At 43.7% G+C, this 230,686-nt stretch carries 178 protein-coding genes and 5 pseudogenes (1 of these 183 running past the window's edge); 85 read left to right on the top strand and 98 right to left on the bottom strand.

The window, feature by feature from the left end; all coding sequences use genetic code 11:
* The 8 genes from ATB74_RS06325 to ATB74_RS06290 all read right to left on the bottom strand — a co-directional run.
* A protein-coding gene (locus ATB74_RS06325; RefSeq protein WP_061017318.1) for a CHASE3 domain-containing protein crosses the window boundary here: on the bottom strand, positions 1-2,075 show its 5' portion. The gene continues 385 nt to the left of window position 1, outside the view; 2,075 of the gene's 2,460 nt are visible here — the first part of the coding sequence; its start codon is at positions 2,073-2,075; its stop codon lies off the left edge, out of view.
* Positions 2,076-2,296: 221 nt separating this feature from the next.
* Entirely contained in the window at positions 2,297-3,298 is a 1,002-nt protein-coding gene (locus tag ATB74_RS06320) for a substrate-binding domain-containing protein (protein WP_061017316.1), read from the bottom strand.
* Positions 3,299-3,451: 153 nt separating this feature from the next.
* Positions 3,452-4,396 (bottom strand): ribokinase, encoded by a 945-nt coding sequence (gene rbsK / locus ATB74_RS06315; protein WP_017064747.1) that lies wholly within the window; start codon positions 4,394-4,396, stop codon positions 3,452-3,454.
* A 220-nt stretch (positions 4,397-4,616) separates the two neighbouring features.
* Positions 4,617-5,495 (bottom strand): ribose ABC transporter substrate-binding protein RbsB, encoded by an 879-nt coding sequence (rbsB, locus tag ATB74_RS06310; protein WP_017058470.1) that lies wholly within the window; start codon positions 5,493-5,495, stop codon positions 4,617-4,619.
* 127 nt (positions 5,496-5,622) lie between these two features.
* The gene (rbsC, locus tag ATB74_RS06305) at positions 5,623-6,609 is read right to left on the bottom strand and encodes a ribose ABC transporter permease (RefSeq protein WP_017082395.1); all 987 of its coding nucleotides are present in this window, start codon (positions 6,607-6,609) and stop codon (positions 5,623-5,625) included.
* Complete coding sequence (gene rbsA, locus ATB74_RS06300) at positions 6,606-8,111, bottom strand: ribose ABC transporter ATP-binding protein RbsA (protein WP_009844906.1); 1,506 nt, start codon at positions 8,109-8,111, stop codon at positions 6,606-6,608. The genes rbsC and rbsA overlap by 4 nt, the downstream gene beginning before the upstream one ends.
* A gap of 99 nt (positions 8,112-8,210) precedes the next feature.
* Entirely contained in the window at positions 8,211-8,630 is a 420-nt protein-coding gene (rbsD, locus tag ATB74_RS06295; RefSeq protein WP_029203033.1) for a D-ribose pyranase, read from the bottom strand.
* Positions 8,631-8,829: 199 nt separating this feature from the next.
* Complete coding sequence (locus tag ATB74_RS06290; RefSeq protein WP_050621624.1) at positions 8,830-9,144, bottom strand: winged helix-turn-helix domain-containing protein; 315 nt, start codon at positions 9,142-9,144, stop codon at positions 8,830-8,832.
* A 440-nt stretch (positions 9,145-9,584) separates the two neighbouring features.
* Between ATB74_RS06290 and ATB74_RS06285 the strand changes: the two genes are divergently transcribed.
* Positions 9,585-10,181, top strand: a complete 597-nt coding sequence (locus ATB74_RS06285) for a porin family protein (RefSeq protein ID WP_061017314.1) — start codon at positions 9,585-9,587, stop codon at positions 10,179-10,181.
* A gap of 118 nt (positions 10,182-10,299) precedes the next feature.
* Here the strand turns inward: ATB74_RS06285 and ATB74_RS06280 are convergent, their stop codons facing one another.
* Complete coding sequence (locus tag ATB74_RS06280) at positions 10,300-11,343, bottom strand: endonuclease/exonuclease/phosphatase family protein (RefSeq protein WP_061017312.1); 1,044 nt, start codon at positions 11,341-11,343, stop codon at positions 10,300-10,302.
* 342 nt (positions 11,344-11,685) lie between these two features.
* Here ATB74_RS06280 and ATB74_RS06275 point away from each other — a divergent pair, with 342 nt between their 5' ends.
* Genes ATB74_RS06275 through yejF form a run of 4 tightly spaced genes read left to right on the top strand, consistent with a single transcriptional unit; the run spans position 11,686 to position 17,365 of the window.
* Entirely contained in the window at positions 11,686-13,581 is a 1,896-nt protein-coding gene (locus tag ATB74_RS06275; RefSeq protein WP_061017311.1) for an extracellular solute-binding protein, read from the top strand.
* A gap of 12 nt (positions 13,582-13,593) precedes the next feature.
* Positions 13,594-14,682, top strand: a complete 1,089-nt coding sequence (locus ATB74_RS06270) for a microcin C ABC transporter permease YejB (protein ID WP_004730359.1) — start codon at positions 13,594-13,596, stop codon at positions 14,680-14,682.
* A gap of 31 nt (positions 14,683-14,713) precedes the next feature.
* Positions 14,714-15,736: an ABC transporter permease gene (locus tag ATB74_RS06265; RefSeq protein WP_061017308.1), complete on the top strand. Its 1,023-nt coding sequence runs from the start codon at positions 14,714-14,716 to the stop codon at positions 15,734-15,736.
* A gap of 9 nt (positions 15,737-15,745) precedes the next feature.
* Positions 15,746-17,365: a microcin C ABC transporter ATP-binding protein YejF gene (yejF, locus tag ATB74_RS06260; RefSeq protein WP_061017306.1), complete on the top strand. Its 1,620-nt coding sequence runs from the start codon at positions 15,746-15,748 to the stop codon at positions 17,363-17,365.
* 93 nt (positions 17,366-17,458) lie between these two features.
* Here yejF and ATB74_RS06255 read toward each other — a convergent pair whose 3' ends face one another.
* From ATB74_RS06255 to ATB74_RS06245, 3 genes are all read right to left on the bottom strand, one after another.
* Positions 17,459-18,652: a carbohydrate porin gene (locus tag ATB74_RS06255; RefSeq protein ID WP_061017303.1), complete on the bottom strand. Its 1,194-nt coding sequence runs from the start codon at positions 18,650-18,652 to the stop codon at positions 17,459-17,461.
* A 31-nt stretch (positions 18,653-18,683) separates the two neighbouring features.
* The gene (locus ATB74_RS06250) at positions 18,684-19,223 is read right to left on the bottom strand and encodes a hypothetical protein (protein WP_244270905.1); all 540 of its coding nucleotides are present in this window, start codon (positions 19,221-19,223) and stop codon (positions 18,684-18,686) included.
* Between the two features lie 794 nt (positions 19,224-20,017).
* Positions 20,018-21,922 carry an amidohydrolase gene (locus ATB74_RS06245; protein ID WP_061017299.1) on the bottom strand — a complete coding sequence of 635 codons (1,905 nt, stop codon included), beginning with the start codon at positions 21,920-21,922 and terminating at the stop codon, positions 20,018-20,020.
* A gap of 367 nt (positions 21,923-22,289) precedes the next feature.
* Between ATB74_RS06245 and ATB74_RS06240 the strand changes: the two genes are divergently transcribed.
* Positions 22,290-23,180: a LysR family transcriptional regulator gene (locus tag ATB74_RS06240; RefSeq protein WP_061017297.1), complete on the top strand. Its 891-nt coding sequence runs from the start codon at positions 22,290-22,292 to the stop codon at positions 23,178-23,180.
* 134 nt (positions 23,181-23,314) lie between these two features.
* On the opposite strand, the gene ATB74_RS06235 is transcribed toward ATB74_RS06240, so the two are convergent.
* The 6 genes from ATB74_RS06235 to ATB74_RS06210 all read right to left on the bottom strand — a co-directional run bounded on the left by ATB74_RS06235 (position 23,315) and on the right by ATB74_RS06210 (position 28,414).
* Positions 23,315-24,352 carry a linear amide C-N hydrolase gene (locus ATB74_RS06235; protein ID WP_061017295.1) on the bottom strand — a complete coding sequence of 346 codons (1,038 nt, stop codon included), beginning with the start codon at positions 24,350-24,352 and terminating at the stop codon, positions 23,315-23,317.
* 156 nt (positions 24,353-24,508) lie between these two features.
* The gene (locus tag ATB74_RS06230; protein ID WP_061017294.1) at positions 24,509-25,390 is read right to left on the bottom strand and encodes a LysR family transcriptional regulator; all 882 of its coding nucleotides are present in this window, start codon (positions 25,388-25,390) and stop codon (positions 24,509-24,511) included.
* A 130-nt stretch (positions 25,391-25,520) separates the two neighbouring features.
* A complete protein-coding gene (locus tag ATB74_RS06225; protein ID WP_061017756.1) occupies positions 25,521-26,078 on the bottom strand; it encodes a hypothetical protein in 558 nt (185 codons plus the stop codon).
* The gene (locus ATB74_RS06220; protein ID WP_061017292.1) at positions 26,054-26,782 is read right to left on the bottom strand and encodes a winged helix-turn-helix domain-containing protein; all 729 of its coding nucleotides are present in this window, start codon (positions 26,780-26,782) and stop codon (positions 26,054-26,056) included. The genes ATB74_RS06225 and ATB74_RS06220 overlap by 25 nt, the downstream gene beginning before the upstream one ends.
* Before the next feature lie 22 nt (positions 26,783-26,804).
* Positions 26,805-28,163 carry a hypothetical protein gene (locus ATB74_RS06215; RefSeq protein ID WP_061017291.1) on the bottom strand — a complete coding sequence of 453 codons (1,359 nt, stop codon included), beginning with the start codon at positions 28,161-28,163 and terminating at the stop codon, positions 26,805-26,807.
* On the bottom strand, positions 28,160-28,414 hold the full coding sequence (locus ATB74_RS06210) for a cold shock domain-containing protein (RefSeq protein WP_061017288.1): 255 nt from the start codon (positions 28,412-28,414) through the stop codon (positions 28,160-28,162). The genes ATB74_RS06215 and ATB74_RS06210 overlap by 4 nt, the downstream gene beginning before the upstream one ends.
* A 267-nt stretch (positions 28,415-28,681) precedes the next feature.
* On the opposite strand from ATB74_RS06210, the gene ATB74_RS06205 reads away from it, so the two are divergent.
* The 5 genes from ATB74_RS06205 (at position 28,682) to ATB74_RS06185 (ending at position 36,204) form a co-directional block, all read left to right on the top strand.
* Entirely contained in the window at positions 28,682-30,094 is a 1,413-nt protein-coding gene (locus ATB74_RS06205; RefSeq protein ID WP_244270904.1) for a TolC family outer membrane protein, read from the top strand.
* A gap of 150 nt (positions 30,095-30,244) precedes the next feature.
* Positions 30,245-31,330: an efflux RND transporter periplasmic adaptor subunit gene (locus tag ATB74_RS06200; RefSeq protein ID WP_061017286.1), complete on the top strand. Its 1,086-nt coding sequence runs from the start codon at positions 30,245-30,247 to the stop codon at positions 31,328-31,330.
* Positions 31,331-31,336: 6 nt separating this feature from the next.
* Positions 31,337-34,456 carry an efflux RND transporter permease subunit gene (locus ATB74_RS06195; RefSeq protein WP_061017284.1) on the top strand — a complete coding sequence of 1,040 codons (3,120 nt, stop codon included), beginning with the start codon at positions 31,337-31,339 and terminating at the stop codon, positions 34,454-34,456.
* A gap of 198 nt (positions 34,457-34,654) precedes the next feature.
* Complete coding sequence (locus ATB74_RS06190; protein WP_061017282.1) at positions 34,655-35,434, top strand: hypothetical protein; 780 nt, start codon at positions 34,655-34,657, stop codon at positions 35,432-35,434.
* A gap of 233 nt (positions 35,435-35,667) precedes the next feature.
* A complete protein-coding gene (locus ATB74_RS06185; protein ID WP_061017280.1) occupies positions 35,668-36,204 on the top strand; it encodes an RNA-binding S4 domain-containing protein in 537 nt (178 codons plus the stop codon).
* Between the two features lie 117 nt (positions 36,205-36,321).
* On the opposite strand, the gene ATB74_RS06180 is transcribed toward ATB74_RS06185, so the two are convergent.
* The 8 genes from ATB74_RS06180 to ATB74_RS06145 all read right to left on the bottom strand — a co-directional run bounded on the left by ATB74_RS06180 (position 36,322) and on the right by ATB74_RS06145 (position 45,710).
* A complete protein-coding gene (locus ATB74_RS06180) occupies positions 36,322-38,055 on the bottom strand; it encodes a sodium:solute symporter family transporter (protein WP_061017278.1) in 1,734 nt (577 codons plus the stop codon).
* Positions 38,048-39,043: an ester cyclase gene (locus ATB74_RS06175; protein ID WP_061017276.1), complete on the bottom strand. Its 996-nt coding sequence runs from the start codon at positions 39,041-39,043 to the stop codon at positions 38,048-38,050. The genes ATB74_RS06180 and ATB74_RS06175 overlap by 8 nt, the downstream gene beginning before the upstream one ends.
* A 17-nt stretch (positions 39,044-39,060) precedes the next feature.
* Positions 39,061-40,035, bottom strand: a complete 975-nt coding sequence (locus ATB74_RS06170) for an ester cyclase (protein ID WP_061017273.1) — start codon at positions 40,033-40,035, stop codon at positions 39,061-39,063.
* Between the two features lie 513 nt (positions 40,036-40,548).
* Positions 40,549-41,829: a TRAP transporter large permease gene (locus tag ATB74_RS06165; protein ID WP_061017271.1), complete on the bottom strand. Its 1,281-nt coding sequence runs from the start codon at positions 41,827-41,829 to the stop codon at positions 40,549-40,551.
* Positions 41,826-42,389, bottom strand: coding sequence for a TRAP transporter small permease (locus tag ATB74_RS06160; protein WP_061017268.1), 564 nt, complete (start codon positions 42,387-42,389; stop codon positions 41,826-41,828). The genes ATB74_RS06165 and ATB74_RS06160 overlap by 4 nt, the downstream gene beginning before the upstream one ends.
* 175 nt (positions 42,390-42,564) lie before the next feature.
* Positions 42,565-43,560, bottom strand: a complete 996-nt coding sequence (locus tag ATB74_RS06155) for a DctP family TRAP transporter solute-binding subunit (protein ID WP_061017266.1) — start codon at positions 43,558-43,560, stop codon at positions 42,565-42,567.
* A gap of 295 nt (positions 43,561-43,855) precedes the next feature.
* The gene (locus ATB74_RS06150; RefSeq protein WP_061017264.1) at positions 43,856-44,821 is read right to left on the bottom strand and encodes a LacI family DNA-binding transcriptional regulator; all 966 of its coding nucleotides are present in this window, start codon (positions 44,819-44,821) and stop codon (positions 43,856-43,858) included.
* 139 nt (positions 44,822-44,960) lie between these two features.
* On the bottom strand, positions 44,961-45,710 hold the full coding sequence (locus ATB74_RS06145; protein ID WP_061017262.1) for an HpcH/HpaI aldolase family protein: 750 nt from the start codon (positions 45,708-45,710) through the stop codon (positions 44,961-44,963).
* 319 nt (positions 45,711-46,029) lie between these two features.
* Between ATB74_RS06145 and hisD the strand changes: the two genes are divergently transcribed.
* The 4 genes from hisD to ATB74_RS06125 are packed head-to-tail and all read left to right on the top strand — an operon-like array spanning position 46,030 to position 49,793.
* Positions 46,030-47,322: a histidinol dehydrogenase gene (gene hisD / locus ATB74_RS06140; protein WP_061017259.1), complete on the top strand. Its 1,293-nt coding sequence runs from the start codon at positions 46,030-46,032 to the stop codon at positions 47,320-47,322.
* A 1-nt stretch (position 47,323) separates the two neighbouring features.
* On the top strand, positions 47,324-48,055 hold the full coding sequence (locus ATB74_RS06135; protein WP_061017257.1) for an SDR family NAD(P)-dependent oxidoreductase: 732 nt from the start codon (positions 47,324-47,326) through the stop codon (positions 48,053-48,055).
* A 17-nt stretch (positions 48,056-48,072) separates the two neighbouring features.
* A complete protein-coding gene (locus ATB74_RS06130) occupies positions 48,073-49,068 on the top strand; it encodes a cupin domain-containing protein (protein ID WP_061017255.1) in 996 nt (331 codons plus the stop codon).
* Positions 49,069-49,079: 11 nt separating this feature from the next.
* Complete coding sequence (locus ATB74_RS06125) at positions 49,080-49,793, top strand: alpha/beta fold hydrolase (RefSeq protein WP_061017253.1); 714 nt, start codon at positions 49,080-49,082, stop codon at positions 49,791-49,793.
* Between the two features lie 135 nt (positions 49,794-49,928).
* Here ATB74_RS06125 and ATB74_RS06120 read toward each other — a convergent pair whose 3' ends face one another.
* Complete coding sequence (locus ATB74_RS06120; RefSeq protein ID WP_061017252.1) at positions 49,929-50,816, bottom strand: LysR family transcriptional regulator; 888 nt, start codon at positions 50,814-50,816, stop codon at positions 49,929-49,931.
* 105 nt (positions 50,817-50,921) lie between these two features.
* Between ATB74_RS06120 and ATB74_RS06115 the strand changes: the two genes are divergently transcribed.
* Positions 50,922-51,884 carry a nitrilase family protein gene (locus ATB74_RS06115; protein WP_061017250.1) on the top strand — a complete coding sequence of 321 codons (963 nt, stop codon included), beginning with the start codon at positions 50,922-50,924 and terminating at the stop codon, positions 51,882-51,884.
* A 158-nt stretch (positions 51,885-52,042) separates the two neighbouring features.
* On the opposite strand, the gene ATB74_RS06110 is transcribed toward ATB74_RS06115, so the two are convergent.
* The 10 genes from ATB74_RS06110 to ATB74_RS06065 all read right to left on the bottom strand — a co-directional run bounded on the left by ATB74_RS06110 (position 52,043) and on the right by ATB74_RS06065 (position 60,543).
* Positions 52,043-52,486, bottom strand: a complete 444-nt coding sequence (locus tag ATB74_RS06110) for a F0F1 ATP synthase subunit epsilon (RefSeq protein WP_017060844.1) — start codon at positions 52,484-52,486, stop codon at positions 52,043-52,045.
* A gap of 14 nt (positions 52,487-52,500) precedes the next feature.
* Positions 52,501-53,886: a F0F1 ATP synthase subunit beta gene (gene atpD / locus ATB74_RS06105; RefSeq protein WP_019820615.1), complete on the bottom strand. Its 1,386-nt coding sequence runs from the start codon at positions 53,884-53,886 to the stop codon at positions 52,501-52,503.
* Between the two features lie 44 nt (positions 53,887-53,930).
* Positions 53,931-54,800, bottom strand: coding sequence for a F0F1 ATP synthase subunit gamma (gene atpG / locus ATB74_RS06100; protein WP_060981464.1), 870 nt, complete (start codon positions 54,798-54,800; stop codon positions 53,931-53,933).
* A 45-nt stretch (positions 54,801-54,845) separates the two neighbouring features.
* Positions 54,846-56,387 (bottom strand): F0F1 ATP synthase subunit alpha, encoded by a 1,542-nt coding sequence (gene atpA / locus ATB74_RS06095; protein ID WP_048608585.1) that lies wholly within the window; start codon positions 56,385-56,387, stop codon positions 54,846-54,848.
* A gap of 9 nt (positions 56,388-56,396) precedes the next feature.
* A complete protein-coding gene (locus tag ATB74_RS06090; RefSeq protein ID WP_061017248.1) occupies positions 56,397-56,948 on the bottom strand; it encodes a F0F1 ATP synthase subunit delta in 552 nt (183 codons plus the stop codon).
* Positions 56,949-56,959: 11 nt separating this feature from the next.
* Positions 56,960-57,430, bottom strand: coding sequence for a F0F1 ATP synthase subunit B (locus ATB74_RS06085; protein ID WP_017060839.1), 471 nt, complete (start codon positions 57,428-57,430; stop codon positions 56,960-56,962).
* Between the two features lie 54 nt (positions 57,431-57,484).
* Positions 57,485-57,721, bottom strand: coding sequence for a F0F1 ATP synthase subunit C (gene atpE, locus ATB74_RS06080; protein WP_004730405.1), 237 nt, complete (start codon positions 57,719-57,721; stop codon positions 57,485-57,487).
* Between the two features lie 47 nt (positions 57,722-57,768).
* Complete coding sequence (gene atpB, locus ATB74_RS06075; RefSeq protein ID WP_061017246.1) at positions 57,769-58,539, bottom strand: F0F1 ATP synthase subunit A; 771 nt, start codon at positions 58,537-58,539, stop codon at positions 57,769-57,771.
* A 1-nt stretch (position 58,540) separates the two neighbouring features.
* Positions 58,541-58,942 carry an ATP synthase subunit I gene (locus ATB74_RS06070; RefSeq protein ID WP_060981462.1) on the bottom strand — a complete coding sequence of 134 codons (402 nt, stop codon included), beginning with the start codon at positions 58,940-58,942 and terminating at the stop codon, positions 58,541-58,543.
* Positions 58,943-59,661: 719 nt separating this feature from the next.
* Complete coding sequence (locus tag ATB74_RS06065; protein WP_061017244.1) at positions 59,662-60,543, bottom strand: LysR family transcriptional regulator; 882 nt, start codon at positions 60,541-60,543, stop codon at positions 59,662-59,664.
* 157 nt (positions 60,544-60,700) lie between these two features.
* Here ATB74_RS06065 and ATB74_RS06060 point away from each other — a divergent pair, with 157 nt between their 5' ends.
* The 7 genes from ATB74_RS06060 (at position 60,701) to ATB74_RS06030 (ending at position 70,195) form a co-directional block, all read left to right on the top strand.
* Positions 60,701-61,099 (top strand): RidA family protein, encoded by a 399-nt coding sequence (locus ATB74_RS06060; protein ID WP_004730412.1) that lies wholly within the window; start codon positions 60,701-60,703, stop codon positions 61,097-61,099.
* Between the two features lie 199 nt (positions 61,100-61,298).
* On the top strand, positions 61,299-62,759 hold the full coding sequence (locus tag ATB74_RS06055; RefSeq protein ID WP_061017242.1) for an aldehyde dehydrogenase family protein: 1,461 nt from the start codon (positions 61,299-61,301) through the stop codon (positions 62,757-62,759).
* A 182-nt stretch (positions 62,760-62,941) separates the two neighbouring features.
* A complete protein-coding gene (locus ATB74_RS06050) occupies positions 62,942-63,937 on the top strand; it encodes a membrane dipeptidase (RefSeq protein ID WP_048613377.1) in 996 nt (331 codons plus the stop codon).
* Positions 63,938-64,167: 230 nt separating this feature from the next.
* Positions 64,168-65,763, top strand: a complete 1,596-nt coding sequence (locus ATB74_RS06045) for a BCCT family transporter (protein WP_060981458.1) — start codon at positions 64,168-64,170, stop codon at positions 65,761-65,763.
* 276 nt (positions 65,764-66,039) lie between these two features.
* Positions 66,040-67,842 carry a hypothetical protein gene (locus tag ATB74_RS06040; protein ID WP_060981730.1) on the top strand — a complete coding sequence of 601 codons (1,803 nt, stop codon included), beginning with the start codon at positions 66,040-66,042 and terminating at the stop codon, positions 67,840-67,842.
* The gene (locus tag ATB74_RS06035; protein ID WP_061017240.1) at positions 67,839-68,576 is read left to right on the top strand and encodes a DUF3726 domain-containing protein; all 738 of its coding nucleotides are present in this window, start codon (positions 67,839-67,841) and stop codon (positions 68,574-68,576) included. The genes ATB74_RS06040 and ATB74_RS06035 overlap by 4 nt, the downstream gene beginning before the upstream one ends.
* A 326-nt stretch (positions 68,577-68,902) precedes the next feature.
* The gene (locus ATB74_RS06030) at positions 68,903-70,195 is read left to right on the top strand and encodes an alpha/beta fold hydrolase (RefSeq protein WP_061017239.1); all 1,293 of its coding nucleotides are present in this window, start codon (positions 68,903-68,905) and stop codon (positions 70,193-70,195) included.
* 106 nt (positions 70,196-70,301) lie between these two features.
* Here the strand turns inward: ATB74_RS06030 and ATB74_RS06025 are convergent, their stop codons facing one another.
* From ATB74_RS06025 to ATB74_RS06000, 6 genes are all read right to left on the bottom strand, one after another.
* Positions 70,302-70,484 (bottom strand): hypothetical protein, encoded by a 183-nt coding sequence (locus ATB74_RS06025; protein WP_004730424.1) that lies wholly within the window; start codon positions 70,482-70,484, stop codon positions 70,302-70,304.
* Positions 70,485-70,729: 245 nt separating this feature from the next.
* A complete protein-coding gene (locus ATB74_RS06020) occupies positions 70,730-70,957 on the bottom strand; it encodes a PAS factor family protein (protein ID WP_004730426.1) in 228 nt (75 codons plus the stop codon).
* A gap of 223 nt (positions 70,958-71,180) precedes the next feature.
* On the bottom strand, positions 71,181-73,337 hold the full coding sequence (locus tag ATB74_RS06015) for a cytochrome c (RefSeq protein ID WP_061017236.1): 2,157 nt from the start codon (positions 73,335-73,337) through the stop codon (positions 71,181-71,183).
* Positions 73,334-73,948 carry a cbb3-type cytochrome c oxidase subunit II gene (locus ATB74_RS06010; RefSeq protein ID WP_061017234.1) on the bottom strand — a complete coding sequence of 205 codons (615 nt, stop codon included), beginning with the start codon at positions 73,946-73,948 and terminating at the stop codon, positions 73,334-73,336. The genes ATB74_RS06015 and ATB74_RS06010 overlap by 4 nt, the downstream gene beginning before the upstream one ends.
* Positions 73,949-75,373, bottom strand: coding sequence for a cytochrome-c oxidase, cbb3-type subunit I (gene ccoN / locus ATB74_RS06005; protein ID WP_048608572.1), 1,425 nt, complete (start codon positions 75,371-75,373; stop codon positions 73,949-73,951).
* Between the two features lie 37 nt (positions 75,374-75,410).
* On the bottom strand, positions 75,411-75,785 hold the full coding sequence (locus tag ATB74_RS06000) for a c-type cytochrome (RefSeq protein ID WP_061017232.1): 375 nt from the start codon (positions 75,783-75,785) through the stop codon (positions 75,411-75,413).
* Positions 75,786-76,221: 436 nt separating this feature from the next.
* On the opposite strand from ATB74_RS06000, the gene ATB74_RS05995 reads away from it, so the two are divergent.
* Together ATB74_RS05995 and ATB74_RS05990 are read left to right on the top strand one after the other, a co-directional pair.
* The gene (locus tag ATB74_RS05995) at positions 76,222-76,677 is read left to right on the top strand and encodes a molybdopterin-dependent oxidoreductase (protein WP_061017230.1); all 456 of its coding nucleotides are present in this window, start codon (positions 76,222-76,224) and stop codon (positions 76,675-76,677) included.
* A 9-nt stretch (positions 76,678-76,686) separates the two neighbouring features.
* Positions 76,687-77,712: a diguanylate cyclase domain-containing protein gene (locus ATB74_RS05990; protein ID WP_061017228.1), complete on the top strand. Its 1,026-nt coding sequence runs from the start codon at positions 76,687-76,689 to the stop codon at positions 77,710-77,712.
* A 208-nt stretch (positions 77,713-77,920) separates the two neighbouring features.
* Here ATB74_RS05990 and ATB74_RS05985 read toward each other — a convergent pair whose 3' ends face one another.
* Both ATB74_RS05985 and ATB74_RS05980 read right to left on the bottom strand, forming a co-directional pair.
* Positions 77,921-80,350: a putative bifunctional diguanylate cyclase/phosphodiesterase gene (locus ATB74_RS05985; RefSeq protein WP_061017226.1), complete on the bottom strand. Its 2,430-nt coding sequence runs from the start codon at positions 80,348-80,350 to the stop codon at positions 77,921-77,923.
* A 3-nt stretch (positions 80,351-80,353) separates the two neighbouring features.
* Positions 80,354-81,385 (bottom strand): ABC transporter substrate-binding protein, encoded by a 1,032-nt coding sequence (locus tag ATB74_RS05980; RefSeq protein WP_061017225.1) that lies wholly within the window; start codon positions 81,383-81,385, stop codon positions 80,354-80,356.
* Positions 81,386-81,758: 373 nt separating this feature from the next.
* Between ATB74_RS05980 and ATB74_RS05975 the strand changes: the two genes are divergently transcribed.
* The 7 genes from ATB74_RS05975 (at position 81,759) to ATB74_RS05945 (ending at position 85,911) form a co-directional block, all read left to right on the top strand.
* Positions 81,759-82,409 (top strand): LysE family translocator, encoded by a 651-nt coding sequence (locus ATB74_RS05975; RefSeq protein WP_061017223.1) that lies wholly within the window; start codon positions 81,759-81,761, stop codon positions 82,407-82,409.
* 296 nt (positions 82,410-82,705) lie between these two features.
* A complete protein-coding gene (locus ATB74_RS05970) occupies positions 82,706-83,506 on the top strand; it encodes a PhzF family phenazine biosynthesis protein (protein ID WP_061017753.1) in 801 nt (266 codons plus the stop codon).
* A gap of 100 nt (positions 83,507-83,606) precedes the next feature.
* A complete protein-coding gene (locus ATB74_RS05965; RefSeq protein ID WP_048660308.1) occupies positions 83,607-84,110 on the top strand; it encodes a YgjV family protein in 504 nt (167 codons plus the stop codon).
* 67 nt (positions 84,111-84,177) lie between these two features.
* Positions 84,178-84,492 (top strand): cupin domain-containing protein, encoded by a 315-nt coding sequence (locus ATB74_RS05960; RefSeq protein WP_061017221.1) that lies wholly within the window; start codon positions 84,178-84,180, stop codon positions 84,490-84,492.
* Positions 84,493-84,596: 104 nt separating this feature from the next.
* Positions 84,597-85,064 (top strand): GNAT family N-acetyltransferase, encoded by a 468-nt coding sequence (locus ATB74_RS05955; RefSeq protein WP_061017219.1) that lies wholly within the window; start codon positions 84,597-84,599, stop codon positions 85,062-85,064.
* Positions 85,065-85,225: 161 nt separating this feature from the next.
* The gene (locus ATB74_RS05950) at positions 85,226-85,483 is read left to right on the top strand and encodes a hypothetical protein (RefSeq protein ID WP_061017217.1); all 258 of its coding nucleotides are present in this window, start codon (positions 85,226-85,228) and stop codon (positions 85,481-85,483) included.
* A 131-nt stretch (positions 85,484-85,614) separates the two neighbouring features.
* Positions 85,615-85,911 carry a hypothetical protein gene (locus tag ATB74_RS05945; protein ID WP_050621588.1) on the top strand — a complete coding sequence of 99 codons (297 nt, stop codon included), beginning with the start codon at positions 85,615-85,617 and terminating at the stop codon, positions 85,909-85,911.
* An 81-nt stretch (positions 85,912-85,992) separates the two neighbouring features.
* Here ATB74_RS05945 and ATB74_RS05940 read toward each other — a convergent pair whose 3' ends face one another.
* Positions 85,993-86,490, bottom strand: a complete 498-nt coding sequence (locus ATB74_RS05940; RefSeq protein WP_061017215.1) for a fasciclin domain-containing protein — start codon at positions 86,488-86,490, stop codon at positions 85,993-85,995.
* Positions 86,491-86,710: 220 nt separating this feature from the next.
* Between ATB74_RS05940 and ATB74_RS05935 the strand changes: the two genes are divergently transcribed.
* From ATB74_RS05935 to ATB74_RS24235, 4 genes are all read left to right on the top strand, one after another.
* A complete protein-coding gene (locus ATB74_RS05935; protein WP_061017751.1) occupies positions 86,711-87,694 on the top strand; it encodes a DUF2860 family protein in 984 nt (327 codons plus the stop codon).
* 163 nt (positions 87,695-87,857) lie between these two features.
* Positions 87,858-88,355, top strand: a complete 498-nt coding sequence (locus ATB74_RS05930) for a GNAT family N-acetyltransferase (RefSeq protein WP_061017213.1) — start codon at positions 87,858-87,860, stop codon at positions 88,353-88,355.
* A 304-nt stretch (positions 88,356-88,659) separates the two neighbouring features.
* Positions 88,660-89,376 carry a Crp/Fnr family transcriptional regulator gene (locus ATB74_RS05925; RefSeq protein WP_061017211.1) on the top strand — a complete coding sequence of 239 codons (717 nt, stop codon included), beginning with the start codon at positions 88,660-88,662 and terminating at the stop codon, positions 89,374-89,376.
* Positions 89,377-89,560: 184 nt separating this feature from the next.
* Positions 89,561-89,719, top strand: a complete 159-nt coding sequence (locus tag ATB74_RS24235) for a hypothetical protein (RefSeq protein ID WP_179946893.1) — start codon at positions 89,561-89,563, stop codon at positions 89,717-89,719.
* Between the two features lie 88 nt (positions 89,720-89,807).
* Here the strand turns inward: ATB74_RS24235 and ATB74_RS05920 are convergent, their stop codons facing one another.
* Positions 89,808-90,461 carry a DUF2057 family protein gene (locus tag ATB74_RS05920; RefSeq protein WP_061017749.1) on the bottom strand — a complete coding sequence of 218 codons (654 nt, stop codon included), beginning with the start codon at positions 90,459-90,461 and terminating at the stop codon, positions 89,808-89,810.
* Positions 90,462-90,761: 300 nt separating this feature from the next.
* The gene (locus ATB74_RS05915; protein ID WP_061017209.1) at positions 90,762-92,324 is read right to left on the bottom strand and encodes an arylsulfatase; all 1,563 of its coding nucleotides are present in this window, start codon (positions 92,322-92,324) and stop codon (positions 90,762-90,764) included.
* Between the two features lie 346 nt (positions 92,325-92,670).
* Here ATB74_RS05915 and ATB74_RS05910 point away from each other — a divergent pair, with 346 nt between their 5' ends.
* From ATB74_RS05910 to ATB74_RS05870, 9 genes are all read left to right on the top strand, one after another.
* The gene (locus tag ATB74_RS05910) at positions 92,671-94,218 is read left to right on the top strand and encodes an arylsulfatase (RefSeq protein WP_061017747.1); all 1,548 of its coding nucleotides are present in this window, start codon (positions 92,671-92,673) and stop codon (positions 94,216-94,218) included.
* Positions 94,219-94,423: 205 nt separating this feature from the next.
* Complete coding sequence (locus tag ATB74_RS05905) at positions 94,424-96,790, top strand: multiheme c-type cytochrome (RefSeq protein ID WP_061017207.1); 2,367 nt, start codon at positions 94,424-94,426, stop codon at positions 96,788-96,790.
* A gap of 130 nt (positions 96,791-96,920) precedes the next feature.
* Positions 96,921-97,904 (top strand): AAA family ATPase, encoded by a 984-nt coding sequence (locus ATB74_RS05900; RefSeq protein WP_061017205.1) that lies wholly within the window; start codon positions 96,921-96,923, stop codon positions 97,902-97,904.
* A 12-nt stretch (positions 97,905-97,916) separates the two neighbouring features.
* Entirely contained in the window at positions 97,917-98,879 is a 963-nt protein-coding gene (locus ATB74_RS05895) for a DUF58 domain-containing protein (RefSeq protein ID WP_061017203.1), read from the top strand.
* The gene (locus ATB74_RS05890; protein WP_061017200.1) at positions 98,880-99,440 is read left to right on the top strand and encodes a DUF4381 domain-containing protein; all 561 of its coding nucleotides are present in this window, start codon (positions 98,880-98,882) and stop codon (positions 99,438-99,440) included.
* The gene (locus ATB74_RS05885) at positions 99,433-100,512 is read left to right on the top strand and encodes a vWA domain-containing protein (protein ID WP_061017199.1); all 1,080 of its coding nucleotides are present in this window, start codon (positions 99,433-99,435) and stop codon (positions 100,510-100,512) included. Before ATB74_RS05890 ends, ATB74_RS05885 begins: the two co-directional genes overlap by 8 nt.
* On the top strand, positions 100,505-102,229 hold the full coding sequence (locus ATB74_RS05880; protein ID WP_061017197.1) for a vWA domain-containing protein: 1,725 nt from the start codon (positions 100,505-100,507) through the stop codon (positions 102,227-102,229). Before ATB74_RS05885 ends, ATB74_RS05880 begins: the two co-directional genes overlap by 8 nt.
* Positions 102,226-103,593 carry a BatD family protein gene (locus ATB74_RS05875; protein ID WP_061017195.1) on the top strand — a complete coding sequence of 456 codons (1,368 nt, stop codon included), beginning with the start codon at positions 102,226-102,228 and terminating at the stop codon, positions 103,591-103,593. The genes ATB74_RS05880 and ATB74_RS05875 overlap by 4 nt, the downstream gene beginning before the upstream one ends.
* 78 nt (positions 103,594-103,671) lie before the next feature.
* Positions 103,672-104,577 (top strand): LysR family transcriptional regulator, encoded by a 906-nt coding sequence (locus ATB74_RS05870; protein ID WP_061017192.1) that lies wholly within the window; start codon positions 103,672-103,674, stop codon positions 104,575-104,577.
* Positions 104,578-104,764: 187 nt separating this feature from the next.
* Here the strand turns inward: ATB74_RS05870 and ATB74_RS05865 are convergent, their stop codons facing one another.
* Entirely contained in the window at positions 104,765-107,239 is a 2,475-nt protein-coding gene (locus ATB74_RS05865; protein WP_060981431.1) for a putative bifunctional diguanylate cyclase/phosphodiesterase, read from the bottom strand.
* A complete protein-coding gene (locus ATB74_RS05860) occupies positions 107,236-108,354 on the bottom strand; it encodes a substrate-binding domain-containing protein (protein ID WP_060981430.1) in 1,119 nt (372 codons plus the stop codon). The genes ATB74_RS05865 and ATB74_RS05860 overlap by 4 nt, the downstream gene beginning before the upstream one ends.
* Positions 108,355-108,434: 80 nt before the next feature.
* Here ATB74_RS05860 and ATB74_RS05855 point away from each other — a divergent pair, with 80 nt between their 5' ends.
* Positions 108,435-109,529, top strand: coding sequence for a substrate-binding domain-containing protein (locus tag ATB74_RS05855; protein ID WP_060981429.1), 1,095 nt, complete (start codon positions 108,435-108,437; stop codon positions 109,527-109,529).
* Positions 109,530-109,669: 140 nt separating this feature from the next.
* Here ATB74_RS05855 and ATB74_RS05850 read toward each other — a convergent pair whose 3' ends face one another.
* Both ATB74_RS05850 and ATB74_RS05845 read right to left on the bottom strand, forming a co-directional pair.
* On the bottom strand, positions 109,670-111,352 hold the full coding sequence (locus ATB74_RS05850; RefSeq protein WP_061017191.1) for an alkaline phosphatase family protein: 1,683 nt from the start codon (positions 111,350-111,352) through the stop codon (positions 109,670-109,672).
* A 182-nt stretch (positions 111,353-111,534) separates the two neighbouring features.
* Positions 111,535-112,323, bottom strand: a complete 789-nt coding sequence (locus ATB74_RS05845; protein WP_061017189.1) for a formylglycine-generating enzyme family protein — start codon at positions 112,321-112,323, stop codon at positions 111,535-111,537.
* A 137-nt stretch (positions 112,324-112,460) separates the two neighbouring features.
* On the opposite strand from ATB74_RS05845, the gene ATB74_RS05840 reads away from it, so the two are divergent.
* Both ATB74_RS05840 and ATB74_RS05835 read left to right on the top strand, forming a co-directional pair.
* A complete protein-coding gene (locus ATB74_RS05840; RefSeq protein ID WP_061017187.1) occupies positions 112,461-113,792 on the top strand; it encodes an anaerobic sulfatase maturase in 1,332 nt (443 codons plus the stop codon).
* 87 nt (positions 113,793-113,879) lie between these two features.
* Entirely contained in the window at positions 113,880-114,938 is a 1,059-nt protein-coding gene (locus ATB74_RS05835; protein WP_061017185.1) for a HEAT repeat domain-containing protein, read from the top strand.
* Positions 114,939-115,085: 147 nt separating this feature from the next.
* Here the strand turns inward: ATB74_RS05835 and ATB74_RS24545 are convergent.
* From ATB74_RS24545 to ATB74_RS05780, 12 genes and pseudogenes are all read right to left on the bottom strand, one after another.
* Positions 115,086-115,280, bottom strand: a pseudogene (locus ATB74_RS24545) (gamma-glutamyltransferase); the annotation flags it as partial.
* Between the two features lie 2 nt (positions 115,281-115,282).
* Positions 115,283-115,534, bottom strand: a pseudogene (locus tag ATB74_RS24540) (gamma-glutamyltransferase); the annotation flags it as partial.
* Between the two features lie 256 nt (positions 115,535-115,790).
* Positions 115,791-116,855 (bottom strand): hypothetical protein, encoded by a 1,065-nt coding sequence (locus ATB74_RS05825; protein ID WP_061017181.1) that lies wholly within the window; start codon positions 116,853-116,855, stop codon positions 115,791-115,793.
* A gap of 1 nt (position 116,856) precedes the next feature.
* The gene (locus ATB74_RS05820) at positions 116,857-117,333 is read right to left on the bottom strand and encodes a hypothetical protein (RefSeq protein WP_061017179.1); all 477 of its coding nucleotides are present in this window, start codon (positions 117,331-117,333) and stop codon (positions 116,857-116,859) included.
* Between the two features lie 9 nt (positions 117,334-117,342).
* Positions 117,343-120,546: a response regulator gene (locus ATB74_RS05815; protein WP_061017177.1), complete on the bottom strand. Its 3,204-nt coding sequence runs from the start codon at positions 120,544-120,546 to the stop codon at positions 117,343-117,345.
* A 214-nt stretch (positions 120,547-120,760) separates the two neighbouring features.
* Entirely contained in the window at positions 120,761-121,135 is a 375-nt protein-coding gene (locus tag ATB74_RS05810) for a hypothetical protein (RefSeq protein ID WP_060981422.1), read from the bottom strand.
* Positions 121,136-121,243: 108 nt separating this feature from the next.
* Positions 121,244-123,382 carry an ATP-binding cassette domain-containing protein gene (locus ATB74_RS05805; protein WP_061017175.1) on the bottom strand — a complete coding sequence of 713 codons (2,139 nt, stop codon included), beginning with the start codon at positions 123,380-123,382 and terminating at the stop codon, positions 121,244-121,246.
* Complete coding sequence (locus ATB74_RS05800; RefSeq protein ID WP_060981420.1) at positions 123,379-124,965, bottom strand: ABC transporter transmembrane domain-containing protein; 1,587 nt, start codon at positions 124,963-124,965, stop codon at positions 123,379-123,381. The genes ATB74_RS05805 and ATB74_RS05800 overlap by 4 nt, the downstream gene beginning before the upstream one ends.
* On the bottom strand, positions 124,955-126,379 hold the full coding sequence (locus ATB74_RS05795) for a TolC family protein (RefSeq protein WP_061017173.1): 1,425 nt from the start codon (positions 126,377-126,379) through the stop codon (positions 124,955-124,957). Before ATB74_RS05795 ends, ATB74_RS05800 begins: the two co-directional genes overlap by 11 nt.
* The gene (locus ATB74_RS05790; RefSeq protein ID WP_061017171.1) at positions 126,354-128,585 is read right to left on the bottom strand and encodes an ATP-binding response regulator; all 2,232 of its coding nucleotides are present in this window, start codon (positions 128,583-128,585) and stop codon (positions 126,354-126,356) included. Before ATB74_RS05790 ends, ATB74_RS05795 begins: the two co-directional genes overlap by 26 nt.
* A 3-nt stretch (positions 128,586-128,588) precedes the next feature.
* On the bottom strand, positions 128,589-129,938 hold the full coding sequence (locus tag ATB74_RS05785) for an HlyD family type I secretion periplasmic adaptor subunit (protein WP_061017168.1): 1,350 nt from the start codon (positions 129,936-129,938) through the stop codon (positions 128,589-128,591).
* Between the two features lie 12 nt (positions 129,939-129,950).
* On the bottom strand, positions 129,951-130,301 hold the full coding sequence (locus tag ATB74_RS05780) for a hypothetical protein (RefSeq protein WP_060981416.1): 351 nt from the start codon (positions 130,299-130,301) through the stop codon (positions 129,951-129,953).
* A gap of 188 nt (positions 130,302-130,489) precedes the next feature.
* Here ATB74_RS05780 and ATB74_RS05775 point away from each other — a divergent pair, with 188 nt between their 5' ends.
* Both ATB74_RS05775 and ATB74_RS05770 read left to right on the top strand, forming a co-directional pair.
* Positions 130,490-146,851, top strand: coding sequence for a tandem-95 repeat protein (locus ATB74_RS05775; RefSeq protein ID WP_061017166.1), 16,362 nt, complete (start codon positions 130,490-130,492; stop codon positions 146,849-146,851).
* Positions 146,852-147,046: 195 nt separating this feature from the next.
* Entirely contained in the window at positions 147,047-147,394 is a 348-nt protein-coding gene (locus ATB74_RS05770) for a hypothetical protein (RefSeq protein WP_061017164.1), read from the top strand.
* A 196-nt stretch (positions 147,395-147,590) separates the two neighbouring features.
* On the opposite strand, the gene ATB74_RS05765 is transcribed toward ATB74_RS05770, so the two are convergent.
* The 5 genes from ATB74_RS05765 to ATB74_RS05745 all read right to left on the bottom strand — a co-directional run bounded on the left by ATB74_RS05765 (position 147,591) and on the right by ATB74_RS05745 (position 153,707).
* Entirely contained in the window at positions 147,591-148,487 is an 897-nt protein-coding gene (locus ATB74_RS05765; RefSeq protein WP_061017162.1) for a sigma-70 family RNA polymerase sigma factor, read from the bottom strand.
* A 411-nt stretch (positions 148,488-148,898) separates the two neighbouring features.
* Positions 148,899-149,231: an Hpt domain-containing protein gene (locus ATB74_RS05760; RefSeq protein ID WP_060981413.1), complete on the bottom strand. Its 333-nt coding sequence runs from the start codon at positions 149,229-149,231 to the stop codon at positions 148,899-148,901.
* On the bottom strand, positions 149,225-150,814 hold the full coding sequence (locus ATB74_RS05755; protein ID WP_060981412.1) for a response regulator: 1,590 nt from the start codon (positions 150,812-150,814) through the stop codon (positions 149,225-149,227). The genes ATB74_RS05760 and ATB74_RS05755 overlap by 7 nt, the downstream gene beginning before the upstream one ends.
* Before the next feature lie 274 nt (positions 150,815-151,088).
* On the bottom strand, positions 151,089-152,639 hold the full coding sequence (locus ATB74_RS05750; RefSeq protein WP_061017159.1) for a DHA2 family efflux MFS transporter permease subunit: 1,551 nt from the start codon (positions 152,637-152,639) through the stop codon (positions 151,089-151,091).
* A gap of 3 nt (positions 152,640-152,642) precedes the next feature.
* Positions 152,643-153,707, bottom strand: coding sequence for an HlyD family secretion protein (locus ATB74_RS05745; RefSeq protein WP_061017156.1), 1,065 nt, complete (start codon positions 153,705-153,707; stop codon positions 152,643-152,645).
* Positions 153,708-153,835: 128 nt separating this feature from the next.
* Here ATB74_RS05745 and ATB74_RS05740 point away from each other — a divergent pair, with 128 nt between their 5' ends.
* The 14 genes and pseudogenes from ATB74_RS05740 to ATB74_RS05675 all read left to right on the top strand — a co-directional run bounded on the left by ATB74_RS05740 (position 153,836) and on the right by ATB74_RS05675 (position 168,577).
* The gene (locus tag ATB74_RS05740; protein WP_061017153.1) at positions 153,836-154,738 is read left to right on the top strand and encodes a LysR family transcriptional regulator; all 903 of its coding nucleotides are present in this window, start codon (positions 153,836-153,838) and stop codon (positions 154,736-154,738) included.
* A 309-nt stretch (positions 154,739-155,047) separates the two neighbouring features.
* Positions 155,048-155,581 (top strand): YbhB/YbcL family Raf kinase inhibitor-like protein, encoded by a 534-nt coding sequence (locus ATB74_RS05735; RefSeq protein ID WP_061017151.1) that lies wholly within the window; start codon positions 155,048-155,050, stop codon positions 155,579-155,581.
* A 57-nt stretch (positions 155,582-155,638) separates the two neighbouring features.
* Entirely contained in the window at positions 155,639-156,421 is a 783-nt protein-coding gene (locus ATB74_RS05730; protein WP_061017149.1) for a helix-turn-helix transcriptional regulator, read from the top strand.
* 123 nt (positions 156,422-156,544) lie between these two features.
* Positions 156,545-157,876: a D-serine ammonia-lyase gene (locus ATB74_RS05725; RefSeq protein WP_061017146.1), complete on the top strand. Its 1,332-nt coding sequence runs from the start codon at positions 156,545-156,547 to the stop codon at positions 157,874-157,876.
* A gap of 245 nt (positions 157,877-158,121) precedes the next feature.
* Positions 158,122-158,922, top strand: a complete 801-nt coding sequence (locus tag ATB74_RS05720) for a hypothetical protein (protein WP_061017144.1) — start codon at positions 158,122-158,124, stop codon at positions 158,920-158,922.
* Between the two features lie 165 nt (positions 158,923-159,087).
* A pseudogene (locus ATB74_RS05715) lies at positions 159,088-159,417 on the top strand (hypothetical protein).
* A gap of 124 nt (positions 159,418-159,541) precedes the next feature.
* A complete protein-coding gene (locus ATB74_RS05710; protein ID WP_061017142.1) occupies positions 159,542-159,919 on the top strand; it encodes a VOC family protein in 378 nt (125 codons plus the stop codon).
* Between the two features lie 137 nt (positions 159,920-160,056).
* The gene (locus ATB74_RS05705; protein WP_061017140.1) at positions 160,057-160,476 is read left to right on the top strand and encodes a hypothetical protein; all 420 of its coding nucleotides are present in this window, start codon (positions 160,057-160,059) and stop codon (positions 160,474-160,476) included.
* Positions 160,477-160,833: 357 nt separating this feature from the next.
* Positions 160,834-161,694, top strand: a complete 861-nt coding sequence (locus ATB74_RS05700) for a delta-class carbonic anhydrase (RefSeq protein ID WP_060981401.1) — start codon at positions 160,834-160,836, stop codon at positions 161,692-161,694.
* A 244-nt stretch (positions 161,695-161,938) separates the two neighbouring features.
* Entirely contained in the window at positions 161,939-162,565 is a 627-nt protein-coding gene (locus ATB74_RS05695; RefSeq protein ID WP_061017138.1) for a LysE family translocator, read from the top strand.
* 402 nt (positions 162,566-162,967) lie between these two features.
* On the top strand, positions 162,968-163,207 hold the full coding sequence (locus ATB74_RS05690) for a hypothetical protein (protein ID WP_061017136.1): 240 nt from the start codon (positions 162,968-162,970) through the stop codon (positions 163,205-163,207).
* Positions 163,208-163,310: 103 nt separating this feature from the next.
* Complete coding sequence (locus ATB74_RS05685) at positions 163,311-164,396, top strand: efflux RND transporter periplasmic adaptor subunit (RefSeq protein WP_155645123.1); 1,086 nt, start codon at positions 163,311-163,313, stop codon at positions 164,394-164,396.
* Position 164,397: 1 nt separating this feature from the next.
* Positions 164,398-167,445 carry an efflux RND transporter permease subunit gene (locus ATB74_RS05680; protein WP_061017132.1) on the top strand — a complete coding sequence of 1,016 codons (3,048 nt, stop codon included), beginning with the start codon at positions 164,398-164,400 and terminating at the stop codon, positions 167,443-167,445.
* A 184-nt stretch (positions 167,446-167,629) separates the two neighbouring features.
* On the top strand, positions 167,630-168,577 hold the full coding sequence (locus ATB74_RS05675) for a LysR family transcriptional regulator (protein WP_061017130.1): 948 nt from the start codon (positions 167,630-167,632) through the stop codon (positions 168,575-168,577).
* Between the two features lie 154 nt (positions 168,578-168,731).
* Here the strand turns inward: ATB74_RS05675 and ATB74_RS05670 are convergent, their stop codons facing one another.
* Positions 168,732-169,685: a DUF2860 family protein gene (locus tag ATB74_RS05670; protein ID WP_060981395.1), complete on the bottom strand. Its 954-nt coding sequence runs from the start codon at positions 169,683-169,685 to the stop codon at positions 168,732-168,734.
* A 185-nt stretch (positions 169,686-169,870) separates the two neighbouring features.
* On the opposite strand from ATB74_RS05670, the gene ATB74_RS05665 reads away from it, so the two are divergent.
* Positions 169,871-170,299, top strand: coding sequence for a hypothetical protein (locus ATB74_RS05665; protein WP_060981394.1), 429 nt, complete (start codon positions 169,871-169,873; stop codon positions 170,297-170,299).
* A gap of 103 nt (positions 170,300-170,402) precedes the next feature.
* Here ATB74_RS05665 and ATB74_RS05660 read toward each other — a convergent pair.
* Positions 170,403-170,772, bottom strand: a pseudogene (locus tag ATB74_RS05660) (short chain dehydrogenase); the annotation flags it as partial.
* On the opposite strand from ATB74_RS05660, the pseudogene ATB74_RS23690 reads away from it, so the two are divergent.
* Together ATB74_RS23690 and ATB74_RS05655 are read left to right on the top strand one after the other, a co-directional pair.
* Positions 170,751-170,963 (top strand): annotated as a pseudogene (locus ATB74_RS23690) (LysR family transcriptional regulator); the annotation flags it as partial. The pseudogenes ATB74_RS05660 and ATB74_RS23690 sit on opposite strands and share 22 nt — an antisense overlap.
* A gap of 149 nt (positions 170,964-171,112) precedes the next feature.
* Positions 171,113-172,063, top strand: coding sequence for a LysR family transcriptional regulator (locus tag ATB74_RS05655; RefSeq protein ID WP_060981393.1), 951 nt, complete (start codon positions 171,113-171,115; stop codon positions 172,061-172,063).
* Positions 172,064-172,108: 45 nt separating this feature from the next.
* Here ATB74_RS05655 and ATB74_RS05650 read toward each other — a convergent pair whose 3' ends face one another.
* Genes ATB74_RS05650 through ATB74_RS05620 form a run of 7 tightly spaced genes read right to left on the bottom strand, consistent with a single transcriptional unit; the run spans position 172,109 to position 178,689 of the window.
* Positions 172,109-173,485, bottom strand: a complete 1,377-nt coding sequence (locus ATB74_RS05650) for a BatD family protein (protein ID WP_061017129.1) — start codon at positions 173,483-173,485, stop codon at positions 172,109-172,111.
* On the bottom strand, positions 173,472-174,206 hold the full coding sequence (locus ATB74_RS05645; RefSeq protein ID WP_061017127.1) for a hypothetical protein: 735 nt from the start codon (positions 174,204-174,206) through the stop codon (positions 173,472-173,474). Before ATB74_RS05645 ends, ATB74_RS05650 begins: the two co-directional genes overlap by 14 nt.
* Positions 174,200-175,180, bottom strand: coding sequence for a VWA domain-containing protein (locus ATB74_RS05640; protein WP_061017125.1), 981 nt, complete (start codon positions 175,178-175,180; stop codon positions 174,200-174,202). The genes ATB74_RS05645 and ATB74_RS05640 overlap by 7 nt, the downstream gene beginning before the upstream one ends.
* On the bottom strand, positions 175,173-176,210 hold the full coding sequence (locus tag ATB74_RS05635; RefSeq protein WP_061017123.1) for a vWA domain-containing protein: 1,038 nt from the start codon (positions 176,208-176,210) through the stop codon (positions 175,173-175,175). The genes ATB74_RS05640 and ATB74_RS05635 overlap by 8 nt, the downstream gene beginning before the upstream one ends.
* A complete protein-coding gene (locus ATB74_RS05630) occupies positions 176,203-176,742 on the bottom strand; it encodes a DUF4381 domain-containing protein (RefSeq protein ID WP_061017121.1) in 540 nt (179 codons plus the stop codon). The genes ATB74_RS05635 and ATB74_RS05630 overlap by 8 nt, the downstream gene beginning before the upstream one ends.
* A gap of 19 nt (positions 176,743-176,761) precedes the next feature.
* On the bottom strand, positions 176,762-177,694 hold the full coding sequence (locus ATB74_RS05625; RefSeq protein ID WP_061017120.1) for a DUF58 domain-containing protein: 933 nt from the start codon (positions 177,692-177,694) through the stop codon (positions 176,762-176,764).
* Positions 177,695-177,708: 14 nt separating this feature from the next.
* Positions 177,709-178,689, bottom strand: a complete 981-nt coding sequence (locus ATB74_RS05620; RefSeq protein WP_279626274.1) for an AAA family ATPase — start codon at positions 178,687-178,689, stop codon at positions 177,709-177,711.
* Between the two features lie 390 nt (positions 178,690-179,079).
* Between ATB74_RS05620 and ATB74_RS05615 the strand changes: the two genes are divergently transcribed.
* From ATB74_RS05615 to ATB74_RS05605, 3 genes are all read left to right on the top strand, one after another.
* Positions 179,080-180,135, top strand: coding sequence for a DUF1254 domain-containing protein (locus tag ATB74_RS05615; RefSeq protein WP_061017116.1), 1,056 nt, complete (start codon positions 179,080-179,082; stop codon positions 180,133-180,135).
* Positions 180,136-180,576: 441 nt separating this feature from the next.
* A complete protein-coding gene (locus ATB74_RS05610; RefSeq protein ID WP_061017114.1) occupies positions 180,577-181,203 on the top strand; it encodes a hypothetical protein in 627 nt (208 codons plus the stop codon).
* A gap of 556 nt (positions 181,204-181,759) precedes the next feature.
* Positions 181,760-182,323 carry a type II secretion system protein gene (locus tag ATB74_RS05605; RefSeq protein WP_081090064.1) on the top strand — a complete coding sequence of 188 codons (564 nt, stop codon included), beginning with the start codon at positions 181,760-181,762 and terminating at the stop codon, positions 182,321-182,323.
* 113 nt (positions 182,324-182,436) lie between these two features.
* Here ATB74_RS05605 and ATB74_RS05600 read toward each other — a convergent pair whose 3' ends face one another.
* The 4 genes from ATB74_RS05600 to ATB74_RS05585 form a co-directional block, all read right to left on the bottom strand.
* Positions 182,437-183,819, bottom strand: a complete 1,383-nt coding sequence (locus tag ATB74_RS05600; protein WP_061017112.1) for an MATE family efflux transporter — start codon at positions 183,817-183,819, stop codon at positions 182,437-182,439.
* Positions 183,820-185,601: 1,782 nt separating this feature from the next.
* Entirely contained in the window at positions 185,602-188,085 is a 2,484-nt protein-coding gene (locus tag ATB74_RS05595) for a hypothetical protein (RefSeq protein WP_061017110.1), read from the bottom strand.
* Entirely contained in the window at positions 188,082-189,731 is a 1,650-nt protein-coding gene (locus ATB74_RS05590) for a hypothetical protein (protein WP_155645122.1), read from the bottom strand. Before ATB74_RS05590 ends, ATB74_RS05595 begins: the two co-directional genes overlap by 4 nt.
* 79 nt (positions 189,732-189,810) lie before the next feature.
* Complete coding sequence (locus tag ATB74_RS05585) at positions 189,811-190,677, bottom strand: WYL domain-containing protein (protein ID WP_061017107.1); 867 nt, start codon at positions 190,675-190,677, stop codon at positions 189,811-189,813.
* Positions 190,678-190,950: 273 nt separating this feature from the next.
* On the opposite strand from ATB74_RS05585, the gene ATB74_RS05580 reads away from it, so the two are divergent.
* The 6 genes from ATB74_RS05580 (at position 190,951) to darG (ending at position 200,501) form a co-directional block, all read left to right on the top strand.
* Positions 190,951-194,718, top strand: coding sequence for an ATP-binding protein (locus tag ATB74_RS05580; RefSeq protein ID WP_061017105.1), 3,768 nt, complete (start codon positions 190,951-190,953; stop codon positions 194,716-194,718).
* The gene (locus ATB74_RS05575) at positions 194,715-195,356 is read left to right on the top strand and encodes a condensin complex protein MksE (protein WP_061017102.1); all 642 of its coding nucleotides are present in this window, start codon (positions 194,715-194,717) and stop codon (positions 195,354-195,356) included. The genes ATB74_RS05580 and ATB74_RS05575 overlap by 4 nt, the downstream gene beginning before the upstream one ends.
* Entirely contained in the window at positions 195,357-196,595 is a 1,239-nt protein-coding gene (locus ATB74_RS05570) for a hypothetical protein (RefSeq protein ID WP_061017100.1), read from the top strand.
* A complete protein-coding gene (locus ATB74_RS05565; RefSeq protein ID WP_061017098.1) occupies positions 196,595-197,470 on the top strand; it encodes a DUF7281 domain-containing protein in 876 nt (291 codons plus the stop codon). The genes ATB74_RS05570 and ATB74_RS05565 overlap by 1 nt, the downstream gene beginning before the upstream one ends.
* A gap of 269 nt (positions 197,471-197,739) precedes the next feature.
* Positions 197,740-199,278, top strand: coding sequence for an HD domain-containing protein (locus ATB74_RS05560; protein ID WP_061017095.1), 1,539 nt, complete (start codon positions 197,740-197,742; stop codon positions 199,276-199,278).
* A 188-nt stretch (positions 199,279-199,466) separates the two neighbouring features.
* The gene (gene darG / locus ATB74_RS05555; protein WP_061017093.1) at positions 199,467-200,501 is read left to right on the top strand and encodes a type II toxin-antitoxin system antitoxin DNA ADP-ribosyl glycohydrolase DarG; all 1,035 of its coding nucleotides are present in this window, start codon (positions 199,467-199,469) and stop codon (positions 200,499-200,501) included.
* A 44-nt stretch (positions 200,502-200,545) separates the two neighbouring features.
* Here darG and ATB74_RS05550 read toward each other — a convergent pair whose 3' ends face one another.
* The 7 genes from ATB74_RS05550 to ATB74_RS05520 all read right to left on the bottom strand — a co-directional run bounded on the left by ATB74_RS05550 (position 200,546) and on the right by ATB74_RS05520 (position 208,950).
* Entirely contained in the window at positions 200,546-201,121 is a 576-nt protein-coding gene (locus ATB74_RS05550; protein WP_208989043.1) for a DarT ssDNA thymidine ADP-ribosyltransferase family protein, read from the bottom strand.
* 269 nt (positions 201,122-201,390) lie between these two features.
* Positions 201,391-202,029 (bottom strand): hypothetical protein, encoded by a 639-nt coding sequence (locus tag ATB74_RS05545; RefSeq protein ID WP_061017090.1) that lies wholly within the window; start codon positions 202,027-202,029, stop codon positions 201,391-201,393.
* A gap of 11 nt (positions 202,030-202,040) precedes the next feature.
* Positions 202,041-203,624, bottom strand: a complete 1,584-nt coding sequence (locus ATB74_RS05540; protein ID WP_061017088.1) for a TnsD family Tn7-like transposition protein — start codon at positions 203,622-203,624, stop codon at positions 202,041-202,043.
* A gap of 4 nt (positions 203,625-203,628) precedes the next feature.
* Positions 203,629-204,477, bottom strand: a complete 849-nt coding sequence (locus ATB74_RS05535; protein WP_061017745.1) for a hypothetical protein — start codon at positions 204,475-204,477, stop codon at positions 203,629-203,631.
* A 58-nt stretch (positions 204,478-204,535) separates the two neighbouring features.
* Positions 204,536-205,930 carry an ATP-binding protein gene (locus ATB74_RS05530; RefSeq protein WP_061017744.1) on the bottom strand — a complete coding sequence of 465 codons (1,395 nt, stop codon included), beginning with the start codon at positions 205,928-205,930 and terminating at the stop codon, positions 204,536-204,538.
* Positions 205,920-208,097, bottom strand: a complete 2,178-nt coding sequence (locus ATB74_RS05525; RefSeq protein ID WP_061017086.1) for a Mu transposase C-terminal domain-containing protein — start codon at positions 208,095-208,097, stop codon at positions 205,920-205,922. The genes ATB74_RS05530 and ATB74_RS05525 overlap by 11 nt, the downstream gene beginning before the upstream one ends.
* Entirely contained in the window at positions 208,087-208,950 is an 864-nt protein-coding gene (locus ATB74_RS05520) for a heteromeric transposase endonuclease subunit TnsA (RefSeq protein ID WP_061017082.1), read from the bottom strand. The genes ATB74_RS05525 and ATB74_RS05520 overlap by 11 nt, the downstream gene beginning before the upstream one ends.
* A 447-nt stretch (positions 208,951-209,397) precedes the next feature.
* Between ATB74_RS05520 and ATB74_RS05515 the strand changes: the two genes are divergently transcribed.
* From ATB74_RS05515 to ATB74_RS05500, 4 genes are all read left to right on the top strand, one after another.
* The gene (locus tag ATB74_RS05515; RefSeq protein WP_061017079.1) at positions 209,398-209,796 is read left to right on the top strand and encodes a hypothetical protein; all 399 of its coding nucleotides are present in this window, start codon (positions 209,398-209,400) and stop codon (positions 209,794-209,796) included.
* A 130-nt stretch (positions 209,797-209,926) separates the two neighbouring features.
* Positions 209,927-210,838, top strand: a complete 912-nt coding sequence (locus ATB74_RS05510; protein WP_061017077.1) for a hypothetical protein — start codon at positions 209,927-209,929, stop codon at positions 210,836-210,838.
* Entirely contained in the window at positions 210,838-211,311 is a 474-nt protein-coding gene (locus tag ATB74_RS05505) for a hypothetical protein (protein WP_061017075.1), read from the top strand. The genes ATB74_RS05510 and ATB74_RS05505 overlap by 1 nt, the downstream gene beginning before the upstream one ends.
* Positions 211,305-213,353, top strand: a complete 2,049-nt coding sequence (locus ATB74_RS05500) for an ATP-binding protein (protein ID WP_061017073.1) — start codon at positions 211,305-211,307, stop codon at positions 213,351-213,353. Before ATB74_RS05505 ends, ATB74_RS05500 begins: the two co-directional genes overlap by 7 nt.
* Before the next feature lie 266 nt (positions 213,354-213,619).
* Here ATB74_RS05500 and gcvP read toward each other — a convergent pair whose 3' ends face one another.
* The 3 genes from gcvP to ATB74_RS05485 all read right to left on the bottom strand — a co-directional run bounded on the left by gcvP (position 213,620) and on the right by ATB74_RS05485 (position 218,313).
* Entirely contained in the window at positions 213,620-216,499 is a 2,880-nt protein-coding gene (gene gcvP / locus ATB74_RS05495; RefSeq protein WP_061017071.1) for an aminomethyl-transferring glycine dehydrogenase, read from the bottom strand.
* 89 nt (positions 216,500-216,588) lie between these two features.
* Entirely contained in the window at positions 216,589-216,969 is a 381-nt protein-coding gene (gcvH, locus tag ATB74_RS05490; RefSeq protein WP_017105929.1) for a glycine cleavage system protein GcvH, read from the bottom strand.
* 51 nt (positions 216,970-217,020) lie between these two features.
* Positions 217,021-218,313 (bottom strand): serine hydroxymethyltransferase, encoded by a 1,293-nt coding sequence (locus tag ATB74_RS05485; protein WP_060981380.1) that lies wholly within the window; start codon positions 218,311-218,313, stop codon positions 217,021-217,023.
* Between the two features lie 441 nt (positions 218,314-218,754).
* On the opposite strand from ATB74_RS05485, the gene ATB74_RS05480 reads away from it, so the two are divergent.
* The 3 genes from ATB74_RS05480 (at position 218,755) to ATB74_RS05470 (ending at position 222,281) form a co-directional block, all read left to right on the top strand.
* Positions 218,755-219,378 carry a helix-turn-helix domain-containing protein gene (locus tag ATB74_RS05480; protein ID WP_017064652.1) on the top strand — a complete coding sequence of 208 codons (624 nt, stop codon included), beginning with the start codon at positions 218,755-218,757 and terminating at the stop codon, positions 219,376-219,378.
* Between the two features lie 448 nt (positions 219,379-219,826).
* Positions 219,827-220,960, top strand: coding sequence for a glycine cleavage system aminomethyltransferase GcvT (gene gcvT, locus ATB74_RS05475; protein ID WP_061017069.1), 1,134 nt, complete (start codon positions 219,827-219,829; stop codon positions 220,958-220,960).
* A gap of 262 nt (positions 220,961-221,222) precedes the next feature.
* Positions 221,223-222,281, top strand: a complete 1,059-nt coding sequence (locus ATB74_RS05470) for a S1 family peptidase (protein ID WP_061017067.1) — start codon at positions 221,223-221,225, stop codon at positions 222,279-222,281.
* A 122-nt stretch (positions 222,282-222,403) separates the two neighbouring features.
* Here ATB74_RS05470 and ATB74_RS05465 read toward each other — a convergent pair whose 3' ends face one another.
* Positions 222,404-222,730: a hypothetical protein gene (locus ATB74_RS05465; protein WP_061017065.1), complete on the bottom strand. Its 327-nt coding sequence runs from the start codon at positions 222,728-222,730 to the stop codon at positions 222,404-222,406.
* A 201-nt stretch (positions 222,731-222,931) separates the two neighbouring features.
* Between ATB74_RS05465 and ATB74_RS05460 the strand changes: the two genes are divergently transcribed.
* Positions 222,932-223,249, top strand: a complete 318-nt coding sequence (locus tag ATB74_RS05460; protein WP_060981376.1) for a helix-turn-helix transcriptional regulator — start codon at positions 222,932-222,934, stop codon at positions 223,247-223,249.
* A gap of 118 nt (positions 223,250-223,367) precedes the next feature.
* On the opposite strand, the gene arfB is transcribed toward ATB74_RS05460, so the two are convergent.
* The gene (gene arfB / locus ATB74_RS05455) at positions 223,368-223,778 is read right to left on the bottom strand and encodes an alternative ribosome rescue aminoacyl-tRNA hydrolase ArfB (protein WP_017630397.1); all 411 of its coding nucleotides are present in this window, start codon (positions 223,776-223,778) and stop codon (positions 223,368-223,370) included.
* An 87-nt stretch (positions 223,779-223,865) separates the two neighbouring features.
* Between arfB and ATB74_RS05450 the strand changes: the two genes are divergently transcribed.
* Positions 223,866-224,471, top strand: a complete 606-nt coding sequence (locus ATB74_RS05450) for a beta-phosphoglucomutase family hydrolase (RefSeq protein WP_061017063.1) — start codon at positions 223,866-223,868, stop codon at positions 224,469-224,471.
* 35 nt (positions 224,472-224,506) lie between these two features.
* Here ATB74_RS05450 and ATB74_RS05445 read toward each other — a convergent pair whose 3' ends face one another.
* The 4 genes from ATB74_RS05445 to ATB74_RS05430 all read right to left on the bottom strand — a co-directional run bounded on the left by ATB74_RS05445 (position 224,507) and on the right by ATB74_RS05430 (position 230,601).
* A complete protein-coding gene (locus ATB74_RS05445; RefSeq protein WP_061017061.1) occupies positions 224,507-226,411 on the bottom strand; it encodes a sensor domain-containing diguanylate cyclase in 1,905 nt (634 codons plus the stop codon).
* Between the two features lie 236 nt (positions 226,412-226,647).
* Positions 226,648-228,396: a formate--tetrahydrofolate ligase gene (locus tag ATB74_RS05440; RefSeq protein ID WP_061017058.1), complete on the bottom strand. Its 1,749-nt coding sequence runs from the start codon at positions 228,394-228,396 to the stop codon at positions 226,648-226,650.
* A gap of 294 nt (positions 228,397-228,690) precedes the next feature.
* Positions 228,691-229,995: an inosine/guanosine kinase gene (locus ATB74_RS05435; protein ID WP_061017057.1), complete on the bottom strand. Its 1,305-nt coding sequence runs from the start codon at positions 229,993-229,995 to the stop codon at positions 228,691-228,693.
* Positions 229,996-230,124: 129 nt separating this feature from the next.
* Positions 230,125-230,601, bottom strand: coding sequence for a CreA family protein (locus ATB74_RS05430; RefSeq protein WP_060981372.1), 477 nt, complete (start codon positions 230,599-230,601; stop codon positions 230,125-230,127).
* Positions 230,602-230,686 lie beyond the last annotated feature (85 nt).

Here is a 230,686-nt window from a genome sequence, read left to right as displayed (position 1 = left end):
AACGTTTCAATAGGCTTGCGATGAAGTTCGACAACATTTTCATTCTTAAGCGAACCTTCAGCTGTAGTTTGTTTCGGTAATCGACTTGAGAACTGTTGTAGCGCGTCGAAGAAGCTCTCTTGTTGCAAAGGTTTGGTAAGAACATGGTCGACGCCAGCCAGAATAAAGTTGTCATGAGCTTCACGGAATACATCTGCCGTGTAAGCGAATATTAAGGTGTCTAGCTTTAGTTTGTCACGGATGTATTGAGTTGTTTCGACCCCATTCATTTCAGGCATGTGATTGTCCATCAAGATAAGATCATATTTATTGGTTTTGAGGCGTTCAATTGCAAGTTTTCCGTTTTCTGAAAGGTCGACATGATGGCCGAGCTTTTCGCAGAAACCTTGTGCAACGATCGCGTTAATACGATTGTCTTCGACCAATAAAATGCTCAACGAGCTGCAAGTCAGCTTCTCCGTATTGATTACTGGTGTTGCGACATCCCCAGTTTTCCCTTCTTGCCATGCGATAGGCAAGGAGACTTGAAATTTTGTTCCGAGACCGACAGCACTGGTTAATGTGATTTCTCCGTTCATGAGGTTGACTAGGTTCTTGACGATTGCGAGGCCAAGCCCTGTTCCGCCAAACTTCCTTGTTGTCGAAGTGTCGGCTTGTTCGAACGAATTGAATACCTGTTCGTGCTTATCTTTCGGGATACCAACCCCGGTGTCTGTCACGGTGATAATCAGCCGGTTGTTAGGGCGATTGAGGTCAGCTTGAATGGAAACATGACCTTCTTTGGTGAATTTGGTCGCATTGCCGCCCAAGTTGAACATGATTTGGCGTAGCCTTGCACAGTCTCCGACGAGTTGGATGTTTTTCGGTATGTTATTTTCGATCAACAGGCGAATGCCTTTTTCATCGGCTAAGGGTTTTAGAGCGCTGCATACAGGCTGCATGACTTGAACAAAATTAAAGGGTGTCATATCTAGCTCAAGCTTATTTTCTTCGACTTTTGAGAAGTCCAGAATGTCGTTGAGTATCGTCATCAAGTGGTGACCAGAATCGAGAATGATGTTGATGTTCTCTTTTGTTTCGGGTTCTTGGGTCTGGCTTGCAATGATCTGAGATATTCCAAGAACACCGTTCATTGGTGTTCTGATTTCGTGGCTCATGGTAGACAGAAAATCGCCTTTGGCTTTTACTGCGGCTTCTGCTTTGGTTCGTTCAGATATTAGTTCCTGATTTTTCGCTCGCATTTCACTGTCATTACTGATCAAATTGGCTGTCATTTTTTGAAAGCTTTGTTTGAGGTGAGCGATTTCGTCTTGGGTGTTTATATTTGAAGCCAACTCCAGAGTCGCAGCGCCTTGATCTAAATGGCCAGCGGCAACTTGGTTAGTGGCTTCAAGTAGGGTGTGTAATCTTCGATTAATACGCTTTGACACCCATGCAGCAACAATCAGAGAAATGAATACCGAAAAGAGCGTTCCGACGAATAGAACGTAATCGGTTTGCTTAGCGGAGTTATCAGATTTAACAACACGAACACTGATTAATTGTTCTTCTATTTCAATAAATCGAGCGATTTCACGTCGTATTTGGTCAATCAGTTGCTTTCCCGTTTGCTGCTTGGTGAGTTCTACGACACTCTGCATGTCTGCTTCACCTTTGTTAACGAGGTTGCGCTGTAAGATTTCCTTCTCTCCGGATTCTTTGAGCCAAGCTTTATGGATATCATCAATTCTGTTTAGGCGATCAACTTGAGGTGGATTATCGCTAACTTGAGTAGCAAGGGTTTGAATTTTTTGACGCCACACATCGAGTGCGAGGTGGTAGGGCTCCAAAAAGACAGGGTCTCCTGTGATTAGGTAGCCACGTTGTCCTGTTTCCATATCTACGACTAGGTTTAGCAACTCCTGAGCTCGAGCAATGGCTTTGTGAGTATGGAGAACCCAGTGGTTGTCTTCGACCATAGATTGGCTGTTTTCATGAACAGAAAACGAAACAGCAACCATTAAGGTGATAGGAATCAAAAAGCTCACTAATAGCTTCTTTTGCAGGGATATTTTATCAAACCAGCCCACAATCATAAAACAGCGCTCTCCATGTCGTTGTTATTCATTGTTAGTGTAGATGATAATCAGTCGTTAAGTGCGTAAATAGTTGCTGAGTGCGCAAACGCATATTTTAGCGTGTAAGTTTCGCATATTAAGGGCATTTTAGTGGCGAGTAAGTGGCGTTATTATGTTCCAAAGACAAAAAAGCTAGCTCAATAAGCTAGCTTTCAACGGTGTGATGAATGTGGCGAGTATTAAATCGCTTTTACACTGCTTCGCTCGACAAGAGTCGGTTCGAGTTCAACGACTTGCGGGTAGGCGTCTGGCGTTTGTAATCGGCTTAGCAAGGTATCGACCGCCGCTTTACCTAAACGGTGTTTTGGCTGGTGGACTGTGCTTAATGCGGGTGTCATGTACTTCGACAGATGGATGTCATCGTAGCCAATAATAGACAGATCATTCGGAATCGAAGTACCATCTTGAGCCGCGGCGTGAATCACGCCCATTGCCATCATATCATTACTCACAAACAGTGCACTAGGCATTCCACCACGCGCTTTTAGTGTCTGATAAGAATCAAAGCCACCGTCACATTCAAAGTTGGATTCAACAATCCACTTAGGGTTGACCTCTAAATTCGCTTCTTCCATCGCTTGCTTGAAGCCTTGGTAACGAGACGAAGCTTGATTGCGGTGCAGTGGGCCTGTGATACAACCAATTTGAGAATGGCCGTTATCAATCAGGTGCTTAGTTGCCATGTAGCCACCTTGGTGCGAGTTGTCTTGGATCTTATCGCTCGCAAACAACATAGGGCCCCAATCCATTACTACAACAGGCAACTCCGGGTAGCGCTCGAATACATCGATATGTTCGCCTTCAAGGGTAGAACACATCAGCATCAAGCCATCGACACGCTTTTGCAGTAAAGTATCGATGGACGATTTCATGCGTTCGCTGTCGCCCTCGGTATTACACAAAATAAGGTTGTAGCCTTTTTCGTAGCAACGACGCTCCACACCTTTAACTACTTCACCAAAGAATGGGTTGGTAGAGGTGGTAACAAGCATTCCCAAGGTTTTGGTTTGCTTCATTTTCAAGCTACGAGCCAATGCAGAAGGCGCATAGTTGAGTTCTTTAGCCGCAGTGTTAACACGCTCAGCAATCTCTTCGCTGACAAAGCGTGACTTGTTGATCACGTGGCTAACGGTAGAAGTCGAAACCTTTGCGAGCCGAGCGATGTCTTTCATTGTTGCCATAAAAAATCCTTGTGGGAATAACCTATCCACGTTGGGCGATATTCTGCCTGAAAACAGGGGCTTATGCTTGTTATTTGTTGTTACCGAATTTGAAGGCTAACATCCGTTAACCACGGTTTAGCTCAGGAGTTAGGCCTTCAAATAGGTATCAAGCTAAGCAGACAGTTGCTCTGCCAAAAACGCATCAGTTTCAGCACGGCTTGGAATCGAGGTTTGAGCACCAAAGCGTGTTACAGAGATAGCAGCAGCAGCGTGGGCAAATTTAATCGCACGCTCTAGTGGCATATCTTCAAGCAAGCCTGTCACCAACGCGCCATTGAAAGTGTCACCAGCGGCAGTTGTATCTGTTGCTTCAACACGGAAACCTGCGATTAATTCACCTTCGCTGGCTTCATTGCCTTGACCGCGATGACTCACCCACACGCCTTTCGCGCCTAGCGTGATCATTACCGTTTCGATGCCTTTAGCATGCAGAGCCAACGCAGCCTGATGAGCAGATGCGTTGTCCGTCACGGTAATGCCTGTCAGCACTTCTGCTTCGGTTTCGTTCGGTGTAATCACGTCAACACAAGCAAGCAGTGAATCCGATAATGGACGAGCAGGAGCTGGGTTTAGAATGACTTGCGTGCCACTCTCTTTTGCTACTTTCGCAGCGTATTCAATGCCTTCAATTGGCGTTTCAAGCTGAGTTAGCAGGTATTTAGCGCCGCGAATCTTTTCTAGGTGTGGTTCGATTTGATCGCAAGTCAGCTTGTCGTTGGCTTCCGCAGAAAGACAAATACTGTTTTCGCCTGTTGCTGATACTTGGATCATCGCGATACCAGTAGGCGTGTTGTCTGCAACGATCACACCGTCGATGTTGATACCATCTTTAGCAAAATCTTGACGAATGTTGATGCCAAATGGGTCGTCACCAACACAGGCGATGAAGCCAATGTCTGCGTTTAATCTTGCTGCCGCTACGGCTTGGTTTGCGCCTTTGCCGCCAGGGATGACCTGATAGTTACCGCCAATCAAGGTTTCACCCGGACGAGGGAACGAAGGAACTTGCAGTACGTGGTCAGCGTTAACGCTACCTAAAACAATCAGTTGAGTCATGATACGAGCCTTATGATATATCGTATTTGAAAATGCATGGGTCTTTCTCATGGTATTCATTGCTAGCCTTGTCAGCGGCTTATGAGAAACAGCGATGCACTGTCGGATTTTTGCTTTTTGCTTTTTGCTTTTTGCTTTTTGCTTTGAGCCAGTGAGCTAATGAGCTAAGCAAAGCAGGGGATAGGGGACCCCTGCTTTATATCGCGTTATCTAGTAACGATTACTTAGCGATGATTTTTAGAGGTACTGGTACGTACTCGTCTACTGTTTCGCCTTTCAGTACTTTGTCTGCCATTTCGATACCTAGAGAGCCGATTAGGTCAGGCTGTTGTGCAACCGTTGCACCTAGTAGGCCTCGGTTAACAGCAGCGATACCATCTTCAGTGCCATCGAAGCCAACGATCATTACTTCTTTACCTGAAGCTTGTACTGCGCGAAGTGCACCTAGTGCCATTTCATCGTTCTGAGCGAATACTGCTTGTACGTCTGGGTTAGCGGCAAGCAAGTTTTCCATTACGTTCAGACCTTTAGTACGGTCGAAATCAGCAGGTTGGCTTGCAAGAAGCTCAAGGTCGCTGCCGTTTACTGCGTTCATGAAGCCTTCACCACGTTCACGAGCAGCAGAAGTACCAGCGATACCTTCAAGTTGGATTACTTTCGCTTTTTCGCCCACTTTTTCCATGATGAAGTGGCCTGCCATTTCGCCACCGATTACGTTATCAGAAGCGATGTGACTTACTACGTCACCACGGCTTGCACCACGGTCTAGCGTGAGTACAGGGATGTCTGAGCGGTTAGCAATACGAATCGCGTTAGACACAGCGTCTGAATCCGTTGGGTTAATCAGGATTGCTTTAACACCACGAATGGTTAGATCTTCAATGTTCGAAAGCTCTTTGCTTGGGTCGTTTTGAGAATCAAGAACGATAAGCTTGTAGCCTAGCTCTTCCGCTTTCGCTTCTGCGCCATCTTTCATGGTTACGAAGAATGGGTTGTTCAATGTAGACAGAACGATTGCCATTGTATCTTGCGCCTGTGCAGACACAGATACCGTTGTAGAAAGAAGAGCAGCAGAAATAAGAGTCGCTAATTTTTTCATGGTGTAAGTCCTTTGTGTAGGGTGAGCTAGGAGGTGAGTCCTAGCTCGTAGTTACATTATTTATAGATTCTAATATTTTAAGGTAAAACAGGGTGTTACTTGTATTAACCTAGAGTGTGAATAGGTTTTATTTGTTTTTGTTGTCGACCAATACAGCCAGAAGAATAACCACTGCTTTTGCAATCATCTGGTAGTAAGAAGATACGTCTAATAGGTTTAGGGCGTTGTTTAGGAAGCCGATAATCAGAGCACCAATCAATGTGCCCATGATACGACCACGACCGCCGGCTAAGCTTGTTCCGCCAAGAACTACGGCTGCAATGGCGTCTAATTCATAACCCATACCTGCGGTTGGTTGAGCTGATGACAAACGCGATGCCACGATGATGCCTGCAACCGCTGCTAGCAGACCACAGATTGCGTAAACGCCGATTTTTACTTTGTCTACGTCGATGCCTGATAGGCGAGTTGCAGATTCGTTGCCACCTAATGCGTAAACGTAGCGACCAAAGCGAGTGTGGTTAAGTAGGTACCATACCGCTGCGAACACCACGACCATGATCCATACTGGAACTGGGATGCCCATTGCATAGCCTGTACCGAACCAAGCGAATGCGTCTGCTGTGTCAGTAAAACCAGTAGAGATAGGACGACCGTCGGTGTATACCATGGTCACGCCGCGCAATAGAGTCATAGTTACTAGCGTTGCGATGAAGGCTTGAACCTTACCCTTGGCGATAATCACGCCACTGATAGCACCTAATGCTGCACCTGCTACAAGAGCGGTTGGCACTGCGATCATCACTGGGATTTCCATGCCAATCATGCTGGCTGCGAATGCACCACAAAGTGCCAGTACAGAGCCCACACTCAAGTCGATACCCGCGGTTAAGATAACCAGCGTCATACCTACAGCGATAATTGCGTTAACCGAGGTTTGGCGCAGAATGTTTAGGATGTTGTCGACAGTAAAGAAGTTCGGGTTTAAGAAAGAAACGACAACAATCAGGAAGATCAAAGCAATCAATGACTTTTGATCAATCAGCCACTCTTTGCTGATTAACGGTTTTTTCTTTGGAGCTTCAGTTGTTTTGCTCATGGTTTTAGTACTCATGCTGCGTCCTCGTTGATCTTTTTACCGACCGCACACGCCAGTAATAATTCTTGGTTTGCTTCTTTAGCATCAAATTCACCGCTTACACGGCCTTCATGCATCACCATGATGCGGTCACTCATTCCTAATACTTCTGGCATTTCAGATGAGACTAAGATGATGCTCATGCCGTCGGCTTTAAATTTATTAATGAGTTGGTAAATCTCTTTTTTAGCACCGACATCGACACCACGCGTTGGCTCATCGAGAATCAGTACTTTTGGTTTGGTCATCAAGCCCTTAGCGATAGCCACTTTTTGTTGGTTACCACCAGAAAGGTTGCCAATAATCTGTTCGCGAGTCGGGGTTTTGATGTTGAATAGCTTGATGAAGTCATCAACTGCAATCACTTCGTCTTTATGTTGGATTTGACCGCTCTTTGTTAGTAGGTCAAGTGAACATAACGACATGTTTTCTTTAACAGAAAGCCCTAGAACTAAGCCATCGCCTTTACGGTCTTCAGAGATGTAAGCAATGCCATTGGCCAAGCCGTCTTTCGGGCTTACTGGGTTGATGGTTTTGTTTTCTAGGTTGATGACGCCGCGTTCACTTGGAAGGGCACCGTAAATCACTTTCATCAGCTCGGTACGACCTGCGCCCATTAGGCCAGATACACCCAGGATTTCACCGCGTTTTAGCGTAAAGCTTACGTCGTGAACACCAGAACCCGTCAGGCCAATCACTTCAAGACAAGTTTCACCGTGGCTCTGGCCGATACGTGGATATTGTTCGTCTAGCTTACGACCAACCATCATTTCGATTAGGCCATCTTCGTCGGTGTCTTTCACTTCACACTGACCAATGAACTTACCGTCACGCAGCACTGTGATGTCATCACAAATCTCGAAGATCTCTTTCAAACGGTGAGAGATGTAAACAATGCCACAGCCTTCATCGCGCAGTTCGTTAATCACCTTAAACAGAGATTCAGTTTCGGTATCGGTTAGCGCATCGGTTGGTTCATCCATGATGATGACTTTAGATTCAAACGATAGGGCTTTCGCAATCTCTACCATTTGCTGCTCACCAAGGCTCAACTGACCTAGAGGCGTTTTCGAGCTGTGTTTCACGTTAAGGCGTTTAAGTAGCTTGTCTGCTTCTTGGTACATCTCGTTCCACAAGATGCGACCCATGGTGCCCGTGATTTCACGACCTAAGAAGATGTTCTCGGCGATGGTCAATTCAGGGATTAGATTCAGTTCTTGGTGAATGATGCTAATGCCTGCTTGTTGAGAATCACGTGGCCCTTTAAATGCAGCAGGTTTTCCTTGGTAGGCAATAGTGCCGCCGTCCAAGTGGTAGATACCTGTAAGCACTTTCATAAGCGTTGATTTACCTGCACCGTTTTCACCCATTAACGCCATTACGCGTCCTGGATAAACGTTGAGGCTTGCCTTATCCAGTGCTTTAACACCAGGGAAGGCTTTCTCAATTGAGCTAAGTTCTAAAATGGCTTGAGTCATGTCGGTTCCTTTACTCGGGGCCAGTTGTATTTGATTGTTCTGTCTATGTATTGTTTTGGTTCAGTGATAACACTGAGCTGTCGTTCCGTTTTGCTCGAGCTAAAAGGTTACGCCAGCTTGGAAAATAACATTTGCGTAGGGTGTGCATTCACCAGTGCGAATCACTGCGCGGCTCTCATGCGTACGCTCTTTGAATTCTTCATGAGTGATGTAAGTAATCGAAAGCGATTTGCCACAACGTGCTTCTTCTGTCTTGATTAAATCAATCAGCGCTGCGTGGTGCTCTGGGCTTACTTTCGCAAACTCTTCTGCAATCACAACGCCTTCGATTTGAGATTCATCCAGCATGGTTTTTACCGTTTGCTGAAAGCTTGGAACACCGTGAGTCAAAGCAAGATCAATACGAGTTACGTGGTCTGGAATTGGTAAGCCCGCGTCACAAATCGTGATTTCATCTGTGTGGCCAAGAGTCGCCACTAGGTAAGAGAGTTCAGAGTTTATTAGAGTACTTTTTTTCATATCACGACCTATCGAAAAATAACGCTTGATGGGTTGAGAACAACTCAAGAAAAGCCATCGAAACGTTTCGATAGTGATAATAGTGTCTGATTTATCATTTGCACGTTTGATTGTTTTAGAGTGTGATAATGATCATCGAAACGTTTCGATGGGGCGTTTTTTGGTGATCTTAGTCACCGCCATTGATTGCATAAATCCTTTATGTGGGTTCAATCGATAGCGCATATCCAAACTTACTGATGGTAATGATCTGGACGTTGGATGCTCTTAATCGCGCGAACACATTGCGTAGGTTATAGACGACGTTAGCAAGAACATGCGGTGACGAGAGTTGCCCGTCCCAACACACATCAACAATATGCTCTCTTGAAATCGGTCTTCCCACATTTTCCAATAACAAGCAGAGCACTGCTAATAGGTGAGGGCGCAAGGTGATTTTGTTTCCTTGCTGATTGGTAATCGTTCGAGCGTCGATATCAATGATTAAGCCGTTGAAGTCTATTGTGTGGTTCATCGTGTTTTCTGTTCGTCTTATTCTGAATTGTGGAGATTGAGCGAAATTGGCTGCTTTTGGATCGGATAACTATTTAAGTGTGGTTATTTAAGTGTACGAATGGTCAAAGCGCGCGAATTATGCAGAATCGCATCACTCTTGAAAGTAAGCGTTCGTAAGTCTGCGTGAATAAAATCTAAAAATGGGATGGTTTGAAAATTGAGTGGAAGGTTTTATCTAGAAAAGATGTGTTTTTATTTCTTTATTATTCATGTGTTTATTTTGTTATTACTGATTATGTTGGCTGAAGTTACAAAGTGATTATATTTTTATTTATTTTTTTGTTTTCAGTGAGATTAACCTGCTTGCCAATTCGACGGGGTGTCGGATAACTCTAACAAGATTGTGCAGCATAGGAAGGTGTAACAATCTTGATTTGCACTAAGTAAGGTCAAGCAGTAATGAACAACAAATTTATTCTAAGCATCGCGATGATGTCAGCAGTAGCTGCAAACAATGTAATGGCAGCGGACAGCGGTTTCTACCTAGGCGGTGCAATCGGTACGACTGGCATTGATGATGGCGGGCTTTATAACGACTCTTTAGTACCAATTACTGTCGATGCAGACGATGAGACATTTAAGATAATTGCTGGATACCAATTTAATCGCATCGTCGCGCTAGAGGCGCAATACACGAATTATGGCGACGTTGTTGCAAAAAATGCATTAAACCAATCTACTTACACTTGGTCTCCAACTGCATTTTCGATCAGTGCTAATCTAGGTTACACGTTTGAAAATGGAATTCGTCCTTTTGGCATCATCGGTTTGTCGACGATTGATTTAGACCAGTCGCTGCCGGCGCTTGATGACGATAGTGGTGAGGGTATTCGCTATGGTTTCGGAGTTGAGTACACTCCTAAACAGGCTAAAAACGTCAGCTTTAGATTAGGTTATGAAGCGGATGCATTTGTAATTGAGAGCGATTCAAATTTTGAAAATGATAAAGATCTCGTGATCGATTCATTCTACGCAGCTGTTGCTTACCGTTTCTAAATTTTAGACACCATCTAGTAAGTATTTGAATACTATGAACACCGAAGTGGTAATGCTTCGGTGTTTTTATATCGAGATCAGGTGACACGTCTACTTAAAGCGAATCGTAATCAAACAGTTAAGCTTCACGAATATGAGCGGTGACAGCAACGATGGCATGGTCCGTACTGAATTGGTCGTGTTCAAAACTAGGATTAATCAGGTGATGGTCTAACACTGTATAGCTAGAGATCTCCATCAAACTAGACGAGTTCTGACAATCAAACTCGTTCGACATCAAAATGTAGTCGAGTACAGATCCAGAAGCGCCGTAGTAATGGGTAGGTTTACGCTGTTCAAGCAAGTCTTCTTCATGCAGTTGATGGTAAAGATCCCAGCTGTCTTTTAAGCGAAAGTGGGATAGCCAATACTTGCTGTTTTCGTCTCGGTTAATTGAGTAACTCAGCAGCCCTTTAAACTCATCGTGGAACAATGGTTTATTAAAATCACCCATCAACACGACAGGCTGGTCGGTCTGGTAGCGTTGATTGGTGATGTATTGATGCAGCATCTGAGCTTCTAGACCGCGTTGGACACTCGATAACCAAGAGCCAAGCTGTTCTTGGTGGAAGCGTGTGAGTGTGCCACTTTGTGGTTTTTCGCTTTGCTGAGTGTTGTCTGCATCGACAGATTCTGCCTTTGGTTCTGTTGGACGTTGTGATTTGAAGTGCACGACATAACAGTCGGTTGAACCTAAATGGGGTAACGTAATCGTTGCGTGAACAGGTGTTCTGTTGAATGAGAATTTGTCGCCAAGGTTGAATGCTGTCAGTAGTTTCGAATCTGGCGTCACAGGCTGCACGTTTACAATCGGGTAACGGGAAGCAATACCAACGACAGGTGAGGTGTATAGGTAATCATCTTCAACATGTGCGCTATCGACCACAGCAAAGTGAGGGTAGCCAAGCTCATTCATCAATTGTTCTAAAGATTGCGGGCTAAATATCTCTTGGAAGCCGATCACATCACAATCTAATGAACGAATCGCTTCAGCCATCCAATGTTGTTTCTTTTGCCATTCTTCGAAGCTGTAGATGTTCTCAAAATCATAATAAGCATTCGGTGGCTCGAGATAGTTCAAAAGGTTGAACGTTGCGAATGTTATTTGGTTTGGTTTGTTCAAAGTGTCATTCCATTTAGACCTAGGCTGCAAGGATACTCCAGTAAAAGTATAGTTTGTTGATTATTTAGAGCCTAAATTTGATTAGTAAAGCCAATCAACGTCAGTGAGGCTTCCATTATTTACGTTAGTGAGATTATTGTGGTGAAGATTTAGCCTGCGTCATCTAATAACTTCGAGCTGTGACGAGTTAATTGTAAATAAACGGTAAGAGATAGAGTGCTGATGGTTTTATTAGTTATTACATGATGTTAGATTTGAACCTATACTTGTTTTAGCGGCATGCATTCAAAGCCGATGAATCAACTTGAATATAGAATTCATGACATTTGAAGGGAGAGTCAAATGGGAACAGTTTTTCGACGCAAAGCCTCGCAACGCACTCAGTTTTTCAGGTTTAACTTGAAGTCATGTGCAATCATGTTGCCGCTTATTGCTTTACAACCCTCCGTTACTTACGCTTCTGATACCCAGTCAACACCTGCTGTCACCGTTATTGAAACCACACAACTGGTTGGTTTTGGTGAAGCAAAATATCCAGCCGATTTCACTCACTTTGATTACGTTAATCCTGATGCGCCAAAGCAGGGCAAAGTGACTTATGGCAGCATCGGTACTTACGATAGCTTTAATCGATTCGGTTCTCGTGGCGTTGCTGCAAGTTACACTGGAGAGATTTACGATACCTTGATGTTTTCTCCGAGCGACGAGATTGATGCGTATTATCCATTGATCGCTTCAAAGGTTCGCTACGCCAGTGATTTCACTTGGATGGAAATCGATATTAATCCGAAAGCCAGATTCAATGATGGCGAGCCTATTACGGCTCACGATGTGGCATTCACCTTTAATAAGTTTTCAACCGAGGGTGTGCCTCAATACCGTGTGTATTACAAAGAAATTAAGTCAGTCACCGCTGTTTCTGATTTAGTGGTTCGTATTGAGATGGAGAAGCCAAACCGCGAGAAGTTGTTTAGCTTTGCCCAAAGCACGCGCGTATTGCCAGAGCATTATTGGAAAGACAAGAAGCTGTCTGAACCTCTAAGTGAGCCGCCTGTAGGCAGTGGCCCTTATAAGATCATCAGCTATAAATCGGGTCAAAGCGTGACTTACGGCTTAGATGAAAATTACTGGGCTGCGGATTTGCCAGTCAATGTTGGTCGTAATAACTTCAAGCAAGTGCAGTATGATTACTACCGTGACGATACAGTAATGCTAGAAGCCTTCAAAGCCGGGGAGTTCGATCTTCGAACGGAAAACTCGGCTAAGTTCTGGGCCAACTCTTACACTGGCGCGAACTTCGATAAAGGCTACATCATCAAAGAAGAGATCAACCATGAGAAGCCAGAAACGACTCAAGGTTTTGTCTTCAACATTCAATCTCCCGTGTTCTCTGACCCAAAGGTTCGTGAAGCGTTAACCTACGCGATGGACTTTGAGTGGATGAACAAGAATATGTTCTATGGTCAGTACAAACGTACTCGCAGTTACTTCCAAAACACCGACTATGAAGCGAAAGGCTTACCAAGCGAAGCTGAAATCGAGTTGTTGTCTCAATACAAAGACCAAATTCCACCGAGAGTCTTTACTGAAGAGTTCCAACCACCAGTCACCGATGGTAGCGGCCGTATTCGTAGCCAAATGCGTACAGCTTTCAAACTATTGAAAGAAGCGGGTTGGGTGCTGAAAGACAAAGTCATGACCAACGAAAAGACCGGCAAGCCGCTGTCATTTGAGTTGTTGATTTACAGCCCAACCACGGAGCGTATTGCAACGCCGGTTCAGAAGAACTTGAAGCGCATGGGTATCGAGATGAAGATCCGCACCATCGATACGACTCAGTACATCAAGCGTCTTCGTGATCGAGATTTCGATATGGTCTCTTCGTCATTTTCTGCAAACCCTTATCCAAGCCCGAACTTAATGATCGTTTGGAACTCTAACTACATTGATTCTACTTACAATACGGCAGGTGTGATGGATCCTGTGGTGGATGCGTTAACAGAAGAAATCGCACGTAACCAACAGAACCCTGAAAAGCTACTTACGCTAGGTCGTTCTCTTGACCGTGTATTACAGTGGAATTTCTACAATATCCCTCAATGGCACGTTGGCGAATACCGCGTAGCAATGTGGGACAAGTTTGAGCGTCCAGATGTATTGCCTAAATACGATTTAGGTATCGATACATGGTGGATTTCAGAAGAAAAGGCGGCATTGCTTCCTGAAAAACGTCGCTAGGAGTTAGTTAGCATGGCCGCGTATATATTTCGGCGTTTACTGTTGGTGATCCCCACGCTGTGGGCGATCATCACGATTAACTTTTTCATCATTCAGATTGCGCCGGGAGGCCCAGTAGAACAGGCTGTGGCGCAGTTAGAAGGGCACAACTCCGGTATCATGGAGCGCTTTTCTGGTGGTGGACAAGAAGTTGATTTAAGCGAAAGTGACCAAGCATCTGCGAGTGGCTATAAAGGCTCTCGAGGGCTTGATCCAGAAGTGGTTGAAGAGATCAAAAAGCAGTTTGGTTTTGATAAGCCGATTCATGTTCGCTACTTCGACATGTTGAAAAACTACGCGACCTTTAACTTCGGTGAAAGTCTGTTTAAGGGCGGCAACGTTATTGATTTGATCATCGAGCGACTGCCTGTCTCCATCTCCCTAGGGTTATGGAGTACCTTAATCATCTACGTGATTTCGATACCTTTGGGGATAATGAAAGCCATTCATCACGGCTCTCGGTTTGATATTTGGTCGAGTGCGGTGGTGATTGTTGGTTATGCCGTTCCGGGCTTCTTGTTTGCGATTATCCTGATCATTTTATTCGCGAGTGGTAACTACTTCAGTTGGTTCCCATTGCGTGGGCTAGTGTCGAGTAACTTCGACCAGCTCAACTGGTATCAGCAAATTGGCGACTACTTCTGGCACTTAGCTTTGCCTATTTTTGCCATGGTCATCGGTGGTTTTGCCACGCTCAGCATGCTGACCAAAAACTCCTTCCTTGATGAAATCAATAAGCAATATGTGGTGACCGCGAGAGCGAAAGGTTTGGATGAGAGCAGTATTCTCTACAAGCACGTTTTCCGTAACGCTATGCTAATCATTATTGCCGGTTTCCCGAGTGCATTTATTAGTATTTTCTTCACGGGCTCTATGTTGATTGAAGTAATGTTTTCACTTGAAGGTATTGGTCTGCTTGGTTTTGAGTCGACCATTCAACGTGACTATCCCGTGGTGTTCAGCTCTCTCTATATCATGACCTTGCTTGGTTTGGTGCTGAGCATTATCTCCGACCTGACGTATACCTGGGTTGATCCTCGAATTGATTTTGAAGCGCGTTAATGGCGAACGAATAACAAGGTATTGATAATAAATGTTTAACAACCCTTTAGCTGAAGCTCGTTGGTTACGTTTTAAAGCAAACAAGCGTGGTTTTATCTCCCTTTGGATATTTACCATTCTGTTTGGACTGAGCCTGTTTGCTGAGATCATTGCCAACGATAAGCCTTTATTGGTTTCTTACAATAATCAGTGGTTTGTACCCGTCATTAATGAGCATGCGGAGACCGAATTTGGCGGCGAGTTTGAAACCGAAGCCGACTACAAAGACCCGTATGTTATCGAACTCATTGAAGACAGCGGTTACATCGTGTGGCCAATTATTCCCTTTAGCTACGACACAATAAACTTCGATATTTCAGGCGCGGTGCCTTCGGAACCAGATTCAGTGAACTGGCTAGGAACCGATGATAAAGGGCGAGATGTATTAGCTCGTATCATTTATGGGTTCCGTATCTCCGTTTTGTTTGGCTTCATTCTGACGATTGTGTCGAGCGTGATAGGCGTGGTTGTCGGTGCAACTCAAGGTTATTACGGCGGTTGGGTTGACCTGTTTGGGCAACGTTTCATCGAGGTGTGGTCCGGAATGCCGACCTTGTTCTTGCTGATTATTTTGTCGAGTTTTATCGAGCCGAATTTCTGGTGGTTGCTTGGGATTATGGTGCTGTTCAGCTGGATGAGTTTGGTGGGCATTGTTCGTGCTGAGTTCTTACGTTGTCGTAACTTTGACTATGTACGCGCGGCACAAGCGATGGGCGTCGATGACAAACGCATTATGCTTCGTCACATGTTGCCGAACGCTATGGTTGCGTCCCTAACTATGATGCCGTTTATCTTGTCTGGTTCGGTGACCACGCTGACGTCGTTAGATTTCTTGGGCTTTGGCCTTCCTGCGGGTTCGCCTTCGTTAGGTGAGCTCTTGGCGCAAGGTAAAGCTAACTTACAAGCGCCTTGGCTTGGTATTTCCGCGTTCGTTGTACTTTCTTTGATGCTTACGTTACTCGTCTTCGTCGGTGAAGCGGTACGTGATGCCTTCGACCCACACCAACAGAAGTAAGGATAGGTTATGACTTCAAATACAGCTCCTGCTTCTCCAGTTCTAACCATAGATAAACTGTCTGTGGGCTTTGGAAGAAAGAAGGCGATAGAGCAGGTAACACACAATGTTTCGCTCGAGATATACAAAGGGGAAACACTGGCGCTGGTGGGAGAGAGTGGCTCGGGTAAATCGGTGACGGCTAACTCGATCTTAAAGCTACTGCCTAAAGGCTCGTCGCATTACTTGAGCGGAAAGATTAACTTCTCTGGTACCGATATTCTGAGTTGTTCAGAAAGGCAACTGCGCGGAATTCGTGGTGGTCGCATCGGCATGATTTTCCAAGAACCCATGGTTTCGCTTAATCCGCTTCATCGAGTCGGTAAACAATTGGTTGAAACCTTAGCCATTCACCGAGGCATGCGAACCAATAAAGCGCAAGCCTTGGCGATTGAATGGCTTTCAAAGGTGGGCATTCGATACCCCGAGCAAAAAATTTCAGCCTATCCACATGAGTTGTCTGGTGGAGAGCGCCAACGCGTGATGATCGCAATGGCACTTATTAACGAGCCAGAGCTGCTCATTGCCGATGAGCCGACAACGGCATTGGATGTATCGGTGCAAGCGCAGATCCTCGACCTTCTCAAAGACCTGCAGCAAGAGCTGGGCATGGCGATGCTTTTCATTACTCATGACTTAAGTATTGTCCGTAAGATTGCCGACAGAGTGGCGGTAATGAAAGATGGTCGCTTGGTTGAAAGTAACGATTGCCAAACATTGTTCAACGCACCAACTCACCCTTACACACAAAAGCTTATCAACTCTGACCCGAAAGGCTTACCAGTTCCTGTATCACCGGAAAGTAAACCCCTACTTAATGTCGACCAACTTCGTGTTTGGTTCCCAATCACGGGCGGCTTATTCAAGCGTACTATTTCGCATGTTAAAGCGGTGACTGATATGGAGTTTACTCTTAAGAAAGGGCACTCCATCGGCCTCGTCGGTGAGAGTGGTTCGGGCAAATCGACAACGGGTATGGCGATATTGAAGCTGGTAGAAAGTGAGGGTTCAATTACCTACGCTGACGAACAAATTCAAGGCTTAAATCGACAACAGATGTTGCCGTTTCGAAGCCGTATGCAAGTGGTGTTTCAAGATCCGTTTTCGGCATTGAACCCAAGGATGTCAGTTGCTCAAGTGATTGGCGAAGGTTTGTTAGTGCATCAACAATTGGATGAGAGCGAACTCGACCAACGTATCTGTGAAGTAATGAAAGAGGTCGATCTCGACCCTGAGACTCGCCACCGTTACCCAAACGAGTTTTCTGGCGGTCAAAGGCAGCGTATTGCTATAGCTCGTGCTCTGATCCTTAAACCAGAGTTTATCCTGCTCGATGAACCAACATCGTCACTCGACAGAACGGTTCAAGCTCAAGTGTTGGATTTGCTGAAGTCACTTCAAGAAAAGTATGGCCTGACCTATTTGTTTATCAGCCATGACTTGAATGTCGTGAAATCCTTGTGTCACTACACCATTGTGATGAAAGCTGGCGAGGTGATTGAGAAGGGTGATACTGAGACTCTGTTTGGTAATCCGCAGCATGAATATACTAAACAGTTGGTGTCTTTATCTGAGGTTGGCACGCCTTAAGCGATGAATTTCGATTCAATGTGCAATCAAAAAAGAGCCTGTTCATTTATGATCAGGCTCTTTTTTAATAGCGTCTTAGTTTATACGGTGACGTTAGAAAACGATATTCGTTCTTAGGCCAAACAACGCGACTTTGCTTTGAGTGCTGACCGCGGGTGTTACGTATTGCGCATCCGCGGTAAAGGTTAACCATGGCGTCGCTTGGAACGCGTAGTAGATCTCAAAACCTTGCTCGTCTTTTAATTCAGCTCCTAGTGGCAAATCACTAATGCTGTTTTGTAACGCATTAGACAAGTTGTAGTAATAGTAGCCTGCGCCCCATTGATCTTGTGGTCTGTCGAAGAAGAAAGCGTTGCCTCCAAAGCCGCCAACAAACGTTCCATCTATGATATTTGGGTTACCGTCTGCCGCTGCTGCTCTTAGATAGACTGCGATAGTATCGTCATTGTTCTCATAGATATTATGTGTAGCTTGAGCACGAATGTTGTACTTATATTTTGCGGTCTCACCCAAAGACGAGTAATCCACTCCTTCTTCAGTGCTGTATGTACCAGACATACCAAACGTAGAACTTCTATCGAACAGTTTGAATGAGTGAGTTGCACCTAATGAGAAGTTCACGCCGTCATCAAACCAATCATTGAACCCTAAGTTGTCATCGTATCGATCTCTTGGATCATAAATCATCGCCGTGATTCGTGTATCGCCGATGGTGTGGTTGAGGATACCGCCAATAAATGATGGGGGAGTTACGCCACTTGGGGGAGCAGAGAAAGCAATGTTCATGAATCCATGACGAGTTGCTCCCCCGTAAAATGGCGCATTTCGTAGCAGCTCAAACGCGTCGATCTTACCAACAAGGAGGTTGGTGTTGTCATCAAACTTGTGTGTGTAATACAAGGATGAAAAGAAAGGGCTGTTGCTGTCTGAGTAATGGGCTGAATTAGGAACTGACAAACTGGAGAAGCCAAAGTCGTTCGCATCACCGTTTAGATAGATCAACTGGGTGCGAAAGCTGCCGTTATTCCACAGGCCCGCATTTTCAGTATCAACCGCTGCAAACAAGTCAAAACGGTGCGTGAATTCATTTGAATTTGATGGTGAGCCAGAAACCGCCGATTGGTAAACGTTGGTGTATTCAGCATCGAGCGAGAGTCCGCTGTTTTTAATGCGACTGCGCTCACCTCCCCAATCACCGGTTAATGTCTCTGAGTATGGCTGGCTTGCATAAGCTAAGGACGATAAAAACAGTGGAGCTAAGCAAAAGGGTAACGATAAATATTTCATAATTAAATCTTATTGTTAGAACGAAATCTGACTAGGCGCATTGAGATAGATACGCAGGACTGTTCAGCATGTTGGATGAACGTGAATGGCGTTGATGTTTAAACAGCGCACTCAAAGCATCAAACGCTTCGGAAATGGACAGATAACCTTGTTGGTAAGCGAAAGATACTGAGCTTGCTTTACCGTCGTTTAGGTCATGTCTTGAGATCGCAATGCCGTGGTTTTGCGCAAGCAAGAACAATGCATCAGCAGTAAGAGGCTGAGAGTCCGTGCTCTGCTGGTGGCGCAACTTGTTGGCGAGTGAGTCAATACGCTCGATACATTGGCTAAGTCGGTGATATCGAGAGGTGTTCACCGTTGTCGCAATATGCTGGCAAACCTTTACCAATGCCTCCATTTGATCTGTTTTCGCTGAAGACAAAACCATCTTTTCAATAACTGCGTTTAGCTCGGCAAGATATTGCGTTCTAAGCTGGGGTAATACCGTCACTTCATCATCCTTAATGTATCCGCGTAGCTCCTTGCTAAGTGACTCTAGATAACCCATATCTAATTCCCAAATGGTAGACATAGTATTGACCTGAGTTGTAATTGACCGGGTCATATTATCGATTTTGGTGATGGTAAAACTAATTTTGAAGTTTTTATGTTTTTAATAAGCTGCTGTATTTAAAGGGTTTTCATTACATTTCATCTGCTTGGGAGACGTTTCAATACTGGTGTCATTAAAGGAGAACAAAAGAGAAGATTGGTGGATAGAGAATGCTGCAGTTACGCTGGTAAACAGCGTAATCAAATCAGATTTGTGTGGCTCTCGTTAGGCGAGGTGAGATGATACGAAAAGAGGTTAGCCAGTTAAAATGAGGAGGTGTGTACTCAAGGGCACATAGAGAGAAGGTGACTAATGAGCGACGTATCTTGACGAGTTATCTGTGATGCAAAAATCTTTGGCTCTGTAAGGATTTAATAGGGTGGCGCTGTTGATAAGGCGTTGGCGGACTTTATCTTTCCCTGCTAACTGCCAAGTTTCAGGTATGACCAACACACTTGTTCACAGCATAAATTCTATTCGCTAGAACAACAGTAAGGAAACTGCACTTGTCGAGAGATTTGGTCGTGATGTGGAATAGGTGAGATAGGGGATTGAAGGTGTGAGAACGTGTTGAATTGGGTTAGAGATCTTTGTATAGAGCCATTCTTATATAGGACTTTCTGTATAGCGAAACAGATCAACATGTAACATAAAAAGAAAAAGTGATAGCGGACGCTGAGGTCACACTATCACTTTGTGAGAACGATGAAGATTAAGCTATTGAGATGCTTTCGTTCTGCTTAGAGCGATGTTCATCGTTTGTTGTGCATAGGTTATTGCTGTTGAATCGCCGTAAGAGCATGTTGGAAGTACAAGCTTGTCGCACACACATCGTGGTCATGATCATGGTGGTGATGATCGTGAGCGCTGTGGTACCTGTTGATTACATTCACAACTTTCATATTTTGCTTAGTCATGGCTAAACCAGAGTTACTGTTTTTTACAGGAGCAGGGATACCTTGGTAAATCGTTGCTTCAACTTTTATCTTGTTGATGTCTTCAGGTTTTACCGTGTATGGGTTATTGTCGAGTACCGTAAAGTTGGCCGTTTTGCCGATATCAATGGTGCCAACTTCATTTTCCAGACGTGCTGTGTATGCAGCATCAATTGTGATTGCACGCATTGCTTCATCAACCGTGATTCGCTCTTGAGGTCCCATTACCGTTTTGCCTGACAGACCGATTCTGTTTACAGCAGCCCAAACCAACCCTAGTGGTTGCGCTGGTGCCATTGGTGAATCTGAGTGCAATGATAAAATGCCACCCGCATCGATGAATGAACGTCCACGCGCCATCACTTCTGCACGCTCTTGACCGATACCTTGTTCTGAATAAAGCTCAGCCAGAATATGTGTGTAATAAGGATTTACACTAAAGTTTGCGCCAAGTTCAACGGCTTTAGGGATGTCGTCTTTATCGGTAATACCTAAGTGGTGGAAGCTGGTTCTGTGATCGTCTCTGCCTTTTTCTTTGTTAAGCTTGTCGACAATGTTCAGTGCAGTCTCAAAGCCAAGATCACCATTGGCATGGATAACGATCGTGTAGTCGTCTTCCCAGTAAGGGCGCATACTTGCTTCAAGATCTTCAGGTTGTTGCAACCATTCACCTGAGTGACCATCGGTGTAACCGTCTTTAAGTTGCATTAATTGGCTGTACATTGCGCCGTCAGAGAACAACTTAACGAATTTAGGTAGCCATTTGATCTGTTCACCTTGGTAAGACGGGTGTTGAGTCAAACCTTCGGCAATCGCTTTACCTTTGGCAGGGTCGTTTTCCGCCATCATGTAGGTAAAGTTACCGGCTGGCATTAACCAGTAATCCATTGGGAAGTTACCGTCTTCAAGAATGTCGACTACTTGTTCGAACATCTCTGGTGTTGCAACAACACCTGGATCAATGGCGGTAGTGATACCACCAGAGTGGATGTAATCTTTGGTTCGCTCCATCCCCGTTGCAAAAATGCCGCTATTTACCCAGAAGCTCATTACATCATTGAGAATGAGTTTGCCGCCAGCTTCATAAGCATGGCCTCGTTCCCAGTCCAACTGAGTATACGCATGGCCTTCACCAGTCCAGTCTTCTTCAGACCAACCTAGCATCTCCATCGCTGCATCGTTGAAGAACAATTCGTGGAAGCTGCGATGCCAAATGATAATTGGTCGATCTTCAGAAATGTTGTTCAACAACTCGCGGCTCATTTCATTGCCGTGGAAGTAGTGATGGTAGCCCCAGCTTACCAATGGTTCGCCTTCAGCCAGCCCACTTTCTAACTCTGTTAAACGGGCTAAGTAGTTATCATGGCCTATTACGCCTTCAACGTTACCCCATGGTAAATCCCAATCAGCAGGAGTAATAAAGTCTGTGCCGATCAATAACGCCATCAGCCAAAGGTGAACGTGAGGTTCAACAAAGCCCGGTGTAAGAACGCGATCTTCAAATGATTTATCAATCGTAAAACCATCTTTAGATTGGTACTTAGTGGTGAGTGTTTTTTGATCGCCAAGGTCGAGGATTTTACCGTCTTGGACTGCGATAGCGTCTACGTTGCTATGATCGTGATCTGAAAGGGTAATGATGTCATTCGATACGTAAAGCGTGATAGGGCTGGTTGAGGTTTCGGCGAAAGCTGGTGTGGCGACTAGGCCAGCAATAACCGTTGAGAGAAGTAGCTTTTTCATAATGGATCCTATTGCTCTCAACTAACGGCCTTGTTCTATGAGAGGGTTAAGTCGACCATCGCGCTTGGGAAAATCAATCTTCCTGTGAGCGCTTAGAAAGTCAGTTCTTTCTTTGTATTCACGGATAAGTGATAAGAAAAGAGAGGCGGTAAACCCATAATTAGCAATGCGTAACTCTGTTCAAATAAGTGTGTATAGCTAACTTCTGGGCTTACTGCCAATACATAGAGAAGCGAATTTTATCGTTCAAATACAGAGTGAAAACTCTCTTCGCCTCACATTTGTTGCTAATTTAGCAGTGTTATTACGTTTCTAATAACGCATAATGATGGGTAAAACCAAACATTGATAATCAAAGGTGGCAGGGATGTTTTCTTACGAACACTTAAACTCATTCTGCGCGACGTATGACGAACAGAGCTATAGCAAGGCTGCAAGAGTTCTTGGTAAAGATAGAACGACCATTCGAGAACAAGTGAAAGCGTTAGAGGACAGTTATCGAACCATTTTATTTACGATTGAAGGAAAAAAGGCGGTACCAACCAACTTTGCACGTTCTATTTATAAGCAGTCAAAATTGCTGGTACAAAACAGTGAGCGATTACATCTAAGAATGATGAACGCCTACCAGCAAGATATAACCCGTCTTGATTTTTATCACGATACACTGATGCCCAATGATTTAGTCGTGGAAATTGAGCAGTATGTTCTGAAGGCGCACCCTAGCATGGTACTTAATTGGTTACATCGAAATCGAGACGAGATCTTGGTTGATGTGACGCAAGCGCATAACAAAGTTGCGATCATGCAGCACCGAATGGAAAACATGTCGGAATACCCAATCAGTGCTATTAAGCTAGGTGACGGTGATTTTGCCGCTTATGCGCGGGTTGATAGCCCTCTGTTCAAAATCAGTGAGATTCGACTTGAAGATCTTCAGTTAGAAACGCAGTACATCAGTGAAAACCAAAGTAAAACTATGCCGGAGTGGTTGGGCGTATCACCGTATTTTCGTACCGTAAGTAATAACGATATGTTATTGGAGTTAGTGAAAGTGAACGGTTGGGCACTTTTACCAAAAAGCTTAGCGACAGAAGCTGTAAATGCGAAGAAATTACGTCGGATTGAGTTTAATGAGCTGCTTACAAGCAGTGCTAAATTTGGGCTCTCGTTTTTTTATCCAACGAGCTTTGAAAACACCAGTGTGTTTAGAGGTTTGCTTGAGGTTCTTAAGGGTTACGCTACTAAGAATTTGTAGAATCACACTTTAGTATCGCTTTGAAAGGTACTTAATATAAGTTGAGAGTGCGGTAGATGCACTCTGGTTGAAGCAGAGTGTTTATTATGGATAGACAAAGGCCAAGTGGCCTTTGTCTCAGGTTTTTCGCTTGTCTAGTTTGCAGATTTAATGATGGTCTCAGTTACATCTCCAATCAAACCTGGCTGGATTAACTGGAAGTTGATCGCTTTTCCAGATTCTTGGATATCTCGCATGTTGTATTGAAGCTGAGTGAAGTCATCTCCCCACTGGTAGCGAAGTAATGTTTCACCTGATTGTAGGTGATAGTTAACCGCGTATTCTGTCGCATAACCAGCCATCACACCATCAATGGGCGCGTTTGGCGCATCATGTGGGATCTTGTAAGTAATCGAATCTAGTTTGACCATGCCATTGATCACGCTGCTCGGCTCGGTAAGGTGTCCCATGTAGTAACTCGAATGTACAAACCTGTCTTCTGGGTTGGCGTTGCCACCTGTGCCTAAGTTGGTTTGTGAGTATTGGGCCTCTTGTGGGCCCCAACCGCGTATAGAGCGTTCTACATTGGCCAAATGTTGGTCATAATCTGGTTGGTTCGTCATTATTGTGTATTCAGCGCCATGCCAGATTCGTGGTCCTTCCTCTCTAAACTCTATAATTGCTGAATCCCCCGATGTGTCTTGAAGGCTAATATGAAGTGCGATTCTAATTGGAACTCCTGGCACAAACTCAGTGGCGGGTTGCGTTTTTTCAACGAATTGAACGGCTTCTTCAACGGTGCTGAACTGCGATAAAACATGCTTTAGGTAGGTCAGCGTACCTAAGTCATCAGCCTTCGTTGACTCTTGTGTATCCATACCACGATCGTACAGCACGTTACCGCTGAGCCCAGCATTATTCATACCATCCGTTATTTGACCGTAAGTCGTTAATCCTGTGACATCGTATTTTGAGGTAACTTGGTTAGTGTTATCTAAATGGGTAACGTAAGTGCTGTCTTTTGGAATGTTGACGAGGTGCACATCCGTTTGTTCTGACCAATCCAGAGTACGTGAAACGAATGTGCCTTGATCTTGTGTATCCCAAAGCAAGCGGGTGCAAGCTTCGGCGGCAGTAACAACGCCCATAGAGAAGGTAGCAATAATAGCGGTAGATAGAATTTTCTTATTCATGATGAATGCCTTTGTAATTGGGAGACACAATCATCATGGCATTGATTCATGAAACGAAAAACTCAACTATGCGGGTTAAAATCCATCAATATGGCTGAGGGCACATTGATCTCGTTATGTAGCCCGTCAATATTGGTATGGAGTCCATTAATATAACTATAGGGCGAAATGTGCTTGGGTAATTGTTTTGATTGTAGGTAGCGGTTCTTTGTTATCCATTGATACCGAGTAATACAGTGTCAGTCCAAAGTTAAAATGATTTGCGACCTGCTTTATATTGAGAGTCACCAACTCTCCGCGTTGTACAAGTGGCTCTGCAAGGTCGGTACTCATGATCGCCCAACCATCATGTTTCACTAACTCTAATAAGAGGTCGTTATTGCTGACGAGGTGGTATTGAGGGGAAATGAGATAAAGCTCTGGTAGGGTGTGGAAATGGTTTTCGCTCACATATTGCTTGTCTAACTTTAGGTCCTCAATAGACAGCGCATTAAGGTGAGGGAGTTTGCTTCTTCTTCCTGCATATATTCCTAACTCACCATAGCCTAAAGATAAATACTCAATATTTTTACTAAAGCGCTGTATGTTTTTATGTTGCATAAGTGCGATGCTGTTTGATTCAGATTCAATGCTATCAAACGCTTCCTCTCGATTGCGATGTAGCCAATGCACACGAAGTTCTGGGTGTTTTTGTTGCAAAGAATGCTCTATTTTTACGGCTAAATTGAGCGGTAGAGAAATGTCGTGATAGATATTGAGAGTCAGCATCTCATCCATATAGATGTTCTCTAATGAGGTACTGAGTTTTTCGGTATTACTCAACACAACCTTGGAACGTTGATAGATATGATCCGCAGCTTGAGTCGGTGTCGCCTTCTTTCCAATGATTTCAAATAACGTTATGCCATACAAGTCTTCAACAGCCTTGACTTGGTCTCTTATTGTGGTGCGATCTTTACCTAACCTTTTGGCAGCAGCGCTGTATGAGGATGCTTCGTAAGTCGTGCAAAATGCCAATAAATGCTCATAGGAAAACATGCTCAAACCTTATTAGAATGTGAAATTATAATTTATGATGGAAATTGCCCTGCATTATTGCTTATTTTGCTAAGTTTCATCTTCGGTAATAAGCTCAAAATGTGATCAATATTACGACTTTATCGTTAGGTTAGCGCGCTTCAAGCAAATGCGGCGTTTCGATTTTAAGCTGCCTAACCAACCCTATATATGGTAATTCAGTGATGATCTCATGTGATGATACAGAGATGATTTTTCTCGGCGTTGAAAACATACTGAGGAGCATATCTCTCGAGAAGGACTTAAACTTAACCTCATCAATTTTATCTGATGCGCCGTCTAAACGAATAGAATCTGCTATCACATCAAACTGTACGTGATTATTTTCAAAGCGTTGCCATTGAGTTTCGAACTTCACCATCACTTGAGCAACAGAGCCTGTTTGGCCAAAAAAATTGAAGTGCATGGCGTGATAAGCCTTGTCTTTGCTCATGAGAACCTCAGATTCCGTTTCGACAACACGTATATCCCATAACTGAGCCAAGTAGCCAAATCGACTTGGGTATCCTCTGTGTTTATAAGACCAATATTGATTCAAAAACACCGATTCTGGACTGTAGTGAGAAATGTAGAGATCTTTGATGACGTAAGACATCAGCGCCACAATAATGAAACCGCTTGTGATTATTTTAGTGGTGAAAGATGACATACCAGTACCTCTTTATTGTGGTCTCGCCAGAACAATTTCGGCAGTGGTGGGGCTGAGCTTTCGCGATGGAACGGTAAAGTGTCGAAGAGTGCATTCTGCTGAGCTTCAATCAGTAACGATTGGCAGATTTGAATGTCTTGATCACTCGGCGTTTCAGCGTTTTGGTGAATTAACATCGGGATAGGTGTTGCGATGGTGGGCTCAGTCACTAGACGACTGAAGGCATCATTGTTGTATAAGCCAACTAAGTTCCAGCCGATAAACAAAACACATACAACCCTGATAAGGGTATGAACAAAAAGAGTTTTGTTATGTTGAATCCAGTTTGCCGATTTTGACCAGAACGAAGCATGGCGTGCAATTAATGATTGGTATTCGGTTTCGCTGAGTGTTTGGGTTTCCCCAATATAGGCGTAGCCCTTCATAACTTGAGTTTGGATGAACTTCGGCTGTTCGCTTGAATCTCCCAGCTGTGCACGCAAGTTTTTTACCGCGGTGGCGACACTCGATTTTGCACGCGTACTTTCCCAAATGGCCTCAAGAATAAACGCCGATGTGAGATCAGAACCTGAGTGTTCAATGAAAAGTGACAGCAACTTCCATTCATTTGAACGTAGTTGCCTCTCTTGTAAAGACGTCAGGTTTAACAGCTTTCCACTTTGGCTGTTAAAAAGCAGGTTTTGATTTAATAGGTAGAAACTCATCGTAGCTCACTCAAGGTTAAGTCTAAGTCTTACTTAAGGCGGATTGTATCAAGGTGGATTGTATCGTCAGTAACTTTTGATCCCACTTGCGACGGCGAGCAAGCTCAAGTGGACTCTCTTGTTTCGCTAATATGCGATCAGCGTGCGCTATTTTATTGGTCAGCCAAAGGCTTTGATACTGCCAAATATTTCTTACTATCGTATCAGCGGTTACTGACTTATTTTTTGATTTCAACTGCTCAATGGCTTGATTTATGTGGTCGAGTTTGGATTTTAATCGAGCTATTTGGTCTTCAGGCGAGAGTGTTGGGCGTCCTCTCTTAACTGTTTTTTCTATTGGCGAGCTACTTTCAGTGCCATTACTTTGCTTAGACTTCAATTGTGAAAAACCGATGTTGTGTCCATTAAGTCGCTGCTCTTGGCACAGTATCTGGTCTTCTAATACTAGGCTCTGGTTGACGAGTTTTTGTAGGTTACTCATCGGTTTTCTACCGACCCTTGTTTGGGGTGTTGCTTTGTTGCTTTTCTCGATCGCGTTGGCGGCCAGTGTTTCGATACTTAGTGCAGGTTGGTTGTGCCCAAGACACGCGTGTCTGTATTCGAGGTACGTATCTTGGAGCGCTTGCTCTTGTCGCATCAATTGTACAGGCAAGGGGAGTGCAGGCCTACCCGCGCTGCTTTGTGCTTGCCTTGGAAGCAGTGAATCAATTTTGTGTTCAATAATATGCAGCATCAGTAAGCGAATGATTTTTCGTTGATGCTTGACGCGATCAAGCACAAATGAAGTGCTGTCACTCCGGAAATTATTGAGACTCTCTGAATCATTCAACAACGTTCCGTTGCTCTCTCTGATGCCTGATTTGAAATTTACGGTGACGGTATAGAACCAATCATCTTGCTCAAATCCAGTCGCCTTAACTAATGTACTTTCGATCCAATGGGTCATTGTTTGCGAGATTACCGTTTGAGAGACAGCTTGCTCATTGAGCCAAAGCTGATCCGCGAAATCACACGCTAATATGGATCTTGGCTGCGACGGAAGAGACCGAATCCGAAGTTGATACAAGCTAATAAGTTGCTGAACATTGCCTGATACTTTCTCTTGAATGCTTTGCCATTGCTTGACCGGATCAGAGTGACGTTGTGCAGACAGCATTAGGTTATCAATACTGCTCCAAATCTTATATTCCTCGGAGCCACTGATGATGACGGCGCTAATGAGAGCCAACTGCTCTGCGTTGTGTTCTGGATAGTGTTGAAGAAGCTGATCTTGATAACGGAGGTTAAGACTCACGTAATCTTGATAGCCTTTTACGACGTGTTTAGCGAGCTTCACAACTGGCGACAGCGTAGGACGACCTCGTTGATGGGTATTCATCATACTGACTCTATTGCAGAGAAAGGTTTAGCCAGAGGTAGTACTTTGACGGCATTCCAGTGAGGCTTACCTTTTACTTCTTCAAGCTCCATATAGACACGCTGACCTTCCTCTAAGTTAATTTCACCATCAAATTCAATGACACTGATGTGAATGAGCACATCAATATCACCGTGATCAGGTTTAGCAAAACCAAACCCGTTTTCTAGGTGAAACCAAGTGATGTAGCCACGAGTGCAAATCAAATCGGACATTTACGAGATTAACTCAGTGAATGGGTAATGAGGTGATTCTATCAGTGGGTGCTATGACTAATTTTGATTTGAATCTATTTAATAAGTAGTTAATTAATTCCAAATTCTATGTGGAACCCGACACAAAACCCTCGGTATTCGCCAGCAAATCATGATTTAGAACAAGTTTGACTCCGACGGCGCTACAGCTCGACCCTCTAAATCGCAAAACTTGACTCAAAAGGGCGCAAGTCCATTCATCCATTTGATGTGTTGGTGGGTCATTCCATGAAAAAACAAACTTCAATGCTTTCAAGTACGGTTGCCGTTCATCACAGAACACCGAGATCTTCTATGAAGATTTCGGCGTTAGCTGTGCTGGTGGCCGGAGCATTCACGAGCTACGGAGCCTTGGCTGAAGGTGTCAGCTTAAGTGAGCTGTATCAGCAATCTCTCGACAATAACCCTGCATTAAAAAGTGCTGCATTAGCCATTGATAGTGCGACTTATGGTGCAGACAAAGTAGGTGCCGGATATTTACCTCAGGTTGATGCAAACCTTGCGTATGGTGTGCTTCGTAACAGCTACACAACACTCAACGAGATAGATACCAACGCGGCACAAGCGTCTATTTCCGTGGGGCAAAATCTTTATAACGCGAAACTGAACGCGGCAAATGAGCTAAGTAATCAACAGGTTGAGTTCAGCCAAGTCTCACACCAAGTCGCGTTAGATAGCCTCGCTTTACGAGTCGTAGTGGGTTATTTCAATGCCCTTAAAGCGCAAGAGTCGTTAAAGCAAACCAAAGCGACACAAGAAGCGATCGAAGAGCAGCTTAAGCAAACTGAACGTCAATTTTCATTGGGGATGATTCCGGAAAATGACGTGATTGATGCGCGTGCTCAGTTCGACTTGGTTTCTGCATCGGTCATTGTGGCTAAAAACGAAGTTGAGAAATCATTAGACGCGCTTTATGAGCTGTCTGGTCATGAGTTTACGTCGGTTTATCCACTGAATACTGACCGTTACGCTGCCAATATCCCAACGCCCGAAAATGCACTGACATGGCAAGAAAAAGCGCAGCAATTCAACCCTGAGATGCAAATTCAGAAACAACTGGTTGAGCTAAGCAAGCAGCAGATTGAACTGGCACAAGCAGGGCATAAACCCTCGCTAGGCTTGGTTGCTGAGTACCGTTATACGTTTGCGAGCGAGATTCGTAGAACCGAGATGGGTCAGTCAAAGCAGCAGTTTAATAGCATTGATGACAACTCAACCGTGTTTGCCGGCGTTGCAATGACCTTGCCTGTTTACCGAGGCGGGGCAACCAGTAACGAAGTACAACAAGCCAAAGTTCAATATCAACAAGCCCTTCAACTTCAAGAGCAATCTTGGAGAAGCGTGACGCGCCAAATCCGCGGTGCAGAAAAAGACCTCAACGCCCTTATTAGTGCCCAGCAAGCTTATGCCAACTCAGTTCATTCTGCTGAACGCTCACTTGTTGCAACCCAGCAAGGTTTTGAAATTGGCAGCAGAACGATTGTCGATGTGCTGAACGGAACTCGTCAGCTCTATGCAGCAAAGCAAGACCTGACTGAAGCGCAAATTGATTTCATTTTGGTGTCACTGCAGCTCAAGTTCTTGGGTGGCGAGCTTCTACCTGAAGACATCAGTGCGATTAACGCTGGTTTGAAACGCTAGTTGAAAAAGTGGGTTAAAGCGCTCGTTCGAAATCATGGCGTCAACGCCGAATAGAAAATAGATCAAATGTGATGGCTCCTGATATTAAAAGCTCAGATTGAATCAAGATGCGGTCACTCAATGTATCGACGTATTTGTAGAGAACATACGATGAAAAAAACAATAACGTTATTAACCGCAAGTATCTTACTTGCAGGCTGTGGTGGTAATTCACAACCTACGGAGCAAACAGCAGCTCCAGTGCCTAGTACACCTGTAACTGTGGTACTTGCAGAAGAAATGGCACATTCGCCAATCCAATACCATGTAGGAAGAATGGAGGCGGTTGAGTCTGCTCAACTGACACCAAGAACCAGTGGTTTCTTGTTAAACAAACTCTTTGATGACGGTGCCTTTGTCGAAGCGGGCGCTGTGCTTTTTGAAATCGACCCAACGTCATACCAAGCGGCATTTGATGCGGCAAAAGCAACCTTATCTGAAGCGCAATCGGCACTGAGCTTGACTCAGCTAAACCATGAAAGAACCACTCAGATGTTGAAGTCGGGCGGTATTTCACAGTCGCAGCTCGATTTGAGTATTGCTGAACTAGAGATGGCGAGATCTCGAGTGGTGTCTGCGCGAGCAAACGTAAGGGTTCAGCAAGACAACTTAGACCAAACCCAAGTTAAAGCACCGTATTCAGGGCAATTAGGGAAAAGTAACTTCTCTATTGGTGACATGGTAGGACCTAACTTTGGCCCTTTGACTGATCTGATCAAGATGGATCCGATCGATGCGACATTCTCGATTAAAGAAAGCGAACTGAGTCAATATCAGCTTAAAGGTAAGCAAGCGACATCAGTATTGCTTGAGCGTGATGGTCAATTGACGGACTACCAAGGCAGCATCGCTTTTGTTGACAACAAAGTGAATGCAGCCAGTGGTACGGTGACGATTTCTGCCTCTTTTGATAACAGCGAAGCGGGTCTGCTGCCGAATCAATTTGTTCGTGTTGGGCTAACGAGTGCAGAACCATTAAGCGGCGTGCAAATTCCTCATAAGGCGATCCATCAAGATCAGCTCACTCAATATGTGCTCACCATTGAAGAAGGCAATGCGGTACGTCGTGATGTCGTTGTCGGTGATCGAATTGGACAAGATGTTTTCGTCGCAAATGGCTTGGACGCCGGTGAAGAAGTGATTGTTGGCGGACTGCAACGCATTCGTCCTGGTGCCCCTGTTTCAGTTGCGGAGTAATAGATTATGCTCAGTAAATTTTTTATCGACCGACCGAAATTTGCATTTGTTATCTCGATCTTCCTGACCTTGATTGGTTTGATTGCGATTAAAACCATGCCGATTTCAGAGTACCCAAGCGTAACGCCTCCACAAGTTCGTGTGGTGGCGTTCATGCCGGGTGCCAGTGCTGAAACCGTAAAAGAGGTGATTGGTAATCCAATCGAAGAGGAAGTGAACGGCGTTGATGGCATGGTTTACATGCAGTCGCGTTCAACCAACGATGGCCGTTACTTTTTAAACATTACCTTTGATAACAGCGTTGATGCCGATATGGCGATGGTTAACGTATCTAACCGCGTTGCCGTTGCTGAAAACATGCTGCCGTTTGAAGTTCGTGCTCGTGGTGTGCGTATTCGTAAAGCCGCGCCGGATGACTTGCTTGCGATTGCTTTCTACTCTGAAGATCAATCGATGTCAGAGCTAGAGCTAAACAGCTGGGTTGAATCAAACTTCATGGAGCGTATCGCTCGTATCTCTGGCTTGGCGAGCAGCGATTTGATTGGTGCGACCTATGGCATGCGTGTGTGGCTTGATATGGACCGTATGGCGTCACTAGGCGTGACAACATTTGATGTGAAGAACGCGATTCGTGAACAAAATGCGGTAGTGCCTGCGGGGCGAATTGGGCAAGGTCCTAGCCGTGAAAATGCCGCATTGCAGTTTAACTTGATCACACAAGGTCGACTGTCGAGTGCAGAAGAGTTTGAAAAAATTATTGTAAAAACGTTAGCGGACGGCAATCAAATCTATCTGAAAGATGTATCAAACGTAGAGATTGGCAGCCAATTCTATGATGCCTATGCAACCTACAATGGCGGAGATGCCGCTTTAGTTGCAATGCAGGCAAACCCAGATGCCAACGCTTTGGAAACAGGCGCTGCGGTTAAGTCGGTATTGAAAGACATTGAAAGCATCATGCCTGCAGGAATGACATACGCGATCCCATACGACACCACTTTATCGGTTGAAGCGTCTATTCGCAGTATCGTTGAAACCTTAATTGTTGCTGTCGGGCTTGTGATTGCGGTGACTTACCTGTTCTTAGGTAATGTGAGAACAACACTTGCACCTGTGGTTGCGATTCCTGTTTCTTTAATTGGTACTTTTGCTTTCATGCAAATGGGTGGCTTTAGTATCAATACCGTTACCTTATTTGGCTTGATTCTGGCGATTGGTATCGTGGTGGACAATGCAATTTTGGTGGTTGAGAACGTAGAACGCATTCTTAATGAAAACCAAACTATTGATGCCAAAGAAGCAACCAATCGAGCGATGAAAGAAGTAACTGGTCCGATTGTCGCTTCGACATTGGTCATGCTCGCGGTGTTTATTCCAGTGGCATTGCTGCCAGGTATCACGGGGCTGATGTTTGCTCAGTTCTCTATCACCATCTGTATCGCTTTGGTGCTATCCGCTATCAATGCACTCACTTTGTCACCTGCACTATGTGCAATGGTTATGAAGCGCAATCCTAAGCCTGCTAAGTGGTTTGTGGCATTCAATGCAATGTTCAATAAAGTGACGACGGCTTACGGCAAAGCAGTGTCTTTATTGGTTCGCAAATCAGCAGTGCTTCTGGTTTCGTTCGCAGTGGCTATTGCTGCCATGGTTGTGATGAATGACAAGCTACCGACGGCATTTGTTCCAGCTGAAGACAAAGGCGTGTTGGCGCTCGCTATGTTCTTGCCTGACAACGCGTCGAAAGAGCGTACTCATGACTTGATCCGTCAAGCTGAAGCGGTATTAAACCAAGACCCAGCAATTGAAGATTTCGCAGGTGCGATTGGTTTCAATGCTCTGACCGGCGGTGTTGCCGCTAACTCAGCAACCATGTTTGTCAATTTGAAAGACTGGGATGAGCGTCTTGCAATGGATGGCGACCATACACAAGCTGCGGTCGCCCAGCGCATCAACATGCAATTGTATGGCATTGATAAGTCGATGAGCATCGCGATGGGTCTACCACCTATTCCAGGTATTGGTATCGGTGATGCACTTGAGTTTATGGTGCAAGACACGTCTGGCCGCACTGCTCAAGAACTCGCGCAAGTGACTTACGCGATGATGGCAGCGGCAAATCAAGCGCCAGAAATCACCAATGCGATGACGACTTATCGTGCAAATGTTCCACATTACAACGTCGAAGTTGATCGCGAGAAAGCGCGTCAGTTAGGCGTACCACTCAGTGCAATTAACGATGCGATGGCGACACATTTGGCGTCTTCATACGTTAATGACTTTGCCCTAAACGGAAGAAGCTACCGAGTTTTTGTTCAAGCTAAAGGGGAACAACGAAATGATCTATCTGATGTGTTACGCATACATGTCCCGTCGGCGCTTGGCGAGCAAGTTCCGCTGTCTGCTGTCGCAACGATTGAACCGACATTAGAGCCTGATCTCGTCACAAGCTACAACATGTTACCTGCGGCACGTTTGCAGCTAAATCCAGCTCCAGGTTACTCATCTGGTGAAGCGATTGATGCAATGGAGCGCATTGCCGAGGAAGTTTTAACTCAGGGTTACACCTATGAGTGGACGAACATGGCTTATCAAGAGAAGTTGGCGGGGAACACGGCTCAAATCGCTCTGGTTTTAGCACTGGTATTCATCTACTTGTTCCTTGTAGCTCAGTACGAATCGTGGGCTCTGCCTGCTGCGATCATCATTGTGGCTCCAACCGCTGCTGTGGGTACCTTCGCGGCGCTATTAGCGGGTGGGCAAGCCTTGTCTATCTACGGTCAAATTGGCTTGATTCTATTAATTTCCCTTGCAGCCAAGAACGCGATTTTGATGGTCGAGTTCTCAAAGCTGAAGCGTGAAACTCAAGGTTTAAGTATCGAAGAGGCAGCGATTCAAGGCGGCAAGATGCGTTTTAGAGCCGTAAACATGACGTCATGGTCATTCATTCTTGGCATCTTGCCTTTGGTGTTTGCCAATGGTGCAGGGGCTATCTCTCAGAACACCACTGGATTGGCACTACTGGGTGGAATGTTGATGGTGCTGGTGGTCGGTTCGATGATGACTCCGGGCTTCTATGCCATTTTCCAAACGCTTCGTGAAAAACTGAAAACGAAACAACAGTAACCCATAGCCTCAATAAAGTGGCGGCAAAGGTGTGTTGTTGCTTTATTGATGGTTTTCACCCCTCGTTATGAATTTTAAAGATTGTTTTTATCGTCTGATAATTGAGGGAGGCAGGGAGTATTTCTCTGACCAAGTTATTAAACATGAGCCATGTGAGTACGGAAGCGGCTATGGCTCCAATGAGAATAAGGTTTACACATGAAAAAACTATTACTGACCGCTTCAATGTTAGCTGCAATGTCTGGTACTGCTTTTGCGAATGAAGAAGAAAGCCAAGTGATTGATCCATCGGATCTAACTCGTGTTTATACGCAAGCGGCTTTTTTTGTTACTTCTGACGCTGATATCCGTTTGTCTTCAATGCTAACAGGAGCATGGTCTGAAACGACTCAGTTCGGTGGCTTTATCGAAGGTAACTTTGGCGACTCCGATGCTAAGCCTGGCAAAGATTCAATGGGCGTTGATTACCTTGGTAGCCGAGCTCAATATTTCCAAGTATCGGCGATTGATAGCTCATTGATGCCACGTGTTGGCTTCATGGCAGACTTCATCCACACTAAGAACTCAGCACTGGGCTTGGATGACAACACGTTGATGTCTGTCGGTGCAATCGGCTTGATCAACCCTGCTTATACCGGCGGTGCAATGCTGTTTCCAAACGTAAACTACACCATCGGTGAAGTGTTTGGTGAAACCGCAGACGGCTACATGCTAAACCTGTTTGCCACCATCCCAATGGGAGATTCTGGCGCGTTTGTTCAAGCATGGCCTGAATACATGAACGTTTCTGGCGATACAGTGGAACTTGAGTCGACGTCTTTTAATGTCATGATGAACGCTCCTATTAAGGAAGACCGAACTCAGTGGCTAATGACGAAACTGCAATACGCGTCTGCAGATGTCACTCTACCAACGGGCGTTACGCTAGAAGGTGACTACGAGCTCAAGGCTGAAGTCGGCGTGAAGTGGTTCTTTTAACGCACTAGGGTGAGCTATCTATGGTTTAGCGACCTAACAAGCGGTAACTGAGCTATGGTTTAAATAAGAAGAGAGCTAATGACGTTAGTTCTCTTCTTTCGTTTTATGGCGCTAAAGATAGCTTTAATCCAGTGAACTAGATGCTTGAACCATAATTCAACATGGTCATTTAGTTGTTTTAAGATTACACTGCGCCCAATATTTCAGAAGTACATATTTAGGTAGAGGTCACCATGGACCAAGAACATTACGAAGACGCTGATTACGAAGGCCAAGAGCTGGGCGAAGAAGGCGAAGAGATTGAAATTGAAGCAATTGGTATTGATGTTTCATCACAGCCAATCGAGCTCTACAAGGTGTTTAAAATTGCTAACCTAGTGAGTGGTGGCGGTGAAGCTAAACACATCATCTCTGAAGGCTACGTAGCGGTAAATGGTGAGCTGGAAACGCGTAAGCGTCGTAAAATGTACGATGGCGACTTTTTTGAATTCAACCAAGAATACTATGTAGTGGTGTGTGATCAGCCAGTACAAGAAGAATTAGAAAAGCCGAAAAAGAAAGAAGCGCCTAAAAAAGAGAACAAGGCGAAGAAAGGTCAGTCTAAAAAGGATTCTAAGAAGAAAGAATCTAAGAAAAGCAAAGCAGAAATGCTAAGCGCAAAGGCTGAGCCAAAGAAAGAGAAAAAAGAGAAGAAACCGAAAAAGAAAGCGGATGCACCTAAGCCAACACGTGATGACAAAAGCGGCCGTAATTCGATTGAGTTCTTCTAACGTTGTTCTTTTAAGACTGAAGCAACGTTAAACCTCGGTTTTACGTTGAATAGACATAAAAAGGCTCACTATCTAGTGAGCCTTTTTTGTTGGAGCTAGTTTAATTTGAGGATAACTCTAGCTGGTTTGTTCTACTTCATTTGACGTCTTAGATCGCTTGAATGAGTAAATCATATAACCTATGACACTTGCCGCAACAATGACAGAGCAGATACGGATAAAGTTAATCAACATCGGTGCATTCTCAATGAACTCGTTAATCCCCCACAGTAGAACGAGCGAGAATACAAACATCACGAGTAGTCCCCAACAAGGTGCATCGACTTTACCCGGAACAACATACCAACCGTCTTCTTTGATCGGTTTGTTCAAACGCGCGTACTCTGCTTGTTGACCTTTGACTGTATAAAGGTGCATTTCTTTTTGTTTGCCAGTTAGCAGCAAGCTTGCTGCGTACGCGACAATTGCATTCACGAAAACACCGATGACACAGTACCAAGGCCAAGCGATATCAGTCGCTACTGCTACATACCAGATTGCTAAGAAGCTTGCTGCGACACCAATTAATAGTCCCTTTTCTGTAATATGTTTGGAGTAGAAACCAAGCACGAACATACAGAAGTTTGCACCTACAAAATAGGAACCCGCTTTACTTAATATCTCTAAAACTGAGCCTGTACTGGTTGCAAACATGAAGGCTGGGATGATGATACATAGCGCCCACATAACCGTGAAGAAACGCGATACTTTGAGGTAATGTTCCTCTGACTCGTTTTTCTTGTAAAAGCGTTTATAGAAGTCAGTAACAGAGACGGTAGCCATAGAGTTAAAAGCGGAGTCTAGGCTCGACATACTTGCTGCAAGAATAGCTGCGGCGATGATTCCCATCAGCCCCGGCATACCATATTCGCTGGCATAGTGCAGGATAATGGTGTTGCCATTCTCAAACTCTTTACCATCGTAGTAAGCGTTAAATAACACGCCTAATAGAATGAATACGAAGTAGATGAAGAACGCAACGTAACCCATCATTAGCATCGCTTTTTTCGCATCACCCATGCTTTTCGCTGCCATGCAGCGTTGAACCATCATTTGGTTACCGCCATACACCGTAGTGTGGAACATTGTCATGGCGATAACGCCAGCCCATACGGTGGTAACTTGGCTCAAATCTAAATTAGTTTGTAGTGCATTGGTCATGCCTTGTGACTTCAGATCTTGCATCACTTCAGTCATTGGTTGTGGCATGCCATTCCAAACGGCTTCGATGATGATGAATGCCCCAAGAAACAGAATGACCGCTTGAATGACATCTGTCCAAATAACGGCGGCAATTCCTCCCATGACGGTATAGATTAGCGCGATAACAGTGACAATGACGATGCAGTACGTAACGTCGATACCGGTAATGAACTCAAGGATTAATGAGGTCGCATATAAGACTGCTGCTGAGCTTATCGCTTGTTTAATCAAGAAAATCAAAGACAGAGTGATACGTGAGGCTTTACCAAAGCGTCGTTCTTGATATTCATAAATTGAAGTGAGACCGTTGTTGTAGAAAAACGGCATAAACACAGCAACGATAAAGAAAATCACCAAAGGGTAGTTTAGGTGGATAGCGATCACTGACAAGCCTTCTTTGTAAGACCAAGCTGGTCCACCTAAGAAAGACATCGCACTAACATAGGTACACACAACAGAAATACCGATGGCCCACCATGGAATATTTCTATCGCCTAATGCAAATTGGTTGGCGGAAGTCACGCGTCTACCAACCAGTGCTCCCATAACTAAAGTCAGGACGATATAGGTACCGAGAATTGTCCAGTTTAAAGCTCCAAACTCATACATGCTCACGTCCTTTTAATTGTTCTTCCATTTGCTCAAACAGATCGTAACCAAGCTGTTTTAAGATGTGTGCGATATCGATAGCGACCCAGTTCTCCTTGAGTAGTTCGCCTTCTCGTCGCCAGATATCCATAACGCGAAGCTCGATGTGCTTGCCTGTCGGTGCCAATCCCAACCAGCCACTGGTGCCAGTATGTGTACCGTGCATGTGTGGCCAGCCACCTGTGGATACGTAGTCATTTTTGGACAAAATATTGAGCTCGATATCGACACTTCGATCAGGGAAGGCAAATACAAATGGTCCTTGGTGGTGGTCGCGGAAACCTTGGATTCCACGTGTCGTACCAATCGCAGCTGGTCCGTACCACATGAAGTCGTCATGCCAGTAGTTTTCTAGATCCATTGAATCAAGGCGTTTACCATCAAATCGACCCAAGCAAGCCAACATGTCTAGCACGAGCTTTTGGCTTTTCTCGCTGTCTTCCGCTGCGATGCTACCGGTCTGTATTCCGTCTTGAGTCGCTGGGGTAGGGACTAATCCTGCATGGCCTAGGCTCTTGCGTAACGGACTCACGCCAGCTTGGTTCATTGCATCAATAAAATCAGGGATTAGATAGGACTCAATAATTTGACCATCTTGGGTGCAAACCATTTCGGTGTAGCGCAAGTAGAGTGTTTTTCCTGTTGCTGGGATACCAAATAACGGTTTTAAAAATGTACCAACAAAGTAGCCAGTAGAGTTTACCCAAGTGCGGCCTTCGTATTCACCTTGCATAATGATTGAAGGGCGTCGTTCAACATCAGGTAGCGAGTTTATTAGCGGTAATAGAAACGCTTGCTCAGTCGCATCGACACCAGAGACGTCGTTAATCGGATGAGCGACACACCATTTAACGTCAGCATTTAGCATCTCTTGAGCTACTTGAGTCCGTTCGGATGAGTGAGCGTTAAAATAGGTTCTGTAGAAATTTTCTATCAAGCTGTTCAACATAATACTTCCTTATATAGTTAACCGATTTGGATGAGAATCTGTTTCCAGACAGCACTTTCATCAAGTAAAGTAAATTCTCTGCGTAGGCCCCAAGGTCCAAACTCTGCATGGCTGATTCCCATGATGTAAACGTCTTTGCCTGTAGGCTTTCCAAACATGCCGTAGCCTTCATGCTTGCCTTGTAGCGACCAACGAATAGCCGCACGAGGTGACATCATTTCGTCATTGCGACCAATACGGTGGTGAATTTTGAACTCCGCGTTCGGAAATGAAGAGCGCAGTGACATCCAAAACTGGTCGATCTCGTTATGAGATAGTGCAGTTTGACCACCCGTGTATTCACCGATACAAGCTCGGTCATATTCTTTTGGGATTACCGAGAACTCAGCACTCATTACACGTCGCAGTATGTCTTCATAGCGCTGACCGTATTCATTGTCATTTCCTACACCAAGGTAAGGGCCTTGAATGTCGACTTGGGGAGTGAAAGGGAAGGGGCATTGCTCAACACCACCCTCTATTTCGATTTGTTGACGAGCGTACTCTTCTGACTTCATACCCAGTTGGTTTGCAATCGCAGCGATGTCTCGGATCATCCACTCGTCATTGATTTGGTTATTGATGGCATGGCAGTCAGCGATAATTCGAAACTTAAGTGTTTTGTTCGTGGCTTTACCAAATACACCATCATTAGTGTGAGTAGCTGTTGAAATGATTCGGTGTGATGAAAGCATGCCTTGCTCAGGAGTCCCTGACCAAATAACGTCTTCACCCAATAAGGTACGGTTCGGGAACTCGGTTAGTGTGCCCATGGTCGCGCTGATGACCTTTTCGTTTCCCTCGGTGATGGAGAGTGGGGTACGGACGATAATGTCAGGTGAGTAATAGTTATGTAGGGTACTCAGACCTCGATCTTCCCAAATTTCTTTAGTGATACCTAATATGTAATCCGGAAAATCTTGCCATTTAGAATCAAAGCCAACCATAGCCATTAATCACCTCCTGATGCGTCATAAAATTAGTTATTGGATTTTTTTTGGTTACGTATCCAATATTGCCTTTTGTTATCACTGTGTCAATGAGGTGTTTTGCATATGTTTTTTTATTGTGGGTTGGATCTGTTTTTTAACAACTCTCAAAATACGGTTCTCAGTAAGATAATTGAGTGATGGTTCCATATTTATCTAGTGTATATGAACAAAATAATTAGGTTGAAATGTAGTGTTTGTCTGTGCAACTAATTGTATTTGTTGATTTTATTTTGGGTGCGGCGAGGTGGGCATTATACCAGAGAGTGCTCTGTGACGATTTATTATATCGAAGTGATGACGAGAGGGGATTTAGAGTAATTATTCTTATATGATGGAACTTCACTCGGATTGTTAATTTTTTGTTTAGATTTGTTTAGTTTAAAATGGATGCGCATGCAACGATAAGTTTGGGAATGGTTGGATTGAAAAAGCCACTCAAAGATGAATATTGAGTGGCTTTGTTGATGGGTACGCTTAAGACAATAATTCTGGAAGGAACAGTGATATCGCTGGCACAAAGGTAATGATCATCAAAGCGACGAGCATGGCACCAATCCAGCCTAAAATCGCCCGAGACAAGGATTCAATCGGCACGTTACCTACTTGGCTGGCCATAAATAAGTTGGCGCCGAGTGGGGGAGTGACAAACCCGATGGCTAGGTTCACGATCATCACGATACCAAAGTGAATTGGGTCCATTCCTAATGCGGTCACGATAGGCAGCAGGATTGGAGTTAAGATAACAATCGCCGCTAATGTCTCCATGAATGTACCGACGATCAGTAGCAGTGCGGTGATACATAGCAAGATGAGCAGCTTGTTTTCCGTGATAGACAGAATGAACTGTGCGATCTCGGTTGGTAGACGCTCAAGCGTTAGGATTCGACCAAAGGTAACTGAAGCGCCCACAATCACAAGTACTGCACCTACCAATAACGAAGATTCTAAAATGATCTTCACGACCTTTTTGTAATCCAGCTCTTTGTAAACAAACATGCCGAAAAACAAGCCGTATAACACACCAATCGCCGCAGATTCAGTTGGCGTGAATACACCAGAGTAGATGCCGCCAAGAATGATTACGGGCAATAGCATTGCCCAAATCGCTTCTTTAAGCGCTGCCATTCTCTCAGGCCATGTTGCTTTCTTATCGTTACCTTTGTAGCCGCGGATTTTAGATACGATCAAACAGTAACCGATAAGGACGAGCCCGACGACAACCCCGGGGATAATGCCGGCCATGAACATTTTCGTTACAGACACTTCTGCAGTAATGGCATATACGATCATCACAACAGATGGTGGAATAATCACACCGATACCGCCAGACGAAGCGATCAAGGCACCGGCAAAGCTTCGGTCGTAGCCTTTTTTAACCATAGACGGAATCATGGTTAAGCCAATAGCCGCAACGGTTGCTGAACCTGTACCAGAGATGGAGGCAAAGAACATACACGCAACGATCGCCACAATCCCTAAACCACCAGTGAAGTGACCAAAGAAGACTTCAGCAACATGCAAAAGGCGTTTTGATATACCGCCTTGGCTCATTAAGTTACCGGCCAATGTGAAGAGTACTACGGCCAATAGTGGGAAAGAGTCTAGGCCTGTCACTAAGCCCTGAACTAAAAATTCGATATTTAAGAAGGGTAGGCTTAAGATTGCCAGCATGCTGGCACCTGCGAGTGCAATACCTACGGGAACGCCAATAAGAATCAGTAATCCGAAACTACCAAATAACAAAGCAGAGGTCATAAGCTTAGCTCCAACAAGCGGTTAGAAGTGCGGTGTTTTGCTTTCAAGTGACGGTAACGGTGTTGTGTGAGTCGAACCGACTTTGGTGAGTAAGCAATAATTGAAATGCGCTTATTGATGCTAACGACAAGGCGAATGGCGCTGAGCACGGCACAAACAAGTACAGAGGCATATAAGCATGCAATCGGGATTTCCATTGCAGGAGCGATTTGGCCCAGTTTCAGGCTTCGACCAATCACTTTGAAACCAAACCAGGCAACGGTGCAGCTGAAGGCAAGGTAAATAAGATCAGAAAGAATCAAAGCGTAGTGGGTTAAATTGCCAGGTAGTTTATCGATGAACAGGCGAATGCGAATATGTCGATCATCACGAATACAGTAGCTGATGCTTAAGTACATCGCCCAAACGAAAAGGTAGCGGGCAAGTTCTTCTGCCCAAGCAATTGAAGCGTCGAATAGGCGCAATGCTATCTGTAAACAGAGTAGAGCGGTCATCAACGAGATAGAAAGTACGATCAGTGTTGGTTCGAAGTATCGGTCGAACAGGCGAAACCATTTCATACGTAACTCCAAAGAGTGTTGAAAAGGGCATTGAATGCCAATGAATGAACTGCACCTCAGGCTTAAAAGCTGCTTATCTATAAAGCGATTTTTAAAAGCTTGGTTTTAAAGTGAAGCCTCAAAGCCTGAGTCAATAACGGGCACCCATGAAGGGCTAGCAATCGTGATCAGTTAATTAGAGTTGCTCTATTTCTGTGATCACACTGTCGAATAGCGCTTCACCGGTTTTGCTACGAAGCTCTTGGTAAACCGCTGCATTCATCTTTTCTTTCATTTGAGCACGAACGTCGGTTGGCACTACGTTGACTGTCATGCCTTTCGCTTCAAGTTCTTTAATGACTTCTTGGTTCTGTTTAGCCGCGAGATCACGCTGTACTGCGATGGTTTCTTGGCTTACTTCATTGATTAGAGTTTGCTGATCACTCGGTAGAGAATCCCAGAACTCTTTATTCATGAATAGCACGTAGTTAGTGTAAATATGATTAGTTAGCGATAGGTACTCTTGTGCTTCATAAAAACGCTCAGCGTAAATAGAGTAGACCGCGCTTTCTTGTGAATTGATTAAGCCTTGTTGTAGCGAAGTGAAGATTTCACCCCAAGAAAGCGGTGTCGGTGCCGTACCTACCGACTTCCAAGCACTGATTTGTGTTGGGTTAGACGCTGAACGAATCTTTAAGCTGTTCAAGTCTTCAATGCTGTTAATAGGTTGCTTGTTATTGGTGATGCTGCGGAAACCAACTTCCATGAAGCCTAAGCCATGAAAGCCTTTTGATTCCATTGATGTAAGAAGTGGTTTGCCAATCTTGTCGCTGTCCAGCGCTTTGTGTGCTTGCGCTTCGTCTTCAAACAGGTAGAAGACATCAAGTACGTTGAACTCAGGTACGTAAGGTGAAAGCAGCACCGATGCACCAAACGTCATCTGTAAGTTACCTTGCTGAACAAGCTCTGTGGTTTCTCTTACATCGCCCAGTTGACGGGCTGGGTAGATTTCAACTTCAAGCTCTCCGTTAGAGCGAGATTCCAACTCTTTTTCGAAGTGAAGCATCGCTTTGTGAACGGGTGATGTTTCTTGGCTGTCGTGAGCAAGGCGGATCACATTGCTTGCAAAGGTATTCATGCTAGACAGCGTTAAGCCGAGGGCTGTAATTGAGGTAAAGATTGCGCGTTTCATCATTCTTCCTTGTTCATCACATGGCTTTTATGTGCATTCATTTGAGCCATGTTGTTCAGTGGGTTATTTATCCGCACTTCATATCCTAATTTTGCATACGAATCCAAAATATAAACACAGAGCTAACAAGTCAATAACAATCGGGGTGATTTGATAGTGAAGTTAATATCAATAGATGAATTTTTAGGCGAGATCACAGAAAAAGCCCTAATACGAGATTAGGGCTTTTAGTCTAAAATTACCGGCGTTGAATGAGCTGGTTTGCAGCAAGTTTGTTAAAGGGGATTAAACACTCTTAAGAGCCCTTGGCTGTACTGCCTCGTTCTATAATGGTGCCAGGTTCGAGCAGGTACTCGCCCTTCGCATCTTCATTGTCGTTAATTCGTTGCATCAAGTCTTCGACGGCACTTTTCACGATTTTATCGATAGGCTGGGCAATGGTAGTGAGGTCATAGCTTGGCCAAGCTGCCATAGGGATATCATCCACGCCCATGATTGCAAAGTCTTGTGGGATGTTACACCCAAGCTTTCTTAAACCATCCATAACGCCCATTGCGAGAATATCATTGGCACAGAACACGGCGTCAGGTTTTGATGTGTGTTCCATTAGCTCTTTTGCTGCCTCTAATCCTGCTTCAAAACTGTATTTTGCGTTGATGAAAATAGGGGAGGCCGCTTCACGTGTTTTTGCGGTTTCAGAGAAGCCTAACCAACGTTTGTCACTGGTCATTGATCCTGCGTCACCACTTACGTATGCCAGCTGTTGGTAGCCTTTATCAAGTAAATAATCAGCCGCTTGTGTGCCAGCTTGCTGGTTGTCTAAACCAGCGCTGTTCGCATTAATGCTTTCTGTATAGCGGTTAATCAGGCTTAAGTGAACGCCAAACTTTTCACATTGTGCAAACGCTCGGGAGGTGAGACGGCTGGTGGCGATGATTAAACCATCAACTTGATATTCAATTGCACGTGAGATAGCCAGATCGAGGTCATCTTTGTCGATAGGGCAGAGTACAACTTGACCGCCACGCTTTTGAATTTCCATCGCGAGCGCACGAGATTGCAAGTCGTACATTGGGTTCGATTCACTATCGAGTGCGATAGCTACAAGTCCTGAGCGATTAGAAATCAAGCTACGAGCAATAGCGTTGGGTGTATAGCCAAGCTTGGTAGCGGCATCCATCACCATTTTTCGCTTCTTCTCACTGATACTTGCAGTCGGGCTAAATGCCCGAGAAACGGTAGATTGAGATACGCCAAGCATCTTGGCGACATCAATAGAAGTAACTTTCGCTTTTATGGTGAATCTCCTTATAACGCGATAAATCCAAGCGCAACGTCATAGTCAATGAGTCTGGTTTGATAATTACAATACGTGTAACCGTTGAAATCACAAAGAAAAATTATGATTTCATGACGGCTTGCTCATTTCGAAAGCCATCAATGATCATTTTGTGTTCAGAACCCACACAAAAGAAGGACACGCCAAGCTCTTTCCAGTCACGCGCAGCCTGAGCATTTGCGACGAACATACCTACAGGTTTGTTTGCTTTTTTAGCCGCCTCAATGATCTTGATGCTTGCTTCACGTACGCACTCTTCGTTAACGCTCGCTGATCCGTAAGATACGGCTAAATCAACTTGACCGATGAACAATGCATCAATGCCTTCAACTTTTGCTATAGATTCAGCATTTATCACCCCCTCCGGGTCTTCTATTTGTGCAATTACAACGGTGTTATTTTGGCTATCTTCTAAGTGTTTTGCCATCGGTTTGGTTGCGTACTTTGCTGCTCGGCTTGAACCGGCATAACCTCGGCCGCCTTCACCGTAATGAGACATTTTCACCAGTTTCTCTGCTTGTTCTGCACTGCATACGTGTGGGATCTGAATTCCAGTAGCACCGCAATCTAGCGCATTCAGTATGGTCGATGGCTGGCTATCTTGGACTCGAACAACGCAAGGCAGTTGGTTGGCACGAGCAGCAAGTAGACAAGCATCCAGTGTCGATCTATCAAAAGGGGCGTGTTCCGCATCTAGCACAATGAAAGGGAGTTCTGCTAGCGCAAGCACTTCAATGATGTGTGGGTGAGGCGTTTTGACAAATGTGCCGAGCAGTTCTGCGTGGTTTAGTGTGTTTTTAAAGTTATCCATTTCTTTTATCTCTCCATTGCAAAGGTATGCAAAACTTAACATGTGTTGTTGTAAAAAAAGAGTAAAAACAATGTGATCAATGCAACATAAATTGATTGTATTTTAATCCAGTAGGTACTGTATCTGGCCATTTTGAAATGATTTTTATCTTTAAAACAATAAGTTGCATTTGATTTTTCAAATCGAGAAATGAACTTGCCAAGTGTTAAAAAAATGTTTATGTTTATTTTGCATTCGTATCCAAAAGTATACAAAACAAAAACTCTGTTAAAACTACACATAAGTAAACACTAGGCATACGCCACAAGGAGAATTAAGCATGGCTCGCATTCTAAAACACGGCATAACTGAAGAAGCATCAGCATCAAACAACGCGCAAGTACGTCAAACGGTTGAGAACATTCTTTCTGACATCGAAAAGAAAGGTGACAGTGCAGTACGTGAGCTTTCAGAAAAATTTGATAACTGGTCTCCGGAGCAGTTTCGCTTAACAGATGACCAAATTCAGGCATGTGTGGACGCATTGGACGAATCTACTAAGCACGACATTGAATTTGCACAAACACAAGTTCGCAACTTCGCTCAGATCCAACGTGACTCAATGCATGATGTAGAAGTAGAGACCATGCCGGGTGTTGTATTGGGCCACAAAAACGTGCCAGTAAACAGTGTTGGTTGTTACATCCCAGGTGGTAAGTACCCATTGGTTGCATCGGCACACATGAGTGTTCTTACTGCGAAAGTGGCTGGCGTGAAGCGTGTGATTGCTTGTGCTCCTCCTTTTAATGGTCAACCAAATGTGGCGATTGTTGCGGCAATGGCGATGGCTGGTGCGGATGAGATTTACTGTTTTGGCGGCGTACAAGCGGTAGGTGCAATGGCACTTGGTACAGAAACGATTGCTCCAGTAGATATGATCGTTGGTCCGGGTAATGCATTTGTCGCAGAGGCAAAACGTCAGCTGTTTGGTCGTGTTGGTATCGATTTGTTCGCTGGCCCAACAGAGACGCTTGTGATTGTAGACGAAGAGGGGTGTGACCCTGAATTAGCAGCAGCGGACTTACTTGGTCAAGCTGAGCACGGTTACAACTCTCCAGCGGTATTGCTAACGAATAGCGAAACTTTTGCAGAAGAGACAGTAAAAGAGATTGAGCGTCAGCTAACGATTCTTCCTACTGCTGAAGTGGCAGGTAAGGCTTGGGAAAACTACGGTCAAGTTATTGTGTGTGATAGCTACGAAGAGATGGTTGAAGTGGCAGATGACATTGCTTCTGAACACGTACAAGTAATGACAAAAGATCCTAAGTACTTCCTAGATAACATGACGAATTACGGCGCGTTGTTCTTGGGTCGTGAGACAAACGTTTCTTACGGCGATAAATGTATCGGCACTAACCATACTCTGCCAACAAACAAAGCAGCGCGCTACACCGGCGGTCTATGGGTTGGTAAATTCATTAAAACATGTACTTACCAGCGCGTAACTGAAGCGGCTTCACTAAAAGTCGGTGAATACTGTTCACGTCTATGTGCACTAGAAGGTTTCGCTGGTCATAAAGAGCAAGCAGACATTCGTGTACGTCGCTACAAAGAAAAATCGGTAGAGGCATAACATGACAAAACTCGCCTTAGTTACAGGCGGCAGTGGCGGCATTGGTGCCGCCATATGTCACAAATTAGCGCAATCTGGCTATCGCGTTGTCTTTACCTACAACAGTAATGAGGTTGGAGCTCAACAGATCTTGGACAGCTTACAAGGTTGTGGTCATGCGATGTATCAACTGAATGTTGAAGACAGCTCTGCGATTGGCGCATTAGCAGACCAAGTTAAAGAGTCGTCGGATTCATTAGACTTGCTAGTGAACTGTGCAGGTATGACGAAGTTTGTCGCGCACAATGATTTAGCGTCTTTGAATGATGAGCTGATAGACAAGATCTTCCGCGTCAATGTTCGAGCTCCATTTGCAATGGTTCGCGCGTTTGAACCTTTACTTCGCAACGCTAAGGGTTGCGTAGTGAACATCACTTCGATTGCAGCACAAACCGCAATGGGCAGTAACGTGGCGTATTGTGCGAGTAAATCAGCGGTTGAAAACATGACTCGTTCATTAGGCCGTGCTTTATCTCCAGATATCCGAGTACTCGCTGTTGCTCCTGGCTTAGTGGATACCGAATTTGTCAAAGGCTTAGACGATGAATGGCGCAATGCACAAGAGCAGTCGACACCGCTTAAACGACTAGCGAGTGACGAAGAAGTTGCCAACGCCGTTTATGCAGCTGCAGAGCTACTGACATTTTCAACCGGTAACACCATCGCAGTCGATGGCGGAAGACCGCTAGGTTAGGTAAGAAGGAATTTAGAATGACCCTACAAAATACAATAAATAACAATCTCGTTCGTTACATGGAGCTTATCCCAGGCACGAGTGCTTTCATTGATGCACGTACACCGGGAAGCGACCTAAAAGATAACTTCTGTATCATTGGTGCTGGTGTGGCTGAAAGCAGCCGTCAGCATGTTCATATTCGTGAAACAGCAGGCTTTAACATTGGTGCTGCAGGTCAGCCACCAGGCATTAAGAACTCTCTGCACTCTCATCATACTGCTGAGCTATTCGTGGTTTTCAAAGGTCAGTTTAGATTCTACTGGGGTAATGAAGGTGAACACGAAGCGGTACTGTCGCACGGCGATGTTATCTCGATTCCTGCGAACCTGTTCCGAGGTTTTGAGGTTGTAGGGCGTGATTACGGCTTTATGTACTCTGTGTTAGGTGGTGACAACTCTGGCGGTGGCGTGGTTTGGCACCCAAGCGTAATTACGGATAGCCAAGGTTACGGCTTATACCTAAAAGCAGACGGTACATTGGTTGATACCATTGACGGTGATGCTATTCCAAATGAGTCTGAGCTGATGCCTCTGCTAACGAGCGAAGAGTTGAGCAAATTTGATACTTACACGGCTGAGCAGATGATGCCTTTTGTTGCGCTGAAAAAGGATTACCGAGAGGTTTCTGGTGATTTTGATAAGCCGGGCGTTAAACAGTTTGCGTTAACAGGGCACCCATCATCTGACTACGACTTCCAAGTTAAAAGCGTTGATGACGTCAGTATCATGGCTTATGAGTTGACTGAAGGTGCAAGCATCCCAGTACACAAACGCAGTGAGAAGCAGGTACTGATTAACTTCGAAGGTGACACGTTGTTAAACATCGTTCAAGACGGTGAGCAGGCGCAAGTCGTGTTGACCACTGGTGATGTGTTCAGTGTTCCAGATGGTGCGTCATACAGCCTTGAAAACCTGCGAGGCACTAGCTTTACTTACGTTGTTCTTGGTTCTGACCAGCCACAAACTGTATAGGGTAACGAATGATGAAACCAGAAGTACCACTGTTATGGCTACCTGGTTTGTTGTGTGATGAAACGTTGTTCCAAGACGTCAATAAAGAGCTGCCCAATTGGGTGGCTCCTTTTACTTGTGATTTAGGAACGGAAACATCCATGCAAGCCTTGGCGAGTAAAGTGCTAGATAATGCCCCTGATAGTTTCGTGCTTGGAGGTTTGTCTATGGGGGGAATTCTAGCGTTTGAAGTGTTTAGACAGGCACCACAACGCGTGAAAGGCTTAATCTTAATGGACACCAATTCCGCAGATGAAAAGCCAGAGGTATCGGTGAAAAGAAACGCCTTGGTCGATAAAGCAAAAGCAGGGGAGTTTGAGTCAATAACCCCTGACATCTTAATGCCAGTGCTTATCCATCCGAACCAGTTAGCGAATCAAGAACTGACTCAAAGAATCACGCAAATGGCGAATAACATCGGCGTTGAACGGTTTGAAGCTCACGCTCAAGCTTTGGCGACTCGTCCTGACGCGAGACCACTACTGGCCGATATTCAGGTTCCTACGTTGATCATCACAGGTAAAGATGACCTGTTATGTCCAATCGATAATCACCTGCTAATGGCAAAACATATCAAGCAGGTATCGCTTCATGTTATTCCTGATTGTGGACACTTATCGACAATGGAGCATCCAAAGATCGTTGCGCAGCATATTCGTAGCTGGTTTGAAGCCAGTCAGCTGTGATTCTTTATCGTGAGCTGAAGAAGCCACTTTTCTGTCGAACATGCAATATAAAGTGCAGTCGCTTTATATTGCACATGTCACCATGTTTGCCACTGTACTTTGCACCTTACCTAAGCACTAATAGCCATCGCTGACTTACAAGCAGCTTCCTATTTGCTTCGCCACAAACTCTACAAACCTATCTCTGAGTGGATTTTCACGCTCTCCATTCCATATCAATCCGACAGGCCAAGTGGCATGTTCACCCTTTAACGAGATGAACTCGACGTTGGTTTTGCTAATGTACTGTGCGCTGCTCGGCACTATGGTGAAGCCAATATTGGCCGATACTAAGGCTAGCAAGGTAAGAATATCATCGGCTTCTTGCGCCTTTGATAGGTCGAGATGATTCGCCAGGCAATATTGTTGAATCTGTCTGTCTAATCCGGGGCCACGATGTTGAGCGAGCTTTAGATAAGGCCATTTAGGTAATTCAGACAAAAGCTGACCTTTGTTTGGCGATTGCTTGAGAAGATCTTTGTGTATCGCAATTACAAGGGAGTCATCGAAAAGCGTTAGGCTTTCTAAATCCGAAGAGTCGGGTATCCGATTGAAGCTGATATCGAGTTCATGGCTCAATAACTCGTCTGTCTGCTGCTTAGACGGTGTGTCATTTAAAGTGACATGAACGTCTGGGTATTGCTGTTTATAAGCCGCAATAAGCTTGGGCGCTTCATGATAAGTGGACACACCAAAGCCTATGTTCAAATGTCCCTGAGTTCCTTTCACCACAGAGCCTGAAAGCTGCTCAAACGCCTGCATTGAATCAACTAAACGTTGGGCTTCTGCCAGTAACGTTTTGCCTGCGTGCGTTAGCTCTGCGCCATTCCTACCACGAGAAAACAGACTCGCTCCAATATTGGATTCAAGTCGTTGAATCTTTTTAGTGAGAGCTGACTGAGTGATGTATAGCTGTTCTGACGCCAAACGGTAATTGCCCGATTTAGCCAACTGACAAAATGCTTTCAGTAAATCAAATTCCATTCCAAATGCTCATTGAATTAAGAATATCTTTCATTATATGGAATTGAATCGATTTTTTATACTGAGTTCATACCCAATCAGATTAAGCGAAATCGAGGACGAATCATGAAGAGAGATATTAAAGTAGCGTCGGTTCAATTCAACCACCATGCAGGTGACAAGGCGTATAACCTATCTGTGATAGAAGAATATGTTCGACAAGCTTCAGAGAGTGGTGTGGAGATCATCAGCTTCCCAGAGATGTGCATCACTGGCTACTGGCATGTGTCTGCTTTGGCGCGAGATGAAATTGAAGCGCTAGCGGAACCTGTGCCGAGTGGTGAATCGACTCAAAAGCTGATTGCACTGGCAGCACAATTTGGAATGAGTGTTGGCGCAGGCTTGATAGAGCAGGGTGTGGATGGCGAGTTATACAACACCTACGTATTCGCCATGCCTAATGGTGAAGTTCAGAAACACCGTAAACTGCACACCTTTGTGAGCCCTCATATGAGTAGCGGCGACCAATACACGGTGTTCGATACGCCGCATGGATGCAAAGTTGGTATCTTGATTTGTTGGGATAACAACTTGGTCGAGAACGTCCGAATCACTGCTTTGAAAGGGGCTGATATATTGATTGCGCCACACCAAACGGGCGGTTGTCAGTCACGTAGCCCCAATGCGATGAAGCGAATTGACCCAGATTTATGGTTTAACCGAGATGAAAACCCAGAAGCGATTCGTGCTGAAATGCAGGGGAAGAATGGGCGAGAATGGCTAATGCGTTGGTTACCTGCAAGAGCGCACGATAACGGTATGTTTGTGGTGTTCAGTAATGGTGTGGGCGTTGATATGGATGAAGTGAGAACAGGCAACGCGATGATCCTAAGCCCTTACGGTGAAATCATCACAGAGACCGATAGCGTTGATAACGACATGGTGATTGCGGAGTTGAAAGCCGAAGAGTTAGACATGTGTACTGGCAGACGCTGGGTTCGTGGTCGTAAGCCTGAGCTGTACCATTCGCTGACACAGCCTCTTGGTCATGAGCTTGACCCGCACCAAGCGCGCTTTGCAGAGAAATAATGGTGTAAGCACTGGTGAAAAAGGATGTATTAGTACCGGTTAAAAGGGTGGGGAAGTTGAAAGAGAAGTGAGGGTTTCTGATGTAGTCTACCCACTTAAATCATGTTTAAGTGGGTAGACTATTTACATGTTAAGTATTAAACATCTAAGTTTTATTCTCAGTGTCTTGTGTGAGAAGAAGTCAGTTCTGATGCACGCAACTGAGCAACGGCTTTCGCTAGTTCTAGCTGAGCTTGTGCAAAGTTAATGTCTATGTTGCCCTTGTTGATGTTCTCTAGAGCGGCATATTTTGCTTCTTCTGCGCGAGCGCGGTCAATGTCTTTACCATGCAAGGCAGTGTCGGCTAATAACGTAACCACATCTGGCTGAACTTCCAGCATCCCACCAGAGACATAAAGCACTTGGCCTTCTGATTTAGGGTCTGTGACAAACACGGTTACCCCCGGCTTGATCTTACTGAGAAGCGGGGAGTGACCGGGGCGAATCCCCAGTTCACCGTCAGCGCCAGAAACGGCTAGGGCATACGCTGGACCTGAAAACAGCGTACCTTCCGCACTTACAATATTAAGTTGAAATGTATTATCTGTAATTCCGATAGCCATGGTGCACCAACCTCTTAGAGTGATTTTGCTTTGTTAAGCACTTCGTCGATAGATCCACAGTACAAGAAGGCTTGCTCTGGGATATCGTCATATTCACCGCTTAACAGGCCTTTAAAGCCTCTTAGTGTTTCGCTTAGCGGTACAAAGACACCTTTCTGACCGGTAAACACTTCGGCTACGTGGTAAGGCTGAGTTAAGAAACGTTCAATCTTACGAGCGCGAGATACGGTCTGTTTGTCTTCAGTAGACAGTTCGTCCATACCAAGAATCGCGATGATGTCTTTTAGCTCTTTGTAGCGTTGCAGCGTTGTTTGTACTTTTTGCGCAATGTCGTAGTGCTCTTGGCCAACCACAAGTGGGTCCAGTTGGCGAGAGGTTGAATCCAATGGATCAATCGCAGGGTAGAGGCCCAATGCCGCGATATTACGAGACAGTACAACGGTCGCATCTAAGTGAGCAAAGGTTGTTGCTGGTGATGGATCGGTCAAGTCATCCGCAGGTACGTATACTGCTTGGATAGACGTGATTGAGCCTTGTCTAGTCGAAGTGATACGCTCTTGCAGCACACCCATCTCTTCAGCCAGTGTTGGTTGGTAACCTACTGCTGAAGGCATACGACCTAACAGTGCTGATACTTCAGTCCCGGCAAGCGTATAACGGTAAATGTTATCAATGAACAACAGTACATCACGACCTTCATCACGGAAGCGCTCAGCCATAGTCAGGCCTGTAAGTGCTACACGTAGACGGTTTCCCGGTGGCTCGTTCATTTGGCCGTAAACCATGGCTACTTTGTCTAGTACACCCGCTTCTTTCATCTCGTAGTAGAAGTCGTTACCTTCACGAGTACGCTCACCAACACCGGTAAATACAGAAAGACCTGAGTGGGCTTTAGCGATGTTATTGATAAGCTCCATCATGTTGACGGTTTTACCTACGCCGGCACCACCGAACAGACCAATTTTACCACCCTTAGCGAACGGGCAGATAAGGTCGATAACCTTCACGCCAGTTTCGAGAAGCTCAGTGCTGTTTGCTTGTTCTTCATAAGAAGGAGCTTCACGGTGAATCTCGTAGTTTTCTTTCTGACCTATTTCACCACACTCATCGATAGGTTGACCAAGCACGTTCATGATACGGCCTAGTGTTTCTTCACCCACAGGAACCGTGATTGGAGAGCCTGTGTTTTCAACCGTTAGGCCACGGCGTAAGCCATCTGAAGTACCCATTGCAATACAACGAACGATATTGCTACCCAATTGTTGCTGTACTTCCAATACTAACGAGCTTGCTTCGTCGCTAGTCACTTTCAATGCATCATAAACGCGTGGGCTGTTGCCGCCGCTGAACTCGACGTCAACCACCGCGCCGATTACTTTAACTATTTTTCCAACACTCATTCTTAAATCCTCAAATTCTGTTCTTGACCCAGTCTTTTCTAGCCCTAGACAGCTTGGGCACCTGAGACTATTTCACTCAGCTCTTGGGTAATGGCAGCCTGACGCGCCTTGTTGTAGACCAACTGCAAGTCATCAATGAGTTGGCCTGCGTTATCAGTCGCCGCTTTCATTGCGACCATTCGGGCTGCTTGCTCACAGGCAATGCTCTCAACAATGCCTTGATACACTTGCGATTCGATGTATCGATGTAACAGCTCTGAGAGTATGTCTTTGGGTGCTTGCTCATAGATGTAGTCCCAACGACGTGCTTTTTTAGGCTCACCACCTTCCTTTGTCTCTGAAGGGTGGGGGAGTAATTGCAAGGTCGTTGGCGCTTGAACCATGGTGTTGACGAACTGGTTGTAAACGAGATACAAGCTATCAATTTTGCCTTCGTCGTAATGCCCCAGCATCGCATTCACCGTACCTAAGATGTCTTCTAACTTAGGGGTATCGCCAAGACCTGACGTTTGTGCGATAACGTTGCCGCCGCGCTGGAAGAACGAGATAGCCTTAGAACCCACTAAGGTTGTTTCTACCTCGACTCCCTTGGTGCGCCATTGCTCCATCTCTTCTAACACTTTCTTGAACAAGTTTGAGTTCAAGCCACCACACAAGCCGCGATCGGACGAGATAATGATGTAAGCGACACGCTTAGGTTCACGTTGTTGCAGGTAAGGGTGCTGGTACTCCAGTGAACCCGATGCAACATGAGAGATAACTTTTCGCATGTTCTCGGCGTAAGGCCGAGTTTGCGTCATGTTGTCTTGAACTTTGCGCATCTTACTTGCTGCAACCATTTCCATTGCACTGGTGATTTTCTGAGTGTTACTAACACTGGCTATCTTGGTGCGAATTTCTTTAGTACTTGCCATAACCTGCTCCTATTTGTTTTGATTTCCAGCTAACAAACCGGAGCACTACCAAGCTTTCATCCCAACAAAACCTTCTAGGATCTCTTTAAGAGCGCCATCGATTTCGTCGTTGTAATCGCCTGTCGCGTTGATTTTTTCGAACAACGCAGGGTTTTGACCTTTGGCGTAAGCAATCAGCTCTTCTTCAAAGCGGGCAATGTTGCTTAGCTCAACACCGACCAAGTAGCCTTTCTCTGCCGCGTAAATAACCGTTGCTTGCTCAGCGACTGACATAGGAGAGTATTGTTTTTGCTTCATTAGTTCGGTAACACGCTCACCATGATCTAGCTGTTTGCGCGTCATCTCATCTAAGTCAGAAGAGAATTGAGCAAAGGCCGCCAGCTCGCGATATTGAGCTAATGAAGTACGGATACCACCAGACAGTTTCTTGATGATCTTGCATTGCGCCGCACCACCCACACGAGATACCGAGATACCTGGGTCTACTGCAGGGCGTAGGCCTGAATTAAACAGTTGGGTTTGAAGGAAAACCTGACCATCGGTGATTGAGATGACGTTCGTTGGTACAAACGCTGATACGTCACCCGCTTGAGTTTCAATGATAGGAAGCGCTGTTAATGAGCCTGTTTGACCTTTCACTTCACCGTTAGTGAACTTCTCTACATACTCTGCATTCACTCGTGCTGCACGTTCTAGTAGGCGTGAGTGAAGGTAGAATACGTCGCCAGGGAAGGCTTCACGACCCGGTGGGCGTTTCAATAGCAACGAGATTTGACGGTAAGCAACGGCTTGTTTTGATAGGTCATCATAGATGATCAGTGCATCTTCACCGCGGTCACGGAAGTATTCACCCATGGTGCAACCCGCATAAGGGGCTAGGTATTGAAGCGCTGCAGACTCTGATGCTGATGCCACGACTACGATGGTGTTTTTTAGCGCATCGTGGTCTTCGAGTTTACGAACCACGTTAGCGATAGTGGAGGCTTTTTGGCCAATCGCCACATACACACATTTGATGCCAGAATCTTTCTGATTGATGATCGCATCGATAGCTAACGCTGTTTTACCCGTCTGACGGTCACCGATGATAAGTTCACGTTGACCACGACCGATTGGCACCATGGTATCAACCGCTTTGTAGCCAGTTTGAATAGGTTGATCAACAGACTTACGTTCGATTACACCGGGTGCAATCACTTCAACCGGGTCGAGTCGGTCACAACTTACTGGGCCTTTACCATCGATTGGCTCGCCTAATGTGTTTACTACACGGCCAAGAAGTCCGTTACCGACAGGTACTTCCAAGATACGACCTGTACCTTTCACTTTCATACCTTCAGAGAGGTCAGTGTAGGGGCCCATAACCACCGCACCTACTGAATGGGTATCGAGGTTAAGTGCGAGTGCGTATTTGCCACCTGGTAGCTCAATCATCTCACCTTGCATAACATCAGCAAGGCCATTGATTGTGATGATGCCATCACGAACCGATACGATAGTGCCTTCGTTGCGAGCCTCGGTGCTCACATTAAATTTCGAGATGCGTTCTTTGATTAGATCGCTGATTTCATTTGAATTTAATTGCATAATTGTTACCTATCTCGCGTGAAGTTGATGAGCCAATCGGTCAATTGATGTGTTTAAAGAACCATCGATAACGGTTTCACCCGCTTTGATGACCATTCCACCTACTAACGTGTCATCAATAACCTGCTTCATTTCAACCTGACGCTCTAATTTCTTCTCAAGTGCAGCTGTTAATGACGTAACTTGATCTTGTGTCAGCACTTCTGAACTGGTGACAGTGACAGGCACTACACGTTCATGTTCGTCCTTTAGCTCGCAGAACAATTCAAACAGATCTCTTACAACAGAAAGACGGCCGTTCTCGGCCAAGACTCGAATAAGATTAATGACGTGGTCATCAACGAGTCCTTGGCAAATATGAATGATGAGGTTTGCCAGCTCTTCTGTTTGGTGTGTAGAAGCACCTTCTGCTGAAGAAATCTGACTAGCGATCGTTTCTTCATCCGCGACAGCCACAAGAATGGACAGCATTGAGTGCCACTCTTGTAACTGGTTTTCACCTAAAGCAAATTCAAACGATGCCTTGGCGTAGGGATGAGCAATATTGGTGTAATCTGACATATTGCCTCTCCTTAGAGTTCGCTAATCATTTGGTCAACTAGCGCTCGGTTCGTTGCGGAATCTAGGTTTTTGCTAATCAGTTTCTGTGCACTTTGAATCACTGCGTCTGCCATATCCGCCTGAAGTTCACGGCGTATCTTTTGGCGTTCGCCTTCTAGCTCAGCTCTACCTTGTTCTAAGATGCGTGCCTTTTCTTGCTCGGCTTCTTGTTGTGCTAAGCTGATGATTTCATTGCGGCGTTTTCGGCCTTGTTCAACCAGTTCAGTCACGTCTTTTCTTGCATCTTCGATGAGTTGCGCGCCATTTGATTTTGCTAGTTCTAGCTCTTTCGCAGCGTTCTCTGAGTGGCGTAAACCATCAGCGATTTCTTTTTGGCGCTCGTCTAACATCGCGGTGAGAGGGGGCCATACATATTTCATGCACAGCCAAACAAAAATCACGAATGAGATTGCTTGTCCAAACATGCTTGCATTTAAGTTCATACCTTCCTCACTAAATCTTGATTATGTATAAATCGATCTTTCAAAGCGGTTTGATTAAGCCACGGCGAAGATGATGTATAGACCGATACCAACACCGATCATCGGTACCGCATCCACAAGACCCATCATGATGAAGAATTGAGTACGAAGCATTGGAGTAAGGTCTGGTTGACGCGCAACACCTTCAAGGTATTTACCTGCTAAGTTACCAATACCAGATGCTGCACCTGCTGCACCTAAACCGATCAGTAATGCACCTGCTACATATAAAACTGCGCTTACGATATCCATTTGTATCTCCGATAAATAATTTGTTAGTTAATTTTTGTAGTTATTAATTAGTGGTGTTCTTCTGTTGCCATTCCTAAATAAACAACGGTCAGTACCATAAATATAAATGCTTGTAAGAATACGATTAATATGTGGAATAAGGCCCAAGGTACACTCAGTGCCCACTGCATCCACCAAGGCATTAGTGCAATAAGGATGAATATCATCTCGCCTGCATACATATTTCCGAATAATCGTAAACCTAGTGATATTGGCTTTGAAATTAATGTTATTAATTCAAGAACTAAGTTAACAGGATATAAAAGAGGGTTATCAAATGGCTGAGTAGTTAGCTCTTTGATAAAGCCTTTCAAACCTTTATTTTTAAATGAATAGGTTAACAGTAGAATAAACACACCGAGTGCCATCGACATTGGTATATTTACGTCTGCTGTTGGTAGGTCTCTAAAGTGCTCTAGACCTACAGCTCGAGTTAACCCTGGGATTAAATCAATGGGTAATAGGTCGACTGCATTCATTAACAACACCCAAACAAAAGTGGTTAATGCCAGTGGTCCTATTAATTTATCTTCCGCTTGAAAAATCTCTTTGACGAGATTATTAACAAAGTCAAAGACAAGCTCGATAAAACATTGAAAACGACCTGGAACGCCGCTAGTGCCACGAGTGGCAACATAGCGAAATGCACCGATGAAAAGTAAACCTGTAATCCAAGATACCAACATCGAGTCAATGTTAAACGCCCAGAAACCATCACCTGTAGTTAAGAAGGTTAAGTGATGCTCTATGTATTCGTGAGCGGTAGTTACTTGATCCATACTACGCGTACTCCGATCTATTAGAGGCGGTAATAAATGGTGTTAAGAAGTATCCAACCATAGTAAAGATGTACGCATATAATATTACTGGGTTATCCAATTTGAAAAACTGGAACGCCAAGATAAACATCAAAAACGTATATGTTATTTTTACGACACGACTCATTTGCATTAAGTCACGTAAACTATAATTAGGATTCTTACGCACCTTTAGGCTTGCATATATAAATCCAAACAGCGGTGGCAACATCGCAATTACGATCCCCAAAGCTGATGACTCCATATCTACTTTATTACCAAAAAACACTTCATATAAAACTACACCGATGGCTAATACTATTTGGCAGAGAACAACTCTTTTAGCGGCAACAAGGATGTCGCTACTAATTCCACTAAGCCTCATAATAAAACCTTATGTTAAACAGTGTAAGTTAATATAAAACACAGTTTAAATTTAACTTGTTACCACATTTCACTTGTTAATAACACTTGATTTGTTTTAAAGAAAAACCCTTGCTGGTTTTATATCTCCTGACGAAATGAAACGAATTAAGTTAATTCGCTATCGTTTCGACAAAATATAAATTACGCCTAAAATTATGTGATCAAAACGACAAATATTGACATCAATAATTCCATTTTTGAAATGAGTGTTTTTCATTTATAAAAGTAATAGTTCTATTACTTTATTCATGAATATTTAAGATGCTTTATTCTTAAAAAAAAGAGGGGGTTTTTAGAAGGGCTTAGCGAGCAAAATTATCAATTTACGATCTTATCAATTAAGATAATTCAAACACTTAGGTTCATTTGCAAGCTGAATTACGAAGTGTGATTTTGGCTGGGGTTAAGCTTGTTTGAGGCAAGGATGGAAGGTTTCGTTTGTCTGGGATATTAAACGTACGTCGCTCCTTATCAATAAACGAATATTTTTTATATTGTTGTCACTTTGTCACTATTTGCGTACGCGAGCGTGAAAATTCAGCGCCTAAATGTTGGTGTTATAGGAGTGATGGTGATGATTGTGTGTGTGAGAAGCATGGTTGGGATAAGAGACACCGAGTTTTGAGGAAGTAAATGGCAGCAAAGTGCTGCCTAATTTACTTAATCTAGGCTCTCTTATTACTCTTCATAACTGAGGTATTGAACACATAAGTCATGGAAAGCCTGTGCTTGTGGTGAGATGGTACGATCAGACAGTCTGAAAATACCGATTTGTCGTTGCAAGGGTGGGTCAATTAACGGAATCCACACCAAGCGGGTTTCGTTGGTAGGGAAAGCCAGTTTAGGTAGAGTGGTAACGCCAATCCCGAGCTCTAACACCGAAAACAGCGAGGTAATATTCTCCACTGAGTACAGAGCTTGTTCGCTGAGCATTCGTGCCGGAGTTGGGTCAAGTAGGGTACAAGTCCCGTTGCGAATGAAAGGCTGTTTTAACAAGGTTTGCCATTCGATTCCTTCCCGTTGAGAGGCAATAGGGTTGTCTTTGAGGCACACCACTCCAATAGGATCAGAAAGCAAAGGCGTGAAGTTGATGCTCTCTTCTTCTAAATGGGAACTATTGCCGAGGGCAACATCCACCTCTCCAGAGAGTAACCTTGCTTCTACACCTGCCGCATTATCATCAATCAAACTCACTTCTACATTCGGGTACTGCTCACAAAAGGCCCCTAAAACACTAGGGATTAGTTTTGCGGCCACCGAAGGCACGCTTGCTATTCGAACTCTTCCTTGTTGTCCTGCTGCCGCTGCTCGAAGGTCATTGTCTAATGCTTTGTAAACATTCAGAAATTGAATGATTTTGGGTAAGCATATTTCTCCAAATGGCGTCAGCGTCGATTTGTTGCCTGTTTCAAACAGAGGCTGGCCGAGTATTTTTTCCAACTCTTTTATCGAAGTCGAAAGTGCCGCTTGCGATCGATTTGCACGGTGAGATGCCGCTCGAAATCCACCTTCTTCGACCACCAAAACAAAATGTTTTAACTGTTGTAGCTTAATACTCATGGCACGAATCCTTGTCTAGCCCTTGCTATACCTTACTTTTTGCAAGGTGATAGGTTTTATTTATCAAATGCACAAAATTTACCGTTAGATTTATCAGTCGTCAAGGTGCAGTATTTAACCATCTTGAAACATAGTTGTTACAAAGTTGGATGGAATCGTGAACGCACAAACTAAAAAACACCCAGTAAAAACCGAGCTTTTCGCTTCAAAAGCACCTCTAGAGTGGGCAATCGTTAATAACGGCACTCTGTATACCGCGCAGATTCCAATCGATGAGACTGGCGCAGTAGTAGAAGGCGGTATTGAAGCCCAGACGCGTCAGACTTTTAACAACCTTGTTCATACGTTGGAGTGCGCAGGCGAATCTATGGATTCCGTGCTGCAAGTTCTGATTTACGTGACAGACCGTGAATACCTAAAAACGGTAAACAGCGTATACGGAGAATACTTCAATGCACCTTATCCAAACCGTGCTGCGGTCGTCGTTGCAGGGTTAGCAAGAGAAGAGATGCTGGTCGAGTTCGTGGTTTATGCATCGGCGTCTCAACCTGAATAATCCGACTGTGAACTAAAGCTATTTGCGGATTAAAACTCTTTTGAATTGAAGTGGTTTATTGATACAAGCGAACGGGTTCACTTTAGATACAAAATGTATAACTTATTTTAGCAATTAATTACCTGAATATTAACAGTTTATTAATTAACCAGATGGTTGCCAGACTCAACCGCAACCTAACCGTTACAAGGACAGAATGATGACTCAATTACAGAATGTTCAAGCAGAAAACGCACTTTACATTGGCGGCGAATGGCAAGCGGGTGTAAGCACCGTTGCGAACATTAACCCATCAGATATTTCTGAAAACATCGGTAACTTTGCACAAGCAAGTGCTGAACAAGTTCAACAAGCGATTTCAGCGGCGAAGCACGCCCAACCAGAGTGGGAAAAAACGCCGATTGAACGTAAGCAAGCAGTACTTCAAGCGATTGGCGATGAATTGATTGCACGTTGCGATGAGCTAGGCACGCTTCTTTCTCGTGAAGAAGGTAAGCCTTTTGCTGAAGGTCGTGGTGAGATTTACCGTGCAGGTCAGTTCTTCCAATACTTTGCGGCTGAAGTGCTTCGCCAAATTGGTGACAACGCGGATTCAGTACGCCCAGGCGTTTCTGTTGAAGTGACTCGTGAAGCGGTAGGCGTTATCGGCATCATCTCTCCTTGGAACTTCCCGACTGCAACGGCTGCTTGGAAAATCGCTCCAGCACTGGCTTTCGGTAACAGCGTTATCTGGAAACCAGCAAATCTAACACCAGCAAGTGCGGTTGCGCTTACTGAAATCATCCACCGCCAAGGTATCCCTGCAGGTACGTTTAACCTTGTTCTGGGTAGCGGTTCAACGGTAGGTGATGCACTGATCAATTCTAAAGAAGTGAATGGTGTGAGCTTTACCGGTTCTGTTGACACGGGTCGTAAGGTTGCGGCTGCTACAGCGCCAAACTTCGTTCGTTGCCAACTAGAAATGGGCAGTAAAAACGCACTTGTTATTGCTGACGATGCTGATATCCAAACTGCGGTTGATGCAACGATTGCAGGTTCGTTCTCGGGTGCTGGTCAAAAATGTACAGCGTCTTCTCGCCTTGTGGTTATGGATAGCATTCACGACCAATACGTTGAAGCACTAATCAAACGTATGAGCGAGCTGAAAGTGGGTCACGCACTGGAAGAAGGTGTGTTCATGGGCCCTGTCGTTGATGGCAACCAACTTGAAGCAAATCTAGGTTGGGTTGAGAAAGCACGTCAAAGCGGCGGTGAGCTGGCATTTGGTGGCGAACGCTTGAGCATGAAGCACGAAGGTTTCTACATGTCTCCAACGTTGTTCTTGAACACTAAGAACGATTGGGAAGTGAACCAAGAAGAAGTGTTCGCACCAATGGCAAGCGTGATTCGTGTCGCTGACTTAGAAGAAGCGATTGCGACAACTAACGATACTCGCTTTGGTCTAACGGGTGGCATCATTACTCAGAGCCTACGTACTAGTGCGATGTTCAAGCAACAAGCGCAGACCGGTTGTGTGATGGTGAACCTACCAACAGCAGGCACGGATTACCACGTACCGTTTGGTGGCCGTAAAGAGTCTAGCTTCGGTCCTCGTGAGCAAGGTCAATACGCGAAAGAGTTCTACACAGTGGTTAAGACAGCTTACCAGCGTCCTTACTAGTTAGATCTGTATTAATTGACGTTCTATTAATGAAAAGTGGCCTGATTCACAGAGTCAGGCCAACACCTAAACCAAAGCAGCAAACGAACTTAGACACGTGATTTAACCCATTTTTGAAAACATGTTACTTGAGCGTGTTTTCAAAACCGAGCTAGAACACTGAGCTTTCAATAGGAGTGGTTATGTACCAGCAACGGATTGTTATAGATGGATTGCAATACTGCAATTGGAACAGAGAATATTTCCAAACACTAAAGGCGAGCGGCATTACAGCAGTTCACGCTACCGCGGTTTACCACGAGACAGCTCGTGAAACCTTATCTCGCTTTGCAGAGTGGAACTTAAGATTCGAGCAGAATGCAGACCTTATCATGCCGATTCACTCAATGGCTGATGTTGAGACGGCAAAAGCGACTGGCAAAGTCGGTATTTTCCTTGGTGCTCAAAACTGTTCTCCAATCGACGATGAGATTGGTCTTATCGAAGTGATGCGTAAGCAAGGTCTTTTGATCATGCAGCTGACGTACAACAACCAGAGCTTATTGGCGACGGGTTGTTACGAGAAGAACGACACCGGTATTACTCGCTTTGGTAAACAAGCCATCGAAGAGATGAACCGAGTGGGCATGATCATCGATATGTCTCACAGTGCAGAGCGCTCAACACTTGAAGCGATTGACTTGTCTTCTCGACCTATTTGTATCAGCCACGCGAACCCAACGTTTGCTCATGATGCACTACGAAACAAATCAAACGATGTGATTAAAGCCTTAACCGCACGCGGTGGCTTAATCGGATTCAGTTTATACCCATTCCACCTACCAAATGGCAGCCAATGTACGTTGGAAGACTTCTGCCAGATGGTTGCGACTACCGCTGACATGGTCGGCGTAGAGCACCTCGGTATTGGCAGTGACCTATGCTTAAACCAACCTCAAGCGGTTCTTGAATGGATGCGAAATGGTCGTTGGTCGAAGGCAATGGACTACGGCGAAGGCTCTGCAAACAACTCAGGTTGGCCAGATGCACTGCCTTGGTTCTGTGGTAGTTCGGGTATGGAAAATATTTATAACGGATTGATGCGTCATGGTTTCAGTGAGTCTGAAGCTGGGCAAGTCTTGGGAGAAAACTGGTTTAACTTCTTGAAAGATGGCCTAGAGCCACAAAGCAAGGGTTAAGCGTTTCTCGCTAGTCATCATCTAACAGGCAGCCCGCTAACAAACGTTCATTTAGCCAGTACTGCTTTAATCAAATTCATTATTTAAAAGGAACAACGGTCTATTTCTCAACGCGGTAACCCAAACATGGATTAGCCTGCCCAACACAAAAAATAATAGGGCAGGTGTTAAATACACCCTTGTAGTCATCATTCAAATGATAGCTGCAAAGAAACCTCTGGAGTCAGAGTATGTCTGATTTAACCAATAGCGTGAAATCTTCAAGCTTAAATGCGGGTCAAGCACACACAACAAGCAACACAAACCTGTCTGAATCTACGTCAGACAAATTAGGACTATCCAACCCAGCACTTTGGTACAGTGGCGGCTTTATCGCTCTGTTCGTGGCACTTGCTCTATTTGATGGCGAGCTGTTATCAAGCCTAGTAAATACGGGTTTTGCATGGTCTGTAAAAGTATTCGGTCCTTACTGGCAAATGCTTCTTCTTCTGACTTTTCTTATTGGTCTTGGCTTAGCGGCAGGGCGAACAGGCAAGGTTATTCTAGGTGGCATCGCTAAACCGGAAATGGATGGTTTCCGTTGGATGGCTATCATCTTCTGTACGCTACTTGCAGGCGGTGGTGTATTTTGGGCCGCAGCAGAGCCTATCGCTCACTACGTTAGCCCACCACCATTGTATGGCGCGCAAGAAAATGCGCAGCAAGGCGCGGTGAATGCTTTATCGCAATCATTCATGCACTGGGGTTTCCTAGCATGGGCTATTGTGGGTAGCTTAACGTCTATCGTGGTTATGCACCTTCACTACGACAAAGGCTTACCTCTTAAACCTCGTATTCTGCTTTACCCTGTATTAGGCGAAAGAGCACTGAAAGGCCACACCGGTGCATTGATTGATGCATGTTGTATTGTCGCAGTAGCGGCGGGCACCATTGGTCCTATCGGTTTCCTAGGCTTGCAAGTGAGTTATGCACTGAACGCGCTGTTTGATATTCCAGATGGCTTCACGACGCAGCTGATCATTATCTTATTCGCTATTGTTTTATACACATTGTCGGCGTTAAGTGGTCTTAACCGTGGAATGCAAATGCTAAGCCGTTACAACGTAATTTTGGCAATGGCATTGATGGTCTACATCCTGATCTTCGGCCCAACAAACTTCATCTTCAATGGCTACATCCAAGGTGTAGGCAGCATGATTGATAACTTCATCCCAATGGCAACTTACCGTGGTGACGAAGGTTGGTTGAGCTGGTGGACAGTGTTCTTCTGGGGTTGGTTCTTAGGTTACGGGCCAATGATGGCTATCTTCATCGCTCGTATTTCACGTGGTCGTAGTATCCGTCAATTGGTGACAACGATTAGTCTTGTGGCACCGTTTGTAACTTGTTTCTGGTTCACCATTGTTGGCGGCTCTGGCCTTGCGTTCGAAATCGCGGATCCAGGCAGCGTAAGTAAAGCGTTCGAAGGCTTTAACTTACCAGGTGCTCTGCTAGCGGTAACTCAACAGCTACCTATGCCAATGCTGATCTCTATTTTGTTCTTGATCTTAACAACGATTTTCATCGTAACGACTGGTGACTCAATGACTTACACCATCAGTGTAGTTATCAGTGGTGAGACAGAACCGAATGCAATTATTCGTACCTTTTGGGGTGTGATGATGGGGGTAACAGCGTTAATTCTGATTTCCCTTGGAGCCGGCGGTATTTCAGCGCTGCAGTCCTTCATCGTAATTACAGCGGTTCCGGTATCTCTAATATTACTGCCATCGCTTTGGAATGCGCCTCATATCGCAATTAAGATGGCGAAAGAGCAGGGTTTGTAGAAGAGCCGAGTTTATAAAAGAGCAGGGTCTTTAAAGAAAAGAACCTGTAGAGAAAACGCTCTCTAAAAATGAAAGAGAAACAAATCAGCCTTTGAAAGAAGGCTGATGCAAAAATTCCGAAAGGAAGAGAAACCCGTACTGGTGAAGATACACCAGACGGCAACTATTTAGGTGAAGAGACCTAGTCAGGACAAATAATGAGGGGTGAGTTCGCTTGCCTCGATAACTATCAAAAACGTGAAAGCTAACCAACATACTGTCGCAACAATGCTTCAAATGACGGCAACGATCGGTTCTGAATGGCTAGCAAAATCCTATAACTATAAGGTGGTGAGCAAAATGGATGCACATCGTTCTACTTACACTGAATCAGTACTACGTGACGCAACCGTCGTCATGGCACCGGAAAGGCTAGGTGCAATGCACCAAACTCGCATCAGCTTCGTGAGAACACTGATTCGTAAAATGGCGCAGCAAGAATGGAAAGTGACTAAGCATGAGTGGCAATTAGACACTCAAGGATTTGGCCATGTTATCTATAAGTTGGCGACACCAAACCATGTTTATCATTTGGTTGTTTTCTGCGATGAGATCGCGGATGACGAACGAAATGACCGTGTAATTGCTGAAAAGTGGGATGTAACGTTTGCGCTTGTTCTTGGTGATGTTGATGTCGCCCTACTTGAAAGACTTCGTGCGAATGTACCGCTACAAGAAGCCGGCCGTAATCCAAATAACGTGCTTGTGTTGGCCCGCGCAAATAAAAGTGTACGAGTGTTTGAACACATCGTTAGTCACCTGGCTAAAGGTGTTCAACCAACACCAAAAGAGCTGGCTGAAGTGGGTTACATCCTGCGAACGACAGCGGTATACGGCAACGGAAAATTTGGAATTGCTGACTTTAAAGTCTTAGAAAAAAATGAAGATTTTAATCAGTCGTTTAGTGCGCAAATGTGTGCGGTTTATATGCTGCGTGAGTTCAGCTTAGATTGGGTTCATTACCTAGCTGAGCAACAGGGCGGTGAACAAGCGATTACCTTGCACAGAGGATTACAACGTTACCTTGGTGTCGGTAATGCGACTGGTTTAGGCATGGCGCCATACTTGATTAACCACCCAAGTATTGTCGACCAATGGATGACAACCCGTGAACATGCATTAGCTGACGTGTTGGCTAATCACACGGATACGGCGTTGATCGAGCCACTACGTACATTAGTTAAAAAAGCGATTTGTCATTTAGAACAAGTCGTTACCATCAATGAAAATCAGCAAGAGCTGAACAAAGCTGCTGTGGATGAGTTGAAACACGCAGAGCAATCGTTAGAAGTGTCTGTCAGCCAATGTGATACATGGGCGCAGTTAGTTGAACAATCTAAACACATGAGTATGGAAGCCCAAGAAATCCTTATCTCATGCTTGATGGAATTGTACCCAGAATTAGTGGACGCCCATCAAGAGCAAATGAATTGTAGCGAAACACTGTCGCTTCCTAGCGGTAAAAAGATTCAAGACCTTTTGGTTGTGTTGGAAGAAAAATACCGCTGGGCGATTACGACTGACTTTACTAAAGCAGAGAATAATTACTGGTTCTGGTATCGCTCTCAAGACAAAGAAGAGCCAAGACTCGGTGTTCGAGGCGAAGAGCTAGGAGAAGAGCGTGAACTTCCGTTAGATATCGGCCGTCAAGCTTACCGTTTGTACCATGCGTTATTGCAATTCGCGCCAGAACTGTCATTGGCTGAGTTTCTTGTTAAACAGCCACAGTACCGTGCAATTGCGCGTCGAGTGTGGACGCTAGGTAACAAAGCGATGGGCGATATTCAAATGAATGTGCTGCACCAATCGTCACTACCAATGCACTTGTTGCGTTGCAAGCTAGCGGTATTTGGAGCGACGAAGTTTGATCCACGATCTGACCGTTGGGTGCGAGTGACATTTTTCCAAGGTGCGCCATTGCTTGATGAAATTCACCAGGACGAATGGGTGTTCCCACTGTTACCAAATGAAGCGGAGCTCGCTGATTCACAAAAAGCTACTACACATATCAATGCTCAACATGGAGGTAAATCGTTATGATCGTTTCTCACAATGAACTGGTAGCGGCCGTCAATAAAGCCTTTCTGGGTATGCGCCGTACATGTGGTGAAGCCGATGTGATAGCGAACATGGTGGCAGATTTACAAATGGTGGGGTTGGATGGTGTTCGTCATTTTAACAATGCGAGCAACTTCATTGGGTTAGAAGACGATTGCCCAGTGGACATTCAAGTGCTTAGTGATAACACGGTTGAAGTTGACCTGCACAAGGCAAGTTTAGCGTGCCACCTACCTGTGGTGATGGATTACGCGATTGAAAAAATGGTCGGCAAGAAGACGCTGAAAATTGAGTTAAACAACTGTCATAACCGCTGGCTAGCGTACAGCGAGCTTGTGAAACTGGCCGCGAAAGGTATCGCGTGTACTGCACGTTGGGACAACGGCTCTAACCCTAAGAGCACCTTGTATGTGCTTAACCGCGGTTGCGTTGCTCCAGAACTGTTTTTATCAGATTTGCCTCTGACATCGGACGAACATATCCATAATATGACCATCGAACTTTCCGTCCAGGATTTCGATATCAAGCTTTTGTCAGATGGCTACCAAACACACATTGAGTCGGAAGCGCTTTCTAAAACTCAAGAGAAGGCGTGGAACGAGGGCATTGAAGTTGACGATGGAGAGTGGGGCGCGTTGAAAGAAACGGCAACGGCTATTCTTGTCGAAAGCAGCCAACGTTCAATTCAAGGTGCAGGTGAGCTCACGACTTCATAGTCCAGTGCATCGATAGCATTCTTGATAACACACGCTATAACTGATAAAACCAAAGAGCTTAACGTATCCTCACCTCGTTAAGCTCTTTTTATTTGTCACCCGTTTTCATTCTTCCTCTCTATAGAGCCCGCCTTAAACCTTTTGTTTTGAAACAAGTTGTTACGCGTTTAAACCTAATGGGCGATTTAATGAAGTACCTTCACATTCAGGTTCAACAAACGGTTTCATTTACAAGCGACTATGCGTATCTTGCTAAGTAAGGTGCCAAAGGGCACCGTTTTTATTCGTACCGATGACTTTAGAATCAGATAAAAAAGGAATGAAACGTGCAAGCTAACTTTATTGATGGAACCACCCTGTATCGTCAGCACTCGTTTGAGTTGCCACTCGATTATCAAGCAAAAGACGGACAACAGATCAAAGTCTTCGCACGTGAGCTGGTTGATCTCGCTAAAGATGGGCAAGAACTGCCGTGGTTGATCTACTTTCAGGGCGGCCCAGGTTTTCCTTCTCCACGAGTGAGCGGTCAATCAGGTTGGCTGAAGCGTGCATTACAAAACTACCGAGTTCTGCTTCTAGACCAACGTGGTACAGGCAATAGCACGGTTATCAGCCATGATACCTTGGCGCATTTGTCTCCAGAACAACAAGTTGAGTACTTAACGCATTTCAGAGCGGATAACATCGTTCGTGACGCTGAAGCGATTCGTGAGCAGTTCGGTGTTAAGCAATGGTCGACGATTGGTCAAAGCTTTGGTGGCTTCTGTACGCTGAGTTATTTATCACTGTTCCCACAAAGCCTACAACGCTGCTATGTAACGGGCGGCATTCCATCTATAGAGCGTGAAGCTGACGATGTTTATCGGGCGACTTACAAACGTGTAGAAGATAAAAACAAGGCCTTCTTTGCTCAGTTCCCACAAGCACAAGCTATGTGTCGTGAGATCTCTGATTACCTGCTGAACAACGATGTGAGACTGCCAAACGGTCAGGTGTTCACGGTTGAGCAATTCCAACTTATTGGCATTAACCTTGGGGGCGGCGAAGCGAACCTGCCGATGTATTTCGCACTGGAAAGTGCCTTTGTTGAAGTGAACGGTAACAAGCAGCTGAGCTACAGCTTCCTAAATCAAATGCAGCAAGAGCAGGGTTACTTAACTAACCCAATTTACGCAATCTTGCATGAGTCGATTTACTGCCAAGGCACTGCGTCTAACTGGTCTGCACATCGAGTTCGTCAGCAGTACCCACACTTCAACTACCAGTCAGGCTCTGAGTTCTGGTTTACTGGAGAAATGGTCTACCCATGGATGTTCGATCAACTAGAAACGTTGAAGCCATTACGTGAAGCGGCAAACATGTTGGCCGAGAAGTCGGACTGGGGCACTTTGTACAACGCAGAGCAGCTGAGTAAGAATACCGTTCCAATGGCGTGCGCGGTCTACGCTGACGATATGTACGTAGAGCTTGATTACAGTCGTGAAACACTGGCTAATATTCCAAACTCGAAAGCGTGGATTACCAACGAGTATGAGCACAATGGTTTGAGAGTGGATGGTGAACGAATCGTCGATAAGCTAATGACGATGGTTGATGCATTAGAAAACCTACCTAAATAATTAAATTCTCCCCGCCAGAAACAAGAAAACGCTGCATCCATGCAGCGTTTTTTATGTCATCGAACTATTCGATTTAAGGAACTAGGAGGGGTAGCCCTTGAAGCCATTAAGGTTGGATGACGATATCTTGATTTTCAGTGGTCGATAAGCTGGCGCGGTTCTGTTCGATAAGCTGAGCCGCGTAAGAGGGAGTCACAGCTTGAATTTCGCCTTTTGAACGAATCGTTAATGCTTCCCACGCATGATCACGGTATTTGCCTGTTTGTGTATATTCAATAAGTACTCTCATGATTCTTCCATCCGATGTGTGGTTAACGTGCTACTAACATTAGCGCCATTATTGTGGTTACACACCTGTTAAAAATGGAACATAAGATTAACCAAATGAGAATGCGTGTAACTTGAAAAACAGACCCAACTGCACTTATCTTACTTAACCGTCCTTATCGTAACCAACCGTCCTTATCGTAAATAGCGTCCATAAAAAAACGCTGCACGATGACAGCGTTAAAGTTGAGATAGGTTGAAGATTGCTTAGCTGTTTTCTAAGCCAACAATCTTGCGTGCAGACATCACAGCGCTATCCAAATCGGTCAATCTACCAGCACTTGCTGGACCAAGAACTGATGAATACAAAGCCAACTGCTTCTCAAATGATAAATCTAATTGGTTATATAGATTTTGGCGGATTTGAGCGTGTTGCTGTGGCTTTGCGCTCGACAGGCCTTCCAACGTATCGTAGATGAGTGTAGTTGTATCCATAACGGTCCTTAGTACATCTTTAGAAAATTTTACATATTATGCACTTGGTGTCATCTTTGTTCTGCGAGATTGATCGCATTATGTGCAGGCCTGCTTAATTGTGTAATCAGTTAGTTATAATTGTGTTGTATGACGCCACTGCGTACAAGAGGACCGAAAATGAAAAGGAGGCACATTGGCCTCCTTTGGTTTATTGCAATTCACTGTCTAAATGATATGTCCGCTATCGGATGTTGATGGTGTTATCTCTGCGGTCATACATGTCCGGTGTGGTATGTAAGCCACCTGCGTAACCTGCAGCTTCAAGTGTTTCTCTTACCTCACGAACATGCTCTGCGGTGACTGGTTCTTGCCTGTCTCCAAGATGCAATCGCACGAAGGTAATCAACTCAGCCAGTCTCTGATCCGATAGGACATCCTCAAAACTTGCCATTGGCATGAAGTTTCTATCCTTGTCGAGATAGGTGGGCTGCAAGCCACGAACGGTTACCGCAATGGTGTTGAATGGGTCGCTGTGCATGATAATACCGTTATTCAATAGAGTAGGGGCGATAGGGTCGCGACCCTTACCATCATCACCATGACACGCCCCACAGGTTTGACGATACGTGGTGTAGATTTCAGCTGCGTAAGACTCTTCATCAAAGCCTTGAGGCTGTAACGGCACGGCATCGCTGCTAATGGTGTTGTTGATATCACCGCTCAGCAAGTAGTAGGACATAGACTCAATATCTTCACGCGTCATCAAGCTTAGGCTGTTTTTCACTACATCTGCCATACCCGCAAAAGCCGTACCTTTGTCTGAGTGACCTGTGTGTAAGAAATCGGTGAGTGTTTTCTCATCCCAGCCGTCGATATAGAGCTCATTTGCGGTGATGTCAGGTGCGTTCCAACCGTCTATTAAGTTACCTTGGAAAATACGTTCTGGTATCAGTGCTTGGGCAATGTTTCGTGGTGTATGACACTCCGAACAGTGACCAAGTCCTGCGACCCAATATTTGCCTTGTTGCCACTTATCGACATTCTCAATTTCTCCTTTGAGCTCCTCTGGTACTTCATAATCAATAGGGTCGGTATCCATGAATACGATGTTCCAGCCAAGCAAACCTAAGCGAATATTGGATGGAAACATCATGCTGTTGTCATCATTGCGTCGTGGCACGGCGGTGATTGACTGCATGTATTCCCATAAATCGACCATGTCTTGATCGGTGAGGTATTGATAAGAGGTGTAAGGCATTGCAGGGTACAAGTAACCGTTCTTACCTTTACCCGCAACTAACGCGGCTCGGAAATCATCGAAGTCATAAGTCCCAATACCTTCGGTGGTGTGTGGGGTTATGTTGGTTGAATACACGGTGCCGAAAGGTGTCACGAACGGCAAGCCGCCAGCAAAGGGTTCTCCACCTTCCGCACTATGACAAGCCACACAGTCACCGGCATGCGCTAAGTATTCTCCACGTTCAACAGACGATACTTTCAAACTCGCGATCCTCTGTTGCTCCAGTTCTCCAGCGTGACGTATGTAAGCCCCAAGCGCGAGTATTTCGTTCTCGGTTAGCTGATTCTCAAACGCTGGCATGAGGTTATTCAAGCCGTAGTTAATGGTGTGTTGAATCTCTTCAATACTGCCACCATGAAGCCAGATATCGTCCGAAAGATCAGGGACACCGATCGCAGGATTCGCGACGGCACCATCGGTATGACAAGACGAACAATATTTGGTGAATAAGGTTTTACCGAGCTCGACTTTAATTTCAGGTACATCGGTATGACGTTGGTTGAGAGACGCTAAATAGTAGGAGACCTTCGCCACCTCGTCTGGGCGCATGATTTCACTCCAACCCGGCATAGCACCGTTCCGGCCTTTGGCGATCGAATGAATCACAGCTTCATCACTGCCACCATAAAGCCACTCTTGGTCTATCAGGTTAGGAAAGTGCTTTTGTCCCTGTGCGTTATCTCGGTGACAAGCGGCACAGTGAGTTTGGAACAGAATCCTACCGCTGTTCACGATCTCTGGGACGGCAGCTAATCCCTCTAACGTAGTTTCGCTGGTTTGTGCAAATTGTTCGTTAAGGCTGGTGGTCGGTGAACTGAGCTTATCATCGCTTTGTTCCCAATCGACTAACCCTCCCCATTCGCCAAGCCCGGGGTAGAGCACCAAATAGCCTGCAGATAAAAGAAATGCGACCGCATAACTGACAAACAATAGTTTAGGTGGCGGTGCGTCTTTCTCTTCAATACCATCAAAGGTACCGATGGTGTTGTCATGATCGGCCTTGTGATTGCTTCGCCAGTATTTAACGACAACCGATACCATCAGAACAAAGAATATTAAGGTTAATAATACAGCCCATAAATTCCAAAAAGTGCTCATTGTGATACCTCCTGTGACGTATCTTTACCCAGGCTTTGTAAATAGCGAATCAGCGCTTCACCTTTGGTTTTGCCTCTTACTTGCAAACGGGCGTCACCAATTTCTTGATCGGTATAAGGCACACCTAAGGTACGTAACACATCCATTTTGGCGCTAATATCATCGCCAGTAAGAGTCTGCTCAAACAGCCACGGGTAAGAGGGCATGATCGATGTCGGTACGACTTTTCTAGGATCAATTAAGTGAATAACATGCCACTGGTCAGAATACTTTCTGCCTAAATTAGTGAGGTCAGGGCCAGTACGTTTAGAGCCCCACAAGTTAGGAAACTCATAGATATCGTCCGCTTCTTGGTTCGGGCGACCATTACGCTTCACTTCTGGCTCTAGAGGGCGAACCATTTGTGTGTGACAAACATGGCAGCCTTCACTGATGTATATGTCTCGGCCTGCTAACTCTATCGGTGTGAGTGGCATCGCTAAGCTGCCTTTGGCAATATCATCGCCACGGACAATGCTTGGCACTACCCAGACCAATAAAGAGAAGGAGGCCACGACAACAGTGGTCAAAATTAAAATGACGATTGAATGTGTAAAGTCTTTACTCATCATTTAAGCCCCCTCATTAACGGTGTGTTTAGCATCATGTACTGCGGGCATACGAACCGTTTTGTACAAGTTGAAAGCCATTAAGAACAGTCCAAGTACAAACAGCGCACCACCAAAGAAACGCATGAATAGCCAAGGTGCTTTAAAGTCCATAGCTTCTACAAAACTGTAAATCAGTTCGCCATTTTCATTTTGAGCGAGCCACATATACCCCTCGCCGATGCCTGCGATCCAAAGTGCAATCGCATAAATGGCGACGCCAGCATGAGCGAGCCAAAAGTGCCATTTAATCAGTCGTCGTGACCATAGATCGGTTTGACCCCATAAGCGTGGAATGAAATAGTAAAAAACCGCTATCCCTGACATCCCAACCCATCCGAGAGCCGCGGAATGTACGTGCCCGATGATCCATTCGGTGTTGTGTGCCACCATGTTGAACCAGCGAATAGCGAGTAGCGGACCTTCGAATGTTGCCAAGCAGTAGTAAAGAATCGCTGAGAAAAAGAATAAAAGAATGTAGTCGGACTTCAGCTTTTCTTTGTTTTGTAGGAGGGTCATTGCGCTATTAAACGCACCGGCCCAAGAAGGGAGCCACAGGATCAAAGACATTACGATGCCGATGTTTTGAATCCAGATAGGAACGGAAGAGTAAACCAAATGGTGCGTTCCGGCCCACGTGTAAAAGCCGACCAAGCCCCAGAAATGGATTACAGACAAACGGTACGAGTAGATAGGTCGGTCCGCCGCTTTAGGTATGAAATAGTAGTTCATACCAATCACACCGGCGGTCAGTAAGAAGCCGACGGCATTATGTCCCCACCACCATTGAACAATCGCATCTTGAGCGCCTGCAAACACAGAGTAGGATTTCATCGCCAACACAGGCATTGCGAGGTTGTTCACGATAAAAATCATTGCAACGACGATGATGAAAGCAGCAAAAAACCAGTTAGCCACGAAGATATGGCTCACCTTACGTTTAGCAAGGGTACCAAAGAATAACACCGCATACAGCACCCAAACCAGCACAATCATTAAGTCGATTGGCCATTCAAGCTCCGCATACTCTTTTGAAGTAGTGTGGCCTGCGGGTAAGGAAATGACCGCAAGTAACAGGATGAATTGCCAGCCCCAAAAGACCATCCATGAAAGGCTTTTATTGAACAAGTCACAATGGCCTGTTCGTTGGGCAATGTATAAAGACGTCCCCATCAAGATATTCACCACGAAGCCATAAATCACTCCAGAGGTATGTAGCGGACGCAGTCGACCAAACTGGAAATATTGAGAATCAAAGTTTAAGACTGGCCAATATAATTGCGCGGCGAGAATCACGCCGATGATCATACCTACAATCGCCCACACTAAGGAGGCGATGATGAAGTACTTCACGACCTTAATGCTGTATTGCGTTGTCACTTGTTCCATAACAAGGCTCCTTGCCTAGATATTTTGAATCGCTGACTTAATTTGAATCGCTGAGTGAGCCTGCTTCGTTGCCGAGCACTGAATAGAAGTAGGAAATGTCACGGATGTCTTGGTCTGAGAGCGTGTCGGCTTGTTGTTGCATGAGAATCGCTAAACCACTGGTTCTTTCTCGTGTCTGATAATCTTTAAGTGAAGAGATCAGGTATCCTATTTTTTGACCGCGAAGGTTCGGGTAGGGGTCTTGTGTTGAGATACCATCAACGCCATGACAAGTCATACACACCTTGGCTTTCTGCTTACCCAATTCAAATTGCTCTTTGTTAACTTCAGCAGAAACAGGAAACATGACCAGCGTCATTACTAAGGTAGAAATTGCCGTCATGGGGTTAAGTCTTCGCTTATTTAAACTCATTATCGATTCCCTTGATTATGAAGTGAGTAAACCTTTCTTAGAGCGCAACGTTTGTAGGCTGGTGGACTTCAAAGCGACTAATGTCAGTTTAAAAGGCGCTCAAAACTGGTTACGTTCGTTTAAAGGTTATGCAGCGTCAGGCATTCTCGCTACTTGCTGACTCATTTTTATTGTTAACTTTATTGGCCATTACGTATTCAGTGGCTGGATTGGATTACTCAAGGTGTTTAAAAAGCAGAGATTTCTACTAAATAAACGTGAGCGAATGATTATCTGGGAAGGAGCAAAGGTTGTGTTCACGCTGGATTATAAGGTTGAAATGTTATTTAGTATGGGTTGAGTTGTACGAATCAAAAAATAAGGCAATGTCTAAGCAAGTCAAATGGCTAATATGGACTAGACTCAGATTAGTGACCTTTTTAAAACGGAGTTTGAAATGAGAACTGCACTGTTGTTTATACTTACATTGTGTTCATTTTCTATTTTCGCTACATCGCAACTCACCGTATTTGACCATCTAGGTCAAAAGCACCAGTTAAGCCGAAATCAACTGTTACAACTTCCCCAACAAGAGATTATTACATCATTACCTTGGGTTGATGGAGAGTTGGTTTATAGCGGTGTAACTCTGCAAACAGTGCTTGAAACAATGGATTTACCTATTGCATCTCAGGTAACTTTCGTGGCGTTAAACGACTATAAAATCGCGGTGCCTAAAGAAGATTTTTATGATTATCAGCCAATCATTGCGATAAAACAAAATGGAAAATTTATGTCGGTTAGAGACAAAGGACCCTACTGGTTGATATATCCACTTTCTTCGACTCCAGATATAAATAACACAGACTTTCATGCCAAAATGATCTGGCAGATACGCGATATTCATTTGTAAGGGCTTAGTATGAAAAAGCTGTTGTCATTGACTGCCATTAAAGTCGTCGTGTTATCTCTAGCGGCAGTTGTGCTTACCGTTAATATTTACAGTGTCACCCGTATCAATGATATCAATAAGAGTTTCTCGAATCGGCAAAATGAAGCAACGTGGTTCGTTTTTCAATTGGTAAAAGAATATGCCAACTTCTTGATGGTGAGCCGTTCTGAAAACATTGATTATGACGAGTTATGGCTAGCATACGATATTACTTGGAGCCGTTTTGATATATTAATTAACAGTACCGAGTCTTCTAATTTTATTAAATCAGCAAACTTTAGGCCTTATTTTACTGCGGAGTTTGAGAAATTTAAGAGTTTGGAAGCTTCAATTAAATTGGTTGAACGAGGTGTGTTACCGAAGAATTCTTTACAGAAAAAGGTCGATATTTGTTACCACACACTCGTTGGTTTTATTAACGACAAGTTTCGCTTACAAAGCCCTGTGATTGAAGAAAATACTTCAATGGTTGATAATTTAGTTACCGTCCATCGAATCAGTAGTGTGTTTCTAGTTGCCATCTTGTTGATTACAGGGGGTATTTTCTATGTGGATTTCTCTATCAAAAGAAAGCTCTATTCTACGGATTTTATTACAGGGTTTCGCAATCGAATCTCATTGATGAAATTTGTGAAGAATAGCTATTCGAAGGACAACAACTTTGATCTCTATTTTGTCCGAATCAGAAATCTTAGCGAAATTAATCAAAAATATGGCCTTGAATATGGCGATCTTGTCGTGAGTTCGGCAGCTAAGTCTTTGACCGCTAAGATACCAGAAAGCACTATTTCCTTTCGCAGTAGCGGAAGCCAATTCTTATTTTTTATTCCTGACCATTTGTATGCGAGTGATGAAATTCAGGAGAGGTTTAATGATGTGCTTAGTGATTACATATCAGCGGGGAATTTAGAGTTGATGATTGACGCTGTAGTAAGGCATAAGAAAAACATAAGCTCTAAAGACATGATGGAGTTATTGACTACCATCAAGGGATAAGATTGTTTAAAAGTCTTACTCCTCATTAATATCGATGTGTCTACCTTTGACTAGGTGTACAGCCTTATATAACAATCCTAATCTAAACGTATTTTATTCGCTTCGGATGAAACTCATGTCTGTTTACTAAGCGTTAATTCCAATACACCTAATGGTTATTACTGCGTTTGATTTCTGGTGGTAGCTCAGGTTAAAAGTAGAATAACAATTATTTTTGATTCAGCGCTATGATCCTTTTGTTAGGGACCGATTTTAAAATACCTTGCTGATCTAGAATTGTTTGTGGATTATGGTCACGAACAAATTCGATAAACTCAATGTAAGTTAATGGTTGGCTGAAATAATACCCCTGTATTAGATCGCAGTTGGCTTTTCGAAGGTGATGATATTGCTCGATAGATTCGACTCCTTCCCCAACAACTAAGGTGTCACAAGAGTGCCCCAAGTTAACCATGGATTCGACCATCTTACGGTCAGCTTTGTCGTCGACGATATTGTCGATAAAGCTCTTGTCAATTTTAAGCTCATCGACAGGATAATGAAGAAGCTGATTAAATGCCGTGTAACCCGTTCCGAAATCGTCGAGGGAAACCTTTAATCCCAAGCTTCTGATACTCTCGATGGTTTGCACGGTCAGTTTGCTGCTTTTTACGTAACTGGTCTCAGTAATTTCTATAATGATGTTGCTAGGCGGAACTTGATTACGTTCGAGTACTTTTCGGATATTGTCGGCAAAATTACGATTGTAGAGCTCCATTGCCGAGATGTTGATGGATAAGGTGCCCTTATAATTGTGGATCTCAGAGAGCTCTTTATAGCTCTTAATTGCGGTACTAATTACCCACATATCGAGTTTAGATATTAAATTACTTTTCTCTGCGACCGGAATGAACTCATCTGGACCGGCACTAATGTCGAATAGTGCAGGGCAGCGAATGAGACACTCCACACCAGCGATATCTAGTGTCTGAGCGTTGAAAATAGGCATAAATCGCAACTCAAAGTTGTCACTTTCACAACACTCCAATAGCCTTTTCTCAATAACATCGTCTCTTTCAAGTGAGTGGATCAGCTCTTCTCCGTAAACAATTCTGCTTTCTCCGTCACTGTGAGCTTTTGCATTAATCAGCATCGCATCAATGCATCGATGCCATATCTCTTCAAATTTCGGGGTGTCGACAGGCAGGACGCCAGTAGCAATAGAGAGCCTGAAACCATAGTAATCGAGGAAGGTTGTGCTCGTTAGGGTGTTGTTAATATTCTCAATTTCTTCGTTGATAGATTGGCGCTCGCCTATTTCTAATAGGGCGATAAATTGGTTTCCTCCAAGCCTTGCCACTGAATAGTCGCTGCAACTAAAGCCGAAAGAGGATTGTTGGTTCTGTAACGTTTCTCTGAGCACTTTAGCTAGGCTTACCAGTACATTGTCACCCACTTTTGCGCCATATAAATCATTGATTTTACGAAAGTCGATAATGTCCCAGCAAACTAAGTAACAACGTGGATTCACTGAGCTTTTTATGCGTACATCAAGGTGCCTAATGAACGAACGTCTGTTGGCAAGTTTGGTCAGTTGGTCGAATTCGGCTTCGAATTTTAATTCCGTAAGTGAATCTATGTAGGCGTTTTTTAGCCCATCAATTTCGCTTTGCCCTGATGAGCGTTCGAAATATCTGAGCTTCAGACCACCAATGGAAATTTCATGTAACAAGTCTTTGAGCGGGCGAACTAATTGATAACGAACCACCATGTGTACGATGAGTATAATACTGAATAGTGTCGCTAAGCTACCAAGTAAGGTCTGCTGAGCGATGATGGACTTTTCTGGATTGAATTTATTTTCACGAATATTAATTTGAGCGAGAAAGTGTCGACTATTCATCTCAACGTTGATGCTGTCTTTAGTTTGTTTAAAGGATTTAATAACGAATTGCGTGTTGTCAATATGCTCGGTATCTGATGATGGTTCAATTAGAAGTTGCATATTGTCATCATCGTTATATTTGGTGAGTAAATTCGAGAGTTGTTTTAATGGGCCATCTGCAATCAATATATATCGATTCAAACTCATTTTTGCGCGCTTGTCCTGGGGGAGTAAATAAGGGTCTATTGCAGCAACATAGGCGTATCTGAGTTCACCACTCACAGAGATATAAGAAAAGCCTTCGTGGGAGAGTTCATTCTTATTGATCAAAGATGTATAGATATCGAAAACTTCCTCGTAGATATTATCGGGGATTTTTAGGCCTTCAAAAGGGTCAACTCGTAAAGTAGATAGCGTTAATTGGAACTTAGGATCAACAACATAGATATTACGTTGACCAAATTGATTTACGTGACTTTGGTTTAAGACTCGAAGTACTCTTTTTTCCAATAGGGATAAGGTGGTGTAGTCTCCGGGGTTTTGAATATATCGTAAGAACTGTAAGGATGAACCAATATCTTTTACTAGTAAAGACAAGCCGAGTTGTTCGTACTCAGCCGCAACTAGGGCGGTGTTTACATCGGATTGTACTTCGTCTAAATACAGGTGTTTAGTGTGGTTAGAGGCTAAGTTATAGGTAACCACTCCGCCTATTGCAAACACGAACAATAACGTAGGAACGAGTACAAAATAGAGCTTCTTCAATAATGGCATTGATTATCTCAAACTGTCGACAATACGGTTACGGATTTGAATACCATTGGGCTCGAGTTGCTCATATAGATAGCTGCGTTCTAATACCTCTTTGCTAGGGAATAGCTCCGGATCGTTTTGATACTCTTGAGTGGTCAGTACTTTTGCTTTCGAGCTTGGAGTTGCAAACCAGGAATCCATCGCGTTTTGAGCGGCGATCTCGGGTTGAGATAAGAATGATAGAATCGTGGTCGCTTGTGGAGATAGCTCACCGTTGTTAATTGCAGCAATACATTCCAACCATAACGTAGTACCTTCGTGAGGGACAATATAAGCCCAAGAAGCATTAGGTTCCGCATCGTTCAGTACATAGCTATCGCCTGAGTAGCCGTAGGCGAGGTTGATCTCAGCGAGACGTTCAGGTTGGTGGATATAGTCAATGACGTATTCACTGCTTTCAATATGAGGCTTTTGAGCTTGCAGGGTTTTGTAAGCTACGCGAAGTTCTTGCTCGTTATTAGTGAATGGCTCAAATTCATTTGCTAACAATGCGGTACTCACCAAATCGGTTGGTTCGTAATACATACTTATGCGACCTCGGCTGTTCGTGTCTGGTTCGAGAATAGCTTTCCAAGAGGTGGGAGTGCTTACTTTGTCACTTCGATATAAGATTCCCGCTGTCCCCCAAGCATAGGGGATACCATGCTCTCCACATCCTTCAACCCACCTTGAATCGATGTTGCCAGCAATGGATTGTTGTAGTTCACGAAGGTTATGAAATAGATTCTGTTTGGCTAGTGCATTGAGCTTTACACTTTCTATAATCACTAGCTCAAATGCGCCCCGACGTTCGCTTAATAGCACTTCATCTCTGATCGACTCGTCAGAAAAAAACTGTTGTTTCAAAGAAATGCCGTATGTGTCACTTAATTGGGTCACGACGCTGTCAGAGAGAAATTCGTCCCAATTGTAGAGATATATGTCGTTCTGTTGGCCAAATGCCGTGCCAGTCAAAATGGATGATGACACAAGAACTGAAGCATAAAGTGATTTCACTGGCGGATTCCTTTCCTACTTTACCTAACTCAATCGTAGCCCAAAATTTGCGACATGGTTCAAATTTATCTCTCTAATTTCACTTCAACTTTATGCATTGCATGTAGATACCAAACTCTTGCGATCCAGTTAGAACGATAAACCAGCTTTGGTTACAAGATAATTAAGTTAAATCATGGTGATATTACGCTTTAGTGAACGAAAAGCTGAAAACGCGCTTACATGAGGTCATAGACTTCTGACTTTGGATTGATGAAAACGCGTAGTCTGTCTAATTATTTGAAAATGGGCAAATAAATATGCAATTGAACGAGTGCTTTTCCGTTAATTATGCAATAGTAAAGCATTAATTGAGCTACAAGGAAGTTAGTTTATGGATGCAGGTTTAGTTGGTGTATTTGTTACCGTGGCGATTGCCCACTTTTTGGCGTTGTTAAGTCCAGGGCCAGATTTTGTGATTGTGGTGAAGAGTGCTGTTCGAAATAAGGGAAGAAAGGCGCTAGGTGTTGCATGCGGTATTGCCAGTGCAAATGCTGTTTATATTGCTTTATGCCTAGTTGGTGTCGGCTCGATTTTGGCGGCATCCGTTTCTGTTATGATTGCATTGAAGATTATTGGTGGAGTATTTCTCGTTTATCTTGCTGTTCAAGCGATAAGAGCCAAAAAATGTAATTACAGTAATATTGATGTTGCTGAAGAAAGTACCTCCAATCAAACGACTTTTCTTAAAGAATTCGTCACGGGTTTTCTATCTGGAATTCTTAATCCTAAAAATCTTTTGTTCTACTTGAGCTTATTCACAGTTGTTTTGAACAATGAGGTGGGTTTCATGTTCAAATTGGGGTTAGGTATTTGGATGACGGTGGTTGTCTTTGTTTGGGATGCGGCGATCATCTTTCTTTTATCGGCACCAAAAGTTCGCCGAGAATTTACGCGTGTCGCTTACTACATTGATAAAGTGACTGGTGTCATGCTAGGCCTACTTGGCTTGACTATTGTGAAATCTGCTCTAGTACGCCATTAGATTTAATTAAATCGTAATTACTCCGTAAGCTTACGTTCGTAGCTCAATATGATATCGGTGTGCCGCGAACGTGCGCTTATTTGTTCCCTAATTAGGGATTGCCAATCCTTATCTTTGGTTTAAGCCATATACTCAACGCTCTGTTGAACTCGTAAACTCTTTTGATAACGCCTAGTTTATCAATCCATATTTATTGAATAAGCAATAGTAAAGTTGCTGTTAAACACTTGTAGCACAGGGTGTTTGTGCTTATTGTAGTCAGCAATATTTAATCAATGCCAGAGCTAGGCAGTATTGTGAATTTAGATATATATCAAGTAGATTCGTTTACAACTCAAGCGTTTAAAGGGAACCCTGCTGGGGTCTGTATCTCCAAAGAGCCATTGGATGAGTCGTTAATGTTTTCAATCGCTGAAGAGATGGCGGTATCCGAAACGGCTTTTCTTTCGCTTAGCACCATGACGCTAAAATGGTTCACTCCCGAAGTACAGGTGAAGCTGTGTGGGCATGGCACACTGGCAACTGTTCATGTAATGAAGGAACAAGGGCTGCTCAATACCGGTGATAGAGTTGTGTTCAACACCTTATCTGGGGAGTTATCAGCCGCAGTTTGTGAATCGTCTATTGAGCTTGATTTCCCAAGTACTCATTTATCATTGCGTTCCGAACCTAACCTCACGTTACTTGAATATCTAGGTTTAGAGCCGCACCAAGTCGTTTCATTCAGAGAGTTTGACTCTAAGCAGTTAATTGAAGTTTCCAACGAACAAGTGCTATTGGAGCTTTCACCGAACTTTGATGCTTTAAAAGGTGTTCAAGGACGAGGTGTTGTGGTGACAGCACTGTCATCAAATGCGGAACTTGATTTTGTTTCTCGCTACTTTGCACCCTGGGTTGGGGTTAATGAAGATCCTGTGACAGGGTCGGCGCATTGTGCATTGACGCAGCACTGGGCAGAAAAGCTAAACAAAAGCAGCTTCAGTGCGTATCAGGCGTCTCGTCGTGGTGGCTATATGTCGACAGAGCTATTAGCTAATGGGCGAATAAAGCTAATCGGTTCTGCGACCACTGTGATTAGTGGTGTGTTGAAGATTTAAAGCGTTATTGGCTGTATCTGTTTGAGCGCATCAAGCGAGTTCGTTCGATGATTGATTGAATGAAGCGGCTAAAGCGTAAGTTATTATTGAAGGAATCACTGTGTCAGCGTTTTATCTATCTCAAGTCTTAGTCGCCATTGCGATTTGCTTCGATCTTCTGTCATTCCAGTTCAAGGAAAGGAAGAAAATCGTCACTTGTCTGTTCTTTGCCGGTGTGCTTATTTCGAGTCACTTTATTCTACTCGAGCAATGGACAGCGGCGAGCCTAATGACGATTGCCACCATTCGCTATTTGACGAGCGTATTTTCTACCTCGTCTAAGTTTAAATATTTATTCTGTTCGATGTCGGTGGTCGCAACGGCCGTGACTTATTCGGGGCTGACTAGCGTACTGAGTTGCTTTGCTTCCGTATTTCAAACCTTCGCTGCGTTTAATAAGGATGACCGCCGCTTAAGAGAATTGATGATCATCGGCACCAGTTTTTGGTTGGTTCACAATTATTTAGTTGGCTCGCCAACAGCGGTTCTTATGGAAGCGCTGTTTATTTGCAGCAACTTGGTGGGTTATTACCGTTTTTACTTCAAAAAGAATGCGATAGCTTAGAGTTTGAATCTGTTGCTACGCAATAAAGTACACCGCATGACGATGATTCAAGATTTAGGAGAGCTCGATGCCAAATATCTACGCTGATATCCCTTCGTCGCTGCCCAATGAGATGTTCAACGCTCTCATTAGTAACGAGAATATTCGAATTGAGCGAATTCTGTCACATGGACACAGTTCACCAGAAGAGGGGTGGTACAACCAAGATGAGAATGAATGGGTAATGGTGCTCGAAGGTCAAGGCGTCATCGAGTTTGAAGAGGGGCGTGTTGTTACCTTGTCTAAAGGAGATTACATCAACATTGCTGCGCGAGAAAAGCACAAGGTTATTGGTACAGCCAAAGATATGGTGACGATCTGGTTGGCTGTGTTTTATCGTTGATCTCTTGCTCGAAAGCTGAGGTTGTTGAGTTTGGATTATAGAGCCTGTTGATTCAGCTGTTTATTTGCACCTCTGAAAGAACTTAAGACAAAAAGGAGTATGTCGTGGTTAGAATTCGAAATTATCAAACGAGTGATGACAAAGCACTGTGGGAGATCTTCTTTCATACCGTACGTAACGTGAATGTTCGAGATTATTCTCAACAGCAAGTAGAAGCTTGGGCACCCAGTAGCTTTGACTTTGCGTTATGGCAAAAGCGTATGAATGGGTTACAACCCTTTGTGGCTGAGCTCGATGGTTGCGTTGTTGGCTATACTGACCTGCAACCCAATGGCTTGATTGACCATTTTTTCTGTCACCATGAATATCAAGGAAAGGGTGTAGGGAAAGCGTTGATGGAACATGTTTTCACTGTGGGTCGAGTTCGTGGCGTATCGAGGTATTTCTCTGAAGTAAGTATTACCGCAAGGCCTTTTTATGAGCACCTTGGCTTTAAGGTAGTAAATGAACAGGAAGTCGAAATGCGTGGCGTAAAGCTAACCAATTACGTGATGGAAAAAGTAGTTGAATAGGTGGGTTAGTGTTCGTTGGAATACAGAAATCGAGTTTGAAATATTAATGAACCTTTTTAAGGATAACTTTTCCTGATCTATTGATATTGTCGATGAGTTCAAATTGTGTGCAAGATAATTTGTCTAATCTAAACATTGAATGAATACAAGGAGTGTTGTTCATGAGTCATGTGAGTAGATCTAAACTATATACATTGGTGTCGATGTTGTCCTTCGCTGTTGGCGTTCTTGCCTTAGATGCTGGGGTGTCGGGGCTATTTCCTCTCTTTGTTGTCGTCATCTCATTCTTTTCATTCGTCATCAACTCGTTTCTTTGTTTGTTCGGAGGTAAAAGCGAAGATGGCTTCGATGCCTATCAAAAAGCAAATCAGACTCGGTCGGGGGCACTGGTCAAAGGCTTAGAAGACTCGAACAAATAAATCTTTGCGTTCAGACGAATGGTAATCTTATTTTTGTTACAGTTTTCACCAGCTTTCTGTTCTCTTCTTAAAGAAAATTCATCACTTTAGAGATAATATTCACTTCAATTAATATCAGTGAAGGAAGTAAAGTGGGAATTGAAGCTTTAGCGTTTGTAATGGACGCATTAATCACCGCATGTTGCATGTATATAGCCTCTAAAATGTCTTTCGTGGTCGCAGATTTTAAATCCCTTCTTACTATTGCTGTAATCGTTGCTTTGGTGTCATTGATTCCGACGGTGGGATGGGTGTTAGGGTTGATTCTGTTTGTGTTCCTACTTGGGAAAGCGACTCACTCTGGTATTGGTGATTGCATCTGGGTGGTGGTCTTCACTAAAGTGGTATCGATGGCGGCATTTCTGATATTCGGGCGCTTGTTTATGTAACAGGTGGAAGAAGAAAAGGGTGCGAAGTGGTCACACCCTTTAAAGGATTTTTGAAGGCTTCTTACTAGCGATAACTATTAATTACTTTGGTAGCAGCACCGCATCAATCACGTGGATGACGCCATTGCTCGCGTCAACGTCCGGCATCACGACTTTGGCGTTGTTTATCATCACACTGCCATGATCGATTCCAATCATTACCGCTTCACCTTGGACTGTTACTGCACTGTTCAGTTTCGTTACTTCAGCCGCCATAATCTTCCCAGGTACGACATGATAAGTAAGTACTGCAACTAACTTGTCTTTATTCTCTGGTTTTAACAGCATATCCACCGTTCCTTCTGGTAGTGCAGCGAACGCTTCATCTGTTGGCGCAAACACAGTGAAGGGACCATCTCCTTTCAATGTTTCAACCAAGCCTGCCGCTTTTACTGCAGCGACCAAAGTATTGAAAGAGCCGTTTTCAGCCGCCACGTCAACGATGTCTTTCTTCATTCCGTGGTGATCAGCGTGAGCAAAAGCCGTAAAAAGAAGCGTCGCAACGAGCACTGACATGGTTTTGATCAATTTATTAAACATATTGTCATCCTTTGAGTTTTGTCCGTTATTTTCGAGAGATATTACGAAAGCTCAATCGTGATAGATCAATTTGTTGTGCCTTTGTGCCTTTGTGCCTTTGAGCCTAGGGTTAGCTATATCGAATGCTCCAAGCAGATAGGCTTATATTGTTAAATGATTGTTATTACTCCGCTTTATTGCTTATAGTTACTTTATGATTATTCAAGTAGTGGATGTAAATATGAGATTTTCTTTACCAGTTGTATTTTCTGCATTGGCTTCAATGCCTGCTTACAGTGGCCTTGCTCCAAATGAAGGCTTCAGCGGTAACTTCAGTGTTTTGGCCGGTTTCTACTCTGACAGTAGTAATTTGAGTACTGAACAAGATTCTAATCAAGCATGCAACACTAAGGAAGGGAACAGCGAGAACCAAGGCTTACTCGGCTTTTTAGGAACAGTTCAATATACCTTCGGTGAATCCCTAACCCATCAAGTTTATGCGGGTACGACGCGAGAAGATATTGCGACAGGTACTATTGCGTTTGAGATTGGTTATCGATACCAACTCTCAGGTGGCACCATAATGGATTTGTCTGTGTTACCGACACTTATTTCTGGTAAGGCTTGGTCAGATCCTTATGCCGTTGGTATGAATAGAAACGAAACTGATGTCAAAGGTAATGTTGGACGGTTACAACTGACTAATATTGGTGGCACTGGTTTTCGAACGGATCTCGCATTTGGGCAATCTGATGTTGATGAAGAGTTATCTGGTAGCCAAGGCTTATCTCCGGAAGAAGCTGTGTTGCTGGATAGAGAAAGAACCTATGTATACGCCAAAGCAGGGTACCGCTTTATCTTGCCAAACCAAGCAGGTCTATTTGTTCCTTCAATGGTGTATTTCCACTCAGACGCAGAAGGCGGAGCACTCAGCTTCGATAGCTATGGCATAGAATTAAACTACGCTAAGCGAATCGGCCGTCATGGTTTCGTTGTTACGCTCGATGCTAGTGATCGTGAGTACGATGAAGCCAACCCTATTTATGGTAAAGCGCGCGAAGATAATGAATATGGTGCCTTTTTAGCGTACGAGTTTGGTGGCTTGATGGGCTATAAAGATTGGTCGTTTGTCACGTTACTTGGCTTAAGATCTATTGATTCAAATATCGACTTTTATAATTCAGAACAAGTATTCACAAGCGTTGGTGTGGACTATAAATTCTGATATTCACACTACGTAAAAAACTAATTAAAGTAGTTTCTTAGGCTCAGCGTTTCTATTTGTTTAAATATTTCTTGCACTTACAGCTATTAAGAGTTGTAGGTGCTCGTTTCTATCCGTAATATAAAATTAGATTATGGATAGAAATAATATATAAGGAAGCGCTTTGGAAATACAAATAAGACACCTTGAAACGACAGATAGCCAAGATATGTTTGATATCTATCGACACCCATCAGTATCAGAAAATACGTCACAAAAGCCTTTCCTTAGCTCTGATCAGGTAGATCGGCTGTTTGGTCATTCAGACCATTTCACTTTGGTTGCTGAAGTGTCTGGCAAAGCAGTAGGCCATATTACTTTATTCATGACCACCAAGGTGAGAGACAAACATTGTGCTGGCCTTGCGATAGCGATTAACCCGGATATACACGGCAAAGGGGTTGGTCAAGCGTTAATGCAAGAAGCGATTAATCAATCCGATAATTGGCTTAACCTCGTTCGACTTGAGTTAGAGGTTCATGCTGATAACCACGCCGCTATTGCTCTGTACGAACGCGCAGGCTTTCAGTTAGAAGGCACCAAAAGGCTGAGTACATTCAAAGCGGGTAAGTACATCGATATGTTACTTATGTCTAGAATTAGGCCTGATTATCAATGTTAGTGAGCAGAATCTGTTTCATTCGACATTAGTCAACAAGATAGCTATTACTCAAAGCCCGTATGCATAAGGGCTTTGTATTTAGGGTTGAATTTTGTATCCAATTAAAGTTAGAAGCACCTAAAGGACCAACAAGTGTAGGTCATTTTTATTGGTTTTTAAGCTAGATAAATGAATTAAGATACTAAGAACTATGATTTTATTTAGAGGGAAATACAGTGTTGTAGTTGTAATGAGCTACATTTAAGTAACGCGGAGAAATACCGTGTCAATGCTGTATGAAGACTATCGGAGGAGGAACTAGTTATTGTTAGAACCAACAATCAGTGAACAAATACAATGGCCATGTGAATTGTCAGCAGATCTGATAGAAAGCTTGATCGACATTGCGGTTCTCAAAACAGGGGTCCATAGTATTGAAATTACCCAAAAGTTTCAGAATTTGCCCGGTGTCTTTTATATTTTGAGTGGCTCCGCGGGAATCTGTTTTTCTACAGAAAATATGAAAAGCTTATCTGGTGGTATTATTGGAAGGGGAGATTGGATCGGCGCTTTGTCTATTCATGCTGACTACAAACTGTTTGCTGTGGCAGAAGAAGTTGAGCCTATCACTATGGTACTTTTCCCTGCTAATAAGATCTTAGAGCTCGCCGAGAGAAAGTGCATGGTCTATAAGTGGCTACTTCACAGTGGAACCAAAGCGCAATCTATTTGGATGCAGGCTTACTTATCTTCGATTCATGAAAAAGAGCAGAAAACCATATACGTCTTGTTGGAACTTGCTGCACGCCAAACCAATATTGCAGGTGCGACCGTGAGTATTAATATCTCACAAACTCAATTGAGCACCATTACAGGGATCTCGAGACCGAGATTGAATGAGGTGCTTAAAGGTATTGAGCAACAGGGCTTAGTGAAGACCCAAAGAGGGAAGGTTTTTATAACCGATGTTGAGGGGTTGTATGAGCATATTTCACCGATGAATTTGATGATACGAGATCCTGTCACTGAGATTAAGTCCTAACATGTGTATAACAAGAGCGAACTGAGTCGAATTTTTCTCTCATTATTGTTAAATTTACCAACACTTAATGGGTATTTCACAACAAAATTAGCTTCTGTGTTCCTTTTGGAACATACATTGTTTTTCCATATCTATAACTTCCTCGCTAGATTTATAAATTGAAATAAAGCGGAATAGAATTGTTATGAAAATGGCTGTACTGGAATATAAAGTATTGGGGCTTGGTGATTGGATTAAAACCAGAGTTTCTAGTCGTTGTGCGCATTTGCTGGCAGCAGAGTACAAAGCATTAGGGTGGCCAACAAAAGTGGATGGCAAAGTGTTATCTACTGATCCTGCTTAGTTTACGCAGCCTAAATTGTCTTGGTTAAACAAAAACAAAAGAAACTGGCAGAATGCCAGCTTCTTTTGTTTGAACGAGAGACCTTAATCTACTTGTTCACGTAATCTTTGAATTTCTGCTTGGTTTCAGCATCGGCTTTTTCGTACCAGAAATACAGCATTTCTTCAGCAGTATTCGCCGCATTCGCATCAATCTTTGCTGGTAGAGTGACTGGTTGTACTACAGTCGCAGCTGTGCCTGTACTAGCTCCTAGTGTTAGTGCAGCGACACCACCTTTCTGGTTGTATTCCTTTGCTTCCTGAGGGAATTTACGACCAATCTGCATACCATCTTTCAATAGCTTGTCTTGCTTAACACTGATTGTATTTTGGTTCTCATCAACTAATTTCCAATCTAGGTTCTCAAAGCCTTTCTTTGCTTCAGCGGTATTACGGTATTTAGGCATATCAAACGTTAATACGGCGTTTGTCGTGCTAAAGGTTGCAATAATAGCGTCGCTATCAACAAACTCGCGGTCGTTACCTTTATCAAAAGCAAGTTGATATTGGAATACGATTTGGTTTTGGCCATCTGGAACGGTGAGGGTTTTATGAGATGAAAATAAGCTGCCATCTAGGTCAGGCTTGGCTTCATTTACTGCCAGAATATCAACACTTGATGGAACTTGGATTTCAACGTCAGCTAATACTGCTGGTGCAGCAATGATAGTTGAAAGTAGGGCAATGCTTTGGATTGTCTTCATAATCATACAGTTGTTATGGTTAGTTAAATTACAATCGCACGGTAAGAACTCCAATTCAAGTCGTGTCATAAGGATTTGAAAAAATTTGCGAAATCTTAACGCAACGGTCATATATCAAGGTTCATATTGACTAGTGTGAGTTCTTATTTTTGAAAAATGAGCGGATAGCTTTGGTATGAATTGTATTAGTTGACGGTTTCCGCCTATATGTTCTTTGTATTGGATACTAAAAAGCCGAGATAACGTTCGAGCTATCACGGCTTTGTTTGCTTCACTAGGAGGCTGAGTGTTAGCTAGTTATTACTTAGCTTGTGCTGCAGCCGCTTCTAGTTGCTGAAGTTTACCCTGAAGCATGTAAACGTTCTGGTTGAAGTTACCTGGGTTCAATACTTGGCTGTTCTGCATTGGGTAGTCAGGAAGAGTTTGCATGAACTCTTGAACTTTGCCACCTACTGGGACGAATAACCACATGTTGTCTGCCATCCAGCGTAGGTACATGCCAGATTCGTGTGGTGCTTTTTCGAATGGGTCAGCACGTAGGTGAACAACTTGAGGCCAGTTCGTTTGGAAACGTACAGCATCTGTGATGTTACCTTCCATTACAGCAAATGAAATCTTGAAGTCATTCCAACGTACAGCGTTTAACTCAGCGTTTGCAGAGAAGTAAAGCATGCTATCACGAGGGCCTTTCTCTTCTTTACCTTGAAAGTAAGGTAGGAAGTTGTAGCCATCTAGGTGAACACGCCAGTTTTTACCGTTGTAAGTTGCACCTTTGTCAGACGCTAGTTTCTCAACCACTTTATCATCACCAGCCGCTGCTAGTAGAGTTGGAATCCAGTCTTGGTGACCCATGATGTCGTTGATCTTAGTTCCCGGTTTGATAGTACCAGGCCAGCGAACTAGCTGAGGAACACGCATACCACCTTCGTAAGTTGTCCCTTTCTCACCGTGGAAGTAAGTAGCACCGCCATCAGGCCAAGATACTGTCTCGGCACCGTTATCGGTAGAGTAGATTACGATCGTGTTGTCTGCGATTTTAAGCTCATCAAGTTTATCTAGAAGGATACCCACTTGGTCATCGTGTTCTAGCATGCCATCAGCGTAGATGCTGATACCAGATTTACCTTGGTATTTCTCTTGTAGACGAGTCCACACGTGCATACGAGTGGTGTTGTGCCAGATGAAGAATGGTTTGTCAGCTTTCACTGCTTTTTCCATGAAGGCTAGAGATTCTTCTAGGAACTCTTCATCCGCGTGCTCCATACGTTTACGCGTCATAGGGCCTGTATCTTCGATCTTACCGTCAGCAGTTGACTTGATAACACCACGAGGGCCAAAGTTCTTACGGAACTCAGGGTCTTTAGGGTAGTAGTATGTCTCTGGCTCTTCTTCCGCGTTTAGGTGGTAAAGGTTACCAAAGAACTGGTCAAAACCGTGGTTCGTTGGAAGGTGTTTGTCTTGGTCACCCATGTGGTTTTTACCGAACTGAGCTGTCATGTAGCCCTGTTCTTTAAGAAGGTCTGCGATCGTTGGAGCCCAATCAGGGATACCGTGGTCAGAGCCTGGCATACCGATCGTCAGTAGACCTGTACGGAAAGGTTCTTGACCAGTTAGAAATGCAGCACGACCAGCAGTACACGATTGTTGACCGTAATGGTCAGTAAATAGTGCGCCTTCGTTAGCAATACGGTCGATGTTTGGTGTTTCGTACCCCATCATACCGTTGTTGTATGCACTGATGTTGAATACACCAATGTCATCACCCCAGATAGCAAGAATGTTTGGTTTTTCTGCTGCTGTTGCCGCTGAAGAAGCTGCTAATAAGCCAACACCTAATGCTAGTTTATTAATTTTAGTACCCATAAGGACTCCGATTCACTTTTAAGATTAATGCGTTAGAACAACACATCGATGAGCAAATGTTATTCCCAAAATTCCGTCCCGTCCTTTTATAGTGCTTATAACCAATCGTTATGATGTCTGATTAACCCATTGATTTATATGAACTCCAGTGGGTGGCAAGAATAAAACCTTAGTTTGTATGTGTGATCCTTATCATGTTTGTTGGCGTAAACCCTATCGATGATTTCTGTATCCGCCTCTCAATGAAAATGACAAAAAGATTAATAGCTTAGGGAATCTCGCGCATGCGTAAAAAATGAACTATACGTTGTAGGGCAGGATGCAAATAACTTACGAAGAGGTTTCTATGACAGCGAAATATGGCGCTAAACGTCGATTAGCGATTTTGGGTTCAGCAATGATGGCCGCGTCCAGCGCCACTTTTGCGGCAGAAAAGCCAAATATATTGGTCATTTGGGGGGACGATATTGGTCAATCCAATGTGAGTGCATACACCTTCGGTCTGATGGGGTACAAAACCCCGAATATTGATAGCATCGCTAAAGAAGGGATGATGTTTACTGATTATTACGCTGAGCAATCTTGTACTGCGGGTCGTTCTACGTTTATTACCGGTCAAAGCGTCTTAAGAACAGGTTTGAGTAAAGTAGGCTTGCCGGGTGCAGACATTGGCTTGCAAGCAGAAGATGCAACCATTGCTGAACTGCTTAAACCTATGGGTTACATGACAGGTCAATTTGGTAAAAACCACCTTGGCGATAAAGATGAATTCCTTCCAACAGCACACGGGTTTGACGAATTTTTTGGCAACCTTTACCACCTAAATGCTGAAGAAGAACCTGAAAATGAGGATTATCCAACCGATCCAGAGTTTCGTAAGAAGTTTGGGCCTCGTGGCGTAATCAAATCATTTGCTGATGGAAAGATTGAAGATACCGGGCCATTAACGCGTAAGCGTATGGAGACTGTCGATGAAGAAACACTCGACGCGGCACTTGATTTCATGGATCGCGCAGTTAAAGCGGACAAGCCATTCTTCGTTTGGTGGAACGCAACACGTATGCACTTTAGAACGCACGTGAAAGTCGACAGTAAAGGCGTGACAGGTGTCGGCAATTACGCTGATGGTATGGTGGAGCACGATCGACACGTTGGACAACTACTAAAACAAGTAGATGAATTAGGTATCAAAGACAACACGATCGTTTTCTACTCAACGGATAACGGCCCTCACATGAACTCTTGGCCTGATGCTGGCACAACCCCATTCCGTGGTGAGAAAAATACTAACTGGGAAGGGGCATACCGTGTTCCAGCAATGGTTCGTTGGCCAGGTAAGATTGAGCCAGGAACGGTATCTAACGAAATCATGCACCATATGGACTGGATGCCAACCTTCGTTGCCGCTGCTGGTGATGATCAAATCAAAGAGAAACTACTGAAAGGTCATACTGCGGGTGATAAAACCTTTAAGGTCCACTTAGATGGTTATAACTTCCTTCCTTATCTAACAGGTGAAGAAGAAAAAGGTCGTCGTTCGGAGATCTTCTACTTTACTGATGATGGTGATTTAGCGGCGCTTCGTTACAATCAATGGAAAGCAGTATTCATGGAGCAACGTGCTACGGGTACGATGCAGATTTGGTCAGAACCGTTCGTGACGTTGCGTCTTCCTAAGTTATTTAACCTGCGTATGGATCCATACGAAAACGCAGATATTACTTCGAATACCTATTATGACTGGTTGCTAGACCATGCTTATATGTTTGTCCCTGCGCAAGCGTATGTTGGCGAGTTCTTAGAAACGTTTGCTGAATACCCACCACGCCAAAAAGCAGCAAGTTTCAGTTTGGATCAGGTAATGGAAAAACTTCAAGAGAACCATAATAAGTAATTTGCGTTTCAAACAATTACTCATAAATGAACACCTACAAATAGAAAGAGCTCTTCGGAGCTCTTTTTCTGTGTATTTCAATGAGTAAATCCTCGCCACGAATAAGAGTCACAACTATCGCGAACGCTGCCACTAAATACTTGTATTTTAGTCGTTTTTACGTCTACCTTAATAAGCATAAGGATGTATGAAAACAAGGAATGTTATGTCTGCATGGTCGTGCTTATTAGTGAACGGATTTAAACACCTGCGAGTCTCAGCATTATCCTCTATGTTGTCACTATTTATGTTGTCGATACTGAGCTTTAATGTCTATGCCACTGAACAAGCTTCGCCTTTTAACTCTAAAGCTTCACATGTCGGCTCTAAAGCCACCTATGTCGGTTCGGAAGCCTGTGTTGATTGTCATAGTGAAGAAGTCGAAGCGTGGCAGGGCTCTCATCATGATATGGCGATGAAGCACGCTACAGACGAATCTGTGTTAGGCGATTTCAACGATCAAACAGTCACTCATGACAGTAAACCCAACCGATTTTTCCGCAAGGGTGAAGAGTTCTGGGTCAATATCGAAGGGCCAGACGGCCAGTTCAAAGATTACAAAATCAGCTATACCTTTGCCTTTGAGCCTCTACAGCAGTACATGGTTGAATTTGAAGATGGTCGAGTACAGTTGATTCCTTTTGCTTGGGACTCTCGAACTAAGGATGAAGGTGGCCAGCGTTGGTTTCACCTCTATCCGGAGATGACTAATACTGATGAGTTTTATTGGACCAACAGTGGCCAAAACTGGAACTTCATGTGTGCCGATTGCCATTCTACGAACCTAGAGAAAAACTACGACAGCACGAGTAATACCTATAACACTACTTGGTCTGAGATTAATGTCGGTTGTGAAGCCTGTCATGGCCCTGCGAGCGAACACGTAGAGCAGGCCAAGCTAGCCAAAGCTAACGGCGGAAAGGATGCTCAAGTCTCGGCGCATTATGGTTTTGATCGCGACTTGTCGAAGTCGGTGAAAGAGTGGATCTACCAAGAGGGCAACTCAACCCTGCAACCAAAAGACATCATCCATACCGACCAAGTTCAAACCTGTGCTCAATGCCACAGCCGACGTACTCAGTTGAATGAAACGGGAGACCACGTGAACGGGTCATTCTTTGATAAGTATCGCCTGAGCTTAATTACTCCTGAGCTTTACCATAACGATGGTCAAATCTACGATGAAGATTACGTTTACGGATCTTTCCTTCAATCAGTGATGGCTGAAAAAGGCGTCACATGTACTAACTGCCATGATCCCCATACCGCTGAACTAAAAATTGCGGAAGAAGCCGTGTGTAGCCAATGTCATATTGCATCAGAATACACGCCTGAAAAGCACACATTCCACGAAGCGAATACAGAAGCTTCACAATGTACGACTTGTCACATGCCAGAGACGACTTACATGGAGGTCGACCCAAGGCGTGACCACAGTTGGCATATCCCACGCCCTGATATTAGCCAACATATTAAAACACCAAACGTCTGTACTAGCTGTCATGAAGACCAAACTGACCAGTGGGCAGATAAACAGATTGGTGAGTGGTTCCCAAACTCTAAGTATCGTAACCAACAACATTTTGCGGTTGCTTTTTATGCCGACTCAATAGGACACAGAGGGGCAGAGGATGCGTTGGCATACTCGGCTCAAGATTCTAACTTAAGCAATATCATTCGAGCATCAAGTTTAGAACGCTTGGGTGGCAACACGGGCAAGAATACACTTATCTCACTTGCAAGAGCGGTGAAACATGACGATGAGATGATACGTCTAGGAGTTGTACAAGGTTCATCCGGTTTTCCGTTTACCGATCGTTGGCAGATCTTAGAGTCACTGCTCACGGATCCGGTTTTGTCGATTCGTGCAGAAACTGCAAGCGCATTGGTGCGTTACTGGGGAGAAATGAATCCGCTGCAGAAAGATCAAATCAAGCCAGCACTGGAAGAGTACATCGAGATACAGCAATTTAATGCCGACAGAGGGTTTGGACGTACTAACCTAGGTAACGTTTTCCGAGATTTAGGTCAGCATGAAAAGGCGATTGAGTTTTATCAAGGCGCTATTGAGATAGAGCCTTATTTCGAAAATAGCTACGCCAACTTAGCTGATTTGTATCGTGCACTTGGCGACGAGCTAAAGGCATTGGCGACATTGAAAAAAGGCATTCAAGCACAACCTAAATCGAGTGTGTTGCCATATAGTGCAGGGCTATTAATGCTGCGAATCAAAGATTACAAACAAGCAACCAACTACTTAAAACAAGCGGCTGAAACGGGACAGACGGATCCACAATATTGGTATGTGTATGGTTTGGCATTGGAAAAATCGGATGTACTTGCGGCGAGCCAGTCATTACACAAGGCTTACCAATTTAGCCGTAACCCTCAACATTTGTATGCACAATGTGAAGTATTGGCGCGAAATAGCCATATACCGGGCGTACCTAAAGCGTTTGAACAGTGTATTTCATCATTGAGTAAAGTGGCGCCACCAGAAGCTATTAACCAATTGAAAGCTAGGTTTAAATAAAGCGATGAGGTGAGCTTGGCTATCGAGCTTGCTGCTTATTCCGCTTGTAACCAATTATCGCGTTTATAACTAATAGTTATGGGGCTTGTGAGTAGGATGTACGCAGCCAGATTGAATTAAGGGAAGACCTATGAACCATGCGCAACAAGCAATAAACCAACTGATTGAACAAACAGAGAAAAGTGTTATCGGTCAGAGCCACGTCGTTCGGGCTCTGGTGATAGGGTTATTGACTAATGGCCATGTGCTTTTAGAAGGGCTTCCTGGTACAGCGAAAACTCGCTCAGTAAAATCGCTGGCGAATCTACTTAACACCAGTTTTGGTCGAATTCAGTTTACGCCAGACCTACTGCCATCTGATGTGACGGGTACGGAGGTGTATCAGGAGCTTGATGGAAAGCCTCAACTGCATTTCCAACCGGGTCCTATTTTCAACAGCATTGTATTAGCGGATGAAGTGAACCGTGCGCCTGCAAAAGTACAGGCTGCTCTGCTTGAAGCGATGGCGGAAGGTACAATTACGGTGGGTGGTCAAACTCATATTCTGCCAGATCTGTTCATGGTATTAGCTACGCAAAACCCAGTTGAGCAAGAAGGTACGTATCCACTCCCTGAAGCTCAAATGGACCGTTTCATCATGAAAGTGACGGTTGATTACCCAGAAGATGAAGCAGAGCGCGACATCATTCGATTGGTGCGCAGTGAAGAGTTAGGGAATGAGACCAGTTCTGAGCTTGTGACTCCACAGCATATTGAGCCTGAGTTGGTGCTTGAGGCTCGTCGTCAGCTTCCAGATATTACCGTTTCCGATTTAGTTGAGAGCTACATTGTGGCCTTGGTCATGGCGACACGAAAACCTGAACGTTACCCAGAATCAAACCTATCAAAGTGGATTGAGATTGGTTCAAGCCCGCGTGCTTCCATCGCGTTGGATAAATGTGCTCGCGCTTATGCATGGCTTCAAGGGCGTGACCACGTCACTTTGGACGATGTGCGTGCCATGTTGCCAACCGTATTCGGCCACCGATTCTCGCTGTCTTACGACGCATTGGCCGATGGTGTTGACCATCAAAGAGTGGTTGAAGAACTGCTCGATAATGTTGAGATTGGATAACTAGGGGGCGTCATGGCGAAGCCAACACAAGCTCCTAAATCACAAGGCCTTGATCCTCGACTGTATTGTGATTACTCAAGGTTAGTGCGAATTCAGGCTCAAGCTGAGTCGTTTTCTTTACTGCCTCATCTAAAGGCGGGCAGTGTACTGTCGGGTAGACACAACTCATTGTTCCGAGGTCGAGGCTTGAATTTCGAGGAGCTACGTCACTACCAACTCGGTGATGATATTCGTAACCTCGATTGGAAAGTCACGATGCGAACAGGCAAACCTCATGTACGCAGTTATACCGAAGAGAAAGACCGTAATGTGATGATCTGTGTTGATCAGCGCAGCTCGATGTTCTTTGCTTCTCAAAATACCATGAAGTCGGTTGTAGCAGCCGAAGTGGCAGCATTGTGTGGATGGCGCGTGCTGAAAGATGGTGACCGTGTCGGTTTCGTTTTAGCCTCGCACCAAAAGCTCTTTCATACTAAAGCTCAACGTTCTCAATCGGATTTATTGGTTCAGCTAAAACATCTTACCAAAGCCAATCAAAGCTTAGGCGTCAATGTAAGTGATGGCGATAATGTTGGTTTTAGCCAGTGGATTGAACTGATCAAACGAATGAGATTAAAACAGTCGACCTTAATCTTTATTAGTGATTGGCGAGATTGCCAAGAGCAACATCTTGACCGACTAAAGCAACTACAACAACACAACGACATTCTAGCCATTATGGTCACCGATCCATTAGAGCAATCTCTGCCTCAAGATCTTGCAAGTGCAAACTGGGTGGTGGGAGATGGTCGCTTTCAACTTAATCTGGATAGCCAATCTAAGGTTAACCTCGCAAGTGAAAGTCTTGCTCAGAAAGCGGCACTTCAGAAACAGTCCCTTGCTAAATTGATGGCGATGAAAAACCTCCCTTATATCGAATTAGACACGTCAGGCAATCACATATCTCAACTGCAAAAGCTAGTGGGAGGGCGCTAGATGGCCGTTGAACATACGCCTCCAAGTACTTATATCCTTCGCGACCTGCACGATGTCGCCATTCCCGAGAGCGTGAGCTGGATGCCGCAAACTATTGGTTGGAAGATCCTCGGTGTCGCCTTGTTGTTGGTTGTCATCTATCTGGCTTATCGTTTGGCGCAGAGATGGTGGAATAACCGTTATCGCAAAGAAGCTCTTCAAGAGCTCATGGTATTGGATGCAAGAGACAAGAACTCAACCGAGCGAACTTTCAAGGTACTGAAAGTGGTGCTTCGTTACCTAGACAGCAGCAATGCCAAGCTGTTTGGCCAAGCCTATGTGAATCGTCTGAACGCTTATCTGCCTGTTAGCGCCAACACGAGTGAAAACAGCAATGCGTTCTTTGCCAGTGAAATCTCAGAATTATGGATGCAGAGCTTAATTGACCCTAATGTGCGTTTGAGCTTTGAACAGCGTTTAGAGGTGATTCAAACTGCGATGATGTGGTTAAAGCTTCATAAACCCGATGTACAAACAAAACCGAATGTACAGGTAATGGCTGAGGGGCAAGATAATGTTTGATGTTTTATCTGCCAGCTTTGAATTTGCGCACCCGCTATGGTTTATCGCGCTGCCTCTGCCGTTGTTGGTCTACTTTGCCGTGCCAGCTTATCGAACTAAGCAAATGGCGATTAAGGTGCCATTTTTTCGAGAATTGGTTGAAGCGATTGGGGAAGCGCCGTCAGAAGGTGCAAGCCAGTTAACACCAAGCTGGTGGCAACGAACTACGCTCATTATTACTTGGGTATTGGTCGTGTGCGCGTTAGCGAAACCAACCATTCTTGGTGAGCCACAGGTTCGCGAACAATTAGGTCGGGATGTGATGGTGGTGGTCGACTTGTCGGGCTCGATGGTGGAGCAAGATTTTACCTCTAAACAAGGCGATAAAATCTCTCGCTTAGATGCGACCAAAGAAGTGTTAGCTGACTTTGCAAAAACCAGAAAAGGTGACCGACTCGGTTTAATCTTGTTTGGTGATGCAGCGTTCGTACAAACGCCATTTACCGCAGACCAAGAGGTATGGCTTGAACTGCTTAATCAAACTGATGTGGCGATGGCAGGGCAAAGTACGCACTTAGGCGATGCAATTGGCTTAGCGATCAAGGTGTTTGAACAGAGTGAAAAGCAAAGTGCTGCCGTTCAAGATTCAAACGTCGATACCAACGAAAAAGAGAAAGTCGTGATCGTATTAACAGACGGTAATGATACAGGAAGTTTTGTTGAGCCTATCGATGCCGCAAAAGTTGCCAAGGCTAAAGGCGTTCGAATTCACGTGATAGCGATGGGTGACCCACAAACCGTTGGCGAAGTGGCTTTAGATATGGAAACCATCAAGCGTGTGGCTCAAGAGTCTGGTGGCGAAGCCTTTGAGGCGCTCAACCGCGACGAACTGACCAAAGCCTATGCTCAAATCGGTGAACTAGAGCCTCAGCTGTACGAGAGCACGACTTATCGTCCTAAACAGGGGTTACATCATTACTTGATGGCGATTGTTGTTGTGATGTATTTGACTGCGTTTAGCTTGGCGACAATCCGTAGAAGATCGCTTTTGGTTTCTTCAAAGAAAAATTTGAAAGGAGAGAAAGATGCCTGATTCTCTCATGTTGCAACAGTTCTTTACTCAGTTTCACTTTATTCGACCATTGTGGTTGTTGGCCTTTATTCCGATGTTCTTCCTGTTATGGGTTCGTTGGAGAGAAGAGACAAAACCAACGTGGAAAGACATTCTACCTGCACATTTACGTGATGCATTGACCATTGGCGAAACAGGTTGGCGCAAGCAGTTACCGTTGAAGCTATTGGTGGTGATTGTGACTATCGCGATCATTATCTGCTCGGGCCCAACTTGGCAACGCGAAGCTTCGCCTTTTGGTGAAGATAAAGCGTCGATGTTGGTTGTACTCGATAATAGTGAATCCATGCTCGCTAAAGATTTGCCTCCAAGTCGCTTGGAACGATCTAAGCAGAAAATTAGAGACTTATTGGCAGCTCGCAAAGGCGGAAATACGGGGTTAGTGGTTTATTCAGGCAGCGCACACGTCGCGATGCCCGTCACGCAAGATAGCAAGGTATTTGAACCGTTCCTTGCAGCTATTACACCTGACATCATGCCTGTTTCAGGTAAGTCAGCAGAAGCAGCGCTGCCACTAATTAATCAGCAATTGTCTGGTGAGTTAGGCTCTTCTGTACTGTTGGTATCAGATGGTGTAAACCCAAGCACTATTAGGGCGTACGAGAGTTTCTTTAACGACAATCCGTATCAGTTGCTCATTCTAGCCGCAGGAAATAGTAATGTGGTGAGTGATAATCCAGTTGACCTCGATTCATTGCGAAATTTGGCGAATAAGACAGGTGGTCGAGTGATTGAGGTGACCGTTGACGATTCGGATATTCGACAACTGAATCAAGCCGTTGAAAGAAACATGCAGCTTAACGGTGAGTCTTCAATGCCTTGGAAAGACATGGGATACGGTCTGCTTGTTCCAATGGCGATCATCATGTTGTTGTGGTTTAGGAAAGGGTGGTTGGTTCAGTGGTGTGTGGTTGGCCTGATGATTTCAGGCAGTATTTATTCACCAAGCACTTTGGCGAAAACAGTCAATTTAACTGCTGAGAAACCAGTTGTGGTGGAGTCGCTTACAGTTTGGGATAAGACCGCTCAATGGTGGTGGGGTTTATGGTTAACGCCCGACCAACAAGGTCAACGTTTGTTGAATCAGAAGGAGTACCTTCAAGCCGCCAAACATTTTACTGATCCAATACGAAAGGGCGCGGCTTATTACTATGCTCGTGATTTTAAGCTCGCTCACAGTGCGTTCTTGCAAACCAAAACTGACCTTGGTTTGTACAATGCAGCCAGTGCGTTAGCTAGGCAGCGTGAATACCTTGCGGCGCGAGACCTCTTGAAGTCACTAAGTGAGAAAGAGGATCTGTCATCAGAACTAAGAACGGATGTGGAGAACAATTTTGCTGTGCTTAGTGGAATTGTCGAAGAGGTGAATCGAACCAGTGAAAGCCAGTCTGGAACCACAGATGGCCCTGAAGAATCTTTAGAACTCGAAGACGATCAGCCGCGAACGGGTGATGGTGCTGAAGAAGAAACGGTAGCGGAATTGATGCTTAAGGAAACGCTTAATGCCAATGAAATCTTGGGCAGCCAAGAGCTTGCCGACAAGTGGTTAAAACGAGTCGAAGCGGATCCTAAGTTCTTCTTGAAGTCCAAGTTCCAAATTCAGTTAAGAGACCCTGCACCGTCTATTAAACAGGCGCTAAAACAGGAACAGGCATCAAAACAGGAGCAAACACAATGAGTCGATACGATTTAGCTCTTGAAGCGATTCAATCAAAGCGAACGCGATTCACAGCCCGTACATGGTTGCTGTCGATGACTCTTATGTTGAGTTGGTTTGTTCCTGCCGTTTCTTCTGCTGCCGATATCTTCGATCTGCAAAAAAGTGGTGATGTGGAGCTTATCGCTTGGGTAGGTGAGAAACCCAAGTCAGGCGACAAAATAACGCCGGCCAAAGTCAGCGTAAATGAACAGGTCATTCTGAACATTGAGGTGGCGACACCGCGCTGGTTAACGGGCGGCACTCGAATCGGCAGTATCGAAATCCCTAACGTGATCGCTAAGCAGCGTAACCAACTCGCGACCAACTACACAGAAAGAGTCGGTGGTACTACATGGTCACGTCAGCGTTGGGAAGTGACGCTTTATCCGATGACTTCCGGTGAGTTTGTTATTCCAACCGTGCCGGTTCGTATCCAAGTTTCTGCTCCTGATGGTTCAAACGTGGGCGGTACGCTTTACACACAGCCGATTAAGTTTGAAGCTTCGTTGCCTTCAGGTTTACTCGATAATGAAACGCCTTGGTTTTCTGCGACAGAAGTCGATGTAGAGCAGCAATGGCAACGTTCGAGTGAAGAGCTAAAAGTTGGCGATGCCATTACTCGAGCTATCACGATTAAGGCAAAAGACAGCCTTTCTGTGTTGCTGCCAGACGTGCTAACCAATGAGTCCACTCAGCAGTTCCAAGCTTACCCACAACCCAACCGTTTGGATGATACTCAAGAACGAGGTGATTATCGCTCAAGCCGAGTTGAAGAGACGGTATATGTTATTCAACAAGGTGGTGAGTTTACGCTCCCAGAGTTTTCATTTCAGTGGTGGGACAGCAAAAATCAACGCCTTGAAAACGTGGTGATAAAAGGTGAAGTGTTTGAAGCCAAACACACAGTCCAATCTTTCATCAAGGCCTACATGTCGGTGTTTATTACTGTTGGTTTGGCGTTGTTGGTCTGCATTGCGTTGATTGTTTCCGTTAAGCGTTACTACGCAAATCGCCCAACACCGAGTTGGCTAGTATTACGTCGTTTACTCAAGCAGGGTAATTGGGCTGCATTAAGAACCTTTATCTACCGTCAATTGCGAAATGAAACCTCTCAGTTAGAACTGAATAAAGCGCAACATGGTAAATCAAACGAACAAAAGCGTTGGCTAGAAGATAGCGAAGCCCTTCAACAAGGAAGTGAAGATAAAAACGTATTCACTCGTTTATTGAAAGGGTTACGTAACTTGCCCAACGATAAATCAAGCCAGAGTGAATCTCGTTCAATTTTCGACCGCTTGAAAATTCCTAAAGCCTTGCCAGACTTAAAAGATAGAACTAAGTAGCAAACTTTAGTTATTCGCATCGAACATCATCGGCAGGTTCTCTACTATGGGGAACCTGCTTCTTTAATATGGAACTGTATGAAAAGTACCGAACTAAATCTAATTCCTATATTTGTTGCTATCTATGAAGAGCAGAACTTATCTAGGGCTGCTAATCGCATGGATATAAGCCAACCAGCAGTGAGTAAAGCACTTGCAAGGTTGAGAGATATCTATGATGAACCACTGTTTCATCGCACTACATCAGGCGTAGAGCCAACCACATTCGCTATTGATATCTATCCTGCAATGGCCGCTGCACTTAAAAACTTTACTTCTACCTTATCTGCATCAAGAGATTTCGACCCTAAAACTTCAGGTCGCGTGTTTTCAATTGCCTGTGTCTCGGCAGCGAGCTACGAAATGATGCCAAAAGTCATGCAGTTAATCAGCCAAGTCGCACCAGGTATTGCGTTAGAGGTTCATCCTCTGTTTACCGAAGACTATGAGTCCGATTTAAGGCTTCAAAGACACGATGTTATTATCGATATGACGCCCAAAGGAAGAACCATGCTTAAGCACGAGGTGATCTCTAAAGAGGAGCTGGTGGTGGTGTGCCATAAAGATCATCCTACGATTGGTGATACGATCGATATGGAGCAGTTCTTAGCACTTGAGCATGTGGTTGTATCTCGTTGGCATGCTCGTAAAAGCCTATTGAGTTCTGAACACTACAGTGACCTTGAAAAACGAAGAATAGTCTATCGAGCTGCAGGTGTCGTTGAGATGTTGCCCGTTATTGAAGGCTCTGATTACATCGGAGTTATGCCTATTTCATCTGTGCGTTGTTTTTCTGAAAAGTACAATGTTAGAACGCTGCCTTTACCTTTTGAACTCGATGATCTCGACATGTGTATGATTTGGCACCCAAGCCGCACTAACGAGCCAAGCCATAAGTGGTTGCGCGCTAAAATAAAAGCGGCAGCAAAGGACACATCAAGTTAGCCCCAAAAGGACACTGTTATCGACTGCGTTCGTGCGATTTTGAATGGAAAAAAGCCAATACAGTGACACTTTGACTATCGATAAAGGCTGTTTGGCCAGTGGGGCAGTCCGAAGGCTACCCTTTATTAGTCAAGAATCAGTGAAGGAACTTAACTCACTGAAACATTCCGAATGTAAGGAACAGACACTAAGCTTCTTTTGGCCTATGTTCTGAGTTATGTAAGAAGTAAGACACCCAATCTTCAATCGGCAAAGGTCGCGCAAAGAAATAGCCTTGAGCATACTTACAGCCTATTTGGCGCAGCGTCTCAACATGGTTTTGGGTTTCAAGGCCTTCTGCTATCACTGAAAAATTGAGTATTTGCGCGAGTTTAAGCACCGCGCAAGTAATCTCGTAATCAACTTTTGATGAGTTGATATCTTCAATAAAGCTCCGATCTAACTTTACGCAATCAGCCGAAAGATTCTTCAATACCGACAGCGAAGAGTAACCCGTACCAAAATCATCTATAGCAATCTTGTAACCCTTAGAATGAAGCACCTCAACGGTTCTCGAACAGGTTTCAAAATCACGCATCATGTCTCTTTCGGTAACCTCAAGCAGCAATTGGTGAGGTTGGCAATCCGTTTCATCCAGGATCACTTGTAGCTGCTCGGCTAGGTCTGTCATATAGAACATTCTCGCTGAGAAATTAATTGAGAAAATCACGCCTTGTAGATTTATTCCCGCACGTTGCCATTCAGTGATCAAGTTCGCCACTTTCTTGAACACCCACTTATCGATGTCGATAATGAGGTCACTTTTCTCCGCAACTTCAAGGAAATCAATCGGTGGCAGTAAGCCCAATTTAGGGTGTCGCCAACGAATAAGAGCTTCGGCGCCAATGATGCCCTGTGAGTCTAAGTCGACTTTGGGCTGGAAGAATACTTCAAGCTCGTCATTAGCAATCGCTTGATGAAGCCCTATGTTAGTTTCGATTAAGTCGTTCACTTCATGGGTCATTTTATCCGCATAGACTCTGTATTGGTCTCTACCGTTTCGCTTGGCATGATACATGGCGGTATCTGCGTTGCGAATTAGGGTTTCACGGTCCAAACCATGAGTAGGGTACTCACAAACACCAATACTCGCGGAGACGAAGATAGAATTATCATCGATGTAATACGGTTTTCTTAATGCTTGGTTCAAGCGACCGGCGATCGGTTCACCTTCCTCTAGGCCAATGTTGGAATACACAACCAAGAACTCGTCGCCACCCATTCGAGCAACAAAGCCTTTATCGCCGACTAAGCTACTCAGGATGTCAGAAACATTGACTAATAAGTTGTCTCCGGGCGCATGTCCTAAGGAATCGTTAATGGTCTTAAATTCATCAATATCGAGATAGAACAGTAAGAAAGAGGCGTTGCTCTCACTGGATTTTCTAATCTCTTCATCCAATTGTTTGGTGGCCAATAGTCGGTTAGCCAAATTCGTCAGTGGGTCATGGTGCGCGAGGAAGTCGAAGTTCTTCTTCTCTTCAGTGAGGTCGAGATAGGCCTCAGACAGCCTTAAAGCCATGTCGTTATAGGCTTTTTCTAAGTGATACCATTCGTCACTTCTACCCAAGTTGATTGGGTTTTTGAGGCTACCGGATTCTAAACGGTCGAAGCCATGTCTAAGTGCATTGAGTGGTTTTCGAATGTGGTGTCTAACAACGTGGCTAACCAGCAACATCGACAATACAACAGCTGAAAAGCTGATAACAATCGCATTGAGCCTTGATTGACCAATCTCTTTTTCGAGCTGGTCGGTTAATTCTAAGGCTTGGCTTTGTACGCGTGATTCGGTTTTTTCTACCATCTCCAACAAGTCACTTTGAGCAACTAAGAGCGATGCCATCACCAACCAACGCTGTTCCAAATTCGCTCGAATGCGTTTTAAAGCCGCGTTGTATCGTTTCACTGTTCGATGAATTCTTTTCTTCTCAGCAATCACCGCTGAGGTTTCGATATCGACGTTTTCTAAGTGGAGCAAAAATATATCGAGTTCCTTCTCAACCTCGATAAGCAGGACTTTCTCCGTTTCTGGCGTGATGCGGCTGTGAATATCACCGACCATTTTCCCCGAGGTGAGGAACGACTCTCGTAGCATATTGATGAGGTCTAATTCATTGTTATAACGGATGAAATTAGGTTGGTCTAAGTGCCTTAGCTTACTGTCGGCTATCGCAAATTCGAGTTGATCAAGTTGCTCGGCTAATGCAGCGTCGATTTGATTGGTCTGCTTAAGGATTCGATTCAATGCTAGTGAACTGCCCAAGAAACGGTGGAAGTTATCGATAAAGGCATCGATCTTTTGCGAGAAACCTTCGTTGGTTGAGAGACCTCTCAGTCGTTGCAGTTGGAAATCAACATTGAACGCTTCTTCAGACAGCGTGGTTTCGCTGAACAAAAAAGTCTGTTCCAGCAGTTTAACTCGAGAGGTGAGCGTAAACACACGACGGCTGATTTCAGAGTTAACAATCAAATCTGATACGTGTTTGGAGGTTTCGGTTTTGAGCGTCGACTCGACGTAATAGAGCGAGCGGATCACCATGATGACCGCAAGGCTCACAATCAATAGCGAAAGCAGATTCGAAATAATAAGCCGTTGGGTGATGTTTATCTGAGGTAGTTTCATTGTGGCTTCCAAATTTTCAGATATGCTTCACGGTAGCCATTTTTAGGGTCGTAGATGCCTTTGTCTGACTGGCTGATAAGTTCTTCAACATTATCGGGCGTAACGAGATGTACAGGGGCAGAGTAGCCACTTGGAGGCATCTGGTTGAATGCTCGGTTGAGCTCGTCGACAATTTGCCAGCCTTGTAGGTATAAGGGCTCAGGTACAGTCGCCAGTTGGAATTGGCCGCTATTGATTCTTTTGTACGCGGCCTTGCTGCCGTCACCCGCTGAAATGTTTTGTGGTATTAACCGATACTCTTCGAGATTAGATTCCAAAGAAGGGATCGCGTAATCAATGTAGAGGTCGTTAATGGCTAAGATATGAGTGATTTTTTCGCCATATTTATCATCAAGGTTCTTCAATGTCGCAGGCATCTGCTCGGCAATTTTATCGAGCGGCAAGTAGTTCAACTCAAGTACATCACAAGTACCGCAACGCTTGATGGTGTTGATCATCGCGTTGGCTTTGATCATCGCAATTTCATAGTTCGGGTCGGTAAACACCACGGTTTTTGCTCGTCCGTTTGAGTTTACAATCGCGAGTAGCGCGGCTACTTCCGCCACATCGAGAGGGTCGGTGGTAATGTTGGTGTATAAGCCGATTTCAGGGTTGCCACCGACCAGCTCAGTCGCGTGCCAGCCAATGACAACGATTCCGAGATTTTCCGCTTGTTTCAAAATGGTTTTGTGTCGAACAGCATCAATGCCGCCAAGAACAATGGCATCGGGTTCAAAGCCAATTGCTTTTCGGATAGCCGCACCCTGGCGCACTTCTGAGCCTAAGCCATCAATGAACCTCAGATGCCAATTGATCTTTGAAATGGCCTCCGAGATGCCTTTACCCACCCCGTAAACGCCACCATTACGTAAATCAGACGCGACAAAAATAACGTTCTTTTCATGGCGCACAGCTGGGCCTTGTGTTGGGCCATCCCACGTTCGTTGGTTAGAAACCGCACGCATCACTTTTTCTTCAGCATATTGGAAGAAATCGCCTTCATGATTACCCGCAAAACTCTGAGAGCAGCAAGTAGTAGCGAGCAACAAACTCGCAAAATTTAATCTCTTATTCATATGGCTTATAAAACACTTTAACTTATAATCGCCCTATATTTATAATATTGTTAATGAACATTCAACATTTGGTAACAGTTATGCCGGGTCAAATTTATAAAAATGTTTTACTAACCTTACTGACAGCGTGTTTTTGCCTCCCTTTATACGTCAATGCTGACGGGGTAAGGTCGGAGGCTGATGTAAAGAAACTTGAAAAGTTTCAAGAGACTGTAAGTGGCGAGCCGATTTCATTAGCTCCGATGTTGGTAGAAAAACCGGTAAGAATTGCACTAATTTACCCAAGTGCAGATATTTCTGACTTTTGGACAAGAAATTATACTGCATTGAAGGAAAGGCTCATCGCTTTGGAGCTACCTTTTGAGATCAGTGAGTTTACCTCAAGGCAAATTGAACACTCATTACAAACCCAATACACCGAGCAAGTCCTGAATTCTGAGACGCCTTATGACTTCGTCATTTTTGGTCCTTCTGAACTGGGTATTCAAGCCGGCAACATTCAAAAGTTGTCCGCTTCCAAAGATTTCAAAACCTTTATTTGGGCGTTTCACACACCTAATGAGCAATGGAAACATCAACCAGACAGCTGGTTTGATTTCTCAAGCGCGATGGGGGCTGAGGTGCTTTGTAAGCATGTGGTGAAAGAGTTGGGAAATGAAGTCGAGTTTTCAGCAAACCGAGGGATCCCGGGAATAACAGATACTCAACGTTCACAAGGTTTCATTGATTGTGTTGAGGATAAAGGTGATTGGTTAACTGTGTATGAGCACTTCGGACAATACCAGAAGATAGGTGGCGCCGATGGGGTTCGTTTGGTGCTCGGCAACTTCCCTGAAGTGACCATGGTTCACAATGCAAATACGGCGATGACCATGGGAGCTGTGGATGCTTTAAACAAGGCTGACATGTTGTCTGAAATCTATGTGACGGGTTGGGGCGGTACCGCGAAAGAGATAGAAAAGATCCGTTCCGATGAATTAGACGCAACGCCGATGCGAATGAGTGATGACCTTGGTGTGGCAACGGCCGAAGCGATTAAGTTTCACTTGGAGGAGCGAGAGGCAGAGGTCCCATTGGTTTATTTAGGTCGTATCACCGTTGTGCATAACAAGATGAATGACGACCAATTAAATCAGCTAACCAGAGAAGCGTTTCGTTACTCGGGCAAGAATTAGGCTCGATTTAATCTATCCGTTGTCAATCAAAAAGAGCCGCTTATCTGTTTCGACATAGTGAGTCAGAACTAGATAAACGGCTCTTTTATTGCGTGGGTTCCGGATTCGAAATCAAAATGACGAAACCTTAGAGATTGAGTCTACTCCGTGATCTCTTGTAACACCTCTCCAATTGAGCCACTTGGTTGAGTTATGCCCAGTTTGTTCGAAAGCGTTGGCGCAATGTCGTATGGCGTCACTGCTCTTGATACCTTCTGAGCTTCAACGTCGTAGCCTGCGAAGATTACAGGCACATGCGTATCGTACTTCCATGGCGAGCCATGTGTAGAGGCGATTTGAAGGCCTTCCATGTCGTTAATGTAGCTGCGCGGTGCAAATACCACATACACGTCGCCAGAACGAGCTGGGTGGTAGTTGTTTTTGATTAGCTGCATTACATGCGTATCCGGTACTCGGTTGGCTGCAATATCACTGCTTGATACAGCAAACGCAACGCCTTTCACTTTTGCAATTTCATCAGCAATGGCTTCTTGTACCATAGCTAGGTCAAGCTTCTTCTCAGCGATTAGATCATGATTCAGATAGATGTAAGGTTGCGCATATAGGCGAATCGCGTCTTTGGTTAACCCAAAGTCATCCTTCAATCGTTTTTCAACACCACTTGAGAGTAGTTTGTCTTTATTGAAGTATTGAGCTTGATTGAAACCAAGCGCATTTGCCGCAGGTGAAGATTCAGGAACACCGTGGTCGGCAGATAGCACAATTAATGTGTTTTCTAGCCCGACTTGGTTATCAACGGTTTTGAAAAGTTTAGCGAGAGTCTTATCAAGTCGGATAAGGTTGTCTTCTGTTTCTAGACTTTCAGGGCCGTAAAGGTGCACCACGTAGTCATTTGATGAGAAACTCACTGACAGATAATCAGTCACGTCGCCTTGGCCAAGCTTCTCTTGCATCAACAAGGTGCTAGCGAAGTTTTCCGTGATCTCGTCACCAGCAGGGCTCACGGTCAGGGTGGTGCTGTAGTACTTGTAACTTGCCGGGCCGTATGGGTGAGGGAAGGTACGTTGGAAATCACCGAGTTTCACTTTGTGTTCGGTATCGTGTTCTTGCAACGTGTACTTATCACGCGGTAATGAGAGCTCCCATTTCTGTTTGGAATACTGAGCAGCAATCGCTTTCTCGTTCCAGCGTGATACCCAATCTGGATACTCGTCGTAGTAATAGTTACTGGTGACAAACTCAGATTGTGCTTTGGAGAACCAGAAGGCTTTACCACTGTGTCCTGCCAATGAGATTGCGCCGCGGTCTTTCACTGATACACCGAACACTTTTGATTTGCCACTATTGGAAATCGTCAGTTCGTCACCAAACGTGGTGGAGAGTATTGGCTCCGGAGAGCGGCCATCGCCTTGTGCTGTCTTCTGCGTTGGATCGATCTCTGTTGCTTTATCGACACCTGCTCCAGAGGTCAGCATTTGATAGTTACCGTCTTCTACGTTATACACCAAACGTTCTTCGCTACGGTCATACCAAACATTACCTACCATGCCGTGTACGCTCGGTGGAGCACCTGTTGCAAGCGACACATGTCCCACAATCGTTTCCGTGTTGCCATGTTGGTAGTTCGCGTTGGTGTAGTAAGTACCCTCATCCATTAAGTACCGGAAACCGCCTTCACCGAAGTTGTGCTTATATCGCTCGATTAGATCTGCGCGCAGGCCATCTACCGTGATTTGAAGGACTAGATCTGGCTTGTCCGCAGCCGAAGCTGGGAGGGCACAGAGTAACGCGAGTGTGAGTCCTGAAAGCTTGGTGTATTGCATAGAGTTTCCTTATTCACTGTTGCCGCAGAGTTCTAACGTTTGGTCAGACTTCTAATGTTTGGCCAGATTTCTAACGTGTGTACAGTGCGAATCGTATTTTTAGTATTGTTGGTGAAGATTATTGAGCCATAACCGTCGGCATCTTTTGTTCGTTCGCTTCTTTAGCTGGTTAACAGTTTAAGTTAGTTCGGATCCTTAACTAAACGCAGGCCCATGTCCGACATAGTGATCGATTGGCTTGCGAAGTCACGACGGTAACTTTCAGATTCATTTTCGTCATAAGCAAAACTGCCACCGCGAACTGACTTGTGCGATAAACCAACGTCGCTGTGTTTTGCGTTGTTAGGGTTATCTGTTGGGCCGAATCTGTAGAAGGTGTCATCGAAGGCATCGATAACAAACTCGCCCACGTTTCCTGTCATGTCATATAAGCCTAGTTCATTTGGTTTCTTTAACCCGACTGGATGTGCGCTATTTTTAGAATTTGCTGAGTACCACGCAACATCATCTAAGTTATTGGAACCACTGTAAGTATAGCCTTTGCTTTTGTTGCCGCCTTTCGCTGCAAACTCCCATTCCGCTTCAGTAGGCAGACGGTATTCTTCACCCGTTAGTTCATTCAACTGCTCAACAAAATAGTTTGCTTGCTGCCAGCTAAGGTTATTAACCGGAACTTGTGGGTTTTGGAAATAACTGAGAGATGAACCCATCACCGATTCGAACAATTCTTGAGTCACCTCAAACTTCGCAATATAGAAACTATCTACAGTTACATTACGTGCGGGACGCTCTGCTTTGGTCGCTTCTGGATCGTTCGACCCCATGGTGAATGTGCCGCCTTCAACCAACACCATCTCTTGGTCGATTTGTTGGGCGATGGGGTGTGTAGGCACGCTTGAACAGCCGCTGAGAAGAATAGTCATGGTGACGCCGCTGACTGCTGCTAAATGTTTGTAATTGATAAATTTCATCACGTGCCTCAAATGTTCGAAATAGGGTGTGATTCTAACGTTTTTGGTCATTCCTATTGGTTATAAAGGGTATAACATGCCACTGACTTAATTCGGAATTATGATGGGAACAAGATAATAAGATAGGTAGGTAAATCATGCATATTACTCAAGGTCCTCAATATAATGGTAAAGCGTCTAAACGCTTACATGTTATGGCGAAGCCGATTGGCGCAGCGTGTAACATTGACTGTAAATATTGTTACTACCTAAGTAAGCAAGATTTGTTGGAGTACAAGAAAGGCAGTTCTCCAAGAATGGATGATGAAACGTTAGAGACGTATATCCGACAATACATCGAAGGCCAGAATACGCCGGAAATTATCTTCTCATGGCAGGGCGGTGAACCAACCATGCTAGGTTTGGCTTATTTTGAACGCGTGGTTGAATTACAGAAAAAGTATCAACCTGAAGGTGTGTTGATTTCAAATGACCTACAAACCAACGGTACTTTGTTGAACGACGATTGGGCGCAGTTCCTCGCCAAGAACAATTTCCTGATTGGCTTGAGTATCGATGGCCCAGAGATGCTGCACAACGCTTATCGTACTAACCGAGCTGGCCGTGGTACTTTCAAACAAGTGATGGCGGCTGTTGAGCTGTTGCACAAGCACCAAGTCAAATTCGCAACGCTGACTTGTGTGAATAACCTGACCAGTCAAAATGCACTAGAGGTGTATCGATTCCTGCGTGATGTGGTGAAGTCTCCACAAATGCAATTTATCCCTATCGTAGAACAAAAAACCTTTAGAACGGTTGCACCGCAAACGTCTCAAGTGAGCGAGCAATTGAAGCAAGGTGACAAACGTCTTATCCCAGGTCACAAAGATTCGATCATGGAATCGTGGTGTGTATCGGATTTAGCGTGGGGCAACTTCCTGATTACTGTGTTTGATGAGTGGGCGAAGAACGACATCGGCAAGGTGTTTGTTCAGTATTTTGAAGCGAGCGTAGAAACATGGATTGGGCGCCCGAACCCACTGTGTACTTTGAATGAGATATGCGGAAAGGGCTTAGCAATGGAGCCAAATGGCGACGTTTTCTCATGTGATCACTATGTTTACCCTGAATACAAAATTGGCAATATTCACCACGAGAAACTTGATGATTTAGCGTACAGCGCACCACAGCAAAAGTTTGGCTTTGCTAAATCACGCACACTGACCAGTCAATGTCAGCAGTGTGATTACAAGTTCGCTTGTCATGGTGAGTGTCCTAAGAACCGCTTTATCAAAACTCGTGCAGGCGAACCGGGCTTGAACTACTTATGTGCAGGTTGGCACAAGTTCTTTTCGCATGTCGATAAGTCGATGGCTTATATCGCTCGCGCCATGGGGCATCCGGTTGCTCATGGCAAATTCAGCGACTCAGTATTGATGGCGCATCGAGCAAAACAGGCGCAACAAGCTACGTTCGAGGCCAAGTTTTAACTCGTTCTTTGGGTCAACAGGTCCAAGACAAATTTAATCAGATACGAGTCTAAGGACAGGCTAAGTTCTCCAGTTTAAGGTAATACTATGATGAAGAAGAGTTTAGCGACGGCTGTTGCTTTATTGGTTTCAACGTCCGCATTGATTTCAACGTCTGCGATGGCTGCGAATAGCGTTCAACAAACGGTTGACGCACCAGCACAAAATATCAATCAAGTACTTGAAATGACGGACACTCAAACCCGCATTCAACAGTTGTCTTACATGGCACAAGATCAGAATCAATCTGTTGAAAATCGTACTGGTGCACTGCAAGAGCTTGCTTCATACCCAAGCCAAAATGCGCTGGTGGCGGTGGCCAGAGGTTTAAAAGATCAAAAACCTGAAGTTCGTCAAGCGGCGGTTATCGGTTCTGAACCTTACCAACTTGAGCATCGCTGGGCGTTAGTATCCCCCTTGCTAAAAGACAGCGATACCATGGTTCGCCATACAGCAACATCCAACTTAGTCCGTGACTTCAATGCGTTAGATGACGAGCAGAAATCACAAATTGAACCACCAGTAACAGAGTTGATTAGCTTCTTGGAAACGCAAGAATCTGAAAAATACCAATTACTTTTTGCTGATGTGCTTCGTTGGCACAACGATTGGGACAAGGCGGAAACAGTTTATCTAGAACTGATCAATACTCACCCGAAAGAAGCGCAAGTTTGGTTGAGCTACGCAGATAATTTTCGATCGCAGAACAAAGACAAGCAAGCCGTAGAAGTATTAGATCGTGGTTTGGAGAGCGTGCCAAACAACGCAGCTCTGCACTATTCTAAATCATTAACTTTGGTTCGTCTTGAAGACAAAACCGCGGCAGCCAAAGAGATTGAAGTGGCCGCGAAGCTAGCGAAAGATAACAGCTACTACTGGTACCTAAATGGGGTATTACAAGAAGAGTTGGATATCGACAAGTCGACTAAATCGTTTGAGAAGGCGTATTTGATCTCTGGTTCTCCGGAACAGTTATATGCGGTATGCGATATCTACGTGCGCTATGGCAATGAAAAGAGCGATGATTGCTTAGGTGAGCTAAGTAAAGTGGCTCCTGATTATGTTATTGAGCAGTTGAAAGAGAAACGAGTAGTACCAAGCTCATAATATTCTAATGAGTAAATAGCGAAGCCGATAATGAAAAGCCAGTCGACACGTTCGACTGGCTTTTTCGTCTCCATGAGCTGCTTAGACAAGGTTCAAGCAACTAAAAACAAAATAAGGGCAAGCCTGTTACTTGCCCATTTCGTTTTATCATTCACCCATAGAGCTTGATGCACGGCGTCTGTCGGTCGCGCCATAGATCTTGCCATCTTTGACTTCAGTGGCATTCAAGCCACTGACGACTGGAATGACATGCACCGGGTAACCGAGCTGCATGAACTCTGGTACTAACATTTCGGCGTAGGTCTTCTTCTCGACGAGTAAACCCGTTGGGTCATAAGGTTTGTTTGCTCGCCATTCCAATACAGGGCTTCTATTTCTGGATCTTCAATCAATCGTTCTTGTTCACGAACCACAATGTCGTAGGTTTAGCTGTTCATCGCGTAACCCTTGCTTGCCAGTTCAATCGCAGGTTAAACAAGCTCAGACCATGGCAATCTCCCGTATTTTTGATGAGTGCTGTAGAGCAGACGAAGTGTGCAGGGAACCGCAACTGAACGAGCCCCTAAAATCTCGTTTCGACTTAGCGCTTCTACATTTAGCGGTTCAATTCATTCGCTCTAAGGTTGACTGAATAAAAAGAGTAAGTTCGTGAGCCTGTTGCCTTCTTACACAATGCTGACGGCTCTGACATTAATCGCCAAATCACCTAAATCATTTCAAATAGAAGGATACCTAAGGCTTATGTTTAACCGTGTTTAAATCAAGTTCTAGAGACAAAAAGCCCAAGGTAGTATGACTGCCTCGGGCCTTTAAATAATGACTTTTCATCCTTGATTAGAGCATGGCACTTAACTAGAAAACGAAACTCAACATGATGCTATAGAGCAGGGCATCTTTATCATCAAAGCCTGTTGGCGTGAAGTCTTCAACAAAGGCTCCGTTGGTTTTGCGCGCTTCAAAGTATTGAACTTCACCATTGATAGAGACGTTTGGTAGTACATCATAATCGACACCAATCAAATAACTGTTCCCAGCTAGGTGTTCGTTGGAATCAAATTCTGCTCCATAAACGATATAAGGCGTAAACGAATTCAATCTATAGCCTAAACTTGCATACATTGATGAAGAGAAGTCACTGATTTGACCTTCACTGGCCAGTATTGCTTGACCAAATTCGTACTCAGTACCTAACGACCAAAGTTGAATGTGTTGGTTGTCTTGTTTTGGAAGAGATCCAACGTTTTTAATCTTAACCGTCTGATCAAAGTTTGAATCTAAGAAGGATAAGTTCCAACGATAATTTTCTCCGCTTAACTGTACGTTAGCTCCGAACATTCGATTCGTTTCAAATTCAAGCTCAGTTGTCGAATTGAAGTCGACTTCGTTTTTATCTTTTACTCCGAAGAAAGGGGAGAGTAATAGCGTTGCTTCATCACTCACATCGTGAGTCCAGCTGACTTTAACCCCATTAAATGCGGTTATACCCAATACGGCGTTATATACCTCTGTCGGTGGCCTTGCTGTCATGTAGGCTTGGCTTACATAGTAGTATTCAGAGGCAAGGAATAGCGGCAGTCGCAATCGACCAACGCTGACATCAAAGTCATTAAATTCATAGCCTAAGTAAGCCCACTCTAGCTGGGGGTCACTCCAATCGTATTGGGGTGCTTTAACCACTTGAACAGAGGCTTTGAATGAGTTGTAAAAGTAGTCTAACTGAACGCCAAATGTGGTATCACAGTCGTAACAGCTCTCATCAGTAAAACCTCGGTTAATGATGAGTGGATTATCATTGTCTGATTTCGCCCAAGATGTTGAACCAAAGCCACTTAATGACAAATTATCGGTAAGTTCAATAATCGCAAAAGCCGGAGAGGAAATCGAAGCACATAGCACTGACGTAATTATCTTTTTCATATTATTTCTCCGAACTTATAACGTAGAGAACGTTGGCATTTTGAGGAACCGAAGAGAGTGGGGAGTAACCAATACGGTTTGGTTTGTCATCAAGCCAGTCCACTAAGCTGTCGGTTGATGCCGTTTTGATTTCTCTTGGGTAACGCGCTTTTCCAGAAAAAGATAAGCCAGCCCAGTGAGCGTTCATTTGAGCCGCATTTTTCCCAAGCAAAAGCTGGTAAAACTCTCCTCTTTCGGTGCTGTTCTCAGGCCAATCAGACAGTTCAACACGCTTGCCGTTGAGGCGTTTAGTTTTACCTCTATATAGCTTTCTCGCTTTGTTTATTGATATCTCTTCAAACCCTGTGTCTAAAGTAAATATTGCGTAATCTTCAGTGGCATGAGCAGGGTTGAAAATAAGTAAACTTCCGAATAACCCTAGAACTGCTGGTAGCAGAACGCTGCACTGGAGTGATTTCACTGTTTTGATCCAATCCATTAGTTTCTCCTAACAAGTAGCACTTTCTATTTGGTGGAATAGTTTTTCTTTTCTTACGGGTTTCGCGACGTACCCATCCATTCCGGAATCAAAGCACTTTTGAATATCATCATCAATAACACTGGCGGTTAACGCGATGATAGGAGTTTTTCTTAAGCCTAAGCTTTTCTCGTGTTCTCTAATCTCCCTAGTTGCGGTAAAGCCGTCCATAACGGGCATCATGCAGTCCATGAGAATAATGTCGAAGCTGCTGTCCTTTTGGTACATGTCGACAGCGATTTGTCCGTTGTCTGCAATTTCAAAAGCATAACCGGCCTTTTTTAGCATTACGGAAGCAACTTTCTGGTTCACCCGATTGTCTTCAACAAGCAATATTTTCTCTGATTTGATCGGAATTGCGTTTTGTTCCGTTTCTTCAGGCAAAGTACGTTTTGTCGCTACAGCACAGATAATCGGAGTTACGGTTGCGGGTTGTTTCGTAGGTTTGGCTTTAGCGGAAGCAGGTAATGGCATTGCTTCGACCGCTGTGAGCACTTTCTCTTTAAGCATTTCGAATTTGAATGGCTTTGGTACATAGTCATCCATACCAACGTCGAAACACTTCTGAATATCGTCATCGATGACACTGGCGGTCAATGCAATTATAGGGATGCGTCGTGTCGCTTCCGTTTCTTTTTCAATTCTTCGGATGTTGCTTGTTGCATCAAAGCCATCCATAACCGGCATCATGCAATCCATGAGTATCGCCGCGTAATGAGGATTAGCGGTGAACATGTCGATGGCTTCTTGACCGTTATTCGCAAACTCGAATTCAAAACCACTTTTTCCTACATGAAGGCCCGCAATCTTTTGGTTGATCTTGTTGTCTTCAACGATGAGGATTTTGTGTTGAATCTCGACTGGTGGCTGGCTCGCCTCTGATAGTTCCGCTAAACCTCGTGTATCACAAAGCTCAATAGCTTTAATTAAACGCAAGCCGAGTAGGGGCTGTGCGACTTGTGCAGTAACGCTGTCACCAAGATCAGCTGGCTCACTTAAGAAGGAACGTATCAAACAGATAGTGATGCCGTTTTGGTGCAGCTTAGCTAAGTTATCGGCGTGGGAGTTAGCTAGGAATGCGTCATCTTCAGCGAAAACGACAGTGATAGGTTTAGTGTGTTTTTGAGTGGAGAGCTGCTCTGTAATTGCCGTTACATCATTCGTTTTATCAGTAACCTTCAAACCATAAAGGTTAAGGTCGGACTCGATTCGCTCGGATAGCATGTTTTCGTTACCCAGCACATAAATATCAGACGTTGCTGTGCTTGGTTTCGGTAGCATAATATCGACGGGTAATTCTAAGTCGAAGTAGAAACAGCTGCCTTCGCCCTTGACGGAGTCGAGCTGAATCTTGCCTCCCATAAGTTCAACCAACTGTGTGCTGATGGCTAGGCCAAGACCAGTACCACCAAATTGGCGTGTGGTTGAATCATCTTCTTGAGCAAAGGGTTCGAATATTTGTTTCTGTTGTTGTTTGTCGATCCCAATACCGGTGTCTCGTACACCAAATCTAAGGGTGACACTGTTTTCTGACTTGTTGAAGGTTTGGATTGATAGGGTGACGCCACCTTCTGCAGTAAACTTCACTGCATTCGACATAAAGTTCATCAAGATCTGTCTTAAACGGTGATCGTCTATCATCACGCGTGCCGGTGTGTCTGGGCTGATATCAACATTAATTTCTATTTTTTGTTCTTTCGCTTTTGGCGCCACAATCGAAGCTATGTCGTATATCGATTCTCTGACGGATGCGGAATGCGGGCTGATTAATAGCATACCCGATTCAATCTTAGAGAAGTCTAAGATGTCGTTAATTAAACTCAGTAGGAGTTGAGAAGAGGTTTCGATCGTATCAACATAGTCACGTTGTGTCGGAGTAAGCGGCGTATCTGCGAGGATTTCCGAAATACCAATAACACCATTGAGCGGGGTACGAATTTCATGAGACATGTTGGCCAAGAAGCTACTTTTCGCTTTGCTGGCCTGTATTGCGTGGTCTTTCGCTTGCTCGGCGTCTTCTTTGGCTCTCTCAGCGTCTTCTTTTGCAACCGTAAGTCTCTCTTTAGCGAGTTCTCGTTCGATGGTCAATCGTTCGACTTGTTGAGCAAATAGGCTGAGCTCATCTTTACCCCGAATTAGCTTGTCTAAAGAAGGGCGCTGTTCATCGTTTTCGCTTTTTAAGAAAGCTAATACTAAATTCAGGTTGTTGGTTACTTGTCTCGCTAAGCTTAAGGTTAGCCCCATGACAATGGTAGCGAGCAGGGCAACGATGGAGATAAACAGTGTTCGTTGCACTTGCGCATCTGAGATCGCTTGCTCAACCTCTTGTTGGAACTCTTGCTTGATTACGCTGCCAAGGCTTTGTAATAAGTTGAGTCGAGCGCTCATCGCTTCCAAGCCGACAGACACTTCTTGTGGTGTCAGTTGGCTGATTGCATTTAGGTCGAGTAGCGCGCTTCTTATCTCTTGGCTTTGAGCAAACACATCATTTTTAAACACTTCAACCATCAAAGACACTTGATGTTCGTTGGCATTCAATGAAACAAAGCGCTCTAAGAACAATTGCTGTCTTTCTCCCAAGGTTTTGATCTGTTCAGCGAGTTCTGGATCGTACTCTTGGCTACTTTGGAAGATCTCAATCAGTGAACTACTAAGCTTGAACTCTTCGTTCGACCAAAACATCAACCATTCAAGTTGCTGAAGGGCTGTGAGGTGCTGTTGAATTTCACGTTTAGTGTTTTCAAAAGGGACCTTCTCTACTTCAAGTAACAGTTGCTTGTATAAATCGCTCTGCCATTCAAGGGCATCCAACTTATCGTAGCTGTCTGTGGCTTGCATCGTCGATAAGGTCGCTTCGCTGAAATCGGCAACAAGTTGGTTCATTTCATCAGATGCGTCTAAATAAATGATGGGAGACAGATTTTTAAGTTCTGCCTTTACTTGATTGCTTTGAGTAGCAAACTCTTCGGGGCTAGAGGCTAAGGTACTTCTATACAAGACAGAAATATCTTGAAGATAAACAGATAACTGACTGGTTCGTTCAAAATCGGTTAACTGAGTCGTTAATATATAAGCCTGTCTACCTGCTAGGAAGAGCAGAAGTGAAATAGGGAGTAGAACTAAGCCAAAGAGTTTATGTTTGACTGAAAGATTGTTCCAGACCGTAATCGCCATATAAGGATCCATCCAACTGTTTTTATATAAAAACAGTAGAATAAAAATGCCAATATGGAAACTTTGAAAGGGTAAATTTCATGGAAGTGTGGGAGGAGTATAACTTCTTGTGATTCTGTAGCTTACCTATAAATACAATTCATTTACGGTAAATTGTTGAGACAGCCAGTCGGCTTGTCTTTTATGCTTATTGATAAAGAACTCATACATCGAATTAATGAGGACGATTGTTATCGAGGCTTAATTCGAAAAGAAGTTGCTCTAAAACCGTTTTTGCAGAGGGCTCTAATGTCCAAATACCGAGCATTCTGTTAAGTGCGGCGCGATACACTCTGTTTTTGAGTAGGAAGGCGAGTGTGCTCGTATCGCTGTTAAAAACGTGTGTTTGTATGATTGTGAGCTCTGGTTTATTTGCGATCTCAATTTTCTGTAGGTTAAAAGCAGGCAGGAATGAGCACTCGTACCAAATTTCTATGATCTCTCGAAGCTCGATTTCTTCTTCAGGCACGTCACAGCCCTGAAATATATGATTCTCAGGAATTGCGGATAAGTAAGCTATATCAAGCTTGTCTGCAACGAATGTGTACATTTGTTTCCTTGTTACCTTTGGTATTGGGGCGAATCATCTCTCTCGCTTATGAATTTGTCAATTGCATCCATTTCTCTCAATAGCGAATTGTGATTAAGCGTTGAGGTTTTAGCTTAAGCTGTTTAAGTATTTGTCTGTTAAGCCAAAATATTTCAAATTTCCATCCGGCTCTAACACTAAACTCATGTTTGATGTTGCGATCAAACCAGGGTCGTTAGTCGAAAAAATCACGGTCTTATTCAACAATTTATCGGAGAACAGGCGATTAAAGTATTGAGCGTTTTCTTGCTCTGCACCGTTGAACGGTTCATCAATGACAATTAGAGATTGCTCACAGTTACCTAGGCCAAGTGCCAGGCGCAATTTTTGTTGAATTCCATTCGGAAGACTTTTGCATTTATCCACGCTTAACTGAGTAGCTAAGCCTTCTGGCAGCCATTCATCTAACTCGAAGAAGCTGACCATCTCTTGCATTTTGTCTGTTGGAATAAGCCCGTTATGTAGAATGAAGTTGGTCTCGAGTGAGCCTTCAAAAATATGCAGATTAAAAGGGATATAGTTAATCGACGTGCGATAACGGTAGCTATTGAACTGCTTAATGTTGTAACCATCGACAGACACTGCGCCTTGATATCGGTCTTCTAACCCAGCTATGATCGAAATTAGCGTCGTTTTTCCGCAACCCGTAGGACCACAAATGACCACTTTGGCACTGGATGGGACTTTGAAACCAAGGTTGGTTAAGCCGGTTGCCGCTCCTGCATATCGATGGCTGACGCCGCTGCCCACAATGCTGCCTTGGAACAGGCGAATAGGCGGGCTTTTCTCCAAGGTTAATTTGTCATCATTCATCGACATCAAGTTGTTGATCTGTGCTGATGAAGCCTTAATAGACTGGAACTTAGAAATTGAGTTATAGATGCCCATGATTGGACCTAATGCTTTCCAAACCAAAATAACGGTCGCGAGCATGGCACCCGCATCAGAAGTACCTTCCATCACGCCAATAACTGCGGCCACGATACTTGCAGTACCAATCACTTGAATCAGACTGCCGCCAGCTGCCTGAATCTTACTGTTAGTTACGGCAACGTTCTCTGCATCACTGGTGCTTTGCATATGCGATGCACTGAATCGAGATTGAACGACACGAAGTAAAGGCAGACCTTGGATAGTTTTGATACCACGAAGGATTTCGTTCCATTGATAAGACACCATCGCATTAGCGCGTGAGCTTTTGGATGTGGCTTGCGAGTAGATATAACGTGAGTAAATACAGAACACTAACATCAGTATTAAGCCGCCCATCACCACCAATGCAGCTGTACCAGACATTAGAGCTATGGCGATGATAAATACAATCACAAACGGCATATCAAAATAGCTGAGAGTTGATTCTGCAGTCACCAAGCGTCGGAAGGTATCGATATCTTTCAAACGAGCTAACTGGGAAGATACTCCGGCCGTGGATGTCATCGCATAGGGTAGCCAAAGTAGCTTAGATATAACGGCTTGCGAGATGTGCACGGCGAGATCTTTACCTGAAGTGGCAATGATGTTGACCCGCATTTTCTTAAAGAAGTATTCAGAGAAGCCGACAATGATGGCAAACAGAGTTAACCAATACAGTGTCGCCTCAGAACTCGAAGTGAGTGCGAAATTATAAACACTCATAATAAAGAAGGGTTGTAACGCACCTAGAATACTGATGACGAAACTCAGAATGATCAAGCTCTTTAGTTCGTTGTTATAACGATAGAAAGCGTATTTGATCCAATTGCTTCTGTCTTGCGATTCCGGAGGTGGTTCGCGGAACAAACGAGAGTATTCGCTAATAGAAATTAGAAAACAGGGCTTTTTACACATTGGGTATTCAATGGTGTTGTTGTTTGTGTAATCAAATAGGATCAATTTTCCATCTTTAGTGCCTAAGAAGATCGCACTTAGATTCTCTATTTTAATAAAGCATGGATGAGGGTACTTATCGATATTCTCGAGAGTTTTCAGCTTGGTCACATCACAGCGATACCCAAGACGCTCTATCGTCGCAGTAAAACTGTCGCCATCTTTCGGCTTTGGAATAAAGGCGTCACTGAGGATAGACGGTGTGCCTTCCCATTCCAATGCTATCAAGGTGTAAGCTAATCCGCGAATCAGTGGCGACTTACCGTAGCGTTCATCATAACCACTTGCTTCAAAGTCCAAAACTCGCTGCGGAACATTGTTGAAGTCTACTAGGATACTCATTGGTCACCTCCGGTAAGTTTTACGCGTTTGAGGCGGTGGTTAAGTTTGTCCATCTTATTACTGGCGATGATTAGGATTTTGTCATTGGCACGATAAGCTGTACTGGTGAGTACCACTCGTGCAAATTCCTCGTCATAGACACAATCGATATCATCAAATATTAATACACGTTTGCTGGCTAGTAGGGCTCGGACCAATAACAGAGCATAGCCAACTTGGCGTGAGAACGGATTACGCATATGGCCTTTGAGTTCTGTATAAAACCCGGCAGGAAGGCCATCAATTTGCGCTTTGATGTTCATGGTTTCACACAGCGCAAACGCCGTGTTATTCAAGCTTGGGCGGAAACAGGTGAGGTTATCGATAATCGTCCCTTCTACGAAAGAACTGGTTTTATCAACCATCAATACGCTATTACGCCAAACGTTGTAATTGACGTCATCCAAAGGTGTGTCGTTAATCATGATTTCGAGTTTGCTATCACTGTTTTGGCGAGCAATACAGTTAGCGAGGTGGGTCTTACCTGAACCACTTTTTCCTGTCAGCAAATAGGTTTGGCCTAGTTCGAACTCAATACGCTGCTTTTCAGAATACTTAACCGAAATACGTTCAACCTCTGTTGTCTCGTGTTGACGTTCAACAGAAGCTGCCAGCTCAAGGAGGTCAGCGATACGTTGTATGTGGAGTTTGTTTAATTCCCAGCGGCTCGCGGTGCGCATCACTTGCTGGTAAGGCGCAAAATAACGGTTGGTTAGCATGATAATGGCGGCCATGATGCCTTGACTCGATTCCATATTGATTACTGCAGTCGCCAATACCACAACGACACAAGCAATGGACAGCTGTTGGATGAGCGCCAATATTAGGCTGAAGTTCGATTCAATCTGCTCATATTTAATGTTCTCAACTTCGCGCTCTTCGACCATTTGTGTCATCAGACTTTCAACTCGGTACTCCATGTTTCGAGCTTTAATATCAAGTGGGCTTGAGATGATCTCAATGATTTTGGAGGTGGTTAATCCTTCGATGTCTGACTTATTCTGCAAGCTACCAATCTTTTGTTTGGAAAGGCTCCACGCAAAAATAGCTAAGATGACAGAGGCAATCAGAAGGGTAATGCCAGCCCATATGTTGATGAGTCCGATGATGAGGATCGTTATTACACTGACGGCAAGGTTGATAAGCGCTCGAACCGATTCACCACCAAAGAAGGTCTTAAGTTCAGGAATGGTTGAGATTCTTTCTAAGTATTCCCCCGGCTCTAAACGGCGGAATTTAGAGATCTCAGCCAAACAGATGGATTGAAATACTTTATTGGTTAAGTTGGTCTCAAATTGCCTCATAATGACAGAGGAGATCTTCTCTTCCTGATTTTTTAAGTGGTAGTCGAGGAAGATGGAAATCAAGATAATTGCGAACAATAAGAAAAGAGTATCTTGGGCTTGGTTGGGTAACACTCGGTCAAAAATGATCAGAATAGAGAAGGGCAGTACCAAGCCAAAAAGGGTCGATATTATCGTTGAGAAAGTCAGATAACACTTATCTGCCATATTGATCTTTTGCGAAAATTGCTCAGTTTGCATTACGACCTCCTTTTCTCAATGAATCGGTTGAGAGAAGGTGTTTCGGCACCAAATCTTGATTGTCTCGTCCCTCAATATTACTCATCAATTGCATGATGCTCTCTATCGATTGAATAGAGAGTATGCCCTTAATTTGCTCAAGCTTGATGGTTTCTATGATGTAGTCGTATCGCGCGCTTTCGTAGTCCCTTAAGGCGCTGAAAAGCTTGCTTTCTGCGGCAAGTAAATCAGTGATGGTACGCGTGCCTAACTGATACGCCCTCTGAATCCCTTTATAGGATGCGTAGTTGGCGCGAATGATGTTTTCGTAACTGCTTATAGAGTGTGAGAAATCGTTAATGTTGAGCACTGAGGTATTTACGCTGTTACGTGTGGTATAAAGCGAATCTTGGTAAAGCAGCTCAGTACGCTCGATGGCCGTTGATGACTTCTGGTAGCCGTAGTAATCAGAGCCACCGGACAAGATAGGCACGGCGAGGTTTAAGCCAACACTGGTTGAGTTACTTTCGCCCGTTGCTGTAATGTCGGTTTTATCGTAGTTATTGGCGTCATCGTGTCGATAGCTGGCTGAAAGCGACACGGTCGGTAAGAAATTCGAACCGCTCTCTTTCAAGCTTCTGCGGCTTCTCTCGACGTTTTTCTTTGCCACCAACAAGTCGTTATTCAACTTTAATGCCTGATCCATGATCGTTCGTTGCTCGATTTCGTTGATCTCTTTTAAAGGCACGCTTTCGTATATGTCTTGCGACGGAGTGATAGGGTATTGAATTTGAATAGAGAGTCCGTTGAGAATGACACGTCGGTCTTTCTGTAAGGTTCTTAGTCGGTTCGACACACCTTCTTTCTGAGCAATCACTTCGTACAGCTCACTGGCTGCGGTGTTACCTAGCTCTACATTGCGTCGCATTTGATGTTCACGCGTTTCGGACGACTTAAGCTCAACCTTGGTCGCTTTAATTTGGGCGTTGTTTTTTAAATACTCAAAGTATTGAGAGCCGATTTCCGAAATGGTGCTTTGGATTTTGTTCTCGTGTTTAATCTCTTCAATATTGAAGTCGAGCTTAGCTGTTCCATATTTAAAAATATCGCCCAGATTGAAGATCGATTGGGAAAGAGAAAGGCTGTAGCTGTTTGAGTTATAGCTAGAAGTCTCATCAGGCACACTCGATAGCAAAGTTTCATTTTCATTCCATGTGGTATCGGCCGCACCATTTAAGGAAGGAAGAAACTTAGATCGACTGATACCAATGTTGTACTCGTTTTCTTCCACGCCCTTATCACTGGCGCGAAGAGACAGGCTGTTTTGCAGGCCGAGCTCTACCGCCTCCAGCAGGGCAGTCGCCGATGCTGAAGGTGTCGTGCTTAATGCAAGCGCAGCTATGATGCTGCTAGTTAAGTTTCTGTACTGCAACATACTTGTTGATCACCTTGATGATTTGGTCGCTTTTATAAGGTTTGCTGATCACGTAATCCATTCCTGCTTCAATACAAGCCTGATGTTCGTTACTGCTGGTCAATGCGGTTGCACCTATGATGGTACAAGGTTTTTTCTCGTTTTGTTGTTCGAACTGGCGAATGCGTTTTGTTGCTTCGATGCCCCCCATCCCCGGCATGATGCAATCCATGAAGATGATGTCAGAACGTTTATTTATGAAGTGTTTCACTGCGTCAGCGCCATCGCTAACCATGTCTGGTTCATATTCTTGTTTGGTAAGAATCCGTTTAAGTAAAATCTGCTGAACTCGGTCATCCTCTACGATAAGGAAAGAGCTGTTCTCCATTTGCTCTTCCGAAGCTTCTGCTTCCATAATGGTGAGTAAGTTAGGAATAAATTCATAGGGGATAGCAGGTGAGTTGATGATCTTGTCGACGAAGCTATGGCACTCTTGTGCTTGTTGAGTGTTAGTCACTGACAGTAACAGCTTGGTGTTTGGGTAGTTCTTAAGCTGAGATTTCACCGTCTTACTCAACGACGGCAGCTTGTTAGGTTCAAAGATGTCAGTCAGCATAATCGCATCGTAATCACCGAACGTTTTCGCCGCTGAGAAAAGCTCATTTGCAGTACGAATCTCGGTGATGTCCAGTCCTAAGTTACTGAGCATTTTCTTCATTACATCGATACGAATTTGAGTGTTGGCACACAGCAGTAAACGCTTGCCATCGAAACGAGTCTTCTCTGTGTGAAAGTCCTTAGCCTTAAGATCGAGTTCAATCTGAAAACGTTCCTGAGCCCCGGATTGGAACCAGTGACTCTCGTAATATCCGTAATCCTTCAGAACACTTTTCGCCAAGTCATCGGTGTTCGCAGTATGGTCTTTGTGATCGCTCCAATGGAGTTTATTGAGCTTGGCAACAGAGACATCTAGCGTGGATAAGAAGTTGAGGTTGATGGTGACACGGGTATTTTCCATGTCTGAGGCCGCACCCGATTCAATCGTCACAAACAGTTTTTTATTCGATTTAAGTTGAATAGCGTTAGAAAGTTGAAGAAACAATATCCAGAATAAGCTGGTGGATTGGCCTGCAACACGATTCGGTAAGTTGTCAGAGATAAAGCAGTCAAGTTCGCCTTCATTTCGCTGAATCTTTGCACTGATATGAATCATCAATTCCGACAAGACGTTGAGTAGTGAAAACTCTTTCGATTTGCTTTCCGTACCCTGTGAAATCAAGCGATTATAGTTCTCTGCTAACTCAGATAAAGTACTACATGCAGAGGTAATATCCTTCGCCATTAAGACGCCGTTTTCGTCGGTTTCTTGAACCAGATATTGGACGCCACCATTGATGGTGTTTGTAATTCCGCGAATCTCATAGCCGATCAGCGCATACAACTGTTTGTAGAGATCGTTATTGCGCTTTTGGTCTTCCAATTTACCGAAGATTAGCTTCAAGTGAGAGTAGATCTGGCGTTGTTTTGGATTGATGCTCACTTCGTTAAGAAGCTCTTCAAGCCGTTGTAAATCGAGTTGCTTCAGCTCTTGATACAGGGCATCGAATTCATAGTCGATTTCGCGTTCGTTCGAACTGGATTTCTTCAGTTTCAACATAGCAACTGAGTTGGATAGAATCGTAATCACAGCCAATATCAGGACCACCATAAACAACCAGATAAAGAACTCGTTTTTCTCAGACATTAAGTCATTCGCATGGTTGTTAAACATGGTGCGATAGTTGTCATCCATCTTCAGGTAGTTATTGGTCAATGAAAGGTACAAGCCCAATACGTCGTTACGTGTTTTTTGGCTATCAGAGAAACGATTAATCGCCAATTCCAGTTGCGTGTATTCGGTTGCTCCAACCAAGCTGAACTCGGTTTTGTTCAGTGAGGCTAAAGAGCGAAATTCATCAATTTCACGCTTTAAGTTAACTAGATTGAATGCATTAGTACCGCAAGTGTTGGTACTTAAGCACTGCTGCAAAGTTTGAATATCTTGTTCTATGGTCTGATTAAGCTTCTGAGCTTGTATGAGCAGTGGGGCGCTTTGCACTTGTGCGACTGAGTCTATTTTTGACCAAGAAAAGTATAAATAGAAAGCGAGCGCAGCCAATACCACGCTAATTAGTATGCTTAGACGTAGAGCGGGTAAGGAAATATTGTACGAAGGTTTTCCGCTCATCGATTATCTCTCATCAAAAGCATCCTCGATGGCTGACATCACAGGTTTCGCAGCGTATTCGATCACGCGACGCGAGCCTGTTTTTACATCGGCGGTAAACTCCATATAAGGTGATAATTTGTATTGTGTTCCTCCTCGTTCAAGAAAGTTTCGGTCGATTTCAATCTCTGCTAAATAGAATTCAGCGTCTTCTTCTTCGTATGATGAACGGCTGATTGAGGCGATGGTTCCCTCAACAAATCCGTATTTTGCAAAGTTATAGGTGTCCATTTTTACTTTTACCGCCTGACCAATTTCAACGAAGCCCATGTCTTTACGTGGGATTTTCGCTTCACCGTGAAGGGAGTTATTGATCGGTGCAATATCGGCGATACTTTCACCTGGCGGAATCACTGCGGAACGGAAGTTGAAGTGAAGTTTGTCGACTACGCCATCCACCGGAGAGTAGACGATTAGGCGATCAACCTTGTCGGAATGCTGTGGTTGTAAGATTCGCTTCAACTTGAGGTCTTTATTCGCTTGAATGATTTGCGCTTGATACTCAGAGTTTCGGTTCTCAACCAAGTCACGGTGTTGCTTTTCAAGCTTGTCCAGTTGGAAGCGCTCATTCATCACAGACTCGTCAAGGTTTTCAATCTCACGTACCATATTAGACTCTTGTACTTTCATGTTAAGTACGTCGACATAAGACGCCATCTCTTCTTTATAGAGGGTGTTTTTGATGTTGAGCTGCTTCCGTATCAGAGAGAGTTGATTCTCTGAACTTTTGCGACGCTTTAGCATTGAACTGATTAACGAGTTCTTGTGCTTAATATCGTGAGTGATGAGCTCTTCATTTGAGCGGTTTTTAGAGAACTCTTGCTTCCACGTATTCATGTTGACCTGAACTTGTTCAGGGTATTTCTCTATAAAAGCATCGAAGTTAGGCTCTACCATGTCGCGTAAGCTTTCATAACGAATCTTATCGAGCTCTATCTGGATAATTTCAGTATTTACGGTATTAAGCTGGGTGTTGCGGTCGAGTGATCGTATGCGAGCAATAGGTTGCCCCTCATAAACGACTTCCCCTTTTCTGACTAACAATTCTTCTAATATCCCGCCTTCTAGATGTTGAACCTTCTCAACATCAGATTCTAATAACAGTTCGCCACGTACTGAAACAACAATGTCGATACGAGCTTGTGACGCCACGGCGATAGCGACCAAAGCGAGCAAGAATATAATGAGCAACGTTTTGTGAACGCTGGTCATGGCACTAGCAAGCACAATAGTGTCATCTGCAGTGACCTTAGAAGCCTCGTTATTGGAAACAAGAGCTTTTCTGAGGTGATGTTCTATTTGGTTATTGCTCATGACTGACCTCGGTTACTTGCCATCTATTGCTTCCTTAATATCCAACAAGTGGTTGATTTGTCGATTAACGTTGTGCAATTCAGTTTTCACATCCTCTATAAGCTCTTCTGGCGCAGGGAACTCGTGTCTACTCAAGTGTTCCAATTTGGCCATTTTGGGCGGAAGATCTTGGTCGCATAGCAAGGTTAAGATGGTCTTCAATTTTTTTGAATAACTGTTGAGTTCATCAAAACGATTACCTTTATGAAGCTCTTCTATATTTAGGGCTGCATCAGAAAAGTCACTGTAAAAGTCGCCCAATAGCAATTGCAGCCCTTTGTGGTTGTCGTCGACTGAGCGCAACAAATTCGTCATGTCTATCATTGCTCCACTGCCTTAATTGCTTTAATCACAATAACTAAGGATGTTTAAGGGCAGTTTTCAAATTTTTTTTGATTCTTTCTCTCTAAAAAGAAAATATGAAAAATGTTGTATAAAAATTTGGTTTTTCAAAATGGTGTCCTTTAATGCTTCTAGATACGATCAGTTAGCTAGTAGCAACGGAGGCTGTAATGGCAGGCGAAAATAACCAAAACAACCAAAACGAAGATCTCAATGACGCAGTAGAACAAACGGACACGAACGACGCGGGTACGCCCTCCCAACAGCAGAATCAACAAAATCAACAAAATACGATTGCGTCGACAATAGCGACGGGTGCTGAAAATACGGATGCGGCAGACGAAGTTAACCAGGCTTTAGACGATAATCCGAGCGGTGCAGGTAATGCTGAAGATGCCTCAGCTTCTGGTGCGGCTGTGCAAGAAGAGACGCCAGAAAGCGATGGAGATTCAGACGCAGCACAATCCAATGTAGTGGGTGGGGCTGCTTCTGAAGCGGGCTCGGATAACGCTGTTGGCAGTGGTGGCGGAGCTGGAGCTGGAGCTGGCGCACAAGCTGTAGGTGGTGATAACGCAGAGGCTGCGACAGGTGGCGCAGACGCAGAAGGTAATGAAGAACAAGGTCAAGCTGCACGTACTTCAGCTGCGCCGAGTACGACATCTTCGGAGTCGGGTGACCAACAGGTTGGTGATGAACTCGATTCACAAACAGTAGAAGAGACATTTGCAGTTGATGTTCAAGCTTCTGACGAAGAGACCATCAGCGAAGTAGAAGATGACTTTGATTCTGAAACGGTAAGCGAAACGTTTAAAATCAAAGTCGAAAGTGAAAATGATGCACCAGAAGCTGAACAAGATCTGGCTTACATCATGGATGAAGATGGCTCCATAACATTCACTCAAGAACAATTACTCGAATACGCAAGTGATGTGGATGGGGACGAGCTTGTTGCTTCTAACGTTCAAGTTGGTGCTGATGCAACAGTTCAAGACAATGGTGATGGTACTTTCACCGTTGTTCCTTCAGCTGACTTTAATGGTGAGCTCGACCTTACTTTCGACATCAGTGACGGCCAAGAAACGATTAGTAGTGCAATTGATTTAACGGTACGTCCGATTAATGATGCGCCAGTTCCTGAAGATAAAACGTTTGAAATCGAGGAAGACGGAACTCTTGTATTCACCGACGCTGACCTTCTTTCTGGTGCTACTGACATTGAAGGCGATAACCTGACGGTTGAAGGTGTGACCTACGATGGCGGCGACGGTATTCTTACTGACAACGGTAATGGTACGTACACCTTTGCTCCAAACGAGAACTTCAATGGTGACGTAAACTTCGGTTTTGATGTATCAGATGGCACTGATACGGTCTCTGCAAACATCGACGTAAGCGTAACTGCCGTTGATGATGCTCCGGTATCGGGTGACCTAGCGTACTCAATCGACGAAGACGGTTCGATTCGTCTAAGCCAAGAGCAGTTGCTTTCTCAAGCATCAGATGTGGAAGGCGATGACCTGACAGCCAGCAGCCTAACAGTTGATGGCGATGCGACGGTTGTAGCTAATGATGATGGCAGTTTCACCATCACGCCAGATGAGAACTTCAATGGCGACATCGGTATCAGCTTTGATATCTCAGATGGCACCAATACCGTTCAAGCATCAGCTGATCTAACGGTTAATCCAGTTAATGACCTGCCAGTGCCTCAAGATCAACAGTTCAGCGTGGAAGAAGACGGCACGCTCATCTTCACCGATGCAGACCTATTAACAGGTGCAACGGACATTGAAGGTGATAACCAAACGGTTGAAGGTGTGACCTACGATGGCGGCGACGGTATTCTTACCGACAACGGCAATGGTACGTACACCTTTGCTCCGAATGAAAACTTCAATGGCGACGTAAACTTCGGCTTCGATGTCTCTGACGGTACCGATACGGTCTCTGCAAACATCGATGTGAGTGTTACAGCGGTTGATGATGCGCCTGTGTCGGGTGACCTAGCGTACTCAATTGACGAAGACGGTTCGATTCGTCTAAGCCAAGAGCAGCTTCTATTGCAAGCGTCTGATGTTGAAGGCGATGATCTAACCGCAAGCGACTTAACGGTTGACGGTGATGCAACGGTTGTAGCTAACGACGATGGCAGTTTCACCATCACGCCAGATGAGAACTTCAATGGTGACATTGATATTCAATTCAACATCACTGATGGTACTGACACGGTTCAAGCAACCGCCGATCTTACTGTTAACCCAGTTAATGACTTGCCGGTTCCTCAAGACCAACAATTCAGTATTGCTGAAGACGGTACGCTGCAATTTACAGATGCCGACCTACTTACCGGTGCTACCGATATTGATGGCGATGACTTAACCGTTGAAGGTATTAGCTATACAGGTGGTGATGGCGTACTGACCGACCACGGTGATGGTACTTATACCTTTGCGCCAAATGAAAACTTCAATGGCGATGTGAACTTCAGTTTCGATGTATCTGATGGCACAGAAACGGTCAGCGCTAACATTGATGTGAGTGTGACGCCTGAGAACGATCCGCCAGTTGCGGGTTCAACCTCATACATGGTCAACGAAGATAATGCCATCACAATTTCTGATGAACAATTGTTAGCAAACTCTTCTGACGTTGAAGGTGCCGTGTCGGTTGACAGCGTAACTTACAGCGGCACAGATGGTGTGTTCCAAGATAATGGTGACGGCAGTTACACCTTCCTTCCTAATGAAAACTTCAGTGGCGATATCAGCCTTGACGTTATTGTTGCCGATGAAGACGGTTCGATTGATGAAACCACCGCGGGCATTACCGTTCTAGAAGTGAATGATCCACCAGTTGCGGGTCCAACGTCATACACCATTGATGAAGATTCGGTTCTGACGTTCAGTGAATCTCAGATTCTTGTGAACGCTTCGGATGTCGAAGGCGATGTAGAACTCGTTGGCATTAACTACGATGGCTCGGACGGTATCTTCACTGTAAATGGTGATGGTACATGCAGCTTTGCACCCAACGAAAACTTCAATGGTCAGGTTCAACTGGGTGTGACCATTCAAGATGAAGATGGCGCAACGGTTGAAACACACATTAACGTTGATGTATTGCCAATCAATGATGCGCCAGTATCGGGCGATTTGGCTTACACCATCAATGAAGATAGCTCCATCACGCTAAGCCAAGAGCAATTGCTAGCACGAGCAGGTGATATTGATAGCGACAACTTAGAAGCTATCAATCTATCTACTGATGAAAATGCGACCATCCAACACATTGATGATGGCAGCTACACCATTACACCTAACGCCGACTACAACGGTGACCTAGACCTGAACTTCGATATCATCGATAACGATGGTGGTTCAGTTCAAGTTGGCCTAGACATTACCGTGAATCCGGTTAATGACTTGCCACAAGCGCAAGATCAACAGTTCACGATTGAAGAAGACGGTACGTTACTCTTCACCGATGCTGACCTGCTTGCCGGCGCGTCAGATATTGATGGTGACGAGCTGTCGATTGAAAACGTGCTCTACACAGGTGCAGATGGTGTTCTTAGCGATAATGGCGACGGCACATATAGCTTTGCTCCAAACGAGAACTTCAATGGTGATGTTCAATTCTCATTCGATGTCTCTGACGGTACTGATTCAACATCAGCTGTTATTGATGTCAGCGTAACACCTGAGAATGATCCACCGGTTGCTGGCTCGACATCTTACACAGTTCAAGAAGATGGCCAAATCACGATCAGTGATGAGCAACTATTGGCAAACTCTTCCGATGTAGAAGGCGATGTATCATTGTCTGGAGTAACTTACTCCGGTGATGACGGCTCTTTTGTTGATAATGGCAATGGTACTTACACCTTTACGCCAAATGAAAACTTCGATGGTGATATTTCACTAGACGTTGTTGTCGTTGACGAAGACGGTGCAACCGCAACCACAACCGCTGGCATCGATGTTATTGCTGTGAATGATGGACCTGAAACTTCGGGCATTCAGGCTGAAGTCGATGAAGATAACGCAATTACCATTACTCAAGAGCAGTTGCTAGCGAACGCAACGGACGTTGAAGGTGATGATTTAACGGCATCTAACCTACAAACCAACGATCCAGATGCGACAATTGTTACTAATGACGATGGTTCATTCACCATTACGCACACAGAAAACTTCAATGGCGAGTTGGACTTCACATACAACATCAGTGATGGTGAGAATGAAGTTCTGACGACACTCGACTTGACGGTTAATCCTGTCAACGATGCGCCGGAAGCGGGCGATGAAATCTTCATCCAAGCCCAAGAAGACCAAACAGTTGGTGTAACACTTCGTGAAGAGCCAGCACTACGTTTAGACCAAGCACCAGAAAACGGCATCATTGAAGCGAATGTAAATGAAGAATGGGTGGTGCTGGAAGTAGGACAAGAAGTTCCTGCCGACACAGAAGTACGCTTTATTCCAAATGATGACGCATTGGCTAACGGTACACACACCACGCAAATCGGTACGTTTGACGATAACGCGAGCGTGGACGATTGGGGTACAGAAGTCGACCCTTACACTCGTGAGTTCTCGGATGGCGACTTAACAGTAACCGTTCAAAGTAACGATGATCCTCTTGGTGCCTGGAATGGTAACACCCATATTGGTCACGGTATCGGTGATACCGACCGCCAAGGCTTGAGCGGTGATGAAAAGCTGACTATCTCGGTTGAAGGTCAAGACATCAATGAGATCAGTTTCCACCTAGATGGTTTAGGTGGTTGGTTCATGGAAGAGTCCCGTCACTTTACCGAAGTAGAAATCAAAGCATTTAATGAGGATGGCGACCTAATTGACTCGATGACTTACCACAAAGAAGACCGTGGTACGTTCGAGACAGACTACACGTTGACCGTTGACCAACCTGTGTCTTACTTTGAGCTGGGTACAGTGCAAGGTAATGGTACTTACGTTGTACAAAACATGACAGTGTCACAAACTTGTCATGATGAAGCCGTGTTTACATCGATTGGTGTGGATGGCTCCGAGATCACCGAAACGGTTGAGTTGAACATCCATGCGGGTGATAACGAAATTGAGCTAACGGCAGAACTTCCGAATATTACTGTCGATACCGATGGTTCTGCACAGTTTGCTTCGGTTGTGATTACCGAAGAGCAGCTTCTGGCGCAAGCATCTGATATTGATGGCGACGACCTTGATATTCAAAATCTAGAGTTGGTAGGCGAAAACTCAGAGCATGCAACACTCACCGATAATGGTGATGGTACTTGGACGGTAACACCGGATGAAAACTTCCACGGTGAAATCGAACTCGGTTACCAAGTTACCGATGGTGAGCTGACAGACAGCAACATCATCAATATCAACTTTGAATCGGTGAATGATGCGCCAATTGTATCTGGCCCAATTGTTCTATCGACAGAAGAAGATGAAGGGATCACGTTCAGTGCGGATGACTTGTTAGCGAACACCACAGATGTGGAAGGTGATACCCTGTCTATTTCTGACATCACTTACGGTGGTGACAACGGTGAGCTAGTTGATAACGGTGATGGTACGTTTACCTTCATGCCGAATGAAAACTTCAATGGTGAAATCGACATCGACTACAAGGTGTTTGATGGTACTGATGAAGTTGCAACGCATCTAGACCTAACGGTTGTACCGGTCAATGATGTGCCGGTTCCGGGCGAACCATTACATACCCAAATGCTTGAAAATGGCTCTATGATCATCGAAGCGAAAGATCTATTGTCTGGCGCGACCGATGTTGATGGCGACATTCTTCATGTCGAAAACCTATTACTTGCAGACCAAACGCAAGGTACCTTAACGGATAATGGTGATAATACCTTTACCTTCGAACCCGCAGAGAACTTTTATGGTGACGTGAACCTGACCTTTAATATAAGTGACGGTCAAGCAAGTGCACTAAGCACAGCAAGAGTTGAAGTTGAAATTGTTAACGAGGGCCCAGAGGTAAGTGGTCCAATTGAAGTGGCTGTCGATGAAGATGGTTCAATCACCATTACGCAAGAGGATTTGTTAGCAAACGCAACCGATGTTGATGGCGATAACCTCGAAGCCGTTAACTTAGCGACCAACGATCCAAATGCGGTAATCGTAGAAAACTCAGATAGCAGTTTTACTATCACACCAAGTGCAGATTTCTTTGGTGAAATTGAATTTACTTACGATGTCACTGACGCAATCGAAACTGTTGCAGCTGACCTTAACCTAACTGTAAATCCAATCAATGATGCACCAGACGTACCGGATATGTCTTTTACTACGGAAGATGGTCAAGCGATTACTATTACCGAAGCTGAGTTACTGGCACAAGCGACAGACGTTGAAGGTGATGAACTGTCAGTTGTAAATGTGACGAGTGCAAGCGACACGGTAGAAGTCACAGACAATGGCGATGGTACATACACATTAACACCAGAGCTAGGTTTCTTCGGCAATGTTGACCTAGCGTTTGATGTGAGCGATGGCACGGATGTGGTTGGTGCGAACATCGACCTAAAAGTTGAGTTCGTCAACGATGCACCGGCGGCGACGCCAACCGTAGCTAATGTCGATGAAGATGGTTCAATTCTAGTGACTCAAGAGATGCTACTAGAAAATGCGACCGATCAAGATGGCGACGATCTGTTTGCAAGTTCATTGGAAACTAACGATCCAAATGCAAGTATCGTAGACAATGGCGATGGTACGTACACGGTGACACCTTCTGAAAACTTCAATGGTGATATTGCATTCACTTATGAGGTGAGCGACGGTGAGCTGAGTATGTCTAATGACATGATATTGACCGTTAATCCGGTGAATGACATTCCAATTGTTGCTCCAGGTATGTACCACATTGAAGAAGATGGCAGCATTCTGTTCACTCAAGAAGATTTGTTGAGTGGTGCGATTGATATTGATGGCGACGATCTAAGCGTTACTAGCATCAATTACTCTGGTGACGAAGGCACAGTCACCGACAATGGTGACGGAACGTTCAGTTTCGTTCCTGAAGATCACTTCAGTGGCGATCTAGAGTTCAGCTTTACGGTGACCGACGGTACAGATGAAGTTGAACAAGACATCAATGTTCACATTGAAGCCGTGGCTGATGCGCCTGACTTAGTGATTACGGATGGCGATGGTGTCAACGTTGATGATGAAGCAATTCTGGTTGAGCCAGGCGGCATTGTTGAACTGAACATCGCAGCGGCACTTGTCGACCAAGACTTGTCTGAGGCACTCACTGTAACGGTAGATGGTGTGCCAGAAGGCTCGGTTATCCAATACGATAACGAAGGCGTTCTGAATGACCAAGAGAACGGCATCACCAGTTACAACGATACTGAAATCACAGTAACGTTTGAAGGCGAAACCGCAGGCTACCAAAACGCAGCGGGTTACTACAAAGTAGACGAAGACGGCAACATTACAGGCGTCGAAGTTGTATACGAGAACGCATCACAAGTTGGCGGCGGTGGTGACCTTGTTCCTGGGCAAGATCAGTTCAGCTTCCAAGTCGCGGAAGGTGAGAGTTTCAACCTGTTCTTGATTCCAAACGGACATCAACATAACGATTTTGATTCGATGCAAGACGGTCAGTATGAGTTCCGTGCCGAGGATGGTTCACCAGCGAACATGGATACGGTTGATCCTCAACTTGTCTTTGTTGCTGCCGATGGAACTGAAACTGTAGTTCAAGGGCAGAATGGTGATGCGATTTTCCATGGTGGTTCAAGCTCTCAGCTAAACCAAGATGGTATCGAGCATACTCGCACGACTGTTAATGAAGATGGGGAGCTGGTTTACGGGTTTGAAGACCTTTATGGCGGCGGTGATGCTGATTATACCGACTTCAACTTCACGATTGATGTGGGGGAAGTGAATAGCCAAATCTATAGTGGTGAAATTACGGTAGGCCCCGATGGCGCGGTAAACCTACCAATAACAGCGATCGAAAACGAATTACAACTCCAGTTACCAGAAGACTTTAATCAACAGCTTGAAGTTCATGTAACGGCCACCGCAACAGAATTATCAAATGATGACTCTGAAGTGGTCTCTCAAACTATCTATATTAATGCGACGGGAGTGACAGTTGATCATGCTCCTGAAGCTCTACCTGTCGCTGCTACCGTTCAAGAAGATGGCTCCATTGTGATCTCGCAAGAAGATCTGCTGGCCAATGCTAGTGATCTAGATGGTGACCAACTGACTGCTATTAACTTAGCAACCGATGATGATAGCGTTACGATTACTGATAATGGTGATGGTACGTATACATTGATACCAGATGCTGATTTCAATGGCGATGTTAGCTTTACGTTTGATGTTTCTGATGGCGATGATGTCGTTTCTACCAACCTTGAGTTAACGGTTTCACCGGTGAACGATGGTCCAGAAGTACAAGACCAGACATTCACAGTCGGTGAAGATGGCGTGTTAACTTTCAATGACCAAGACTTATTAACAGGTGCGATGGACATTGAAGGGGACGATCTAAGTGTTGAAGGTGTGACTTACACTGGCGCAGATGGTGTCCTCACTGATAATGGCGATGGCACATACAGCTTCGCGCCGAATGAAAACTTCAATGGTGATGTGAACTTCTCGTTCAATGTATCAGATGGTACCGATACGGTAACCGCTAACATTGATGTGAGCGTGACGCCAGAGAATGATCCACCGGTTGCAGGTAGCACGTCTTACACGGTTCATGAAGACAACGCTATTACGATCAGTAATGAGCAGTTGCTTGCTGACTCTTCAGATATTGAAGGGGAAGTGGCGATTGATAGTGTGACTTACAGTGGCAGCGATGGCGTTCTGGAAATCAATGGTGATGGAACTTACACCTTCTCTCCAAACGAGAACTTCAACGGCGAAGTCAGCCTTGATGTTGTTGTCACCGATGAAGATGGTGCGACCGAAGCAACAACGGCGGGTATAACTGTCCTTGAGGTGAACGATCCGCCAGTTGCTGGCCCAACGTCATACACCATTGATGAAGATTCAGTACTGACTTTCAATGAGTCTCAAGTTCTGCTGAACGCTTCTGATATTGAAGGTGATGTTGAGCTTGTTGAGATCAACTACGACGGTCCAGACGGCATCTTCTCTATCAATGGTGACGGTACATGTAGCTTCGCTCCGAATGAAAACTTCAACGGCCAAGTGCAGTTGGATGTGACCATTCAAGATGAAGACGGCGCTCAAGTTGATACGTTTATTACGGTTGATGTATTACCAATCAACGACGTACCAGTATCAGGCGACCTGGCATACAGTGTTGAGGAAGACGGTTCGATTACCTTGAGCCAAGAGCAGCTTCTTTCTCAAGCCAGTGATGTAGATGGCGACGACCTTATTGCTTCTAACTTGATTGTTGATGGAGACGCGACGGTTGTTGCTAACGATGACGGCAGCTTTACCATTACGCCTGATGCGAACTTCAACGGTGACATTGACCTAACGTTCGACATTAGCGACGGTACAGATACGCTTGTTGCGACGGCTGACCTAACCGTTAATCCAGTTAATGACCTTCCACAACCACAAGATCAAACGTTCAGCATTGGCGAAGACGGCACCTTGAACTTCACTGATGAAGACTTGCTGACAGGTGCGTCTGACATTGATGGAGAAGACCTATCGGTTGAAGGCGTTACTTACACAGGTGCCGACGGTGTTCTTACCGATAACGGTGATGGTAGTTACAGCTTCGCTCCAAACGAAAACTTCAATGGTGATGTGAACTTCAGTTTTGATGTGTCAGATGGCACGGATACGGTTCAAGCCAACATTGATATCAGCGTAACACCAGAGAACGATCCACCAGTTGCGGGCAGCACGTCTTACACCGTTCACGAAGACAACTCAATCACGATAAGTAATGAACAGCTATTAGCCAACTCTTCTGATGTTGAAGGTGAAGTGGCGATTGATAGCGTGTCTTACACTGGCAGTGACGGTGTCTTTGAAGACAACGGTGACGGCACGTACACCTTCTCACCAAACGAGAACTTCAATGGTGATGTGAGCTTAGCGGTTGTTGTTACCGATGAAGAAGGAGCAACAGAAGCGACCACAGCAGGAATCACCGTACTTGAGGTGAACGATCCGCCAATCGCAGGTTCTACCAGCTACTCAGTGAATGAAGATGAAGTTATTACCATCAGTGCAGAGCAACTGTTGGCGAATGCTTCAGATATCGAAGGTGAAGTGGCGATTGATAGCGTGAACTACACAGGCGCTGACGGCATCTTTACTGACAATGGCGATGGAACATTCAGCTTCGCGCCGAACGCAAACTTCGACGGAGATGTTAGCCTCGATGTAGTTGTGACCGATGAGGATGGTGCAACGACGGCCACGACGGCAAGCATTGATGTTCTTCCAATTAACGATCCACCAGTATCGGGTGATTTGGCATACAGCATTGATGAAGATGGTTCGATTACTCTGACTCAAGAGCAGTTGCTATCTCAAGCATCTGATGTGGATGGCGATGACCTGACCGCGAGCAATCTAAGCGCAGGCGATAATGCAACCGTCGTTGATAATGGCGATGGCACCTTTACGGTAACGCCAGATGCGAACTTCAATGGCGATATCGACCTAAGCTTCGATATTTCGGACGGCACTGAGTCAATTGTGGCGAATGCCGATCTGACGGTAAACCCAGTCAATGACTTGCCAACGACATCTGATGTTTACGCGAACGTTGATGAAGATAATGTCATTACCATTACGCAGGAGCAGCTACTTGCGAATGCCGCTGATATTGAGGGCGATGATCTTGTCGCTTCCGACTTAACCTTAGTGGGTGACGATGCAACGATTGTCGATAATGGCGACGGTACGTTCTCAATCACTCCAAGCGAGAACTTCAATGGCTACATTGATGTTGCCTACAGCATTAGCGATGGCGACACACCAATTGCAGCTAACCTAGGCTTGACCGTTGACCCAGTTAACGACGCACCAATTGTTTCTGCTGATGTAGCGATAACCATTGAAGAAGATGGTTCGTACACCATTACTCAAGAAGAGCTCCTACAATTCGCGACTGACATCGAAGAAGATGACATGACCGCAATTATCGGAGAGCAGGGCGATGAAACGACCGTCACCGGTACAGTGTTGGATGCTGAAACGGGTAGCCCAGTCGTTGGTGCAGATATCACAATGACCGATAACGCAGGTCACTCGTACAGCACTGTGACAGACCAATCTGGTAACTACTCTGTGAGCGGTCCAGTTGTTGACCAAGGTACAGTAACTATTGAACAAGAAGGCTCTATTACCAGCAGCTTCCTGGTTCCAGCAGGTGAAGATACTAACGGCGGCGTGACCGCTATATCTGAAGTACTTGAAGAAACAGATATGCGTATTGTGGTGACCTGGGGTGAAAGTCCTCGAGATATGGATAATCACTTATGGCTATACGATACAGATAATGGCAATGAGCTAGACCATATTTACTATCGCGACATGAGTCATGATTTGGGCGAAGGTAATGTCGTTCAGCAAGATGTAGATGACACGAATGGCGGTGGTCCTGAAACCATCACTATTCCAAATTATCAAGATGCTGACATGCACTATTCAGTACACAACTACACCAGCAGAAGTTGGGATGTGGATGGTGTTGAAGATGTACAGGTTCAGGTATTTGTTGGCGATACATTGGTTGAAACCTTTAGCCCTGATTTATCTGAAAACCCATCGGGCGATCACTGGCATGTATTCGATATCGTGAACGGCATCATTGTTCCAAGCCAAGATGTCGGTACTCAAAATGCGTTCGATTTGCCAACGGCAGAAGAAGCGCTTGCGAATGAAAACGGCATTGATATCTCTGAATTGCTAACTGGCGATGAAGGTGATGACTCTGGTGATACGGGTGTAAACGAACCAAGTGTCGGAGATGTTTCAATTGAGAACGCGCTTATCACTGACAATGGTGATGGTACTTACACCATTACACCGGAAGAGAACTTCAATGGTGAATTCTCGATTAGCTACAACGTGGACGATGGTAACGGTGGGGTTACGCCAGCGGAACTAGACGTGACCGTAACAGCAGTTAACGACCTTTCTGTAATTTACGACCACGACTATACCATTAATGAAGATGGATCGCTGACCTTTACCGATGAACAGCTATTGGCTGGTGCAACGGATATTGACGGCGATGACCTTTCTGTTGAGTCGGTTTACTACGAAGGCACAGACGGTGTGTTCACGGATAATGGCGATGGTACTTACACCTTTGCGCCAAACGGGAACTTCAATGGTAATGTCGACCTAACTTACGATGTGAGTGATGGTACTGATGTTGTATCGGCAAATATTGATGTTCAAGTTGTTCCAATCAATGACGTACCGGTAGCGGGTTCTACAACTTACAGCGTTGAAGAAGACGGCAGTATCACCCTAAGCGATGCACAACTTCTAGCGAATAGCTCGGATGTTGAAGGGGAGGTGTTTGTCAGCGATGTAAGCTACAGCGGCACTGATGGTGTATTCACCGATAATGGTGATGGTACTTACACCTTTGCTCCAAACGAAAACTTTAACGGTGACATCAGTCTTGGTGTCTCTGTTATGGATGAAGATGGCGCAACCGCTGAAACAACCGCAGGTATCGACGTCATTGCTGTTAATGACTTGCCAGTTGCAGGTTCAACGACCTACAGCGTTGACGAAGATAATGTGATTACCTTTTCTGAAGCGCAGCTTCTTGCGAACAGCTCAGATATTGAAGGTGATGTATCCGTTAGCGACGTTTCCTACTCAGGTGCAGACGGTATCTTCACTGACAATGGCGATGGTACTTACAGCTTCGCACCAAATGAAAACTTCAACGGCAATGTCAGCCTAGATGTCACCGTTGCAGATGAAGACGGTGCAACCGCTCAAACGACTGCGGGTATTGATGTTATCGCAGTCAATGACGCACCAGTGTCAGGTGACTTGGCTTACTCAGTGGATGAAGATGGTTCAATCACGCTAAGCCAAGAGCAACTACTGGCTCAAGCATCGGATGTGGACGGCGATGATCTTACCGCTGCCAACCTAACCGCAGGTGATAACGCGACCGTTACGGCAAACGATGATGGTTCATTTACCATTACACCGGATGCCGATTTCAATGGCGATATTGGTCTAAGCTTCGACCTTTCTGATGGTACTGAAACGGTTGTTGCAACGGCCGACCTTACTGTGAATCCAGTGAATGACATCGCGGTTGTAGAAAATGTCGCTTACACCATTGAAGAAGATGGTTCAGTTACCTTTACAGACGAGCAACTGCTAGCGGGTGCTTCTGATATTGATGGTGATGAGCTTTCAGTTGCCGATGTTTCATACACTGGCGCAGAGGGTGTGTTCACTGACAATGGTGACGGCACTTATAGCTTTGCTCCGAACGAGAACTTCAACGGTGACGTAAGTCTAGACTTCTCAGTATCTGACGGTACAGAGATGGTTGATGCAAACATCGACGTAACGGTAACAGACGTTAACGATGCACCAGTGGCTGGCGCAACGTCTTACCAAATGAACGAAGATGGCACCATCACAATCAGCCCTGAGCAGTTAATTGCCAATAGCTCTGACGTTGATGGTGAAGTGTCGCTTGAAAGCGTGACTTACTCAGGCTCTGACGGCACCTTGGTTCAAAACGATAATGGGTCTGTGACCTTCACGCCAAACGAGAACTTTAATGGTGATATCAGCCTAGATGTGGTTGTGACAGATGATGACGGTGCAACTGCAACAACAACGGCGGGTATTGAAGTTCTGGCTGTGAACGATGGACCTGAATCAGAGGATGTGAACCTAACCACAGCCGAAGACAGCACTATCCTTATCACACAAGACATGTTGTTAGCTCAAGCGACGGACATCGATAACACCGCAGACGAGCTGTCGGCTTCTGGTCTACAAATCGACCCTAGCTTGGGTGAGTTGCTAGATAACGAAGATGGTACTTGGTCATTTACGCCAAACGAAAACTTCAATGGCGATGTGCCAATGACGTTTAACGTTAGCGATGGCCAAGAGAGTATTGCAGTCGACGGCAACATCGATGTCACGCCAGTGAATGATGCACCTGACGCGCCTACGATTGAGATGCAAGGCGAAGAAGATGTGGTCATGGTGATTGACCCAGCTTATATCGCGGGTCAAGTTACAGACCTTGATGGCGACGAGATCAGCATTGAAAGCATCACAGTTCGAGCTCCAGCGAACGCGACCTTAACTCAGCAACCAGACGGCATGTATCACTTAGTGACTACTCAAGACTTCAATGGCTTAGTAGAACTCGGTTATCAAGCAACCGATGGTGAAGAAGTGGTTGATGGCTCGCTGAATGTGGATGTTATTCCAGTTAACGACGCCCCATTCAATGTCGGCAACGCAATGATGACCACAAACGAAGATGGCGCGTTCACCTTCGATGCTGGCGACTTGATGAACTTGTTCGGTGACATTGATACTGCTGACCTTGTTGTTTCTCGCATTATCACCGCAGACGGTGAAGATGGCGGAGAAGTAACAGACAACGGTGATGGTACTTGGACATTCACACCAACCGGTGACTTCTCAGGCGTTTCTGACCTACAAGTTGTCGTGAGTGACGGTGAGTTTGAAACGGTTCTTGATGTTCCTGTTTTCGTACGTCCGGTTGCAGATGGTGCGGTTATTACCACCGACCATGACGGTCCATTAGTCTTTGGTGAAGATGAAACGGGTCACTTAGGACTGAACGTTGGCCTTGTCGACGACTCAGAAACGCTAAGTAATCTAGTAATGACAGGTTTCCCTGTTGGATTCGAGGTAACCGATGGTGTGAACACCGTGATGATCACCGAGCCGGGTCAGTACATCGACCTGTTCGACTGGGATATCTCAAACATTCAAATGACGCCTCCTGAAGACTTCCATGGTGAGTTCTTCGTAACCGTAAGTGCAACAACAGTTGATTACGGAGATGAGCCGGAAGCGTTTGATGATGGCATCGATACTAGTGATTTCGAAACCGTTGCGGGTGACTCGATTATCCTAACAGCAGATGACCTAATCGAACTTGCTGAAAACGTGAACGCAGATGGTGATGATGAAGTGAAACTGGTTCACCTAGCGGACCGTAGTCAAGGTGAGATTGTCGATAATGGCGATGGCACTTGGACGTTCACACCAGCTCCTGGCTTTACAGGCGAAGCAGACATTGCTTACGTGGTTGATAAAGATGGCGTGCTTCATGATGAGCAAACTGGCGTAGTCGTGAAAGAAGGCGACTCGCAAGAGAATGCTGCACCGGAAGTTAACAGCATCACAACGACGGAAATCGCAGCGGATGCCACCTTATCGTTCACTGACGAAGACATGTTAGCGAACCTGAGCGATGCAGAAGGCGACAGCTTGAGCATTGAATCAGTAAGCTTGATGGAAGGTCAGGGGGTAATTGAGAGCGATAACCAAGGTAACTATCAATTCACACCTGCTGAAGACTACACCGGAGATGTTCAAGTTGGGTTTATAGCGACCGATGGCGAAAATCGCATCGAAAGCTTCTTCAATGTGGATATCCAAGGCGGAGATGAAGCGGCGTCGAGTGAAGGTTATACCTTAGCTGATGATGGTTCACTAACTATCACGGATGCACAGCTGGTGGATGAATTGGGCGTGAGTGATTCTGCACAAGTTGTTGATGTTGCAGACGCGAACGATGCTGGCTTCTTTGCCGAATCAGGTGAAGGTGAGTGGACTTACTGGCCGAACGAAGACTTCGATGGCAATTTAGCGATGAATGTTGAAGTCAACGACGGCGGTGAAGTATCAAGCCACAGCGTAAGCATCCAAGTAGCCGATGAATCAGTGCAAAGTGATGAACCACAAGTCCAAGTTGCTCAAGCAACAGAAGAGCAACAAGTGGGAGTGGCCCAACAAGCTGATGACCAAGCTCAAGATGCTGAAACTGAAGACAGTACAGCAGATGTAACCGCGGCACCGGGCGAGACCATCTCTATCTCGATTCCAGATGAGGTGGCTGGTAACGAATCGGTTGATTACGCTGATATGTCCGGATTACCTGAGGGCGCTACTGTGAGTAATGCATTGGATAACGGTGATGGTAGCTTCACAATCAGTGGCAACCTAGAGCAGTCAGTATCCGTTGAACTTCCAGAAGGTTACGAAGGTACTAGCGAGATCCAATTCCAAGGTTACGACGAATTGGGTAGCTCAATAGACGGTGCTAGCGGTTCTGTTGAAGTTGAGATCGATGATCAATACACCATGCAAGGTTCTACGCAAGAGCAGCAACCGGACATGGCGGGTATGGAATCTGGTGGCAGCGACTGGACAAGTGTGGGAGGTCAAGACCAAGGTGTTGACTTCACGGACGACTCTGGAAGCTTCGATTCCGATTCTCAAACTGGAACCGATCAAGGCAACGACTTCGACCAAAGCTCGATTTAATCGAGAGGGCTTAGTTTTAGTCTAAACCAACAAGTAGATAGGGCAGCGTAAAGTTGCCCAGAGCAAAGCCATGTAGAGTGACCTTTGCATGGCTTTCTTATTTGTAGCTGAGATTCATTCTTTGGCTTCAAAAAACTTGAGAATCCACAAGAATGTTCTTAGTTATTATAGAGAGAGTTAAAAAGGAGTGAGGGCATGTATCGTTATGTCAGTTCACCGCAAGCGTCGAAGTACATAGTGCCACCGCCTCAACATCGAGAGTTGTCGAGTGTGGATGTGCCTGAGTCTGAATTAGAGATGCGAGAAATATTGAATAATTGGTTTGCTGATGGTTTAGCGCCCATTATTGAAAGTGAAGATGACTACATCTCTGCGAGCGATCACGTTCGATTTGAAAAGCTTAGCCGCACTGTTGGGATGCTGTTGAGAAACAAAGATTATTATTTTGCGGCCAAACGGATTTTATCAGTGTGGGAACAAGATTGTCTTGAAACCACTTATATCAATTATCTCATTTTGCGTAGTGAACGAGTTACTTCTTAAGGTAAGTTAATGCTGTGGCACTTGCCATTAGTCATTAGCGACTTAGGGTTCGTGTGCTTAAGATCTTTTTGTTTTTCTAGCGAATTAGGCAAACAAAAGGGCAAGCTTTTAGGCTCACCCTTAAGGTTCTTTCTTTACTTAACGTTAATGTTTTTACTTACCGTTATTTTCACCTAATTCTATACAGGTTTGCGACTTACACCCAACCATCAAATTTGAGTCGTTTTTGAATTCTTTCGACTGCTTCTTTCTGCATTTGTCTAACGCGCTCATTAGAAACATTGACATCAAACATTTCGCCCACTTCAGCTAGTGTTTTCACGTTGTTATCAAACAAACCAAAACGATGGATGAGCACCTTTTGTAATTTAGGAGGAAGTGTATTGATGATTTGTTCTAGAGCTTGGGTAAAGGATTGATCTTCACAATCTTGTTGAGGGTCGAGGATGTATTCACATTCACATTGTTCAAGTGCCATCGGTGCATGACTCGTTCCAACAGTCGTCGTCACGTCAATAAATCCACTTAACGCCACCAATTGATCGACGCGTTTGGTCTTAACACCAGAACTATCCGATAGTTCAGAAATAGAAATTTCTTTACGCATTTTCTTACTAACATCGAGCCTCTTTGAGGCGAGGTTATTTATTTCTTTGCATACGTGCGATGGCAATCTGACGGTACGACCGATGTTCATTAAGGCGGCTTCAATATTTTCGCGGATCCACCATACAGCATAGGTTGAAAAACGATAGCCTGGTTCTGGATCGTATTTGTCGATGGCCTTAATCAAGCCAATGTTGCCTTCCTCGATCAGGTCGAGCAGGGTGAAATTATTACCTTTACGTTTTAGGTAACTCTTTGCGATTTTCACAACAAGGCGTAGGTTTGATTCGATCATGACATCGCGCGCTTTTTTATCACCCGCGCGATTTAATTTTGCGTAATAGACTTCATCTTCACGCGACAGTAGATCGATGCCTACAATATCCTTCAAATAATGAGCATAAGGGTCTGCACTGGTAGAAAATGATTCAGTAATGGGTGTTTCATCCGCAAGCCCCTGAGACGCAGCAAAACTATCGTTGTTCATTTCCTTGTCCTTATCTAGCCGACTGAACGTTTTATTTTATTATTATGCCACTAAGTGATTAACTCTTGGTTTCATTAGAGTGTAGATAACAGTTTCTTATTTACCAATAAATAAAATGCAATTTCGTAAACTTATGTCACAAAGAAGCATACAAATATTTAACCATTTCGCATCTAATCAAATGTGTTGTTTTTTAATTTAAAACATCAACATAGTTGGCTTACAAAGTATCTGTTATTCATTACCCACCCTAGATAACGGACATGAATTTATAGGTGTGGGTTGGCTATATAATTGAGAGAGGAAATGATAAGAAAAATGGCAAGAGTCGAGGCTCAATGTTTCGAAGTATCTCAACTCTTTTGCAGTTTCGGCTATTAAGTATCGCCAAGTAAATCTTAATTCTATCGACTAATAAGTGCTAAGAACCTCATCGATTTGCTGATTAATGATCTTCATTTCGCTGTAGATAACGGAAAGATCATCAGCTTGCGGCGCAAGCTTATTGAGTGTGTTTTGTTCTACTCTTTCTAATGCAACAGTCGCCGTTTCTTCCCCAAAACTGGCTAGGATGCCTTTTAAGGTGTGCACGGTAAAATGAAGTTTGCTCCAATCTTGTTGTTGAACCAACTCTTCGATCTCTTGTAGCGAATTGCCATGGTCTTCTTGATATGTAGACAAAACGGCGTAAATGACTTCTCTGTCGTTGTCTAAATAGGCGTTTAAAGCATCAAAGTCTAGCATGTGGACTCCTGTCGGCTGCATGTTGAGAATGGGCTAGGCGGCTTAGTGGAAAAACCATACCGTGATGAATCACTAATCCATTGGTTCCATTTTGGAGGAAGTTCTAATTGTAAGATTTCTTCTAAATAGTCGTCGCTAAGTTTCTCATCTATATGAGCGTTATGGACTGCATATATATAGTCAAGTTTGGCGGCAACTGAATATGGGTAACTGTGAATGTAGTCCTTTAATTCCTGGATCGACCCGAAGTTTTCAATGTTTATACACGTTGAAGGGTCGACATTCTTGGACTCAAGTTTGTGACTTACTGTTTCTCCACGAGATTTTAGACATTCTACCGCTAAGTGATAAAGAGAGTACTCACCAAAATGGACGAGCAGTGGTAATAGTTGAGCGAGTAAGTAAGTCGGTTGGCTGTGGAAATTATTCGCTAACAGGGTCGAGGCTCTAATCACTTTTTTATGGGCAGCGTGAGGACTATTTTCTACGAGCAAGATGTTGCTTTGAAAGAGGGCTAAACTAGCCAGAACTTGATGCTGTTGCTTTACAGGAAGCTTTAGGTTCACCAACTCTGTGAATTGGTTGGCATGCTCAAGCAAAATACGTTTGTACTTTAGTTTCGTCTCTCTCTGGTAGGTCGCTTTTAACGAATTAAAGTGCGCACCAATGGAATGGATGACATCAATGTCAGCAGCCGAAATGTGGGTTGCATACATCTCACCTAACTTTATGATCATATGTGTGTTATCTGCGTTCTCAGCTAAGTCGATGGCCCTGATTGCACGATGGCTGATACTCGGTGTCATCTCAAATGCACGAATCGCCAATTTAAGAGCAGGCAGCAGCATCTTGTGTTTTTCATAGATACAGCTTAAGCAATCAATCACGCTTAATGAGAGTGGCTGCGCTATCAGAAAATTGTGGAGCTTATCTATAGCTAAATTTGGCTTTCCTAAGCTGTCGAGAATTAGCGCTTCAGCCACCAATTTTGTCGGGTGCATGTTGGTTTTCGAGTTGTTAATGACGCTAGAGAGTAACTGCCATTTCTTACCTGCAATTAAATGTTCAATCAATGTCGCTTCGAACTGGACGCTAGTGCCATTAGGGGAGATCGCCAAAGCTTGAACTAACCTTTCTTGACTGGCAATTGGATATAAATCATTCAGTTGGGTGAGCTTCTTCGAAACGGACACGGCACTTAGGATCTTTTTACCTAACCTCTGAGTATGAATCGGTTTAGAAACGAAATGGTGTGCCTCACCTGAAAGGGCAGTTAATACCGTTTCTTGACGCATATCCCCAGAGAGCAAGATTGTCGCTACAGTGTGGTCTATTAGGCGATTTCGATACAGAATCCCCAAAAGCTCAAACCCAGTGAAGGATTGCTCTAAGTGGTAATCGATGAGGAGTACATGAAAAGAGTGCGTTTCGACCGCTTTAATGGCTTGTCGATAGTCGGTCGCAATAAAGATGCAATCATGTGAAATGCCTAAGCTCGAGAGTTGCTGTTTTATAAGAATAGTTGCACTCTTAGAGTCGTCGACAATTAAAACTCGTAGGTCAGGTGGTAAGGTCAAATCCATTTTCCTCAATACCAAATGTTATTTTTAATTTAGGTGTCAGGTTGCACATTGTCAAGATGATTGTATCAAATACAAACACTCAATAAACCATTGGTTATTAAAGACTATTTAACAACATGTCTGAAAGCGACTAAACGGAAACAATTTGACGGCGTTTTTGTAAGGCTATAACTGTTTTTACAAGTGAAAAGAGGCAAGCCGATAAGCTTACCTCTCTGTCTAATTTTTCGAAATGTTGTCCTTTGCTTGAAGCTTATTCACCGAAACTCTAGCGCTAATCACGCATGTTTAGAATCAATATTGCCGCTAGAGCTAAGAACGCCGTCATCATTAAGAACACATCGTTGTAAGCCATGATTGCAGCGTCACGTTGCATTGTGCCAAGTAAGCTTGCTTGAGCTTGTTGCATCGCGGTTGCGGCATCACTTCCGGACTGAATGAAAAACGCTTGTTGCTGCTGAAGCGTCTGCCAACCAAGTTGACTCACTGAAGGTAACGACTCCTTGATGTGAGCCAAATGCTCACGCGTCTTGTTGTCTAGTAGAGTAGCGATAATCGCGATGCTGAAAGCGCCCCCTAGGTTGCGCATCACGTTGGTTAACGTTGACGCGTCTGGCGTGTCCATTTTGCTGATGTTTTTCATGGCAACCAAAGACAGCGGAACCATGATAAACGGACTACCAATAGCACGTAGGACCATAGACAAAATCAGCTGTTGCCCGCCAAAATCGATTGTCATGTGTGTATTTACGTAACAACTGAAACCGAACATCGCGAAACCAAAGGTAACCAAGTACTTAGGCTTAATGATCTGTGTTAGCTTAGGCACAATTGGGAATATCAGAAGTTGTGGGAAACCCATCCACATTAGCACTTCACCAATTTCCATCGCGTTATATTGCTGAATTTGAGTGAGATACATCGGCAGAACATAGATAGAACCAAGCAGTGCCATCCCTAGAATCAAATAGGCGATACAGGACATTGCAAATTGCCCATCCCGCAATAGCCGCAGGTTAACCAATGGCTTCTTGTGTTGGAGTTCATTTATCACGAAGTAAACCAAACTCACTGCAGAGACGATACTCAAGCCAATAATAAAGCTCGAGCTGAACCACTCTTCACGGTTACCTTCTTCTAGTACCACTTCTAGACAGCCCAATCCTAACGCCATGGTGGCGATACCAAACCAATCCGCTTTTTTTAGCGTGCCAAGGTCGAGCTTTTCATCGTCTAAGCCATATCGGATCATGGTGATCACAAGCAAAGCTGGCGGAATATTGATGTAGAAAATATAGTGCCACGAGAAATTCTCTGTCAGCCAGCCACCAAAGGTAGGGCCGATCGATGGAGCAAAGGTCGCGGTTACACCAAACAGTGCCATACCCACAGCGCGCTTGTTGACAGGCAATAACTGAATCACTAGTGAGAAAGCAAGTGGGATTAAAGCACCACCACTAAAGCCTTGCATCGCACGGAACACGATCATCGAGGTCATGTTCCAAGAGAATGAACATAACAAAGATGAAATGGTGAAGATGGCCGTAGTCCACGTGATATAACGGCGTTTACCGAGCGCTTTAGAAAGCCAACCACTGAGTGGGATAGCGATCATCTCTGCGACTAGATAAGACGTAGATATCCACGAACTTTCATCTAAGGTGGCAGAAAGCGCCCCTTGAATGTCTTTGAGAGACGAGTTGGTGATCTGAATATCCAAGATCGCCATAAACGCGCCAATCAAGCCGCCAAATAGGGCGATCCAATGGCGTCTTGAAACCTCTTCATCATAATTAGTTTGAGTGACAACACCGGCATTACTCATGGTCTAGCCTCGTTTATCGATGGTCGCGACCACAGACAAACCAGGAAGCAATCGACCTTTCAATTCTTGCTGATCAGGAATAGTAATTTTCACTGGTACGCGTTGAACGATTTTAGTGAAGTTACCGGTCGCGTTTTCTGGTGGTAAGAGCGCAAACTTAGCGCCAGTCGCAGGGGAGAAGCTGTCGACCACACCTTCAAGCGGCTGCCCCGGGAACGCATCCAGTTCTACTTCAACCGTCTGACCTTTATGAATGCCACTTAGCTGTGTCTCTTTGAAGTTGGCTTCAATCCACACTTGGTTGTTTGGTACCAAACTCATAAGTGGTGCACCTGCTTGAATCAACAAGCCTTCACGTACACTGCGTTTACCAATTACGCCATCTGCTGGCGCGTAAACCTTGGTGTAGTTAAGGTTAAGTTGTGATTGATCTCTTTGGGCTTGAGCTTCGGTCACGGATGCGTTTGCTTGCTCAATCTCACTAGCGATAACGGTTAATTGATCATTGCTTGCAACGAGGTTTGCTTTTGCTTCTTCTAAATCTGCCTGAGTTACTTTTTGTTGTGCAACCATGCTGTCGACTTCATCTTGAGACGCGTAGTTACGTTTTAGTAAGCTACGAGAACGTACCACTTGTTGAGTCGCACGTTCGTATTCAGCTTGTGCAGAATCGACGCGACTCTCTGCTTGATCAATCTTGCTACGTTGTAACGTTTGTTGTGCCACTAGATTTTTTACGTCTGATTGCACGACGCTTAAATGGGCGTTTGCTTGAGCGAGTGCTGACTGGTAATCACGGTCATCGATTTGAACCAACAAATCCCCTTCTTTAACCGATTGGTTATCACTCACGTAAGACTTAACAATATAGCCAGAGACCTTAGGACTAATATTCGTGATGTCGCCTTGTAGGTAGGCATTGTCGGTAGATTCAAAGTACTGGCCATAGCCGTACCAGTATCCAGCGCCGGCTAAACCCAATGACAGCATGATCGCAGTAGCAATAAGCGGTGCTTTTTTACGTTTTTTTGTGCTTACTGTTTGCGAAGCGTTGTTGTTCTCTGTCATTTTTTATTTCTCATTTTGTTTTTATTTAGATGTAACGAATTGTAAATGAATTCGATTGATTGATAAGATAGGAAAAAAGGGAAACACTGTTGCAAAAATCAAGCTAATAGCGCTTTGGGAGAAATACGATGGACTTAAATGCTGTGACTGTTTTTACGCAAGTTATTGATTGTGGTAGTTTCACGCACGCAGCTGAGGCATTGAACATGACCAAGTCGACCGTCAGCCGAAAGCTAGACGAGCTGGAACAGCACCTAGGTGTGAGGTTGATCACTCGCTCGACTCGAAGTTTAGTCTTAACGCCAGAGGGGGAGAGCTTTTATCAGTCGAGCATACAGATGCAAGAGATCATGAACCAAGCTGAGCTAGAGGTTTCAGCCAATCAGGATTTGATCCGAGGGCAGTTGAATGTTGTGTTGCCTGTCGAATTGGGGCATCAAGTATTAGCAAAGTACATCCACAGCTTCCTAAAAGAGCACCCAAACGTGACTTTGAACTTAGAATTGACGAATCGAGAAGTCGACATCATTGCGGAGGGGATTGATCTTTACGCGCAAATTGGTGAGTTAGTGGATTCGAGTTTGGTTTCTCGCTACCTCACAACATCAAAGCGTGTATTGGTAGCCAGCCCTGAGTATTTAGAACAGTTCGGTGAAATTTCTTCGCCCAATGACCTTAAACCGCCATTTAGAATGATTGAGGTGGTGAACAAGGCGGCGCGTCTACCCAAGTGGCATTTACAATTAGAAGGCGGAGAGTCGATTTTGATCGATCTGCCGTGTCAGTTGCGAGTGAATACCATCACGGCATGCTTAACGGCATGTTTGGATGGGATCGGCTTAGCGGTGCTTCCTGAATTCATTTGTCGTGAGCACTTCAAGACAGGCAAGTTGATTCGTTTATTACCTGAATATGAGATGCCAGAAGTTTCAGTAAGCCTAGTGTATGCAGACAGGAAGTTGATGCCGAAACGTAAGAAGGTCTTTATCGACTATTTACTGACTGCCTTTCAAAATAGGGACCATAAGTAGGGTGCGACTATTAGTTACGGGCAACTTTTAGCTAGGGGCGAGTCTTAGTTAGTGTTAATCCATAACTCCAGTCATCTTCGTTAACGGCTCTTTGGTAAAAGCTAAGACTAAAAGCCTTGGAAATGACTTCTAACCTGCACGTCAACATGTGCTCTCTGAATAGCAATTGTTGAATGTTTTTTTAAAAATGGTGAAAATGCAGTAAGTATCATTGTGAACGTAATAGCTGGCTAATTGTATACTTATTGTTATCCGATGGCGGGTCGCTCAGACTATACTGAGTTCATACCTAATCAGAGGAACACAATCATGAAAGCATTCACTAAATCAGTATTGGTAATTAGCATTTTATCTGTAGGCACTGCCCAGGCGTTTGAACTAACGAGTAATGATATTCAAGAAGGTCATCCAATGGCGAAGACCTTTGAATACTCAAGCTGGGGCTGTGATGGCGAAAACCTATCACCACAGTTGATGTGGAAAGATGCACCAGCAGGTACTAAAAGCTTTGCTATCACAGCTTATGACCCAGATGCACCGACTGAAAGTGGCTTCTGGCACTGGGTTGCGTTTGATATCCCTGCAACTGTGAACGAGTTACCTCGCGGTGTCGACATCTCTAAAGTCGGCGGCAAAGAAGGTCGTATTGATTACGGCACAGTTGGCTACGGTGGCGTTTGTCCTCCAGAAAAAGATGGCATGCACCGCTACCAGTTCACGGTTTGGGCACTGCCAACGGACAAACTTAACCTAGACGAAAATACGCCGTCGGCAGTGGTTGGGTTCACGTTGAACAGTATGGCTTTAGACAAAGCGAAATTGACCGCAACTTATACACGTTAATAGCTTATGTACGTTAAAAGCTTATACACGTACATAATAAGTAAACAAGGGGATGAGATGAATCATCAATATCAAGTGACGATCTTTCGTGCAGAGCAGTTACAAAAACTGCGTAATGTGAGGATTCTATCCCCTAGTATCATTCAGATCATTACAGGCAGTAAGCGCCTGTTTTGGAAAGATTCAGCGGCAGAGCTCTCACATTCTGAGCTGTTGTTGTGTGAGGCATCAGCGTCACTAAGTTTTGAGAACATGCCCCACAAAGGGCGCTTCTTGTCGCGAGTGTTCAGCTTTCAATTCCAACCTTCTCAGGCGATGCTTGATTTAAGTGAGGAACGGTCGAATGATCTGGGACTGCCTACAGTAAAAGCGGATCGAAACTTACAAGACTCACTCAACGCGCTGTTTTCGTTTGATACACAGAGCATGAGCAAAGAGACTCAACAGTTTTGGCTGCAGGGCTTGTACCAGCAATTAGCTGAAAAAGGGGTATTGCATCGACTGTTTGCCAGTGCCAACGTCTCGTTTAGCCAAAAGCTTAGCCATTATCTTTCACATTCACCAGATGAGAAGCATCCGCTAGAGTCGGTGGCGGAGCGTTTTGCGATGAGCCGAGCGACACTGATTCGAAAGCTCAAACTGGAAGGTATGCAATATCGTGAGGTATTAGCTGAAGTTCGCTTGAGTCACGCGCTTTATCTGATGCAAAACGGACAACAGAATGTTGCGATGTTGGCTCAGTCTTGCGGTTATCAATCGGAAGGGCGTTTTAGTCAGCGCTTTAAAGGCAAATTTGGTTTGTCGCCAAGTGAATACATCAAGACAGTCGCGGTGCCTTAAAAAAGTAGTCTATTAATGCACATGGTTTATCTCTCATTGAATGATATTACAAATACCGTTTTAATAGGCTTAAATCACCTGAATGAACGAGAGCAGACCGCTCTAAACCAGAGAAAGTAATCCATGACTGTATTGAATATCGACAAGCTCATCTCAGACTTCCCATTGCTTCAACAATTAGTGGCACTCGAAGAAGTGACTTGGTTTTACCCAAACATCACGACTTTGGAGCAAGGTTTACCCTATGTGGGATTAGGCGAACAAGATATTCACGATGCGAGCATCAGGCTGCAAAGGTTTGCTCCTTATCTAGCCAAGGCGTTTCCTGAAACTCAAGCGACCAATGGCATCATCGAGTCTGAGCTTGTTGACATTCCATCTATGAAATCAGCATTGGAAGCGCATTATCAGCAACCTATCAAAGGGCGTCTGATGATGAAGAAAGACAGCCATTTACCGATTTCAGGTTCAATCAAAGCTCGGGGTGGTATTTATGAAGTACTAACGCATGCCGAGAAATTAGCGTTTGAAGCCGGATTGCTGAGTGAAAGCGATGACTACAGTAAGTTGCTCGAACCTGAATTCCGTGACTTCTTTAAGCAATACAGTATTGCCGTAGGTTCAACGGGTAATCTAGGCATGTCAATCGGTATCATGAGTGCCAAATTAGGCTTTACGGTCTCTGTTCATATGTCGGCAGATGCGAGAGCTTGGAAGAAAAGCAAACTTCGTGAGCATGGCGTCAACGTTGTTGAATATGAACAAGACTATGGCGTTGCAGTGGAACAAGGACGTAAAGAGGCTGAACAAGATCCGCGATGTTTTTTCATTGATGATGAAAACTCGCAAACCCTGTTTCTTGGCTACTCGGTGGCAGGGCAAAGGCTCAAACAGCAATTTGAACAACAACACATTTCAGTGGATAAAGAACACCCACTATTTGTTTACTTGCCATGTGGGGTAGGTGGTGGCCCCGGTGGTGTCGCATTTGGCTTGAAGATGGCCTTTGGTGATCATGTCCATTGTATTTTTGCTGAACCGACCCATTCACCTTGCATGTTGCTCGGTGTTCACACGGGTTTGCATGATGAGATAGCGGTGCAAGATCTTGGTATCGATAACTTAACAGCCGCAGACGGTTTAGCGGTGGGGCGAGCATCTGGATTTGTCGGTCGCGCGATGGAGCGTTTGCTTGATGGTTATTACACATTAACCGATGAACGCATGTACCAATTGTTAGGTGAGCTGAATCAAGCAGAGGGCATTCAACTTGAGCCTTCAGCGCTAGCAGGTATGCCGGGTGCGGTTCATGTTGAGCAAAATAGTGAATACCTTGCTCGTGTAGAAATTGATGAGTCGACGCTAGCGAATGCAACACACCTTGTGTGGGCGACAGGCGGAGGCATGGTGCCACCACAAGAAATGGCAGCTTACTTAGCGAAGTCATCGGTTTAACCCTTAATCTTTTATCGTTTGTAAATATCAGTTGTTGAAAATATAAGCTGTTTAAAAGGTAAGTCATTATAGAAGAGTGTTGTTTATAGCTTGAACACACTCTTTCTCACCTCTAAATCCCACCGTAATTCAAACAATAACTTGCGCAGATCGTTATCCAAAACACACATTTTATAAATTAAGCTTCTTAGATGTTCTAACTGTCAGTTAGTTTGAGTGGCATTCAACTTGATAGGGATTTAGCTATGCAAACGGATAAAGTGATGCAGACAAGACACATAAACACACCAGAAAATTTACTACAGCGTTTAGAAGCGATTGGAGAGTCTTTGGAAGCGTCGGGTAAGGCTCATGCTTTATTGGGACTGGGCTCAGTAGGTATTGAAACGGAGCGACTTGATCAGTATTCAGATGTCGATTTTTTCGCGATAGTACAAACTGGGCACAAGCAGTATTTCTTAGACAGTTTGCATTGGCTATCTGATATTCACCCAATCGACTACGTAGTTAGAAATACCGTCGATGGCTATAAAGTCCTGTACGCTGACGGAATCTTTTGTGAGTTTGCAGTGTTTGAACCTCACGAGTTAGCGCATATCCCATTTGCTGAAGGGCGCATTGTTTGGCAGGAAGCCGACTTTGATACTCAGTGTTGTGTGCCACCAGAAAAACCTGCTGCTCAACCTAATTCACAAGAATGGATCGTAGGAGAGGCACTCACCAATCTTTACGTGGGTATGTCTCGCTATAACCGAGGTGAAAAGCTATCTGGGAGCCGGTTTGTTCAATCTTACGCACTTGATCGTTTGATCGATCTTGTGGAGCAAACTGAACAGTCTGAGCCTGAATTCGTTGATGAATTTATGTCGGATAGAAGGCTAGAAGCACGCTTTCCTAAGTTTGCCCAATTGCTACCAACTTTTACCCAAGGTTACGAGCGCACCGCTGAATCGGCACTTGCCCAACTAGCATTCCTCAACATCCACTTCACAGTCAATCAAGCCATGTGCGACCGAATCACTGAATTGTGTTCCAGTAAAGATTAAGCCTATAACCTGTTAATCTTAAAACCTACTTTCTTGGTTCGCGGTTCGTTATTATTTTCCGATACTAATATCTACGATATGGCAACGCGTGATCTAAAATTCCAGCTTTCAAGTAATGGTAATCAAATGAAAATTAACGTTTGATTCCCTGTCTTATTTTCGGCTTTGGCCTTAATTTCTGGCCGTTCAGATGCGGTCAGTGATGAGCACTCGACCTATGCTCAAGCCAAAGAAGAGCGCTTGTTCGACAGGGGATGGTTACCCGACATTCTGCCTAAGTCTACCGTGAAGATTGAAGTGAATAACGATCTGGATGTGAATACTTAAGAAGGAAGCTTCATCATCAACGAGCCAGCATTGTCTGAGTTTATTGGGAAATTAAAGCCGACTGAATCAACCAATCAATTTCAGTTTGTAGATGGCGAGAATGTTTGGGTGTTCAAGGTCGGTGATGATAGTTTAGTTTCCTACACGCTCAGTAACCGCGAAGGCTAAGTTAAGTAATTCCAATCTACATTCCTGTTATGGGTTATGTAGGTTGCCGAATGAGATTGTTCACCTAACTATGCCTAGTCAACGCCAATGAGCCCGTATCACTCTTAGTTACAGGAAGGTAATGATGGAAATCAGGCAGTTGGATCATTTGGTATTAACCGTGAGTGATTTACAAGTTACGGTCGACTTTTACCAACGGGTGCTTGGAATGAAGCCCATCGAATTTGGCGAGGGTAGGTTGGCGTTGTCATTTGGGACGCAGAAGATCAATTTACACCTCAAAGGTAGCGAGTTCGAGCCAAAGGCAAGGCATGTGCAGGTCGGTAGTGCAGACCTCTGCTTTGTTACCAATACACCAATGGCTGAAGTTGTCGAACATATCCAAGCGCAAGGCGTCGTGATAGAAGAGGGACCCGTGCCACGAACAGGTGCAATCGGAACAATTGTCTCTGTTTATATTCGAGATCCTGATGGCAACCTGATTGAGCTCTCGAATTATTAGTCTTAAGCACTAAATCCGTACGCTTTTCTTTACTATTCCAGAACGCGACTTTTAACGTTTATTTCGCTTATCACTGGATGTCGTCAGCCAAATAAAATACAATCGAACAATGTTTTATTAATTCGTGCTTTATCACTATGATGAGAAACTTACTCATATTCATCGTTAGCTTGTTTTTCTTAACAGCTTGTTCTTCAACGAGCAATCATCAGCTAGACGACAAGACATTGAGCAACGAAGACGCTATTTCGAAAAGCGTAGAGGGAGATTGTAATCTCGAGACATCAAAGGGTAAAAATCCTGAGGCCAGCGTTGATTCTTCCCATGATTCAAATAAGGACACGGTAGCTGACGCTGAGTCAGAATCAGTTGAACCTTCTCAAGTAGCAGCGACAGAAACCACGGAAAGCGATCCTAACAGTAGCGGTGACAAAGGCATCGGAAGCTATTTTATTCGTCATAACCAACCGACCAAGACCGTGATTAAATCACTAGAGGGCGTGACAGATGCATTGAACGTCATGACGTTTGGGATATTTGCCACCGGTAACGGTTAAATCGTTAACCAAGAACGCCAAACTAATAGATAGAATGAAACGTGAAGGCGAGCCAGATGGTTCGCCTTTTTTGATCTTCTAAATCTGGCCATCGTTCTTCTTAAGGATCGTGTTCACTTATCTGAGCGTATAGTCAGGCGACGGTTAACGAAAATAGGAAATTATTAGTTCTGGAAGGGACTCGCCGAATTTACCCTGTTTGACTTGTTATATGCACCAAGGGTTCTAATACTCATCCCAAAGTAAGCAATGAAATCTAATCTTACAAAGACAAGTCTTATATTCACTTGCGAGCATAGTAAGATGTTTGCTGTTAAGTTCGGTTAGGTTTAGTTATCAATATTCTAGGGAAGAAAAATGAAGAATAAGAGCGTGTTTTTAAGTGTCGCGATGGTTATGTTGTCAGCTCATGCAAATGCATCAGACGCGAACCATGAGTCTGTATCAGATGGTGTTATCGCAGAACAAAGAGCGAAGCTTTCTGAAAATACCCAAGGACAAGGTTTTGGACCGCAAGCTCCTCGAGATTTGGGTTCATTAGAAGGAACAAATACCAGGTTGTTCTCGGATGCTCCTGATTCAACAGCGATGAACTTATGTAATATTCACTTCCATAAAAATGCTGAGCATAAAGGCGGCGAGTTTACTCAATATGCTGGCAATGGTGATGGTAAGGGATTCCAGAGTGGCTTTAAATACACAGGCAAGTTGAGTTCTGCTGAGCTGAAACCATTTGAGGGTAAGGTTTGTCCGAGCGATCATGGTTCTTTGCATTCGGGTGACACCATTGAAGTTCACTATGTTTATTCAACGGCGCAAGTTGAACCGGGTGAAACATTGGGCGCTTGTTTTAACGACGCGATTACCAACCCGCAACTGCGTGTAGAAACCCAAGTTTACGTATTAGTGAATGACGACAATGCACTCGACTTTGAAGCGCTCGCTAAACATTCAAAAGTGAACGGCTTACACCAAGCACCAAACATCCCACAAGATACGGGCTCAGCGATTCAATACGCAGGCTCTACAACGGGTCCTGGTTATAATGAGCAAGGTTCACCTTTCCAAGTAACATGGAGCGTTCGTCCACAAGTAGCGAAAGTAAACATCGCGACAGTGGGTAGCTGGTGTGAAGGCAATGACTTTAACGAAGACCATGCCCACGGTGTGAGAAACTTGGTGGTTAACCCTGCGTTGTTGTCACCAATGGCAAACTAATCTTGTTACCTTGATTTGTACTCAATATTTTGCAGAGGCGAGCCACTAGGTTCGCCTTTTTTATGCCCTAATGAAAAGTACTTAGGTTTAGGTTTAATTAAGCCTGGTGTGTAAATTACGAGCGACACATATTCAAGACATGAGTTGTGTAAATCGTATTTATTCAAAAACGTTCTTTACCAGAATCGAAGCTCCATGATACGTTCATGATCAATTATGTTGGGTTATAGAAAAGGACAGTCCAATGTCATTAGAAAGTGCGATTACATTCTTTATTGCCATGTTTATATTTGGCATTACTCCGGGGCCTGGCGTCTTTGCCATTTTAGCTCGTGCTATGGTTCAAGGATGGCGAAAGTGCGTCACGCTTTCGTTAGGTATGATATGCAGTGATCTTATTTACCTTGCGCTTGCCTGTTTCGGTCTAGCGACGATTGCCGAGAACTGGTCGATTGCGTTTGAGGTGATTCGCTACGTTGGTGCAGCTTATTTAATTTACTTGGGCTACAAGATGTTTAAGAGCCTGCCTGAAGTGCAAGGTTCAGCGGAGCTGGCGGCAAAACAAAGTCAGAAATCAGAACTTGCTAGCTTCGCGCAAGGCTTTCTGATCTCAGCATCAAACCCTAAAGTGATTCTGTTTTATATTTCGTTCTTGCCGACTTTCATTGATCTGACGGTTTTGCGTTCACAAGACATCGTCTTGGTTTCTGTTTTAGCGGCAGTTGCTTTGATGTCGGGCTTAATGATTATTGCAATGGGCGCGGGCAGAATGGCAAGTTTGCTTAAAACGCCACGCGCACACAAAAGGTTAAACCAAAGTGCTGGTGGAATAATGATTGCGGCTGGCTCATATTTGGCGATCAATCGATAGATATGGGTTGTTGAGCTCGTTTTTCTAAGTACGACTCTTGAAACATGAAGGCGGACCAATTGGTTCGCCTTTTTTGATCCCGCATTCTGATATGTTTCTTGTCAGTCTGATCAAATTAGATGTCTAGGTGTTTGATAGGCTTCAAGCCAGTCTAACGGTAATTATGGAAAAGAAAGCTAAGTAACTAGATAAGATAAAGACGATAGGTAGGTAATTTTTCATCTGTCACTCCTTCTTATTGGTTTAGCCCTATTTTATTGATATTTAGTAGGAAAGACATGAATAAGAGATATTCATTTTTGCTGTTAGTGATGCCATATATGAATATCTCTAAACCATAGCTGATATGAGTAATTCTGGAATAATGTGTGCAATAAATTAAACCTTAAAAAGGGAATAGCCATGCATTATTTACAGCAACTTCTATCTACGCTCATATCCATAAACTATTGCAGTGGAAGCAGTGATTACCTTGATGATCACTTATATCCTACTTATCTGCAACTCACAGAAGAAGACCAGCCAACGCATATTGATACAGGTGATTCAACTGAAGAGTCTCTGTCTAGCCACCAGCCTTACATACGTATCCCAACCAAACCATTCGACGCAGAAATGAATAACTCTTATTCATCGAGTTAAATTTGGTTAGCGATAAACTAAGCAGCATATAGGAAAACAACAAGGGACGACCAACGTGACAGCGTTACACGTTAATAATCAAATTATCCGTTTGGAGAAAACTGTGAACAAGACAAACACAATAAAAACAAAGGCATTTAACCCGACAGCTATAGTCATTGCTATGTCATTGTCAGTGTTATTAACCGGCTGTAAGCAAGAATCTAATGAAGTAGTTGCAGAGCCTGTCGTTCGTCCCGTATTTGTTGAAAAAGCTTCTGCTGTAAGAGTTGAAGACTTGTCATTTAATGGTGTTATCCAATCTGCGAGTCGAGCAGATCTATCCTTTCGATCCAGTGGGCGCATTGTTGAAATGCTGGTGAAAGAAGGTGATGAAGTACAACAAGGGCAATTGATAGCGAAATTAGATTCTGTTGACGCAAAAATTGCACTGACATCAGCTCAAAATGAACTTGCGAATGCGCGCTCTGAATACCAACGCGCAAAAACCTTGTACGAGAAGCGCCAGTCCATATCAAAAAGTAAGTTTGAAGAGCTAACGCTTCGTTTCAAGCTTGCTGAAAACCAATATGAAGAGGCACAAATACGTCTTGATGATACTAATCTGAGAGCGCCATTTTCAGGAGTGATAAGCCGGACATTAGTAGATAACCATGTGTTGGTACAAAGTAATGAAGTGGTGGTATCGATTCATGATTTAACCGATTTAGAAGCGGTAGTTCAAGTACCAGAGAGTGTGATGACGCGTAACAACGACGCGGCAACGACGTTCGCTCGTTCACCTTTAATTCCTAATCAAACTTTTGAACTGACGTTGAAAAAATACGAGACCGAGCCGGACCCTGTAACGGGTACTTATGCAGTTACATTATCGATTGATACGTCTGACGATAGTCGCCTGTTGCCTGGTATGAACGTAAATGTTCATTCGCATTCAGAGCCAACTAAATCGAAGCAAATTCAGGTTCCTTTGGCTGCAGTTAATCCTGATAATACGGGTAACCAATATGTTTGGGTCGTAGACGAAAACAATACACTGAAAAAAAGAAATGTGGTAACTGGCAGCCTAAATGGTGAACGAGTTGCTATTGAGTCAAACCTAGCTCTAGGAGAGCAAGTCGTTGTCTCTGGCACACAAAAATTACATGAGGGATTAGTTGTACAACCTAAAGTGATTGAGGCTCATTAAGATGAATATCGCTCAACAAACAATTGCGAAGCGAACCAGTGTATGGGTGATGATTGCACTCATGCTTATTGGTGGTTACATCAGCTATCTAAAGCTAGGACGTTTTGAAGATCCTGAATTTGTCATTCGTCAATCGGTTATCGTGACACCTTACCCTGGTGCAACGGCTCAAGAGGTTGCAGACGAAGTTACTGATATTATCGAAGGAGCTGCGCAATCGCTTCAAGAAGTGGATGAAATTACTTCTGTATCTAAGCAGGGAATGTCTGAGGTTACCGTTGAAATTAAGCGTGAGTTTTCCCGTAATGAAGCAGAGTTACAACAGGTGTGGGACAAGCTGAGAAGGAAGGTCAATGATGCTCAGCGATCACTGCCTCCGGGTGCGGTTTCATCGATTGTTAATGACGACTTTGCCGATGTTTATGCTCAATTTTATGCAGTCACGGGTGAAGGGTTCTCCGATAAGCAATTACAGGATTATGTTGATGAGTTAAGAAGGGAATTGGTACTTGTTCCTGGTGTCTCTAAAACGACCACTTACGCCGAAAAGCAAGAAACCATCTTTGTTGAGATCTCAAATGATCGCTTAGCTCAATTCGGAGTGTCAGCTCAGCAAATATACGATGTATTAGAAAAGCAAAATGTAGTGACGGTTGCAGGCGCGATGAACGCCGACGGCATGCGCATTTCTGTTATCCCTAAAGCAAATATTAGCTCTTATGAGCAGCTAAAAAGCGTGCAAATCAGCCTAGGTGATAACAATACCGTCATGCGATTGAGCGATATCGCTAACGTTACTCGCGGTTATCAAGAGCCTGTATCACAGCTGATGCGCTTTAATGGTGAACGTGCGGTTGGGCTTGGTATTTCAAATGTCGCAGGCGGTAATGTTGTGGAAATGGGAGATGCGGTAAAAGCCCGTATCGCCGAGCTAGAAAGCCAACGTCCCCACGGTATAGAGCTGCATGAAATTTCAATCCAGTCTGACTCAGTGCGAGACTCAGTAGCGGATTTCATTAACAATCTAATCGCAGCGGTAGTCATTGTTTTTGTAGTACTTTTGCTATTCATGGGTTTGAGAACTAGCATCGTAATCGGCTTTGTATTGGTACTGACGGTGGCAGGTACATTAATCGTCATGTTGATTGATGACATCGCAATGCAACGTATTTCGTTAGGCGCGTTGATCATTGCGTTGGGAATGTTAGTCGATAATGCGATTTTGGTTACAGACGGCGTGCTAACGCGCTTACAGAAGAACCCTGAAGCTGACAGACAAACCGTGGTTAATGACATTGTAAACGAAACTAAGTGGCCTCTATTGGGAGGTACGGTTGTTGGTATCTGTGCTTTTAGTGCTATTGGTCTCTCACCGTCTAACATGGGTGAATACGCAGGGTCGCTATTCTGGGTAATCCTGTACTCGATGTTGTTAAGCTGGGTGCTGGCTATTACCGTAACACCATTGCTATGCCACGACTTTTTGAAAGTTGATAAAACAAAGGCAATTAAAGGCCCTAGCAAAGTTAGCCTTTGGTACAAAGGAACGTTGGAATGGGTTCTTAACAACCAAAAGAAAAGCTTAGGTGTAGTCGTTCTACTATTTATCCTAGGTGTGAAGATGTTTGGTCACGTTCCTCCAGGCTTTATGCCTGAGTCTCAAAGAGAGCAGTTCGTTATTGATGTATTTCTACCACAAGGTACCGATATACGCACAACAGAAAACGTATTACTCGATATTGAGCGTGATGTACGATCAAATGATGGTGTAACTAATATCACGAGTTTCATTGGTTCGGGTGGCTTACGTTTCATGTTGACATATTCGCCTGAAGCTCAAAATGCCAGCTACGGTCAAATGCTGGTTGATGTTGATAACTTTGATGTCATTGCACCACTGATCGCTAAGCTGCAAGTTGAGTTGAATGAGACTTACGATGAAGCATCGATTAACGTATGGAAATTCGTGCTTGGTCCTGGTGGCGGTAAGAAAATTGAAGCAGCATTCAGTGGCCCGGACAGTGCTGTTCTTAGGGAGCTTGCAGAGCAGGCGAAGCGCTTGATGGCGGAAACACCTGAACTAATTGCTATACAAGATAACTGGAGACAGCAGGTTCCTGTGGTTACACCGGTTTACTCGTCTGATAAAGCGCAGCAATTTGGTCTAACGACGCAGGAGCTCAATCAAGCTTTGGAGCAGTCATTGGTCGGCAAGCGTGTTGGCGTATTCCGTGAAGGTAACGACTTGATTCCGATCGTTGTGAGGTCGCCAGAACATGAACGCACACACGACCGAACTATCGAGAACACTCAAGTGTTCACTCCAACAGCAGGTCAATATTTACAACTAGAGCAATTTGTTGAGCGCGTTGATTTAACTTGGCAAGACTCGATGTTACGCCGTGTCGACCGTGTGCCTACTATCAAAGCTCAAGCTGATCCTCAGTCTGGTGTATTAGCTGCAGAGGCACTAGAAGCGGTAAAAGATAAAATTGAAGCGATGCCTTTACCATTGGGTTACCAGTTGGAATGGCACGGAGAATACAAAGATGCGAAAGAAGCAAATGAGGGCTTAATGGCATCAGCGCCTTATGGCTTTGCTGCGATGGTCTTGGCTGTGGTCTTCATGTTCAATGGTATTCGCCAAGCATTAGTTATTTGGTGCACGGTTCCTCTAGCGGTATTGGGTGTTGCAGTCGGTTTAGTGTTGTTCCAAACACCGTTCGAGTTTATGGCAACACTAGGGTTTTTAAGCCTAGTTGGTATGATGGTGAAAAATGCAATCGTACTTGTAGACCAAGCAGAGAATGAAATTCGAAATGGTAAAGAGGCGTATAACGCTATCATTGATGCCGCAATGAGTAGGGCAAGACCAGTAATACTGGGTGCAGCCACTACCATCTTAGGTGTAGCACCACTACTGATCGATCCATTCTTCAAAAGTATGGCGGTAACCATTATGTTCGGACTGCTGTTTGCAACAGTGCTAACACTGGTGGTAATACCTTTGAATTACGCGCTGTTTTTTAGAGTGAAGGCAAAAGCGTAAGCATAATTAAATGCGACTGAACATCGGATATGGAAATACTAAAAAAGCCCGACATTGTTGGGCTTTTTAAGTATTGTTGTGATACTCATATTTACAATATCCATGTTCAATAAGTCTCTGAGTGTTCTAGTCTTTATGTTATGTTGTAAACAATAACTTAGTAAACAAGGGAACGATTTGAACTATGGGAAACAACCTTGATAATCTCGACCTAAACTTGTTACGTTTGCTAAAGGTGGTTGTAGAGACTCAAAATACCTCTGTAACGGCAAAAAGATTGGGTATCTCTCAAACCAGTGTTAGCCGAGGGTTAGCAAAGCTTCGAGAAACCTTTGGTGATCAACTCTTTATTCGCAAAGCACACGGTGTCGAGCCGTCTGAACTAGCTGAAAAGCTGGCAGAAGCATCAGACAATATGCTCAAGCCGTTCACTCAGGTGCTGGAAGCGTACCAAGAATTTGATCCCGTGGAATATTCTGGGGAAATTGTCATTGCTTGCGATGTCACTTTGTTAGATGTATTCGGGAAGGGGCTGTATCAATCGTTGAATCAAGCGCTACCAAATGCCTGCTTCAAGTTAATCAACTGGCAACAGCACTCTTTGCAAAATATGTTAGACCGACGAATTGATTACATGCTGCACTATACGCTGCTACCTCTACCACAAGATATTTATACGCATCATCTATCTAATATCGAAATTAATTTGGTCGCGAGAAAAGATCATCCAGTTTTGTCTCAGACATCTAATTGGGATGATATAAAAGACCTTCAAATTGTGAAGTATGCTTCATCCTCTGTTGAACCGGGGGAAAAGTATGATTTATATGATGATTTGTTTATAGCGAAAGGTGTGAAGCCAAAGATCTGTTTGAAGAGCCAAAGCATTCCCATTATTGTTGATAAGCTAGTTAACTCGGATGCTATTAGCTTCAACAGTAGCTATATCTTGATGCATAATGAGCAATTGGCCTGTTATCCACCACCAACAATGCCTGACCATTTAAGAACGATTAGCGTGTCTGGTGGTTATTTACAGTCAAAACGTGGTTATCCGCTTAATCAGCATCTTCATCAAGCGGTTCAGTCGTTCTTTAATTCAATCGTTCAGCCAGATAATCAATCGTATTAAAAAAAAGGTATTTAAGAACGAAGAAAATAAAATAGAACGCGAAAACTAAAAAGCCTCTATGTTGGTAACGCCTTGGTTACTACGATAGAGGCTTTTGAGATTGTGTTACACATTTACTTTATTAGAGCTGATTGTCGGCTAAGCAAAGAAGGCGTTAGAATTTGTAACTCACACCTACAGATGCTAGGTAATCTTCACTCTTATAGAAATTAATATTCGAATCGTTGTAATTAACGCCAGCAAAAGAGACTAAATTCCAATTTTCTAAACTAGCGATATTCGCGTACTCGTAGGCTGCAAAGAACTTGTGTTTGTGGTCGGAGCGAGTTTTTCCGTAAATAGAGTTTTGACCATCGAAATCTCGATACGCGTAGCTGCTCGTTAGTGCGACTTTGTGGGCTCCATGAGTGACAAAGTACGTCATTTCTATCTCATACTGGTCGAAGGTTTCTGCTTTACCGTCAGCATCATTATGTAAGTAACCCAAGCTCGTACTTAAGCCCATGTTTGGTGTGAAGTGAGCAATATACCCACCTTTTAGTAAGTACATGTCACTATCACGTGCAAGCTCTGTGGCTAGGATCTGTTCGTTGTCTACTTCGGTTGTCGCAAAAGCCATATCTAGTGAAAAACCAGAACCGACAATGTTATTTGCTTGGAATCTGTATGCGTTTCCCTCAACGTCTGTCTTGCTACGACGACCTTCTAAGTATGGATCTTTCCATACTTCGCCAGAAACAACGGTTGGAAGGTAAGCAATATCTAATTGAGTACCGTTTTGCATATTGTACTGATAGCCGATTTCGAACGCTAAATCACCGACGGCTAAGTCATCTCGGGATGTGCCCAAGTATACTTTTTGATTATGATGCTCACCAAGTTGATAACCGATACTACCTAGCGGCATAACAATTACATCGTCGTTGTGCGAACCCTTATTATTTCTATTTTTTAATACTGCGTCGCTTTCAGTACTCAAGTTTGAATTCGTTGATACATAACCTGTGGCGAGGATAAGTTCACCGCTAATTCGTGAAGAATCAAATGCGAAAGCGCTTGTTGTTAATGACGATAAAATAGCGACTGACAATATACTCTTAGTGTTCATTTTTTGTTTCTCTCAAAAGTTTGTTTTTCCTTTTATTGGTGCAACATCCGTTTACGAGGTGGATATTAAATTGATAAAAAATAATTAATATGGATAACAGATATGCATTTTTGAAAGGTTCGAGAGAAGAATATGAATATCTCTTATTCATGTATTGAACATGAGATGGTGTTTAAAGTGGGTTTATGTTTTTAGTCATGGAAAAGAAAATGCAGTTAAGCTCAGTGTCAAAACAGGATAAATATCAATCTACGATATATTTAAACGACCGCCCCTACGATGTTCTTGATATGGGGGAGGGAAGATGTTCTATCATCATCGTTGAAGATATTGATGACTATCTCGACAATTTAAGCAATCCGCCAATAAAAAACAGAAACATTCTTGTGGATGTGTCAAAGATGCTTATCTGGCAAACAAACGGTACGGAGTCGATAGAGGCTTTGTTGGCAAAGGACCTTCACTTGTTGTTTGATGTGTTCTGGTTAGAAGAGGTGGATGTAAGATCAGAAGTACCTAGTTTAAAAATGAGTGAAATATATAGCGTAGTAAGTATAAGGAACTACTCTTGCTCTTTGTTGAAAAGAAACTCCCTAGGTGCAACTGCCAGTTGAAAAGCACAGGTTGTGTTAAGCGAATAGAGTCTATTAGGATAGTGTAAAGGCATTCATAGGAACGCCTTTACACTAGGGTTCCACATACTATGTGTCTAGAACGTTAGGCATCGACAAAAATCACTTCACCAGTAAGAGAGTCATTGACCGAGCGCTCAAACGCTTTGCCAATAAGTTTGCTTGGTACAGGTTCAAAACCTGGCATCATTTCACCGTAAACATCCCACCTTCAGCAAGAATGGTCGGTTAATGACATTGATACGCGTGTTTCTTGGCATTTCAAAAGCAACAGTCTTAACGAAAGTGTCAATTGATCCGCTAGTGGTAGCATCAACAATCGCAAAAGGAATGGGTTTAACATTCAAGATACCGCTAATTAGAGTAAATGGACCGCCATCAGCAATGCACTTTTGGTCGATGCGAACAAGGTTGACTTGTCCCATCATTTTACTCATTACCGTGGTCATCCATTGTGCCCATGTATTTAAACACCACAGATTCTATTGCGTTCTTACCATCCAGAGCTATTGAAGGGTTCAATTTGGTGACGATCCCAATGGAGCACTCCCCTGAAAGCTTTGATGTGGTGGTTGCTTGGCACCCGAGATATAACGAAGACCCACTACAAAAATGGGTCACATCCTTGCTCAAGATTGAGGAATAACGGGTATTAAAAATGACAGTAAAGTAGGGCGCATCGACTGAATAGCTCGCATTATTAAACGAAACGTTTAGCCAGTTATCATCACTACTTGTTTGTTAGCCACATTGATGCAATTATTTAACGAGTGATATTACTCGGATGCATGTCTTATGATGACTATCGAACAGCAGCTTTCTCGGTTAGACCTAAACTTATTGGTGTCTTTAAGTGTTTTAATCAAAGAGAGGAACGTAACGCGAGCCGCTAATACCTTGTATTTGTCTCAGCCTGCGATGAGTCGTACGTTAAGTCGCTTACGAGAGTTGTTTGATGACCCATTGTTCTATCGAGAGTCCAATGGTTTAGTGCCCACACAAAAAGCGCTGGAACTGCAAGCGCCTTTAGAAGAGTTACTATTGGCTATGCGAAGCCTAGTAACAAAATCAGCGTTTGATCCTGCTGAGTGTGTTCAAACGTTTGTTGTATCTTTACCACCATTAATGAGTAGGATGCTTTCTGTCCCCCTTGCTGAACGATTCATGCACGATGCTCCAAACGCGAGTCTTATCGAATATCCCATTGCGAAAACGCCAACCAGCCAGCTGTTATCACGAGATGTGGATTTTACGATTCACATCGAAGCCCCGAGCAATCCAATCGAGTTTCCATACGTAAGCCTGGGGCAGATCTACCCGATATTTTATGTTTCTGAAAACCACCCTTTAGCGAAAGCTAAAAATGTAACGCTTGAGCAGTGCCTCGAATCTCGCTTTGTCGACCTCACGCTCGATATCCGCTCGAATTACGGGTTGCAACACCCAGTAGACTCTTACTTAGTTAAGAATGGAATGCAGAGAGATATAGCCTTTAAAAGCGGACAGCTTCTTACGCTGGTGGAAGTGATGCAGAGTTCGAATACTATTTTGGTTGCAACTCACAAATTGACTGAACTAGAGGGAATAGGCGACAAGATAGTGCCAATATACTCTCTAGATAATGTTCCTGAGTTAATGTTCGAGCTGTTTTTGATTGAGCATAAGAGAACCGTTACCAGCCCGGCGCATCAATGGTTTAAGAACTTAGTGGTGTCAGTAATTGAAGACGTTGTTTGTGAGAGTTGAGCCCAACGTCTTTGCTAACACCGCAATCTAAGCTAAGTTCTCCGCTTAGTTCAGGTTCCAATTAAACCTAAATGGCGTTCTTCGGGTTTTGGGCGAGTCATTGATAGCTTTTAATAGTGTTTTGGCTTCTGCTCGTGATACTGAGAGGGAAGCTGAAACTGAGCCTTCAGTATTTTTTGCGTAGCCAAGCTTCAATAACTTCTTCCAAATGTCTTTTGATTCAGAATTTAGAGGAAGTTGAAGCGTGCCTTTCGAAAAGGTTTTTCGCCCCGTGATCTCATAGATATCTTGCACCGCTTTGCTGTACTGTTTGTCTTCGACATGTCGACAAAATTGAATATTCAACTTTTTGGTATTTAATTGCTGGCGTGCGACAAAATAACGTTTTAAATCAATGAAATGCTTTCCGAGCAGATGAGCAATCGCAGCAAGGAATACTCCAGCTATGGCAACGTAATGCCAATATTGGCTCAGCCAATTCGATAAGGTTTTAGCCCCATCGATAGACCCTAAAGTGTTACTTAACGAGTCTAATAACTTTGCGTCACCGACTTGAATTGTTTGCTGCGCTACAGTCAACGATTCCAACTGATTGGTCTTCGTATTCCACCATGCCATGGTCTGTTTTGGTAAGGTGACTTTTCCTCGTTTTTGCAGAATTAACGTTACCTTTTGTTTGAGTGTGGCGGTATTGCTCTTATTCAAGCGATTAAATATATTTTCTTTGACTGCTGGCTTGCGATACAGCTCTACGCCCGAAATATCTAGGATGTTGATTTCCGGTAGCAACATCATATGTGAGTTTGCCACGCTCAATGTATACGTGGCAGTGACAGCGTGGCCAACTTCGAATTCGTCGGTTAGCGGGCGATCGGTTGATATCGAAAGCTCAGCATTAGGGCTTACAATCAACGCGTCTGTATCAATGTTGCTCACGGGCATTTGGGATGAAAAGTTTATTGGTTGCGATCTAATTGCCCCTTCAGCAACGTTATCATAGGCAAGCTTTATACTAACGGGAATATTCAATTCAGGAACAGTAAACTCGCCAGCTTGCATAGGGTACAAGTAGTAGCGTGCTTTTTGGGTAAACCACTTGGTGCCTTCAATTGTGCGTGCTGAACGCGCGACTTTCTGCTCATCTTTCTTTACGACTGTGTTGGGTATATCTAAGTAAGGTAATGCCAACTCTTCTTGAAAGGGGCGGGTACTCAATATTTCAACGTCAAGTGCGACTTGTTGTTTCACAGCGACATCTTGAGTTTTAATTTCAACTTTCAGCTTCAACTCACCGTCACTGACAAGCTGGTCTAGGTTAGTAGCACTTGCTGGTATTGAAATTAAAAGCATCATCGCTGATAAGACCGAAAACCAACATTTCAGAAGGGCGAATGCTCGGGCTGTCGATTTAGTTTTGTTCATTGCTGTATTCCTGCTGAAATTTTTGTCTTAGAAACTTAGATGGATTCTGTCTGACCTGTTTTAGCCAGACTTGGTCAGAGATCACGAGCTCCTTCTGACTCCCTTCTTTTGGTTCGTCGTCGACCAATTTCCTGTCATCAATGACTTTTTCTGAATCTTGCTTTGTCGGTGGTGTGCTCTTGATCTTTTCTATTGCAGCTTCCACAACTGCAAGGTTGTTGGTTGCTTGTTCTGCATACGTTTCGTTGTTCAACAGTTCGTTGTAAAGCGCAGTAGCTTTATCAAATTGAGCTGTATGAGCGTAGCTGTTCGCGACGATTAACTTAGCGAAATCAGTGAGCGCTGCCGGTTCGTCACCTTGTTCACTTGCTTGTGGACTTAATTGCTCAATCGCACCAAGGAAATCACCAGACAAATAACGACTGTAGGCTTTCCATGTTGAATCATCGAACAGAGCGGCACTTTGCGCGTAGTTGCCTTGCTTGAACTCGACATAAGCGTGTTGATCGTTGGATAGCCAAAAATCAAAAAATGAGTGCTTATTGGCGATTCCCCAAATCAGATTTCCTGCAATAAGCACAAGCAACAAGTGCATTGGCTTAAGTTTGGATAACCAAGCTAAACGGTTGGACTTGTTCGGAGTCGAAGTAGTTGGCTTCGTCAGATTATCAATCTTTTGATTGATTACCTTTTGATTCACTACCTGTTTATTATTTACCACTGTAGCGTCCACCCTTTTCTAAACCACATTAATTGGATAGGCAGCAACAAAAACAGCAACCAATAGCCCGCGTCTAACCAAGGTAGGGCGTTATCGCTTACTGCAAACAGGTTGTTTTGAATGCCCTGATAAACCGCTTCTACGTCGCTAGTGTCATGAGTGAATGAAACCATTTTTCCATGCCCCGCTTGCGCCAGTTGTGACAGTGAAGCGAGTTGGGGTTCGGTTAAACCTGCCGTGCCATTTCCGCCACTCTGCGGGTTTTCCCCCATCGCCCAAACGATCACTTGGTGTTGCTGTTGTTCAAACGCTTTAGAGAATTGTTCTATCGCTTCGTCATTGGTCTTGTCTGTCAGTATCAATACCGTTGATGGCGCTTTTGCTTGTGCAATTAGCTCGAGCGTCGGCTTTAACACCGAAGCTGGTTTGCTCTCGTTATCTGGCAGTAAGCTTCCATCCAATACATCAAGGAAGTATCGCGTTAACTCTTTGTCTTTGGTGACAGGCATCGCGACATGCGCACTGCCGCCGTATATCACTAAACCAGTTTTTGCGTCTCCACGTAGTTCAACAAGCTGATTGATCTTCTGTTTAGCGCGCTCTAATCGTGACGGCTGAATATCGGTTTTATTCATTGAATCAGAGACATCTAAGGCGATCACCAGCTCGGAATTGTCCTTAAAAAATGGTGAGGGTTGTTGCTGCCACGTTGGACCCGCCATAATGATCGTGGCTATAACCGCAAACACCAAAAACAATCGATTCGGAGAAACCATACGCGCTCGATTTTGGTTGAGAGACAGATGTTCTACCATGTTTTTAGACATTACAGGCTTCCACTGTGCGACTAAATCCTCTTGTTGAACGAGTGCACGATAAAACAACACGAACGGGACCAATGCTAACAACCACAGTGGACGCATGAAATGAAACTGGGTGATATCGCCACCAAACAATGTATTGAAATCAGTCATTGGTTAGCTCCTCTCTGCGGCGAATAACATGCTTTACTTCTTTTTGATGACGTCTTTGACGGCGTAGATTGGCACCAAACACGATTAAGGCCGCGAGTAGGTTGCTCACCAGACAAACGCCAAATACATAGTGGTGCAAGCTGTGTTTAGGACGGTGAGATAACAGTTCAAACTCTTGCTGTTCTAGTTCGTCTATCGTTGCGTAAGCTTGTGCGAGTTGTTTTCGGTCCATGGCATGAAACATCTGCCCGCCAGTTGCGGCTGATACCTTCTCTAAAGTGGGAAGATCCATCTTGTAGCGGCCTTTGGTGCTCGGGTCACCAATTGCAATGGTGTAAATCTTCACCCCATATTTGGCGGCGATTTCCGCAGCTTTGACTGGAGGCATTTTCGAGCTTGTGTCATCACCATCGGTTAGCAGAATCATCACTCGTTGGCGGCTCTGCTCTTGTTCGAATACGGCAATTGATAAGCCAATAGCATCGCCAAAAGCGGTTTGAAATCCGGCATAGCCAAGCTCAACATTTTCAAGCAATGATTGCCACACCTCAATATCTTCAGTAAATGGCGCTTGAACATAAGCTGAGTCTGCAAATAATATTAACCCTAAGCGGTCATGTTCTCGCTGGGCTGCAAACTCACGTAATACCTGCTTTGCAATGGTTAAACGGTCGTGTTTATTGCCTTGTTTATCGGCAAAATCCTCTTCTGACATCGAGCCTGACAGATCCAGTGCGACCATAATTTCACGAGCGGATTTCTTTTGTTCGATTGGTTCGCCCACCCACATAGGTTTGGCAATCGAGATGACTAAAGCAAGGTAGCTGATGATCACCAATAGCCATTGCACTTTACGACGGCTCATCTTGACTGCGGTTTCAGAGGGCTCTTGTGAAGACACGGCAATAAGGCGCTCAAAAAAGGGCACTTGAATCGCGCTTTTTGACTCTTTGTAAACCGGCAACAACCAATATACGACAAAGGGTAAGCAGAGCAGTGCAAACGCTATCGGGTATTCAAATTCAATCATGTGATACCTCGTGATGTTTTATCCAAAGTGCAACGTTATCCATGATGGCGTTTCGTTTTTCTTGCGTTAATGTCGCCGCTGAAGAGTAGGCGAGCTGAGCAAGTACACCTGAGAGTTTTGATGTAGAGAACTCGGATGAAAATTGGCGCTTGGTGCAATGGGCATCTAGCCATTTTTCCCAATCTGTACCGGTTAAAGGCGCAATATCTGTACGAGGGAAGGCGTACAATGCGGTTCTTCGTAGCAGTTGTGGTAGCCTTTGAAATGATGAAATGTCACCCGATTGAGCCTCTAAAGAGAGTTGCTCGAGTTCTACCAAGGCAGCGCGTCGGTATGTGTTTGCTAGATACTTTTGAATAACCAAATAGACACGATATAAAGCGAAGCCAAACAGCAACAAGAGTAGCCAGTACCAGCCTGGTGCATTCGGTAGCCACGAGATACTTTCTGGCAAAGAAGGCTCAGACAAAGAGGCCATTAAAGGATTCACATTTTCTGGCTGTAAAGGCTCAAGCCCAGTGTTAGTCGTCATAGTCTGCATTCTCAGTTATTTAACTCGCGCCGAGTGCTTTTCTAAGCTGAACATCGGTTGGATCGACGGTGTTGAAGGGCAAGACTGGAATTCGATATTTCTTCGCCACTGCCGTGAAATTATCAATGGCTTGAACCACGTCTTTGGCGAATGCATCGCGTAACTGCGCTTCTTGGCCTGATACGGATAATTGCAATTGCCCGTCGCTAAGTACCATTTTATTAAGCATGGCTAAATCATGCTCCAGCGGGTCGGTAACATGACACAGCACCACATCGTTGTGCTGACACAACGCTTTTATCTGCTCTTCGCTACGCTCGTTATAGCCGTAACCATCGGTAATCAAGATCACGAGCCCATCATGCTTAACCAACCTTTGCGCCTGATGAAACAATTTAGCGAACGAGTTGGATTGCGTGTCTTGAGCCTTTCCCGCTTTGAGCAGCTGATTCTTACTCGCAATCTCATTGAGTATTTTGAGTACGTGGTTTGCGCTGCGTTGTGGTGAAATAGGCAGAGCAGTGTTGTCGTTATAGACAATGGCACCCACACGATCGGTACTGTCTATGACTTTCCAAGCAATCAAAGCTGCGATTTCTGCAGCAACTACAGATTTCATTCGACCTGTACTGCCAAAGAACATGCTAGTGCGCTGATCGACCATGACATAAACGTTACGCTCACGCTCTTCAGAGAATATTTTGACGTGTGGCTTGCCCGTTCTATTCGTCACTTTCCAATCCATGGTGCGAATATCGTCGCCAATCTGATAGTGACGCATTTCTTCAAAGTTCAATCCACGTCCACGTAGCTTAGATACATGACGACCCGTTAACGCACTGTTGATTGGCTGAGCCGGTAGAAAGTCAAAGCCATGCGCCTTGTATTTCAACAATCGCAATGCCTTTAGATTCGTGTAGATATCAGGATCAAGTGTTGGTTTCGTCTCCATGGTGACCTCTCGCGTTACGCTACTGCAACCTGAGACAAAATCTCATCGATAACTCGGTCGGAACTGACGCCTTCAGCAAGTGCATCGTAAGACAGAATCAGGCGGTGACGCAGAACCCCATGAACCACTTTACGAACATCATCAGGGTCGACAAAGTCCTTACCGTTTAGCCATGCCATCGCTCGTGAACATTTGTCTAACGCAATGGTTGCACGTGGGCTTGAACCAACACCAATCCATTGTGAAAGAGGAGATTCTGGGTACAACTCTGGCTGTCTTGTTGCTACAACAATCGCGACAATGTATTTAAGAACCGCGTCGCTACAATGTATGTCTCGCAGTTGTTCTCGAGCATCAAAAATGCACTGAGGGTCAATGGGGGCAGGTTTTTCCACACTAGGTTTTTCCTCACTGCGAACCATCTTAATGATCTGCTCTTCGGCATCCGCATCTGGATAGTCGAGATTTATTTTCATAATAAATCTGTCCATTTGCGCTTCGGGAAGAGGATAAGTACCTTCTTGTTCAACCGGATTTTGTGTCGCCAAAACCATGAATAGCTCAGGTAGTTTGTAAGTCTTGCCTGCAACCGTGATTTGTCGCTCTTCCATCGCTTCCAACAACGCAGCTTGCACCTTTGCTGGAGAACGGTTGATCTCATCGGCCAGTAATAGATTGTTGAAAACTGGGCCAGGTTGGAATGTAAGAGTCGGTTTGCCGTCGACGTCTTGATACACCTCTGTGCCTGTCACATCAGAAGGCAGTAGATCCGGAGTGAATTGAACACGACCAAGGTCAACCTGTAGGGCAGAAGCCAATGATTTGATAGAACGAGTCTTTGCTGTTCCGGGTAATCCTTCAAGCAGAACATTACCATTCGTAAGTAAAGCAACCAGTAATGTATCGACCATATGTTGCTGGCCAATTACTGAAGATTCCATCTGATGCTTGAGTTGGTTTATTGAGTCTAGAGTTGGATTCATTTGCTTACCTATTGACTGACTAATCAAGTGAGAATTTGGTCACTCGACGGAGAAAAAGTGAATATTATTAGTTAAAGCAATTATTTAAATCACCTTTGCTAAGGGTAGTCGAAAATAATATCGTCATACGCGACTGACATACCTTTGTTAACTACTCACCTTGGAAATGCTTAACCGCATGGTCTATAAATAGGCTACTGTATTGTTTGTATTTTAATCAAGAATAAAGGTTGGCATATAACATTACTTTGCTGCATATCTCTTATACGGCAGTGTCATTTGTGAATTTATGCTGCATTGATAACATTGTTCACAAGTTGAGCGGTTAACGAACTAATTGCTCCTACAGAAACAAATGGACTATGTTTGGTTTAGCGTTATCGATTTTATTAGAGGTCAACAATGAAAAAATTAGCATTAGTAGTTTTAGGTTTAAGCGCAGTTTCACTTTCTTCTTTCGCAGCTGAAGAAGTTTCAACTCTTACAGAGTTCTTCAACACCGATGGCGACGTAACAACCGTTGATAATTACGCTGTGCATGAAACTTCACGTCAATATTTGAAGAACCAAGAGATTGTTGGCGTCAATACATTCCGTCACAAACGCGAGCTAACGCCAACAGATGAACAGGATGTGGTTCGAATGAACCGAGACACCTACTACTCAATGGCAGTAATTAACGTATCAAAGGGGGCGACCGTTACGTTACCTGAGATTCCGGAAGGCAAGTACATGTCGATGGAAGTGATTACAGAAGATCACCGCATTCAGCCAATGCAATACGGTTCAGGTACGTTTGATCTTTCGACTCATATCGGCGATCACGTTTATGTGATCATTCGTACAGACGCGACGTTCACCAAAGATGAAGTTCATAAAATCCAAGATCAAATGAGTATTGATGCAAAAGCGGAAGGCGAGTTCACTGCTATGCAAGTGGATGAGAAATCCTTTGAAGAGGTAGAAACAAGCCTCAAGATGGAAATGCCAAAAATACTCAAACGAGATGGTGCTCAAGCGACGTTTGGTATGTTTACCAGCCCTGAAGATGCGTCAAAAGAGATGTTTACCAAAGAGAAATACGCGGTTGGTGCGGCTGTTGGCTGGGGTGGAGCACAGCTAGAAGATAACATCTATGAAATTTCTGGAAACTTCCCAACAGATACCTGTCATCAGGTAACCTTTGAAGATCCTAAGAACCAAGCATTTTGGTCTGTCACGGTCTACAACAAGCAAGGCTTCATGTTTGATGATGTAGCAAACGTAAGCTCAAACACGGCTGATAAAAATGCAGACGGCACTTACACACTAAGCTTTGGCTGTGGTGATGGCGCTGTAAATAATATCAAGACAGAAAATGACTCTGGCGCGTTTAACTTGGCTTTCCGTCATTACATCCCAAGCCAGAAAGTACGCGATGGATTCCGAGTACTTCCTTCTGTGAAAGCGATTAATTGAAAATGATATAGCCAAATATCAATTCGAGAAGCGCGTTGTTGCCGAATGACAGTAACGTGCTTTTTCGCATTTATAGTCTTATAGATAGTATTAATTAATGTTGGTAGGAATCTTATTATTCTGTTTCGCTAATTGTGTAAAGCTTCCCAATAACCAAGCTAGTAACATAATATGCCACATATTGCGTTAGGGATTAATGTGGACTCTCTTCGAGTAATACTGTTTTATTTACTTTTACCATTTCTCATTTTATGTATTTAATAAATGGTGTTGTTTTGATGGTGTTTAATCTGTAATAAGGTGTGCCATCTGTTTAGGCTATGAATTCGATTATATCAACATTTGATTGTTATAAATTAAATTAAAATTTGTATTGCGTTGACATGTATTACGATTCGAACGAGAAGATTGGAAATCTAGAAGTCGATATTGGTATTAACTATGAAGATGAAATTAGAAAGAAGGCAGTATATGAAAAAATCAGTGTTTTTAATCTCCAGTTTATTAAGCTTAAGTTTGCAAGCTAAAGTCGATATGGCAGATCCCACCGCTGTCTATAGTAGTTTAGGGGCTGAAGTTAATACCGCAGGTGTAGACATGAGCGTAGGGGTTGCTTCTGGCCGACACTTGGCTTTATTGGAGTCAAAAGATGGCTTCGATAAACTAAAATTAACATATGCAAATATGAAAGATGGCCAAGGCTTCTACACTGAAGTCGGAGGGAATAGCGATGTTAGAAATGTGAGTGCTGGTTATATTATGACATTTAAGTTAGATTCCTTAGTTATATATCCAGTTGCAATGCTAGGGTACACAAATAATGAAGTACAAGATGATTATGATATGACATCAACATTGGGTTGGTATACTCGTTATAAGTTTGCAGATAATTTCCACCTTGGTCTAGATCCTTTTTACTCCTCACAATATGGTAGTGAATATCTTGACAGTTTATCGACAGATCTGTTCGTCGGATATCAACATGGTCGCCATAGGTTCAGGCTTGGTGTTAATATGATCAGTAATGATGAAGAACAATATTTTTTAAACTATAAGGTTGCTTTTTAACTCAACCAAAAATAATTATTATGACGACCTAAGATGTAAATCTAACAAAAAATTTGGGTTCCACATATTTACATCGGTGAACATTGAAAGAATTTTCGTTCTAACAGTTAATAACTTTAATTCTGTAAGTAATTAGATCAATATCGATTTATGAAAGTGCGTTATTGGCAGTGGCAATACGCGATTTTTCATTTCGTTCCTAGAAGTGTGCCTAGTTGTCTGTTGAATTGTCAGTGTGTGAAGACGTTTAAGAAATGGGTGAGACTAAAACAGTTCAAATCTCAGCTTGCTTAACTTGCGTTAGCTCGAATAAATAGATTAAACATTATCTGTATCTTACTGGTTTTTGTTTCGTTGTATCGGAGCTTCAATGATTACTCATACCCTATGCGACAAGGCTTCTGGTCAAATCGACAAAGTATAGAGTCAACAATCGACTTATATTTGCTTTACCTGTTTCTCATTGAGGATGTTTTATGTGTTCTCTTTGCGATGTATAGTTAATGACAAATTATTTACTTATCGAATATTTAAGTTACAAACTGATGTGGATGTCATGAAGAAAAACGGATTTACTTTAATGGAATTAATCATCGTGATCGTGATACTCGGAGTGTTGGCAGTAACTGCGGCTCCAAGATTCCTTGGTATTCAAGAATCAGCGAGAGAAGCGGTACTTGAAGGTGTTGCGGGTGCGATGGAAGGCGTGATCACGCAAGTGACTTCTAAAGCTATTATCGCAGGGCTTGATCCTGACGCAACAAACCCAGGTGACCAGAGCAACTACGTAATCGATTTTGGTATTGGTAGAGTTGAAGTCGACTGGGGAACACTTTGCCCTGAAAGTGAAGGGGATGAAGGTAACAAACTCGAGATGATCGATTTTCTTACGTTATCCGAAGATGACAATTTAACATCGGCTGTAGGAAATCGGCACACTGTTGTCGGATACACTCATTCATTTAGTGAAGCAGACCTTAATAGCAACAATCTAACTGATGATGCTTTGCCTGCTGGTTGTTATGTTATCTATGACTCTTTTGGTGGGCGAGTTACCGGAAATGAATGTCCAGTTGATGGTTGTGAATGTACCGTTCGTGTAGTGAACGACGAATGTTAACCAGAGCAGCTAAACGATTCTAGTTGGAATAAAGCTTATTCGAATTAGATAAAAAAGCGCGTTATTACCAAATGGCAATAACGCGCTTTTTTGTATTAGATTATTTGTCTATCTTAGCTTGCTATTGCAACATCTGCTGGTGGCAAGTCACGCTTCCTAATTATGTATCGCAAGCGAATTAACATCAGTGTCGCTGAAACGCTCAAGCCCGTCAGAATACCAATCCAGAAGCCTTCTTCACCCATTGCAGGAACAATGTGGTCTGTTAAGCCTAACACCATGCCGAGTGGTAGTGCCAAGCCCCAGTATGAAGCGATGGCTAAGATCATCGGGATCTTAGTATCTTTATAGCCACGTAATGCGCCGTTAGCAGACGTTTGCAATGCATCGCTGAATTGGTACATCGCCGTAAAGGTCAACAATACCGCTGCTGTTGCGCTGATTGCAGGGTCGGTGGTGTAAAGCCTAATTATCCACTCAGGGAACAGCAGGAACATCGCAACCGAAAGCAGTGAAATCAAAGCTGCAACTAAAATACCGACTTTACTGCGCTCAATCGCGCCAAGTTCGTCTTTCTCGCCTAGTGCATGCCCAACACGAATCGTAATACCAAATGAGATACTCATCGGAATCACGTAAGTTAGGCTCGAGATGTTAAGTGCAATTTGCGCCGCTGCCACGTTCTCAGCACCAATACGGCCGATCATCAGAGCGATTACCGCAAAGATACTGCCACATACCGCGATGTTCATCCCGATAGGTAAACCTAATCTTAGAAGGTGAAGCATCTCTTTTGCTTTTGGCTTAGCGTCTGCAAAGCTAATAATAGTTTTGTAGTGGTGATGACCTTTAATGTAGGAATACAGCATTCCCGACATTAGCCAATACACCAAGCTTGTCGCCCAGCCACAGCCCACCGCACCCATTTCAGGGAAGCCAAACTTACCGTAAATAAGCACGTAGTTGACCGGAATATTTACCAACAGACCAACCACGGAGATGATCATCGGTACTTTGGTGTTGTTCATACCTTCACAAAAGCCATTCAAAGTGTAGAACAGGGCAATACCCGGCACACCAAAGGCTAGGGCAAACGCATAGTCGCTGCCGATAGGGATGATTTCAGCTGCAACCCCAATCCATTCTAAGATCGGTTTAGCACTCACTAGGTAAGCGATGAGCAGTACACTCGCTATTAATGCGAGCCATACCATTTGGAAGAACTCGACAGAGATGCTTTGGAAATCACGTGCGCCGCGGTGGTAAGCAACAACAGGCGTTAATGCCATAATCACCCCACGCAGTAGCAGCAATACAGGAATCCAAAGGCTAGTGCCAAGTGCAATAGCGGCAAGATCGGCAGGGCTGACTTGGCCAGCCATTGTCGTATCGACAAATCCCATCGCTTGGGTAGCTATTTGAGTCAAAATGATTGGAACCGAAAGGTGCATCAGCGCACCCGATTCACGAGTAAAAGGACGAAGTTTCGTTAGCATGGAAGTTCACAACACCAATATAAATACACGAATGATGGCAGGATGGCCGGTGTGCATTTTAGGATGTGCCCCGTTGGGCGGGCGACAATATAAACACCTTACCGTATAGGGTCAAGCATTGGATTTATAGAGTTCAAGTTGCTCTGATATATACCGCCACGTCTTAGCTTCAAACCTAGTGCTGGATAACTATCCTATTGCCACAGAGCCAGCAGAATCACTAAAAGACCAATCCCAAACGTGACTTTTAGAAGCAAGCCAAGAGGGGCTCCACCTTTTGGCGCTTTGTTGCAACATCCCATAATTGTTTCCTCATTCTTCATTGGACTCATTTCACCTTAAACCTTTCCCTTACGGTAAGGTCAATCCATTTATTGATCTTGAATTTCAGAAAACAAAAAGGCGAACCGTTTGGTTCGCCTTTTGTTATGTTTCGCTGCTTAGCGCCGCTTTGATCACAGATAACTAAGATGGAAACTTGTGATCTTTCTTTATCAATCGTTTGGAAATCATGTTTAGGGTAACTAAGTTGGAAACTGTTGGTAACTTGGAAGTCTTATTAAACTTTGTAGCGATAACTAAAATGGAAACTAAGAGGGTAGGGATTAGTCGGTTTTAGCTTCCATACAGCGAACCGCCACTGTTTGATATAGTTAAGGAGAACATCATTGAGAAATGGCCTGCTAGAGCTTCATTTTTTGTGGCACTCTCTTTCAAACCTCTTATTCTGATGTTTTTCTCAAACTAGCTTCTTAATCTGATACTTTTCCCTTTGGCTGCATTTACTCTGATGTTTTTCTCAAACTAGCTTCTTAATCTGATACTTTTCCCTTTGGCTACATTTACTCTGATGTTTTTCTCAAACTAGCTTCTTAATCTGATACTTTTCCCTTTGGCTGCATTTAATCTGATGTTTTTCACAAGTTAGCCTATTAAACTGGTGTTTTTGCTTGTTCGGTTCATTAAGCTGGCATGAAATGATCATAAGAAAAGAATTTTGAAGGCTGAATCAGTAGTAAGCCCATGTAGATCAGAGCACTAGTTAGACTTCGGGCAACCTAGTTACCATCGAAGGCTACCTTTTAATTGGAATTATGTTCGTAAAAACAACATTATATAGACTCTGTGAATAATTGATTACGATCTGAATCGAACTGCCTCTTAATAGAACATTGGCTATTCGTAAACTTCTAGAGCAACGTATTCAATTTTAGATAAGGATTATGTTCTACTGGATCTGATTCAAGATGTTTAGCTATGGAGTAAAATTAAACTGTTAACCGAACTTTTAACGCGACTATATTCAAAAATGTTGGTCAAGTGGCTGTTAACAAAGAACATCATGCTGAGAAAAGCAGATAAACTTTAATCAACTAACTCCCTTAGATTAGAGATCAAAATCTGCAAATAAAAAACGCCCCCACAAGTGAGGGCGTGTTATCACCGAATTACCTTTTTGTATATACGCTTTTCGCAGTCGCTCTAACTTTAAACTTCTCCCGAAGTACCTACATTAATTCGGCTATAGAGCGGGTGGAAGGGCTTTTTCAATTCGACTAATCCTTCTCTTACCTAAGCCTATTGTAGCTGAAGTCCCGCTTGTAGACCATCATTGACACGAAAACACTTGAAAGTAGAAGCTAAGGCAGAGCAGGCATCCCGCACGGACAATTTTGTGTTAGTGAAACTACTAAATTAGCAAATTATGGATTATCTAGGGCTTTGCAAATCGCTAGTTAAGGTGGCCAAATTTAGTATTCCACTACTGGGGTTCGATAATTCTCAAAATACAATATCTAAGGATTTTCGGGAAAATGTTAAGTTCGAACCTACAGTAGCAAGTTGTACCGATGGCCTGTTATTCCTTTTTTTATCAACGAAGCAGAATCCGTTAAAGCCAGCGAGATTTGATTTCGCTAATTGATATCCTTTATAAGGGAGCCTGTCTTCATAAAGTAACAGTTCAGTTTCCGACATTGACCTGTGTAACCACTCTAAAGCGCTCGATGAATCACTTTCAAGTAAGCTTTCCGCAGTTTTAAAAGCCTTTTCATCACCATCTAACCTTTGCATCAGGAAAAGCATTTGAGCGTTTGCGCAGTGAATGATTTCGCATTCTTTATCACTATTTGATAGCCGTGGAGCGTCGCTATAGCTTATGCCTAACTTAAAAAGCAACCACGAGACGTGTGCTAACAACTGGGTGTATTCGTTGCTGTTGTAGATGTTTTCACTGTCATTGAGGATCTGAATTGGAGATTCTTTTTCATTAAAGAAACGGAAAAAAGAGATCTCTCTAAGTTTTTTAAGGTGCTTCTCATCAACTATTGGTTTTGTTTTGTTGGCATTGTCTTTAGTCGGCTGTACCTTGATTTCATGCGAACCGACAATAAACTCGTGACGGCTAAGGTTATGAATTACAACGAAGGCCATTAGTAGAAAGCTCATTTTATTGGCTTCATTATCCGAGTTCGAAACATATACCTTTTCAAGCTTATTAAGTATTTTCATGAGCTTTTTATGTACATATTCTACTTGCTCAGGAGAAATACTTGGGTTTTCAGCGGTATCTTCATCATCTGTTCCGACAAGTTCTTCCTCATTGCGTCCTAAATGGTCTTCTCTATATAGAGAATTGCTGCCTGGCTGGATAGAAGGTATGGCATGAAGAAACATATCTAAGATTAGGTTTAAACCATCCGACGATATGGCACGCCTTCCTGACTTGGTGTGAGCGTAGTTTTCTTGATCAATGCTAACAATGAGCGAATCTCTCTCATTCGTATCACCATGAGTTTGTGGTATATATTTTTCAGATGTACCGACAGGGCGGCGTAATTGAGGTGTTAGCTTCTCAATGCAGTTAAATAGAAGATCAAATTGAGGGTAATCAGTACTTAATGATGAAACAGCCTGTCTTAACTGGCGTTCTTCAGAAGACTCACATAGTTTTTCTAGCGAGGGGACGTTATGTGTAACGACAGTAGCGATTAACTTTTCATTAAGGAGTAGGTAGATCAGTTTCCCGCAGTCTAACAACTGCTCAGATATAATAATGACCTGATTTTCTAGAGTATGTTCAATTTGGTAATAGTCACCAAACTCATCCTTGTAAAACGGCTGACAACCTCTATGGCTATCCTTGAGCTCGATTTCTAAAGACTGGTTAAGTTCTAGTTCAACAAATACCAACTCGATATGTGTAGTGTCTGTAGAGCCTTCGCTTAGCTCTTTGCTATTTACTTCCAGTACTTCTTCTGACGCTACCATATCCAAAAAGTTGGTTGAGATTATTGCGTCCTTTGCATCTCCATTTCGGAGAAGAAGCATTGCCTCAGCATTGGTATTACTGCCAGTCTTAAGCCATGCATTGCTACTGAAATTAGCACTACCTGATATGAAGAATGTTTCTTGATTGGCGATAAATACTAAAGCTTTTGCATGAGCGTATGTTGTGAACTCTGGCATACTATCAGGTTGGATAGATTTTATATCTACAAATTTTACGGTGCCACTGTGCAGTATTGTGGTATTCAGGCAAACGCTTTTAGGCTGTATTGCAATGATGGGTTTAGCTACAGAAAACTCAGAAAGAGATGAAACGAACTGTCCCGAGCTGTCAAAGAACGCTGAAACGCCGTATGTTTTGTCAACTGTTTTCGGTAGGTGCGTTTGGAGGCTTCTCCAAAGACATTCTTTATTGGAAGAGGATGAAAACAGGAAGCTATTGCTACTAGGTAGCTTCGGCTTCTTTTTAACCCATGGAGCTAAAGTCTTGGCTTTACCTAACATCTCTCTAACTATCTGAGACGAGCTTTGCCCATAATCATTCAGCCATATTTCAAACGCATGAAAAGCATCTTTAAAAATAGAAAGATCTTCTTCGTTAGATTTCTCATCGAACCTAATTACATTTGTAACTTCTAAGTTGCTGCCGAAACCAGATAGAGTCATGTTGTGGCTTCCAACTACAAGCAAACCTTTCCTTTTACCAAGGAGCATATACACTTTGGGGTGAAATGCTTGGTTACATTTCATAGGTGCAATGCCGTATGCGTAGCCAGCAAACTTAGGTGGAAAATTCTGGATAGCCGCTTTTAACATGCGATTATCAATGAACAGTAAATGATTTGTCACACCAGCAATTTGCATTTTTCGAAGAAGGTACTCTTCATAGAATGCAAAGTTAATAGAGTAGCTTGTCATTAGGCATGAATCGTAACCACCTTTCTTCAGCTCTTCTATGAGCGAAATAGGGCTGCTCATAGGCTCACCTTCAGAATGTCATAGCCCGCAGGTTCTACTAGAAAAGAGTTCTTTGTTATACGAACCATGCCAAGATCTGCCATAATTTGAATAACTTGCTTAAATCTTGGTGACGTAAAAGCTGCTGGGGGTGGCTTTATTATTTCGATACCAAATTCACTGGGTAGGAAACGAAAGGTCATCTGTTGTTGGTTTCTTAGCTTTCTCATAGCAACAAGAAAGTGGTTCTCAAGTAAGCTATGGTGAGTTAATTGTATCAACCCTGACAGAGTAGATTGTTTACTCAATTGGGTATTTAAAGTTTCACAGATAGCTAACAGATTGAGTGGGTATCTATCTAAAAAGCTTTTCTGGAGCTCTACGCTGTTATACCCCGACTTATTCTGAGTGCGGGAAACCAGTGCTGCCAAGATCATTAGGCAATTATTAGTTATGGATTCTAAATCGTTACTGCCATTCTTTGTAAGTTTCTCTACTCTGTGGGCAAGAGTCATTTCATGGTTATTTTCATCCCATCGTTCATAGTTAGGTAACTGAACAGAAAGTTGAGACAAGGTTTGATCGAATTGTTGGTGATGATAATTTGATATTACCTTGCCACCAGGCCCTTCTTGCCAGTACCACGCAGCTATTGACTGAGTGTCTTTGAAGTTCGGTCTGTGAGATTCAGTTGCTTTTAGAACACAGTAAAATATTCCTTGCATGGCAATAGAGGCTATCTCATTTCTAGCGTAATCTTGCCAGCTAGATTCAATGTTCCAAAGGTGCTCGTATTTACCTGTGTATTGAAGAGCATTTGTATAAGCCAGTTTTCGGAAGACCGCCACATCAAAACTTTGAGAGGTGCCTGTTTTAGTAATATGCTCGGTGAGAGCAAGGATATAAGCCATCGATTCAACGCGGCTGAGAGCTTGAAAGTCAGTTTCGTATTCTGTTTGATAAAGTGACGCGAAACCTTTGGTGAATAGGTTAATTAAAAGAGTTCGTTCTTCACTGTCGCATGATAGATTACATGGGCAGAATGACTTTAAATAAGTCAGAGTTTCGTAGGTAAACTCATCATTTTCAATAGTTTCCAAAAAAAGTGATGAGTTAACGTTTTGGTCAAATGCTTTGGCTAGTTTTAGTCCTACTTCTTCAATGAGCTTCCCGTTTTTAGGAGACTCACCCGCTAGTATTTTTAGGTTGCAAAGTGTGCCAAAGTAATACTGTCCTAGGCCGCCAAAGGAGTTCTTAAAGTATCGAGAGGAATCAGGATTAGTATGGCTAAATTGCGATAGCTTGAATTTTTTCCCTGAGGTGATGTCTTCGAAGTGTTTCTGAAATGTATCCTTGCCTACAAGAGCCCCAGAGTGATTAACTGTACCGTCATCACTTGTTTCATGTGCCATAGCGGCAAGTGTGAATAGGCAGTCTGCTCTTCGGAACATTTTTAAAAAAGTGTCACTATCTAACCACTTTTTCCTTTCGAAGGCATAAAACACCCATGCGTAGAACGAATAGTACCGAGCTCTATCGGTAACATTAGTGATTCCAGGAAGAAGTTTACCGTAGACTTCGATGCATGGAGCTTGCACTCCTAAATGGTCGAGGCCAGTAATCTGATTAATCGGCTTAACCCAGCCAGTATCTGAGGTAGCTTTCAAGCTCATTGTCCTACTCGTTAAGGATATACAAAACAAATATGTATAGCTGTCTATACGCTAATTTGGTGTTTAGTGATGGTCATCGGTTTCCTGATTTAAATCCAGGTACTAGGGCTTGAATAGAGTCAACATGCTCTAGCTCGTGCCTATTCATCAACTGCAAGTTGAAAGCATGCGGCGGCAAAGAAGCATCAGGCGTACAGTCTACGTGAAGGTCATTGAGCACGTAGCCCGCTAACGCCTCATTGATTGTAATGTTTCGAACGTATTGACCTTCCATACCAAGATCAATGGCTAAGTCATTTCTATTTTCATGCTTAGAGTGTGGTGCAACACTTAAGACGACATCACGGTTCCAAAGAGTATCGTCCTTTATAGTCTTGTCGTATGAGCAGTCAGTTTGCTGAGCCTTAAGAATTCGACTGATTCTAAAGCACAGGAATTTACGTCTTTTGCTGTCCCAAGCACGGATGTGCCAAGCCCCAAGTCCTTTGAATAGAGAATGAGGCGTAAGGGTTCTAGTCTCGGTGCTAGTTGAGGAACTGTACAGGACAGAAATACAGTGCTTATTCAGGATCGACCTTGTGACTTGAGAGACGATATCAATGGATAGTGAATCCAACACTGTCGCGAAGCTGCTCACACCATAAGTTGTTACTGGAATTGAGTTAAGCTCCTGACCCCATGCGATTAACCTCAGAGCAGCTTCTGGGGCATGCTCAAAAGCTGGACTAAACGATGCTGACCTCATATATGCACGCAGGCTTTCGTTGAAAACCGTGTTGTCGGAAAAACGTTCCTTGTAAGCGTTAAAAGAACGGCTTGCTGTAGCAACGGCAATATCACCGTGCTGAATAAGGTCGGAGCGATTCACTTTCCCGAAGAAGCAAAGATAGAAATCAATAAGCCTTAGTCGTTTTGTTTGTGGAGATTCAACACAACGCACAATGATTACCCTTATCAAAATGAACTGTACTAATTTACTCTAACGAATCTTTTGATACCAGTGTAATATAAAATCAGTTGATTATCTGACCGCTAGTAGACACGTTACACTCGGCTCTTATGGGTGTTGAGGCATTTCTCTTTTAAAATGCCTCTTAACTCTAGTGGAAGTTGGAAGCGCAAATAACGGACTAACTTAATGGCAGCCGAGTCAGTAAGTTTGTTGTAAATCATTCACTAGCCGAGGGGTTGAGAATATCTCTACCGCACTGTAATGAAAGAAATAAATAAAACTGAAACGAAGAGTTCAAAGCTACTAGGAATCGTACTTTTTCACTCATTTATCCCTGGAAAGTTATTCAAGGTCAAAGCTATTGGGCATAGCAACAATACAGGTGATAACGGAGCTGGCAAGTCTACTTTATTAAGCTTATTGCCTGCGTTCTATGGAGCCGAGCCAAGTAAACTGGTGGACAGACAAGCGGATAAAGTTTCCTTCGTTGATTACTATTTACCGACTCCAAAATCTGTCATCGTGTTCGAATATGAAAAGCTTGGTGAGAGAAAGTGCTCTGTAATGTATCGGAATGGCTACAGTGTCGCCTATAGATTTTTGACGGGAACCGCTGAACAATTGTTTTCTCAGCATTTGTACGACGAGCTGATTAAGCAAGGAAGTGAAACTCGAACATGGCTTAAAAACGTTGTGTCTCAGTCAATGTCGGTAAGTTCGCAAATAGAAACCAGCGTCGATTACCGCTCAGTAATTCTAAATAACAAAAAGCGTTTGGCCCATAGGCACCGTGCGGGTAAAAACTTAGTTGCAATCGCTCATGAGTACTCGTTGTGTTCTGCGAACCATAACATGAATCATATCGATATTTTGACAGCGACAATGATGCGCCACAAGAAAATGTTGAGTCGTTTTAAGACGATGATTGTAGATTGTTTCTTGAACAATACATCGATGGACGATGTCCCATATAAGAAAGAGTATATCAACCTAGCAAATAGCCTAGACGTATTTGTTCAACTAGACACTAAAAAGAGCAAGTTCGATGAAGCAGTTGCAAGTAAAGACAGCCTTGAAGAGTACATCAAGCAATTAAACTCGTACCGAGCTCAAATCTCTTCTTACTTGCATCAACTGGCATTTAGTGACACTCAGTTGTCAGACAAGATTCATTCGCAGAAGGTGCTGTACAGCTCGTTAGTCGGTGAGAGGAAAGATCATCTTCAAAAGCTCGACACTGAGTTAAGCATCCATCGAACTGAGTTTGAAAGGAAATCCAAGGTTATTGATGCTATTTACAATAAGCGTGACAAGTATGAAAGTGAAGATGATATTTTAGGAAAAATCACGTTTTACAATAGCTTGAGCGATATGCTGAAGGAAGCGGAATCGGCCAAGAACCATTACGACAATCTACTGGAAGATGTACAAACAGAAGAAAGTACATTTAACGCTCAGGTTCAAAAACTGGAACTCGAATGTTCGGATTTCCGCTCTCGCAAGCACCAAGAAATCAATGGCATACTTAAAACTAAGGAAAAGATATTCGAGCACAAGTCTGACCGTATAGAGGCGATGCAAAGTGACCTTCACCTTGAAAGAAAAAGGTTGCAAGATGAGTTCGATGAACAGTCTGAAAAGATAAGACAAGAACAAGTTCGACTTGCAGTTCTTGAAGGACAATCTCTTGAGTTCACACAAGAACAAAAGGGTGAATTACGTAGTCTGGAAAATGATCTTGAGGGTAAGCGCCAAGACCTTAGTGCTTCGCAAAGTGTAGTAATTCATCTAAATGAGCAGCTTCGTCAAGCAACCAAAACTCATGAGGACAGTCTATCGGCTTACCATGCTTGTAGGGATGAGCTGAAAGAAATCTCAGATGAAATCATTTCTGTAAGTCGTGCATTGTTGCCTACAAAAGGGTCACTCAACGAGTTTTTAGAACAGAAAGTGCCTGATTGGCGTTGCAATATAGGTAAAGTAATCGCCCCTAACTTGTTAAATTCAAAGAATCTAAAGCCAATTTTTGACCTCGATACGAGTGAGTCAATGTTCGGTCTTCATCTGGATCTTGATTCAATTGTGCTTCCTGATTTTTGTCTTAGTGAAGAAAAGCTTTCAGAGCGTCTAGATACTTTAAAAATTAAAGAGTTGGAAACAGAAACACGCGAAGAGAAAGCTAAGAGTCGAGCCAAAAGTGATGAGCAAGAAACAGAGAATCTTCAGAAAGAAGTGAAAATTCAGAGTCAAAGATCAAAAGTCTTTGAGGATGAACTGAGTAAGCTTAGCCTCCTAAAAGATCAAAAAACAGGCCAGTTTGAAAGTGATGCTGAAAGTCGTACATACGAAGTTAAGAAACAAAAAAGCGTACTAGAGTCTGATTTTTTTACCATTAAGTCCGAGTTGAAAGCAAACCTTGAAAACGAAGAACAGCGCCACCAACAGGAGCGTGTTCAGGTAAAAGCTAATTTTGACTATAGGTTGTCAGAAGAAGACGCGAAAAAAAGTGCTATTGAAGCTTTGATCAAAGATAAAGAAACGGTCACTTCAGACAGAATCAGAGACTGCAAGTTAGCGTTCAACCATGCGTTGATGAATAAAGGCGTAGATCCAGTCAGCATCGAGAGTGCCAAGTCGAAGTGGTGTGCACTCGAACGCCAGTGTGAGGAGATCAAATCTTTTCAAGCTTTAATTATCGACTACCACACTTGGCTCGAAGCAGAATGGAAATATATTGATACTTATAATTCTGAGAAGCTGGATTTAGAGCGACAGATCGCGAGAGGCGTTGCGAAGAGAGACGATTATGAAAAATCGGTGGGCAGAAAAATCGATGACGTAGCGACTTCAATTAAATTGGATGAACAGGAGCTAATTTCAGTCAAGGAGGCTATAGGGCAGCTTACAACTTGTACCAATAACTTGGAAAAAGCAGTCGATGAATCAGATTTAGCTAGCTTAGAAGATGTATCTGTAGATTTAGAATTTCATTCTGTTGAGCATGCCGTAAGTCTAGTGACAGACAAAATCACTGCTATTAACACGCTTAAGAAAGAAATCGTTAGTAAAGTAAAAGATGTAAGTAACACAATCTTAGGATTGGACGACAACAATGAAATAAAAATGATGTGGGAGCAGATGCGCTCTGCGACCATGACGAAGCTTTCAGAAAATTATGACTATGCTATCAACTACGATAGTCCTCAATTTTCCCTTGCTTGCTTGGGAGACCTTGAAGAGCTTGTCCTAAACGTGATTCCAGATGTTAGGGACGTTAAAATTGAAACTCTTCGTTCAATCTCGACTCAGGTTTCTAACTACCACCAAACCCTTAAACAGGTGAATAGTAAAGTAGATTCAGTTTCGAGCACTTTGGACAAGTCGATTGAAACAGGCAATCCTTTCCCTGCTATCGACAGCATACACATCAAACTATCAAGCAAGATCCATACTTTTGATCTTTGGAAAGACCTCAATCTCTTTAGTGTAGAGTTGGATAGATGGTCAGGCGAAACCTCAAGAGGTCTACCTTCCAAAGCGTTTCTTGCTTCTTTCAAGCAATTGTTGGCTTCATTTAAAGAGGCTCAGATATCTAAGAACCTAGAGTCTTTGGTCGAGATGGAGATAACGATTGTTGAGAATGGACGCCCAGCAGTGGTTCGAAATGATGAAGATCTAGAAAAGGTCGGCTCCGAAGGGATTTCCAAACTAGCTATTATCGTTGTTTTCTGTGGGATGACTCGATTCTTGTGCCAGGATGAAGACGTTGTTATTCACTGGCCGCTAGACGAATTAGGGAAAATCTCTATTTCTAACTTAGCTATTTTATTCGACATGATGGCTCAAAAAGGCATTTGCTTGTTCACTGCTCAACCAGATCTGCATCCAGCCACTTACAAATACTTCGCGACTAAAAATCACATAGTGAAGAATGTAGGTGTTAAATCATTTATTGGCGGACGTAGAAGCAAAGTCAATCCATTGCTTTCTGAGTCGAAGCAAAATCAGTCTATAGAGGTGGTTGAATGAATAAGTTCGAATCGGTTTTCCGACTGCTCATGAGTAAAAAAGTGATCTGTGAGTATGCGACTCCTATTGAGTACACATATTTATCCGATACCAGAAATCGAAGTGACATGAACCAATACTTGTCTCGAATAAGTATGACAACAGTCGAAACACAAGACGGGCTAGGTTTTTACTGTGGATACGAGAACATAGATAACACACGTAAGAAAAACGAAGTTCTCAAAGACTTTGAAGTTTTTTCGCAGACAATGGAAGGGATAATAGCTTGGCTAAAGCTAGCCCGAAATATTGACTCAGACTCAAGACCTATAATGGCTGGTGGCAAACTATCGGAGTCAGAGTTACTCGCAGCAATAGAGGAAAGTAACTCTCTTCAAAATCAGCTTGATCATATTGCACATAAACTTAAAAGAGCTCATAAAAGCAAAGAGAGTAAAACGAAGCTGAGGTCGATCTTAGATTACCTTGTCCAAGAAGGATACTTTGTATCTCCATCCTCAACTGGTTCTCTTTTTATTGCTACAGCGAAATGGTCGCTGCTTTATGAGACTTTGGAGTTTATCGCTACTAATGAAGGGATGCTGGAAATCGAAGCTGATGCTGAAAACCAACTAGATACTCAAATGGGGTTAATTTAGATGTCTCGACAGGTGGAGTCAAAAGAAGCTGTACGAGCGCTGAGTACTCATACTGAGGTAGTAGACGAGGCTTGCTATGAGCATGCTGGAGTTCTTCATTATAGTGAAAGCAATAAGGCTGCAATCGCTGCGCTTACAAAGCATCAGTTAGCGTATGACTTAGATGATGAACATGGAGTCCAAATCCATTCGTCTGTTAAGCGTTTACTAGATAGGGTGACTAGCCGTTATAGATTCAGAGAACGTCATGGCGAGTTTTCTAATCAGATTGAAAATTTGGACTATGCCGTTGAAAGTTATAGACGAGTTAAGGATTTCAATGACGATAAAAAACAAAACTATTTAGATGAAATTCGAGAGATAACCGTCGAGGTAAATGACGCCTTGGTTGAGACTGTGTCTTCTTTTCATAGGATCGTTGCGGATGAATTTAGCATGGTCACTGATGTTGATGACAAAATTCGCCAAATCGGTCGATGCAAACGTGAGATCGGTAGAATCAATGATATCTTCGAGCACTTAAGTGTGAAAAAGCTTAGGGAGTGGGTACAAACTGATATTCATCTTGAGAGAATCCTTCTTAAGGTACTTAAATCTAAAATCGATCTAGCATTGAAGGATTTAAATGTATCAAACAAAAAAATGGTCGATATGTTGGCAAAGCTTCAGCGAGATAAGAAATCGTCCAAGCTTAATCGTATTATTGATGTTTTTGCAATTAAATTCCAAGATGACAAAACCTTCTCTCCATCCATAGATTCAATTGAATGCTTGCCTGACTGCTTGTCTCAGGTTTCGGAAACGGAAGTACGAGCCTATGGAAATACTAACAGTGAGCTCCAAGCTGATGACTTAATCGATTTGGCAGTGAGGGCTCTTGCTAGCGGTGAGCGGAAGAAAGGTAAAACTTCAGATTTAGACAGTATCGAAGTCATGGATGTCCGTGAAGATGAGGAAGAGTTTGAACTTAATGAGGTAGACGAAGCGTTGGAATTAATGTTTGAGGCTATTAAAGCTGATCTGAACATTCTCCCTCTGTCTGCTGCGCAAAGCTATATGATGTTTGACCTTAATATAGAATTAGAAGACTGGCTTTTATTGGTCGATGGATACATTAGTGCGCAAAAAATTGGTTTGAAGAGCATTGTCCAAATCAAGGAAGAAAGAGAAATAATACTTCCTTATGACGGTAATGTGATTATTAGTGACATTGTTTTTGAAGCAATCGGTGGTGCTTAATGATGTTATCTCGATCGTTAATTAATGCAGCTAAGAGGATTGTTGCCAGTTCTAGGGAGAGGATATCTGCCAACAAGTCCAATACTGAAGTTTGCAGACTCGTGGAAGTAGGGGTTGTTAGTGGCAATTCAATTCTCGTATCCCGCTCCGAATTGAGGGAAATTGATAATTATTTTACTTCTGCATTGGGGCAAAATTTATTGACCTTTCAACAGTGTAGTAATTCAAGATTGGACGCAGCAGGCCCTAGTATTAATGAGAAATCAGCTAAAGGTGGTGTGTTTCAGCAGCTAATTAGCTTAGCTGGTAATGTGAATATCCCGTTAAAGAACCAGCCAGATGTACCGAAAGAAGCTAGCTATATTGTTTCTGTAGAATTGGATGACCTTGATTTCCAGCGTTTTAGCCGTGTCCTCATTATTGAAAATGGTGAGCTTATTGTGCGATGGAGAGATGTCGTACACTCCTTACCTGCGGAATGGCAATCCGCAGTGCTCGTCTACCGTGGTCACGGAAAGAACCAAAAAGACCTACCTACTATGATTGAGTGCTTTGACAACAATGATGTTGAGGTGGGTTTTTTCTTTGATTACGATCCAGCAGGCTTAGATATGATCGACCAACTAAGTAATGATAAACATCATTGGATTGTACCTGTCAAAAATCTGGAGTTGTTCCAAAGTATCAACAAGCTAGATGAATTTTTGAAGCAACTAGAACAGCTTGATAGGCTAAAGAACAGAGTTGTTAGCGCATCAATACGAGAGCATTTAACCTTCATTGAGGAGAATTCACTGGCAATAACTCAAGAGCACTTGATTAGAAACCAGTGCACTTTGATTATTATAGATTTATCTAGAGCTCCCTTGGTTTAGTCCGTACCTAATTTTGAGTGTTCAATTCTAATTTAACTGTTATTTAAACAGAAAGTCTAGTTCAACATGATTAGTATTTAGTGGCTCCATTAGAGGATAACTACTAGTGCTGTGAATAGAGTCAATAGTAACGTGTTAATGAGTGGGCTTTAATGGCAACTTTGTATATTTTGATTAACTAGAAAGATACTTAGACACTATCTATTGAATTTGTTGATATGCACCCCAATGTTATGAGTTATATTGCATTTTCAGGAGATAGGTGTGCTATGCGATTCGAACAATACTTAACAGGTAAAATACTTGACCCCATTCATGGAATAATTCGGCTGACAGAGCTTGAACTAGCATTTATTGATCATCCTCTATTCCAGAGACTTAGGAATATAAAACAAAATACATTCCTCTATAAAGTCTTTCCATCAGCTATGCATAGCCGCTTCGAACACTCATTAGGTGTGATGCACTTGTCATATGAAATCCTTACCAATATGGGAGTGAATGCACATCGGTATGAGAATAAATACAATGATGACTTGATTTATACTGGCCTTACTGAGTTACCTGTCAATTTTGTTAAAGAACTTCGTTTGGCGGCGTTATTGCACGACATCGGTCATGGCCCTATGTCTCATCAGTTTGACTCCTTTATGTTTTCTAAGGATGACTTTCAGGAGTATTTTGGAAATGATTTCCCTGAGATATTGGAACTGATTAAAGACGGCAATAACGTAGAGCATGAGCACATTTCACTTTTATTTATTAAAGCTATTTACAGTAGCTTGGATGATAAACATAAAGCGGATATAAATATCGATAACGTCCTCGCAATTATTGAGAAGGATTACAAGAGCAATAACGTGTGCTTGGACATAGAGGTTGAACAAGGAAACTTAAACATACTACCTCTTTTGACTTCAATAATTTCATCATGCCCTATTGATGCAGATCGAATGGACTACCTTCTAAGGGATAGCTATTTTTCAGGCGTGAAATGTGGAATCTATGACCATAACCGACTCTTTATGTCTATGGTTCCTGTCCAGTGTGATGGGGCTGTTCACCTAGCTTATAAAGAAAGTGGCCTAGACTCTATTGTTGAATTCATCAACGCTAGGGCGAATTTATTTGGACAAGTCTACTACCACAAGACTAATCGCTCTTTTTCTTCTATGTTGAGCAAAGTGTGTAGCTTAGCAAAGAAAGTTAACGCAGATGTTGATTTGTTTGAGTTCACTTTGCCTTCAGATGCCGAAAAAAAGTCTTATTTAGAGCAAATCCAAGATTTCTATGAGAATAACTCGGATGATCATTTCTTGAACGAACAACTGGCTGTGGCGATTGAAGGGAACATTGCTGCTGAGGAAGTGAATAACGACATAATCCATCGTACGCCATGGGAAAAAGTCTACGAATCAAAGTTGTATCCCGAAAACTTGAATATCACGGATGTTATCAATAAGGATACAGTCAAGCTGTTAACGTTAACAATCGATGAAATGATTACAAGCCAAGGTATTGATAGGTCGAAATTTACCATAGATGTCATGACCGATAATGCTTTCAAAGATATCTCAAAGACGGAGATTAAATTGTTAGAAAAACAGCTTGATGGAAAGTATTCTGTAACAGCGTTTAAGGATTCAAACAAGAAGTTGTCAAGATACCAGTCCATAAAGTGCTTCATCAGGATATTCGCTCATAATTCAATTTCCGATAGTTTTGGCATGGAACTAGTAAGGCGAATAGACCAATATAAGGCTGAGTTTTTACATGAACATAAACTAGTCAAATCAAAGAGCGACTAGTTTTTAATCTGTTCGTTGGAAGCCAAGCTGCTAGTTTAGCTTGGCTTTTACGTCATGAAACTTAAGAAAAACTGTCATTACCTCATACTCTTATAGCGGATTAGTTGCGTATCAAGTATCCTATACAGTCTTAAATTCACATTTGTTAGTCCTGTTTTTGGGACTACCTTTCACACTAACGAACTAACATGATTACATACAAAAAAGGTGACTTGTTCGCTGATGATGCTGAAGCCCTAGTCAATACAGTGAATACAGTAGGGGTAATGGGTAAAGGCCTTGCTTATCAGTTCAAAGAACGTTATCCAGATAACTTCAAAATTTACAGAGATGCTTGTAAAAATGAAGAGTTATCAGTTGGTAAGGTTTTGTTAGTAAAGAACATTGCTGAAGGTTCTCCCCGATACATTATTAATTTTCCAACTAAAGCGCATTGGCGCGGTAAATCGAAAATAGAGTATATCGAGAATGGTTTAGATGACTTAGTTAGAGTTGTTTTAGATAAGGGGATTAAGTCAGTGGCTATCCCTGCCCTCGGTAGTGGATTAGGGGGGCTACCATGGAGCCAGGTTGAAAGACAAATTCATGATAAGTTGTCCTCGTTAGATGACGTAGAATGGAGAATTTATGCTCCAAATGACGCGCCTCCAAAGGACAGAAGCCTTGAACTAACGCTAGGTAGGGCAACACTTATAGTTGCATTGAAAAAGTATCTGTCATCATCGCGTAAGAAACAAATGTCGGAGCTTGAGGCTCAGTGTTTACTTTATATTCTAAGTTGTAACGGTGTAGAGCTAAACAAGATGGAATTTAATGAGTTCAGGCAGGGGCCGTATTCATCTGTTTTAAATAGTGCGATAAAAATAATGGATGGAGATTTCTTATATATCTCTGGGATTAATAAGCCTGCTGATAGTACTTTCATTATGTTGGAACCTAAAGTTGTGTCTAAAGCAACTCGTATGTTGCGAGAACAGAATTCTAATGAAAAAAGTATATCGTACGTTAACGACCTCATTGCTGGCTATGAATCTAAAGATGGAATGATTATTCTGGCATCTACTTTGTGGTCAGCTAAAAAAATGAGTGACGCTAACAAGGAGGTCTTTGCAGAGTCTCTTGTGGAACATGTGTCATCGTTAACATCATTACAAGCTCGTGTGTCCCCGACTTTAATTAAGTCCGCATATCAACGTTTAGTTGAAGAAGGGCAGTTTACCTAAGCCCTTCTTATCTGAAGTTTTCGAAAGTTTTTTATTGCTAGAGACTAACCTGCAAACATATGAGTATTAACGTTTACCCAACACTTGATACCGAAGTCTCGCAGCAAAGCCTCAACGGTTTGTTTGTCTTGCTCTGACTTTACAAAGATCTGTTGAAAATCTTTTGCAGGGACTGTTTTGGGTGAAAGGCATTCTGCCATACATACGCTTTTGCCTTCGCGTGTAGTGTAATCTCGAGCATTCATTGCATCCCAATCAATTGCTTCGATACCTTTCGCATAACCTAGCAATTCAAATTCCCCATTTAATGGGTGCTTCGCTGATATGTTCCAATTATTCGAGTTGGCATGTGTGCGAGGAATGCCAATAAAAATAAAGGTTTCTTGAGGGTGATCTTTTTGGACTCGTCCATCAAAAGGATTGTCGGCAAAAAAATGGAAAGGAACCATTGAATCTAGCCCATACTTTGCACGACCAGTAAGTATTTCTTGGTCTGCTACATCGACAACTGGCTTCCTTTGATTTCTGGGAAGTAAACCTTCTTTCAAAATACTCGGAAGATTTTGGATTGAAGTTATGTGGTAAAGTAATCTACCATTTTTGTAGTCTCGAACAGACATATTCATTAGTCCTTGTTATTTAGAGGGTTACTGGACTATATCACTAACATATGTGTTTCACAGTGTTAAGTTTCACATTGTTAATTTGTCGCTGAGGCTATTCAAGTGTCAACTTGTCTTCAGAGAATAGGTCACGTATTGACTATTGACCTGAACATAGAGCTTGTGTACTTATGCTTCTGATTTTCGTTAAAATCAATTGGCGTAACTTTCTAAATCAATGGTTTGTTTGAACCAACGCAGGTGGAGCTACTTGCGCTCCACCAGAGTCAACTCTTCTGAGCTAATCGATATTTTGGATAATTTCGATTGTAGAACTCATCATTTTCTTCGTCGTAATCGTCTTTGATGATATTACAGTCAGCGATAGCCGCTTTATGATGTCTCTGTTTTTTCTTGTATTCTTCACTCTGCTGATCGATGCGGGAAGCTTCAGCAAACCAAATAACCCATTCAGTCGTTGATATCTCTTTGCTTTCAATGGCAACGGCGTTAAATGTACACATGTAATCACAGAACATGTTGAATAGTTTGCCGTTGTCATTTTGTTTGAGGAGTGATTCAGGACTCGCAGTTAGATAGTTATGGCTTCGCTCAAACATTTCTAGTGCTTTTAGATGGTCGTTAAGTCGCTTATCAATAAGATGTTTATAGTCAGGATGCACTTTATAATCCCAAACCTGGTAAGTTTTGGGGGTAAGAAACCACCTTACCGCGTTGTGTCGCTTGATTACCTTTATGAGGTTTAGGTGTGGCGCGAGGTACGGGTGAATGTCTCCATTCTCATCAAACTGCTCAATTGGGTAGAGCCTTGTATCATTCAGAGTCACAAACATGGCAATGTCACGCAAGTGAGGTTTAACTTCGTGTGCTTCGAAAATTTGTTTGAATTTACCGAGAAATGTCATAGTAATTGTTCCTAGTTTTTAGATTTTTCGACGATTTGTTCCGCTTGCTTAATCGAAAGGGGTAGGCGTTTTCTGTTTTTGATTAAGGAGTGTCGTGAGTTCACTTGTCTTTCGACGTGAGACACCGAATTAGCCTTATTTACGTGTTGCTTAATTTGTTTAGCCAGCTTTTTATCTACCTGATTCCAATCAATAGATTTATGGAACTTAGCTGGCTCTCGTTTTGGTAAGTGTTGGTTTAGCCAATCTTTGTCATATCGAAAGAGCCACATGTAGCAACTGCTCGAATGTTTAATCTCTGTTCTAGTTAATGTTGGGTTTTGAGAAATGATTGACTGGAGTGTTTGACGATATTGATTTCGTTTTTGGCAGAACCAGAGCCGTTTTCTCCAAGCCGCTAACCCTGACATCGAGTTGATTTTTTGTTCCACGGTTCCAACGCTAACACCGCATAATTTCGCGATATCTCGTCGATGAAGTCCACGGAATGCGAGTTTTATGATCATATCGACTAGCGAGTTACTTAGTCGTTTGAATCGATGATTTACCGCTATCCCATTCCTCTGCGCTAGGGCTGCTAGATAGCCCACCGAATATCCTGTCGCCTTGGCGACAGAACGAAGCGAGTTTCCTGAGGTCAGCTCTGATAGACAGACACGAGGTTTAGATGATTCCCGATTGCAATAATTTGAGGCCTGCTCAGTTTGTTGAAGATAAAACTTGGCGTTCTTGGAAAAAAAAGCACCAACCAATGCATGCTGTATGTAATGGTTGTAGTTGCCATTTAAGAGAAGGAATCTTAAGAAATTAAACTGGTATAGCTTCGAAGGCAGTAGCTTTGCACCAGCAAATAGAGGAGCCCAAAAGTTTTGTAGACGATTGACTGCTTCTGATTGCCTGATCTGTCCTTTCGGAGTTAACAAATGAGCCTTACCCATCCAAGATGAGTGAGAGGGCGTAACAATATGATCGAATCGACGTTCGCATTCATATTGATGCCAACTACTGATGAATTGCGACAACCTCAACGCTCGTTCTAAGCACAGATCCGAACCATGGAAACATCTATCGTAAGGTGTTGGTGGTAGTTCAATGCGTTTGTTAAGACCATCGGCATTTGTCGGTGCATATTGCAGCCAACATGCATGCTTTGGGCAAACGAACATACCGTAATACTGATGTACGGTACGCCAAATACCATGCCCCCATTTCAATGCATCTTCCTCTAGGCATCGCGAGCAGAGCTTTAGTGCACTGCTAAACTGTAACCGAGAACAAGCGGTACGTGATACAGCAGCGATGTGACTGCCATCATTACTCAACATGTGCCATCTAAGTCTTGCTTTGCTTTTGTTATCTTGAAGGCAAGAGCCGACAACAGGGAAACAAGTACCGTCAAACAACAACCTTTCCGCGTCTATTGAAGTCTGTTTGGCAACGTGTTTGAGCATGCAAGGAAGCTGTGGGTTAATGCGCACATCTGTACGCCCAAGGAGAGCTCGGTTTTTTTCGCGTAGCGAGCGTCTTGGTGAGGCTGCGTGGTGTCGCGCAACTAGACTATAAAAGGCTTCTCCAGCTATTTCGTGCAGGTACATAGATCTATAGTTGTCCTGTAGCGACCAGCATGAGAATGTAGATCAGTGGTGGACTAAATCTGTTTGTTGAAGTTGATAAAAATAGGCGTGTAGTCCTCATAGTAGGAGTAATTATGTGATCATTTACTTTCCTCGTATTCGAGAAGTACTGCTCTAGAGCGCTTTTCCCTAGAGTCATGAAAATCTCTTTGTACCAATCGCCACAAGCTTTCTTAAAAGCTAACGTTTCAGTTTGCTCAAGCGTAAATCCCATGTGTGCCAACGTATTTTGTTGCACGGATTCAAGGTCTAGGGCGAGTTCTCCATTGTTTAATGCAATCATTAGCCGTTCAACCTTCAGCGTTGTTTCATCAGAATACAATTCTTGACATGTCATGCTGGAATCACATTTTGGACAAGCTAAAGCTGGTGTTGGCATTCGGCTGATGTTCTTCAAGCGGTAATCACATGACGAGCAGGCGTTGATAAGTCTTGAACCGTGTTTGTAACAGTGAAACACACCTTGCAGTTGATGTGGTTGATGGAAATATGCCACACCATACGTGTCATGATCTTCTTCTATGCAGTCTTTGCAGCAACGCCATGTGCGGTTGTGAACTGTTTGCGAGTGTATAAATTCAATGTCATATTGTTTCCCTATCAGGAACAACGGAACCTGTCTTTTCTCATGTTCGTTCAGGAAAGACTCAATGACGTTACCGTGCAAATGCTTTTTCCAAATAGTACGATTATCACTATTTAAAGTGTCCATGAGTAAGAAGTCGAGATCTGAGAACACTGTCACTGGAGAAGAACTAAATTTTTCGAGCCCTAAACGTCGTGCTGTAGTACTAAAAGTACCAAATGGAGACATAATATGAATCCGATGAAGAAAACTTCTCAGATGTTCGTGGGGAAGCAAGTTTAAGATGTTATTCATACTTGCGAGCCTGTGCTAAAAGAGATTCAGGAGTAAGGTTCTCAAGCATTTCTTGATCTTTTTCAGATAGGTTTACGGCAGAGCGAGAGCTTTTAGTGGGTTGCTTCTTGAGTTGGTCACTGCCAAAATTTGAATCGCCGTAGAGAGAAAAATCCTCTTGAACCGAGTGAAGTTGAGACAAAGGAATACAATCTTCATATTTATGGAACTGACCACGTTTTAGAGCCGTCAGTGCTCCTGAAACCAGGATGAACTGTTCTTTAAATACATGGTTTAATGCCGCCATGCTTAGATCTTGATTGCTTGGCGTTAGATAGGTCAGATAAGACAACGTGGCCTTTATTAAACTACTTGCTATGGCAGGTATTCCTGCTGACAGGTAGTGTATATGACGCGTTAGAGTATCGATGTCAGTTGTCTGATTCTTAAGTAATTGTGTAGAACACATTTGCTTAATGAAGCGTTTCCAAAAAGAACTTTCAACATCACATTGTTCTAAGATAAGCGAACCTGTTTTTCCAATACGCCTAGCGGAGGTCATCTCTTTGGAAAATAGATTGAGTGTTGATAATGTCCCGACCAATAGGAGCGGTACACCAACTTTGTTAAACAACTCTTCAACGAACTTTAGTGTGGCATTTTCGTTGTTACCGACTTTTTCGTACTGTCGAGTCTCTGATAGGTTTTGAGCTTCATCTAGAGCAATAAGCCCAACTCCATGAATGAGTAAAGCTTTACGAACAGCAATCATTAGTGCCGTGACTGAACTTTTTTGATGTGATTCGTAATAATTCTCTCCCGTTACACTATCAATAGACTCAAGGATCCTCCATAGCAATGCCCGCTGGCCTCTCGCTGTTGGGATATCCACCTTAAGCCAGACAATCTGTTCGTAGATGAATCTTTTCCCTTGATACTCTTGATGAGAAATGATTTGAGGAATGGCTGACAAGATGCTTTCAACCATCGCAGACTTGCCGCGACCTGATAGACCCGCAACCAAAAAGCTCTGCTGATTTGCTGTTTGCTTTAGAGTGCGTTCTTGCCCTTCAGGTATTTCAATAGAGTTGGCAAATTGCAATTGTTTAATATCGCCATACACCAAAGGATTGCGGTAGATATAGCCTCGCTCAATCATGCGAAATACTGTGTCATAAAGGCGAGGGGCTTCATCCTGAACAACATAGCACTCAGATAGGTTATCAATGAATGTTCTGGTGTAGTAGCCATGATGCTCAGTAGGGAGTGAACTCACATCAATCAACATGTCAGGAGATAATGTTGTCGCCTGTATAAATTGTTTAGGTAGCAATGGCATTCCAAGCGCTTCAATCAGAGGATTTCTTGCCATCTGAGAGTTAGGGTGAGGTGTATAATTAGCTATCATCTTGTTCATCATCAAAGTCAAAAAAATCAGGTGTTTCCAAGTGTTGGGTTTTCTTTTTAGCGGTCGAACTATCGATCTCTTCGTAACTTAACGTTGCTGCTATTTGTTCAGATTGTTTGTTGCGTTCAATAGAAGAAACAATATTCTTTCGTTTTTTAATGCCAGTCTCGATAGACTTTGCTGACGATGTTTTTAGGAATCTAGCGTCAGCTTTTGCTTGTTTATCGATTTCATCCAGTTTGTTTAAGAACTCAATTTTGTTAGCGAATGAATACTCTTCATGAAGGCTTTGTTTTTGTTTGGTTAATTCGATTTCATGCAGAGTCGATTGCCAAATCTGATTACGATACGCTTCAGAGCGGTCAGTGAGTTCTAGAGTAATTAGTTCGTTAGATTCAAGGTCTTTACACCAAATTAAGTTCGTTGAATTTTGGTCGTATCGAACCTCTACTGTGTATCGACCAAAATTACGAGCTTTGTCTAACCACTGTTTCTGAATGATTTTGTTAGAGCTGTAATACAGCCCCTTAAAGTAAACACCCTCCATTCTCACAGTCGCCTTGTCAGCAGGTAGTAATGCGAAACGAAGTTGCTCCTCAGGTATCTGAGCTGGTGGGATCATCATTTCTTCTAGCCCATAGAGATATAAGTCTCTAGGAGAGAAACCAACATCATCTCGAGACATCTCAAAGTTATGGTTGTTCTTTCTCAGGCGGTTATTGTTGGTATAAATGATTGTCCTTATGAGCTTTTCCATGAACGCTTCGAAGGACATCGACGCTTTTCTAGAAGCGTGTTGTTCCTCCTTGCAGGGCACTTTCATAACTTGACCAGGTACAAATCGAACAGCATTTTGATGAAAGATATCAAACGCTTTCTCGACAGTTCCTTTACAATCCCCGCGATGATACGGAGCGAAGCTGGCGACTGATAAGCCAATTTCCCCTTTGAGCATGCTTTCAATATTACGGTCTGTATACTCGGAGCCTCGATCCATGACTAACTGAGAGCAGACATGGTGACACGGCCATTCATTTTCAGTAATTTCAACGCCATAGCGATTAGCAAACTGGACTTTGTTGGTAAACGCGTTGAAAAGGGCTTGTGATGCCCCTGTCCAATCAGGGCCGTGAAAACAAGCATGAGTGCCTACAAACATGCCAGACCACGTATCCACAACTAGATAGATCACAGGGCGTCCCGTCGCTAACTGATTGGTTTTGTCATAGGGGTAACGGATGTATTGATCAACAACTGTTGCATCTATTTCGTAACGGCTCGTGGGCCCACGGACGCCTTGTCGAGCAAGACCTGATCGGCCTCGATGGTCTTTTTGGAAGTTGATTGTACCGACAGACTTCCGAATCAATTCAAGCTGATCAACGTTTTGCTTAAAATGGTAGTTAAAGGTGTTTCGTGAAATGAGCTTGGCTCTTGGAACGGGTAAAGCTATTTCATGTGCTCCTTCAACCATTGGTCTAACCCGTGCATACATGAACTTGCGTGTAAACTGATCGTAAAGGTCACTCAACCTGACTTTTCCGCCGTTTGGAATAGTTTTGGCAAATCGTCGAATATTTTTAATATCTTGTTGAGTGACTCCACGATAAGGTGTTCCATACCTAGTTTTGGGGCCACTTTTGCCTAACTCAGGGGCTTGGTCAAATGACGGTGATTCAGGTAAAGACTGATTCGTTCCACAGTTTCTCCATAGAGGGAGTAGAGCATTGATATGAGAACCGTAATACCAATAACGATTTAAAATTTTTGCTACATAACTACGACTGCGGCCCGATTTTTTTATCAAACGATCTAGGATTGAACTGCTATCGATAAATAGATAGCTGTGACGTAGTTCGTCGTTATCGATTAGCGGGGCAATGATGTGGAAGCTGTTGTCTCTACGTTGTAACCATTTACTGCGCTTTTTGTCTTTCAGTAACTCTTCGTCTGACATGTATAGGTAAGGGCTAAAGGAATGCTTTAGCACTTTCCATTTGCCTAGCTCTATTTGACTCAACGTATCACTCAGCGAAAGCGTATAAGGCCTTTTTGGGCGCTCAACATTGAGTTGAGTGACAGCAATCATGTCGAGGTTTTGGCATATATCTACGATGAGATATTCAAGCCCCTTTTTGCCATCGACTAATTTTTGATTAATTCTCATCGTGCTTCGAAATCATGATTACAGGGCGAAAAACTTCTATGCGTTCGTTCAGATCTACATTTAATTGGTTTGAATAGACCAAGTGTTGAAAGATCTCTAGAGCGGCAAGTTCAGAAACATCGTGGGTTGACGCGGAGTAACTCAGACATTGCTTGAGAGTAAATTCAGGATTGCTTAATAAGCAATTGCTGAGGGTTTCTAGCATTCCTTGGCATAAATGACCGTCAATTTGACTCTTCCTGACGTGGTGATATGTCTCTCTAAGCCATTGAAGGTTGTATGTTTTATTAGGGTTTAAATCTTCTTCTGTCACCTGAATTAGGTGATGGTTGTGACGACCCCAATACATTTGCTCTATTCTGAACTTCTGCTTGGTTCGCTTTACTTTTTGCGGAGACTCAAATTCAGTACTCAAAGCTGAACTTGGCTTGTAATTGTATGGCTTAATATAAAGTTGTCCGCTTGTAACATCGTGAATTGTGGCAACAAAATCTGTGGTCATCGTTGCAGCAGGGATTTCTCTGCCATCTCGTTCTTTGTATTTCCCTGGGTGACGATAGTTCAGCTTTTCAGCGCATGAAAGTGTCTCATTGATCGGTAGTGGGTACTGTTCTTGTATGTCTAACACATCAGGGTCATGCTCTAGATGAAGGAATAGCGCGAGCTCGCCCAAACTAAATAGGTGATGACAACGATTAGTCTTGTGGCTGAACAAAATATGCGATAAACCGACACTGTTAGATCTTCTAACTGTAATAAAAGGCTCATAGGTTCCATTTTTAATTTTACCTAAGTGTTTTCTTAATTTATTAAGTTCGCGTCTTGTGATGCTTGGTTGTAAGACTGGTTTCATAATATTAATCCTTAGTGACTAATATATAAGTAGCAGTTCACGACTAGGCTGTCCAACTTATTTTTTCATTTAAGTTATTGTTATAAAAGGATTTATTATAACTTAAATAAATCAAAATCAAGGTGGAGTATAAAAGAAAATTCTTCATATTCAATATGATAATCGAGATTGTTCAAAATAATTACATATTTTTTAGTGACTTTAATATTATTATCTAAATAATTGTCACTGTTTTTAATGTTTATATTTATCAGTAGCTTAATCTATAATTTTTGAGTTACTTGTATTTTTTGATTTTATTTTTCATTGTGCGCCAAAATAAATGTTTTTGTGAGTGTATTTGCACATTATTCTCAGAGTTAGCTATCTATTTTAAATCGACTACTCTTAGAAGTATGTGATCGTTAGTTAAGCCTCGTTATGGTTAGTGCAGAAAGATTTATCAATATGGCATGGGAATTAGAGCTTACCATCTGCTCACTAATAACTGAGCGTACGCCTGCGGGCTATCTAGATATGTGTAGAGACCAAGCGAAGCTTAGAGGCATCGATGTCTTTAGCCTGAACTTTAATGACTATGAATCCCCTCTAGCTGCTTTCGCAGCAGAAGAAAATCGAGAATTAGTTGTTACTTTGGAACAATGTAGACGCAAGACACTTGTCATCTTTGAGGGAGCTGATACGCTCGCCCCGCTGGAATGTCATGAGACGTTTTGGTTGAGATCAATGCTTGTAAACACTAATGAAAATTCTTTTCTTGTGTGTGTGTTCGTTTCAGATGGAAGAGATTTGTATGAGAGTACAGAGTCAGCTTTTTTTGAAAGTATGATAAGAATAGTTTCATAACGAAGTTAATAGTTGTCTTATAGAACAACTAGATACAATTTGATTATGCTCACTGTTTATTAGTGATTATATTCTTATAATCTAGTGTTTTAGTTGATGTTACTTGTGACGCATTATTGAGCAGATTTTAATGGAATTGAGCAACGACAAAGTATGGTTTCCTGATGAGTGGGAAAGCCATGCAAATGACCTTTTGAAAGAACGCTACTCGTCTGCGAATTATATCCCTATACCTGACCATGACAAGGGAGATGGTGGTATAGAAGGTTTCTCACTCGATGGATATGCTTACCAGATGTATTGTCCTGAAGAAGTTGAAAATGTCTCTAAACTTTACGAAAAGCAACGTAATAAGATGACTAGAGATATCGGGAAGTTTATTTCTAATACGGTCAAAATGAGTGGCTTTTTTGGAGATCTAAAGATTAAAAGATGGATTTTGGTAGTGCCTGCTCACAAAACTAAAGACTTAGTGGCTCATGCGACCAAAAAGACTTTAGAAGTTAAGGCTGCAAACCTTGATTATGTTGACAATAATGATTTCAGAGTTTTGATTTGGGATCGTAGTGAGTTTAAAAAAGAAGAAACTATGCTCTTGCGGGCAGGTCTTGCCACATTAAAGCTGGACGTATTGGATATAGAGGAACATCACGTAGCCTCTTTTATCGAAGATACTTCAACGGAGTTTATGTCAAACCTGACTACTAAACTTAGTAAACTCAACTCAACCCCTAGTGTTGTTGCTAATGGCAAAGGTCTTTTAACGCGTAAGGCGATAATGTCCCAAAACATGTTAACTCTACTAAAGGAAGATTACCCAGAGTTCCACAAAGCTATAACCTCAACGAAGGATAAACGAGCTGAAGAGATTTTTATCGAGGCTTTAGACTCATCCCCCGAATCCCAAAGCATCGCTTATCAGAAAAATGCGTTGCGAAAGAAGTTAGAAAACTCTGGCAAACTACATGAAGACAATCTAGATACTATTGCTCTCGGAACTGTTGCTGATTGGCTCATGAACTGTACATTGGATTTTCACTAATGGATTTATTTGATATTGAACCCCAACACGGCATCAAGTTTAACTATAGAGGCGCTTCTGTTGACGCGGAATTTAGACCTCTCTGGCGTATATCGTTGTTAGCATTAATCCTATATAAGCTATGTTCTGGTAACAAAGCTAACTTGAAAAAAATCCAAGTGCTTTATGCTCTTGTTTCGTCCGATAAAAAGCGTGTTGCATATCGGAAAGGTTTACTTTCTTGTGAGAACAGTAACATCCGTTTTGACCCACTTGTAGATCGAGCAATAGATATAGGTATAGGTGAAAAACTATTTGTCATTGATGATGCCAAGAGTATCAAGCTCACCTCCAAAGGGGCGAATTTTGCTAAAAAAATAGATGTTGATACAAATATTTTTATTCTCGAAAGTGATTTCATTAATGTTTACTCGAAATCCCATTTTAACGATCAAAGAATTAACAACATAATTCAGGGTAATGTCATATGTTAAACCTTGTAATAGAGAAACTATCTATTCGTACTCAAACCAATGATGGCCTATATGGTACAGATATTCCTTTCAAGCAAGGTCTCAATATAATTCATGCTGAGAACACGCACGGTAAGTCTACTTGCATACAATCCATTATATACGCGCTTGGATTGGAAGGTTGTTTAGGCCCATCGAGAAAAGTACCTTTAAAAACAGCATTGACCAGTCAATTAAGGGTCGAAGGTGGAAGGAAAGTTAGTGTTATTGGGTCGAAAATATATCTTCAAATTTCTAATTCGACCAAGCGCATGACGATAATGAGGAGCAGCAATGAAGATAGAAAAGATCTGATTTCTGTATATTTTGACTTGTCGGTTGAAGAAGTCCTCGAAAGGAATGACATAGAAAGTTCAGACTACTATTTAAGAGTTGAAGGAGCTGCATCTCGAGAGAGGGGCTTTCACTACCTGCTTGCTGATTTTCTGGAGATAGACCTTCCTATAGTCACCAAATATAGCGGTGGTGAATGTCCACTTTACCTAGAAGCTATATTTGCGATGAACTATGTTGAGCAAACGCGTGGATGGGGCGGTATTCTTAATATATTGCCCACATACTTGGGTATAAAAGAACTATCTGAGCGAGTAATCGAGTTTACCCTAGACCTCGATGCTAGGGGGGTCGCTAAAAGAAGGCAAGAGCATGTTCAGAAGAAAAAAGATGCTGAGAGAGCATGGGAACTAGCTCTTGATAACCTTATGAATGAGGCGAAGAAAACATATGGTTTTGTTTCGAACCAGTTGGACGAGAAAATTGGAAAGAAAACACAATTAGCCAATAGTTCGTACCTTTATTTTTATGATTCTGACAATGCGGTGTCCTATAAAGAGCGTATAGGAAACCTAAATATTGCTTTGGCTAAGCTAAAATATGAGTTCACTAGTACTAAGCTTGATTCGAAAAAAATTAGCAAGCTAGAGCGTGATTTAGAACAGCAGCAAACCCTTCTAAGCAGCCAAGAAAAGAGCATTAGTATGTTACTTTCTGACTTGTCAGTATCTGATAAGTACTTTGGCTCCATTAAGGATAGGATCCATGATGTCCAAGACAGTTTGCGAAAGTATAAAGATCTCCAACGTCTTGAGGAAATTGGGTCTGAAGAGAATTTTTCTATCGTACAAAAGCAATGCCCGACTTGCCAAAGGAAAATGCCTGAAACACTGCTAACGGAATTAGGAGATAATGATTCAAAGGTTTTGGGCTTAAATGACAATATAAAATACCTAGAAAAGCAACTGGATGCATATAGCGCCTTAGCGAAAGGAGAGGCACTAAAACTTGATAGAAAAGAAAACTTGTTGGGAGAATCTCGGTCTGAGTTGACTAAAACTCGTGCAGTCATAAGAAGTATCAAGGACAGTTTGATCGACTCGACTGCTGCACCATCAAGAAGTGATATTAAGAAAGAGCTTCTTCTAGAAGGAGAGGTTTTTTCATTGGAAAAAGCTCTCCGAAGCGAAGAAGAAATCAAGGGAAAGATGGATGAAGCCTTGTTGTCATGGGGTATAGCCGAAAAAGCTCTAAGCGCACTTCCATTTAATGGCTTAAGTGCCAATGATCGTAGAAAGTTAAGAGCTTTAAAAAACAGCTTTGTGACTAATCTAGAGGCGTTTGGCTATAGCAGTAGCGATCTCAAGGACTTCGAAATATCAGAACGAAGTTTCAAACCAGCGCTTAATGAGGTTGATATTAATTCAGAGGCTTCAGCCAGCGATAACATTCGTGTTATTTGGTCATATCTATATTCGATGTTAACTCTAGATAGTGCTTCTGGACAGGAAACGAATCATTTGGGATTACTAATCCTCGATGAACCTCGACAACAAGAAGCTAAGAACGAGAGTTTTCAAGAGTTCATTATAAAATCATCGGAAGTAAAGAGAATAGGTAAGCAGATAATCATAGGAACAAGTGAAGATTACAATAATCTCAACTTAGCTACTTCTGGACTTGATGTTGAGTTGAGACACTTTGATTCGTATATTATTGGTAAGCTATAACGAATTTTTCTTGTTACAGGAATAGGCGGATTGTTTAAGCTTTCGAGAATTTATTGGCTTTCTAATCGGTATAGGTTCTGCGAGTTTTCCTCGATCTGGCTTAAATCATAGCAGAGTTCCTAGTCTCCGAAGTTAAAGCGGTAAAAAAACAAAAGGCGAACCAAACGGTTCGCCTTTTTTTATTCGAGTTAGTTTCCAACTTAGTTATCGGTTTCCAACTCGGTTATCACAGTTTCCAACTTGGTTATCTGTGATCACGCTTCGAATTAGTCTTCGTAGTTATCGATGCTTGGGCAAGAACAGATTAGATTACGGTCACCGTATACGTTGTCTACACGGTTAACTGTAGGCCAGTACTTCGAGTTCTTCGTTGCTTTCGATGGGAAACAACCAAGTTCACGAGAGTAAGGGCGATCCCATTCTGCGCCAGCTAGGTCAACTTGTGTGTGTGGTGCGTTCACTAGAGGGTTGTTGTCTAGTGGCCATTCACCGTTTTTCACTGCTGCCATTTCGTGGCGGATTGCGATCATCGCTTCACAGAAACGGTCTAGCTCTTCTAGGTCTTCAGACTCAGTAGGCTCAACCATTAGCGTGCCAGCTACTGGGAAAGACATCGTAGGCGCGTGGAAACCGAAGTCCATTAGACGCTTAGCAATGTCTTCTTCGCTAATGCCTGTCTCTTCTTTTAGTGGACGAATATCGATAATACATTCGTGCGCTACGCGGCCATTAGTACCACGGTAAAGAACAGGGTAGTGAGGACGTAGTTTTTCCATCACGTAGTTCGCGTTCAGAATCGCAACTTTAGTCGCGTCTGTTAGGCCTGGTTCGCCCATCATTGCGATGTAAGCCCAAGAGATAGGTAGGATTGAAGCACTACCCAGATCTGCTGCTGATACCGCGTAGTCAGAACCTTGTACACCATTTTCGATGTGACCTGGTAGGAAAGGTGCTAGGTGCGACTTAACGCCGATAGGACCCATACCCGGACCGCCACCACCGTGTGGGATACAGAAGGTTTTGTGCAGGTTCAAGTGAGAAACATCAGAACCGATGAAGCCCGGAGAAGTAAGGCCTACTTGAGCGTTCATGTTCGCGCCGTCTAGGTAAACCTGACCGCCCGCTGCATGCACTTGTTCACACACCTCTTTCACTTGCTCTTCGTATACGCCGTGCGTAGAAGGGTAAGTGATCATGATGCTTGATAGGTTGTCTTTGTGCTTCTCGATTTTCGCTGCTAGGTCTGTCATGTCGATGTTGCCATCTTCATCACACTTAACAACTACTACCTTCATTGAAACCATTGATGCTGTTGCAGGGTTAGTACCGTGCGCAGAGCTTGGAATCAGACAAACGTTACGGTGACCTTCACCGCGGCTTGCGTGGTAACGTTGAATAGCGATTAGACCAGCGTATTCGCCAGATGCACCAGAGTTAGGCTGTAGTGAGAAATCGTCGTAACCAGTGATTTCGCATAGCTTCTCTTTAAGATCTTTTGCTAATGCTGTGTAACCAGCCGCTTGCTCTAGAGGTGCGAATGGGTGAATTGAACCAAACTCAGGCCATGTTACTGGGATCATCTCAGCAGCAGCGTTCAGCTTCATCGTACAGCTGCCCAGTGGGATCATGCCGTGCGTTAGTGAGAAGTCTTTGTTCTCAAGCTGTTTTAGGTAACGCATCATTTGCGTTTCGCTGTGGTGCGTGTTGAATACTGGGTGAGTTAGGAACTCAGATTCACGACGGCAGTTTTCTGGAATTGCTGCAAATTCGTTTGATGCAATGTCAGAAGATAGTGCTTGAACGTCTTCTTTCACGTCGAAGATAGCGAACAATGCGTTCACGTCGTCGATCGTTGTTGTTTCATCTAGGCTGATACCGATCTTACCTTTAAGAAGGCGAAGGTTGATGTCTGCTGCTTGCGCTTTCGCATACAGTGTATCGGTCTTCTCTTCAGAATTGATCGTGATGGTATCGAAGAAGCTGTTGTTCGTTAGCTCGTAACCCGCTTTAGTCAGGCCAGCCGCTAGGATAGCTGTCATGTGGTGTGTACGACGAGCAATAGTACGTAAGCCTTCTGCACCGTGGTAAACTGCGTAGAAAGACGCCATGTTTGCTAGAAGTGCTTGAGCTGTACAGATGTTCGATGTCGCTTTCTCGCGGCGGATGTGTTGCTCACGAGTTTGCATTGCCATACGTAGCGCTTGGTTACCATGAGTATCGATTGAAACACCGATTACACGACCTGGCATTGTACGCTTATGCTTTTCACGAGTTGCCATGAATGCAGCGTGTGGACCGCCGTAACCCATAGGAACACCGAAACGTTGCGCGCTGCCGATTACTACGTCTGCGCCCATTTCGCCAGCTGGCTTAAGTAGAGCAGAGGCAAGTAGGTCAGTTGCAACCGTTACAAGAGTCTTGTTTGCTTGAGCTTTGGCAATGATGTCTGTTAGGTCGCGAACTTCACCTGTTGTACCAGGGTATTGAACTAATGCACCAAATACGTCTTGCTCTGGAAGTGTTTCAAGAGCGCCAACCATTACTTCAAAACCGATGTACTCAGCACGAGTTTTAACAACTTCTAGTGTTTGAGGGTGAACATCGTCAGCAACGAAGAAGACTTTGCTCTTGCTTTTACCAGCACGCTTACACAGTGTCATAGCTTCGCCAGCCGCTGTCGCTTCATCAAGAAGAGACGCGTTCGCGATTTCCATACCTGTTAGGTCCATTACCATTTGTTGGTAATTCAGTAGAGCTTCAAGACGACCTTGAGAGATCTCTGGTTGGTATGGTGTGTAAGCTGTGTACCAGCCTGGATTCTCTAAAACGTTACGTAGAATAACGTTTGGAGTGAATGTGTTGTAGTAGCCTTGGCCAATGAAAGTACGTTTCACTTGGTTTAGGTTAGCGATCTCTTTAAGAGAGGTCAGCATGTCCATTTCGCTCAGTGGCGCAGCAAGTGTCATTGGTTTTTCAAGACGGATTTGTGCAGGAACCGTTTCGTCGATCAGTGCTTCTAAGCTAGTCGCGTTGATCGCTTCAAGCATTTTTTGCTGGTCTGCTTTATTAGGGCCGTTATGACGAGCAACAAACTCGTTTTGAGTACCCAGGTCTTTCAGTAATTGGCTTTGAAGTAATTCAGTCATGATATGTTCTACTTTCTCTCTGGAGCCGTGAGCTAGCCCCTAAAATTAAACTGCTCAAAAGAGCAGCTTTATCGTAATGAGGTTACCTATTAGTCTTCTTCGATAGAGCTTAGGTATTCTTCCGCATCCTTAAGGTTGTCTAGTTCAGACGCATCAGACATCTTCACTTTAACAATCCAACCACCTTCATAAGATTCTTCGTTAATTAACTCAGGGCTATCTTCTAATTCTTCGTTGATTTCTACGATTTCGCCAGAGATTGGTGCGTAGATATCAGAAGCTGCTTTCACTGATTCAACTAGAGAGAAGCTTTCGCCAGCTTCGATTTCGTCTCCAGTGTCAGGCAGGTCAACAAACACAACGTCACCTAGCATCTCTTGAGCGTGCTCAGAAATACCGATAGTTACAGTACCGTCACCGTTGTCTTTTACCCACTCGTGGCTGTCTGCAAACTTTAGTGTATTGTCCATTGCTTATTCTCCAAAAATTTATGAGGTTTTAATTTAGATCTTAAAAACGGTTTAACGGTAAAGAGGGAAGCGTTTGCAAAGCTCTTTAACTTGCTTGCGAACACGTTGCTCAACTTCAGCGTTGCCTTCAGGGCTTTCAACTAAGCCGTCAAGAACATCGCCGATCCATTCACCGATAAGTTTGAATTCTTCAGTGCCAAAACCACGACTGGTTCCAGCTGGCGTACCTAAACGGATACCAGAAGTAATCATAGGCTTCTCTGTATCGAATGGTATGCCATTTTTGTTACATGTGATCCCTGCACGCTCTAATGCTTCTTCAGTTACGTTACCTTTCAAGCCTTTAGGGCGAAGGTCAACCAGCATTAGGTGCGTGTCTGTTCCGCCAGTCACAATGTCACAACCGCGAGTTTGCAACACTTCAGCAAGAACTTTTGCGTTGTCGATCACTGAATCAATATAAGTATTAAATTCTGGGCCAAGTGCTTCGCCAAACGCCACTGCTTTAGCCGCGATAACGTGCATTAATGGACCGCCTTGAAGGCCAGGGAACACTGCAGAGTTGATCTTTTTGTTGATGTCTTCGTGGTTAGTAAGAATCATACCGCCGCGTGGACCACGAAGTGTTTTGTGCGTTGTTGTTGTAACAACGTGTGCGTGTGGTAGTGGGCTAGGGTGAGCACCTGTCGCGATAAGACCCGCGATGTGTGCCATATCGACCATTAGAATAGCGCCAACTTCGTCAGCGATTTCACGGAACTTAGCGAAATCAATCACGCGTGGAATAGCACTACCACCAGCGATAATCATTTTAGGTTGGCTTTCGATTGCTAAAGCGCGAACCGCTTCGTAATCAATTTCAAGTGTGTCGCGGTCTACGCCATATTGAACTGCGTTAAACCATTTACCAGACATTGCAGGTCGCGCACCGTGTGTAAGGTGACCACCAGCATCTAGAGACATACCAAGAATAGTGTCGCCAGGTTGAAGTAGGGCAAGTTTCACTGCGCCGTTCGCTTGAGCGCCAGAGTGAGGCTGTACGTTTACGTATTCGCATTTGAACAGCTGTTTAGCGCGTTCAATAGCGATAGCTTCTACTGTATCTACGTGCTCACAACCACCGTAGTAGCGACGGCCAGGGTAGCCTTCTGCGTATTTGTTGGTTAGGCAAGTGCCTTGAGCTTGCATTACTGCTTTAGAAACGATGTTCTCAGAAGCAATAAGTTCGATTTGTTCGTTTTGACGAGTGTTCTCTGCTTGGATTCCAGCAAATACTGCATCGTCAGTACCAGATAGGTTCGTAGAGAAAAAACTGTCTAAGCTATGGTTTTGGTAAGCGTTCATTGTCGAGACCTTTCATTAAGCTAATGGTGATTGTTTTTATAGTCCATTAGGTCTTACGTTGATTTCTGCATCGGAATCGTTTGCGCTATATAGGTATAGATAAACGTGAATTGCGTTATAAATATACTCTTACAGCGTCTAAGCGATCGTTGTAGGGTCAATGCAGCACGAATTGTTTCCCAAAAAGTTCGGGTAAAAAACAGCTCTTACAAATGTTAAATCTATCATTTGCTGCAAGCTGAAGTAGCATCTCTTCATCTAACAAGTCGATAACATAGCTCCGATAAAATCAATTTTCAACAAAAATTTCCAATAGGAAACAACTTTTCTAGTTTTGCTACAGGGAGCACGCTTTATTTCTCTGTGTGCTCTTTAATCAACAAAGCGCTTCATGCAACAATGAAATTAATAGACAGGAAGCAAGAAATTAATGAGGGACCTATGTCAGAAGACATTTATGATGAGTACCCATCTTTAACGTTGGCGAAAGAAACGTTAGACCAGAATATCGAACCACTTAGGCTTGGCCAACGTATTAAAGATATCCGCGGCAAGCTTGGGATTACATTAGAAGAAGCAAGCCAAAGAACAGGCTTAGCTCGCTCTACGCTCAGCAAAATCGAGAACGAACAGATCTCACCAACATTTCAAGCAATGCAGAAGTTGGCGATGGGCTTGCAAATAGATATGCCACAACTCTTTGAACCGCCAAGGAAAAAAGTGGCAACAGGACGTCGCGACTTAACCAAGGCAGGCCAAGGTAAGCCACACCCAACACCGACTTACGAACATGAGCTGCTTGCGACTGAGCTTTCTAATAAGAAGATGATGCCGTTTAAGAGCCGCGTGAGAGCTCGTACTTTTGAAGAGTACAACGATTGGGTGCGTCATGACGGTGAAGAGTTCTTAATGATCATCTCAGGTGATGTGATGTTCTACTCAGAATTCTATGAACCTGTCCCGATGAGTGAAGGCGATAGCATGTATTATGATGCCAATATGGGCCATATGCTGATTTCTACCAGTACAGAAGATGCACTCATTCTGTGGGTGACTGCAAAATAAGTTAACAAACTTAGAATTTCTTATAGTGAATGCAAACGTTTGCTTTTGTTTCGAACGTTAGCCAATAGACGCGATATTGATGTGAAAATCATCAATATCGCGTTTTTGTATGTATCGATAAATTGTTTTTAAATTGTTAAATGTCACATTTTGAGCTGTTTTAATCTTGTTAAGGGTGTAAAACTCACTCAGGCTTGTTTATTATAGTGAACACGGTTTACTCATGTTGATTGAAGTTTACTGAAGTGAATTCTTAGAAAGTGAGTTGTATGGGATTTGTACAGCCATTCATGTTTATAAAGCTAACAATATAACCCTATATAAAAGACATCACTTTCTACTATCTACTGTTTCTAACGTTAATCCGTATCGTTAGAGGCGACTCTAAATAGAGATATAAGCGGCAGACTCGATTTTGGACAGCCTGCAACGCTTCATGGAGAATAAAATGACTCAAGAACACGCTAATCAAGACCTACTAAAAACACCACTGCATGCACTTCACGTTGAAGAGGGTGCAAAAATGGTTCCTTTCGCTGGCTACGATATGCCAGTTCAGTACCCACTAGGTGTAAAGAAAGAGCACTTACACACTCGTGACGCTGCCGGTCTTTTTGATGTTTCTCACATGGGGCAACTTCGTCTACATGGTGCAAACGCAGCTGCTGTCTTAGAATCTTTGGTTCCTGTAGATATTATCGACCTTCCTTCTGGTAAACAGCGTTACGCGTTCTTTACTAATGAGCAGGGCGGCATCATGGATGACTTGATGGTTGCAAACCTAGGCGATCACCTATTTGTTGTTGTGAACGCGGCTTGTAAGACACAAGATATCGACCACTTGACTGCTCACCTACCAGCTGACGTAGAGATGGAAGTGATTGATGACCGCGCTCTATTAGCACTTCAAGGCCCTAAAGCGTCTGAAGTTCTTGCTCGTTTCCAACCAAGTGTTGCAGACATGCTGTTCATGGATGTTCAAAAAGTCGATATCGACGGCGTAGAGTGCATCGTAAGCCGCAGTGGTTATACCGGTGAAGACGGCTACGAAATCTCAGTACCGAACGATCACGCTGAAGTACTTGCTCGTAAACTAACATCAGAAGCAGAAGTAGAGTGGATTGGCCTTGGTGCTCGTGACTCACTTCGTCTTGAGTGTGGTCTATGTCTGTATGGTCATGATTTAGATACAACGACAACGCCAGTAGAAGCTAGCCTTTTATGGGGTATTCAAAAAGTGCGTCGTACTGACGGTGAACGTGCAGGCGGTTTCCCTGGCGCTGACATCATCCTTGAGCAAATTGCGACTAAAGACGTTCAACGTAAGCGTGTTGGTCTTGTTGGTCAGACTAAAGCACCAGTACGTGAAGGCGCTGAGCTGTTCGATGCGGAAGGAAACAAAGTAGGCGTGGTAACGAGTGGTACTGCTGGTCCTAACGCAGGTAAGCCTGTTTCAATGGCGTACGTACGTACTGATCTTGCTGCTATCGGTACAGAAGTATTTGCTGAAGTTCGTGGTAAGAAGTTACCAATGACAGTAGAAAAAATGCCATTCGTACCTCAACGTTACTACCGTGGCTAATCTCTTTTAAGAGAAACCACTAAGCTAACTGAAAGCCTATCGCTCGCTTCTCTGTATTGAGATGTCAAACGGTAGGCTTTTTTGTTGTTGGGATAGTATTCCCTTCTGTATTACAACTCAGTTCGGTTACTCAAAATTAGTTTATAAAATGAGAGATGTGGCAATATCGTTACAAATACTTACTATACTGTTGGTTGTGACGTGTTATGGTGGCGACTCATCATTTCTGTAAATAAGTAGTAGGGGTTACAAGGAGTTATCTATGAATGTGAACCATACAGTGAGTCCGGTTCGTAAGGCAGTTGTTGGACTTTTAGCGCCATTGATTTACACATCAAGTGTTATGGCAACGGAAAACTCGATCGAAACTTCTCCTGACGCGAGCGTAACACCTTATATCGTGAATGGTAGCAATGCTTCCGTTGTCGATTTCCCTTCAATGGCGAGTTTGTTTATCGACCGTATTGATTATGATGGTGTTTATTCTACCGGCCCATACTGTGGAGCAACCATTTTAGACCCAACGCATATTTTAACCGCAGCGCATTGTATTTACGGTAATGAAGAAGGGCAGTTATTTACTACTGTTGTCCCTCAACTTGAAGATTCGTCTCAATTCCCTAACGGTAACATTCAAAAAGCGCGTGTATCCGAAGTTTACTATCGCAGCGACTACTCAAATGCGTTGAGTGATTTACTACGCAACGATGTGGCTGTCCTAAAGCTTGAAAGTGCACTTAATATTGATTCAGTGAACGATGTTGTTAAGCGCCCAAGCTCCGACGGTTACCGAAGTTCTTTGGAGATGTTTACCGCTGTTGGCCATGGCGATACACGTTCAGGGTATGACGCTACTACCTTGTTGCAAAAAGCATCTCTTAATTACGTAGACAACGCGACTTGTGCAAATGCCTTTATTGATGGTTCGGTATTAACGGATAATCAAATTTGTTTTAATGGTGACTACAGTGTATTTACTGGTCTTTATAATGGTACTTGTCAAGGTGACTCTGGTGGTCCAGTCTATTGGAAAGATGGTGCTGACTATCGACAGGTTGGTATCACGAGCTTTGGTCCGGACACATGTGGTGGTAACTCTGCGGTGACGTCTGTATTTACAGAAATCTATGATTATAGAGATTGGATCGATAGCGTTATTGCTGGGAATGAAACCGCTAAGTTTGTTGCAACAGACGCCAAACGAACGGCTTATGTCAATGCACGTACTTCGTCTGGCTCTGGTAGTGGCGGTAGTGTTTCATTTAGCTTGCTAGGCGCGTTGATGTTGCTCGGTGGGTTTAGAAGAGCAATATCTCGTTAGATACCCACGTTTTCATGTTAGTTAAACAAACGGCCAGTCATTCAACTATGACTGGCCGTTTTTGTTTTGTTCAGTTTGTTTAAGCCGTTGAGAGATTTACGCTACTCGTTGATACTAATTGATTAGACGCACAATCCAGTAGACGCTTTTCTACTGTACCTTTCGACAATCTCATCCATCTCTTTTACTGCGTCGTTGATACTTTGAATCCCGCCGTGTGCGACACCTTTTTCATTTTGGTTCAGAGCAGAAAAGGCCTGCTTTAATTCCTTTTCTTCCAACATACTCCCGTGCAGTAACACTTCTTTGTAAGTGAGTAGCTTATGCTGCACTGCAATAATTTCGGAGCGGGCATTGTCCGTTTCTAATGCGTGCTCAATGCAAGGAAATGCCAATTTATAACGATTCGCAATTTCCAATATGACGTCTTTCTTATTCGCAATTTGCAATTTTTCTAATTTCCCAACACTTGAATACTCAAGTTAACAAGCCTATACGTTCAAGACCGATCTAAGTGTGAAAGTTGATGAAACGTAACGTTTTTTAATAATCGAATAATATGCTGTTGATGGCGTATGTAAACCGTCACTAGTCAATATGGTCTGCTTCTTGCTGAAATTAGGTCATAACTGTCTTTTGAGGATGAGCTTATGTCACAAGAACCCATAATAATGGCGCTGATTGAGCGTAGGAAACAAGCCAATCTGTCTCAAGAAAAGTTAGCTTCCAGTGCGGGCATGAGTTTAAAAACTTATCAACGGATTGAACGCGGAGAAGCTGACATCAAGATGTCTCAGTATCGTTCGATCGCCCGAACCTTGAAAGTAACGGATTTGGATGTAGTACTTGATATTGTTGGTGCATCACAAGCAACAGCGGAAGATGTGGCAGCGGTCAGTCGTTTGCTGACCAGCGAAGAGCGGATGTTGTTGATCAAATTGATTTTGTCGGTCAAAAAACAACAGTAGTCTTTCTTTTAAATTTGTTAGCTTTTGAGTAAATAGCGTTAGCTATCGAGTGATGTTCAAATAAATTGGTTAGAGCGAATGTTTCATGGTTAATGCGCTCACGGATGGCATGAAACAATCAATTCACTCGTCCGCGTAGTTGTTTGGTGGTACTTCTCTGTTTTTTACTTTCTAAACGCCTTTTCTGAGAGCCGCGTGTTGGCTTAGTTGCTCGTCTTACTTTTTGTACTTTTGTCGCTTCCAAAATCAATTCTTTCAAACGTACCAAAGCATCGTCACGGTTTTGTTCCTGCGTTCTATACTGTTGGGCCTTAATGATTATCACGCCATCTTTAGTGATACGACTATCTTTATGTGCCAACAGCTTTTCTTTATAGAAGTCGGGTAGGGTGGAGTGCTTGATATCAAAACGTAAATGTATCGCGCTCGATACTTTATTGACGTTTTGACCGCCAGCTCCTTGTGCTCTGATCGCAGTTAGCTGGAGTTCCCAGTCTTGAATCGAAACAGAGTTAGATATTTGTAACATAAACACCCATTTTGAACGGTAATATAGAGTCATGATACTGAATATTAGTTATGGTATCAGTAACTTTCTCAAAGAGTGGTAGTAGTGATGAAAATAGATTTAACGGCATATGATGGATTAATCTTTGATATGGACGGTACGTTGATCGATACAATGCCTGCACATGTAAAGGCGTGGCAACAAACAGCTGAAGAATTCGGTTTTCATTTCGAAGCGTCTTGGCTACACAGTTTAGGTGGAATGCCGAGTTATAAGATAGCTGGTGAGGTGAACAGTAAATACGGCTTATCGCTCGATCCACAAGCTGTTTCAGCGTTTAAGATGGCATCATTTGCCGCTATTGAAGATAAAGGCGATATCATCCCGTGTACTCATTCTCTACTGTTAGAGAATCTAGGAAGTAAGAAGATAGCAGTAGGGACGGGTAGTCAACGTAAAAGTGCGGAGCAGCTATTGGATAAAACAGATATCCTGAATAAGCTCGATATCCTAGTGACAGCAACAGACGTTAAGAACCACAAACCAAATCCAGATACTTTCTTAGATGCGTGTTTTGGTATGGGATTACAACCAAAGCAGTGTGTTGTGTTTGAAGATACCAATCTTGGTAAGCAAGCCGCTCATGCCGCGAAGATGGATTGTGTTCTTGTAGTTGAGGGGAACAAGTTAGAATTTTATCCAGCTCCAAGCTGATCGGTTGCCTAGCAAGGGGATGCCATTGTCTTTTGCTAGGCTATTTCGCTCATCTCTTTGTCTAGGAATAAGCATACGTTGTTTCTACCTGCCGCTTTAGCTTCGTATAACGCTAAATCGGCGCACTTGTAATTAAGTGCTGGATCATTTGTTACGTTAGTAATCCCACCGCTCACGGTGACCACGTTGTCGAGTTCAAGGCTGACAGCGACTCTCAGCCTATTTAGAACGTATTCAGCTTCTTCTGTTGTTGTGTGAGGTAGAATCACGCCAAACTCTTCACCACCAATGCGAGCGACGAAATCAGTTTCACGGCATTCACGTTGAAGTACTTGAGCAACTGTTTGAATGACTCGATCACCATAATCATGCCCAAACCTGTCGTTTATGCGTTTGAAGTAGTCAATATCCAAGATGGCTAAACAAGATTGTTCGCGAGTAGGGTAACGATTAACACGAGAACACTCATCTCGAAGTTCAAGGTCAAACTTTCGTCTGTTCCAACACCCAGCTAATGCATCTTTCTCACTTAGGTTTCTAAGTTTGTTTTCAAGTTCTTTGTGTTTACTGATGTCGACAAATGACGCGACATAAAACTGAATTACACCTTTAGAGTCTTTAATGGTTTGGATGCGCAGTATTTCAGTGATCAAAGACCCGTCTTTGCGGCGGTTGACCACTTCACCTTCCCAAACTCCGGTCTTAGTGATAATGCTCCACATTTTGATGTAGAAGTCTTGATTGTAGCGGCCGGAAGCAAACATGGATGGTTGTCGGCCTTTTACATCTTCTAACTCATACCCACTAACACGAGTGAACTCTTGGTTTACTTTGATGATTCGGTTGTTTCTGTCTGTAATGACTAAAGCAGACATACCATTCATGGCGGCCTTTGCGAGTTGGCTATCTATGCTGTTTTTTTTATGGTTTCTGTTCCACAGAACAAAGCCTGCGGAGATCATCGAAATGAGGAAAGATAAGGTGATGATCTGAACGAAAATAGCTTGTTTTTCTTGTCGGTATTGGCTGTTAAATTGCTGGTTTTCAATATGAAGAACCATGTAAATAGGGCCTTCAAACTGCTTTATCTTAGGGCTGATGTCGGAGTGAAAATACCAATTCTTACCATCAAAATAGCTCGATGATGAATTGCCTTGAATATCTTTCCACAGAGCAGGGTATAGCTTTGCGTATGTTTTGTCTGCGCGCGACTCAATCACATGGCCAAATGATTCAGTTGGATCTGGCCCCATAATGACATGGCCGGTTTTGTTGAGAATGACCGGGACTGCTGCTGATGTACCAATCTGGTAATGTAATCGCTTATAAATCTCAAGCATGTTCAGGTTCGCAATGAAGTAACCAACAATACTGTCACCTTCAGCTACGGGGGTCATAATTCGAAGTGCAGGAATCAAAGGGCGGACAATCTTGCCGTTTTCGACTTCAAGATCAATGCCTTTAGAGCTGACATCTCCAATCTTTAATTTTTTTAGTGCCTTATAATAACCACGCGAAGATTTATTTTGCAGCTCGTTATCCGGAACTACCGTGGCTTGGCCGTCTTTGTAGTTAACACGGTAGACTTCGTTACCATCTAGATCTAGGTAGCGTAGCTGAGAATAGTATTTTTGGCCACGCGCTAACATAACCCAAAGATCTTGTAGTGTTTCTTTGTGGATGAGTGATGGTTCTTGAACTGCACGAAGTAACGTTTGAGAGTCTGCTATAGAAGGGACAGAGTTAGATATTTGCTCAACAATAATGGCGAGTTCGTGAAAACTGTATTCGATTTGGTTTTGGCTGGATTGTTTTATATTGAGCGTGTGCTGAGCATCGACCCTGTCAAACTCAGAGCTTATGTAGAGGGCAGGGACTAATCCTAGGGCTAAGATGGTGCATAGAAATTGGCCGACTAGTTTTTTTATACTTGTATTCATCACTGTCCTCAAAGAATCAGCGCAATACTATATATTTCGTAAGGTTTTTAATGTGATCTTGCCCCAGAACTTAAGATAAGATGCGCATATAACTACGATTTTAGTGCAACTTTTTGCACTAAAGCTTGATTGTTGAGCAATCACTTCGTATTAAAATCATTGCTCAATTGATCGATACAGTCTGTAATCAGAGCCAGTTAATCGCGATTTTTCGCAGGTTATCTAGCTAAGGGCATCTAGCTCAGGCCGATAATATTTCCTTTACTATCAATATCTAATGACATGAAAGCCGGTTTGTCGGGTAGGCCAGGCATGGTCATTACATTTCCGCACAGCGCGTAAATAAAGCCTGCCCCCGCACACAGTTTTAGCTCTCTAACTGGTACGTTAAACTGAGTTGGTGCACCTTTTATATGTGCTTCTGTAGAGATCGATAGAGGCGTTTTTGCCAAACAAACCGAGAGGTCGCTATAACCGTGTTGATTAAACTCAGCCAATTGTTTTTTCGCCAGTGGTGATAGCGAGATACTTGCTGCACCATAACCCACTTCAGCGACAGCCATCAGTTTTTCTTCTATGCTTTGCTCCGAGTTGTATAAAGGCTTAAATTCACTGTCACTTTGGCATGCTTTTACCACGGCGTGCGCCAACTGAGTTGCCCCTTCGCCGCCTTGGCCAAATGCTTCACTCACTTCAACGCTAACGTTTGAATCAAAGTCAGTGATCATCTGTTTCAATGCTTCTAGTTCTTGAGCTGAATCTTGAGGGAATCGGTTAATCGCAACAACTGTCGGTACTCGGTATTGCTTGACGTTATTGATATGCCATTTCAGGTTCTCAAAACCCGCAATAAGCGCGTCTTGATCATCACTAAAGATTGAATCTGGTAACGGAGTACCCGGTCTCAAATCGTATAAACCAGAATTGGCTTTTAATCCACGCAATGTTGCGACAACGACAGCACAATCAGGCTTCTTGTTGGATGCTTTTACTTTGATGTTGCACGCTTTCTCAAAACCCATGTCTGAGCCGAAACCACCTTCAGTTACAACAAAGTCACTCAGCTTTAATGCTATCTTGTCGGCAATAATGGAAGAGTTACCGTGGGCGATGTTTGCGAAAGGCCCTGCGTGTATGAGGGTCGGTACGCCTTCAAGGGTTTGCATCAATGTAGGCTCAATAGAGTCCTTCATTGTCACTGTCATTGCACCCGCTACGTTGAAATCATCTGCGGACAATGGCAAGCCTTGTTTATTGTAAGCAAGTACCACTCGCCCAATACGCTTTCTTAAATCTTGAAGGTCATCAGCTAGAGCAAGAATAGCCATCAGCTCTGAAGCGGCTGAGATATCAAATCCATCTTCTCGCTCAAAGCCATTAATTGTTTTGTCTGCTTCGTTCTTGCCAACCGTGATCATGCGCAGTGCGCGATCATTATGGTCGAGCACACGTCGCCAAACAATTCTACTTGGGTCGATATCTAGTGCTTTTAAGCCTGAGCGCACTTCAAAGGCTTCTAACCCTTCACGCTGTTCATGATACAAACGCGCATCAATGGCGGCAGAAGCGAGGTTGTGAGCGGCCGTCACAGCATGAATGTCACCCGTTAGATGTAGATTTAATTGTTCCATAGGCGCGACTTGAGAGTAACCACCACCCGCAGCGCCACCTTTTACGCCAAATACCGGGCCCATAGAAGGTTGGCGAATGCAGGCCATGGAAGATTGGTTAATCTTTGCGAGGCCTTGTGCTAATCCAATAGTGGTGACGGTTTTGCCTTCGCCAAGAGGCGTTGGTGTGATAGCTGTTACCACGACCAATTTACCATCTTGTTGGTTGACGAGGCGTTCAAGTGATGTGAGAGACACTTTAGACTTGTATTGCCCTAATGGCTGATGTTCGTTGTGGTGCAGGCCAGCTTGTTTGGCAACCTCACTGATGTTTTTAAGGGGAGTAGAGCGACAAATATCAATATCAGACAGCATATTTGATCCTTATATCAGAACCGAAAAGGTGGTACGTAAACGTTTGCGTGGCGATAGTACTGTATAAATTTGCCAAGTAAAGGCAAACCACACGAATTATGTGCTGGAAGATGACAGATCTCAAGAGTCATTGCGCGAGATCAAATCTTAAACGAGCAAAATATTCGACCAGATTACCCTCAGCTGCAGTTATATTAGTGTCGAATACAAAAAGGGCTGCATATCGCAGCCCTTCAGGAAAAGGTAATCTAGTTAGGCGCTAACCTCAATCAGTCAGCAATCTAATATGGTCGATTAACGATCCCAGTATGTTTCTTCTAAGCTATCTTCGCGTTCAGGTAGTGCACGAGAAAGGCGAGGAGAGTGCTGAGTCAATACTTCGTAGCTTACACGGTTTGCGTACTTACAAATTTGAGACAGTGAAGAGTAAGTTAGACAAGCGTGCTCGTGTTTCTCAGAGTTTGGTACATTCACGTGGTGGTAGCTGTTTGCTGCCATGTCGTGTAACAGTGCTGAAAGTGCACCATCACCAGCACCGTTGGTGTTCTTAATTTCAAGTGGGCCACCAAGGTAAGGGCCAATATGAGAATACACTTTTACGGGGTCTTTGCAGTCTTGCTTACGCATCGCGCGGCTAAATTCGTATTTATTGAATTCAGGGATGTTACCCGGTAACAATGGCAGTGTGGTTTCGCGTTTCGCTGGCTCGTCAGTGTAACCTGCCATGTATAGGCCAATAGGACCTGCAGTACATAGAACTAGGTCAACCCATTCAAGTGCTTTGTTAGCAGCTAGCAGAGGATCTTTTTCGCCTGTTAGCGCTTCACCTTCGTCTTCGTTCATCGCGACGATGGTTACGTTTTCTTTCAGGTATTCTTGCCACCATTCAGCATTACCTTCGATCACATACTTAGTACCAAGCGTAAGTACAACAGGCACATTGTGTGCTTTCGCATATTCAATCGCTCTTTGTACCGCTTTTGGCATCGGATCTTCAGGTTTGCCACGCATTAAGTATGACGACACAACCAATGCAGAAGCTTTCTCGAACACTTTTTCTGGAATGCTTTCTGGAAGTAGTTGGTTCATGTGGCCTTCATTGATTGCAAACGTACGTTCGCCATCTTCAGAAATAAGCGTGTAGCAACGACCAATTGGACCATCAACAGTTTGAAGGTGGTTTAGATTCATACGAGAAGAAGTGCGGCAAAGATAACGATAACCAAATGAGCCAACTTCAATCTTCTTAGACATTACGCCAAGCAGGACAGATTTGCTGTCTGCAAGTACGGAATAGTTGTGCAGTGTGTTGCCGATAGTATCGCCAGGGTATTGATGCGTGATCAAACCGCGCTCAACTAACTCTTCATACAGCGCATCTGCTTTACTTTCTTCCAATACCAGAGAGTGACCTTTACTCAGCTCGTATTTTTCTAGGAACTCGTTGTCAACACGGGCTTCGATATCAACAATTGTTTGGCCAACACCGACAATCGTTGCGCGGTGAAGCTTAGGTGTTTGTTGAATTTGGTTGACCAACGGATCACGTGCGTGAGTTGGAAAGTAGTGCTTAGATTTACGCTGTCCAGGAAACTTCATATGAAAAATACAGTGAAAAAATTTTGCCGCATGATATCACATTTTGTTTCTGTTTCTTTCATTTTTATTACATTTTGAATCACCTGCACAATGTCTGTACAGGTGATTCGGCTTACCTTTCGCGTGAGGCTATTGAGCTGGAACAAGTGTTGCTGGATCTACGTAAGCCTCTGTGCCCCAAAGCGGAACGGTTGAAAGGCTATGTTTGAAGCTGCCTTCTGTTTCTTTGGTGGTGTAAGACAAATAGAGCAGGGATTGATTCTCTGCGTCGTAGATGCGGCGAACTTTCATTGTTTTAAAGAAGATACTCTTTGATTGTTTGAATACCACTTCACCTGACTTGCTCTTGTCTATTTGAGCAATCATTTCTGGTGTGATTTCACCCGTTTGACGACAAGAGATTGAGCTATCACTTGGATCAGAAAGGCTAAGGTTCGCCTCGATGGATGCGATATGACAGGTAACACCTGCGATCTTATCGTCATCTAATGAAGACATCTTGATATCTTTCATGGTGAAGAAACCCAGAGAGACGTCGCCAACCTCATTGTCTGAACAGCCAGCTAACATTGTGATGATACCTGCTGCTATTAAGGCTTTTTTCATAAGAAGTCCTTTTTATTTATATAGTTCTGTTTACTATAAGGATATTGAAAGCTTGAGTACGAGTGTAGAGCTTTTCGTTAAGTTC

Origin of the sequence: Vibrio splendidus, from assembly GCF_001557875.1 — a bacterium.
In the GTDB taxonomy this organism is placed as follows: Bacteria; Pseudomonadota; Gammaproteobacteria; order Enterobacterales; family Vibrionaceae; genus Vibrio; species Vibrio splendidus_F.
This window is presented reverse-complemented; position numbering and strand designations above follow the sequence as displayed.

Coding starts and splice junctions, on each gene's coding strand:
- ATB74_RS06320 (WP_061017316.1), bottom strand. CDS start 3,298: ATGGCAACAATGAAAGACATCGCTCGGCTCGCAAAGGTTTCGACTTCT.
- rbsK (WP_017064747.1), bottom strand. CDS start 4,396: ATGACTCAACTGATTGTTTTAGGTAGCGTTAACGCTGACCACGTACTG.
- rbsB (WP_017058470.1), bottom strand. CDS start 5,495: ATGAAAAAATTAGCGACTCTTATTTCTGCTGCTCTTCTTTCTACAACG.
- rbsC (WP_017082395.1), bottom strand. CDS start 6,609: ATGAGTACTAAAACCATGAGCAAAACAACTGAAGCTCCAAAGAAAAAA.
- rbsA (WP_009844906.1), bottom strand. CDS start 8,111: ATGACTCAAGCCATTTTAGAACTTAGCTCAATTGAGAAAGCCTTCCCT.
- rbsD (WP_029203033.1), bottom strand. CDS start 8,630: ATGAAAAAAAGTACTCTAATAAACTCTGAACTCTCTTACCTAGTGGCG.
- ATB74_RS06290 (WP_050621624.1), bottom strand. CDS start 9,144: ATGAACCACACAATAGACTTCAACGGCTTAATCATTGATATCGACGCT.
- ATB74_RS06285 (WP_061017314.1), top strand. CDS start 9,585: ATGAACAACAAATTTATTCTAAGCATCGCGATGATGTCAGCAGTAGCT.
- ATB74_RS06275 (WP_061017311.1), top strand. CDS start 11,686: ATGGGAACAGTTTTTCGACGCAAAGCCTCGCAACGCACTCAGTTTTTC.
- ATB74_RS06270 (WP_004730359.1), top strand. CDS start 13,594: ATGGCCGCGTATATATTTCGGCGTTTACTGTTGGTGATCCCCACGCTG.
- ATB74_RS06265 (WP_061017308.1), top strand. CDS start 14,714: ATGTTTAACAACCCTTTAGCTGAAGCTCGTTGGTTACGTTTTAAAGCA.
- yejF (WP_061017306.1), top strand. CDS start 15,746: ATGACTTCAAATACAGCTCCTGCTTCTCCAGTTCTAACCATAGATAAA.
- ATB74_RS06255 (WP_061017303.1), bottom strand. CDS start 18,652: ATGAAATATTTATCGTTACCCTTTTGCTTAGCTCCACTGTTTTTATCG.
- ATB74_RS06250 (WP_244270905.1), bottom strand. CDS start 19,223: ATGTCTACCATTTGGGAATTAGATATGGGTTATCTAGAGTCACTTAGC.
- ATB74_RS06245 (WP_061017299.1), bottom strand. CDS start 21,922: ATGAAAAAGCTACTTCTCTCAACGGTTATTGCTGGCCTAGTCGCCACA.
- ATB74_RS06240 (WP_061017297.1), top strand. CDS start 22,290: ATGTTTTCTTACGAACACTTAAACTCATTCTGCGCGACGTATGACGAA.
- ATB74_RS06235 (WP_061017295.1), bottom strand. CDS start 24,352: ATGAATAAGAAAATTCTATCTACCGCTATTATTGCTACCTTCTCTATG.
- ATB74_RS06230 (WP_061017294.1), bottom strand. CDS start 25,390: ATGTTTTCCTATGAGCATTTATTGGCATTTTGCACGACTTACGAAGCA.
- ATB74_RS06225 (WP_061017756.1), bottom strand. CDS start 26,078: ATGTCATCTTTCACCACTAAAATAATCACAAGCGGTTTCATTATTGTG.
- ATB74_RS06220 (WP_061017292.1), bottom strand. CDS start 26,782: ATGAGTTTCTACCTATTAAATCAAAACCTGCTTTTTAACAGCCAAAGT.
- ATB74_RS06215 (WP_061017291.1), bottom strand. CDS start 28,163: ATGATGAATACCCATCAACGAGGTCGTCCTACGCTGTCGCCAGTTGTG.
- ATB74_RS06210 (WP_061017288.1), bottom strand. CDS start 28,414: ATGTCCGATTTGATTTGCACTCGTGGCTACATCACTTGGTTTCACCTA.
- ATB74_RS06205 (WP_244270904.1), top strand. CDS start 28,682: ATGAAAAAACAAACTTCAATGCTTTCAAGTACGGTTGCCGTTCATCAC.
- ATB74_RS06200 (WP_061017286.1), top strand. CDS start 30,245: ATGAAAAAAACAATAACGTTATTAACCGCAAGTATCTTACTTGCAGGC.
- ATB74_RS06195 (WP_061017284.1), top strand. CDS start 31,337: ATGCTCAGTAAATTTTTTATCGACCGACCGAAATTTGCATTTGTTATC.
- ATB74_RS06190 (WP_061017282.1), top strand. CDS start 34,655: ATGAAAAAACTATTACTGACCGCTTCAATGTTAGCTGCAATGTCTGGT.
- ATB74_RS06185 (WP_061017280.1), top strand. CDS start 35,668: ATGGACCAAGAACATTACGAAGACGCTGATTACGAAGGCCAAGAGCTG.
- ATB74_RS06180 (WP_061017278.1), bottom strand. CDS start 38,055: ATGTATGAGTTTGGAGCTTTAAACTGGACAATTCTCGGTACCTATATC.
- ATB74_RS06175 (WP_061017276.1), bottom strand. CDS start 39,043: ATGTTGAACAGCTTGATAGAAAATTTCTACAGAACCTATTTTAACGCT.
- ATB74_RS06170 (WP_061017273.1), bottom strand. CDS start 40,035: ATGGCTATGGTTGGCTTTGATTCTAAATGGCAAGATTTTCCGGATTAC.
- ATB74_RS06165 (WP_061017271.1), bottom strand. CDS start 41,829: ATGACCTCTGCTTTGTTATTTGGTAGTTTCGGATTACTGATTCTTATT.
- ATB74_RS06160 (WP_061017268.1), bottom strand. CDS start 42,389: ATGAAATGGTTTCGCCTGTTCGACCGATACTTCGAACCAACACTGATC.
- ATB74_RS06155 (WP_061017266.1), bottom strand. CDS start 43,560: ATGAAACGCGCAATCTTTACCTCAATTACAGCCCTCGGCTTAACGCTG.
- ATB74_RS06150 (WP_061017264.1), bottom strand. CDS start 44,821: ATGCTTGGCGTATCTCAATCTACCGTTTCTCGGGCATTTAGCCCGACT.
- ATB74_RS06145 (WP_061017262.1), bottom strand. CDS start 45,710: ATGGATAACTTTAAAAACACACTAAACCACGCAGAACTGCTCGGCACA.
- hisD (WP_061017259.1), top strand. CDS start 46,030: ATGGCTCGCATTCTAAAACACGGCATAACTGAAGAAGCATCAGCATCA.
- ATB74_RS06135 (WP_061017257.1), top strand. CDS start 47,324: ATGACAAAACTCGCCTTAGTTACAGGCGGCAGTGGCGGCATTGGTGCC.
- ATB74_RS06130 (WP_061017255.1), top strand. CDS start 48,073: ATGACCCTACAAAATACAATAAATAACAATCTCGTTCGTTACATGGAG.
- ATB74_RS06125 (WP_061017253.1), top strand. CDS start 49,080: ATGAAACCAGAAGTACCACTGTTATGGCTACCTGGTTTGTTGTGTGAT.
- ATB74_RS06120 (WP_061017252.1), bottom strand. CDS start 50,816: ATGGAATTTGATTTACTGAAAGCATTTTGTCAGTTGGCTAAATCGGGC.
- ATB74_RS06115 (WP_061017250.1), top strand. CDS start 50,922: ATGAAGAGAGATATTAAAGTAGCGTCGGTTCAATTCAACCACCATGCA.
- ATB74_RS06110 (WP_017060844.1), bottom strand. CDS start 52,486: ATGGCTATCGGAATTACAGATAATACATTTCAACTTAATATTGTAAGT.
- atpD (WP_019820615.1), bottom strand. CDS start 53,886: ATGAGTGTTGGAAAAATAGTTAAAGTAATCGGCGCGGTGGTTGACGTC.
- atpG (WP_060981464.1), bottom strand. CDS start 54,800: ATGGCAAGTACTAAAGAAATTCGCACCAAGATAGCCAGTGTTAGTAAC.
- atpA (WP_048608585.1), bottom strand. CDS start 56,387: ATGCAATTAAATTCAAATGAAATCAGCGATCTAATCAAAGAACGCATC.
- ATB74_RS06090 (WP_061017248.1), bottom strand. CDS start 56,948: ATGTCAGATTACACCAATATTGCTCATCCCTACGCCAAGGCATCGTTT.
- ATB74_RS06085 (WP_017060839.1), bottom strand. CDS start 57,430: ATGAACTTAAATGCAAGCATGTTTGGACAAGCAATCTCATTCGTGATT.
- atpE (WP_004730405.1), bottom strand. CDS start 57,721: ATGGATATCGTAAGCGCAGTTTTATATGTAGCAGGTGCATTACTGATC.
- atpB (WP_061017246.1), bottom strand. CDS start 58,539: ATGGATCAAGTAACTACCGCTCACGAATACATAGAGCATCACTTAACC.
- ATB74_RS06070 (WP_060981462.1), bottom strand. CDS start 58,942: ATGAGGCTTAGTGGAATTAGTAGCGACATCCTTGTTGCCGCTAAAAGA.
- ATB74_RS06065 (WP_061017244.1), bottom strand. CDS start 60,543: ATGAGTATTAAGCTACAACAGTTAAAACATTTTGTTTTGGTGGTCGAA.
- ATB74_RS06055 (WP_061017242.1), top strand. CDS start 61,299: ATGACTCAATTACAGAATGTTCAAGCAGAAAACGCACTTTACATTGGC.
- ATB74_RS06050 (WP_048613377.1), top strand. CDS start 62,942: ATGTACCAGCAACGGATTGTTATAGATGGATTGCAATACTGCAATTGG.
- ATB74_RS06045 (WP_060981458.1), top strand. CDS start 64,168: ATGTCTGATTTAACCAATAGCGTGAAATCTTCAAGCTTAAATGCGGGT.
- ATB74_RS06040 (WP_060981730.1), top strand. CDS start 66,040: ATGACGGCAACGATCGGTTCTGAATGGCTAGCAAAATCCTATAACTAT.
- ATB74_RS06035 (WP_061017240.1), top strand. CDS start 67,839: ATGATCGTTTCTCACAATGAACTGGTAGCGGCCGTCAATAAAGCCTTT.
- ATB74_RS06025 (WP_004730424.1), bottom strand. CDS start 70,484: ATGAGAGTACTTATTGAATATACACAAACAGGCAAATACCGTGATCAT.
- ATB74_RS06020 (WP_004730426.1), bottom strand. CDS start 70,957: ATGGATACAACTACACTCATCTACGATACGTTGGAAGGCCTGTCGAGC.
- ATB74_RS06015 (WP_061017236.1), bottom strand. CDS start 73,337: ATGAGCACTTTTTGGAATTTATGGGCTGTATTATTAACCTTAATATTC.
- ATB74_RS06010 (WP_061017234.1), bottom strand. CDS start 73,948: ATGATGAGTAAAGACTTTACACATTCAATCGTCATTTTAATTTTGACC.
- ccoN (WP_048608572.1), bottom strand. CDS start 75,373: ATGGAACAAGTGACAACGCAATACAGCATTAAGGTCGTGAAGTACTTC.
- ATB74_RS06000 (WP_061017232.1), bottom strand. CDS start 75,785: ATGAGTTTAAATAAGCGAAGACTTAACCCCATGACGGCAATTTCTACC.
- ATB74_RS05995 (WP_061017230.1), top strand. CDS start 76,222: ATGAGAACTGCACTGTTGTTTATACTTACATTGTGTTCATTTTCTATT.
- ATB74_RS05990 (WP_061017228.1), top strand. CDS start 76,687: ATGAAAAAGCTGTTGTCATTGACTGCCATTAAAGTCGTCGTGTTATCT.
- ATB74_RS05985 (WP_061017226.1), bottom strand. CDS start 80,350: ATGCCATTATTGAAGAAGCTCTATTTTGTACTCGTTCCTACGTTATTG.
- ATB74_RS05975 (WP_061017223.1), top strand. CDS start 81,759: ATGGATGCAGGTTTAGTTGGTGTATTTGTTACCGTGGCGATTGCCCAC.
- ATB74_RS05960 (WP_061017221.1), top strand. CDS start 84,178: ATGCCAAATATCTACGCTGATATCCCTTCGTCGCTGCCCAATGAGATG.
- ATB74_RS05950 (WP_061017217.1), top strand. CDS start 85,226: ATGAGTCATGTGAGTAGATCTAAACTATATACATTGGTGTCGATGTTG.
- ATB74_RS05940 (WP_061017215.1), bottom strand. CDS start 86,490: ATGTTTAATAAATTGATCAAAACCATGTCAGTGCTCGTTGCGACGCTT.
- ATB74_RS05935 (WP_061017751.1), top strand. CDS start 86,711: ATGAGATTTTCTTTACCAGTTGTATTTTCTGCATTGGCTTCAATGCCT.
- ATB74_RS24235 (WP_179946893.1), top strand. CDS start 89,561: ATGAAAATGGCTGTACTGGAATATAAAGTATTGGGGCTTGGTGATTGG.
- ATB74_RS05920 (WP_061017749.1), bottom strand. CDS start 90,461: ATGAAGACAATCCAAAGCATTGCCCTACTTTCAACTATCATTGCTGCA.
- ATB74_RS05915 (WP_061017209.1), bottom strand. CDS start 92,324: ATGGGTACTAAAATTAATAAACTAGCATTAGGTGTTGGCTTATTAGCA.
- ATB74_RS05910 (WP_061017747.1), top strand. CDS start 92,671: ATGACAGCGAAATATGGCGCTAAACGTCGATTAGCGATTTTGGGTTCA.
- ATB74_RS05905 (WP_061017207.1), top strand. CDS start 94,424: ATGTCTGCATGGTCGTGCTTATTAGTGAACGGATTTAAACACCTGCGA.
- ATB74_RS05900 (WP_061017205.1), top strand. CDS start 96,921: ATGAACCATGCGCAACAAGCAATAAACCAACTGATTGAACAAACAGAG.
- ATB74_RS05895 (WP_061017203.1), top strand. CDS start 97,917: ATGGCGAAGCCAACACAAGCTCCTAAATCACAAGGCCTTGATCCTCGA.
- ATB74_RS05890 (WP_061017200.1), top strand. CDS start 98,880: ATGGCCGTTGAACATACGCCTCCAAGTACTTATATCCTTCGCGACCTG.
- ATB74_RS05885 (WP_061017199.1), top strand. CDS start 99,433: ATGTTTGATGTTTTATCTGCCAGCTTTGAATTTGCGCACCCGCTATGG.
- ATB74_RS05880 (WP_061017197.1), top strand. CDS start 100,505: ATGCCTGATTCTCTCATGTTGCAACAGTTCTTTACTCAGTTTCACTTT.
- ATB74_RS05875 (WP_061017195.1), top strand. CDS start 102,226: ATGAGTCGATACGATTTAGCTCTTGAAGCGATTCAATCAAAGCGAACG.
- ATB74_RS05870 (WP_061017192.1), top strand. CDS start 103,672: ATGAAAAGTACCGAACTAAATCTAATTCCTATATTTGTTGCTATCTAT.
- ATB74_RS05865 (WP_060981431.1), bottom strand. CDS start 107,239: ATGAAACTACCTCAGATAAACATCACCCAACGGCTTATTATTTCGAAT.
- ATB74_RS05860 (WP_060981430.1), bottom strand. CDS start 108,354: ATGAATAAGAGATTAAATTTTGCGAGTTTGTTGCTCGCTACTACTTGC.
- ATB74_RS05855 (WP_060981429.1), top strand. CDS start 108,435: ATGCCGGGTCAAATTTATAAAAATGTTTTACTAACCTTACTGACAGCG.
- ATB74_RS05850 (WP_061017191.1), bottom strand. CDS start 111,352: ATGCAATACACCAAGCTTTCAGGACTCACACTCGCGTTACTCTGTGCC.
- ATB74_RS05845 (WP_061017189.1), bottom strand. CDS start 112,323: ATGAAATTTATCAATTACAAACATTTAGCAGCAGTCAGCGGCGTCACC.
- ATB74_RS05840 (WP_061017187.1), top strand. CDS start 112,461: ATGCATATTACTCAAGGTCCTCAATATAATGGTAAAGCGTCTAAACGC.
- ATB74_RS05835 (WP_061017185.1), top strand. CDS start 113,880: ATGATGAAGAAGAGTTTAGCGACGGCTGTTGCTTTATTGGTTTCAACG.
- ATB74_RS05825 (WP_061017181.1), bottom strand. CDS start 116,855: ATGAAAAAGATAATTACGTCAGTGCTATGTGCTTCGATTTCCTCTCCG.
- ATB74_RS05820 (WP_061017179.1), bottom strand. CDS start 117,333: ATGGATTGGATCAAAACAGTGAAATCACTCCAGTGCAGCGTTCTGCTA.
- ATB74_RS05815 (WP_061017177.1), bottom strand. CDS start 120,546: ATGGCGATTACGGTCTGGAACAATCTTTCAGTCAAACATAAACTCTTT.
- ATB74_RS05810 (WP_060981422.1), bottom strand. CDS start 121,135: ATGTACACATTCGTTGCAGACAAGCTTGATATAGCTTACTTATCCGCA.
- ATB74_RS05805 (WP_061017175.1), bottom strand. CDS start 123,382: ATGAGTATCCTAGTAGACTTCAACAATGTTCCGCAGCGAGTTTTGGAC.
- ATB74_RS05800 (WP_060981420.1), bottom strand. CDS start 124,965: ATGCAAACTGAGCAATTTTCGCAAAAGATCAATATGGCAGATAAGTGT.
- ATB74_RS05795 (WP_061017173.1), bottom strand. CDS start 126,379: ATGTTGCAGTACAGAAACTTAACTAGCAGCATCATAGCTGCGCTTGCA.
- ATB74_RS05790 (WP_061017171.1), bottom strand. CDS start 128,585: ATGAGCGGAAAACCTTCGTACAATATTTCCTTACCCGCTCTACGTCTA.
- ATB74_RS05785 (WP_061017168.1), bottom strand. CDS start 129,938: ATGAGCAATAACCAAATAGAACATCACCTCAGAAAAGCTCTTGTTTCC.
- ATB74_RS05780 (WP_060981416.1), bottom strand. CDS start 130,301: ATGATAGACATGACGAATTTGTTGCGCTCAGTCGACGACAACCACAAA.
- ATB74_RS05775 (WP_061017166.1), top strand. CDS start 130,490: ATGGCAGGCGAAAATAACCAAAACAACCAAAACGAAGATCTCAATGAC.
- ATB74_RS05770 (WP_061017164.1), top strand. CDS start 147,047: ATGTATCGTTATGTCAGTTCACCGCAAGCGTCGAAGTACATAGTGCCA.
- ATB74_RS05765 (WP_061017162.1), bottom strand. CDS start 148,487: ATGAACAACGATAGTTTTGCTGCGTCTCAGGGGCTTGCGGATGAAACA.
- ATB74_RS05760 (WP_060981413.1), bottom strand. CDS start 149,231: ATGCTAGACTTTGATGCTTTAAACGCCTATTTAGACAACGACAGAGAA.
- ATB74_RS05755 (WP_060981412.1), bottom strand. CDS start 150,814: ATGGATTTGACCTTACCACCTGACCTACGAGTTTTAATTGTCGACGAC.
- ATB74_RS05750 (WP_061017159.1), bottom strand. CDS start 152,639: ATGAGTAATGCCGGTGTTGTCACTCAAACTAATTATGATGAAGAGGTT.
- ATB74_RS05745 (WP_061017156.1), bottom strand. CDS start 153,707: ATGACAGAGAACAACAACGCTTCGCAAACAGTAAGCACAAAAAAACGT.
- ATB74_RS05740 (WP_061017153.1), top strand. CDS start 153,836: ATGGACTTAAATGCTGTGACTGTTTTTACGCAAGTTATTGATTGTGGT.
- ATB74_RS05735 (WP_061017151.1), top strand. CDS start 155,048: ATGAAAGCATTCACTAAATCAGTATTGGTAATTAGCATTTTATCTGTA.
- ATB74_RS05730 (WP_061017149.1), top strand. CDS start 155,639: ATGAATCATCAATATCAAGTGACGATCTTTCGTGCAGAGCAGTTACAA.
- ATB74_RS05725 (WP_061017146.1), top strand. CDS start 156,545: ATGACTGTATTGAATATCGACAAGCTCATCTCAGACTTCCCATTGCTT.
- ATB74_RS05720 (WP_061017144.1), top strand. CDS start 158,122: ATGCAAACGGATAAAGTGATGCAGACAAGACACATAAACACACCAGAA.
- ATB74_RS05710 (WP_061017142.1), top strand. CDS start 159,542: ATGGAAATCAGGCAGTTGGATCATTTGGTATTAACCGTGAGTGATTTA.
- ATB74_RS05705 (WP_061017140.1), top strand. CDS start 160,057: ATGATGAGAAACTTACTCATATTCATCGTTAGCTTGTTTTTCTTAACA.
- ATB74_RS05700 (WP_060981401.1), top strand. CDS start 160,834: ATGAAGAATAAGAGCGTGTTTTTAAGTGTCGCGATGGTTATGTTGTCA.
- ATB74_RS05695 (WP_061017138.1), top strand. CDS start 161,939: ATGTCATTAGAAAGTGCGATTACATTCTTTATTGCCATGTTTATATTT.
- ATB74_RS05690 (WP_061017136.1), top strand. CDS start 162,968: ATGCATTATTTACAGCAACTTCTATCTACGCTCATATCCATAAACTAT.
- ATB74_RS05680 (WP_061017132.1), top strand. CDS start 164,398: ATGAATATCGCTCAACAAACAATTGCGAAGCGAACCAGTGTATGGGTG.
- ATB74_RS05675 (WP_061017130.1), top strand. CDS start 167,630: ATGGGAAACAACCTTGATAATCTCGACCTAAACTTGTTACGTTTGCTA.
- ATB74_RS05670 (WP_060981395.1), bottom strand. CDS start 169,685: ATGAACACTAAGAGTATATTGTCAGTCGCTATTTTATCGTCATTAACA.
- ATB74_RS05665 (WP_060981394.1), top strand. CDS start 169,871: ATGTTTTTAGTCATGGAAAAGAAAATGCAGTTAAGCTCAGTGTCAAAA.
- ATB74_RS05655 (WP_060981393.1), top strand. CDS start 171,113: ATGATGACTATCGAACAGCAGCTTTCTCGGTTAGACCTAAACTTATTG.
- ATB74_RS05650 (WP_061017129.1), bottom strand. CDS start 173,485: ATGAACAAAACTAAATCGACAGCCCGAGCATTCGCCCTTCTGAAATGT.
- ATB74_RS05640 (WP_061017125.1), bottom strand. CDS start 175,180: ATGACTGATTTCAATACATTGTTTGGTGGCGATATCACCCAGTTTCAT.
- ATB74_RS05635 (WP_061017123.1), bottom strand. CDS start 176,210: ATGATTGAATTTGAATACCCGATAGCGTTTGCACTGCTCTGCTTACCC.
- ATB74_RS05630 (WP_061017121.1), bottom strand. CDS start 176,742: ATGACGACTAACACTGGGCTTGAGCCTTTACAGCCAGAAAATGTGAAT.
- ATB74_RS05625 (WP_061017120.1), bottom strand. CDS start 177,694: ATGGAGACGAAACCAACACTTGATCCTGATATCTACACGAATCTAAAG.
- ATB74_RS05615 (WP_061017116.1), top strand. CDS start 179,080: ATGAAAAAATTAGCATTAGTAGTTTTAGGTTTAAGCGCAGTTTCACTT.
- ATB74_RS05610 (WP_061017114.1), top strand. CDS start 180,577: ATGAAGATGAAATTAGAAAGAAGGCAGTATATGAAAAAATCAGTGTTT.
- ATB74_RS05605 (WP_081090064.1), top strand. CDS start 181,760: ATGAAGAAAAACGGATTTACTTTAATGGAATTAATCATCGTGATCGTG.
- ATB74_RS05600 (WP_061017112.1), bottom strand. CDS start 183,819: ATGCTAACGAAACTTCGTCCTTTTACTCGTGAATCGGGTGCGCTGATG.
- ATB74_RS05595 (WP_061017110.1), bottom strand. CDS start 188,085: ATGAGCAGCCCTATTTCGCTCATAGAAGAGCTGAAGAAAGGTGGTTAC.
- ATB74_RS05580 (WP_061017105.1), top strand. CDS start 190,951: ATGAAAGAAATAAATAAAACTGAAACGAAGAGTTCAAAGCTACTAGGA.
- ATB74_RS05575 (WP_061017102.1), top strand. CDS start 194,715: ATGAATAAGTTCGAATCGGTTTTCCGACTGCTCATGAGTAAAAAAGTG.
- ATB74_RS05570 (WP_061017100.1), top strand. CDS start 195,357: ATGTCTCGACAGGTGGAGTCAAAAGAAGCTGTACGAGCGCTGAGTACT.
- ATB74_RS05565 (WP_061017098.1), top strand. CDS start 196,595: ATGATGTTATCTCGATCGTTAATTAATGCAGCTAAGAGGATTGTTGCC.
- ATB74_RS05560 (WP_061017095.1), top strand. CDS start 197,740: ATGCGATTCGAACAATACTTAACAGGTAAAATACTTGACCCCATTCAT.
- darG (WP_061017093.1), top strand. CDS start 199,467: ATGATTACATACAAAAAAGGTGACTTGTTCGCTGATGATGCTGAAGCC.
- ATB74_RS05550 (WP_208989043.1), bottom strand. CDS start 201,121: ATGTCTGTTCGAGACTACAAAAATGGTAGATTACTTTACCACATAACT.
- ATB74_RS05545 (WP_061017090.1), bottom strand. CDS start 202,029: ATGACATTTCTCGGTAAATTCAAACAAATTTTCGAAGCACACGAAGTT.
- ATB74_RS05540 (WP_061017088.1), bottom strand. CDS start 203,624: ATGTACCTGCACGAAATAGCTGGAGAAGCCTTTTATAGTCTAGTTGCG.
- ATB74_RS05535 (WP_061017745.1), bottom strand. CDS start 204,477: ATGTCTCCATTTGGTACTTTTAGTACTACAGCACGACGTTTAGGGCTC.
- ATB74_RS05530 (WP_061017744.1), bottom strand. CDS start 205,930: ATGATAGCTAATTATACACCTCACCCTAACTCTCAGATGGCAAGAAAT.
- ATB74_RS05525 (WP_061017086.1), bottom strand. CDS start 208,097: ATGAGAATTAATCAAAAATTAGTCGATGGCAAAAAGGGGCTTGAATAT.
- ATB74_RS05520 (WP_061017082.1), bottom strand. CDS start 208,950: ATGAAACCAGTCTTACAACCAAGCATCACAAGACGCGAACTTAATAAA.
- ATB74_RS05515 (WP_061017079.1), top strand. CDS start 209,398: ATGGCATGGGAATTAGAGCTTACCATCTGCTCACTAATAACTGAGCGT.
- ATB74_RS05510 (WP_061017077.1), top strand. CDS start 209,927: ATGGAATTGAGCAACGACAAAGTATGGTTTCCTGATGAGTGGGAAAGC.
- ATB74_RS05505 (WP_061017075.1), top strand. CDS start 210,838: ATGGATTTATTTGATATTGAACCCCAACACGGCATCAAGTTTAACTAT.
- ATB74_RS05500 (WP_061017073.1), top strand. CDS start 211,305: ATGTTAAACCTTGTAATAGAGAAACTATCTATTCGTACTCAAACCAAT.
- gcvP (WP_061017071.1), bottom strand. CDS start 216,499: ATGACTGAATTACTTCAAAGCCAATTACTGAAAGACCTGGGTACTCAA.
- gcvH (WP_017105929.1), bottom strand. CDS start 216,969: ATGGACAATACACTAAAGTTTGCAGACAGCCACGAGTGGGTAAAAGAC.
- ATB74_RS05485 (WP_060981380.1), bottom strand. CDS start 218,313: ATGAACGCTTACCAAAACCATAGCTTAGACAGTTTTTTCTCTACGAAC.
- ATB74_RS05480 (WP_017064652.1), top strand. CDS start 218,755: ATGTCAGAAGACATTTATGATGAGTACCCATCTTTAACGTTGGCGAAA.
- gcvT (WP_061017069.1), top strand. CDS start 219,827: ATGACTCAAGAACACGCTAATCAAGACCTACTAAAAACACCACTGCAT.
- ATB74_RS05470 (WP_061017067.1), top strand. CDS start 221,223: ATGAATGTGAACCATACAGTGAGTCCGGTTCGTAAGGCAGTTGTTGGA.
- ATB74_RS05460 (WP_060981376.1), top strand. CDS start 222,932: ATGTCACAAGAACCCATAATAATGGCGCTGATTGAGCGTAGGAAACAA.
- arfB (WP_017630397.1), bottom strand. CDS start 223,778: ATGTTACAAATATCTAACTCTGTTTCGATTCAAGACTGGGAACTCCAG.
- ATB74_RS05450 (WP_061017063.1), top strand. CDS start 223,866: ATGAAAATAGATTTAACGGCATATGATGGATTAATCTTTGATATGGAC.
- ATB74_RS05445 (WP_061017061.1), bottom strand. CDS start 226,411: ATGAATACAAGTATAAAAAAACTAGTCGGCCAATTTCTATGCACCATC.
- ATB74_RS05440 (WP_061017058.1), bottom strand. CDS start 228,396: ATGCTGTCTGATATTGATATTTGTCGCTCTACTCCCCTTAAAAACATC.
- ATB74_RS05435 (WP_061017057.1), bottom strand. CDS start 229,995: ATGAAGTTTCCTGGACAGCGTAAATCTAAGCACTACTTTCCAACTCAC.
- ATB74_RS05430 (WP_060981372.1), bottom strand. CDS start 230,601: ATGAAAAAAGCCTTAATAGCAGCAGGTATCATCACAATGTTAGCTGGC.